Source organism: Janthinobacterium sp. MP5059B, assembly GCF_001758645.1.
Taxonomy (GTDB): Bacteria; Pseudomonadota; Gammaproteobacteria; order Burkholderiales; family Burkholderiaceae_D; genus Janthinobacterium; species Janthinobacterium lividum.
Map to the genome: position 1 here is coordinate 57,158 of NZ_LRHX01000002.1, position 211,793 is coordinate 268,950.

Consider the following 211,793-nt stretch of genomic DNA (forward strand, 5'->3'; position numbering starts at 1 on the left):
CAAAGCCTGCTCCAGGCAATTGAAGACGCCGCCCACATTCAGAGCCACCAAGCCCTGGGCCGCCTCGAGGTCGAAGCTATCGGCGCGCATGGCCTGATAGCCGCCGGCGACCACCAGTATCAGGTCGATATGCGTCCACTGCTGCTGCAATTCTACGCAGACGGCCCGCAGCTGCGCGTGCTGAGTGATATCGAGCGGCAATGCCTGCGCCAGCGCCTGTCCCTCGCACAGCCGCTCGAGGCTGGCGCGATGGCGGGCTGACAAGGCCACGCTGGCGCCCTGCTCCAACAGCAAGGTGGCGCACGCGGCACCGATGCCGCTGGAAGCGCCGATGATCCATACGCGCTTGCCGGCCCAGCTGGTGACCTTGCGATTCATGGGGCCGCCTGCGGACGCTTGCTGAACGATAAAGTGACGGCGCCCAGGCTGAAGCCGAACTTGCTCATGGCGGCCCGGTTCAGCATGACCTTGTCATCCATCAGGAACATCCAGTCCTCGAAGTCGACGTGGTAAACCGTGCCATCGACGGGCAACGCCAGCACGTATTGCCAGCGCAGTGCATTGCCGGCCACTTCGCCGATGGCTTCCCCGATCACGTCGGGCGCCGTGCCGATGAAGCGCCCGGGCGCCGTCTTGCGCAAGGTCCACACGCGCCGTTGGCGGCTGCCATCCGAATACGTGAAGTCTTCATCCAGGGTGCCCGTCTCGCCCACCCAGCTGGCCCGCATCACCACGGTGAAGCGCTTGACCACCTTGCCGGAACGGTCCTGGAAGATGCCGTGGGCATCGAGCGTGCCATTGAAATACTGTTGCATATCCAGTATGGGCAATTCCTGCGCATACGTGGCCGGCGTGGGCGGCGTGGAGCAGGCGGCCAGCGCCAGCATCAGGACCGCCAGCGGCAAACGACGTTTGCAATAACTCATGAAGCGCATGCGCGATTCTCCAGGTGGTCACTATATATATGTTGCAAGGGTGCACGCCACAACAGTAACGCCGCCAGCAGTTTCAAGGCGCAGGGCAGCAAGGCGTAGGCGGCAGCCAGGGCCGGCAAGCCTTTGCTGCTGCCCGGCACATAGCCGAGCCAGGCCAGCAGGGGCAAGGCGATGCCGGCCGCCAGCGCCAGGCTCATCTGCACGCCCCAGTTCCACCAGCCGAAATACGCCGCTTCGTGCCGCCCGGCATGGCCGGCCGCGCCGATCAGCCCTGCCAGCAGGGCCGGCGGCAAGGCCAGGTCGGCGCCCAGCGCCAGGCCCGACAGCAGACAGATGGCGGCAAAACCCCAGGCGGCACCCGCGCCCAGGCCATACGCCCAGACAAACACGGTTGCGGCCAGCAGCATGGCACCACCCCAGGCACGGGCTTCGCCAAAGCGTCGCGCCAGGGCCACCCACACGGGCATCGAGGCGGCCGCCGCGCAAAAGTAGACGATCAGGAACGGCCCTGCGTAATGGTCCAGGCGCAAGTAGTCAGTGGCAAAGAACAGGAACAGGGTGGCGGGAATGGCGGCCGCCACGCCATTGACGAGCAAGACGGCAAACAGCCAGCGAAAGGCGCGCTGGCGAAACGGCAGGCGCCAGGCGCCAGCGGGCAGCGCCTGCGGGCCTTGGCGCAACACCGGACGCGGCGCGCGCGCCAGCAGCAGCGCACCCGCCACCAGCAGGCAGATGGCGAAGGCCAGCGACAAGCCGTCATAGCCGAGCACGGAAGTGAGCCCCGCTGCCAGGATCACGCCAAGCAAGCCGCAGCCTTCGCGCACGGCCGTCACCCGCGCCCGCTGCGCGCGCAGCTGGCTCAGGGCCGCGCCCCAGCTCTGGTGCGCGATACCAGCCAGGCCATAGGCGGCATACACGAGCAGCAAGGCGGCCAGGAACCAGGCCAGGGTGGCAGCTTCCCGCATGGCCGGCGGATGGAACAGGGCAGCAAAGCCCAGCAGCAGCAAGGGCAGCGAGGCGCCAACATATATTGCATAGCCGCGCCCGCCACGCGCCATCCAGACACCGAGGGCAGGATCGATGAAGGCGGCGGCGATGCGTGCCGCCAGCAGCACGGCACCGATTTGCGCCAGGTCAAGACTGCTGCGCTGCGCATAAAACGGCGCCACATATATATAGATGGGCAGCGCCAGCATGGCCAGCGGCAGGCCGAACAGGCCATAACTGAACAAGGCAGGCAAGGTCAAGGCGCTGGCCCCGGCGTTCATGGCAGCGGCGCCGCACTCTGCAGCAAGGCCGCGCGCAGCTTCGGTGCCGTGGTCGATGGCGAGAGCCAGATGGCAAAGAAGGCACGCGCGAAGTCGCCATCCGTCACGTCGGCCAGCACCTTGCCATCGAGATAAAAACGCACGCCGGGCGCGATGCCCGCCCGGTAGGCGCCCGCGATGCGCTGGTCTTCCTTGACGTCAGGAAAGATGCGCTGCATGGTGGCCAGCCAGGCCAGGCGCTGCTCCGGCGTGCCCGCGCCGATTTTCTGCATCTGTTCGTAGCTGGCTTCGGCGATTTTCTTGCCGTCGAGCGAGCGCGCGTAGCGCAGTTCCAGTACAAACGGCGCCGTTTCGGATGCCGCGCCCTGGTAGCCTTGCGGCCCCACCCACAGTTGCGCGCGGTAAATACGCATGCCGAACCACGTGTATTCGCCCTCGCCCGCCAGGCGGGCCTCGGGTACGTCGGCAGCGATGAAGGACGGCGGCGCGGCAGCGGCGCACAACATGGTCAATGACAGCACAACAGTGGCAAGCAGGCGGCGCATGGTCAGTCCTTGATCAGGGTAAATTGCATCACATCCGTGTTGTGTGCCTGGAAGGCGGCCTCGCAATACGCGAGGTAAAACTCCCAGGTCAGCAGAAAACGGCCATCGAAACCCTGCTTTTCCAGCGCCGCGCGCTGGGCCAGGAAGCCGGCGCGCCACTGGCGCAAGGTTTCCGCGTAATCGAGGCCAAAGCTGAAGGCGTCTTCCACGCGCAAGCCCTGCGTCTCGGCGGCGCGGCGAAACCCGGCCGGCGAAGGCAGCATGCCGCCCGGGAAAATGTACTGTTGAATGAAATCCGTGCTCTTGCTGTAGCGCTCGAACAGTTCGTCAGCGATGACGATGGTCTGGATGCAGGCGCGTCCGCCCGGCTTCAGGTTGCGCGCCACGCACTCGAAATAGCCGGGCCAGTAGCTTTGTCCCACGGCTTCGAACATCTCGATCGAGGCGATGGCGTCGTACTGGCCATGGCTGTCGCGGTAATCGCACAGCTGCAGATCGGCCTGCCCTGCCAGCCCCGCATCGTGCAGGCGCTGGCGCGCATAGGCCAGCTGTTCGGTCGACAAGGTCAGGCCCGTCACGTGGGCGCCGTAGCTGCGCGCCGCCGTTTCCGCAAAGCCGCCCCAGCCGCAGCCGATTTCCAGCACGCGCTGGCCCGGCTGCAGTTGCAGTTGATCGGCGATGCGCCGGTATTTGGCACCTTGCGCCTGCTCCAGGCTGGCGCCTTCGGAAAACAGAGCGCTCGAATACGTCATCGACGGGTCCAGCCACAGCTGGTAAAAGGCGTTGCCGATGTCGTAATGGGCGTGGATATTCTTCTTGCTGCCGGCACGCGAATTGCGGTGCAGCAGATGGCGCACCTTATAGATCAGGTTGCCCCACCAGTTGCCGTAGATCAGGGATTCGATGTGCGCACGGTTGCGTATCATCAATTCGATCAGGCCCGGCAAATTGTCCGTGCGCCAGTCTCCCGCGATAAACGTTTCGGCAAAGCCGATGTCGCCCGAGCGCAGGACGGCCGCACACAGGCGCCAGTTGTGCAAGTCCAGCGTGACGGGCTGGCTGCCATCGCCGTACATCAAGATGCTGCCATCAGGCGTGCGCAGGCGCAAAGCGCCATATTGCAATTTTTCCAGCAGGCGCACAATCATGCGCCCGGCAGCGGGCATGTCGCGATGGTCATGCACATGCACGGGAGTGGAACTGCTGCGCGCATGCAGGCCGGTCGGCAGGGAATCGGAGCTCATCGGGACACCTTTTCTTGTGGAGGGTGGGGTTTGCTGAAAAACGGCACGCGGCGCAGCCACAGGCGCAATGCCTGCCAATGGATGCGCGCCATCACGCCAAACGTCATCAGGGGATAGCGCAGCAAGGCCCAGGCGATGGCGCCATCGCGCAGCGGCTGCGCCGTGCCGGACAAGCTCGTCCGCAGCAGCGGGCCGTCGAGGTCGTCGTAATCGACCCTGGCCAGGTGGCGCTCGCCGCCCTGAGCGTGATTGCGCAGGAAACGGAAGCGGTACTGGCCTTCCACCTTGCAAAACGGCGACACGTGGAAAATTTTCTTGGCGACCAGTTCGCTGCCAAAGGCAATCGCGCCGCCCTGCTCGAGCAAGTACAAATGGCGCTCGCCAAAGGTATTGCGCACATCGCAGAGCACGGCCCGCAGCGCGCCGTCAAGCCCGTGGCAAAACCAGAAACTGACGGGATTGAAGACATAGCCGAACATGCGCGGCATCGTTTGCAGCCAGATTTCGCCGCCCGCGTCGACCACGCCATGCTGGTGCAGCAAGCCGTCGATCCAGTCCAGCAGCGGCGTCGTGCCATCGCCGTGGTCGCTGTCGCGGAAGGACAGCACATTGGCGCCGTTGCGCGAAATCAAACGGGCAGCAAAATCGTGCGCGCCCAGGCTGCGCAAGGGCAAACGCAAATAAAACATGCCGTAAGCAAAGGCATGCGCGCGCGGACGCAGCCGCGCATGGCGCACCCGTCCCAGGCACAGCTGGGGCTGCGGCCGGAGCGGCTGCGTGGGATCACGCGGCATGGCCAAGCTCCGCCGACGCCAGGCCATTGAGTGCTTCCGCCACGGCCAGGCCCGACTTCAAGCCGTCTTCATGGAAGCCGTAGCCCGTCCAGGCGCCCGCGAACCACGTGTGCTGCGCGCCCTGGAAGCTGGCCAGGCGCGCCTGGGCCGCAATGGCCGCGCCATCGAACACGGGATGGGCATACGAAAACTCGTCGATGATGCTTGCCGGATCGGGCTCGTCGAGCGGATTGAGCGAAACGATGACAGGCGTGGTGAAGGGCAAAGGCTGCAACTGGTTCAGCAAATAATGCACGCACACTTGCGGTGCATCCCCGTGCGCGGCCGGCCGGCCCTGGTAATTCCAGGCCGACCAGGCACGGCGGCGCTGCGGCAGGCAGGACGCATCCGTATGCAGTACCGCGCGGTTGGGCTGGTAGCGCACGGCTTCGAGCACGGAGCGCTCGTCGTCGCGGATATCTCCCAGCAGGGCCAGCGACTGGTCGCTATGGCAAGCGAGCACGACGTGGTCGACGTGGTCGATGCCGGCGGCCGTCTGCAGTTCCACCATGCGCGCGCCACCGTGCGGCTGGCGGCGCACGGCCAGCACGGGGCACGCCAGGCGCTGCTGTGGGATGCCTGCCAGCAATTTTTCCACGTACACGCGCGAGCCGCCCCGCACCGTGCGCCATTGCGGCCGGTCGCTCACTTGCAGCAAGCCATGGTTGTGGCAGAAACGGATGAAGGTGGCCAAGGGAAAGGCCAGCATCTGGCGCGCCGGACACGACCAGATGCAGGCGGCCATCGGCAGCAGATACCAATGGCGGAACTCGTCGCCATAGCCGTGCAGGTCGAGAAACTCGCCCAGCGACAGGGCCGGCGCCGGCAAGGCGGCCGTGGCCAGGGCGCTGGCCTGGCGGTTGAAGCGCAGAATGTCGCGCAACATGCGCAGAAAGGCGGGGCGCAGCAGATTGCTGCGCTGGGCAAACACGGTGTCCAGATTGGCGCCCGCCCATTCCAGCACGCGGGCGTCCGGCGTCGCGCCCAGCGGCATCTTCACGGAAAACGACATGTCGCTGTCGGCCGCTTCGACGCCCAGTTCCTGGAACAGTTGCACCAGATTCGGATACGTGGCGTGGTTAAACACGAGAAAACCCGTGTCGACGCCATGCGTGACGCCATCGAGCGTGACATCCACCGTATGGCTGTGGCCGCCAAAATAGTCGCCCGCCTCGTATAAGGTGACGTCCCGGCCCGATTGCGCCAGGCGATAGGCACACGACAAACCTGCGATTCCTGCTCCGACGACGGCAATTTTCATGAGTACACCTGCATTAAGTTTGTCCTGGACAAAATCAGCTTCATGGATAATCGATGAAATATTGATTCATGTCAATGAGTGTGCGAGCCGCTCCAAAACTCATACGCCCGCGATTTCCAATCGGATTCAGCTATTTGGTATGGGGCGGCGGAAGGCGTAAAATGCATGCCACGTTCTTCCGCATGCGAGCAAAGCCACTCTGGTATGGATACTGACCTGCAACCTACTTCCGCCTTCAGCATCAGCGATGTCGAACGCGATACCGGACTGGCCAAGGAAACCTTGCGTGTGTGGGAGCGCCGCTACGCCTTTCCCCAGCCCCAGCGCGACGCCTTTGGCGAGCGCAGCTACCCGGCCGAGCAAGTGCAGAAGTTGCGCATGGTCAAGCGCTTGCTGGACCTCGGATTCCGCCCGGGCAAAATCATGCAGCACAGCACCGTGCAATTGCAGCAGCTGGCCAGCGCCAGCAGCGCGGCGCCGTCAACGCCAGCCCCCCAGCTCGAACACTACCTGTCCCTGTGCCGTGGCCACCAGATGGCCGAACTGGGCGACGCCCTGCGCCAGGCGCTGGCCGTGCTGGGCCTGAAAGCGTTCACCATCGACGTCATCGCCCCCCTCACCGGCATGGTGGGCGAAGCGTGGGCTTGCGGCGAACTGGCCGTCTATGAGGAGCATCTGTATAGCGAAACCTTGCAAACGGTGATGCGCCACGCCATCTTTTCCCTGCCACAAGCAAGCAGCCCGTCCACGCGCTCCCCACGCATCGTCCTCAGTACCTTGCCGCAGGAGCGTCATGGCCTGGGGCTGCTGATGGCCGAGGCGCTGTGCGCGGCGGCCGGTGCCCATTGCATGTCGCTGGGCGTGGAAACGCCGCTGACGGACATCGTCGCGGCTGCCCGCGCGCAACGGGCGGACATCGTAGCGCTGTCGTTTTCCAGCGCCAGCAAGCAACGGCAGACGCGCGACAGCCTGCAGCAGCTGCATGCAAGCTTGCCGCCCAACATGGAATTGTGGGCCGGCGGACGCAGTCCTGTGCTGACCAGGCAGCCGCCACACTTTTTGCATGTGCTGGACCTGCGGCAAGTCGACGAAAGCATCGCCGACTGGCGCCGCCGCCACCAGGCACTGGCCCTGCAAACCCACTGAACCGGCTGAAAAGCGCGGCAACTGCGGCGATCTCCGTGGATAGCGGCGCAATGTTGCCAATCGAACAGTAAAGCATGAAGGGCCGGGCGCGCTCTGGTAGAATAGCCCGTAACACAGTGTCCGGCGCCGCCGGGCCTTAGGTCAGCACCCGCCACCACACATCCATGTTTAGTTTCTTCAAGAAAAAACCCATCGCTCCCGAGGCTGCACCAGCCGAGCCTCTCGTCCTTCCCGCCGCCACGCCGCCTGCCGCTACGCCCCTGAGCGGTGCGCCGGCCGAGCTCGTGCCCGTGATCGTGGCCGCCGAACCCGAGAAAAAATCGTGGATGACGCGCCTCAAGGCCGGCCTGTCGAAAACCTCGAACACCCTGTCCGTGCTGTTTGTCGGCGCGAAGATCGACGACGCCCTGTACGAAGAGCTGGAAGCGGCGCTGCTGATGTCCGACGCCGGCATCGACGCCACGGAATTCCTGCTGACGGAACTGAAGAAGAGGGTCAAGGAAGACAAGCTGCTCGACGCAGCCGCCGTCAAGGCCGCCCTGAAAGTGCTGCTGATCGACCTGCTCTCGCCGCTGGAAAAGCGCTTCGAGCTGGGCCGCCACAAGCCGCTGGTGATGATGATTTCCGGCGTGAATGGCGCCGGCAAGACCACCACCATCGGCAAGCTGGCCAAGCACATGCAGTCGAACAACCAGTCCGTGCTGCTGGCCGCGGGCGACACCTTCCGTGCCGCCGCGCGCGAGCAATTGATGGTCTGGGGCGAGCGCAACAACGTGACCGTGATTTCGCAGGAATCGGGCGACCCGGCCGCCGTGGCCTACGACTCGGTGCAATCGGCGAAGGCGCGCGGCATCGACGTGGTCATGGTCGACACGGCAGGCCGCTTGCCGACGCAGTTGCACCTGATGGAAGAATTGAAGAAAATCAAGCGCGTGATCGGCAAGGGCATGGATGGCGCGCCGCATGAAACCTTGCTCGTCATCGACGGCAACACGGGCCAGAACGCCCTCACGCAAGTGAAGGCCTTCGACGATGCCCTGCAGTTGAGCGGCCTGGTGATTACCAAGCTGGACGGCACCGCCAAGGGCGGCGTGCTGGCGGCAATTGCCCGCGTACGTCCCGTGCCCGTGTATTTCATCGGCATCGGTGAGAAAATTGAAGACTTGCAGCCTTTCGTGGCTGCCGAATTTGTCGAAGCGCTGCTCGGATAAGCCCATACATGATTGAATTTCAGCACGTCTCCAAGCAATACTCCCCCGATGCCGTGGCGCTCAGCGACATTTCGCTCAGTATTGCCAAGGGCGAGCTGGTGTTCCTGGCTGGCCCGTCCGGCGCCGGCAAATCCACCTTGCTGAAAATGATCGCCGCCATGGAACGCCCCACGTCGGGCAAGCTGATCGTCAATGGCCAGGATATGGCGAAGATCAAGCCGGCCGGCGTGCCCTTCCTGCGCCGCAACATGGGCCTGATCTTCCAGCAGCAAAAATTGCTCAACGACCGCTCCATCCTGGCCAACGTCATGCTGCCGCTGCTCGTCGTCGGCGCCCACAAGGCGGCCGCCGAACAGCGCGCGCGCGCCGCGCTCGACAAGGTGGGACTGCTGGACCGCGCCATGGCGCGACCGCTGTCGCTGTCGGGCGGGGAACAGCAGCGCGTGTCGATCGCGCGCGCCATCGTCAACCGACCGCAGATCATCCTGGCCGACGAACCGACGGCCAACCTGGACCGCGCCAGCGCCAACAAGGTGCTCGACGCCCTGAAAGCATTCCACTCCGTGGGCGTGACCTGCCTCATTTCCAGCCATGACGAACAGATGCTCGACGCCGCCGCCCGCGTGATCCACCTGAAAAACGGCCAGCTGGTCGCCATCGACAAGGCCACGCAGGCGCCCGTCTTCGCGCCGCCCGATCCCGATTTTGCGCCCTCTCCCGACCAGGACGACGCGCAGGGAGAGCAGGCATGAGAGGCTGGTTCCGTCAACACCGCTTCGCCCTCGGTTCGGCGCTGATTCACTTGCGCAAGTCGCCGGGCGGCTTTCTATTGAACGTGCTCGTCGTCGCCATCGCCCTGTCGCTGCCGTTCGCCGGCTTGACCATGCTCGACAACGTGCGCCCCATGTCGGAACAGATGTCGGTCGACCCGGAAATCAGCGTCTTCCTGAAGATCGACACGCCGCGCGAGCAAGCCGTGGCCCTGGCGGGCGCCATGCGCAAGATCGTGGGCCCGCAAAAGGCGAAGATCGTCTTCATCCCGCGCGAACAGGCGCTGGACTCGCTGAAAAACAAGAGCGGCCTGGCCGATGTGCTCAGCACCCTGGGCGACAATCCCCTGCCCGACAGCTATGTGCTGAAACTCGATGCCTTCAGCAGCGCCAGCGAAGCGCAGGATGTCGATGCGGTGGCGGAACAGTTGCGCCAGCTGCCATTCGTGGAATCGGCGCAAGTCGATTCGGCCTGGGTCAAGCGCCTGGCGGCCCTGCTGGGTGTGCTGCGCCTGGTGCTGCTGCTGCTGGCGATCACGCTGGGCGTGGCCGTGATCGCCGTGGTCTTCAATACCATCCGCCTGCAGGTGATGCAGCAGCGCGATGAAATCAGCATCTCGAAATTGATCGGTGCCACCGATACCTTCATCCACCGCCCCTTCTATTACACGGGCGCCCTGCTGGGCCTGTGCGCCGGTGCGCTGGCCCTGAGCGCCGTGGCGCTGGCCTTGCAGCCGCTGAACACGGCGATTGCCGAGTTTGCCCGCCTGTATGCGTCCGAATTCCAGCTGGTGCCGCTGGCGCCGCTGCCGATGGCCGGCTTGCTGGCCGTCAGCGCCGGCCTGGGTCTGATCGGCGCCTTCCTGTGCGTGCAGCGCCACCTGGCGCGCCTGAACTGACTTTCCTTTCCATGGCGGCGCTCCCGCGCCGCCATGCGTCTCGCCATCCCCATATTGCTGTTATATTGATATTAAGCAAGTATTCTTAAGGCTCGCTTCAGCCAGAGGCCGTAGACTGGCCATGTTGTCGTAAAGCGGCCTGCAGCGCTGTTCAAATCGCTTTTTAAAGATGTATATCAAGCATTCATTCGCCATAGCATTTAGGCTATCAGGTCGATTAAATGTGCTGATTGGCACTCTCAAGCAGAGAGTGCTAATATAGGGACATACCAATAGCAGAACCGCCATGGACGCCAGATCAAGATGGTGCCGCGATCTGCAAAGTGCAAGACCGAATACGCAAAAACGAAGATACAAGCTGCCACGTCGCGTGACGTGGCCAACTGGAACAAAGCAAGACTACGAGGGAGAAAACATGACTATGATGTCCGCAACGTCCGCATTGGTTCCGACCAAAAGTAATGCGCTGGGCCTCGGATTCACTGGCAATCTGGGCAATATCGACGCCTATATTTCGGCCGTGAACCGCCTGCCCATGTTGACCCATGACGAAGAAATTTCGCTGGCAACACGCCTGCGTGAAAAAAATGACCTGGCCGCCGCGCAAGAACTGGTGCTGTCGCACCTGCGCCTGGTGGTCTCGATTGCCCGCGGCTACCTGGGCTATGGCTTGCCGCACGCCGACCTGATTCAGGAAGGCAATATCGGCTTGATGAAAGCCGTGAAGCGTTTCGATCCGGACCAGGGCGTGCGCCTGGTGTCGTACGCCATGCACTGGGTGAAAGCCGAGATGCATGAGTACATCCTGAAAAACTGGCGCCTGGTCAAGGTCGCGACGACGAAGGCGCAGCGCAAGCTGTTCTTCAACCTGCGCAGCCACAAGACGGGCCTGGACGCGATGACGCCAAAGCAGATCGATGCGCTGGCCAAGCTGCTCGACGTGAAGCGCGAAGAAGTGATCGAGATGGAAACCCGCTTGAGCGGCCGCGACATCGCGCTGGAATCGCCGACCGACGATGAAGACGACAAGTTTTCGCCGATCGCCTATCTGTCGTCGGAGCAAAGCGAGCCGACCAAGGTACTGGAAGCGGAACAAGTGACGCGCCTGCAATCGGAAGGCCTGGAAACGGCACTGTCGAAGCTGGACGCCCGTTCGCGCCGCATCATCGAAGCGCGCTGGCTGGCCAACGACGACGGCTCCGGCGCCACCCTGCACGCGCTGGCAGAAGAGTTCGGCGTATCGGCCGAACGCATCCGCCAGATCGAAGTGGCGGCGCTGAAAAAAATGAAGGGCGCCCTGGCAGCCTACGTGTAATCGCAAGCAATGCCGCAATGCAAAAGGCGCCGCAAGGCGCCTTTTAGTTTTATAACTTGATATTTATCAACAGATAAACATTGTCAGCCCTTACGCTGCAGCCAAGCCCTTGGTGATCAGCTCGGCGACCAATTCATTCAGATCCGCGCCGCGTTCCTTGGCCAGGGTCTGCAATTGCAAGACCAGATCGCTGTTCAGCTTGACGGCGAATGGCACCAGGCCCAGGGCCTGATCGCGCTTGCGCTGCTCGCGGCGGTCGATGACCACCGCTTCCTTACCGAATGCACCTGCGCCGGGAACATTCATCTTTCCCATCAGTTTCTTGGCATCGCTTTTGGCCAGGTCGGTCGGTTTTTTTCATGGTTGTTTCCTGATTTTCAAAACAGCCATTCTACGCAGTAATCGGCGCGCCGCGTGGCTGGCGCATCAATTCACCGGCAGCACGCCAATAGTGCGCCGTAAAAATATCATTTTGTTACTATCATTTTCATCCCACGCGTGAACAAGCACGCCGGGGACGCTCCACCTGAAAGGAAAAACATGCATTATCTGACCCGCTCTTACCGTACCGTGCTGCTTCCCCTGTTCTTCGCCTGCCTGGCCGTGCTGACTGGCTGCGGCGCGGCCGGCAGCGCCGGCGACGCGGAAAACACGCCGCGCAGCGTCACCCACGTGCTCTCGCCGGGCGAACAGGTGGCCATCACGGCCACCGATACCCTGAAACTCGAACGTGTCAACGACAGCCGCTGCCGCAAGGGCGCCGTGTGCGTGTGGAAAGGCTACGTCAGCTACAGTTTCAGTTTGCTCAACAGCGCAGGCGCCACGGACATCGTCTTGTCCGACTCCATGCCCGGCGCCGCCAGTTCCGTCACCGTCAACCACCTGACGTTTACCCTGCTCGACGTCGATCCGGCCACGCCGCCCGCCCTGAATGCGGCCGAGCCCACGTATCGGGTCAAAGTAAAAATCACGCAGGGCGCGCTGCCCCGCTAAACGCTGTGGCGCCGCCGGCTGTCGGCCGGCGCCTGCTGCCGGTCCAGCATGCCGTAATCGCGCACGACGGCGGCAATGCGCAGCCGGTAGTCGTCAAACACGCCCTGCCGGCCGGCCGTTTGCGCCACGCGGTGCGCTTCCAACTGCCGCCATTGCGCCAGCGCCGCCTCGTCGCGAAAGAAGGATAGCGACAGCAATTTGCCTGGCTCGCTCAGGCTGCTGAAGCGCTCGATGGAAATGAAACCGTCCACTTCATCGAGCAAGGGACGCAGCGCGGCGGCCAGGTTCAGGTATTCCTGGCGCCCTTCGGCGCCGGGCCAGACTTCGAAAATCACGGCAATCATTTCATTTCTCCCAGGCTAAAAACAGGGATGCGCGCGTTCAGCGACGGCACATAACGCCACGCCAGCGGCATGCGGTCCAGCCCGTCGGCCCACGCCTGCAGGCAAGCCGTGGCGATGGCCTGCGCGATGGACTGGCCCGGACAGATGTGGCGGCCATGGCCAAAACCGCACTCCGCATGGCCGGCGCTGGCCAGCACGACGACGATCATCTGCCCGGCCGCCACGCGCACGCCATCGAACTCCACGTCTTGCGCCGTGTAGCGGCGCGTGTTGTGGATGGAGGGGTCATGCCGGCTGACTTCGCGCAGCAGGGCTGGCCACAGCCGGGGTGCGGCACGCACTTGCGTGGACCACTGCGGTTGCGTGCGCAAGGCAACTATGGCATTGCCCAGCAAGCCGGCCGTGGCGTCGCAGGTCTGCGACAGCAGACCCACGAGGTTGGCCAGCACGCCGCCCGAGGCTCGCCAGCCCAGCGCTTCCGCCTCGGACACGACCTTGGCCAGCAAGCTGCCGGGCAATGCATCCGCTTCGCGCAGCAACGCGGTAAAACCTTGCAGCAAGGCGTCGGCTGCCACTTGCGCGCCAGCCAGTTGTTCTCCATTACTCAGCGGCGACAGGCAGGCGACGAAATCGCGCGTCCAGGCGGCCAGCGCCGGCCATTGCGCTGGCGCAAAACCCAGCAAGTCCGCCATGGCAAACAGGGGCAGTTCGAACAGCGCGCCGTTCAATTGCGCGGCGCTGTCGGGCACGCGGTCGCTGGCCATGCGCAATGTCCGCGCCTGCAGGTGGGCCAGGTCCACCTGTCCCAGCGAACGCGCCAGCACCTGCTTCGGCACGGCATGCCGTTCGCCTTCATTCATGCGCACCAATTCCGCAAAAATCGCACCGCACGGCGTGCCCGCCAGGGTATCCGGCACCGGCTGGCCGGTCGGGCGCACGCGGCAATCGGGATGCTCGAGCACGGCGCGCACGCCGGCCGCGCCCGTCGCCAGCCAGCAGTCGAGCCGCGCATCGAAACGCAGCGGCGGGCCGTCCGCCAGGCGGCGATAGTAGTCATACGGCGCCGCGTGGGTAAGGGCTGAAAAAGGGTCGGCGGGGTCGATAACAAAGTCGGCGAGCGGCATGCGCATTCCATTGCAGTGAGGTGGGGACACGAGTATGCTGCTCCTTCCACCACTACACTTCGCCCTGGAACGAATCATGGATGACAAACTTGCCTCGGCCGACATGGGACTGGCGCAACTGGCCGGCGCCATCGCCGAACCGGCCCGCGCGCGCATGCTGTGCAGCCTGCTCGACGGCCATGCGCGCACGGCCACGGAACTGGCGGCGCTGGCCGAGGTGGGCGCCTCGACGGCTAGCGCCCATCTGGCGCGCTTGCGCGACGATGGCTTGCTGTCCATGCTGGCGCAGGGCAAGCACCGCTATTACCGCCTCGCCAGCGCGGAAGTGGGCCAGGCCCTCGAAGCATTGCTGGTGGTGGCCGGCGTGGCGGCAACGCCATTTACGCCCACCACGCCGGACCGCTTGCGCCATGCGCGCACCTGCTACGACCACATGGCCGGCACGGTGGCCGTCGCCCTGCATGACCAGTTGCAAGCGCAAGGCTGGCTGCTGGACGATGGCGGCGAAGGCGAGTATCGGCTGTCGGCATCGGGCGCGACCGGCATGGCGGCCCTGGGCATCGACGTGCCGCAATTGCAGCGCCAGCGCCGCCGCTTCGCGTGCGCCTGCCTGGACTGGAGCGAACGGCGCGCCCACCTGGGCGGCGCGCTGGGGGCGGCCATCCTGCAGCTGGCCCTGCGCCAGCGCTGGGCCGAACGAGAACTCGACAGCCGCGCCCTGCGCCTCACGCCGGCCGGTGAACGGCGCCTGCTGGCCGCCTTCGGTGGCGCCTGACCGGCGCAGGATTTTGTATCTCGGAAGCAACTAGAACGCAAAAAAATACGCTTTTATCATTCTTTTCATTCATCATATGCTGCGCCCTTGAGCGATCATCTTTACCTTTCGGCCATGGAAAGAGTCTATCTTGAAAACAGTGTCATCCAGCACGCGTCCCGCCAGCAGCTGCCATAACTGCAATACCGATGCGCCAGGCAACTTCTGCAGCGCCTGCGGCCAAACGACTACCCTGCACATGCCCAGCGCGCGCGAATTCCTGCATGAATTCGTCGCCCATTATGTGGCGCTCGAAGGCAAGCTCTGGCGTACCCTGGCCCTGCTGCTGTTCCACCCAGGCGCACTCAGTAATGAATACCTCGCGGGACGCCGCGTGCGCTACGTGGAGCCGCTGCGCGTCTACCTGACCTTCAGCATCCTGTTCTTTGCCATCCTCAAGTTCAGCAGCCCCGGCGTGTTCCTCACCGTCCACGACCAGCAAGCCCAGGTAGGCGCCCATGGTCCCCGCCACATTCCGGAAAACAAGACATCGACCATGCAGGTCAGCATTCTGGGCCAGACGCCCACGCTGCCGCGCCAATGGCAAGACTTTGAGCAACTGCCCACGGCCGAGAAACAAAAACTCGTGGTGGAAAGCTTTTTCCATTACGCGCCGTACGCCATGTTTTGCCTGATGCCGCTGTTCGCCCTGTTCCTGAAAATCCTTTACCTGGGCAGCGGACGCCGCTATGGCGAGCATTTCCTGTTCGCCTTGCATACGAATGCCTTCGCCTTCATCACGATGGCGCTGATGATCCTGATCCCCATCGACCTTGTCCGCCTCGTGCTCGGCGCCTGGCTGCTGGCCTATCTGCCCTGGGCCATGTGGCGCGTGTATCCAAGCGGCAAACTCGCCACCGTCTGCCGCTGGCTGTTATTGATGGTCGCCTACAGCCTCGCCATGAGCCTGGCGATCCTGGCCTGCATCGCCATCGGCGTGATGCTGCGGCATTAAGTTACGCCACTAAGGGACGCTCTGGCGGCGCCGTATCAGGCTATCATCCTGCACGCTATCTTTTTTGGGATGCACGATGATCAGCTTCGAAGGTTTGTCCAAACAGTACGGCACGTTCGAGGCCGTCAAGCCGCTGACCTTGCAGGTAGGAAAAGGAGAGGTCTTCGGCTTCCTGGGCCCGAACGGGGCGGGAAAAACCACCACCATCCGCATGCTGATGGGCATCCTCGTGCCCAGCGCCGGGCGCGTGCTGGTCGATGGCCTCGATTGCCACCGCGATGGCGCCGCCGTCAAGCGCAAGGTGGGCTACCTGCCCGACAATCCCATCTTTTACGATTATTTGCGCGGCCGTGAAATCCTGCAATTCGTGGCCGAAATGCATGGTTTTTCGCGCACGGAAGCGGCCGCCCGCGCGGCGCGCCTGTTGACGGAATTCGGCCTGGACGAAGCGAGCGAGGATTTCGCCGTCAATTACTCGCTGGGCATGAAGAAAAAACTGGGCCTGGCCTGCGCGCTGATCCACGATCCGGCCGTGCTGATCCTCGATGAACCGATCAACGGCCTCGACCCGCGTGCCTCGCGCGACGTGCAGGAACGCTTGCTGCGCCGCGCCGCCGCCGGCGCCACCATCTTCGTTTCCACGCATTTGCTCGATATGGCGCAAAAGCTGTGCAGCCGGGTCGCCATCATCCACCGGGGCGCCCTGGTCGCCACGGGCAGCCTGGACGATATCCGCCAGCAATTGTCCAGCGATGGCAGCCTGGAAGAGCTCTTCTTGCAGCTCACCGATGAAACGTCGACGGCATGACACCGGTGCAGCCCACCGCCTGGCGCGCCGTCTGGCTGCTGACCCGCTTGCGCTTGCAGCGCCTGCTCAACATCAGCGGCCGGGGGCTTTCCTTCAAGAAACACAGTAAAAGCCGCCCCGCTACCCCGGGCAAGCGCGGCGGACGCTGGCTGCTGGGCGCGCTGCTATTGCTGCCCATGCTGTTTTCCTTTGGCAGCATCGCCCGCCACAGCGTGCTGAACATGCATTGCTTGCTGGACCAGGTCGCCGCCTGCCAGGCGCGCGGCAGCCTGCACACGGACAGCGGCCTGCTCGACCCCGTCATTACGCAACTGATGGCCACGCCGTTCAGCGCGACGCTGATCGGTGGCCTGACCCTGCAGCTGGGGCTGTTGTGGCTGGTCAGCGTCCTGCTGCCGCTGGGCATGGGGGAACTATCGAAGCCGGACTGGGACCTGGAATGGCTGGTCACCCTGCCCGTCAGGAAAAGCACCCTGCTATGGGCGCGCGTGCTCGAACGCACGCTCGTCAATCCGGCCGGCTTGCTGGCCCTGTGGCCCAGCACGACCGTCATCGCCTGGTATTCGGGCCAGGGCTGGTTTTCACCACTGTCCGGCCTGCTCGCCAGCCTCGTCCTGCTGGCCCTGGCCGCCATGCTGCGCACCCTGGTCGACACGGGCTTGCGCCTGTCGCTCACGCCATCCCGGCTGGGCAACCTGCAGGCAGTGATTTCGCTGGCCGGGCTATTGCCCATGTATATGGGCATGTCGTTCGGCATGGGCACGGGCGGCTTCGCGTATGCCTGGGCGGCGGCCATGCCCGCCTGGAGCGGCTGGACGCCGCCGGGCCTGCTGCTGCGCCTGCTCAATGCCGATGGCGTGGCCGCCTTGCTGCCCGCCATCGTGCTGCTGCTGGCGCAATGCCTGTGCTTGATGCTGCTGGGCATGGCCATCCTGCGCCGCCAGTTGCGCCACGGCGTCGTGGGCGCGGGCCAGCGCGAAGCCGCGCGCAAGCCGGCAGCGGCGCCATCGCCCACGCAGCGGTGGCGCCCGCGCATCGGCACGGCGATCCAGCGACGCGAGCTGACGTTGCTCTTGCGCGACCGCAATTTTCTCGTGCAGACCCTGCTGATGCCTTTGCTGATCCTCGGCGGGCAGGCCCTGTTTACGGGCCAGGTGCGCGACGTGCACGCGCTGCTGGCCAGCCCCGTCTTGCTGGCCTCCACCGGCTTTTTCCTCGGCACGTATGTGCTGCTGATGTCGGCCTTCCAGACGCTGAACAAGGAAGGCGGCGCGCTGTGGCTGCTGTACACGTTTCCCGTCTCCATCGAACAGGCGCTGCGGCAAAAGGCGCAGCTGTGGGCCCTGCTGGCTCTGCTGTATCCTTTGATCCTGTTCGGCGCGGCGCTGGCCTGGCTGCCCGCGTGGTCGTGGCAGACGGCGGGCCTGATGCTGCTGGCCCTGGCCGGCATCCCCTTGTATGCGCTGATCGCCGTGGCGCTGGGCGTGTTTGCCAGCGACCCGCTGGCCACGGAAACCACGGCAAAGGTGCGCCCCACGTATATGTACCTGTATTTGCTGCTCACCGGCCTGTACATCGCCGCGCTGGCCGCCGGCAGCCTGGTGCAGCAACTGGTGTTTGTCGTGTTCACGGGCGCGCTGGCCGTGGCCCTGTGGCAAAAGGCGCGCGACGCGCTGCCCTGCCTGCTCGATCCCGCCGCTTCGCCGCCAGCCACGGTAGCGGCGGCCGACGGCCTGATCGCCGCCATGCTGTTTTTCGTCTTGCAGACACTTTCCTTGATCCTGCTCAAAGGGAGCAGTGCGACGCCGCTGGCGCAGCTGGCCATCGCCTTCGGCGCGGCCGGTGCGCTCACGTATGCGCTGCTGCGCCTCGTCTACTGGCGTGCCAGGACGGCCGGCGTGCCGCGCATCGGACAGGGCCGCCAGCCGTGGCGCCGGGGAGTCGCGGGCGCCTGTGCCGCGGCGCTGTTCGGCATCGGCTGCGCGGCCCTGTTGCCGCCGCCCGCTGCGCCATTGATGCAGATCAATGGCGACGGACTGTGGCTGCTGGCCGTGGGCGTGCTGGCCGCACCCCTGTGCGAGGAATTCATCTTCCGCGGCTTGCTGCAGGGCGGCTTGCGCCGTTCTCTGCCCGCCTGGCAAGCGATCGGCATCGCCGCCGCGCTGTTTGCCATCGTGCATCCACCCGCCGCCATGCTGCCCGTCTTCGTGCTGGGCCTGTGCACGGGCATCGCATACGAGCGCAGCGGCGCGCTGCTGGCGCCCATGCTTACACACGCGCTCTACAATGCCGCCATGCTCGGCTATCAGATGAATAGCTGATTGTTGCCGGGTTTGCTAGAATCCCACACGTTTCCGTCCGTATCCCAACCAATGACTACGCACAGATCACGCATGAATCCACGCTTGTTCGTCCCATTTATCCTCGTTGCGCTGCTGAGCGGCTGCACGGTACTCGCCCTGCGCCCCAACCGCGGCGTCGAAAACCGCACGTTTACCGTGCAGGAAACCCCGCGCCTGCGCATCGACGCGCCCAAGGCGCGCATCCAGAATCCCATGCCGAATGACCACTTCATCGGCATCGCCCTGTCCGGCGGGGGCAGCCGCGCAGCCAATTTCTCGGCCGCCTCGCTGGAACAGCTGGAACAGTTCGGCCTCGTCAGCGGCGCCTCGGCCATTTCCGGCGTGTCGGGCGGCGCCATCGCGGGCGGCTACTATGCGCTGCATGGCAAGCAGACGGACTGGCCCTTGCTGCGCAGCAAGCTGAAAACGGATTTCTTTGGACAGACCATCTTGAAACCCGCCAACCTGACGACGATGTTGTTGACGAACAAGACGCGCACCTCGTTCCTGTCCGACGTGCTCGACGATGTGCTGTACGACAAGAAAACCTACCAGGACTTGCCGCACGACGGCCCCATCTTCCTGGCCAACGCAACGGACGCCACCGATGGCGGCAAGCGCGTGGTGTTTTCCTACGAGTATTTTTACAGCACCCTGCATTCGCCGATCCAGGATATCCGCCTGGCAACAGCCGTGGCCACCTCGGCCGCGTTTCCCGGCGTGTTCGACTCCGTCACCTTCGAGCGCTTCCGCCCGAAAAACAGTTTCGTGCCGGAACTCGGCTCCGAATCGCGCGAATCGCCGTCGTACGTGCATTTGTTCGATGGCGGCGCGGCCGACAACCTGGGCGTGGAAACCCTGTGGGACGTGGCCCTGACGCAGCTGTACGGCAACGACATGGCCGTCGTGCCGCCGCGCCTGAACAGCAAGCCCTTCATCCTCATTTCCATCGATGCCAACGCGCCCAATTCCAGCGCCGTGTTTGAAAAGATGTCGGACGAGCGCCAGCCGCTGGACCGCATCTTCAACAAGAATATCTACGATGCCGTCGACGCCCTGTTCTCGCGCCAGCGCAAGGAAAACCTCGTCAAGATGGGCTTTGGCCAAGCCCGCTTCGATACCATCACGCATGAAAACTTTGGCGACCTGAGCCAGAAATTCGTGAAGGGCAAGCGCACCTCGGCCTTCGCCATTCCCGTGCTGTGCCGCCCCCACCTGGGCCAGTACCGCTGCGAAGTCGATGCGGCCGATCCCTTGCCCGGCCAGATCCGCACGCGGCTGGAAGGCTTTGCCTGGCATATTTCCATCGACCAGATCGCCTCATTGGCGCTGCGCCTGGCCAGCGAGGACGTACACGTCGACGGTGCACGCAAGGAAGAGCGCGCCGCCCTCGTCAAGCTGCAACGCCTGGCCACGCAAACGAAAACCCATCTGAAGCTGACGGGTCCGGAAAATTGCAGCCCGGAAGTGCTGCAATCGGCCCTGTATAGCGCCGCGCGCGTGCTGATCCTCGACGACGAAGAATCGCGCTTTGCCCTGTGCGACTACATGCTGGCGGGCCAGCTGATCAATGACGACACCGTCTGCAAGCAGCGCTATGTGCACGCCGTGCCCCGCTTTGCCATCGAAAGCGAAGATTTGCAGTACCGCAACCTGAGTTCGGACGGCAATTCCGTGAACGTGCCGATCCGCTGCAAGAAGTGAGCGCCCACAAAAAAGCCCGCACGATCGCTCGTGCGGGCTTTAGCGCAAGGATTCCAAGCGCCCGGCTGATCTAGATCAACCGACTACGCCTGCGCATGTAGCTGCGGCTTAACGCACCTTCCAGTTCCTGCTCCGTTTTATGCTGGTTCACCGTGTACAGGGCCCACAGGGCCGCCGGCGCCCAGCCGATCACAGTGCACTGCAAGATCAAGGCGGCGGCACCGGCCAGCGGGCGCCCCAGCATGAAAAACGTGAGACACGGAAGTAGCAAGGCTATCAGCAATCGCATCACGACATACTCTCCTTCAATATAGAGCAGCGGACAAGGGCCGGTATCCGGTCCGTCCCCCGCCCGCTGCGTACTGCTCTTTATAGATGCACGGAAATCTGGGGCATCAAGTCGTCAAACGTGCGACCGTTGCCGTTTTCTCCGATGGCGTGCATCTTCCATTCGCCGTTATGGCGGTACAGCTTGGCCATGATCTGTGCCGTGTGGGAACCTTGCACAGACAGGTTGAAACGCGCGACTTCCTGGTTATTGCTGGCATTCAAGATGCGGCAATAAGCGTTTTCCACCTGCGAGAAGTTCTGGCCAGTAAAGCTGTTGACGGTGAAGACCAGGCTTTTCACGTTCGCCGGCACTTTCGACAGATCGACATTGATCTGTTCGTCGTCGCCATCGCCCGCGCCCGTGCGGTTGTCGCCCGTGTGGACGATGCTGCCGTCCTTGCTTTTCAGCTGGCGGAACCAGACGATGTCGGACGTGCTCTTGTTCTCATCGAACATGACGCACGACGCGTCCAGGTCGACGGCTTCCGTCTTCGAACCGAAACCGAGGAAACCCTTGGTCTTGGCCGCATCCCAGCCCAGGCCCATGGTGATACGGGTCAGGGTGGTACCAGCTTCTTTGTCCAGAGAAATCTTCTGGCCTTTGCTCAAATTGACAGACATACGCATTGCTCCTGTTTGGTTGGTTGCATCAACTGCTCTTACGCCGGCTTGCTTTGGGTCCAGGCGAGGAAGGCCGCGCGGTTGCGCGAACACACGAGGATTTTTCCCGTGCCTGAAAACTTCAGTACCATGCCCTCGCCGCTGGTCTGGCTATTGATCAGGTTACCCAGAAAGCCGCCGCTGCTGCCGGTCGTCATGGAAATTTCGTATTGCAGGCGGTTGTCCCAGCATACGACGTGCGAGTTATCGATCACCACGTCCTTGCCAGGCGTCACTTCCAGTATCGACATCGCGCCAAAACCGGACACCGCCAACTGGCCGCTGCCTGCCGTCTCGGTGATGAAAAAACCACCGCTCTGGGCAAACAGCGCATTGCCAAGGCTTTGCGTGCGCACCTTCAATTCCACGCCAGACGTGGCCGCCACGAAAGCGCCGTCGCTGATCATGTATTGTTGGGCGCCAACCTCGAGCACCCGCATCGCGCCAGGCAAGGTGGGCGACAGCAAGCAATCGCCATCACCCCGCATGGCCTCGATATGCTGCTGAAAGAACGATTCCCCGTTGGCAAAGGTGCGCATCAGCGCGGCGCCTATGCCGCCGGTCATCTTGCCTTTCAGCTCAAGATTGGTTTCCATCATCACCATCGCATTGGATTCGCAATAAATCTTCTCGCCCTTGGCAAGCGACACATGCAGGAACGGATCGACGTCCCCGGTAATACTAAAAACTGGCATCTGACTGTTCCTTCCTCAACGATGATGATGGTGTCGGGCTAAACCGCCCTTACTACAGAATAACGGTGCCGCACAAAACCGTAGCGAGCGGATGTGATTTGTGGCCGAGAAGCGCAACCGTACTTTAGTACGGTGAGCATCGCCGGCCGCAAAGCGCACCGCGCAGTAGGTTTGGTGTGGCTACCTTACACGCCGACGCCGAACGATGCTGCGAGTGGACCCAGGCCGCCTTTATAGCCCTGGCCGATGGCCTTGAATTTCCAATCGGCGCCATTGCGGTAGATTTCGCCGAAGACCATGGCCGTTTCCGCCGAACCGTCTTCCGACAGGTCGAAGCGGGCGATTTCCGTGTTGCCATTGGCATTCACGCAGCGTACATACGCCTTCGATACCATACCAAAGTTTTGCTTGCGCGCTTCGGCATCGTGAATCGTGACGCAGACGGCGATCTTGTCGATCTCGGCTGGCACGGTGGCCAGGTCGACGATGACGGTTTCATCATCGCCATCGCCGGCGCCGGTGGTGTTGTCGCCCGAGTGGGTGACGGAACCGTCGCTCGATTTCAGGTTGTTGTAGAAAATCATGTCGACGTCGGCGCGAACCTTGCCGTCGGCCTTCAACAGGAACACGGAACCGTCGATGTCGAACGCGGCGCCATCGGTGGCGCGGGCATCCCAGCCCAGGCCGATGATCATCTTCGAAATGCCAGGGGCTTCCTTGCTCAGGTTGACGTTGCCGCCTTTTTGCAGACTGATTGCCATGATGTATTTCTCCTATGTGGGTTGTATATGACCAAACACCTGGCGTCCTCCACCGGCCTGACTCCCCAGGCCGGCGGCGACGCTTGCTACAACTTGCCGACAAACCGGTGTAGTCGTTTGCCGCGCATTCTTTACACTGCTGCTGTCTTGGCCGGTTCCAGCGCTTCCGCCTGGCCTTCTTCAAGCGCCATCCTGCGCTTGTAGCGGATCGACGACCACAGCGAGGCGAGAATGAAGGCCACCCCGATCAGACCCGTGAAGATCTCGGGAATGTGGAACTTCATGCTGACCAACATGATCACGGCCAGGATACCGATCGCATAGTGCGCACCGTGCTCCAGATAAACGAACTCGTCGAGCGTGCCCTTGCGGACCAGGAACACCGTCATCGAGCGCACGAACATCGCGCCAATCGCCAGGCCCAGCATGATGATCACGACATCCTTGGTGATGGCAAACGCGCCGATCACGCCGTCAAAGCTGAACGAAGCATCGAGCACTTCCAGGTACAGGAAGCCGCCAATACCGCCGCGCTTGACGATGTCGCCCACGTTGCCGTCGCCGTTATCGCCTTCCAGCAAGCCGCTGACCACATCGACGCCCACGTAGGTCAAGATACCCCACAGGCCGGCCGTCAGCACCACCAGTTTCTGGCCTTCTTCGATCATCGACAGGCTGGCCATCAGGGTGCCCAGCGCGATCATCACGGAAATCGAGGAGATCTTGCCCAGCGCGCCCAGTTTTTCTTCAATACGGCCCAGCCAGTGCGTTTCTTTTTCCGAGTCCAGCAGGAAGTTCAGGAACACCAGCAGCAGGAAGATGCCGCCAAAGGCCGCCACTTCCGCATGGTGATTCGTCAAGTGCATCGAGTACTGTTCAGGATTGCTCAGTGCCAGATTCCATACTTCCATCAAACCCAGGTCCGCCGCTTGCGCCACGATGACCAGCGGGAATACCAGACGCATGCCGAAGACGGCGATGATGATACCGACGCCCAGGAACAGGCCCTGCCAGAACTTGTCCCAATTCTTCAGCACCGAAGCATTGACCACCGCGTTGTCGAACGACAGCGAGACTTCCATCACGCCCAGGATCACCGCGATACCGAGCGCCGCCAGCATCGTCTGCACGCCACCGTGCGTGTAACCCCACCAGGCGGAAATGCCCAGACAGATAAATGTCACTAGAAATGACACTCTGAAATGTTTCATCGATAGTTCCCCTTTATCCAAATTCAATGGAACGTAGTATAAGGACGTGTGACACATTTAAAAATAGAAGATAATGGAAGCATTACTTCGCAAAAACAGAAGATAGGACCACACGATGAAAACCACGGGCTTCAATTACCGCCATTTGTACTTCTTTTGGGTGGTCGCCAAGGAAGGCGGCGTGACGCGCGCGGCCGAGCGGCTGGGACTGGCCGTGCAAACCATCAGCACGCAGCTGGCCTTGCTGGAAAAGGAACTGGGCAGATCCCTGCTGCAGCCGCAGGGACGACGCCTGGTGCCGACGGAAGCGGGCCGCCTGGCGCTCGGCTACGCGGACCAGATTTTCCTGCTGGGCGAACAGATGCAGGAAGCGCTTGCCGACACCGACGCGGAAAAGATGCGCCTGACGGTAGGCATTTCCGACTCGCTGCCGAAACTGATGGCGTATCGCATGCTCGACGCCACGCGCCGCCTGGACAAGCCCGTCAAGCTCGTGTGCCTGGAAGATGAATTCGAATCCCTGCTGGCCGACCTGGCCCTGCACAAGCTGGACCTGGTCTTGACGGACCGTGCCGTGCCGGCCGGCGCCAGCCTGCGCGTGTCCAGCCACTTGTGGGGCGAGAGCGCCATGAAGCTGTTCGCCATCCCCGCGCTGGCCGAGCGCTACCGCGAAGATTTCCCGCACCGCCTGAGCGGCGCCCCCTTCCTGCTGCCGGCGCGCAACAACGCCCTGCGCGGGCGCATCGACGAATGGATGGTGCAGCAAGGCGTGCGCCCCGATGTGGTCGGCGAATTCGAGGACAACGCCATGCTCAACGCGTTCGGCCGCAAGGGGCTGGGCCTGTTCTTCGCGTCCGCCAGCCTGGCCGCCGACATCGAGGAGCAATTTGGCGCCGTGCTGGTCGGCGACGCCTCGTCCCTGCGCGAGCAGTTTTACGTCATCTCGAACGAGCGCAAGATCATGCACCCGGCACTCGATGTCATTTTGGCAGCCGTGCCGAGCCGGCACTGATCAGTCGCCCAGGTCGGCAGCGATGGCCGCCAGCCAGGCCGCCTGGTCCGGCTCGCAACTGTCCACATTCGCCAGCTGGATCACGGACAGGCCCGCCTCGGGCACGCGCAGCAGCAAGGCCCGGAAACCCCACAGTCCGCCGTCATGGAACACCACCGTTCGTCCGCCATGCCCGATTTGCTCCAGCCCGTAGCGGTAGGACCAGCTCAGGCCATCGGGGCCCGGCGTTTCCGCCAGCTGCGCGCGCACCAGGCTGGACGGATCGCGGTACTGGCGCTGCCAGTCGCGCTCCCACAGGGCCAGGTCGTGCAGCGAGGCATACACGCCGCCGTCACCGACCGTATTCGCATTGCCCAGGTGCTGGCGATAACCGCCCGCCTGCGCGGGATCAACGCTATAGCTGCGCACGCGCTGGGGCATGACAGCTTGCCGGTCGACATCGAAGGCCGTGGCGTGCATGCCCAGCGGCGCGAACAGGCGTTCGCGCGCCTGCGCCGCCAGCGGCTGGCCGGCGAGCGCTTCCACCAGCTTGGCCAGCAAGATGTAATTGCAATTGCTGTAGGCATGCGCGCTACCGGGCGGAAATGTCAGATCCTCCATCCGCGCGATCAGGCGCAGCAGCAACGCATTGTCAAAATAATCGCTGTCGTGGCGGCCCAGCTGGCATGCCAGGTAGTCGAAATAATCGGGAATGCCGCTGGTGTGATTCAACAATTGACGCACCGTGATGGCGGCGCCGAACTGGCGCACTTCGGGCAGATGGGGCGCCACGTCGTCATCGAGGCCGATGGCGCCCTGGCGCACCAGGTCGAGCACGCAGGCGGCCGTGAATTGCTTCGATTCCGACGCCAGGTAATAGCGCGACTGCGCCGTCAGGGGCACGCCCAGTTCCAGGCACGCCAGGCCATGATGCAGTTCCAATAAGGTCTCGCCGTCGCGCTGGATCAGCGCGCTGAAACCGGGACCGTGCGCCGGCAGGCTGGCTTGCAAGGCAAGAAAGTGGCTGAGCAGATTTTTCATGGCGCGATCTTAGCATGCAGGCAAGATTACTTTTGCGCCATATTCATTAGCTAATCCGATAAATCCATTCGAAAATAACGTTTGAATAATCAATCAAAAGCGATTGTAATAAAGCCTGAGACAAACACGCGCCCGTCCCTCGCCGGCAGGGCGCGATCACCATAAAAACAGGAGCGGCACCATGTCCACGGCAGGCACGACGATCGATATTCCCGATCTCATCAATAACAACAAGATCGGCTCCTTCCAGATCGGCATGCTGATCCTGTGCGGGCTGTGCGTCATCATGGATGGCTTCGACGTGCAGGCCATGGGCTATGTGGCGCCCGCCATCATTGCCGACTGGCATGTGAGCAAGGCCAACCTGGGCCCCGTGTTCGGCGCGGGTCTCCTGGGCATGCTGGTGGGCTCGCTCGTCTTCAGCATCACGGCCGACAAGTTCGGCCGCCGTCCCGTGCTGATCGGCTCGACCATCTTCTTTTCGCTGTGCATGCTGGTCACGCCGCTGGCCACCACCATCGAGCAATTGCAGCTGATCCGTTTCATCACGGGCCTGGGCCTGGGCGCCGTGATGCCGAACGCCATGGCGCTGGCCGGCGAATACAGCCCCCTGCGCAAGAAAGTCACCCTGATGATGCTGGTCTCGTGCGGCTTTACCCTGGGCGCCGTGCTGGGCGGTTTATTGTCCGCCGCGCTGATTCCCGCCTTCGGCTGGCAATCCGTGTTTTACGTGGGCGGCGTAGTGCCGCTCGCCATCGGCGTGCTGATGTTCTTCCTGCTGCCGGAATCGATGCAATTCCTGGTGCTCAAGAAACGCAAGCTGGATAAAGTCGCCAAGTGGCTGAAACGCATCGACCCGACGGTCACCATCACGGCCGACACGCAATACCTCGTGCACGAGAAAGAGCACAAGGGTGCGCCCGTGCTGCAATTGTTTACGGGCGGCCGCGCAAAGATGACGATCCTGCTGTGGGTCATCAACTTCATGAACTTGCTCAACTTGTATTTCCTGTCCAACTGGTTGCCGACGATTGCCAAGGAAGCAGGCTTGTCCACGGCCAACGCCGTGCTGGCCGGCACGGCCCTGCAAGTGGGCGGCACCATCGGCACCCTGGTCATGGGCCAGCTGATCGACCGCTCCAGCTTCCGCCGCATCCTGCTGCCATGCTTCCTCGTCGCCGCCGTGGCGATTGCCCTGATCGGCCGTCCGGACGTCTCGCTCGCTTTCCTGTTCATCACGATCTTCATCGCCGGTTTTTGCGTGGTGGGCGGCCAGCCGGCCGTCAATGCCCTGGCGGCCAGCTACTATCCGACCACCCTGCGTTCGACGGGCATCGGCTGGAGCCTGGGCATCGGGCGCATCGGCTCCATCATCGGCCCCGTGCTCGGTGGCGAGCTGATCCGCCTGAACTGGCCCAACAGCACGATTTTCCTCGTCGTCGCCATTCCCGCCATCGTCTCGGCCGTCATGGTCTTTGCCATGCGCGGCGGGCCGCAAACGGCGGCCAAAGGCTGAACAAGCGTGAAAAACCTGCCGCGCCCGCCCGCCTGCACAGGCGGCGAGCGCGGCTAAATTAGGCTATGGCGCCCTTCGTCGTTTAAGATGTCGTTTTTACAGCCCATCTTCAGCGCCCCCATGCACAATGTCTTGCTAGTCCTGCTCGCCCTCTTCCTGGTCGCGCTGAACGGTTTTTTTGTTGCCGCCGAATTTGGCATCGTCACCTTGCGACGCACGCGCATCCGCGCCATCGCCAAGACACAGGGATTGCGGGGCCGCATCCTGGCCAAGGTGCATGGCCAGCTGGACGCCTACCTGTCCGCCTGCCAGCTGGGCATCACCCTCGCTTCTCTGGGCCTGGGCTGGGTCGGCGAACCGGCGTTTGCCGGCTTGCTCGAACCGCTGTTCGGCGCCATCGGCGTCACATCGCAAGAGCTGATCCACGGCGTGTCCTTCGTCGTCGCCTTCAGCGTGATTTCTTTCCTGCATATCGTCGTGGGCGAACTGGCGCCCAAATCGATGGCCATCCGCAACCCGGAAGCCGTCGGCCTGTGGAGCGCGATTCCCCTGTACGGTTTTTACTGGGCCATGTATCCGGCCATCTACCTGCTCAACGCCAGCGCCAACTGGGTGCTGCGCATGGCGGGCCTGTCCGGCAAGGGCGGCCACGACGCCCATTATTCGTCCGAAGAACTGAAACTGATCCTGCGCACCAGCCAGCCGGGCGAGAAATTCACGCGCGACGAGCGCAACATCCTGGCGCAATCGCTTGATTTCGAACAGATGACGGTGTCGGACCTGATGCGCCCGATCAATGAAGTGATCGCCCTGCACGCTTCAAACACCCTGGAAGAAAACCTCGACACGGTGCTGCGCAACCGCTTCAGCCGCTACCCGTATTTCGACATGAATGAAGACGACGTGCTGGGCGTGGTGCACTTGAAAGACCTGTTCTTTGCCCAGCAGGCAGGCAAACCGATCACCTCGCTCACGCCGTTTCTGCGTCCCGTCGACATCATTTCCGCGCGCACGCCGGCGCTGGAACTGTTCCGCCGCTTCCGCGACGGCGCGCCCCACTTCGCCCTGATCGGCGAAAAGGGCAAGCGCCCGCTGGGTTTCATCACCCTGGATAACTTGCTCGGCGCCATGGTCGGCGAAATCCGCGATGAATTCCGCCGCAATGAAAACGACTGGCTCAAGCAAAGCGACGGTACCCTGATCGGCAAGGCCAGCCTGCCCATCTTCTCGCTTGAACGCATCCTCGGCATCGATATCGAAAACGAGGAACTGGGGCTGGACGACGTGGAATCGGTGGGCGGCTTGATCATGGTCAAGCTGGGCGACATTCCGAAGCAGGGCCAGCGCATCACCTTTGTCGACTTCGACATCGTCGTCAAGAAGATGAACGGACCCCGCATCGTGCTGATCAAGGTGATTCCGAAGCAGGAACGGGACCTGGATGCGGACTTGCGCGATTAATCTTTTTTCAAGGTAATCGTATCTTTGCCCTGCGGCACGGTGGTCTCGCCCACCGTCCACGTTTGCAGCAAGCTGTACAGTACCGCCAGCAGGGTCGGCCCGATGAAAATGCCGACGAAGCCGAAGGCCAGCACGCCGCCCAGCACGCCGAGCAGCACCAGCAGGAAGGGCAGGCTGCTGCCGCGGCTGATCAGCATGGGCTTGACCACATTGTCCACGCCGCTGATCAGCAAACCGCCCCACACCAGCATGAAGATGCCCCAGCCCGTCTGGCCGTCATTGAACAGCCAGATGGCGGCGCCGCCCCAGATCAGGGGCGGGCCCACGGGAATCAGCGAAAAGATGAAGGTGGCCACGCCCAGCAGCGCCACGGCCGGCACGCCGGCGATCAGGAAACCCACCACGGCCACCAGGGCTTGCGCCAGCGCCGTGCCCAGCAAGCCGTACATGACGCCGCGCACGGTGCGGCTGATGGTCAGGCCCACGCCAGGCGCGCTGTCGCCGATGATGCGGCCGGCGCCCGTCATCAGGGCACGGCTCAGCTGCTGGCCGTCGCGGTAGAGGAAGAAGCTGACGAACACGGCCAGGCTGGTCTGCGCCAGGCCCGTGCCCAGCAGGATGCCGCCGGAAGCGAGGAAATGGCGCGCCGGTTCCAGCATCGTCTTGCCCAAGTTCAGTAATTCCTCGCGGTCGGCGAGCAGGCGCTCCACGTAGCCAGCGATGGTTTCGCCCACCACGGGAATGCTGGCCAGCCAGGCCGGCGGATGCAGGCCGCCCGACTCCAGCGCCGTGCGCAACTGTTCATAGATGCGCGACACATTGTCGGCCAGGTTGTAGGTGACAAGGGCCAGCGGCAGCACGATGACCAGGATCAAGGACAGGGTCATGATGGCGGCCGCCCAGTTGCGCCGGCCTTTCAGGCGTTCGAGCAGCAGCAGATACAGGGGCCAGCTGGAAATGCCCACGCAGGCGGCAAACAGCATGGCGGCGAGGAAGGGCCGCAAGACGAAAAAGCAGCCGATCAACAGGAAGATGATGGCTGCCAGGCGGGCGTGCGGCTCGAAACGTTTATCCATGTACTGCGTATCCTGAAGATGGCGCCCGGGAGCGCGATCAGGTCAGGATAGCAGAAGTTTAAGATCGTGCGCGATGGCGGCAGGCTTTTCGCCGTGGCGCACGAACAGGCGGATCTTGCCTTCGCGGTCGAAGACATAGGTGCCGGCCGTGTGGTCGACCGTGTAGCTCTCGTCCGTCTCGCCCTCGACCTTGGCGTAATACACCTTGAATTCCTTGGCTACCTTGGCCGTCGCGGCCGCATCGCCATATAGTCCCACGAAGCGCTTGTCGAAGGCCGGCACGTATTCGGCCAGCAAGGCTTGCGTGTCGCGCTCGGGGTCGACGGTGACGAACAGCACTTGCACCTGGTCCGCCTGCGGGCCCATTTCCTGCATCACCTGCGCCATGTCGGCCATGGTGGTAGGACACACGTCCGGGCATTGCGTGTAGCCGAAGAACATCAGCACCAGCTTGCCCTTGTAGTCGGCCAGGGTGCGCGGATGGCCCGTGTGGTCCGTCAGCGCGAACTCGCGCGCGTAGCCGAGGCCCGTCACGTCCGTGTTCTTGAAGGCCAGCTTCGGCGCGGCAGGCTTGCCGCAGCCGGCCAGGACGGCGACCAGCGCGGCCGCCAGCAACAGAGTCAGGTATTTTTTCATGTGCCGAGAGGAATGTAGTGGTCGATCAGCAAAGCCGCGAACAGCAAGGCCAGGTAGATGATGGAAAACGTAAAGGCCTTGCGCGCGATCAAATCCGTGTAGTGGCGGTACATCTTCCACGCGTAGTACAGGAAGCCGGCGTTCAGCACCACGGCCGAAGCCAGGTAGATCAGGCCGCTCATGCGCACGGCATACGGCAGCAAGGTGGTGGCGGCCAGCGCGATCGAGTACAGCCAGACGTGGAATTGCGTAAACTTCAAGCCGTGCGTGACGGGCAGCATGGGCAAGCCCGAGCGCGCGTAATCGTCGCGGCGGTACATGGCCAGGGCCCAGAAATGCGGCGGCGTCCAGACAAAGATGATCAGGACCAGCAACCACGCCTGCATCGGCACGTCGTTGGCGACGGCGGCCCAGCCCAGCGCGGGCGGCATGGCGCCGGACAGGCCGCCGATGACGATGTTTTGCGGCGTGGCGGGTTTCAGCACCATCGTATAGATCAGGGCGTAGCCGACAAAGGTGACAAAGGTCAGCCACATGGTCAGCGGATTGACGAGGTGATACAGGATCGCCATGCCCAGGCCGCCGATCACCAGCGCGAATACCACCGTCTGTTTCACCGTGATGTCGCCCATGGCCATCGGGCGGCGCGCCGTGCGGGCCATGCGCGCGTCGATCTCGCGCTCGGCCAGGCAATTGACGGCAAACGCGGCGCCGGCCAGCAGCCAGATGCCGATGGTGCCGAACACCACCGCGTGCCAGTCAGGCAACTCCTCGCTGGCCAGGAACATGCCGATGACGGCGCAAAACACGGCCAGTTGCGTCACGCGGGGCTTGGTCAGCGCCCAATACTGGGCGATGCGGGGGGATGGTTTACGGCTGATGGTCTGAGTAGTCATTTATGCGATACGGGAAGGACTGGCTGGTGCCGAGGGCACTGGCGCGGCGGCGGAAGCAGATTTCCGCGCTACATCGAGTTGGAATTTAGCCTTGTAGTTTAACATGGTCAGCAATAAGACGAGCAGCGCCGCCCCGCCGTTATGCATGACGGCAATCGACAATGGCCAGCTCAGGTAGATGGTCGCCAGGCCCGTGGCCGCCTGCAGTGCCAGCACCAGCGCCACCCAGCGGGCCGTGCCGCGCAAGGACGGCAGTTTCCACGCGCGAAACACCGTGTAGCCGATGCCAGCGAGCACGATGAAGGCGAAATTGCGGTGCACCCAGTGAATGGCCGTCAGCGCGGAAAACGGCAAATAATGGCCGGCGGCCGTCTTGCCCAGTTCGCGCCACAGATGAAAACCATGCTCGAAATCCATTTCCGGAATCACCTTGCCGCCGCACAGGGGGAAATCCGTGCAGGCCAGCGTGGCGTAGTTGGTGCTCACCCAGCCGCCCAGCGCGATCTGCACGGTCAACAGCACCAGCGAAAAGATGGCCAGCGCGCGCACGGGGCGCAGCACGGCAGCGTCCGCATCGGCGCGCTTGATTGGCGCCACGGCATGGTCCTGGCGTCCGCCCAGCCACGTCAGCATGGCCAGCAAGCCCATGCCCAGCAGCAAGTGGATGGTGACGATCACCGGTTGCAGCTTCAGGGTGACGGTCCAGGCACCGAACGCGCCCTGCAGGCAGACGAACAAAAACAGCGCCGTCGGCAGCGCGGGGGCGAATTCCTCGCGTTTGCTTTTCTTCCACTGGCGCCACGCCTGCACCATCATCGCCACGATCAGCACGCCGATGGCCATGGCCAGGTAGCGGTGCGTCATTTCGATCCATGCCTTGACCACCGTGACGGGCCCCGTCGGCATCAGGGTTTCCGCCGCCACGATGTGCTCGTGCGCGAGGAAAGGATTGGCCGAGCCATAGCAGCCTGGCCAGTCCGGGCAGCCCAGGCCGGAATCGGACAGGCGCGTAAAGCCGCCAAACATGATCAGGTCGACCGTCAGGAAGACGGCGATCCACACGAGCTTGCGGTATTTATTGGCGTCCGCGGACACCCAGACCATGGTCAGCGGCAGCAGCGCCACCAGCAGACCCGTCAAGCCCAGCTGGGCCAGCGCGGAGAGATGCATCGTCGGCATGCAGACTCCTCAACCGATCGCCGAAGCTTTGAGCAGCTTGGCGATGTCTTTCTTGATCTTGTTCGGGTCCGCGTCTTTCGGGAAGCGCATCATCAGATTGCCCAGCGGATCGATCAAATAAAAATGGTCGCTGGTCTTGCCGCCCGGCTCCACGGGCAGCCACGCTTTCAAGGCGTCGCTATTAACGCGCAGCATGCTGGTGCCATCGAATTCGCGCATCACGAGGGTGTCGAGCGGCTGGGCATCCGTCACCAGCCAGACCCGTTCCAGGCGTTCGCGTTCCTTGCCCTGCATGAGGCGCAGTTGTTGCATGTCAAACAATTGCTTCTTACATGCTTCCTGGCAATCGGATGGCCCCGTTTGCAGCAGCACCCACTTGCCCTTGAATTGCGCCAGCGGTGCCGCCTTGCCGTCCAGTTCCGCCACCTGCAATTGCGCTTCGGGAATCGGATGCAAGCGCGGGTCGATCAGGGCGCCGTAATTGTTGCGGCCCGTGGGCTTGATGATGTAATACGTGAAATACGAGGCGATGATGGGAAACGCGCACACGGCAACGACGGCCAGCAATTTCCACCGTCCCGTATTTTGTGCCTGTTTATTGCTGCTGTCTTGCGTTGTGTCAGGGCTGTTTGTTTGCACGTCGAAATCCTGTAAAGACAAAAAATAGAAAGGCCATCAGTGCCAGTGCATACCACTGGAATGCATAGCCGCGGTGCTTGTCGGCGCCCAGGTCGGGCGCCGGCCAGTCGCGCACGGGAAGCTGGCCGGATGCTGGCGCCGTCGCTGAAGGATCCACTGAATCAGCCGTTTGTTCGAGAATAAATGGCTGCAAGGCCAGGCCGCTCGCCTGGGCCAGCTGGGCGATATCGGCATTTTGCACGATGGCGTGCGGCGCCAGGGCCGGTGCCGTGCCCAGCTCCATCACATGGCCCGCATTCAGCCGCGCGATGCCGGAAATCGTCACCGTGCCGGCCGGCGTGGCGTAATCGGGAATGCGCGTGCGCTCGGCATTGTTGCGCGGCAACCAGCCCTGCGCCACCAGCACGTGCATGGCAGAACCGTCGATCTGGAATGGCGTGAGCACGTGAAAACCGGCCTGGCCCTTGTAGGGGCGGTTGTCCAGGTACACGGTCCAGGCGGGCACGAAATGGCCAGTGACGGTGATCCGGCGATATTCGATCGCTTGCGCATCGGCCGGCAGCATGGGCGCGGCCGTCAATGCCAGCGGTGCGGCCAGGTTGCCCGCCTCGAGCCGGGCGGCGCGGCCGACTTTCTCGTCGCCACGGCGCTGCTGCCATTGCGCCAAAGAACACCCCAGGGCCACCAGTAGCAGCATTACAATAAATGGAATCCATCTAAAATGGAAGCGGATACGCATTACAATGAAACCTCCTCAAGCCTGGCGCTACCATCCATGAAAATCCTCGTTGCCATTGCCTTCATCCTGATTCTGGGCAGCCTGGGCTCGGCCCTGTTCTTCCTCATGCGCGACAAGGGCAAGAGCAACCGCACCGTGCAAGCGCTGGCCCTGCGCGTGGGCTTGTCGATCACCCTGTTTTTGCTGATCCTGCTGGCGCACAAGCTCGGCTATATCCAGCCGACGGGCATACACTAAGCTTCTTGCCTGATTGGCAAATTCTTCAGACTAAGAAAAAAGCCGTACCCAGGATGTCCCGGTACGGCTTTTTTTATGGTGCCGGCGCGCCCCTCAACAACGCGCGCCCTGCCCCGCCATTATAACCAATACACGACCACGTACAGGCCCAGCCAGACGACGTCGACAAAGTGCCAGTACCAGGCGGCGCCTTCGAAGCCGAAGTGGTGCTCGGGCGTAAAGTGGCCTTTCAGCACGCGGTACAGGATGACGGACAGCATGATGGCGCCCAGAGTCACGTGGAAGCCGTGGAAACCCGTCAGCATGAAGAAGGTGGCGCCGTAGATGCCCGACGTCAATTTCAAGTTCAGTTCGCTGTAGGCGTGGATGTATTCATACACCTGGAAGCCCATGAAGATGGCGCCCAGCAAGATCGTGGCGAACAGGAACAGGGCCGTCATGCCGCGGTGGCCGGCGCGCAGCGCATGGTGCGAAATGGTCAGGGTCACGCCCGACAGCAGCAGCAAGGCCGTGTTGATGGTCGGAATCCAGAACGGCGTCATGGTGGTGAATTCCTGCACCGTGCCAGCCGGGCCCGTATTGCCCCAGTGGGCGGCGAAATCGGGCCAGATCACCTTGTGGTCAAGGTCGGCCAGCCACGGCATGGAGATGCTGCGCGCGTAGAACAGGGCGCCGAAGAAGGCGGCGAAGAACATGACTTCCGAAAAGATGAACCAGCTCATGCTCCAGCGGAAGGAGTGGTCGATGCGCTCGCTGTACAGGCCCTGTTCCGATTCGCTGATGGCGTCGCCGAACCAGAAATACAGCACCAGCAGGATGCCGGCCAGGCCCAGGTAATTCAGGTACGGGCCCCAGGAAACGTCGTTGACCCAGGCCGAGGCGCCGATCATGGTCAGCAGCAGGCTGGCGCCGCCCAGCATGGGCCAGCGCGACGGGCCGGGCACAAAATAATAAGGTACGGCGGCGTGGTTGGAACTCATCATCATCTCCTCAAAAACTTATAGGGTGGTTTTTTATAATTTATAAAACGACGAATTTGACAATCGAAATCAATATGCCGATCAGGCAAGCCACCACCAGGAAACCGGCGATGACGATGTGCACGGGGTTGAGCTTGGCCGAATCCGTGTCGAAATCGCTCTTGCGGCGCAGTCCCGTGAATGACCACACGACGGCCCGCAGCGAATACAGGAACGACGCTTTTTCAGGCTGCTTGGATTCGCCCATGCCACTCTCCTATTGGACGGCCGGCGTCTGAGCCTGGCTCAGACCGGCTATCTCGAAAAACGTGTACGACAGGGTGATGGTTTTCACCTCTTTCGGCAGGGCCGGATCGAGGAAGAACACCACCGGCATCTGCCGCGCTTCCTTCGGTTTCAAGGTCTGCTGCTTGAAGCAGAAGCACTCGACCTTCTTGAAATGCGGCGTGGCGCTCTGCGGCGCGTAGCTGGGGATGGCTTGCGCGTTGACGACGCGGTTTTGCGTGTTGACCACTTCATACATGACGGTCACCAGTTCGCCCGGATGCACCTGCATGCTCGACACCGTCGGGCGGAAGCGCCATGGCCCCTGCGCATTGCCGTCGAACTCGACGGTGATGCTGCGCGTCGTGTCGACCTGCGTATTGTTGTCGTAGGCCACCGTGCCATCTTTTTGCGTCAGCACGTTGATGCCCATCACTTCGCAAATCTGCTTGTAGACGGGAATCAGGGCATAGCCAAAGCCGAACATCAGCACGGCAATGACGAGCAGCTTGCCCAGCATCTTGCGGTTCAGGCCGCGTGTTTCCTGTTGGTCGGGCGTCGTCACGTCAGAGCCACATGCGCTTGACGAATACGGACAGGAAGAAGAAGGCCGCCAGGGCCCCCAGTATCAGCCCGGTACGCAGGTTGTTCGGTTTTTTACGTTCGGTCATGACAGGCACTTTATTCAAGACGGGCCGCGGAACACGCCGGCCCGGGATACCTTATTTCACTGTCGGCGGCGTTTCAAACGTGTGGAAAGGCGCCGGGCTCGGCACGGTCCATTCCAGGCCTTCCGCGCCTTCCCATGGTTTCGCTGGCGCAGCCTTGCCGCCGCGGATGGTCGGCAAGACCACGAAGAACAGGAAGTACACCTGCATCAGGCCAAAACCGAAGCCGCCGATCGAGGCGATCATGTTGAAGTCGGTGAACTGCGCCGGATAGTCGGCGTAGCGGCGCGGCATGCCGGCCAGGCCCAGGAAGTGCATCGGGAAGAAGGTCACGTTGAACGTGATCAGGGACAGCCAGAAGTGGATCTTGCCGCGCGTCTCGTTGTACATGTGGCCCGTCCATTTCGGCGACCAGTAGTAGAAGCCGGCGAACAGGGCAAACAGCGAACCGGCCACCAGCACGTAGTGGAAATGCGCCACCACATAATAGGTATCCTGCAGCTGGATGTCGATCGGCGTGACGGCCAGGATCAGGCCCGTGAAGCCACCCATGGTAAACACGAAGATGAAGCCGACCGAGAACAGCATCGGCGTTTCGAACGTCATGGAACCTTTCCACATCGTGGCGATCCAGTTGAACACTTTCACGCCCGTCGGCACGGCGATCAGCATGGTCGCGTACATGAAGAACAGCTGGCTGGTCACCGGCATGCCGGTGGTAAACATGTGGTGCGCCCAGACGATAAACGACAGAATCGCGATGGAAGCGGTAGCGTAGACCATCGATGCGTAGCCGAACAGGGGCTTGCGGGCAAACGCGGGCAGGATCTGCGAGACGATGCCGAAAGCCGGCAGAATCATGATGTAGACCTCGGGATGGCCGAAGAACCAGAAGATGTGCTGGTACATGACGGGGTCGCCGCCGCCTGCCGCGTTAAAGAAGGAGGTGCCGAAATGGCGGTCCGTCAGGGTCATGGTGATGGCGCCGGCCAGCACGGGCATGACGGCGATCAACAGATAGGCGGTAATCAGCCAGGTCCAGCAGAACATCGGCATTTTCATCAGGGTCATGCCCGGTGCGCGCATGTTCAGGATGGTGACGATGATGTTGATCGAACCCATGATGGACGAGGCGCCCATCAGGTGCATGGCAAAAATGGCCATGTCCATGCCGGGGCCCATCTGCGTCGACAGCGGCGCATACAGGGTCCAGCCGGCAGCCGTGGCGCCGCCCGGCACGAGGAAGGACGTGGCCAGCAGGATGGCGGCCGGCGGCAGCAGCCAGAACGAGAAGTTGTTCATGCGGGCAAAGGCCATGTCGGACGCGCCCACTTGCAGCGGGATCATCCAGTTGGCGTAGCCGACGAAGGCCGGCATGATGGCGCCAAACACCATCACCAGGCCGTGCATGGTGGTCAGTTGATTGAAAAATTCCGGGTGAAAGAATTGCAAGCCTGGGTGAAACAGTTCCGTCCTGATCATCAGGGCCAGCACGCCGCCCGACAGCAGCATGATGAACGAGAACCACAGGTACAAAGTACCGATATCCTTGTGGTTGGTGGCAAACAGCCAGCGGCGGTAGCCAGTGGGATGATCGTGGGCATGGTCGTGATCGTGACCGGCGTGGTCCAAGGTGCTAGTGCTCGTGCTAGTACTCATATGCGACTCCTAATTACTTGCGTGCAGCCACGATTTCGGCTGGTTGAACGATGTTCTCTTCGGCCTTGTTCGACCAGGTATTGCGCGTGTAAGTGATCACTGCGGCAATTTCCGTGTCGGACAGCTGTTTCCAGGCTGGCATTTCCGCCGGATACTTGCCGCTCTTTTGCCCGTTCAGCAAGACATGGATCTGTTCCGCTTTCGGACCGTTCACCACGGCCGAGCCGTCCAGCGGCGCAAATGCACCTGGCACGCCCTTGCCTGTCGCCTGGTGGCAGACCACGCAGTTGGCCGCATACACTTTCTCGCCCTTGACCTTCAACTCGTCGATGGTCCACACCTTGCTTGGATCATCAGCCAATGCCGCCATTTCCTTTTGTTTTACATCAACCCAGGCCTTGTAGTCATCGGCCGAGACGACCTTGACGACGATGGGCATGAATGCATGTTCCTTGCCGCACAGCTCGGCGCAATTGCCGCGGAAGGTGCCGATATGGTCGGCCTTGAACCAGGTGTCGCGCACGAAGCCGGGAATCGCATCCTGCTTGACGCCGAAGGCGGGCACGGACCAGGCGTGGATGACGTCGTTGGCCGTCAGCACCACGCGGATCTTCTTGTTGACCGGCACGACAACTTCGTTATCGACCTCGATCAGGTAGTTTTCGCCCCGCTTTTCCGTCGGCGGCACGCCTGGCGCGCCTACTTGCGAGCGCGGCGTGGCCAGGTTGGAGAGGAAGGAAATGCCTTCGCCCTCGCCTTTCAGGTAGTCATAGCCCCATTTCCACTGCATCCCGGTGGCCTTGATGGTGATGTCGGCGTTCGAAGTGTCCTTCATGCCGACGACGGTGCGCGTGGCAGGCAGGGCCATGCCGATGACGATCAGGAAAGGCACGACGGTCCAGGCGATCTCGACGGTGGTGCTTTCGTGGAAAGTGGCCGGCTTGTGGCCCAGGGACTTGCGGTGCTTGAAGATGGAATAAAACATGACGCCGAACACGGCTACGAAGATCACCAGGCAGATGATCATCATCAGGGTGTGCAAATCGTAGATTTCATGGGCGATCTGTGTCGCCGGCGGTTGCAGATTCATTTCGAACGGCACGGGACCGCCGGTGCCGGGATAGGTGCCGGCAGCCGGTGCCGCCGTGGCCCATCGCCCGATGCCAAACGCTGTCAAAGACAGCCCGAGCAGCAACGATTGAAGTCGCTTTGCATGTGTCATGTTTTCCCCAACCACCCAAAAATAATGATATTTTAAACGGCTGCGGACTTCTCCGTACTGGACCGCTGCCGCTCCTCCATGAAAGCAACACGGCCAGAATACGGCCATGTGCGTCAAGCACCAGCGAATTCCATGCTGGCTGCCGCAGCAAAAACGGCGGCGCGCAACCATGCTGGAACCCTGTTTTTCTTCCCCACACTGAAATGGCCTTGTGTGGAAGATGGTTACTATACTAATGCAGTAACTTCGAATTAGTCTTGCTTTGTTTTTTTTATTTTGTATGCAGCCCTTGTTTTTTCTACTTAGCAAGCTGACAAACAATCAACGATTATAATCAAGTAAACTTGAATCCATCAAGCAATAATCGGCTTTGTGCGCGCCCTTCTCCTGGCCGCCGCGCGCTTTGCAACGCTTGCTGCTGCATCCATGCGCGAATGCGACCAAGTGTCGGTTTCTTTAGCCTTTTATTTGGGCTTTCTCGGCAAATCAAAGCGGATGATCGCCTCGCCATTGCGCGTCACGCGCGGCGCGGGACGGAAGGCGTGGCCATAGATCACCTCGAAACTCAGGCCCAGCTTGCCGTCGGGACGGCGCATCTTTTCCAGCGCGGCCAGCATGCGCTGCCAGGCCGCCTTGCCCATCAGGCCGCGCCGGCGCGTGGTCAGCGGATTGCCGCCGAAGGCGCGCACGTCCGCCAGCAGTTTTTCCGCCGTATCGTAGGTAACGGTGATGATCTCCATGTCCAGCACGGGCGTGGAAAAACCCGTCTCGACCAGCATGTCGCCAAAGTCGTGCATGTCGACAAAGGGCAAGGCGTGCGGATATAAATCGGCCTCGGCAAAGGCGTCGCGCACTTCGCGGAAGGTGTCGGGACCGAAACAGGAAAACATCAGCAAGCCATCGAGGCGCAGCGCGCGCCGCCATTCGGCAAACACGCGGTCGGGCTGGGCATGCCAGTGCAGCGCCAGGTTGGACCACACGAGGTCGATGCTGCCCTGCGCCAGCGGCAAGTCGCCGAGGTCGCCGCACAGCAGATCCACGCCCGCCTTGGCCGGCAGCAGTTTGCTGAGGAACTGGTTCAGGCTGGCCAGTTTCGACGCGGGCGCGCGCGCCGCCTGCATCATCGCTTGCGCTGCATCGAGACCGATAATCTGCGCGGCGGGATAATCCTTTTGCAACTGCGCCAGGTCCGCACCGGGGCCGCAGCCGGCGTCGAGCACACGGTGCGGCGTGATTTTCACCAGCTCCAGGCGCTCGTGCATGCGTGCCGACACTTCGCGGCGCAGGAAGTCCGACGGCGCGATGCGCGCCGGACGGGAAAAGAAATCGCGTACTTGCACCGCATCGATGGGCGCACTCATTTTGGGCGGACTGGTGGGAACTGGCATGTTGAATCGGGTGAGGTGAGATAATGTCGGCAGTGTACATGGAACGACGCCATCGCGATGCGGACCGCCACCCAGCATCGCCTTGATGCCGCATGGCAGGCGCTGCGGCTGTGGCTGGGCGCCACCTTGCTGCCGGCCCAGTGCGCGCTGTGCGGCATCGGCTGCCCGGAGGTACTGTGCCCGCCCTGCCGCGCACAGTACCTGGGACTGCTGCGGCACCGCTGCCGCCAGTGCGCCAATCCGCTCGACGATGTGGCAACGCTCTGCGGACGCTGTTTGCGCCAGCGGCCCGCGTATGACGCCACCGTCACGGCGTTTGATTATGCGGCGCCCGTCGACCAGTTGCTGCTGCAGTTGAAATTCGGCGCGCGCCTGGCGCTGGCGCCCCTGTTGGCAGAATTGCTGCATGTTGCCATTCAGCAACAACCAGATTGGGAGGCGCCGCAGTTGCTGTGCCCGGTGCCGCTGGGCCCGGCCCGACTGGCCGAACGGGGCTTTAACCAGGCGCTGGAAATTGCCCGCCCGCTGGCGCGCCTGCTGCACGTGCATTTACAGCCCCGCCTGGCGCTGCGGGTGCGCGAAACCCGGGCGCAAAGCGGCGTGGCGCCGCAGGAACGGCAAGCCAACCTGGCGCACGCGTTCGCCATCGCGCCGGAACACGCGCCATTATTGCAAGGATGCCATGTGGGCATCGTCGACGACGTGATGAGCAGCGGCCACACCGTCAACGCGCTGGCCGCCGCCTGCAAGAGCGAAGGCGCGGCCAGGGTCAGCATACTGGTGGTGGCGCGCACACCGCCGCATTGAATTCGCTATATATTAGATACAGACAGACCCAAGGAGAGCATTTTGTTTCACGTTGTTTTGGTAGAACCTGAAATCCCGCCCAATACGGGCAACGTCATCCGCCTGTGCGCGAACACGGGCGCGCAGCTGCACCTGGTCGAACCGCTGGGCTTTCCGCTCGACGATGCCAAGATGAAACGCGCCGGCCTCGATTACCACGATTACGCCAAGATGAAGGTGCACAAGAACTGGGCAGCGTTCCTGGCCGACACCCAGCCCGACCCGGCCCGTATGTTCGCCATGACGACGCGCGGCTCGCGCCCGTTCGGCGACGTGGCCTTCCTGCCGGGCGACGTGTTCGTGTTTGGTTCCGAGACGAAAGGCCTCGATCCGGCCCTGCGCGACGGCTTTCCTGCAGAGCAACGCATCCGCCTGCCGATGCGCCCGGACAACCGCAGCTTGAATCTGTCGAATACGGTGGCCGTCGTCGTTTACGAAGCCTGGCGCCAGCATGGGTACCAGGGCGGCGCGTAGGTCGGATTATGCCCAAGGGGCCGTAATCCGACAACATTGTTGGCGTTAGTGGTGTTGTCGGACTACGCGGGGCTTTACCCCGCTAATCCGACCTACGCGTTTGCATACGGCAATCAGCGCAGCGCCAGCTGCGCGTCAACGCCCGTATCCACATCCAGCATCACCAGCTGCGTGCGCAGGTCGCGCGTGGCGGCCAGCTTGCCGTTCACGTACAGATTCGTCTTGACGCCATACACGCCCTGCGACACGCCGGCCGGCAAGGTCAGCTCGAACGAGTTTTCAAAGCGCCCGCCCGACTTGTTGTTGCTGGCCAGGGCTTTCGAGCCGGACTTGAATGGCTGGCCTTGCGGGTCGAGCACCACCAGCTCTTCGCGCACGTCGTTGACGCTTTGCGCGCTGCCGTTGACCAGCTCCACCACCGAATTAACCTTGAACGGCTGGCCGCGCTTGACGGTCGATGCGCTCAGCTGCGGCGTGTACGACACCACTTGCGGTTCGCGCGGCAGCGCGCCGCGTGTGCGGATGTAGTCGCGGTCCGCCTGCGCCGCCGTCTTGGTCTGGCGCGAATTGACATTGATGGCCAGGCAACCGGCCGCCGCCAGGCCGCCGCCGATGGCCGCGCCCTTCAGCGCGCTATTCTTGCCGCCCGCCAGCGCGCCCAGCAGCGCTCCCACGGCCGCGCCGGCAGCCGCCGTCGCGCCCATGCTGCACGGGTCCTCATCCGTGACCGCCTGGCTTCCACCTTGCGGATAGGAACTGTCCTGGCGCACGCCGTTCGGGTTCATCGGCGCCGTGGCGCAACCGGCCAGCATGGCCGCAATGGTCAGCGCAGCGGCTGCGCGCAAGGTGGTGTGGTTCAGCATGGTGATTCCCCAGATAGCTAATTGATCGTTGTTTCCGTCTGCAGCACTTGCCGTTCGCGCTCGCGGATGCGGCGCGACAGATTGTCGATGCGCGCATTGCCCGGATCGACGCGGCGCGCGCTTTCCAGATACGTCTTGGCCGCATCGAACTTCCCTTCCAGCAAAGAACGCTCGGCATCGCGCAAGAACGATTGCGCCATCTCGTTGCGCATGGCTGCGCCGCTATCGACGGGCGACGTTTCCGGCGGACGGCGTTCGGCCACCGCTGAACGTTCGACCGCGCGCGCGGGCGCAGGTTCCGCTGGCACGGCGCGGGCCGGTGCCGTTTCCACCGGCGCCGGGGCAGGCTCCGCGGCCGCCGACAGCGCCTGCACGTCGGCCTTCAACTGCGGCAATTCCAGCGCTTCGCGGTCGATCGCTTCCAGCCTGGCGATGCCATTCCTTGCCGCCGTCGCATCCTTGCCGTCCAGCGCCTGGCGCACTCCCACCAGCACGGACGCGGCTGCCGCCTGCTGGCGCGCCAGCTGTTTGCGCAGGGAATCCACGCTGGCAGCGCCCGCGCAATCGGCGTCGAGCGCGGCAATGCCCCTGGCCGCGCTTTGCAACTGATGGCCATCAATGTTGCGCTCGATACCGCGCACGCCGCGCTGGCAACTGCCCGATGCGGCGCCAGCCTTGCCGATGGCCGCCTGCAAGTCGTCCGCCTTGGCGCTGGACTTGCCCGTACACACATTCTTCGCCGTCGCCAGCTTCTGGCGGGCGCCGTCCAGGCTGCCATTCGCCACCAGTTGCAAGCCACTGTCGATGGCGTCATTGCAGGCCGACTCATTCTTTCCGCCCGGCTTGCCATTCATGTAGACGATGACGGCTGCCAGCACGGCAATACCGCCCAGCCAGCGCAGCCACTTGCGTGGCGGTGGCGGTGCTTCGGTTGACGCAGGTTGAGCTGCCGGCACGGGCTTCGGCACGGCTTTCGGCTGGGCCGGCTTCGGCGGCGCTGGCGGCGGCACGGCAGCCGGCGCGGACACCGGCACCGGCGGCGGTTTCGGCGTCGGCACAGGCGCCACAGGCACGGGCGGCGGCTTGGGAGCTACCGGCGGGGGCGCTGGTACCGGCGCGGGAACAGGCAGCGGCGGCGGCACGGCCGCAGCTGCCCGGACAGCGCCAGCCACCGCGTGACCACAGTACGGGCAATGGCTGACAACGGTCCACAGGCCCGTCTTGCATTTGTTGCAGATATCCAAAACTAATCCTTCATTCCAACGTCATTCCAGCGTTCACAGAGGCGGCGGCATCAACGGTGGCGGCGCGCCGAGGAACAAAGGCGCCAGTTCGGGGAACTGGGCCAGGTCGGCCCAGGCCGGCAAGCCGGCGCGCCACACCTTGGTGGTGCTTGGTGCGACTTGCCCTGCCTGCACGTACTGCACGATCTGCTGGGCCGTGAACGGTCCCTGCTGCTGGCCGTTTATACCCAGGAAATACTGGTATTCCACCAGCGGCGGCGGCATGCCGCCCAGCGGTGGTGGCATGCCGAACGCGATTGCCGCCGGGGCAGCGGCCGCACCTGCCGGGCGCAGCAATTGCTCGAGGCGCCCCGCTTCCAGCATTTCCGCCTTGATCGCATATTTCAGGCGGGGCTGGCCGTCCGCTTCCGGCTCGCGCACTTCCCAGTCGTAGGCATCGCTGTCGGAGTCGCCGATGACGTTCGCCCACTCCTTCAGGCGTCCCAGCAAGGCTTGCACCGTGTGGTCGAGCTCGTCGCTGGCCATGCCCTTGCGGCGCGCCGACTCGCGCAGGCGCGCGCCCACTTCGGCGGAAATGGCGCTGCCAAAACCGATGTACGGCAGCTGCGAGCCATCGGCTTGCGCCACCAGCTTGGGCGCATACACGCCCCGCTCGTAGTATTTTGCCAGCGCGGCCATGGCCGCCGTCTGCACGGCATCAAGCGCCGTCAATTTTTCTTCGATGCGCAGGGCGATATTTTTCTCGTACGAGGCAGGCATGCCGTTCTGGCGGATGGCCCGTTCATTGCCGATACGGCGCAAATCGCCCGGTTCGACGGCAAACTGGTACTGGCCCGGCGGCACGACCCGGCCCGTGTGGCGTGTCAGCACGCCCAGCATGATCGCTTGCAGGAATTCGCCGAAGTCTTCGGCCAGGCGCTTCATCTCGTCCGTGTTCGGCGCGATCGGGTGCGTGAATTGCGTCGGATCGATGTGCGTGTGGGTCGGCGCCTTGTCGTTGTCGCCTTCCTTGCGGTAACTGGTGCGCCAGCCTTCCAGGCCGCGCAGCACCGTCATCGGCACGCCGGCCAGTTCGCAATAGCAGACGGCGCGCCCGCGGATGCCCGTCTCGACGATTTCCAGCTGGCTCACCGTGATGCCCACCTGGGTCGGCACGCACGATTCGAGCTCGGCGCCGAACTTCGCCTTGAAGGCGGCCGCGTTGGCCACGCCGATCACGCACTTGAACTGGTCCGACACGACCGTGAAATCACCCGCCATGTTGGCGTCGATCCACGGCATGGAGCAGGCCAGCAGCTTGCGGAAACGGTCCAGGCGTTCGGACACATCCATCTGTTCCAGCGCTTCGAACAGCGGGTCGGGCGTACTCGTCGCCCCTTCGGCCAGGCCAGCCGTGGCGATCATGTTCTCGGCCATGCGCGTGACCTTGGCCAGGATCAAGCCCCGCTGCGCCGGTTCGCCCAGCATGGGAAACAGCGCTTTCGAGCCGCCCATGTCCTTGAACGCTTCATCGGCCCACTGGCGCAAGGTGGCCGCCGATGGCAGCGCGATGTCTTTTTCCGTGACGGGAATGACGATCAGGGTCGCGTGTTCCTTGTCCAGGTCCTTTTGCAGGATGGTATTGGCCGTCTTCAATTCCGCCAGCATGGCCAGCACGCCTTCGCGGCCCGTTTGTAGCTCGCCCACGAGGCCATTCCACTGCGCGCGGCCTTGCGCGTCGACGCCGATACGGTTGCCCAGCCAGCGCGACAGCTCGCCCAGCAGCAGCACGGACTCGTCCGCCGCCTTGGCGCGCAGATGGAATTTCAGCGCATTCGCCATTTCCGTGCGCAGATGGTCCATCACCACGCCCGCCTGCTTTTCGCCATTGCTGAGGAAGCCGAAGGTGCTGCGCGTCTGCTCCAGGTTGTTCAGCAGGCGCTCGTATTCGCGCGAGCGCACGGCTTCCTTGATTTCACGGTAACGCTCGGCATTGTTGCCGATCTGCGCCGTCAAGCCGCTGCCCGGCGCCTCGATGCGGTCCTTGATCTGTTCCACCAGCGACAGCACGTATTCGAGGCCGCCGAATTCCTTGTTGTCCAGGTAGCCATACAGCTGGTCGCGCACGACTTTCTTGACGTCTTCCAGCACTTCGCGGCGCCGCTTGCTGATGCGGTCTTCCGTCGTGTCGGCCGTGGAATCCTGGTCGCGCACGGCGTCGCGTTCCAGGTGCTTCATGGCGTCGCGCACCTGCGCCGGCCATTCGCTGCGGTCAAAGCCCGTGCGGATATCGTTGATGCGCGTATTGACGCGGTTTTCCACGCCGGCCAGCAAGTGGCCATGGCGGTCTTCCAGCAATTCGTCGACGACGCGGAAATCGATGAAGTCGCCGCTGGAGCGCTTCAGTTCGATGCTCTTGTCGGAAAACTCGGGGAAGTCGCTGAAGGGCGTGCCCTTCAGGAACATATTGGCGGAGAGGAAATTGTCGCGCTGCGTATCCGTGGCGCGGTTGGCGCCCGCATCCGTACCGCCCACGCCAAAGAACGCTTGCAGCATGGCGCCGGCCCAGCGGTGGGCCCGCTCATCGCGCGCCGCTTCCTGGCGCGTATCGAGCACGGCCATGCCGAACGAGGAAAAGCGCTTCGAGAAATACAGGCGCATGTCGCCGAAGCGGTCTTGCGGCACGGGCGCGTTGTACAGCGAGTTCTTGTGCTGCGCCTGGTTGACGGCGATCGAACGCTTGGCGCGCGCGAAGTCGGCCGAGGCGAAATCCTCGAACAGCGAATCGGCCACCATATGGTAGACGTCGCTGACATCCTTGGTGTGCTGCTGGGCAAGGTTGCCCGAATCGATCAGGTAAACCTCGCTGTACGGCTCGCGCGTCAGTTCCGGGCGGTCATAGGCATCCCAGCGGCCCACATAGCCCTTGTTGCCCATCATGGCCGATTCCAGTTCCATCAGCGCCGCGTAGCCGTTGGCTTCGACCCGGTCCTTGTTGGCCTTGGTGTAGCCGGTCGGCAAGAACAGCATCAGCTCGACGTCGGCCGCGCCCACTTCGCTGCGCGCCAGCCAGCGCGCCAGCAAGCCCATGTCGAGGAAGGAACCGGAACCCGTGCCGCCCGCCACGGAACCGACGATGACGATGCGGAAACGGTTCGTTTCCATGCGCAAACCCAGTTCGGCCAGCTGGCGCTCGTGCGACAGGCCCGCCTTCAGGGCTTTCAGTTTCAAACGGATCTTGTCGCGGATCTTGGCATACTTGTCGAAGAAATACAGGCGCGAGACGGCGCGGATCTGGCCCGCGCCGCTGCTCATGTCGAAACGCAGTTCGCGGATACGCTGCGGCGTCAGCGGCAGCCATTCCTTAATGTGCGGATACTTCTCCAGGGAATCTTCATCGCGGCTGTACTTGTCCATGTCGAACGATTCGACCACCTTGTCGTCGTCCGTGAACTTCACCTGGTCGAACTGCAAGTCCTTCGCCTGCGACTCGCCGCTTTCGATCACGGCGCCATTGTCGAGGTCGAAATGGATGAATTGCGCAATGGGAAAGTCGGCCAGCCCCTCGATGCGCGTGCGGTTGCCCGCGCCGCCCCACAAGGTGTTGAGGATGCGCCGGCGCACGCGCATCAGCACCTGCATGCCCGTGCCGCCGATGCCGATGAACAGGGTCGGGCGCAGTTCGATGATCTTGTCCTGCTTGCGCTCGCTGGCGCCGCCGGTGATGGTTTGGTTCAGGTTCTCTGCCATGGTGATTCCTTCGATGATGCGTGCAACGGCGTGTTCTTAGCGGCGGCTGGAGGTAAATGTCAGCAACAGGGCAACCAGGCCCACCAGCACCAGCGGTCCCATGAACAGTGGCGCAAGGAATTTATGCGCGTTCACGGCGGCCAGCACGACACCGGTCGCCAGGCTGGCCAGGAAGATGAACAGCCACCAGCCCGAGGCATTGGCCTTGTTCGGCGGCACGCGCTTGGCCACCAGGCCATTCGCGTAGGCATTCTTGGCAAAGAAAAAGGCGATAAACAGCAGCAACAGCACCACGCCGCCGACCAGGGTGTCGCGCGACGAGGTATCGGTCGTCCCGGCCGCATCGAACGCGGGCGCCGGTTCCGTGGTGGCCGTGGCGGTGGCTGCGCTGGCCGCGGGTGCGTCCATGGCCGGCGGTGCGGATGCCGGGGCCGTTACCGGGGCCGGCAAGGTAAAACCTGCGTTGTCTTTTGGAGTGTCTTGCGCCATGGTATGCCTCTGTTAAATGGAAGGAATTTTTAAGGAATCTGTGTTCAGGCCAGGGTCAAGGTATGGCCTTCGGCCACGCGCACGACGGCTGGCTTGCCGAGGCCCCGTTTGAGTTCGCCAATGTCGCGGCCGTCATCATCGCGGATCTGCACGCTCTTGAACGGTTTTAATAACACTTGCCGCTGCACGCCGTCGGCCAGCACCTTGTAGCGCGTGGCGCGCGTGCCGACCAGGCCCAGCGCCAGCAAGCCCAGCACGAGCGCCAGCACGCCGCCCAGTATCACCAGCACGGGCAGCAGCGGATACTGTATGCGCACCAGCAACGGTATCGTTGCCTGCGACGCGCGCACGCTGTCGGGCGGCGTAAACATGCTGGATATCGGGTCGCCAGGGAACAATTCCTGCAAATCCTTGCCAAAGCTGGACGCCAGCGCCAGCCGCTGTTCCGACAGGCCCACCTGCGCCTGCATGGGCAGCATCACCTGCTTGCCCATGGCGGCGATCGCCTGCGCCGACCACGGCGACGGAATTTGCGCCATCGGCAGCGCGAACTGTACCAGCACGGACTGGCTGGCGCCCGGCTGCAACTGGCGGATTTGATCTGGCGCAACGTGCAAGGGCGCGTTCTGCCCGGCCAGGCTGGCGTGCACCCTGGCGCTGTCGATCACGTACGGGAAAAACATGTTTTGCAAGGACGCCTGCAGCACCACTTGCGGCACCAGGTTCGCCGCATCGACGTCGAGCACGATGGTGCGCCCGTCGCGGCCCAGGCTGGCGTGTACGTTGGCGCTGTTCTTGACGGACTGGGGCACGATGCGCACGGCATCCTGGTCCACCGGTTTCAGGCGCGCGGGCGGGCGCGTCAGCACTTGCGACAGCCGCCCTTCGGCCAGGATGCGGGTCAACGCCTCGGACGCCGGCTGGCCATACGCCAGCGCATACACCATCAAGCCCCTGGCGCTGTACAGCTTGCCCTGCACGGGCATGCGCAGTGGAAACACCACCGTCTTGGTGATCGACGGCTCCAGATGCAGCAAGCGGTAAAAGTCGCGGTTGCGCTCGGCCGTCTGGCTGTCGTTGTTCGGGCTGTTCTTGTTATTCGTAAAGATCCACACGATGCCGGACGCGGACTGGAACGGCCCCGTGATGGTTTTTGTCACGGCTTCCTGGAAATCCGTGTCGGCCAGCGCGCCGCCGGCGCTCTTGCGCGCCAGGCCGAGATTGGCCAGCTGTCCCGCCACGCCGGCGCCGCCCTGCCCTTGCCCCAGCAGCGACGGCGACACGTGCGCGCCGCTGCTCTGGCTGAAGGCCAGCGTGTAGACCTTGTCGGACGGGCTCGTCGCGGCCTGCGCCACGGCGCCCACCAGGGCTTTCAGTTGCGAATGCTCATCCGTGTAAAACGGCTCCATCCAGCCCGAGTTTTGCACGAGAAACGCTTGCTGGATGCCGGCCGCCTGCACGCTGGCGGTGGCGAAGGCGAAGGAGAGGAAGGCGGCGCCGGCCGCGATCAGGACGCGTGCTTTCATGCCTGCAAGGCCCAGCCATCGATGCGCGACAGCAGCGGGTGATACGCCCACAAGGTGCCTTCATGGACAAACAGGCGCACGCGCCACGGCTCGCTGACGGCAAAGGTATGAAACACGGTTTCGCGCAACTCGTCGTCCTGTACCAGCTGGGCCGCCAGGCGCTCGTTCGAACGCAGCACGCTCGACAGGCCGGCGCTGGTGGCAAACTTCACGCCAAAGACGCTGCTGCCGGCACCCGATTCCAGCAAGGGCATGACAGCCTGGTTCTTGCCGCCATCGTCGCCATGTTCCGGCTCTTCCCACGGCGCTGTTTTCAGCTTGGTGGCGAAGCGGTAATTGAAGCTGCCCGAACACAGCCGCGGCGCCAGCGCATCGGCCCGTTCGGACTGCGCGCCCAGTTTCACGTAGACATAGGTGCCGCGGCCACGCTCGAAGCACAGCTGCCACAGGCCGCCGTCGCGCGACACGTACGGGCTGCCGAATTCGAAATGCGGCACCAGCCCTTCGGGCCAAGGCGTAAACGAAGCGGCCACGTTGCCGTCCGGCTGCAATTGCAGGCGCAACTGGCCATTGGCGCAGGGCCACACGGCCATGCGGTTGTAGGCCACGGGCGCGCTGACGGTACCCAGCTCAACCACGCCGTCGAGCAGCACGTCGCTGCCCGGCTTTTGTTGCGCGTCAAGGTTGACGAAGCGGATGCGGCCATCGTCGTCGCGCAGCGGCGCCCACAAACGGTTCTGGAACCAGACGGGCGCGGCCGCGCAAGGCGCGTCGCCCACGTGCTCGACCACATAGGTCAGCGAAGGCACGTCGGGACGGATGCAGGCGAGGCCATGGCTGGTCGGCAAGACCAGCACGCTGTTGAACTCAGGTACCAGCTCGGCGCGCCAGGCGCCGTGGGCCAGGTCCGATTCGGCCAGCAAGCTGCCATAGTCGGGGTCCAGCGCCAGCCAGCGTTTCGAGGCGGGCAGCCAGGCGTGCAAGACGGCCTTGCGCGGGTCGAGCGCCAGCAGCGCAGGCGCGCTGGTGCCGAACTGCGCGGAAAAGAATTCGTATTCGCCGGGCGGCGGCATGGGCAGCGAGGCATCGGCCTGCGCATGCTCTTCGCGGGCGCGCTGGTCGGCCAGTTTCAGGGGCACGCTGGCCTGGCGCAAGCCGGCCGGGCCCGCTGGCGGCACGTCGCTGACGGGATATGCGCCGTAGGGCGGCACCCAGGGCGGCGTGGCGGCCGTGTCGGGCGGCACTTGCAAGGCCGCGCCCGAGGCGGGGTCGAACGCAAATTCAGGCGGAAACTGGCGCACGGGCGCACCGGCGGCTGCGGGCAAGCGCCGCGCATGCATCAGCTTGCCGATATCGGCATGGCTCACCAAGGGCGAGACGTTCTGGCCGTCCGCGCTGCGCTGCATGCTCCACGCGCCATCGTCATCCACGTGCCAGGCGCCGGAGGGCAGTGGCCAATCCCCAGAAGTTTTATGATCCATTTATTTTCTATGACAAGCAATGCATTCAGACGGTGGAACGTGCTGGGGCTGACGAAACGAGGTCGCAGCCCTGGCAGTTCTCATAGTAACGTCTTTTTATCTGTATGGAAACATTGACGAGCTTCCTCAGCCCTGCTGCGTCCGCACTTTCGTCAACAGCTTGGTGGTCGAACGGTCGTGCTCGAAATCGATGGCCACGGCCTGGCCGCCATACGCCAGCACGGCCTTGCCTTCCGGAATGGCCGCCATGTCGTAGTCGCCGCCCTTGGCATAGATTTCCGGTTCGACCTCCTGCACCACTTCCAGGGCGCTGTCTTCCGAGAACGGCACGACCAGGCTCACCGCTTCCAGGGCAGCCAGCACGGCCATGCGGTCTTCGCAGCTGTTCAGGGGGCGGTCATCGCCCTTGCCCAGGCGTTTCACTGAAGCATCGGTATTCACGGCAACGATCAGCGAGGCGCCCAGCGCGCGCGCCTGCGCCAGATACGTTACGTGGCCACGGTGCAAAATGTCGAACACGCCGTTCGTCACCACCACCGGTTTCGGCAGGGCCGCGGCGCGGGCGCGCAGTTCGTCACGGCCGCACAGTTTGTTTTCAAAATCAGGCATGGATATCTCTTGTTGGGTTAAATAGGGTGACGATACGGTCACGCTCAGGCGTGACTATCGCCTTGGATGCCGCCGGCATCCCGGCGCCAGGCATCGATCAAGGCCACGACTGCCGGGTCCAGCCCTTCTTCGGCGATGCGATCTTGCCGGTAGTAAATCATCAGCGCATACACGCCGGCCAGGCGGCTGACGGACGGCGACAGCGCATATTCATTGCCGCGCGCCGGTTGCCTGGCACGCCAGTAATTGATTGCCGCTTCCAGCGCCTGCAGGTGCAATTCCATCGCCATCTCCCTTCGCTGCCCGGTCCCGCATTATAGGGGGCGATCCGCTACAATACGCCATCGGCGCCACAGTTTCACGTTTGCGCCACCTTTCATTCATTGCAAGTAAGCACTTCCTGTGTTTCAATCAACCTATGACACTGACTGAACTGAAATATATCGTTGCAGTCGCGCGAGCGAAGCACTTCGGCCATGCCGCCGAAGCTTGCTTCGTTGCCCAGCCCACCCTGTCAGTGGCCATCAAGAAACTCGAAGACGAATTGGGCGTGGTCCTGTTCGAACGGGGCGGCGCGGAAATCTCCGTCACGCCACTGGGCGCGCAGATCATTGCGCAAGCCGAGCGCGTGCTGGAACAGACGGCCGCCATCAAGGAACTCGCCAAGCAAAACAAGGACCCGCTGGCCGGCCCCCTGCGCCTGGGCGTGATCTACACGATCGGCCCCTACCTGCTGCCGCCGCTGGTCAAGGCCATGATAGACCAGGTACCGCAGATGCCCTTGATCTTGCAGGAAAACTTCACGGTTCGCCTGCTCGAATTGCTGCGCCAGGGCGAACTGGACGTGGCCATCATGGCCCTGCCCCTGCCCGACCACGGCATGGCCATGCAGGAACTGTATGACGAACCGTTCGTCGTCGCCATGCCGCGCCAGCATCCGTGGACGGCGCGCGACAAAATCGCCGCGCAAGACTTGAAATCGGAAACCATGCTGCTGCTGGGCAATGGCCACTGTTTCCGCGACCAGGTGCTGGAAGTGTGCCCCGAAATGGCGCGTTTTTCCTCGCCCGGCAACGGCATGCAGCGCACCTTTGAGGGTTCCTCGCTGGAAACCATCCGCCACATGGTGGCCAGCGGCATCGGCCTGACGGTCTTACCGCGCGCCTCCGTTGCCAATATGCACGCCACCGACGGCATGCTCGAATACCGGCCCTTCGCCGCCCCCGTGCCATCGCGCCGCGTGGTGATGCTGTGGCGCAAGAGCTTTACGCGCAAGGCCGCCATCGACGCCCTGTGCGCGGCCATCGCCAGCTGCAACTTGCCGGGCATTACGCCGCTCTGCGAGGACGAAGACTAGCGCCCCAGGCGCAAAATAGTACATTTACATACTATTTGCGATAATCGACCTTTCTCTTCAACAAGATCGAGTCTTCCATGAACAAGCTGGCGCTGTATTTCCGCCTGATACGGCTGGACAAGCCTATCGGTACCGTATTGCTGCTGTGGCCTACCCTGTGTGCGCTGTGGCTGGCGCAGCAGGGCGTGCCGGACTGGCGGCTGCTGCTGATCTTTACTCTTGGCACTTTCCTGATGCGCTCGGCAGGCTGCGCCATCAATGACTACGCGGACCAGGATATCGACAAATTCGTCAAGCGCACGGCCGAGCGTCCCATCACCAGCGGACGCATCAGCGGCAAGGAAGCGCTGGCCGTGGCTGGCGTGCTCACCGTGCTGGCCTTTTGCCTGATCCTGCCCCTCAACGCGCTGACCAAGCAGTTGTCGGTGGCCGCCGTCATCATCGCCGGCACCTATCCCTATTTCAAGCGTTTCTTTGCCATCCCGCAAGCGTATCTGGGCATCGCCTTCGGCTTCGGCATCCCCATGGGCTTTGCCGCCATCACGGATGCCGTGCCCGCCGTCGCCTGGCTGCTGCTGCTGGGCAATGTCTTCTGGGCCGTGGCCTACGATACGGAATACGCGATGGTCGACCGCGACGACGATCTGAAGATCGGCATCAAGACCTCGGCCATCACCTTTGGCCGCTACGACGTGGCCATCGTCATGGCCTGCTATGCCGTTTTCCTGCTGCTGTGGCTGGCATGCGGCTGGTACCTGGGCTTGCGTTACTGGTTCGTGGCGGGCTTGCTGGTGGCGGCCGGCTGCGCCGTTTACCACTACACCCTGATACGCGCACGCGAGCGTATGCCGTGTTTTGCGGCATTCCGGCATAATAACTGGCTAGGAGCGGCGGTGTTTGCGGGCGTGGTACTGGACTTTGCTTTCCGCTAAGCAAAAACCCTTGCGCCGCGGCAGCCCTTGAGGCGGCGCAAGACAGGCCTGGCCGCAGCTGCCTACACTGGTATTTCACTGTGCAGTTTCACTTCCATGAGGTAATACATGAGCTCGATACATACCGGAAAATCCAGCAGCGACAGCATCCTCGCCGACGCCGACAAGGCCCGCGACAAACTGGTCGGCGACCTGAAAACCGTCATCAATGAAGCGGAAGGCTGGCTCGATGGCGCCAAGGATCAGACGGGCGAGAATGTCAAAGCCGTCAAGGACAAGTTCATCGCCACCCTGGAAACGGCCAAGAAAGACTTGATCAAGCTGGAAGAAGATTTGCTCGAACGTACCAAGCAGGCGGCCAAGGCCACCGATGAATACGTGCAGGACAATCCATGGAAAGCCGTGGGCGCGGGCGCCGTCATCGGCGTGCTGTTCGGCCTGCTGCTTTCCTCGTCACGCCGCTAGATAGTAACGACGCAGTACCGACGGCGCAGGCCGTCTCCTGACGCGAAAGGCAGCATATGGCTATCTTGCACCATGTCGCCCAAGTCGCAGCGACCCTCGCCGCCATCGTCCAGACCCGTCTGGCCCTGGCGGCCGTGGAAATGGAAGAAGAGTCGCTGCGCTTCCTGTCCTATCTGGCGCTGGCCATGCTGGCACTGCTGTGCCTGTTTGTCGGCCTGGTCTTGATCGTGTTCCTCGTCATCGTGCTGTTCTGGGATACGCACCGCATCGCCGCCATCGCCATCACGGCCGCCGTCTTCATCGGCGCCGCCATCGCCACCCTGCTGGGCGTGCGCGCCAGTTTCCGCAGCAAGCCGAAACTGCTGTCCTTCACACTTTCCGAACTGAACAAAGACCTGGACGAGCTGCAACTGCTGGCGCGCCGGGGATCGGAGCGGCCATGACCACGCATCCCACCAAGTTATCGCATGTGCACACGGCCGCCAGCCTGGCGCAGCGGCGCGACGCGCTGCTGGCCGAATGTGCGCTGCAGCGCCTGGCCCTGGGCGTGCAGACGCGCCAATTGCTGGAGCCTTTAACGGGCGGCAATCTGCGCCACACCCTGGCCACGCGCTTTAAAATTCCCCTGATGATAGGGGGCGCCGTGCTGGGTTTGCTGCTCGTGCGCCCGCGCCGTTTCCTGCCGCTGCTGCGGGCCAGCGGCGCGCTGCTCAAGCACGCCACCACCGCCATGCCCGTCGTGTTGGCCCTGGCGCGGCGGTTCAGCAAGAAAGAAACGCCGCCGTAAACTATTTTTTTCCTGGCTGCATCCAAATGGCCAGCCCATGCGTAGTAATGGTATCAACCAGCCGGTTGAGCCAACTACCAGGAGTTCGCCATGCTTGCCACCATCGCCCCACGCCATACCGCCCCTTCGCTCACCGTGCTGTGCGCCGCCCTGCTCGTGGCCGCCTGTGCCCCCATGAGTGCCCGCTATTCGCAGGAACAATTACCGAATGCCGTCAAGGTGCCCGTTGGCCACCAGGTAGCCATGCAAACGGTGGGCGTGGGCAAGATCGCCTACGAATGCAAGGCCAAAAAAGACATGACGGGCCATGAATGGGTCTTCGTGGGCCCGGACGCGGCTCTGAACGACCGCAGCGGGATGCAGGTTGGCACGTATGTCGGTCCACCCGCCACCTGGGCCAACCTGGACGGCTCGAAAGTGACGGCAACGCAAGTGGCCGTGGCGCCGGCCGGCGCCGGCAACATCCCGTATCAGCTGGTGAAAGCCAACCCGGCCACGGGCAGCGGCGCCATGCAGGGCGTCAGCTACATCCAGCGCGTGGCCACCAGCGGTGGCGTGGCGCCAAGCAGCCCCTGCGGCATGGAAAGCATCGGCACCAAACAATGGGTGCCCTATCAAGCCGACTACATTTTCTGGAAGGCCGCATAAATCAGTGAAAGCGACGGTTGGCAAGCGGGTTTCTGGCCTATACTCGGCCTTGAAAACTTGCTAACCGTTTACTCTTGACGATTGCGCCAACCTTGCCAACGCTAGCCGCCCCTTACGATTACGATGCCGCCCTGCGCGCCTGCGCCCGGGGCGAGCAGCAGGCATTGCACGGTTTGTACCAGCAGGAAAGCCGCTACCTTCTGGGCGTGGCCCTGCGCATCGTGCGCCAGCGGTCCCTGGCCGAAGACGTGCTGCACGACGCCTTCCTGAATATCTGGCGCCGCGCCGGCAGTTTCGACGCCACGCGCGGCAGCGGCAAGGGCTGGATCTATGTGGTGGTGCGGCACCAGGCGCTGGACATGGCGCGCGCCCGTGCCCATGAACTGTCAGCCGACGAGGATACCGTGGAAACCCTGCTGCACCAACGCCAAGGCCACGACGCGGGCGAGGCCTATGCCGACCAGGCGGATCTGGGCAAGCTGCACGATTGCCTCGGCCACCTGGATGAAGCCAAACGCAATAGCATCCTGTACGCCTACGTCGATGGCTGTTCCCACAGCGAAATCGCGCAGCGCCTGCAAGCGCCGCTGGGGACCGTCAAAGCCTGGGTCAAGCGGGGCCTGGCCGCCTTGCGGGAGTGCATGGGATGATCAACAGCGACGAGGAATTGCACAGGCTGGCCAGCGAATATGTGCTGGGCACCCTGGAACTGGCCGAACGCGCGGAAGTGGAACAGCGCTTGCCGCGAGATGCCGCCTTGCGCGACGCCGTCGATGCCTGGGAACAGCGCTTGCTGCCATTGACCACCCTGGCGCCGCCCGAAACGCCCTCGGCGCAACTGTGGCCGCGCATCAGCGCCAGCCTGTTCACGCCGAAAGCCGTACGGCAGGCGGGCGGCTGGCAAGCGTGGTGGAACAGCCTGGCCTTCTGGAGACTGCTGGCCGGCGGCGGCCTGGTGGCGACAGCTGTGCTGGCCGTGCTGGTCAGCGTGCAACTGCAAGCGCCGGGCGGACCCGGTTATCTGGTGGTGCTGGTGGCGCCGCAGGATAAATCGCCGGGCTGGATCGTGCAGGCGGGCGGACGCGGCGGCAAGAACCGCGACCTGAGCCTGATCCCGCTGGGCCCGACAAACGTGCCGCAGCAAAAAGCCCTGCAATTCTGGACCAAGGGCAAGGATTGGGGCGCGCCTGTCTCGCTGGGCCTCGTCAAGCCGGGGCAAAGCCTCAAGTTGACCCTGGATAAGCTGCCGCCGCTGCAAGCCGATCAACTGTTTGAAATCACCCTGGAGCCGGAAGCGGGCTCGCCAACGGGACGGCCGACAGGACCGATTTTATATATAGGCCGCGCCGTCAAGGTGATCTAATTACTTCGACAGCTCGTCACCCATCTCGCGCCCCCGTTGCGCGGCCGCCTTGATGCCCTTGACGATGGCCGCTTTCACGCCGCTCTCTTCCATGCTGGTGAGCGCCGCATACGTCGTGCCGCCTTTCGACGTGACGCGCTCGCGCAGCAAGGACACGGGCTCGCTGGAATTGGCCGCCAGCTGCGCGGCGCCCGTAAAGGTGGCAATCGCCAGCTGGGTGCCCTGCTCGGGCGTCAAGCCCAGTTCGGCGGCAGCCTGCTGCATCGCCTCGATAAAGTAAAACACATAGGCGGGACCGCTGCCCGACACGGCCGTGACGGGGTCGATCTTGGCTTCGTCATCGAGCCAGACGGTCTGGCCGACGGCGCGCAGAATGGCGTCCGCCATCTTCTTCTGTTCCTCGCTCACGCCGCTGCTGGCCACCATGCCCGTGATGCCCATGCCGATCAGGGCCGGCGTATTCGGCATGCAGCGCACGATGGCGGGGTAGTCGCCGAGCCAGCGCGACAGGTCGGCCGCGCGGATGCCGGCCGCGATCGACAGGATCAATGGCGCCCTATCCCCGTCGAGGAAAGGCAGCAACTGGGCCGCCACTTCGCGCATGCTTTGCGGTTTCACGGCCAGCACGATCACGTCCACGCCGCGCAATGCCTCGCCGGCGGAAGCCGCCGTCGTGACGCCGAATTGCGCCTGCAGTTTTTCCAGCGCCGGCGGGTGCGGGTCGATCACGTGGATATTGCCGCCCAGGGTCAATTTGCCCGCCAGGCCCGCAATCAGCGCCGCCGCCATGTTGCCGCCGCCTACAAAGGCGATATTCAATTCTGTCGTCATGGTTATGCTTTCTGTCAATCAGTTAGGAATAGTTGCGGGAGCCGAAGATGGCGCTGCCCACGCGCACGATGGTGGCGCCCTCGAGCACGGCGGCGCGCAAGTCGGCCGACATGCCCATCGACAGGGTATCGAGCGCCAGCCCTTCGGCATTCAATTGTTCGTACAGCGCGCGCAATTGCGCAAAGGCAGCGCGCTGAAGCTGGAGCTCCGTTTCCGGCTCGGGGATGGCCATCAGGCCGCGCAAACGCAAGCGCGGCAGCTGCGCCACGGCGCGCGCCAGCGCCGGCAATTCGGCCGGCGTCACGCCGCTCTTGCTAGCCTCGCCGCTGATATTGACTTGCAGGCAGATATTCAGGTCCGGCAAGCCTGCCGGGCGCTGTTCGGACAGGCGCGCGGCGATCTTTTCCCGTTCCACCGTGTGCACCCAGTCGAAATGCTCGGCGATGGGGCGCGTCTTGTTGCTCTGGATGGGGCCGATGAAATGCCAGGCCGGTGCTTGCTGCGGTGCGGCTTCCTTCACAAAGGCAATCTTGTCGAGCGCTTCCTGCAGATAGTTTTCGCCAAACGCCGCCTGGCCCGCGCGCATGGCTGCCAGCACGGCATCCGCGCCGAAGGTCTTCGAGACGGCCAGCAGGGTCACGTCGGCCGGCGCGCGCTGCGCGTCAGCGGCGGCCTGCGCAATACTGTCGCGCACGGCTTGCAAGTTCTGTTCGATTGTGGACATAATCATTTTCTAGTGTATAGGGGCGGCGGCACAGTGCGCCAGCCCATCAATGCAGGCACAGGGATTATAAATGGACATCTCCGAACTACTCGCTTTCTCCGTCAGCAACAAGGCTTCCGACTTGCACCTGTCTTCCGGCCTGCCGCCGATGATACGGGTCAACGGCGACGTGCGCCGCCTGAACGTGGCGCCGCTCGAGCACAAGGAAGTGCACAGCATGATCTACGACATCATGAACGACAGCCAGCGCAAGGCGTATGAAGAAGCGCTGGAATGCGATTTCTCGTTCGAGATTCCCGGCCTGGCTCGCTTCCGCGTCAACGCCTACAACCAGGAACGCGGTGCCTCGGCCGTGCTGCGCACGATTCCGTCGAAAGTGCTGACCCTGGAAGAACTCAACGCCCCGCGCATCTTCGGCGAGTTGGCCATGCGCCCGCGGGGCCTCGTGCTGGTGACGGGACCGACGGGCTCCGGCAAGTCGACCACCCTGGCTGCCATGGTGAACCACGTCAACGAGCGCCTGAACCACCATATATTGACCATCGAAGACCCGATCGAATTCGTGCATGAACCGAAGAAATGCCTGATCAACCAGCGCGAAGTGGGCTCGCACACGCATTCGTTCAGCAATGCCCTGCGCTCGGCCCTGCGCGAAGACCCCGACGTGATTTTGGTGGGCGAATTGCGCGACCTGGAAACCATCCGCCTGGCGCTGACGGCGGCCGAGACGGGCCACCTCGTGTTCGGCACCCTGCACACCTCGTCGGCGGCGAAATCCATCGACCGCATCATCGACGTCTTCCCCGCCGAGGAAAAGGAAATGGTGCGCGCCATGCTGTCCGAATCCTTGCAAGCCGTCATTTCGCAGAACTTGCTGAAAACCAAGGATGGCGCGGGCCGCGTGGCCGCGCATGAAATCATGCTGGCCACGCCGGCCGTGCGCAACCTGATCCGCGAAGCGAAAGTGGCGCAAATGTATTCGGCCATCCAGACGGGCAGCAATGTGGGCATGCAGACCCTGGACCAGTGCCTCACCGACCTGGTGCGGCGCGGCACGATCTCGGCGGAAACAGCCCGTTCGGCCGCCAAGGCCCCCGAAAACTTCCCCGGATAAGCCATGCAGACGACGCACGAACACTATGGCGCCATGCACGTGCTGCTGGCGCAGATGCGCGCACGGGGCGGCTCAGACCTGTTCATCACGGCCGGCTTTCCGCCCGCCATCAAGCTCGACGGCAAGCTGATGCCGCTGGCGGAAGGCGCGCTCGACGCGCAGCAATCGGCCGGCTACGTGCGCGCCGTCATGAACGAACGCCAGGCGGCCGAGTTCGCGTCCAGCCGCGAAGCCAATTTCGCCATCAGCCCGGAGGGTCTCGGACGTTTCCGCGTATCCGCCTTCGTGCAGATGGGCCAGGCAGGCATGGTCTTGCGCTTGATCAATACCGCCATCCCCACCCTCGATGGACTGGGTTTGCCCCCCATCCTGCAAGACATCGTGATGAGCAAGCGGGGCCTCGTCATCATGGTGGGCGCCACGGGCTGCGGCAAGTCGACCACACTGGCGGCCATGGTGGGCCACCGCAACGCGCACAGCCACGGCCACATCATCACCATCGAAGACCCCGTGGAATTCATCCATCCGCACGGCAACTGCATCGTCACCCAGCGCGAAGTGGGCGTCGATACGGACGACTGGGCCACGGCCCTGAAAAACACCCTGCGCCAGGCGCCCGACGTGATACAGATCGGAGAAATACGCGACCGCGACACCATGGACCACGCCATCGCCTTTGCCGAAACGGGCCATCTGTGCCTGGCGACCTTGCACGCGAACAACGCCAACCAGGCGCTGGACCGCATCATCAATTTCTTCCCCGAAGAGCGGCGCCAGCAATTGCTGATGGACCTGTCGCTCAATTTGAAGGGCATGATTTCGCAGCGATTGATTCCCAGCAAGGAAGGCGGCGGGCGCAAGGCCGCGCTGGAAATCCTGCTCAACTCACCGCTGATGAGCGACCTGATCTTCAAGGGCCAGGTGCACGAGATCAAGGAACTGATGAAAAAATCGCGCGAGCATGGCATGCAAACCTTCGACCAGGCCCTGTTCGACCTGCACGAAGGGGGAGCCATCAGCTATGAAGACGCGCTGCGCAATGCGGACTCCGTCAACGATCTGCGCCTGACGATCAAACTCAAGGGCGCAACGGCGCCGGAACCGCCCCCGCAAACGGGCGCCACCAAACTGGGACTCCTCTGACATGACCAGCATCCACGATTTCCAGGCCGAGGCGCTGGACGGCTCGCCGATCGACCTGGCGCAATACGAGGGCAAGGTGCTGCTGATCGTCAATACGGCCAGCGCCTGCGGCTTCACGCCGCAGTACCAGGGGCTCGAAGCGCTGTACCGCGAATTCCACGACCAGGGCCTGGTCGTGCTGGGTTTTCCCTGTAATCAATTCCGCCAGCAGGAACCGGGCTCGAATGCGGAGATCGGCGCCTTTTGCGAGAAAAACTTCGGCGTCACCTTCCCCCTGTTTGCCAAGGTCGACGTGAATGGCCCGCATACCCATCCCCTGTTTGCGCAATTAAAACAGGCGGCGCCCGGCATATTGGGCACGCAATCGATCAAATGGAATTTCACCAAGTTTTTGGTGCGCAAGGATGGCAGCGTCTTTCGCCGCTATGCGACGGCCAGCAAACCGGCAAGTCTGGCAGCCGACATACGGCAATTGCTACAGGAGTGAAAAATGCAATACTTTGATTTAAGACAACAATCATGCGAAATCTATAAAACCGTATTTATTTCATGCCTGATATCAATATTGTGTTTCAAATAGCAAATATCGGTGATAATGTTTACATAATTATTCGCAGATATCGATCAAAAAACGATGCCAGTCTTTGGGAAAATATTATCTTCATGGATGCGGATGGGTAGTTATTCCCGCCTCTTCATCCCTATTACCTTCCTGATACTCGCCGTTTCCGCTGTACGCTATCACGCCCTGCTGGGTACGGAAACGGCGCTGGCCAATGCGCGCTACCAGAGCGACGCCCGGCAACTCGACCTGTTCCTGGCCAATAGCGTGCTGCCGCTGGCCGTGCATACGGACCGGCATGCGATGCACGACAGCGTGCAGCAAGCGCTGCGCAGCGCCCTGCCACTGAACCGCAGCCTCGCCTCCGTGCGCTGGGATACGGCTGGCGCGCATGTCGAAGTGCTGGCTGACAACAAGCTGAGCGATGCGCTGGCCGACGGCGTGCCGGCGTGGTTTGCGCGCCTGGCGGGCATGGCGGCCATCCGCAGCCGCCTGACGGTGGCGCTGCCTGACGGCGGCGACGGCATCCTCGACCTGCACTACACGCCCGGCCGGCCCCTGGCCCAGGTGTGGCAAAGGGTGCGCGAGCAGGCCGTGCTCAGCACCATCAATATCGTCCTCGTCTTCCTCCTGCTGGGCTTGATCCTGGCCTCGCACCGCAAGCTGCTGGCGCGGCTCGTGCAAGCGACGGACCGCTTTCGCGATGGCAACTTCGCCGTACGCCTGGCGGCTGGCGCCACACCCGAGGCGCAAGCCGTGTCGCAGTCGTTCAACGGCATGGCCGGCGATATCGAAGAACTGCTGACTTCGCTGAAAACCAGCCAGCGCCAGCTGGGCGAACAGCTGAACGAAACCGTGCACATGCAGCAGGCGCTGCAAAAGCTGTCCTGGCAAAACTACAATGACGTGCTGACGGGTCTACCCAACCGTGCCGCGCTGGCCGCACGCTTCGAGCAGGAACTGTTCCTGGCGCGCGAACGCCAGCGCCTGCTGGCCGTCTGCCTGTTCGACCTCGACCATTTTCAGGCCATCAACGACCGCTACGGCGCAGAAGCGGGCGATGAAATCCTCAAGCAGGTGGCCGGTCGCCTGCACGCCTTTACGGGCCAGATCCATTACGCGGCGCGCCTGGGCGGCGATGAATTCGTCTTGCTGCTGTGCGGCCAGGCCAGCATCGCCAGCATCGAACAGAACATCACCCAATTGATGCAGGAACTGAGCCGCCCCTATCATTGCGACCAGCAGGCGCTGCACATGACGGCCAGCGTCGGCATCGCCGTCTACGCGGGCAAGGACTTGAATACGGAAAGCCTGCTGCGCCACGCCGACCACGCCGTCTACCAGGCCAAGCTGACGGGGCGCAACCAGTATCACTTCTTCGATACCAATCTCGATGAGGAAGTGCGTACCCACCACAACCAGCGCACGGAAGTGCGCCAGGCCCTGATCAATGGCGAACTGCGGCTGTACTACCAGCCCAAGGTGAATATGCGCGCCGGCACGGTGGTGGGCATGGAAGCGCTGCTGCGCTGGCAGCATCCGCGCCGCGGCGTGCTGGCGCCCGCGCAGTTCCTGCCGCTGGTGGAACAGACGGATTTGATCATCGACATCGGCGAATGGGTGCTGCGCCAGGCCCTGTGGCAGATGCAGCGCTGGGTCGCGTGCGGCAAGCACTGGGTGGTCAGCGTGAATATCGCGGCGCGCCACTTCCAGCAACCGGACTTCGTCTCGCGCCTGGAAACCATTCTCGATGAATTTCCCGGCGTGCGCGCCAGCATGCTGGAACTGGAAATCCTCGAATCGTCGGCCCTGCACGACATCGAAGACGTGCGCCGCATCATCCGCGCCTGCCAGGCGCTGGGCATCACGTTCGCGCTCGACGATTTCGGCACCGGCTACTCGTCGATGTCGTATCTGAAACGCCTGCCGGCGAATATCGTCAAGATCGACCAGAGCTTCGTGCGCAACATGCTCAACGACCGCGACGACCTGCACCTGGTGCGCGCCGTCATCGGCCTGGCCCGTTCCTTCAGCTTGACGGTGATCGCCGAAGGCGTGGAAAGCGTCGAGCATGGCGCGCGCCTGATCCAGCTGGGCTGCGACCTGGCGCAAGGCTACGGCATCGCCCGCCCCATGCCGGCCGACGCCGTGCTGGAGTGGGCCAACAATTTCATCCCTGCGCCGCAATGGCGCATCGCGCAATACAACGAAGTGCCTATTTGACCGGGGTCAAGGCGAAGTCGATCAATTCGATCCAGTGCCGCACGGGGGTCTCCGTGCCCGACTGCAGGTGGCTCAGGCAGCCGATATTCGCCGACACGATCATCTCCGGCTCGCACGCTTCCAGGTTCGCCACCTTGTTGTCGCGCAGCTGCTGCGACAGTGCCGGCTGCAGGATCGAATACGTGCCCGCCGAACCGCAGCACAGATGGCTATCCGCGCACAGGCGCACGTCGACGCCGACGGCACGCAGCACCTGCTCCACCTTGCCGCGCACCTGCTGGCCATGCTGCAGGGTGCATGGCGGGTGGTACGCCACTTTTTTGCCGATGCGCCCTTTCAGCAGCGCCACCAGTTCCGCTTCGAAGGCCGGCATGATCTCGGACAAATCGCGCGTCAGTGCGGCGATGCGCCGCGCCTTCTCCGCATACTGCGCATCGTGCGCCAGCAGGTGGCCATATTCCTTTACCGTGGCGCCGCAGCCGGACGCCGTCATGACGATGGCTTCCGCGCTGTCGACATACGGCCACCAGGCGTCGATATTGCGGCGCATGTCGTCCAGCGCCGCTTCCTGGTCGTTCAAATGGTGGCGCAGCGCGCCGCAGCAGCCCGCCTTCGGCGCGACGATCAGCTGCACGCCGAGCGCGTCGAGCACGCGCGCCGTGGCCGCGTTGATGTTCGGTGACATGGCCGGCTGCACGCAGCCGTCGAGCAGCAGCATGGTGCGCGCGTGCCGGCGCGCCGGCCATGCGCCAGCGGCGGCGCCGGGTCGCAATTTATCCTGCAAGTTTTTCGACAGCAGCGGCCGCAGCGCCTGCCCCGCCTTGTACACGGGCGTAAACAGCCAGCGGCGCGGCAAGGCTTCCTTCAGGGCGAAGCGCAAGGCCCGTTCGCGCAAGGGCCGCTGCACGCGCTGCTCGACGACGCTGCGCCCGATGTCGACCAGGCGCCCGTACTGCACCCCGGACGGACAGGTGGACTCACAGTTGCGGCAGGTCAGGCAGCGGTCCAGATGCGTCTGCGTCTTGGCGGTGACGGGCGCGCCTTCGAGCACTTGCTTGATCAGATAGATGCGCCCGCGCGGGCCATCGAGTTCGTCGCCCAGCAGCTGGTAGGTGGGACAGGTGGCCGTGCAAAAGCCGCAATGCACGCAGGCGCGCAGGATGGCTTCGGCTTCGTCGCCTGCCGGCGTATTCTTGATGAAATCGGCGAGATTGGTTTGCATGCGCGCTCAATACATTCTGTGCGGGTTGAAGATGCCGGCCGGGTCGAAAGCCTGCCGCAGGCGCTGGTGGATGGTGGCCACGGCCGGCGCCAGCGGGTGGAACACGCCCACGGCCTTGTCGCCGCCGCGGAACAGGGTGGCGTGGCCGCCGGCGGCCGCCACGGCCTGGCGGATGTGCCGTGCGCCATCGGCATCGGCGCCGCCATCGAGCTTCAGCCAGCGCTGCGCCCCGCCCCACTCGATCATCTGGCGCCCCTTTAGAATCATGGCGCTGGCGTGCGGCGGCAACGACAAGCGCCACAGGCTGCCCGCGCCAGTAAAGAAATCGTGCGTTTGCTCGCGCACGGACAGCCAGAAGGCGGCCGCGTCATCGGCTGCCAGCAGCTCGCCTTTCAAGGATTGCAGGGCCGCAGACACGGCCGCCTCGGCGCCGGACAGGCGCACCGTCAACACGCCGTCATGCCAGCAGCTGGCCGATATCGGCAGCGGCTTGCCAGCCCATTCATTGAGCATGCGCAAGGCGGCGATTTCCGCACAAGCCACGCGAAACGTCGCTTCGCGCAGCGGCAAGGGCAGCACTTTCAGCGACACTTCCAGGATCAGGCCCAGGGTGCCCAGGGACCCCGCCAGCAGGCGCGAGACATCGTAGCCGGCCACGTTCTTCATGACTTGCCCGCCAAACGCCAGGCGCTCGCCATGGCCATCCATCAGCACGGCGCCCAGCACAAAGTCACGCAAGGCTCCTGCGCTGGCCCGGCGCGGGCCGGACAAGGCGCTGGCGACGACGCCGCCCACCGTGGCGTCCTGGCCGAAATGGGGCGGCTCGAATGCCAGCATCTGGTTGCGCGCGGCCAGCGCCGCCTCGATTTCCGCCAGCGGCGTGCCGCAGCGGGCCGTGATCACCAGCTCCGTCGGTTCATAGTCGATGATGCCCGCATACGCGCGCGTATCGAGCACCTCGCCATCGAACTGCTGGCCATACCAGTCTTTCGTGCCGCCGCCGCGCAGGCGCACGGGACTGCCCGCCGCGCTGGCCGCCAGGATCCGCTGCCTGAATTGTTCCGCTATCGCTTGCAAAGGGGTCTCCGGAAAATTAAAAACGGGGCAGGTTGGCGAACGGCAGCCGCCCCGCCGTCACATGCATCTTGCCGAATTCGGCGCAGCGGTTCAAGGTGGGAATCGCCTTGTCCGGGTTCAGCAAGGCGTGGGGATCGAAGGCGCGCTTGACGGCAAAGAAGGCATCGAGTTCGGCGCGCGTAAACTGCACGCACATGGAATTGATCTTTTCCATGCCCACGCCATGTTCGCCCGTGATGGTGCCGCCCACGGCCACGCACAGGGCCAGGATGTCCGCGCCAAACGCTTCGGCGCGCTCGAATTCGCCGGGCATGTTGGCATCGAACAGGATCAGGGGATGCAGATTGCCGTCGCCCGCGTGGAACACGTTCGCGCAGCGCAAGCCATGCGTCGTTTCCATGCCGGCGATACCCGTCAGCACTTCCGCCAGGCGCTTGCGTGGAATGGTACCGTCCATGCAATAGTAGTCGGGCGAGATGCGCCCGGCGGCGGGAAAGGCGTTCTTGCGGCCGGACCAGAATTTCATGCGCTCCGCTTCCGACTGCGAGACGGCGATGGCGCTGGCGCCCGCCCCTTCCAGCACGGCCGTCATGCGGGCGATTTCCTCTTCCACTTCCTCGTGCGTGCCGTCCGCTTCGCACAGCAAAATGGCGGCCGCGTCGATGTCGTAGCCGGCCTTGACGAATGGTTCGACCATGCGCGAGGAGGTCCGGTCCATCATTTCCAGCCCGGCCGGGATAATGCCGGCCGCGATCACGTTGGCAACCGCATTGCCGCCCGTGACGACGTCGTCGAACGATGCCATGATGACCCTGGCCGTGGCCGGTTTCGGTATCAGTTTCACGGTCACTTCCGTGACGATGCCCAGCATGCCTTCGGAGCCGATGAAGACGGCCAGCAGGTCGAGGCCCGGAGCGTCCAGGCATTCGCCGCCCAGTTCCAGCACGTCGCCATCGATGGTGACGATGCGTACGCGCAGCACATTGTGCACGGTCAAGCCGTATTTGAGGCAATGCACGCCGCCCGAGTTTTCCGCCACGTTGCCGCCGATGCTGCAGGCGATCTGCGAGGAAGGATCGGGCGCGTAATACAGCGCGTGGGGCGCCGCCGCTTCGGAAATGGCCAGGTTGCGCACGCCCGGCTGCACCACGGCCGTGCGCGCATACGCATCGACGCGCACGGTGCGGTTCAAACGCGCCGTCGACAGCACCACGCCGTCGGCGATCGGCAAGGCGCCGCCCGACAAGCCCGTGCCGGCGCCGCGCGGCACGATCGGCACCTTCAACGCGCGGCAGACGCCGAGGATGGCGATGACCTGTTCTTCCGTGTCCGGCAAGGTCACCACCATCGGCAGCTGGCGGTAGGCGGCCAGGCCATCGCATTCATACGGGCGCGTATCTTCCGCGTCGGACAGCACGCAGCGTGCCGGCAGCACGGCCAGCAGGGCCGCGACGACGGCTTGCTGGCGCGCGGCGGTCAATCCGGATTCAGGGGCAGCATTGAGCATAAGATGGAGGGAAAATGGGCATGGGCGTGCAACGATTGTAAGCACAAAAGTGGCGCGCGCCGCATTTTTTGTCCGATTTGCCCGCAAATCCGGGGCCAGGCGGCGCGCAGTGTCGTATGCTGCCCCCATTCTTCTTTACAGGATCGACATCATGGGCAACCGACTTTCGAAAATCGCCACGCGCACGGGCGACAATGGCAGCACCGGCCTGGGCGACGGCAGCCGCACCAGCAAGGACAGCGCCCGCATCCACGCCATGGGCGACGTGGACGAACTCAATTCGAACCTGGGACTGCTGCTGTGCGAAGCCATGCCCGACGCATTGCGCGACGAGCTGGTGGCCATCCAGCACGATCTGTTCGACCTGGGCGGAGAAATCTGCATCCCCGGCTACCAGCTGATCAAGGAAGAGCACGTGCTGCGCCTCGACGACCTGCTGGCGAAATACAATGCGGACTTGCCGGCCTTGAGTGAATTCATCCTGCCGGCCGGCTCGCGCGCCGCTTCGCTGGCGCATGTGTGCCGTACCGTGTGCCGCCGCGCCGAGCGCAGCATCGTCGCGCTGGCCAATGCGGAACCCCTCCACGAACATCCGCGCCAGTACGTGAACCGTCTGTCGGACCTGCTGTTCGTGCTGTCGCGCGTACTCAACCGCTTTGCCGGCGGCAGCGACGTGCTGTGGCGGCATGACCGCACGCGGGGATGAGATAAAAAACGGCGATGCCTGTCAAACCGCATCGCCGTGCTTTACCAGCTGGCAGGGTGTTACTCAGCCGCAGGCCTGAAGACACACTTTATTGGCGCGGACGCATGAAGGAACACTGAACTCCATGACACAGGCATCGAGCGCCATATAGCACTCGGACTGGCATTCGGAAATATCGGCGGTACTACTGGCCATCGCATACGAGGCGCTCACGCCCATGGCAAACAAAAAGAAACCCAGTTTTTTAAACATTGGTACTCCTTTGTGGAAATGTCAGACGATGAGCAACATCCATGGCGCGCCGTCCCTTACGCGTCATCCATAAGTGCCTCCGCGCGTCAGTTATGCGGCGGACGCAGGCATTCCTTCTGGCAAGCCTGATAATTTTCCATGCAGGCCGGCTGGCCGAATTCCACGCAATCGAGCAGGTTGCGTTCGCAGACAAAGGTGCAGTCAGGGCCACCGGCATGGACACTGAAGGACAGCGCAGCGCCGGCGGCAAACAGGAAAGCGGCAATCTTTTTGAACATGGTGAGCCTTTCAAGTTGACAAGTTGAAACGTCAGATTTTCTTCAGCGCCGCTTCCAGCGCGCCAGTATTGAAACCCTGGATCTTGCGGTTGCCGATCAAGACCACGGGTACGCCGCCGCCGCCGAGTTCTTCATGGGCTTTTCTCGCTTCCGGTGATTTCTCGATATCGAGATCGACGAATTCGATCTTGTTTTCCTTGAAATACGCGCGCGTCTTGGCGCAATAGCCGCACCAATCCGTACCGTACAACACCACCTTCGCCTGGGCATTCGGGAAATACGCGGCGTAATTACCCTCGGTGTAATTCGGCTTGAGCAAACCGGGTAACAAGGACAGGCCATAACCGCTGCCCAGGCCGGCGGCCAGGATCAAGCCATACATGGCGATGGTTTTAATTTTTTTCTGCATCATAAGTATTGTCAGAGGCGTCAATGATCGAGGGCGGCCGGCCTAGCGTGCGCTTGCCGGCCGCCTCGCAATGCAACATGGATATCAGGCGCCGATTTGGCAGACTTTCAGGCAGGCTTTGTAACTGCCTATGCAAAAGGGGGATCTGTCGCCATTCATCATCGTGCATTCCCGCAATTCCTCTTCGCAGCTGGAGCAGCCGATATCCGAAGCAATGGCATAGGAAGCACTCAATCCCACGGTAAAAATAAATGCGGCAATCTTTTTCATTTACTACTCTCCATGTGAGCTATTGCACCAGGCAATCGCGTCAGATCAGTCGTAAGAAATTTCATCTTTGCTTGCTACAAAATCGAATATAGACCGCACTTATTTTAGAGTCAACGTTTCCTTTCGATAAATTTCCAGTTTGGAAAATATATCGGGTCAGCCCATGAAATGTGGAATTTGGAGAGATTGGGAGGCGCCAAACGTCTATACAATATTGGCGCCGCAATCAGTAAAGGCCGGTTGCGGGCGCAGCCGGCCGAGCGGCTACACGACGCCGAAAAAACGCGTCAGCACGATGGCGTCACCGCGCGCCGCCAGCCAGCGCCTGCACATGCTCGCGCAGCAAGCCGCGCAGCAGCTGCACCTGGGCCACGGCATCGGCCTGCAGGGCTGTCAATCCCTCGGCAATGCAGGGACCAGGCGCGCCGGCATCGGCTTCACCACGCAGCAAGGCATCGATTTCCCCGCTGACGGCAGCAATCCACCGTTGCAATTCGGGCGGCGCCGGCTCGGCCTGGGGACTCAGACTGATGCGCGCCGTGCTGCCCGCCACGCGGCGCAGCAGCGGCAGGGTGCGCAGCGCAGCCAGACCCACGCCGCTGCTGCGGTCCAGGCGGCGCTCGATGCGCAAGCGCTGCAAGACCTGTTCCGCGTTATTGCTGGCCAGTCCCGCCTCGCGGCGCAGGCGCGCGATGGCGCTATCCCAGCGTCCACCTGCCGCCAGCACGGCCAGCAGGTATTTCAGGTTGGCCGACACGGCTTTCGCCAGGCGCTGGTCCAGGTCGTCCGCCTCGCGGTCCGGCCACAGGAAAAACGTGGCCAGCAGGGCCAGCACGCAGCCCAGCACATTGTTGCCCAGGCGGCTCATCGCATACACCATCTCGCTGGCGGGCGCCGCATAATCGGCCACCAGCACGAAGGCCGGCGTCATGAACAGCACGTGCAGGCTGTAGCTGACACGGCGCAAGGCCATGGTGGCGACGATCAGGGGAAACACCACCAGCGAAATACCGAGCGGCGTGTAAATGACCAGGCCGATCAGCACGGCCAGCACGGCGCCCAGCACGCTGCCCGCGACCCGCTCGATGCCGCGCGGCCACGTGGTCGACACGGACGGCTGCAGTATCAGCAAGGTCGCCATGGTGGCCCAGTAGCCGAAGGGAATATGCAAGGCCTCGACCAGCAGGAAGCCGGCCGTCGTCGCCAGCGACACGCGCGCCGCATGACGCCAGCTCAGCGACTGCGGCGTGGCGTTGACTTTTGCCGTCTGCCACGCCTGCCCCAGCGCCAGGAAGGCCGCCTCGCGCCACGGCAGCTGCGCCGCGCGCGGCAAGCCCAGCTCCATGAAGTCCACGTTCAGGCGCAGCGGCAGCAAGGCGCCCAGCGCCGCTTCCAGGCGCCGTCCGCAGCCGGCCAGGCGGCGCTGCAAGGCCAGCGGCGGCGTTTCCGGCTGGCGCTGCACGGCTTGCCCCAGGCGGCGCAGCAGCACGGCCATCACTTCCAGGCTGCGCCGCGCGCGCGGGTCCTGGCGCAGGCGCTGCTGCTCGCGCTCGCACGTATGCGTGACGGCGATCAGATAGGCGAAGATGCGCTCGGCGTCGCTGAGCGCCAGCAGCAGGTTGTCGTACAGGGCGCTGCGGCCCGCGCGCGCGGGCGGCACGGCGGCCAGCGCCACCCGCGCCGCTTCCAGCGCGGCGCGCGCCTGCGAACGGTAGCTGGCGCCATGCGCTGCCGCGTCCGCCTGCGCGGCATCATGTGCGAGAAAGCGCGCATTGTCGCGCGCGATGCCGGCCAGGCGCGAATACGCGGCGCGGATGGCGCGCCTGGCAGGGCTGAACGGGTGGATGCGCCAGATGGTAAAACTGAGCACGGTGGCGAACAGGCAGCCTAACATGTACAGGCCCAGGAAAGGCGCCGTCTGCGTCATCGATTCCAGCGGATGCGTGACCATCACCACGCACGCCGTGGCGGCCAGGATGGCCACCTGCGCCGTGGCCGCGCCCCAGATGCGCGCCAGCGCGCCGGCCCAGGAAAACAGCAGCACGGCGATGGCCGCCGCCGCCACGCCATGGCCGGCCGCCAGCGCCGTCAGGCCGCCGGCCACGGTCGACAGCAAGCCGAAGCCCACCATCGAGACGAAGCGCATGCGCCGCGTGCCCGCCGCGTCTGCCAGGCAAGTCCAGAAGGCGCCGATGGCGGCCCAGGAAAAATCCGGGTGGTCGAACAGCAGGCCCAGCAGCAGCATGGCGCTCGAAGCGCAGGCGGCCCGCAAGCCCTCGGACAGGTTCGTTTCGTCGATGGCCAGGCTGACCATCCACAGGGGGCGGCGCTGCGCCAGGGTATCGGTATAGGCGTGCATGCCCGTCAGCCAGCGGCTGGCCAGCGCGCGCGAACGGCGGTGAAGTTTCCTGAAATGCAAGATCGGCTTTGAAAGGTATCAAAGCGTCATCGTAGCATTCCCAAGCGAAAAATGTTGCAGTGCAGCGTAAATGCACTGCAGACGAAAAAAAAGCGACACCGTGATGTCGCTTTTCCGTATGCAAGCCAGCTTAGCTGACAGCTGCCAGGCGCGGCGGCTGCGTGCCGCCAAAGCGCTGCTCGATCGACGCGGCGATGCCGGTGGCGTCCAGGCCCACGCTTTTCAGCAGTTGCACGGGGTCGCCATGGTCGATGAAGGTGTCGGGCAAGCCCAGCATCAGGATCGGCTTGACGATGCCTTCCGCTGCCAGGGCCTCGGCCACGGCCGAGCCGGCGCCGCCCATGATGCAGCCCTCTTCCACCGTCACCAGGTAATCGTGGTCGGCGGCCAGCTGTTTCACCAGTGCCACGTCGAGCGGCTTGACGAAGCGCATGTTCGCCACCGTCGCGTCGAGCTTCTCGCCCGCCGCCACGCTAGGCGCCACCATGGAACCGAAGGCCAGGATGGCGATGCGCTTGCCCTGGCGCTTGAGCTCGCCCTTGCCGATTTCAATGCTCGTCAGTTCCGGCACGATGGCCACGCCGGCGCCGGCGCCGCGCGGATAGCGGATCGCGGCCGGGCCCGGATAATGGTAGCCCGTCGTCAGCATTTGCCGGCATTCGTTTTCGTCGGACGCGGCCATGATGACCATGTTCGGGATGCAGCGCAGGAAGGCCATATCGTAATTTCCCGCGTGCGTGGCGCCATCGGCGCCCACCAGGCCGGCGCGGTCCAGCGCGAACGTCACGTCCAGGTTTTGCAGGGCCACGTCGTGGATCAGCTGGTCGTAGGCGCGCTGCAGGAAGGTCGAATAGATGGCCACGACGGGTTTGAGGCCTTCGCAGGCCAGGCCCGCGCCAAACGTCACGGAATGCTGCTCGGCAATGCCGACGTCAAAGTAACGGTTCGGATATTGCTGTTCGAACTTGACCATGCCCGAGCCTTCGCGCATGGCTGGCGTGATGCCCACCAGGCGCTTGTCGTGGCCGGCCATGTCGCACAGCCAGTTGCCGAACACTTCCGTGTACGTCATCTTGCCCGGCGCCGTGGCCGGCTTGATGCCTTCCAGCGGATTGAACTTCGGCGTGCCGTGATACAGGATCGGCTCCGCCTCGGCCAGCTTGTAGCCTTGCCCCTTCTTGGTGACCACGTGCAGGAATTGCGGGCCCTTCAATTGCTTGATATTTTGCAAGGTCGGGATCAGCGAATCGAGGTCGTGGCCGTCGATGGGACCGATATAGTTAAAACCGAACTCTTCGAACATGGTGGCGGGCACGACCATGCCTTTGGCATGCTCTTCAAAGCGCTTCGCCAGTTCCAGCACAGGGCCGGGCAAGACGGACTTGCCGACATTTTTCGCTGCCGCGTAGAACTGGCCCGACATCAGGCGCGCCAGGTGGCGGTTCAGGGCGCCCACGGGCGGCGAGATCGACATGTCGTTGTCGTTCAGGATCACCAGCAAGTTGACGTCTTCCTGCACGCCAGCATTGTTCATCGCCTCGAAGGCCATGCCGGCCGTCATCGAGCCGTCGCCGATCACGGCGATCGCATGCAGCGGGTCGCCCTTGATCTTGGCGGCCTGCGCCATGCCCAGCGCGGCCGAGATCGACGTCGACGAGTGCGCCGTGCCGAAGGTGTCGTATTCGCTTTCGTCGCGCTTCGGGAAGCCGGAAATGCCATCCTTCTGGCGCAGGGTATGCATGCGCTCGCGGCGGCCCGTGAGGATCTTGTGCGAATAGGTCTGGTGGCCCACGTCCCACACGATGCGGTCGTGCGGCGTGTTGAACACGTAATGCAGCGCGACAGTCAGCTCGACCGTGCCCAGGTTGGACGACAAGTGGCCACCCGTCTTGGAAACGGAGTCGAGCAGGAAGCTGCGCAGTTCCTGGGCCAGCGGCACCAGTTGCGAGCGGGCCAGCTTGCGCACTTGCGCTGGTTCATTGATGGTTTCTAACAGTTTCATTTATGCCTTCCGCTGCACGACCAGGTCCGCCAGCTCGCGCAAACGGCGTGCCTTGTCCCCGAATGGCGCCAGCGCCGCATGGGCGTCGCACCGCAATTGTTCTGCCAGGGCTCGCGATGGTTCCAGCCCCAGTATCGATACGTAAGTGGGCTTGTTGGCGGCCGCATCCTTGCCTGCCGTCTTGCCCAGGGTGGCCGAATCAGCCGTTGCGTCGAGCACATCGTCGACCACCTGGAACGCCAGTCCGACGGCGCGCGCATACGCGTCCAGCGCCGTCATCTCGTCCGCCGTCAAGTCCTTGCCGGCCAGCGCGCCGAGAATCACGGCCGCGCGCAGCAAGGCGCCCGTTTTCAGTTGATGCATCTGTTCCAGCTGCGGCAAGGTCAAGGCCAGGCCGACGCTGTCGAGGTCGATCGCCTGGCCGCCGCACATGCCGGCCGAACCGGAGGCGTGCGCCAGCAGCTTGATCATCGCCATTTGCCGCGCCGGAGGAATGGCAGCGCCATCGGCCAGCAGCATGAACGCTTGCGATTGCAGCGCGTCGCCGACCAGCAGGGCCGTCGCTTCATCGTAGGCGATGTGCACGGTGGGCTTGCCACGGCGCAAGGCATCGTCATCCATGCACGGCATGTCGTCATGCACGAGCGAATACACGTGAATCATTTCCAGCGCGCAAGCAGCACGGGCGAGGGTATCTCGATTGGCATCAAACAGTTCGCCAGCCGCCATCACCAGCAACGGACGCACGCGCTTGCCGCCGCCCAGCAGCGCATAGCGCATGGCAGCGTGCAGCTTGTGCGGCACGGTATCGGCCGCCGGCAGGAACTGGTCGAGCCGGGCTTCCACGCCGGACTGGGTGGCTTGCATCCAGTCGCCGAAGGTCACGCCATCTTGTTGCATGCTGGCCATCATTGGGCGGCCTCGCCGGCATCCACGAACGGTTTCAACATGTCGCCTTCGAGTACTTTCACCTGCGCTTCGACGCTGTCGAGCTGGCTTGCGCAATACTTGACCAGTTCCGAGCCGCGCTGATACGCCGCGACCGATGCTTCCAGCGGCAACTGGCCCGCTTCCATTTGCGTTACCAGCTGCGCCAGTTCCGCCATTGCCTCTTCAAACGAGGCCGGCGCTGCGGCAGCGGCAGTTAATTTCTTCGACATAGACTCAGATCTCTTCGTGGCACGAGGGGCTTGTAGGGAGACGCCGGGGATTCCCGGCCAGCATAGAAGCGTTATTTTAGAACAAACCACACTATTAAGTGAAAACTAAAGCGCAATCGGCGCGCTCAAAGTCAATAGCGTTGCCAGCTTGTCAGTGAATTTTAGCCGAATCCCCCCTCTCTGCCGAAAATTGCGCGCCAAATGACAATGTTTCTCATTAATAGGCTATTTCGCGGGGGAGTTTGATAATGCCGAGGCCGATCCGCGCTATAATCGCCGGTTCTGTCCGAAATACCGTTTCAACAAATTTGAATTCAGGTCTTTGCGGATTCTTTCTCTCTGTAGCGGTTGCCCAGGGAATGGCCTGGGGCACTGCTGACCGTTGTACATTTATGGGGGGTTGGGATGTCCGATCTGGCTACTCACGCCAAGCTGGCGCGTTCAAACGCGCAACTTCCGGTCCACGTCTATTTTGACGAAACGCTGTTGCAGCGTGAAATGCAGCAATTGTTCCAAGCCGGCCCGCGCTATGTCGGGCATGAGCTGATGGTGCCGGAAACCGGCGATTTTGCGACCCTGGCGTCTGAGAGCGAAGGGCGCATGCTCGTGCGCAACGCCAATGGCATCGAAGTGCTGTCCAACGTGTGCCGTCACCGGCAGGCGCTGATGTTCAATGGCCGCGGCAATGCGAATCATATCGTCTGCCCGCTGCACCGCTGGACCTACGACCTCAAGGGTGAATTGATCGGCGCGCCGCATTTCCCCGAGACGCCGTGCCTGAACCTGTCGAAAACGCCGCTGCAAAGCTGGAATGGCTTGCTGTTCGAGCAAAATGGCTACAACGTGATGGAAAAATTGAAAGATTTGTCCGTCTCGAAAGACCTCGATTTTTCCGGCTATATGTTCGACCACGTGGAAATCCACGAGTGCGATTACAACTGGAAGACCTTCATCGAAGTCTATCTGGAAGACTATCACGTGGAACCGTTCCACCCGGGCCTGGGCAGCTTCGTCAGCTGCGACGACCTGCGCTGGGAATTCGGCAAGGATTACAGCGTGCAAACGGTGGGCGTGCACCGCGGCTTGCAGCAAGCCGGCTCGCCTGCCTACAAGAAATGGCAGGAGCAGGTGCTGCAATTCCGCGGCGGCGAAGCGCCGCCGTATGGCGCCATCTGGCTGACCCTGTATCCGAACATCATGGTCGAATGGTATCCGCACGTGCTGGTCGTCTCGACCCTGTGGCCCGACGGCCCGCAAAAGACGCGCAACGTGGTGGAGTTTTATTACCCGGAAGAAATTGTGTTGTTCGAGCGCGACTTCGTCGAAGCGGAACGGGCGGCCTACATGGAAACCTGTGTCGAGGACGATGAAATCGCCCAACGCATGGACGCGGGCCGCAAGGCCCTGATGGCGCGCGGCGTCAGCGAAGTGGGTCCTTACCAGTCGCCGATGGAAGACGGCATGCAGCATTTCCACGAGTGGTACCGCAACAATATCGAACTGTAGTCCCTCAAGGGCCGCCTCGTGCGGCCTTTTTTTATCCCCGCGTTTTTCAGGAATCAGATGCAATCTCTTTGGATGCTGTTTGCAAGTTTCATGTTCGCCATCATGGGCGTGTGCGTCAAGCTGGCGTCGGATATGTATTCGACGTCCGAAATCGTCATGTACCGCGGCATCATCGGCATGACCGTCATGAGCTGCACCATCCTCTATCAGGGCGGCAGCTTTAAAACCACGATGCCGGGCCAGCATCTGTGGCGCGGCGTGGTGGGCGTGATCGCCCTGTGGCTGTGGTTTTATGCCATCGCCATCCTGCCGCTGGCCACCGCCATGACCCTGAACTATATGGCGCCCATCTGGATCGCCGTGATCCTGCTGGCCGGCGGCTGGTGGAAGGCAACGAAGCAAGTCGAGTGGCCGCTGGTGGCGGCCATTGCCATGAGCTTTGTCGGCGTGACCCTGCTGCTGCAGCCCGTGTTCGAGACGGACCAGGCGGCTGGCGCCATCACGGCCTTGATTTCCGGCATGCTGTCGGCCCTCGCCTACCTGCAGGTGCGCAAACTGGGCCTGCTGGGCGAACCCGAATACCGGGTCGTGTTTTATTTCTCGGTCGTCAATTTCCTCGCCGGCGTGATCGGCCACGTGGCCAGCGCCGGCGGCGGCCCCGTCGTCTGGCACGCGCACACGAGCGGCTACGGCATCGGCTTGCTGGCCGCCATCGGCCTGTGCGCCACCATGGCGCAGATGGCCATGACGCGCGCCTATCGCCTGGGCAAGACCCTCGTGGTTGCAAACCTGCAATACACGGGCATCGTCTTTTCCAGCTTCTGGGGCGTGGTGATCTTTGGCGACCTGTTCGACTGGCATGGCTGGGCCGGCATCGGCATCATTCTCGCTTCCGGCATCGCGGCAACCTATTACAATACCCGCAACACGGCCCGTGGCGCGGCGATCGCGCGCACGGATCCCATCGCCAGCGAAGTGTAAGGAGTCATGACCTTGTATACGACCTTGATCAACAGCAATGATTTGTCCAGCCACCTGAATGACAGCAACTGGGTCATCCTCGATTGCCGCCACGACTTGCTCAACCCGAGGGCCGGCAGCGACGCGTTTGCCGCCGGCCACATCCAGAACGCCCAGTTCGCCGATATCGACACGGCCCTGTCCGGCCCCAAGACGGCACGCGGCGCGGACTTTACCGGACGCCATCCGCTGCCCGACCGCAACGCCCTGCTGGCCACCCTGCGCAGCTGGGGCATCAATGACGACACGCAAGTGGTCGCCTATGACGGGCAAGGCGGCATGTTCGCCGCCCGTTTGTGGTGGCTGCTGCGCTGGGTTGGCCATCCAGCCGTGGCCGTGCTCGACGGTGGCCTGGCCGGCTGGCAGGCGCAAGGCTTGCCGCTGGTCACGCCGGTGGCGCCCCGCCCTATTGGCAATCTGACGGAAAAAGCCAGCCTGACGCGCATGGTCAGCGTGCAGGACGTCGTTGCCAACCTGGAAACCCAGGCGTTGACGGTGATCGACGCGCGCGCGCCCGACCGTTATCGCGGCGAAAACGAAACCATCGACCCCGTGGGCGGCCATATCCCCGGCGCGAAAAACCGTTTCTTCAAGGACAATCTGCAAGCGGACGGCCGTTTCAAGGGCGCCGAGGAGCTACGACGCGATTTCAGCGCATTGTTTGATGCACCGCAAGCGGCCATCCTGCAATGCGGTTCCGGCGTGACGGCTTGCCACAACTTGCTGGCAATGGAAGTGGCGGGTTTGCCTGGCGCGGCCCTGTATCCGGGCTCGTGGAGCGAATGGTGCGCCGATCCGGCGCGGCCCGTAGCGACGGGGAGTTAAAAAAATGGCGGACCAGCTGGTCCGCCATTTCACCTGTGGATAACTACGACGTTATCCCCAGCGCTTGATTCAAGCGCTCCAGTTCCGCCAGCCACGCCTGCTGGCTGGCCGGCTTCTGGTGGCGCGGCTTCCTTGCCAGGTCTTCCGCCAGCAATTGCTCCAGTTCGCACAAGCGCTCCAGTTGCACGTCGATGTCCGTCAGTACCGCAGACGCATGCTCCACGCGCGGCGCAGGCGTCGACGCCTGCCCATCTTCCGCACTCAGCCGTGCATACGCGCTGGCCGCGTCAAGCCACTCTTCCAGCCCGCCATCGGCCACCACCCAAAACCGGTTGCAGGCCGTCTCGATCAGGTCGCGGTCGTGCGACACCAGCAGGCAGCCACCCGCAAAGCTGAGCAGCGCTTGCCCCAGTTCCGCCTTGCCCTGCATGTCCAGGTGATTGCTGGGCTCGTCCAGCAGCAGCAAGTGGTAGCTGGCCAGCGACAGCCCCAGGAACAGCAGCCGCGCCCGCTCGCCGCCGCTCAGGGTGGCCACCGTCTGGCCATGGCGCGCATACGGGAAACCGGCCGCGATCAACGCCTGCTTGCGCGCCACCTGGCTGCGCGCAGCCTCGTTTTGCACGGCAAACGGGTACAGGGCGTCGGACAGGTCGGCCGTATCGGCCAGTTGCTTGAGCGACTGGTCGTAATAGCCGATGTTCGCCGCCTTGTGATAGCGCAAGTCGCTGCGCTCCTCCTGTGCCTGGATCGCTTGCCAGCACAGGCGCAGCAGCGACGACTTGCCGCTGCCGTTGGCGCCCAGCAAGGCGACCCGGTCGCCCGGTTTCAGCCACAGCTGGCCGACCTGGAACAGCACGGGAGACGCAGGCACGGCGCGCACATCCAGCCCGTCGAGCGCCAGCAGCTGGTCGGCCGCCAGCGCCTTGCCGCGCAGACTCAAGCGCCAGGGCGCGCCGTCGCTGACGAACGATTGCACATCCTTCAGCTTGTCGATGCGCCGCTGCATGGTCTTGGCCTTGCGCGCCAGGTCTTCATTGTCATAGGTGCGGCCCCACAAGGCCAGGCGGGCGCTGCTGGCCGACAGGCGGTCGATTTCTTTCTGTTCGGCCGCATGCCGGGCGGCAGCGGCTACGTCCGCCTCGGCCAGCGCCGCCAGCGCGGGGCCGCACGGCAAATCGAAATCGTACAGGCGGCTATCGCGCAAGATCCAGCTGCGCGTGGCCACGTTGTCGAGCAGGCGCTGGTCGTGCGAGACGAGGATGAAGGCGCCGCGCCAGGCCAGCAGGAATTGCTCCAGCCACAGCAGCGACGGCAAGTCCAGGTGATTGCTCGGTTCGTCGAGCAGCAGCACGTTCGGCTCCTGCAGCAGGGCACGCCCCAGCAATAGTCTCGTGTGCTGGCCGCCGGACAGCGAATGCACGGGTACTTGCGCCGTTTCTTGGTCAAAACCCAGTTCGGCCAGCAGGCTGTCGACCCGCCAATGCAATTCCGGCTGCTCCAGCACGGGCGCCAGCAAGGCATCGTACAGGCTCAGCTTGGCAAGTTCTGGCGGCAAGTGCTGCTCCACGTGCTGCAAGCGGCAGGCACGAGCATAGTGGATGGTGCCGGCAGTGGCTTCTCGCGTGCCGCTGAGCAATCCCAGCAAGGTGGATTTGCCGCAGCCATTGTGGCCGATCAGGCCGATGCGGTCGCCCTGGCGCAAGGTAAAGGCGAGTTCGTTGAAGAGGAAACCGTCGTGGGTATCCAGTTGTAAAGCTTGTGTCGAGATAAGGGTAGTCATGGCTCTTGTCTTTGTTCGGGATGCAAGCATCCGCGTTAACAGGAGCGCTAACGACAACGGAGTACCAGGAAAGGACTCGTCTGAGAGGGTGACTTTGCTCTGGCCAGGTTATCGCAGCGCGATAGAACGTGGGCAAGAGCTGGCAAATGCGCTTAAAGAGCGTGCGCGCCACAAGGCGAGCAACAAGTTTTCTTCCATTATATTTTCCTCCTTTCTGTGCAAGTTAGTCAGAAAGGCAATATAGCATAGGTAGCACTGCGCCGGCAGCGCCAGGCATCAACCACCGTGACGCTTATGCGTCAGGAACAGCACGATGCACACGCCCAGTGCGATCAACAGCACTTGCGGAATGGTTTCGCGCAAGGTGGCGCGGCGCTGCATCTGCGGCATCAGGTCGCTCAAGGCAATATAGATGAAGCCGGATGAGGCGAACACGAGCACATAAGGAATCAGATTGCTGGCGCGGTCCAGGGTGAAATAGCCGAGCAAGCCGCCCGCCACCGCCATCAGGCTGCACAGCAGATTGAAGATATACGCGCGCAGGCGCGAGAAACCGGCATTGAGCAGCACGATGAAGTCGCCGATTTCCTGCGGGATTTCATGCGCGATGATGGCCAGGCCCGTCACCAGGCCCAGTTTCGGGTCGGCCAGGAAAGCGGCGGCGATCAGGATGCCGTCCGTAAAGTTGTGCATGCCGTCGCCCACTAAAATCATCCAGCCGGCCTTGCCCGCTTCGTGCTTGTCGTGGCCGTGCGCATGGTGGTGGCCATCTCCTTCGTGGTGGTGCGAATGGCGCAGGATGGCGAATTTTTCCAGCATGAAAAAGGCCAGCAAACCGGCCAGCAGGGTGGCGAACAGGCTGCGCGGGTCCGCCTGCGATTCGAACGCTTCGGGCAAGGCGTGCAGCAGGGACGTCGACAACATGATGCCGACGGACAAGCTGACCATGCGTTCGACCACTTTGGACAAGAATGCAAACGAAAAGATCGCCGCCGCGGTAATGCTGAACACGCCCGCGATCGTGGTCGCGAGCAAAATGGATATAAGGACGGGATCGATGATTTTCTTACCTCAAAATGGCGCCGGGTCACTGGCGCCCGCGATGCTGGCGTCTGGCCTGATGAATGCGTTGTTATCTATTGTTTAATTTTTTGCGCGTTTGGCGGCAGCGTCGCGCGATGAAGATGCAATTGTACTGCATTGGCGCGCACCGGGCATTTTACAGCCCGGTGCGGCTTTCGCGTCAATTTCTGGAAGATGCGGTATGTTTCTGTTGCAGATCACGCCACGCCGTGGCTTTTGAACCAGGCCAGGCAGCGCGCATAACCGTCTTTCGCATCGGCCGCCACATAGCTGGGGCGGTAGTCGGCATTGAAGGCGTGGCCCGCATCGGGATACACGACAAACTCGGATGGGTTGCCGCCCTTGACCAGCGCATCCTTCATCTTGCCGATCGATTCCTGGCTGATGCCCGTATCCTTGCCGCCATACAAGCCCAGTACGGGAACTTTCAAGTTGGCGGCGATATCGATGGGATTGCTCGGCTGCAAGGCAGTCGGTTCGCCGACGAGGCGGCCATACCAGGCCACGCCCGCCTTGACGGCCGGATTGTGCGCCGCGTACAGCCACGTGATGCGCCCGCCCCAGCAAAAGCCCGTGATGCCCAAACGGCTCGTATCGCCGCCATTCTGTTTGGCCCATGCCACCACCGCATCGAGGTCCGCCATCACTTGCGCGTCCGGCGTCTTGGCGATGATGCCTTTCATCAACTCCGGGATGCTGGCCACCTTGGTGGGATCGCCCTGGCGGACGAACAAATCGGGCGCCAGCGCCAGATAACCCTGCTTGGCGAAACGGCGCGCCATGTCGGCGATATGTTCATGCACGCCAAATATTTCCGAAATGACCAGTACCACGGGCAAACCTGTCTTGCCCTCCGGCTGCGCCGCGTACACGGGCACGGCCTGGCCATCGACCATCACCGACATGTGGCCCGTGACGAGCCCGGCGGAATCCGTCTTGATGACGTTTTGCGCCGCCACGGGCAAGACGGCCACGGCAAAGCCAGTGCCCAGCGCCACCTTCAGGAAACCACGCCGGCCATCCGGCCCGGACAAGCAGCTCTGGCCCAGCAAACTTTCACAATCGGTGATCATGTCGCTCATGCGTTTCTCCTGAAGGTATTACGTTTGGAAATGTCGGCTGACGCTGGGCTAAGCCGACCTACGGTCATTGCTCAAGTAAACATGTAGGTCGGCTTAGCGGGGCATGCCCTGCGTAAGCCGACGCAGCATCAATGCGCTTCGTCCCAGTTCCTGCCGACGCCCACCTCGGCCGTCAGCGGCACTTTCAGCGCGGCCACGCCCGCCATCAGTTCCGGCAGATTGCGCTTGACCAATTCGAGCTCGGCGTCCGGCACTTCCAGCACGAGTTCATCGTGCACTTGCATGATCATCTTCGTTTGCAAGTTGTCCGTTTCCAGCCAACCTTGCACGGCGATCATGGCCAGCTTGATCAGGTCGGCGGCCGTGCCCTGCATCGGCGCGTTGATCGCCGCCCGTTCCGCGCCCTGGCGGCGCGGGCCGTTCGGCGAATTGATTTCCGGCAGCCACAAACGGCGGCCGAACACGGTTTCCACGTAACCGCGCGCCTTTGCTTGCTGGCGCGTGTCTTCCATATACTGTTTCACGCCGGAGAAGCGGGCAAAGTAGCGGTCGATATAGCTTTGCGCGGCCGTGCGATCCACGCCCAGGTTACCGGCCAGGCCAAACGCGCTCATGCCGTAGATCAAACCGAAGTTGATGACCTTGGCGTAGCGGCGCTGTTCGCTCTGCACTTCCGCGGCCGGCACGCCAAAGATCTCGGCGGCCGTGGCGCGGTGAATGTCGATGCCGTCGGCAAACGCGCGCAGCATGGCTTCATCGCCCGAGATGTGCGCCATGATGCGCAATTCGATCTGCGAATAGTCGGCCGAGACGATGTGGCTGCCCGGCGGCGCAATGAAGGCTTCGCGGATGCGCCGGCCTTCCGCGCTGCGGATGGGGATATTCTGCAAGTTCGGGTCGTTCGATGCCAAACGCCCCGTCACGGCCACGGCTTGCGCATAGTTCGTATGCACCCTGCCCGTCGTGACGTTGATCATCTTCGGCAATTTATCCGTGTACGTCGACTTCAGCTTGGCCATGCCGCGGTATTCGAGCAGCACTTTGGGCAATGGATAATCCTCGGCCAGCTTCTGCAGCACTTCTTCATCCGTCGATGGCGCGCCCGTCGGGGTTTTCTTGACCACCGGCAGTTTCAATTTCTCAAAGAAAATCTCGCCGATCTGCTTGGGCGAACCCAGGTTGAATGGCTGCTCGGCCAGTTCATACGCCTTCTTTTCCAGTTCGAGAATTTTCACGGCCAGCTCGGCCGACTGGATGTTGAGCAGCTCATCATCGATCAGCACGCCGTTGCGCTCGATCTTTTGCAAGACCACGGCCGTCGGCATCTCGATCTTTTCATAGATGAAGGTCAGCTTGTCATCATTCGCCACGTTGCCCCACATGGCATTGTGCAAGCGCAAGGTGACGTCCGCATCCTCGGCCGCGTATTTCGCCGCCTGCTCCACCTCGACTTGATTGAACGTGATCTGCTTGGCGCCCTTGCCGCACACGTCCTCGAACGGGATCGTCGTGTAGTTCAGGTGGCGCAGGGCCAGGCTATCCATGTCGTGCTTCTTGTGCGATTCAAACACATACGATTCAAGCAGGGTATCGTGGGCGATGCCGCGCAACGTCACGCCGTGGTTGGCGAAGATGTGGCTGTCGTATTTCAGGTTCTGGCCCAGCTTGGGCTTGTTCGCATCTTCCAGCCATGGACGCAGTTTCGCCAGCACGTGTTCACGCGTTAATTGCTCGGGCGCGCCCGCGTAGTCGTGGGCCAGCGGGATGTAGCAGGCGGCGTGCTCGGCCACGGAGAGGGAAATGCCGACCATTTGCGCCGTCATCGGTTCCAGCGACGTGGTTTCCGTGTCGACGGCCGTCAGCGGGGCCGCATCGATCAGGGCGATCCACTTGTCCAGCTGCTCGTCCGTCAGCACGGTTTCATATTCGGCCTCGACTGCTGGCGCGGCATCGGCGAACATGTCGCCCGTCGTGTTGGCAGCAGCGGCACCGGCAGTTGCCGGTGCGCCAACAGGCGACATCGGCGGCGGCACCGCGCCCAGTTCGCGCAGCAGGGCCTTGAAGCCGTAGCGCTGGAAGAAGGCCAGCAGCGCTTCCTTGTCTTCGTGTTTCGCCACCAGCGAGTCGGCGATGGTCGTCATGTGTTCGGACAAGTCGCAATCGGTCTTGACGGTGATCAAGGCGCGCGCCTGCGGCAGCCATGGCAGGGCCGTGCGCAGGTTTTCACCCACGGCGCCGCCCACCTTGGCCGCGTTTTCCATCACGCCTTCCAGGCTGTCGTACAAGGTCAGCCATTTGACGGCCGTCTTCGGGCCGCATTTCGATACGCCCGGCACGTTGTCCACGGTATCGCCGATCAGCGACAGATAATCGATGATGCGGTTCGGCGGCACGCCGAATTTGACCAGCACGGCCGCTTCGTCGAGCTTTTCGTTGCTCATGGTATTGATCAGGGTCACCTGGCTGTTGACCAGCTGCGCCAGGTCCTTGTCGCCAGTCGACACCACCACGTTCATGCCGGCGGCAGCGGCCTGCACGGCCAGCGTGCCGATCACGTCGTCCGCTTCCACGCCGTCGACCATCAGGATGGGCCAGCCCATGGCGCGCACGGCTTCGTGGATCGGCTCGATCTGCAGGCGCAGGTCGTCCGGCATCGAGGCGCGCGTGGCCTTGTATTCGGGATACATGTCGTCACGGAACGTTTTACCTTTGGCATCGAACACGCAGGCGATGTAGGCGGCCGGGTAATCGGCGCGCAGGCGGCGCAGCATGTTGACCATGCCGTGCATGGCGCCCGTGGGATAGCCATCCGGGCTGCGCAGGTCGGGCAGCGCATGGAAGGCACGATAAAGGTAACTGGAACCGTCGACTAACAGCAGGGTGTTTTGCATAATGCCAATAAAATAAGGTGAGCCGCGCCAGCCGGGAAGAAACAGCGGCGGACGGGCGGAATATCGCACAATTATCGCAGAGTTTAGGGCCACGCCACCGGCCGCAACACGTGCCGTTCCTGGCGTTTTTATCACCCCGGCAGCCCCATGCGGGCGCGCGGGCGGCCGCTGCGGGCCATTTCGGCGCATTAATCAGCCGTATTAAGCAGCATTGCCTACCAGTTTGTTACAATGCCTTATAGATAAACTGACGGCATTACACCACTGCACGCGCTGCAGTCCCTCACATGGAAGCGAACCCATCATGATGCGTACATCGACACTCTGGACATTCCTCGCCCTGCCCCTGCTGGCATGTTCGGCCATCGCCAGCGCCCAGACGCCGGCCAAACCGAGCGACGCGCCGCCACAACTGGAACGCATCGAGGAAATGGGCGAAGCGCCCATCACCGTGGCACCGGCCGCGGCCAAGCAGCAGATTACCGAGAAACGCGAAGCGGGCGTGACGTCCGAAGTGAAAGTGACGAGCGGCGGCAGCACCTATTACATGAAGCCGGCCGCCGGCGGCGACCAGGCCCACAGCGGCGCCCTGCGCGGTCCGCAATGGAAAGTGCTGGAATTTGACCTGGGCAAAAAGAAACAGAAACAACGCGATGAAGAGGCCGCGGACGCGCCAGCGCCGCCCGCACCAGCGAAGTAAGCAGCCACTCTCTTCTGCCCTGCCCCGGCCACCTGCGGGGCAGCCGGCTTTTTTTGACCTTTTAGACCAATCCTCTCTTTCCCATGGCAGTTTTTACCGCGCTACACCTGGACGATATCGGCCAGTGGATCACGCAGTTTCCACTCGGCAAACCTCTGGCGCTCAAGGGCATCGCGTCCGGCATCGAAAACAGCAATTTCTTCCTGAGCACGGAGCGCGGCGAGTACGTGCTGACGATCTTTGAAAACCTCAGCTTCGAGCAATTGCCGTTTTATCTGCAACTGATGCGCCATTTGGCGGACCGGGGCGTACTGGTGCCGGCGCCGATCGCCAATGCGGACGGCGAACTGGTGACGGCCCTGCAAGGCAAGCCGGCCGCCATCGTCAGCAAACTCGACGGCAGCTCGCAGATGGCGCCGCAAGCCGTGCATTGCGCGGCCGTGGGAGCCATGCTGGCGAAGATGCACCTGGCGGCGCAGGACTTCCCCCTGCAACAGCCGAATCTGCGGGGACTGGACTGGTGGAACACCACCACGCCCCTCGTCCTGCACCACCTCGACGATGCCAAGGCGCACCTGTTGCGCGCGGAAATCCATTTCCAGGACGCCTTTGCTGCCTGCGATACGTATAAAGCCATCCCGCGCGGTCCCGTGCATGCCGACTTGTTCCGCAACAACGTCATGTTTGACGGCGAGCAACTGACAGGCTTTTTCGACTTTTACTTTGCCGGCTGCGACACCTGGCTGTTCGACGTGGCCGTCACCGTCAACGACTGGTGCGTGGACCTGGACACGGGCGTGCTCGACACGGTGCGAGTGCGCGCCCTACTCGACGCCTACCAGGCCGTGCGCCCGTTTACGCACGAAGAACAAACGGCATGGCAACCGATGCTGCGCGCCGCCGCGCTGCGCTTCTGGCTGTCGCGCCTGTACGATTATTACCAGCCGCGCGAAGCGGAAATGCTGACCCCGCACGATCCCACGCATTTCGAACGCATTCTGCGCGAACGTATCGCCACACCTGCTCCGGAACTGTTTTAAACATGGAAAAATTACCTGCAAGTACAGGTTGGCAATGGGTGAAACAAGGCTTCGCCCTGTTTCGCAAGCAACCTGGCGGCATGTCGATGCTGTTTCTCGGCTATATGTTCTGCATGCTGGCCGTCAGCATCGTGCCCGTGCTCGGCCAGATGCTGCCCGTCATCCTCGTGCCCGTCTTTTCCGTCGCCTTCGTGCAAGGCTGCCTGAACATCGACCAGGGCAAGCGCGTCTTGCCCAGTTTGCTGATCTCGGGCTTCCGCAAGCCCGCGTTTCCTTCCCTGTTCGGCCTGGGCGTGCTGTACATCCTGATGGCCATCGTGGCCATCGGCGCCTCGACTTTGGTGGACGACGGCTTGCTGTGGCAACTGGTCACCGGGCAATTGACGGAAGAAGCGGCGCGCACCGCCATCCCCGAATCGCGCCTGGGCCTCGGCATCCTGCTGGCCATCGTGCTGTACGTGCCGGCCGCCATGGCCTTCTGCTTTGCCGCACCGCTGATCTACTGGAAACAAACCGGGCTGGGCAAGGCGCTGTTCTTCAGCTTTTTCGCCGTCTGGCGTTCGCTGTCGGCCTTCATCGTCTTCGCCGCCACCTGGTTCGCCATCAGCGTCGTCACCAGCCAATTGCTGGCCGTCATCTTTGGCCGCACGCCGCTGATGATGCAGCTGATGATGCCGCTGTCGATGATCTTGACCATCATCATGCATTGCTCGTTCTACGCCGCCTACCGCCAGATCTTCGGCTTGCCCGTCGATGAGAGCAAGACGGTGTCGCTGGATAAGCCGAACGACTGATTGCTACGCCGCATAAGAAAAGGGCAGCCTGTGCAGGCTGCCCTTTTTTTTATTTGCCGAATGCCTTGCAATGCCACACACAGGTCGGATTAGCCGAAGGCGTCATCCGACACCATTGCTGGCCTCGCAGCGTCGGATTACGCGGCGTTCCGCCGCTAATCCGACCTACGTCCATTACCGCCCCAGGCGTTCCAGTTTCGCGATACCCAGGTCCAGCACCTTCATGCCGTGCTGTCCAAAATTGATTTGCGCGCGCGCATTGCCGCCACCGCCTTCGATATTGACGATCACGCCTTCGCCGAACTTGGCGTGCGCCACGGATTCGCCGATGCGCCAGCCGCCGCCCGTGGCTTTTTGCGCGATCTTTTGTGCAATCGCATTGTCCGAACCCAGGCTGGCCACCTTGGGCGCCTCGTCCCAGGCCGACTTGCGGTTGCCGAACCAGTTCGCCTGCACCTTCGGCGACAGCCATTTCAAGGATTCTTCCGGCAATTCGTCGAAGAAGCGCGACTTCATGTTGTAGCGCGTCTGGCCGTGCAGCATGCGCGTCTGCGAAAAGCTCATATATAAGCGCTTGCGCGCGCGCGTGATGGCCACGTACATCAGCCGGCGTTCCTCTTCCACGCCGTTGTCTTCCTTCGAGCTGCTTTCGTGCGGGAACAAGCCCTCTTCCAGGCCGGTAATGAACACGTTGTCGAATTCCAGACCCTTGGCCGAGTGCACGGTCATCATCTGCAGCGCATCCTGGCCCGCCTGCGCCTGGTTGTCGCCCGCTTCCAGCGACGCGTGCGACAGGAAGGCGGACAGCGGCGACATCACGGCCGGCAGCGGCGCGTCGGCATCGAGAATTTCGATGCCATCCTGGTTGACGACGGGTGCGCCCGATTGCGCCTGGGCGGCAGGGCCCAGGTGGGCCGGTGCGCCCTGGCCGAAACCTTCCTCGGAAATGAACTGGCTGGCCGCGCTGACCATCTGCTCCAAGTTCTCGATGCGGTCGGCGCCCTCTTTTTCATTTTGATAGTGTTGCAGCAAGGTACTCGCTTCCAGCACCACTCTGACCATTTCCGGCAAGGACAATTGCTGCGTTTCGAAACGCACGCCCTCGATCAGCTTGACGAAACCGGCCAGCACGCTGCCCGCCTTGCCCGCCACGTACGGCACGGATGCATACAGCGAAATGCCGTACTGTTCCGACGCGGCCTGCAATTGCTCGATCGAGCGCATGCCGATGCCGCGCGTGGGGAAATTGACCACGCGCAAGAAGGCCGAATCGTTGTGCGGATTGTCCATCAATTGCAAATAGGCAATCGCGTGCTTGACCTCGGCGCGCTGGAAATAGCGCTGGCCGCCATACACGTGATACGGAATCGCGGCCGAGAACAGCGCATGCTCGATCACGCGCGACTGCGCATTCGAGCGGTACAAGATGGCGATTTCGCTGCGCGAAGCGCCATCGGCGATCAGGCTTTTCGCCTCTTCGATGATCCACTGCGCTTCCTGCAGATCGGAACTGGCTTCATACACGCGCACCTGCTCGCCATGGCCCGCGTCCGTGCGCAGATTCTTGCCCAGGCGCTTGCTATTGTTCGCGATCAATACGTTGGCACTGTCGAGGATGTGGCCGTGCGAGCGGTAGTTCTGCTCCAGCTTGATCAAGTTCTTGACCTGGAACTCGTGCTCGAAGGCGCTCATGTTGCCCACGTTGGCGCCGCGGAACGCATAGATGCTCTGGTCATCGTCGCCGACGGCAAACAGGGCGCCGCCATCGCGGCTGCCGTGACCGGCCAGCAATTTGAGCCAGTTGTATTGCAGATTATTCGTATCCTGGAACTCGTCCACGAGGATATGGCGGAAACGGGCCTGGTAGTGTTCACGCAGAGGCTGGTTACGGCTCAGCAATTCATACGTGCGCAACAGCAATTCCGCGAAATCGACGACGCCTTCGCGCTGGCACTGGTCGTCGTACAGCTGATACAGCTCGACCATCTTGCGCTCGTGCGCGTCGTACGCTTCCACGTCCGTGGCGCGCAAACCCTGGTCCTTGGCATTGTTGATGAAATACATCACCGTCTTCGGCGGGAATTTTTCATCATCGATATTGTTTGCCTTCAACAAACGCTTGATCACCGACAATTGATCCTGGGAATCGAGGATCTGGAACGTCTGCGGCAAGGCCGCGTCCCGGTAGTGCGTGCGCAGCAAGCGGTTGCACAGGCCGTGGAAGGTGCCGATCCACATGCCGCGCGTGTTGATCGGCAGCATGGCCGACAGGCGCGTGAGCATTTCCTTGGCGGCTTTATTGGTAAACGTCACGGCCAGGATGCCGGGCGGCGATACCTGCTGGGTCTGGATCAGCCACGCGATGCGGGTGGTCAGCACGCGGGTCTTGCCCGAACCGGCGCCTGCCAGGATCAGCGCATGCTGCGCCGGCAAGGTGACGGCAGCCAATTGTTCGGGATTGAGGTTGTGAAGAAGATTTTGCATGCCGTGATTATACCGGCATGGCTAAAAATACTGTGCATTTGTCCAGCGGTCGCGCCGCATTCGCCGCGTGCGCGCTACAATCGGCATCACTGCACAGCTGACGAAAACATGCCCATGACACCTCCCAGCCACCTCGACGGCGCCCGCGTACTGGCCTGGGCCTGGTCCGGCCTGCCCTTCGGCCACGTCACCAATGAAGACGGCGCCGCCCCCATCGCCATCCACGGTCTAGCCGTGTGCCGCTACGGGGACGAGGCGCAAGTCTACCGTTTCAGCTGCGACGCGCACTGGGAAACGGTACAGGATGAGGTGTATGCCAGCGAGGACGACGCCAGGGAGCAGCTGCCGGCGCAATACCGCGCCGTGGCCGCCGTGTGGAACACACCGTGAGCTACGCCATCCGCGCAGCCACCGGTGCCGACCTGCCCCTGCTGGCCCAGGTCGAGCGCAGCGCCGCAGCCCTGTTTGCCCAGGCAGGCCCCGAACTGGCGTGGCTGGCGCAGGGAGAACCCTTGCCACTGAGCACCTTGCAGATGCTGCGGCAGCATGGCGGCGTATGGGTGGCCGCCGATGGCCAGGACCGGCCATCGGGTTTCCTGGCCGCCCAGCCGCTCGACGGCCAGTGGTTCATCGTGGAATTGTCCGTTGCCCTGCCGCATCAACGGCAGGGCCTGGGCGCACGATTGCTCGACGCGGCGGCGGCCCATGCACAGGCGCTGGGCTGCGCATGCCTGACACTGAGCACGTATCGCCACCTGCCATGGAACGCGCCCTACTATGCGCGCCACGGTTTCAGCGCAATCGAGGCTGCGGCGCTGGGCGCGGGTCACGCGCTCAAGCTGGCGCGCGAAGCGCAGGACGGGCACGATCCGGCGCTGCGCTGCCTGATGCGCAAGCCACTGGCCCGCTGATTCAGCACAACATTCAGCGCACCAGCTTTGCCTTGCCTTCGCTGAGCGCCTGGGCGATCACCTGGCGCGTGGTCTTGTCGGCGATCTTGACGACTTTTTCCTGCTGGCGGCCCAGGTCGTCCATTTGCTTGCCCAGCGCTTCCATCGGCTTGCTGCGCTGCTCCATCTGGCGCGACATCTGCTCCATTTTCTCGGCCTCGCGCTCGTGCACGTCGGCGATGCGGTCGTTGATCTCTTCCATTTCTTCCTGCGCATCTTCCATCTGCTGCTGCAGGCGTTCCACGTCGCGCTCGGCCGCGCGGCGCGCCGTGCCGCTCGTTGCCAGCGCCTGGCGGCGCGAGGCGTCGCCGAGCTTGCGGCCCAGCTCCTGCTGCTGGCGGCCCAGCGCGCGCAGCTGTTCCGACTCGCGCGCGCTGCCCTTTTCCAGGCTGCGGGCGCCCATCTTGCGGCCCATGTCACCCATGGCCTTGCCGTGCGCGCCCATTTGATCGCCAAGCGCGCTCATCTCCTTGCCCAGCTGTTTCGAGGGCAGCCATGCCGTACGCACCTTGCCCAGCAAGGCCGCATCCTGCAGCACATAGGCCTGCCCCTGGTCGCGGAACCACAGGAAGGGGCCCTTGATCGAGCGCTTGAGCTTTTCCACCTGCTGCGAATGAATATCGCTGTCGACAACGATGACGCCCTCGCCATCCCTCGTGCCATCGACCAGCGCATAGCTTTCGCCCTTGTCGAGCGAGCGGCTGACCTGCACGCTGGGCGCGGCTGGTGCGGCCGGCGGCGCGGGCGGTTGCGGCGGCTGCACGGCCAGCGCGCTGCCGCCAAGCAGGATACCGGCCAGGCTGAGGATCAAACGGTGGGAAGTGGACATGGCTGCCTCGTCGCAAAAGTAGTGGAGCGTTGACTGTAGCGGCAACCGAATCTGGCCTCCAGCGCGCTGCGACAGGCTGCAAAAAGACCTGACTGAATGGCAAACACCGGCGATGGATGGCATCCGGGCAAAAAAAACGGAGGCCGCAGCCTCCGCAAAAACGCCGTGGTACGGCGTATTTCAATTAAATTTCAATTAATTAATACAGCACGACGGAGCGGATCGATTCACCGCTCTTCATCAAGTCGAAACCTTGATTAATATCATCGAGCTTCAGCCTGTGTGTGATCAAATCATCGATATTGAGCTTGCCTTCCATATACCAGTCGACGATCTTCGGCACGTCCGTGCGGCCGCGCGCGCCGCCGAAGGCGGAACCTTTCCACACGCGTCCTGTCACCAGCTGGAATGGACGGGTGGAAATTTCCTGGCCGGCCGCCGCCACGCCAATGATGATGGACTGGCCCCAGCCCTTGTGGCAGCACTCGAGCGACTGGCGCATGGTGGTGGTGTTGCCGATGCATTCAAACGAATAGTCGGCGCCGCCGTCCGTCAGCTGCACGATGGTGTCGACAACGTTTTCCACCTCGTTGGCGTTGACGAAATGCGTCATGCCGAACTTGCGCGCGATGGCCTGGCGCGCCGGGTTGATGTCCACGCCGATGATCTTGTCGGCGCCAACCATCTTGGCCGCCTGGATCACGTTCAGGCCGATGCCGCCCAGGCCGAACACGACCACATTGGCGCCCGCTTCCACCTTGGCCGTAAACAACACGGCGCCCACGCCCGTCGTCACGCCGCAGCCGATGTAGCAGACTTTGTCGAATGGCGCATCTTCGCGGATCTTCGCCAGGGCGATTTCCGGCACGACGATGTAGTTCGAGAAGGTGGATGTGCCCATGTAATGGAAGATGGGCTTGCCGTCGATGGAAAAGCGCGAAGTCGCGTCCGGCATCAGGCCGCGGCCCTGGGTCGAGCGGATCGACTGGCACAGGTTGGTTTTTTGCGACAGGCAGAATTTGCACTGGCGGCATTCCGGCGTGTACAGGGGAATGACGTGGTCATCCTTCTTCAGGCTTTTCACGCCCGGGCCCACATCGACGACGATGCCGGCGCCTTCATGGCCAAGGATGGACGGGAAGATGCCTTCCGGATCGGCGCCCGACAGGGTGTAGTAATCGGTGTGGCAAATGCCGGTGGCCTTGATCTCGACCAGTACTTCGCCCTCGCGCGGGCCGGCCAGGTCGACTTCTTCGATCGTCAGCGGAGCGCCCGCCTTCCATGCAATCGCTGCTTTGGTTTTCATGTGTGTCCTGTCTATGGTTGAACCAGGCGCGCCAGCGCGCCGTATCGCCACATCATAACAAGGCAGGCGCCGACGTGCCACGCCGGCGCCGGTGCAACGCTTACTTGAAACACTTACTTGGTTTTCGCCCGGTTCAAAAAGGCGCCGTGCAGGCCGTTCAGGGTTTCTTCGGCCAGCAGCAGCTGGCTGGCGATTTCATTGATCTTGCGGCGGCTGGAACGGGCGTGGTCGCGCAGCACTTCGAACGCCGTGTTGCGGTCCGTCTGGAACTTGCCCATCAGCAAACCGACAGCCAGGCTGGTTTCGCGGCCGGCGGCCAGGGCCGCATTCAGGTTCAGTTCGGTGCGCCGGAGCTGGCGGATTTCATCGGCGCGCGCCAGACCCGCTTCAAACGCGGGCATCAAGCGGCCTTCGTCGACGGGTTTGACGACATAGCCGACGGCGCCATAGGCGGCCGCCTGCTTGCCCGATTCGCTGTCGCCGCTGCCGGACAGGAACATGAACGGCACGGCCGTTTCGCCATGCAGGCGCTTGGCCAGTTCCAGGCCGGACATGCCCGGCATGTGGATGTCGAGCAAGGCCAGGTCGGGCTCGCGCTGGGCGATCAGCTGCAGCGCCACTTCGGCCGAATGGGCCAGGGCCGTCTCGTAGCCGGCATGGCGCAGGACTTCGCCGAGGAATTCCAACAGGAGTTGGTCATCGTCAACGATCAGGATAAGGCGTTTCGCGGCGGCTGGCTGACTCATGGGCAAAGGGACCTCGGTAATGAATGATGCTCTTATTATATGCCGATTATCCGCCCAAACCAGCCCTGCACCCGCATGCTCATGCCGCAAACAAGTGATTGAATTGCTGCACCGCAATATTCACATCGTCCGCCTGGTATTCTTTGCCAAAGACACTGCTGATGGCCGCCACCATGTCGGCGCCGCGCGCCACCAGCGGCGCGGCGTTCTCCGGCGTCATGCCGCCGATCACCACGCAGGGCAAGGCGATCTCGCGCTTGGCCTGCAGCACGATATCCAATGGTGTCGTGACCGGATACTTTTTCACCAGCGAGGGATAGAAGCCGCCGAAGGCGACATAGCTGGCACCGCCAGCGACTGCCGTCCGCGCCAGGGCCATGTCGCCATAGCACGAGGCGCCGACGATCTTCTCCTTGCCCAGGCGCGCGCGCACCTGCGCGACGGACGCATCCGTGCCGCCCACGTGCACGCCGTCCGCGTCGAGCTCTTCGCACAGCTCGATAAAATCGTTGATGATGAAAGGCACGCCATATTTGCGGGCCAGGACCAGCAAGGCGCCCGCCTGCTCGCGCCGCTGTTCCGCCTCGGCGCTCTTGTGGCGGTATTGCAGCAGAGCCACGCCACCGTGCAAAGCCTGTTCCGTGATATCGAGCAGGCGGTCGGTGTCATCCCAGTTCGGGGTAACCAGATACAGTCCACGCATGATGTTTTCCTTATTGAATGAATCGTTGCGGCATCAGTTGGCCTGGCGCAACCGCATACGCGCCGGCCAGGGCCCCATGGCAATAGCTTTGCGCGCCATCAAGCGCTTCGGGCAATGCTTGGCCCAGTGCCAGGCGCGCCGCGATGGCGGACGCCAGGGTACAGCCGCTGCCGTGGAATTCGCCGGGCAGGCGCGGCCAGCGCCACTCGCGCGCCCTGTCCTCGCCATCGTGCCAGCGGTTGACGATCACCTCGCCTTCGCCATGGCCGCCCGTCACCAGCACGTTCTTGCAGCCTTGCGCGCGCAGGTTTTTCTCGCCACCCAGGGCCGCCGCTTCCGGCCCGTTCGGTACGATGACGGTAGTCACCGGCAACAAGGGCGCCAGCGCCAGCACGGCGTCGTCCCGGCTGAGCACGTCGCCATGGCCGCTGGCCAGCACGGGATCGAGCACGACAGGCAAATCCGGCCGGACCAGCCGCAATTGCGCGATCAGTTGCGCAATGACGGCCGCATTCGCGGCGCTGCCGGGAATGCCGATCTTCACGGCATCGATGGCGATCTTGTCGATCAGCGCCTGCGCCTGTCGGCGCAGCAATTCCGGGGCCACAGGCTCGACAGCAAACACGCGGTCGTTGTCCTGCACCGTCAGCGCCGTGATGACGGGCAAGGCATGCGCGCCCTGCGCGGCAATCGCCACGATATCGGCGGCGATGCCGGCGCCGCCGGACGGATCGGCGCCGGCAAACACCAGCACCGTCGGCCGGCTCCCCGGCTTCACGCCAGGCGGCCCGCCATCGGCGACGATGGCGAAGCGGCGAATTTGCGCGGCATGCGTCCCGCCAGGAATGCTTCGCGCCCGGCCCGCACGGCCAGCTTCATGGCATGCGCCATGCGCACGGGGTCGCGCGCAGCGGCAATGGCTGTATTCATCAGCACACCATCGCAGCCAAGTTCCATGGCAATGGCCGCATCCGACGCCGTGCCCACGCCTGCGTCCACCAGCACGGGTACTTTCGCCTGATCGATGATCAAGGACAAGTTCCACGGATTCAATATGCCCATGCCCGAGCCGATCAGCGACGCCAGCGGCATGACGGCCACGCAGCCGATGTCCTCCAGAATCTTCGCCTGGATGGGGTCGTCGCTGCAGTAGACCATCACGTCAAAGCCATCCTTGACCAGCGCTTCGGCCGCGAGCAGGGTTTCCGGCATGTGCGGAAACAAGGTTTTTTCGTCGCCCAGCACTTCCAGCTTCACCAGATTGCGCCCGCCCAGCAGTTCGCGCGCCAGTTGCAGGGTGTACACGGCATCTTTTGCGTTGTAGCAGCCGGCCGTGTTCGGCAAAATCGTGTACTGGTCCGGTGGCACGAAATCGAGCAGGCTGGGCGCGTTCGGGTCCTGGCCAATGTTGACCCTGCGGATCGCCACCGTGATGATCTGCGCTTCCGCCGCATCCGTTGCTTCGCGCGTCTGCGGCAAATCCTTGTACTTGCCGCTGCCCACCAGCAGGCGCGATGGGTATTGTTTTCCCGCAATGGTCAGCAGGTCGTTGTTTGTTGCGGTGTTCATGTGCGTTTCCTTGTCTATTCTCAACTTAACCGCCGCCGATGGCGCGTACTATCTCCACGTGATCTTGCGTCTGCAAGACCTGCCCTGGCCACGCTTTGCGCGGCACGACGTTGCGGTTGACGGCCAGCGCCAGCGCCTGGTTTTCCAGCGACAGCGCGGCGATCAATTGATCGAGGGTTTGCCCCGGCGGCACCTGGTGCGGTGCCCCGTTGAGCGTGATGGATATCAATGCAGGCATCACGCTCTCCTTCAGACCTTGCGGTACAGCTCGGCGCCGTTCTTGATGAATTCGATGGCCTTGATTTCCATGCCCTGCTTGAGCGCCTTGTCTTCCGCGATACCCATGCCGGCCGCGTATTCGCGCACCTCCTGCGTGATCTTCATCGAGCAGAAATGGGGGCCGCACATGGAGCAAAAATGCGCCACCTTGGCCGAATCCTTGGGCAGGGTTTCATCGTGGAATTCGCGCGCCTTGTCCGGGTCCAGGCCGATGTTGAACTGGTCGTCCCAGCGGAATTCGAAGCGGGCTTTCGACAGCGCGTTGTCGCGGATTTGCGCACCCGGATGGCCCTTGGCCAGGTCGGCCGCATGCGCCGCGATCTTGTACGTGATGATGCCGTCCTTGACGTCCGCCTTGTTGGGCAGGCCCAGGTGTTCCTTCGGCGTCACATAGCACAGCATGGCCGTGCCATACCAGCCGATCATGGCCGCGCCGATGCCCGAGGTGATGTGGTCGTAGCCGGGCGCGATATCCGTCGTCAACGGTCCCAGGGTGTAGAACGGCGCTTCGCCGCACTGCTCCAGCTGCAAGTCCATGTTTTCCTTGATCAATTGCATGGGTACATGGCCCGGCCCCTCGATCATCACTTGCACGTCGTGCTTCCACGCAACCTGCGTCAGTTCGCCCAGGGTTTTCAATTCGCCCAGCTGCGCCTCGTCGTTGGCGTCGTAGATGGAACCGGGACGCAAGCCGTCGCCCAGCGAGAACGACACGTCATACGCCTTCATGATTTCGCAGATCTCTTCGAAATGCGTGTACAGGAACGATTCCTGGTGGTGCGCCAGACACCATTTCGCCATGATGGAGCCGCCGCGCGAGACGATGCCCGTCAAGCGCTTGGCCGTCATCGGCACATAGCGCAGCAGCACGCCCGCGTGGATGGTGAAGTAGTCGACGCCCTGCTCGGCCTGCTCGATCAGGGTGTCGCGGAAAATTTCCCACGTCAGATCTTCGGCCTTGCCATTGACCTTTTCCAGCGCCTGGTAGATGGGCACGGTGCCGATGGGGACGGGGCTGTTGCGCACGATCCATTCGCGCGTCTCGTGGATATGTTTACCTGTGGACAGATCCATCACATTGTCGCCGCCCCAGCGGATGGCCCAGGTCATCTTTTCCACTTCCTCGCCAATCGACGAGGTGACGGCGGAATTGCCGATATTCGCATTGATCTTCACGAGGAAATTGCGGCCGATAATCATCGGTTCCACTTCCGGGTGGTTGATGTTGGCGGGAATGATGGCGCGGCCACGGGCGATTTCCTCGCGCACGAATTCCGGCGTGATTTCCGCCGGGATGCTGGCGCCGAAGGACTGGCCAGGATGCTGGCGGCCCATCAGGTCGGCCAGGCGCTCGCCCATGGGGCCGGAAGCTTTCAGCTCGCGCAAATATTCCTGCCGGCGCATGTTTTCGCGGATGGCAACGAATTCCATTTCCGGCGTGATGATGCCTTGGCGCGCGTAATGCATTTGCGTCACGTTCTTGCCGGCAATGGCGCGGCGCGGCTTGCGGTGCAAGTTGAAACGCAGCTCGGCCAGCTTCGGGTCCGCCAGGCGGGCGATGCCGTAGTCAGAGGTCGGGCCGGGCAATTCTTCCGTGTCGGCCCGTTCCATGATCCACGGCAGGCGCGGCGTATCGAGGCCCGAGCGGATGTCGATCTGCACGTCCGGGTCCGTGTAGGGGCCGGACGTATCGTAGACGTAGATCGGCGGATTCTTTTCGCCGCCGAACGACGCTTCCGTGTCGGACTGGCTGATCTCGCGCATGGGCACGCGGATGTCGGGGCGGCTGCCTTGCACGTAGATCTTGCGCGAATTGGGCAGCGGCGCGATGGCGGCTTCGTCGACCGTGGCGGTGGCGGAGAGGAATTTCGGGTTGGCGTTCATTTTGGCTCCTTGGCTAGACTATTTTTAAGCCTGGAGCCAGCTAAGGAGGTTCGGCTGCGCGCACGCGGAAAAGCGGGGTGCGTTCATCCTAAAGCTTCCCTTCGCTGGCATTATCCAGATCAGGTTCGGAGGGTATTTCTCACCCGCGCTTGCACCGTGTTTCCACAGCGAAAGGCAGGACCCCTAGCGTTTGCCGCCTTGCGGCAGCGAGCCAATTATACGCGGTTCACGCCGCGTGGCCAGATGATTTCTTGCAGGTGTCGTCTTTGCGCATCTGCTGCATTGCAACAGACGCCATCGCGCTTATTTCTTCTTGCCCCAGCGCCAGCTGGTCGGTTCGCCCTTCAGCTGGCAGATGAAAATGAGCACGGCAACGATGGCCACTTCATAGACGATGTAGCCGACCAGCATGGTTTGCGGCGGAAACAGGAAGGCGCCGCAGGCGAACAGCGCCAGCGCGGCCAGGAACACCAGCCAGCCTTGCCAAGTGATGGGCAAGCCCCAGCCCCAGCCATAGGTCTTGGCGGGGAACCAATAGGAGGGAGATTTGTCAGCCATGATGCTTTCCTTGTGGATGTGGATGGCAGCAAGTATAAATCAGGCGATGCGCAAGCGCTCCGTGACATCGAGGCCGATGCCGCGGTAGCCAATGAAGCGGCTGCCATTGTCGAACATCGGTTCGCCGCTCACTTGCAGGTACTGCGTGCTGCCGTCGAGGTTGACGCGGCTGTAGATAAAATCAAGGAACGGTTCGCGTGCGGCAATTTTTGCGTCGAGCAGCGCGCGTTCGGTGGCGTTCCAGCGCTGTGGCTCTTCCTCGCTGCCAATGCCCAGCATTTCGGCCACGGGACCGGAAAAGCGCGTCAGATTGCCTTGCGCATCCTGTTCCCAGTACCAGTCGGACGACAGTTCCGTGAAGCGCTGGAAGCGCGCTTCGCTTTCGCGCAGCTCCGCCGTGCGCGCTTCCACCATCTGTTCCAGCGACTTGTTGTATTCGGCCAGCTTCTGGTACAGCAAGCGCACTTCCAGCATGTTGTGGATGCGCGTTTTCACTTCCACCAGGTCGAAGGGCTTGCTGACGAAATCCTTGGCGCCCGCTTGCAGCGCGCGCAGCTTGTGGCCGGGCTGGGCCGTGATCACCAGCACGGGCAGATAGCTGCCCGCCTCGATGTCGCGCAAGCCTTCCATCACCTCGAAGCCATCCATTTCCGGCATCTGCAAGTCGAGCAGGATCAGGTCGTAACGGTGCTGCTGGTGCAGCGCATGCACGGCTTGCGGATCCATGGTGGAGGTGATGCGCGTATAGCCGGCATTGCGCAGCACCTGTTCCAGCAGCATGACGTTGGCCTCCTGGTCATCAACGATGAGGATGCTGGCGTTCAGGATCTCGGTGGCTTGAAGCATGGCGGTATTCCTAAAATTAAGTGCTGAATTAGCGTACTGCGTGAGTGTCGTCGGCCAGGCCGTGCGCGGCCGCATGGTGCAGGGCCACGTCGAGCGCATCCATGAATTCGACGACCTTGATCGGCTTGGTCAAATAGCGGAAGAAACCCGCTTCCAGGCCTTTCTCGATGTCGCGTGGCACGGCGTTGGCCGACAGGGCCATCACGGGAATGTGGCTGGTGAGCGGGTCGTCGTGCAGGATATGCAGTGCGCCGAAGCCGCTGATGCCGGGCAGGTTGATATCCATCAAGATCACGTCCGGCTGATACGTGCGCGCCAGGTCGATGCCCAGGTGCGCATCGATGGCTGTGAGCAACTTCAAATCGCTGCGGCGGGCGATCAGTTGCTCCACCAGCGCCAGGTTGGCGGGATTGTCTTCCACGTACAGCAAGGTGCGCTGGCTTTCCTGCGGCACCTGCACCTGCGGCAGCGCGTCGCCATCGCCCAGCACCAATGCCGGCGCGCTGCTCGAAGCGAGCTCGAACCAGAACGTGGTGCCCACGCCCACCGTGCTGTCGACGCCGATGGTGCCGCCCATCAATTCGATCAATTGTTTGGTGACGACGAGACCGATGCCCGTGCCCTCTTCCGTGCTGTTTTCCTGTCCCAGGCGGTTGAAGGGCTGGAACAACTGTGCCACCTGGCCCGCATCGAGGCCGACGCCACTGTCGCGCACGCTGACCCGCACCTTGGCGCCGCGCTGGCTGCAATCGACGGTAACGGTGCCGCCACCCTGGTTGTACTTGATGGCGTTCGACAGCAGGTTGACCATCACCTGTTTCACGCGCGTGCGGTCCGCATGCACATAGAAAGCCTGGCCGCAGCGGGGGAAGTGCATGCGGATGCCGCGCTTTTCCGCCTGCGGCGCGATCATCGCCTGGCAATCCTGCAGCACGTCGAGCAGGGACATGGCTTCCTGCGACAAGGTGACCTTGCCCGATTCGATCATGGCCAGGTCGAGGATCTCGTTAATCAGGCGTAACAGATACCAGCCGCCCTTGAGGATTTGTTCGATCGAGCGCTGCTGCGGCGGGCTCGGTGGCGGCACGTCGGACGCCATCAGCTGCGCAAAGCCCAGCACGGCATTCAGGGGCGTGCGCAATTCGTGGCTCATGCTCGACAGGAATTCGGACTTGGCGCGGTTGGCCTTTTCCGCCACCAGGCGCGCCTTCTTCAACTCCGCATTGTTGGTCTCGACCAGCGAGCGCGTATACGCCTGCTGTTCGCGCAGGCGCTGGTCCAGCAGCGCCTGTTCCGCCTCGACCTGCTTGCGTGCCGTATTGTCCGTGCCGATCAGCAAGTAACCGATGACCTTGTTCTGCACGTCGCGCAAGGCCGTCACGGAGACGATGGCCGGGAAACGGCTGCCATCCTTGCGGATGTAGGTCAGTTCATAAATGTCTTCGATGCCGCGCGTGGCCTTGAACACGAGCGCTTCCACGCCGGGCGTGATGACCCTGTCGAGTTCGGCACTGAGGGCGGCCGCGCGCGCGACGATTTCTTGCGCATCGGAAATACCGGCCGGCGTCAGCTTGTCCACCACGTCGCTCGCTTCATAGCCCAGCATGCGTTCGGCGCCCACGTTGAAAATCTGGATCACGCCCTGCGCATCGGTGGCGATGCACGAGAAATTGGCGCTGTTGAAAATCGCATCCTGCAAGGCGCCCGCCTTCAGCAGCTGGCGCGGCAGGCTGGCCGCCAAAGTGCGCCGATACAGCGCGACAAGCAGCATCAGCAGCAAGAAGACCAGCGCGTCGATGACGCATGCCGTCTCGAACGGCGCGCGCCAGGCCAGCAGGCCGATGGCCAGCAGCACGATGGCGCTGAATGAAAACGCCAGCGCCATGGGCCAGCGCGACGGTGCGCGCGGGGGAATATTTTCAACAGATTGCATGGGGTAGCCTGAGCTGTAACAACGATAAAAAAAAGATGCGGTGTTCAGTGCGCCTGGCGCTGGCGCACATCCGACAACAGGCGCGTGAATTCCTTTTTGACCACGCCATAGCATTCGCACACATGGCCTTCGAGGCCGGCACGGTCCAGCACGGAGATATGGCCGCGCCGGTAACTGATGAAGCCGCGCGCCTGCAGGCGCCCGGCCGCCTCCGTCACGCCTTCGCGGCGTACGCCCAGCATGTTGGCAATCAACTCCTGCGTCATCGTCAGCTCGCGGTTCGGCAGGCGGTCCATGGTCAGCAGCAACCAGCGGCACAGCTGCTGCTCCACCGTATGGTGGCGGTTGCAGACGGCCGTTTGCGACATTTGCGTGATCAGCGCTTGCGTATAGCGCAGCAGCAAGCGCATGACGGGACCGGCGCGGTCGAACTCTTCCATCAGCAAATGCGCCTTCAGCCGGTAGCCGACGCCGCCCGTCTGCACGACGGCGCGGCTGGGCGTCGAATTGCCGCCCATGAACAGCGACACGCCCACGACGCCTTCATTGCCGACGCCGGCAATTTCCGACGAGCCGCCGTTTTCCAGCAGGTAGTGAATGGAAACGATGGCCGTGGTGGGGAAATACACATGCTGCAGCTTGTCGCCCGAATCGTAGATCACGTCACCGAGCAACATGGATACTTGCTCCAGGTGGGGGGCCAGGCGCGCGAAATCGGCGTCGAGCACGGCGGCGAGCAAATGGTTTTGATTCGGGTTGTGTAGCTGGGCATGCAGACTCGACATGGGCAGGTTTCCTGTTTTCCAGTCGTCAGCTAGGGGATAGTTGAAAGACGTCCGAACGAGGGGCGCCATGTAGTGCAGCGTAACACAGCGCTTGCACAGTGACCCGACTATATTTCTTGTCGGCATGCCCGTCCGTTCGGTAGCGAACGGACGACATTTCGCCGCCCGCCCTACAGTCAGTCACTGCCCGGCCTGCCTGATCATGGATCGGCACCGGCGCTGCCACGGGGCCACCATGCAATCATTCTTCAAGCGCATCTCCATTTCTGTTTCTACCTCGGCCCTGCTCACCCTGGCGTTCGGGCTGTGTTTGACGGCACTGTGCTACGCCTCGGCACGCCAGATCGAGTCGGAAAGCACCCGGCTGCTGCTGCAGTACCACGCCAGCGGGCACACCTTGGGCGCCGCCCTGCTGCCGGCCAAAGGCATGGGCCTGGACGCCAGCCATCGCGGCTCGCTGTATGTACTGCTCGGTGGTGTGCTGTCGAGCCTGCTGGCGGCCGCGTATGTGTATCAGCTGGTGTCGCGCAATTCCGTGATTGCCCGCATCACGGGCGAGCGCACGGCGGCGCTGCAGTTTGCCAATTTGCGCCTGTCCGAAGACATCGCCGCGCGCATGCACAATGAAAAGTCGCTGCGGCTGCGCGAACGCATCATCGAAGTGTCGGCCAATGCCATCATCCTGTGCAGCGCCGACGCACCGGGCTACCTGATCGAATACGTCAACCCCGCCTTCGAGCGCATCACCGGCTATACGGCCGGCGAAGTCATCGGCCAGCGCCTGGAAGACTTGCAAGGTCCCGAGCAGGGGCGGCAAGACATGCACGCCATTACGGCGGCCCTGCGCGAACAGCGCGAAGGCAAGGCCATCGTGCGCAATTTCCGCAAGGATGGCAGCAGCTACTGGAGCGAGCTGTTCGTCGCGCCCGTGCGCGACGATGGCGATGGCGCGCTCAGTCACTTTGTCGTGGCGCAATACGACATCAGCACCGTCATGCGTTTCGAACAGGAAATGGAATTTCAGGCCAGGCACGATATCCTGACGGGCCTGGCCAACCGGGCACTGCTGCGCGAACGGCTGGAGCAGGCGATGGCCGTGACGCGGCGCAGCGGCCTTCCCCTGTGGGTGGTTTTCATCGACCTCGACCGCTTTAAATTCGTCAACGATACCCTGGGCCATGATGCAGGCGACCTGGTGCTGAAAAGCGTGGCCGAACGCCTGCGCGACGCCACGCGCGAAGTCGACACGGTGGCACGCCTGGGCGGCGACGAATTCGTGCTGCTGCCCCAGCATGGCAATGGCGAGCCGGGCGCGGCCATTCTGCAGCGCATCCAGGACGCCGTGGCGCAGCCGCTGCAACTGGGCGAATATGAATTTTTTCTCAGCTGCTGCATGGGCGTGGCCGTGTATCCCGACGATGGCGACGATGCCGACACCCTGATCAAGCACGCCGACATCGCCATGTACCGCGCCAAGGAACAGGGACGGGGCCACTGGCAATTCTATGCCTCGGGCATGAATACGGGCACCCTGGAGCGCCTGGGGCTGGAGAGCGAGTTGCGCCACGCCCTGGAACGCGGGCAATTCCACCTTGAATACCAGCCCCAGCTGGACCTGGCCAGCGGCGCCGTGGTGGGCATGGAAGCGCTGCTGCGCTGGCAACATCCGCAACTGGGGCGTATTCCACCTGCCAGCTTCATCGGCCTGGCCGAGGAAATGGGCTTGATCACCCCCATTGGCGACTGGGTGCTGCGCACGGCGTGCGCCCAGACGCGTGCCTGGCAACTGGCCGGCCATGGCCCGCTACGCCTGGCCGTCAATCTGTCGGCGCGACAATTCAAGCAAAGGAATCTGCTGCACGCGGTGGCGCAGGCACTGGCCGAGACAGGCCTCGATGCGGCCCATCTGGAACTGGAATTGACGGAAAGCATGGTCATGCATAACGTGGAGCAAGCCACGGCCATCATGGCCAACCTGAAGGCGCTGGGCGTGCAATTGTCCATCGACGACTTCGGCACCGGCTATTCCAGCCTGGCCTACCTACGCCACTTCCCTATCGACGTGCTGAAAATCGACAAAACCTTCGTCAGCGACATCACGCACAGCGACGACGACGCCGCCATCGTGCGCGCCATCATTTCGCTGGCGCACAGCTTGCGCCTGAAAGTCATCGCCGAAGGTGTGGAAACGGAACAGCAGCTGGCCTTCCTGCGCCAGCAAGGCTGCGACCAGATGCAGGGCTATTTGTTCAGCCGCCCCCTGGCCGCCCCCGCCTTCGAAGCGCTGCTGCACGAAGGCAGCATGCTGCCCGCCTAGCGTGACGGTTTAAAACGCGTGGCGCAGGCCGACGTTGAAGGCGCGGTTGCCGCTGCCCACTTCGGTGGCATTGCCCACCATGTAGGCCGCATCGTTGCGGTTACGGATGTGCGCGTAGGCAACATACACCTTGCTGCGCTTGGACAAGGCATACATGGCGCCGATGGCCAGCTGCTGCGCATCGCGGTTGGCAGCATCGCGGTCATCCTTGCGCACATACGAGGCCAGCAGGGTAGTCGCGCCGAGCGGCACGGACACGCCGACGATGGCGTCGCGGCTGTCGGTGGACTGGGCCGGCGCCTGCGCCGCACCGTATGGATTCTCGGCAAAGAACATGCTGCTGCCATCGCCCGTATTGCGGCCATAGCCGGCAAATGCCGTGGCCACGCCGAAGTTGTAGTTACCTGCCAATATCGTGTTGTTCACGTCGGCCTTGCCCGGCTCGCCGGCACGGCTCTGGCGCGCCAGGCGCAAGGTCAATGGACCGTTGACATAGCCGAGGGCCAGGCCCAGCGAACGCTGGTCCGCCGCAATCCCCGTGTGTTCGCCAAAGCCGACCATGACCGTGGCCGTGACGCCGCGCAGCTCGGGCGAGGTATAGCGCACGGTATTGTCGATGCGCGTGGCCGAATAGCCGGCCAGGTTGGTCGACGCGCCCGCCATGCCGCCCTCGAACGGATCGGCCACGTCGGTCAGCGCCTGGCTTTGCAGGTTGTACTGGCGGCCCACGGTCAGCATGCCCAGCGGACTGTCGAGGCCGACAAACGCCTGGCGGCCAAACAACTGGCCTGCCTGGTCCGAGCGGCCCGTGTCGCTCAGGACGCCCGCTTCCAGCGTGAACACGGCTTGCAAGCCGTTACCCAGGGATTCCGTGCCGCGCAAGCCCAGACGCGAGCCGGCCGACACGCCGCTGGTGAGCTTGCTGACGCCGCCTTCCTGCACCAGGCCCGCATCCATCAAGCCATACACGTTGACGGAGGACTGGGCATGGGCGGCAGGCAAGGCGCCCAGGGTGGCGATGGTCGAAACGAGGCCGACACTGATCGAGAGTTTTTTCATGCTGGTTTCCTTATGCAGGCAAAACCGGGAAAGCGCGCGGCCATGGCATAGCCACAGCGGCCAGGCGCTGTGGAACATGCCGTATCGAAAGACGACGGGCCAGATAACAACATTCCTGGCTAAGCTGTGGCGGCAGCGGCGTGCAATGACGAGCCGCCTTGATTCCGCCGTGAATGGTGCACCGCTGGCGGTGCGCGTGGCTCAGGCGCCCAGCCCGAAGGGGACGCTCTGAAAGTGGCTGGCATCGCAGATGCGCTGGCCGGGTGACGCGGACGAGAGTTGGAGTGAAACTTTGATACAACTGCGCCCGCTGGCGCCGTCCGCAAAGATAGGGCAGGAGGCGCCAAGGCCGGCATTATAACATCGGCAGCGCTTTTATCCCCGTTCTGTTGCCCGTCAACGGCCCGCAAAGCCGCCAAAACACTGAAAAAGGCGGCTTGCCACGCTGCAGGCGATGCCGCGTCATCTATAATGGTTCCTTTTGCCAATCACACGCCAAATCATGGAATTAGCCAAGTCTTTCGAGCCCGCCGACATTGAACAATTCTGGCGCACCGAGTGGGAGCAGCGCGGTTACTTCACCGCCACCCTCGATGCGGGAAAACCTTCCTTCAGCATCCAGTTGCCGCCGCCGAACGTCACCGGCACCCTGCACATGGGCCATGCGTTCAACCAGACCATCATGGATGGCCTGACCCGCTACCACCGCATGCTGGGCCACAACACGGCCTGGATACCCGGCACCGACCACGCGGGCATCGCCACGCAAATCGTCGTGCAACGCCAGCTGGACGCGCAAAAGATTTCGCGCCATGACCTGGGCCGCGAGAAATTCGTGGAAAAAGTGTGGGAATGGAAAGAAAAATCCGGTTCCATCATCACCGGCCAGATGCGCCGCCTGGGCGCCTCGGCCGACTGGCAGCGCGAATACTTCACGATGGACGAACCGCGCTCGAAAGTCGTCACCGACGTCTTCGTGCGCCTGTTCGAGCAAGGCCTGATCTACCGCGGCAAGCGCCTCGTCAACTGGGACCCCGTGCTGGGCACGGCTGTGTCCGACCTGGAAGTGGTGTCCGAGGAAGAAGATGGCTCCATGTGGTACATCAAGTACCCGCTGGCCGACGGCAGCGGTTTCCTGACGGTGGCCACGACCCGTCCTGAAACCATGCTGGGCGACGTGGCCGTGGCCGTCGATCCGACGGACGAGCGCTACACGGCGCTGGTGGGCAAGATGCTGAAACTGCCGCTGACGGACCGCGAAATCCCCATCATCGCCGACGAATATGTCGACAAGGAATTCGGCACCGGCTGCGTGAAGATCACCCCGGCGCACGACATGAACGATTACGCCGTGGGCCAGCGCCACAAGCTGGCGCAGATCGTCATCCTGACCCTGGACGCGAAGATCACCGACGACGCGCCGGCAGCCTACCGCGGCATGGACCGCTTCGCCGCGCGCAAGCAGATCGTCGCCGACCTCGACGCGCAAGGCTTGCTGGAACAAGTCAAGCCGCACAAGCTGATGGTGCCGCGCGGCGACCGCACGGGCGTCGTCATCGAGCCGATGCTGACGGACCAGTGGTTCGTTGCCATGAGCAAACCGGCCCCGGAAGGCACCTTCTTCCCAGGCAAATCGATCGCGGAAACGGCGCTGGACAAGGTCGCCAGCGGCGAAATCAAGTTCGTGCCGGAAAACTGGAGCACCACCTACAACCAGTGGCTCAACAACATCCAGGACTGGTGCATCTCGCGCCAGCTGTGGTGGGGCCATCAAATCCCGGCGTGGTACGACGATGCCGGCAATATCTTCGTTGCCAAGACGGAAGCGGAAGCCATCGCCAAGGCGCAGGCGGCCGGTAGCACGGGCCCGTTGAAGCGCGACGACGACGTGCTCGACACGTGGTTCTCGTCGGCGCTCGTACCGTTCTCGACCATGGGTTGGCCGGAAGAAACGCCGGACATGAAAGCCTTCCTGCCATCGTCCGTGCTGGTGACGGGTTTCGACATCATCTTCTTCTGGGTCGCGCGCATGGTCATGATGACGGCGCACTTCACGGGCAAGGTACCGTTTGAAACCGTCTACGTGCACGGCCTCGTGCGCGATTCGACGGGACAGAAGATGTCCAAGTCGAAGGGCAACACCCTGGACCCGATCGACCTGATCGACGGCATCGACCTGGAGGGCTTGATCGTCAAGCGCACCACGGGCTTGATGAACCCGCGCGACGCGGAAAAGATCACCAAGGCAACGCGCAAGGAATTCCCGGAAGGCATTTCCGCCTACGGCACGGACGCCGTGCGCTTCACCATGGCCAGCTATGCATCGCTGGGCCGCAACATCAATTTCGACCTGGGCCGCTGCGAAGGCTACCGCAACTTCTGCAACAAGATGTGGAATGCCACCCGTTTCGTCATGATGAATACGGAAGGCAAGGACTGCACACCGAATGACGCCGACCTGTCGCAAGCGGACAAGTGGATCATCTCGCTGCTGCAAAAAGCGGAACTGGACGTGGCCAAGGGCTTTGAAGACTTCCGTTTCGACAATATCGCCGCCACCATCTACAAATTCGTGTGGGACGAGTATTGCGACTGGTACCTGGAAGTTGCGAAAGTCCAGGTGCAACAGGGTACGGAAGGCCAGCAGCGCGCCACCCGCCACACCCTGCTGCGCGTGCTGGAAGTCGTGCTGCGCCTGGCCCATCCGATCATCCCCTTCGTCACGGAAGCGTTGTGGCAGACGGTGGCGCCGCTGGCCGGCAAGACGCTCAAGCCAGAGGGCGATTCGATCATGATGCAGCCGTATCCGATCGCCAACACCGAGAAGATCGATGAAAGCGCGGAAGCGTGGATGCAGCAGCTGAAAGCCTTGACGGACGCAACGCGCAACCTGCGCGGCGAAATGCAGATCTCGCCTTCCGTGCGCGTGCCGCTGATCGTCGAAGCGGGCAATGCCACGGAAAAAGCCGCGCTGGCATCGTACGCACCGTACATCCAGTCGCTGGGCAAGCTGGCTGAAGTGCAGATCGTCGATGCGCTGCCGGACTCGCCAGCGGCCGTCGCCATCGTCGGTACCACCAAGCTGATGCTGAAAGTGGAAATCGACGTGGCCGCCGAACGCGAGCGCCTGGGCAAGGAAATCGCCCGCATCGAAGCGGAAATTGCCAAGGTCAACAGCAAGTTGGGCAATGAAAGCTTTGTTGCGCGCGCCCCTGCCGCCATCGTTGCGCAAGAAAACGAGCGTTTGCTCAGTTTTTCGGCGACAATTGAAAAACTGCGCGAACAGTTTGCTAAACTAGCCAGCGCATAAGGCAAGTTTGGAAGGATTGCGCGGCGTCATCTCCTGACGCCGCGCAGCACTGCTGGTCTTGCCTTGGTATCCATACTGTTTCGTAACAGATCAAAAAAACCACAGGAGACTAGCGATGCATAAACTATTCAAAGCAAGCGTACTGGTGGCCGCCCTGGCCATCGCCGGCAGCGCCACCGCGCGCGACGGCAACTACACCCCCGTCGGCACGTGGAAAACCATCGATGACGCCAGCGGCAAGCCGAAATCCCTCGTTGTCATCACAGAAAACAATGGTGTCTTGCAAGGCAAGATCGAAAAGCTGTTCCGTGGCCCGAATGAAGATCAAAATCCCAAGTGCGACAAGTGCACGGGCGCCAACAAGGACCAGCCCATCATCGGCCTGGTGATCCTGTCCGGCCTGAAATATGACGGCAAGGAATGGACAGGCGGCGAAATCACGGACCCGGCCAGCGGCAAGGTCTACAAGAGCAAGGCAGAACTGACGGAAGGCGGCACCAAGCTGCAAGTGCGCGGCTATGTCGGCGTGCCGATGTTTGGGCGCTCGCAAACGTGGGTGCGCGAAGAGTAAGCAACCTCCCCGCCCTGTCGAAGCCGGCCCTGCGCCGGCTTTTTTGTGCCTGCTTTCCGCACACGGCCGTTGTTTTTCAGGCCGAATCGTTCCCTTTTGAACCCATTCCCCGTCAAAGACAAGCTAAGCGCGCCAGCGCACATACCTTCAGTTTCCTAAATGAAATAGTGCATGCCTGTGACGCCATCGCCCTGTAGCGAAAGGCGGCATGGCTCTGCCGGATGACCTCATCCGCGGATGCCCGGCAATGACTGCCATGCACAAAGGAATTATATGAATCTCTTCAAGCGATATCTGAACCCGCTGCTCGTCTCGGCAGGTCTGCTGGCCATGGCCGCCCTGGCCGGCTGTGGCGGCGGCGACCAGGGACGCGATCCCATCCTCGGCTTGCCGGCTGCCACCTTGTCCAGCCTGGCCGTCACGCCAGCCACGGCCACGGTCGCCATCGGCGCGGGCCAGCAATTCACGGCCATCGCCACGTATAGCGACGGCTCTTCGCAAGACGTCAGCGCCAAGTCGGCCTGGACGTCGGCCACGCCAGCCAGTGCGACAGTCAATGGCGCCACAGGCTTGAGTACCGGCATCGCTGCCGGCGGCAGCAGCATCAGCGCCGCGTTCGGCGGCAAGAGCGCGGCGGCCCAGCTGACCGTCTCGCCGGCCACCTTGACGGCGATCGCCATCACGCCGCTCGCGCCATCCATCGCCATCGCCGCAACACAGCAATTCACGGTGAGCGGCAGCTTCAGCGACGGCGCCACGCGCGACGTCACGGCCGTGTCGACCTTTGCTTCGGCCAGCCCTACCACGGCCAGCATCGCCGCTGGCGGCTTGGCGCTGGGTAAGGTTGCCGGCACGACACAGATCACGGCTACCACGGGCACCTTGACAGCCAGCACCGTGCTGACCGTCACGCCAGCGGCCCTGCTGGCTATCGCCGTCACGCCGCAAAACCCCGTCATCCCGGCCGCCGCGACGCGCCAGCTGGCCGTCCTTGCCACGTATTCGGATGGCAGCAGCGTGGACGTCACGACCGGCAGCACCTTCGTTTCAGTCACGCCCGCCTCGGCCACCGTCGCCAGCGGAGGCCTCGTCACCGGCGTTGCCTTTGGTACCAGCGTCATGAATGCCAGCTTCAACGGCAAGACGGCCAGCACCACCGTCACCGTACCTGCCCTCACCCTGGTCAGCATCGCCGTCACGCCAGCCACAGCCAGCATCGCTGTTGGTGCCCAACAGCAATTCATTGCCACCGCAACGTATTCGGACAGCTCGAACGCCATCGTCACCAACAGCGCCGCCTGGACGTCGGGCACCGTTGCCAACGCCAGCGTACTGAACACGGGCGTCGCCACCGGCATCGCCGCCGGCACCAGCAGCATCACGGCCACGGCCGGCGGCCAGTCGGGCAGCGCCTTGCTGTCGGTCACGGCCGTCGCCATCCCGCCCGTCCTCAATCCGATCATCCTGGGCCGCGCGGCGCCGTTCGGCGTACTGGCCGGCACCTCGATCACGAACAACTCGGACGGCACCACCCTGATCACGGGCGACGTCGGCGCGCCTTCGCAAACGGTCGATCCGACCCAGGCGGCCGGCTTTACCAACTACAAATCGGGCGCCATCCTGGCCGGCGCCATGACGGATTTGCAAGCGGCGATCACGGACGGCAATAGCCGCACTTGCGACGTCACCTTTGCCGGCGGCATCGACCTCGGTGGCCAGACCTTCGGCCCCGGCGTGTATTGCTATGCCGGTGCCATCAGCATTACCGGTACGCTGACACTGAACGGTCCCGGCGTGTACATCTTCCGCACGGCGCTGACCCTGGACTCGACCGTCAATTCGGTAGTTGCCCTGAATAACGGCGCCACGGCCGACAACGTCAGCTGGCTGCCTGTCGGCCCGACCACCCTGGCCGCGAACAGCGTATTCAAGGGCAATATCCTGGGCCAGTCGGCTGCCATCACGGTGGGCGACAACACGACCCTGCTCAATGGCCGCGTGCTGACGGCTGCCGCCGTTACCCTGCGCAACAACCAGATCACCAAATAATCGGGACATGACGATGACTATCGCACACACACTGGGCGCCCTGAGCGTCATGGCCGGCGCCTTGCTGGCGGCGCAATCGGCGCAGGCGCAGGACAACACTTTCATCAACCCGGACTGGGCCAACAGCGCCTGGTACATCGGCGCGGGCGTGGGCCAGTCGCGCGCCACCATCGACGAACCGCGCCTGCGCGCCAGCCTGGCCGCCAACGGCGAAACCGTCACCGGCTTCAGCAAGGACCAGCGCGACACCGGCTATAAGCTGTTTGTCGGCCGCCAACTGAACCAGTATGTCGCCGTGGAAGCGGGCTACTTTGACCTGGGCAAGTTCGATTTCAAGTCGACCACCAGCGGCAACGGCGTGCTGAACGGACAAGCGGCGTTTCGCGGCGTGAACCTGGACCTGCTGGGCCAGCTGCCGCTGTCGCAGCGCCTGTCGTTGCTGGGCCGTGTCGGCATGCACTACACCAGGGCCAACACGGAGTTCAGCGGTAACCGCCTGCTCGGTTCGACCAATACCCATGCCAGCGAGCGCAAACTCAATGCCAAGCTGGGCCTCGGCCTCGAATACAAGTTCAGCGAAGCACTGGCCCTGCGCGGCGAAGTCGAGCGTTATCGCTTGAACGATGCCGTCGGCAACCGCGGCGATGCGGACCTGTATTCCGTCAGCCTCGTGTATAAACTGGGCCGCCCGGCCAGCGCCACGCCCGCCTACCAGCCGGCGCCCGAAGTCGCGCCTGTCGTCGCCATGCCGGCACCTGTCATCGTGGCCGCACCGGCGCCTGTCCCCGTAGCGGAAAAAGTGTCGTTTGCCTCCGAAGCGCTGTTTGATTTCGATCAATCGACACTCAAGCCGCAAGGCAAGGCGGCACTGGAGCAGCTGCTCGGTCAATTGACGGGCATGGATCTGGAAGTCATCGTCACGGTCGGCCATACGGATGCCGTCGGTTCTGACACCTACAACCAGAAACTGTCGCAGCGCCGCGCCGAAGCCGTCAAGGCCTATCTGGTGGCGCAAGGCGTGGAAACGAGCCGCGTCTACACGGAAGGCAAGGGAGAAACGCAACCGGTGGCCGACAACACGAGTGCCGCCGGCCGCGCCAAGAACCGCCGCGTGACAGTGGAAGTGGTAGGCACGCGCAAAGTTGCACGCTAAGTTGCATGCACATAAAAAAACCGGCTTGCGCCGGTTTTTTTCGTCCACGTTTTTTTCGTCCACCGCTTACTGCGCCGGGGACGGCTTGCGGTGATGCTTGCTCAGATGCCGGTCCAGGCTATTGGCAAACTGTTGCCGGTCGGACTGGCTGAAGGCGGCCGGACCGCCCGTGTCGACGCCGCCGCTGCGCAATTCTTCCATGAAAGCTCGCATCGTCAGTTGCTGGGCGATATTGTCCTTCGTGTAAAACTCGCCGCGCGGGTTCAGCGCAAAACCACCCTTGGTCAGCACGTCGGCAGCCAGCGGGATGTCGCCCGTGATGACGAGGTCGCCAGGATTCAACAGGCGCACGATTTCCTGGTCGGCCACGTCCGCGCCGGACGGCACTTGCACGGTGCGGATGAAACGCGAGGGCGGCACGCGCAAGCCCTGGTTGGCGACCAGGGTGAGCGGCAATTCCAGGCGGTCGGCCACGCGATACAGGATTTCCTTGATGACGACGGGACACGCATCGGCGTCGATCCATATCTGCATGCCCGGCGTGGTCTGCTGGCTGCCTTCCGCCATCACAGTTCCCACGCTTCGCCGCCCGGGCCCATGCGCGGGGCGCTGACGCCAAAGTGCAGGTAGGCGGCCGGCGTGGCGACACGGCCACGGGGTGTGCGCTGCAGGAAACCTTGCTGTATCAGATACGGTTCCAGCACATCTTCGATGGTATCGGCCGCTTCGCCGATGGCCGCAGCCAGATTCCCGATACCGACGGGGCCGCCGCCGAACTTGAACAGCACGGCTTCGAGCAGCTTGCGGTCCATCACGTCGAAACCGGCGGAATCGACGTCGAGCATGGCCAGCGCGCGGTCGGCCACCACCTTGGTGATCTCGCCATTGCTTTTGACTTCCGCGAAATCGCGCACGCGGCGCAGCAGGCGGTTGGCGATGCGGGGCGTGCCGCGCGCGCGCTGGGCGATCTCGTGCGCGCCTTCCGGGTCGATCGGTGCTTTCAGCAAGGCCGCGCTGCGCGTAACGATCTTCGTCAATTCGCCCGTGTTATAAAACTCCAGGCGCGCGACGATGCCGAAGCGGTCGCGCAGCGGGTTGGTCAGCATGCCGGCGCGCGTGGTGGCACCGACCAATGTAAACGGTTGCAGGTCGAGTTTCACGGAACGGGCGGCCGGGCCTTCGCCGATCATGATGTCGATCTGATAATCCTCAAGCGCCGGATACAAAATCTCTTCCACGACGGGCGACAGGCGGTGGATTTCATCGATGAACAGGACGTCGTTCGCTTCCAGGTTGGTCAGGATCGCGGCCAGGTCGCCCGGGCGCTCCAGCACGGGGCCGGAAGTCTGGCGCAGATTGACGCCCATTTCGCGCGCGATGATGTGCGCCAGGGTCGTCTTGCCCAGGCCCGGCGGGCCGAACAGCAAGGTGTGGTCGAGCGCTTCCTTGCGCTGGCGCGCAGCAGTGATGAAAATCTCGAGCTGGTCGCGGATCTTTTCCTGTCCCACATACTCGTCGAGCTGCTTGGGGCGCAAGGCCCGTTCGATCGCCTCTTCGTTGTGCGAGATGGGCGCCGCGTCGATGATGCGCTGTTCCGTGAAGCTGTCGGTCTGGATGCTCATGCGTTATCAGCCTTTCGACAGCGCTTTCAGCGCCAGTTTGATGCCTTCCGACACGCCGCTGCCAGCCGGCACGTTTTTCACGGCGGCCAGCGCTTCCTTGTCCGAATAGCCGAGCGCCACCAGTGCGTTCAAAATGTCCGATTGGGCGTCCGGCGCCGCATGCGCGCCCAGCGGGCCAAGATCGGCACCGATCTTGCCCTTCAATTCCAGCAGCAGGCGCTCGGCCGTTTTCTTGCCGATGCCCGGCACTTTCACCAGACGGCCGGAATCCTGCAGGGTGATGGCTTGCGCCAGGTCGGCTATCGTCATGCCCGAGAGGATCGACAAGGCCATGCGCGCGCCCACGCCCGTGATCTTGATCAACTGGCGGAACACGGCCCGCTCGGCCGCATTGCCGAAGCCAAACAACAGGTGCGCATCTTCGCGGATGGCCTGGTGCGTGAACAGCACGACTTTTTCGCCCACGTGGGGCAAGTTGTAAAAGGTGCTCATCGGCACGTCGACTTCATAGCCGACGCCCTGGCAATCGACCAGCAATTGTGGCGGATTCTTTTCAAGCAAAATACCGGAGAGACGGCCTATCATCGCGTGTTCCTAATGTTGTGTATATATATGAGGGCCATGCAGCTATCCCACTAAACGGCCGCGCTTCATGCGCAGCCCCTGCAGCTGGGGCGCCAGCGCGCCGATCATGGCCAGCGCATCGATGCTGTTGGCGTGGCAAATGGCCACGCCCAGGGCATCGGCCGCATCCGTGCCGGGCAAGCCGGGCAAGGACAGCAGCCGCGACACCATTTCCTGCACCTGTTCCTTGGCCGCCTTGCCGTGGCCCGTGACGGCCTGCTTCACTTGCAGCGCCGTGTATTCGGCCACCGACAGGTCGGCATGGACGAGCGCGCAAATGGCAGCGCCGCGCGCCTGGCCCAGCAGCAAGGTCGATTGGGGATTGACGTTGACAAACACTTTTTCGATGGCCGCGCAATCGGGCTGGTAGGTGCCGACGATTTCGCTCACGCCCCGCAGGATGACCTTCAGGCGCGGCGGCAATTCCCCTTCGGAACCTGTCTTGACGGTACCCGACGCGATATAGCGCAGCTTGTTGCCGTGTTTTTCAATGACCCCAAAGCCGGTCGTGCGCAGGCCAGGATCGATGCCAAGAATAATCATCGCCAGATTCTATAATGAATACGGCAGGCACCGGTGAATAACCGGTGCCTGCCGTATTGTGTCGCAGCAACCCAAACCAACATCTGGGGTCGGACCCTTAGGGTCCGACCCCAGTCATTGCCGTTGGGTTCAATTATCAATGACGGAAGTGACGCGTGCCCGTATAGAGCATCACGACGCCGCGCTCATCCGCCGCATCGATCACTTCCTGGTCGCGCATGGAGCCGCCCGGGTGGATGACGCAGGTTGCGCCCGCGTCGACGACGACGTCGAGGCCGTCGCGGAACGGGAAGAAGGCGTCCGACGCCACGACGGAACCCGTCAGCGACAGGCCGGCGTTGTGCGCCTTGATGGAAGCGATGCGGGCCGAGTCGATACGGCTCATCTGGCCAGCGCCCACGCCCAGGGTCATGTTATTGCCGCAGAAGACGATGGCGTTCGACTTGACGAATTTCGCCACTTTCCAGGCGAACATCAGGTCGGCCAGTTGCTGCGGCGTAGGCTGCAGCTTGCTGACCACACGCAAGTCGCCGATGCCGACGTTTTTCGCGTCTGGCGATTGCACCAGCAAGCCGCCACCGACGCGCTTGAAGTCCATGGCGTGCACGCCGCTGCCCAGCGGGATTTCCAGCATGCGCACGTTTTGCTTGCTCGACAGAATCTGTTTCGCTTCTGCGGAGAACGACGGGGCGATCAGCACTTCGACGAACAGCTTGGCGATTTCGCCGGCCGTGGCGCCATCCAGTTCGGTATTAAACGCGATGATGCCGCCGAATGCCGAGGTCGGGTCCGTCTGCAGGGCGCGCGCATACGCTTCCGCCGCATTCTTGCCCAGGGCGACGCCGCATGGATTCGCGTGCTTGACGATGACGCAGGCGGCGCTTTGCTCGAAACCGCCCATGCTCTTCACACATTCCCAGGCAGCATCGGCGTCGGCGATGTTGTTATACGACAATTCCTTGCCTTGCAGCTGGCGGTAGTTGGCCAGCGCGCCATCGGTGGTGACCAGATCGCGGTAGAAGGCGGCGCTCTGGTGCGGGTTTTCACCGTAGCGCATGTCTTGCACTTTTTCAAAGGCAACGTTCAAGATTTGCGGATAGGCGCCGCGCTCGGCATGCACTTTCGTCGGACCCAGGCTGGTCAGGTAGTTGGTGATGGCGCCATCATATTGCGCCGTGTGCGCAAAGACTTTTTTCGCCAGCATGAACTTGGTATCGTAGCTGACGTCGCCTGCCTTGCCGTCGGCCGCACGCATTTCCGCCAGCACCACGTCATAGTCGGTCGGGTCGCAGATGACAACCACGTCCTTGTGGTTCTTGGCTGCCGAACGCAGCATGGTCGGGCCACCGATATCGATATTTTCGATCGCATCTTCCAGGGTGCAATCGGCCTTGGCGACCGTGCCCTGGAACGGGTACAGGTTGACCACCACCATGTCGATGGTCGGCATGTCGTGCTCGACCAGTTTCGACATGTGCTCAGGGAAATCGCGGCGCGCCAGGATACCGCCGTGCACTTTAGGGTGCAGGGTCTTCACACGGCCATCGAGCATCTCCGGGAAACCCGTGTAATCGGCAACTTCCGTGACGGGAACACCGTTGTCAGCCAGCAATTTGGCGGTGCCGCCGGTGGACAGGAGGTTGACGCCGAGGGCGGACAGGGCGCGGGCGAATTCGAGAACGCCGGTCTTGTCGGAAACGGAGAGGAGAGCTTGTTTGATCATGGCTGTGGCTAGGTGGTTAAGTGTTCTTGGCGAATGGCGCAGGCCCGGTGCCGGGCTGCGGCGGATTCAAATCTTGGCGTCACTTGCATGCCGGCATTACAGCAAACCGTGCTCCTGCAATTTCTTGCGCAGGGTATTGCGGTTGATGCCCAGCATCTGCGCGGCGTGCGACTGGTTGCCATCGGCGCGTGTCATCACGACTTCCAGGATGGGCTTTTCCACGGTCAGCACGACCATGTCATAGATATTCGATGCTTGCTGTTCGCCCAGGTCATTGAAGTAATCTTCTAGACTTTTCTGTACGACTTCCTGAATGCTTTCTTTGCTCATTTTTATGCTTCAACCGGCTGAACACCTGGCAATCCGGCGCCGCGCCGCCCATGCGGTCCGCGTGCTGCCCTCTTGCCTCGGTGTTGTAATTAATATTGCATGACGCTCTGTATAGGCGCTCGCCCTTGTACTGCTTATCACTCTTGCTTGTCACTATTGCTTATAACTTATATCACTGCCTTGCTATCTGCTCATGCTGCCGTGGCCACAGGTTTGATCACATCGATCAGGCCACTTTCACTGGATTCGGAGAGGCGGTATTGTAACCGTTCGCCAAATTTCCATTGCGACTCAAAAAATTGATCGACGGCCAGCAATTGCGCATCCGTCGATTCCAGCAAGTTCATTTGCTGGCGGAACGCTTCGCCGCCTTCCAGATCCTTGACATACCATCCGATGTGCTTGCGTGCCGTGCGCACGCCGAGGAATTCGCCATAAAATGCGTAATGGGCGCGCAAATGCTCGTCCATCAGGGTACGCACTTCATCCACGTACGGCGCCGGCAGCAAGGTGCCGGTGCGCAGGAAGTGGTCGATTTCACGGCAAATCCACGGCCGACCCTGCGCCGCGCGGCCGATCATGACGGCATCGGCCCCCGTTTGATCCAGCACAAAGCGGGCCTTTTCAGGGCTGGTAATGTCGCCGTTGGCCACCACGGGGATGCCCACCGATGCTTTCACGGCGGCAATCGTTTCATATTCGGCATCACCCTTGTAGCCATCGGCGCGCGTGCGGCCGTGCAAAGTCAGCATCTGGATGCCGGCTTGCTCGGCGATGCGGGCGATGGTCAGGGCATTCTTGTTGGAACGGTTCCAACCCGTGCGGAATTTCAGGGTGACGGGCACATCGACGGCATTGACGACGGCGTGCAAGATCTTTTCGACGAGGCTTTCATCTTGCAACAGGGCCGAACCGCACCAGCTGTTGCACACTTTTTTGACGGGGCAACCCATGTTGATGTCGATGATCTGCGCGCCCCGGTCCACATTGAACTTGGCGCAGTCGGCCAGGTCTTGCGGATCGGCGCCGGCGATCTGCACGGCCTTCGGCTCCATTTCGCCTTCGTGGTCCGTGCGGCGCGAGCTTTTTTCCGTCGCCCACAGGCGCGGATTCGACGCCGCCATTTCCGACACGGCGTAGCCGGCACCCAACTGCTTGCACAACTGGCGGAAAGGCCGATCCGTCACACCCGCCATGGGAGCGACGAAAACGTTGTTGCGCAGAATGTGAGGGCCGATTTGCACTGAAGAACCTGGAATGGACGGAGGAACCTGCTATTTTAACCGATTCCCTGCCTAATTAATAAGCACTATTTTTTTTGCTTCAGTGCGCTTGGGCGGGCGCCGCGCTTGTGCAGTACAGCAAAACAGGGGCTCGGCGAGCCCGTCCGCCGGTTCGCCCGGCTCTTAGCCCAGCTCGTCCATCGCGGGCGCGCTCAAGTGTTCGATATTTCCCCAATGCACCAAATGCAGCTTGCCGTCCGCGTAAGAAAAGCGGTTGACGCTGGCATTTTTGACCTGGAAGTCGCGCGGACTGTCGAGCGTCATGCCGACCGCCTCGCGGTAGGCGCATTCGAGCACGCCGCCGTGGGCGACGATGGCGATCGTCTGGCCGTCATATTTCCCGGCCCAGCGGGCGATGGCACCGTTCGCGCGCGCATAGAACTGGCGGAAACTTTCGGCCTGGCGCTCGCCCGACGGCATCACGGCATCGATCTGGCGCGATTGCCATTGCGCATATTCGTGCGGATAGCGCGCGGCAATGTCCGCATACAGCAAGCCTTCGAAGGCGCCATAGCAGCGCTCGCGCAGCAAGGAATCCGTTTGCACGGGTAAATCTTTCACGTCGGCCACGGCTTGCGCCGTCTGCTGCGCGCGCTGCAGATCGCTGGCGATAATGGCGGCCAGCGGTTCGTCCGCCAGCGCCTGCCCCAGCGCCCCCGCTTGCGCCAGGCCCGCCTCGTTCAAGGCGATGTCGATATGGCCCTGCAGGCGGCGGCCCGCATTCCAGGCCGTCTCGCCATGGCGTATCAGTAAAATCGTGGTGCTCATGCTTTATTTCTTCAGGGTAAGTGCCAATTCGGGGTTAAGCGAATAGGCGACGACGAGCTGGGCTTCGTCGAGGATGTGGCCGTACAGGGCGGCATGGGCTTGCTGCCCCGTGAAACGCTCGGGCAGCGCCAGGCGCGGCACGTCGAGCGCGTACAGGCGAAAAATATAATGGTGGATGCGCTCGTCATTCCACGGCGGGCACGGGCCATCATAGCCGTAATAGTCCCCGGCCATGGCGGCATCGCCGGCAAACCAGGCCGTATAGTCGTTGAGGCCCTGGCGCAATGGCAACGCACCGCCGCTGGCGGCAGGCTTGCCGCGCGGCGTGATGCCGCTGGAAAACTCACCGGCTGCAATAACCCGCATGGCCAGGGGAATATCAAGCAAGCTCCAGTGATAAAAGTCGCCGCGCGGCGCCGTCAGCGGCAGCGATTGGTCATCGCGGTTGGCCAGGCTGGCGTCTTGCGGCGCATCGGGGTCGATGCAGAACAGGGCCAGCGACTCGGTGCCGTTGGGCACCTCGTCCCAGGCCAGATGAGGATTGCGGTTGCCGGCGAGGCGCACGCGGCTGGCCGGATCGATCTCGGCAAAGGCATGGTCGGCCGGCATCAGGCCGCCATCACGAAACGTCTCGCTCCACAATTTCATCGCTTGCTCCTCTTTATATTTTTTAGTTATTGCTTTGCGTTTACTTGCAGCCAGAAGGTGACGGGCCCGTCGTTCGTCAGCGACACCTGCATGTCGGCGCCGAACTGTCCCGTTTGCACGGTCGCGTGGCGGCTGCTCGCCTGGTCCACGAAATGCGTGAACAGGCGCAAGCCGTCCTGCGGCGCGGCCGCCGGCGTAAACGACGGGCGCGTGCCGGACTTGGTGTCGGCAGCCAGCGTAAACTGCGGCACCAGCAGCAAGCCGCCGGCCACGTCCGTCACGCTGCGGTTCATCTTGCCCGCCTCGTCGGCAAACACGCGATAGCCGAGCAACTTGGCCAGCAGGGCGTCCGCTTCCTTCTCCGTATCGCCCCGCTCCGCGCACACGAGCACCATCAGGCCTGCATCGATGGCGCCGATGGTGGCGCCGGCCACGTCGACCTTGGCCTGCGTAACGCGCTGCAGCAGCGCGATCATGCCGTCAAGGTGACACGCGCAAAGCTGCGCTTGCCAACTTGCAACACAAACTGGCCAGCCGCCACTTGCAAGCCCTTGTCGCTGATGACGGTGCCGTCGATGCGCACGCCGCCCTGGTCGATCTTGCGCATGGCTTCCGACGTCGAGGGGCACAGGCCCGCTTGCTTGAGCAATTGCGGGATGCCCAGCGGTGCGCCGGCCAGCGTCACTTCCGGAATATCGTCGGGGATGCCGCCCTTCGAGCGGTTGACGAAGTCGGCCAGCGCCTCTTCCGCCGCCTGCTGCGAGTGGAAGCGGGCAACGATCTCTTGCGCCAGCGCAACCTTGGCGTCGCGTGGATTGCGGCCTTCTTCGACTTCGCGCTTCAACTGGGCCAGTTCGGCGATCGAGCGCCACGACAGCAGCTCGTAGTAGCGCCACATCATGACGTCGGAAATGCTCATCAGCTTGGCGAACATGGTGTTGCCCGGTTCCGTGATGCCGATGTAGTTATTCTTCGACTTGGACATTTTTTCCACGCCGTCCAAACCTTCCAGCAGAGGCATGGTCAAAATACACTGCTGCTCCTGTCCGTACTGCTTTTGCAGTTCGCGGCCCACCAGCAGGTTGAACTTCTGGTCCGTGCCGCCCAGTTCCAGGTCCGACTTCAGGGCCACCGAGTCGTAACCCTGCATCAGCGGGTACAGGAATTCATGCACGGAAATAGGAATGCCGCCCTGGAAGCGCTTGGTGAAATCGTCGCGCTCGATCATGCGCGCCACCGTGTAGTGGGAAGCGAGCTGGATGATGCCGCGCGCGCCCAGCGGATCGCACCACTCGGAGTTATAGCGGATTTCGGTCTTGCTGGCGTCCAACACTAAAGATGCTTGCGCGAAATACGTCATCGCGTTAATCTCGATCTGTTCCTTGGTCAACGGCGGGCGCGTGACGTTGCGGCCCGAAGGGTCGCCGATCATGGACGTGAAGTCGCCGATGAGGAAAATGACTTGATGGCCGAGGTTTTGCAACTGGCGCATCTTGTTCAGCACGACAGTGTGGCCCAGATGCAAGTCGGGTGCAGTCGGGTCCAGGCCCAGTTTGATGCGCAGCGGAACACCGGTTTTCTCGGAGCGCGCTAATTTTTGCGCAAATTCGCTTTCGATCAAGAGTTCGTCGACGCCACGCTTGGTAATCGCGAGGGCTTCTTGTACTCTGTCCGACAGCGGAAGCGCGGTCTGAGCGGCGTTAGCCTTTGTAGGCGATGCGGTGGTGTTGATTTCCATAAAATTTGACTGTAGATCTCAAAATGGTAGTAGGTTTGCGGAGTTTGCTATAATGCTCGATCCCATCAATCTTGCCGTATGAAAACGAACCAAAATAACAATAACAAAGAGCATTAGTTCAGGTCACGTTCAAGGGCAAATTTTAACTGATTGCATGAACCCTATACATAAAATCACAGGCTCACGCTTGTACACACAGCTGACGACGACACGCAAGGCCCGCATTATCGGCGCCTCCGCAGTGCTGCTCGCCGTGGCCGCCTTCGGCGCGGTCGCTGTGTCGCCTATGGCGCCCGACGCATCGGACTTGCCGGTCACGTCCATCGCCCAGAACCTGGAAATGCCTGATCTCGCCTCGCAAATTTCCGCGATGGAACAGGTAGACCAGAATTTCACCCACGAAGAAAAAGTCCGCGCTGGCGATACCCTCGCCACCCTGCTGACCCGTCTCGGCGTGGATGATGCGGCGGCCGCCAATTTCATTAAAACCGACAAGATCGCGCGCGGCGTGATGTTGCTGAAATCGGGCAAGCGCGTGCAAGCGCAAACGTCCGAAAACGGCGACCTCAACTGGATGCGCGCCACGCTCGTCGACGGCACGGACAAATCGGTCAAGAACATCCTGATCACCCGCAAGGGCGACAAGTTCGTGGCCACGGAAGTAGCTGCCCAGCTGGAACGCCGCGTTGAAATGCACGCGCGCAAGATTACTTCCACCCTGTTCGCCGCCACCGACTCCAGCCTGGACGGCACCCGCCTGCCAGATTCGATTTCCGCGCAAATCGTGGAAATGTTCTCCACCAATATCGACTTCCGCTCCGACCTGAAACGCGGCGACTCGTTTAATGTTGTCTATGAAACATTCTGGCAAGATGGCGAATTTGTCCGAGCGGGCCGCATCCTGGCCGGTGAATTCACCAACCGCGGCACGACTTACCAGTCCGTTTGGTTCGAAGACCCAGCCAGCAAGCAAGGCGGCGGTTACTACAGTTTCGACGGCAAGTCCCTCAAAAAAGCCTTCCTGAAATCCCCCCTCGAATTCTCCCGCATCTCGTCCGGCTTCTCCATGCGCGTGCACCCGATTTCCGGCAACTGGAAAGCGCACAAGGGCATCGATTTCGCTGCAGCAACGGGCACCCCTATCCGCGCTTCGGGCGATGGCGTGGTCGATTCCGTCGGCAGCCAAAACGGCTATGGCAATGTTGTTGTCCTGAAACACTGGGCCAACTATTCCACCGCCTACGCACACATGAGCCGCTTCGCTTCGGGCCTGAAAAAAGGTCAAAAAGTCAGCCAGGGCGATGTGATCGGCTACGTCGGCACCACCGGCTGGTCGACGGGCGCCCATTTGCACTATGAATTCCGCGTCGGCGGCGTGGCACAGGATCCAAGCAAGCTGAACGTACAAGCCCAGGCGCCGCTGACGGCCGCCGAGCTGAGCCGTTTCCGCATGGTGTCGGCCGACATGATGCACCGCTTCACCCTGCTGCGTCCGAACGACACGGCACTGGCTGCGCGCTAAGCAACACTGCCTTCGGGCAACATACAAAGGCACCGCCCATGCAAATGGCCGGTGCCTTTGTTTTTCCCCGTGCGCTTCTGCGGCCGGCACAAATGCGGCACAATGCACCTCACCACTTACGCATTCAAGGAATACCCCATGCTGTATATCGGTTTAATGTCAGGCACCAGTCTCGATGGCGTCGATGGTGCGCTGGTCGACTTTTCCGACGAGGGCACGCGCAGCCTGGGCGACGCGTACATTCCCTTTCCCGCCAGCCTGCGCGCCGACCTGATGGCGCTGCAAAGTGCGGGCCAGAATGAAATCGAACGCGAAGCGCTGGCGGCAAACCGACTCGTGCGCCATTACGCCGATTGCGTCGCCATGCTTCTCAGCAACGCGGGTATCGGCCCGGACGCCATCGCTGCCATCGGTGCGCATGGCCAGACCATCCGCCACCGCCCGGAGCTGGGCTTTACGCGTCAGCTGAACAACCCGGCCCTGCTGGCCGAACTGACGGGCATCGACGTCATCGCCGACTTGCGCAGCCGCGACGTGGCGGCCGGCGGCCAGGGCGCGCCGCTGGTGCCCGCTTTTCACCAGGCCATCTTCAATCTGCCGGGCCACACGCGCGTGCTGGCCAATATCGGCGGCATCAGCAATATCAGCGTGCTGCACGCGGACGGCACGGTGACGGGCTACGACACGGGTCCCGGCAATGCATTGATGGATGGCTGGGTCTTGCAGCACCTGGGCCAGCCCTACGACGCCGACGGCGCCTGGGCCGCCACGGGCCAAGTCTTGCCCGCCCTGCTGGCGGATTTGCTCAACGAGCCCTATTTTGACTTGCCTGCGCCGAAAAGCACGGGACGCGACCTGTTCCATGCCGACTGGCTGGGTGCCAAGCTGGCCAGCTATCCGCAAGCCAGGCCAGCCGACGTGCAGGCGACCCTGACCCAGCTGACGGCCGCCAGTCTGGCGCACGCCATCCTGCGCGACGGCGCACGGGCGGAAACCGTGTATGTGTGTGGTGGCGGCGCGCAGAACGCCAGCCTGATGGCGGCTCTGGCCCGTGAATTGCCGGGCATGGCGGTGGAATCGACGGCAGCATTGGGCGTGGCGCCCAGCCAGGTCGAGGCCTTGGCGTTCGCCTGGCTGGCCTGGCGTTTCACGCAGCGCAAGCCGGGCAATCTACCGGCGGTGACGGGTGCGCAGGGGTTACGGGTACTGGGGGCGCTATACCCTCGCTAAGCGGTCGCAGAAACACAAATAGCGGATCGAAGATCCGCTATTTTCTTGCTTGCCCAGTTTAGTGCTTAAACGGAGAAAGAGGAACCGCAACCGCAGGTGGACGTCGCCGTTGGGTTTTTGATCACGAACTGCGCGCCTTCCAGGTCATCCTTGTAGTCGATTTCCGCGCCGACCAGGTACTGGTAGCTCATGGAATCGATCAACAGCTGGACGCCGTTCTTGACCATGGTGGTGTCATCTTCGTTGACGATTTCATCGAAGGTGAAGCCATACTGGAAACCGGAGCAGCCACCACCCTGCACGAATACGCGCAATTTCAGGTCGGGATTGCCTTCTTCTTCGATCAGCTGCGCGACTTTTTCGGCGGCGCTATCGGTAAAGATAATAGGGGAAGGGATCACATCTTGCATTTCAGCGACGGCATTCATATCAGGCACTCCTACTAGAAAACATTAAGTCATTATAGACTGTTGGCGCAACTCGCGCTGCGGCCGCCGCTGATGCGGCTGGACGGTGTTGTTCCTGCTCACATTTCCGATACGGCCAGGTGCAGCACGGGGTCGGCGCTGTCGTGCCGGCTCAGCTTGCCTTGCACCAATGCGCCGCTGTGCATTTCCAGCACTTTGTAATAGACCTCTCCTACAATGCGGGCTTTTGGCTGGATTTCAAGCATTTCCGACACATACACAGGGCCATTGATCTCGCCGCTGACGACCAGGCTCGAACAGCGCACTTCGCCATCGATGCGGCCCGCCTCGCCCAGCACCACATACGTGGGCTCGCCCGGCTCGCCCGTGACGTTGCCGCGCACATGGCCATCGATGCGCAAGCCGCCGCAAAACAGCAGGTCGCCCTCGATCCGCGTGGAAGCACCGATCAGGGTGTCGATGGGGTTTTTCGCATTGCGCTCGAACATGAACGTCATCCTGTCGGGGTACGTGGCAGTCCAATTTATCACAGGTCCGGCAAAAAGGCGCCGGACCCGCGCAAGCAGCGGCGCCGATAATTACGGCAACAGGGCGATGTGTTGCAAACCGGCCGTTTCTTTCAAGCCAAACATCAAGTTCATGCACTGCACGGCCTGACCCGACGCGCCCTTGACCAGATTGTCCTGCACCACCAGCACGATGACGGTATTGCCGCCTTCGGGACGGTGCAAGGCCAGGCGCAGCATGTTCGAGCCGCGCGTGGAGCGGGTTTCCGGGTGCGCGCCGAACGGCATCACGTCGACGAAAGGCTCATCCTTGTATTGCTCTTCGAACAAGGATTGCAATTCTTCATTGCTGACATCCTTGTTCAGCTGCGCGTACAGGGTCGAATGCATGCCGCGGATCATCGGCACCAAGTGCGGCGTGAAGGTCAGCGCCACTTTCTCATCCGTGAAACGCTGCAATTGCGCCGTCGTTTCCGGCAGGTGACGGTGGCCGGCCACGCCATAGGCCTTGAAGCTGTCGCTGCTTTCCGAGAACAGGATGCCGATTTCCGCCTTGCGGCCGGCGCCCGACACGCCCGACTTGCAGTCGGCGATCAAGCCGCCCGCGTTGACCAGGCCAGCCTTGAGCAGCGGGTAAAAGCCCAGCTGCATGGTGGTCGGGTAGCAACCGGGGTTGGCGATCAGCTTCGCTTGCTTGATGTCTTCGCGGTTCAGTTCCGGCAAGCCATACACGGCCTGTTCGATCAGCTCGGGAGCCGTATGGGGAATCTTGTACCACTGCTCGAACTTGGCCTGGTCTTTCAGGCGGAAATCGGCAGCCAGGTCGATGACTTTCACGCCGGCGGCCAGCAAGGCTGGTGCTTGCGCCATGGCAACGCCATGCGGAGTGGCAAAGAAGACCACGTCGCACTGTTCCAGATTCGCCTTGTCCGGCGAGGAAAACGCCAGTTTCACATGGCCGCGCAGGGAAGGATACATGTCGGCAACGGGCAAGCCATCTTCCTTGCGCGAAGTAATCGCCGTCAACTCGACATCTGGATGGGTAGCGAGCAAGCGCAGCAACTCCACGCCCGTGTATCCAGTGCCGCCGACGATGCCAACTTTGATCATGTTCTTTCCTTGTGTATAGATTGCATAAGATTGCATAAAGAAGAGGGGAAACGCTGCCCCTGCGGGTTTTCGCGTATTTTACAGCGCAACGGCGCATCCCGCTGAAATGCAAAAAAGCCGCGGGACCGAAGTCCAGCGGCTTTTCGACCAGCACCCCGGAAGGTGCTGTAGCGTAGAAATTAACGCTTCGAGAATTGCTTTGCGCGACGTGCTTTGCGCAGACCAACTTTTTTTTTTACGCTCGACTTCACGTGCATCGCGGGTAACGAAGCCGGCTTTCGCCAGTTCCGGTTTCAACGCTGCATCGTAGTCGATCAGAGCGCGGGTGATGCCGTGACGAACTGCACCAGCCTGGCCCGACTCACCGCCGCCATGGACGTTGACTTTGATGTCGAAACGCTCGACATTGCCGGTCAGTTCCAGTGGTTGACGGATGACCATCAGACCCGTTTCGCGCGAAAAGTATTCGTTTGCTGGTTTGCCGTTAACAACGATCAAGCCTGTGCCAACTTTGATAAAAACCCGAGCCACTGCACTTTTGCGACGGCCGGTTCCATAATTGTAATTACCGATCATGTCAGTTCCTTAGAGAACAAGTGCTTTAGGTTGCTGAGCAGCGTGCGGATGGGAACCTTCCGCGTACACTTTCAGCTTCTTGATCATTGCGTAGCCGAGTGGGCCTTTAGGCAGCATGCCTTTGACCGCTTTCTCAAGCGCGCGACCTGGAAAACGCTGTTGCATTTTCTGGAAGTTGGTTTCGTAGATGCCGCCTGGATAACCAGAGTGACGGTAGTAAATTTTCTCAGTAGCTTTGGTACCGGTCACACGCAGTTTGCCTGCGTTGATGACGACGATGAAGTCGCCGGTATCGACGTGAGGAGTAAATTCTGGTTTGTGTTTGCCGCGCAGTCGGAGTGCCACTTCGCTGGCAACACGTCCGAGGACTTTGTCCGTCGCGTCAACCACGAACCAATCGCGCTGGACTTCATGTCCTTTAGCGGAAAATGTTTTCATGTTGACTTCCTAATAGATTACACGCTCAAATGGTGGTTCCGCCGATGCTGCCGTGCGGACTCTGCCTTATTTACTTTTCCTGAGCGAACGGAAAGCCGACAAGTATAAGCGGCTTTGCCTTGCCGCGTCAAGCCGCAATCGAGGCCGGCTGCGGGCCAGCGGGCGGCACATGGACAGGCATTCCTCTATTACAATACAAAACGCTTACAATTTTCGGAGAGTACGATGGAATGCAAAGTCAGCTGGAATGGCCCGTCGGGCATGAGTTTTCGGGCAGAAACGGGTTCCGGCCACCTGGTGACCATGGATGGCGCGCCCGATGGCGGCGGCCACAACCTGGCGCCACGCCCCATGGAAATGGTCTTGCTGGGCACGGGCGGCTGCACCGCCTATGACGTGGTGCTGATCCTGAAACGCGGGCGCGAAGCCGTCAGCGGCTGCGAAGTGACCCTGAAGGCCGACCGCGCCGACACCGACCCGAAAGTATTTACCAAGATCCACTTCCACTTCACCGTGCGGGGCAAGGCCCTGAAACCGACGGCCGTGGAACGGGCCGTGGCCTTGTCGCATGACAAATATTGCTCGGCGTCGATCATGCTGGCGAAGACGGCCGAAATCACCCATTCCTTCGAGATCATCGAAGAAAGCGCCTGACCAAACCTACTGCGCGTCGGTATAGGCGGCCTGCGATGCTCACCGTGCTCTAGCACGGCTGCGCTTCTCGACCACCTCTCCCTTCCGCTCGCTACGGTTTTGTCAGGCGTTTCACGGCTCAGGCATGCATAAAAAAGGCGCTCTTCAGAGCGCCTTTGTTTTAAATGTAATACGCGGTTTTCGTCATCACCTTCCCCATGATGCCCATCAGCGCCTTCACGGGCGCCGGGGTATCGATGGCGCCCAGCCGCTGGGCGGCGGCGCCGTGCTCCACTTCGTCGATGGCCATCTGTTTCACAATGGCGCGCGACTTGGCGTCCTGCGGCGGCAATTCCTGCAAGTGGCTGGCCAGGTGCGCTTCCACCTGGCGTTCCGTTTCCACCACAAAACCCAGGCTGCGGCCGTCGCCCATGCGCGCGGCGATGGTGCCCAGCGCAAACGAACCCGCATACCACAGGGGATTGAGCAGGCTCAGACGCGAGCCCAGCTCCGTCAGGCGCTGCGCCGTCCAAGCCAGGTGGTCTTCCTCTTCGCGTCCCGCTTCATCGAACTGGGCGCGGATGGCCGGGCTGTGCGCATAGCGCGCCTGCGAGTTGTACAGGGCTTGTGCGCACACTTCGCCCACATGGTTGACGCGCATCAAGCCGGCACTGTGGCGCTGCTCGGCCGGGCTCAGCTCCGCATCGGGCGCATGCGCGGCCGGCGTGGGGCGCGAGGCCGAGGCCACGCCCGCCATGACGCGCAGGGCCTTGTCGGCACCAACAATCAAACGATCCAGGGGGTCAAAATGGCGGTTCGCGGTCATCGTGGCTATTCATGTAAGGGAAAACATGAATTATAGGACGATCAGGGCCAGCCGTCCCCACGCTGCGCGCAGGGTGAACGGGGCTTTATTGACTTGTGCGCGCTTTTTCCTGCTCGATCCAGTCCACCACGGGGCCGACGGCATCCAGGCCGGACAGGCTTTTCGCCACGCCCAGGTTCAGTGAAATCAGGAAAGAAATGCTGTCGACGGGGATGTCCGGGCAGTATTCGGCAAACGCGGCGCGAAAACGCTCCGATTGCAGCACGCGCAAGACTTTCTCGCCGCTCATGAATTGCAGCACGCTGGCGATGCTGTGCCCGCCACCTATCGAGTGGTAGATGAAACGGTTGTACTTCGCGTCGATCTGCTTGAAATCGAGGGTTTCCTCCGTCATCAGGCCGGCCAGGTAGTACAGCCCCAGGCTGACGCGGAAGAAACCGATGGCTTCGGCACTGGTCATGCCGGCGCGCGCCACGGCCAGTACCTTGTCCTGCATCGCCTGATCGATCGTTTGCATTGCGCTCTCCCGCGCCGTCCGCCGGCGCCCACCGGGCCAGCTTGCATGAAGATGCTGTTTTTTTCAATAGACCAAACGATATTTCCACCTTGCAAGTTACATTTTTTGCATGCTACTCTCGTTCTTCACCGTCGAATGGATGAAGCACATGATTGAAGTCAAGCACCTGGCAAAACGTTTTCGCCTGCCGCCCCATAAGGGCAAGGGCGTGCACGTCAGCGATCCGCGCGAACATGAAGGCTGGTTTCACGCCGTACGCGACGTCAGTTTCAGCTGCGCCCCCGGCGAAGTGCTGGGCCTGCTGGGCCCGAATGGCGCCGGCAAGACCACCACCCTGCGCCTGCTGTCGACGGCCTTGCAAGCGGACGCGGGCAGCGCCCTCGTCAACGGCGTCGACGTGCTGCGCCAGCCGCTGGTGGCGCGCCAGAGCATCGGTTTCCTGTCCGGCTCGACGGGGCTGTACGGCCGCCTGACGGCGCGCGAGAACGTGGAATATTTCGGCCGCCTGCATGGCATGCCGGCCGACAAGCTGAAACGCCGCTGCGACGAACTGTTTGCACTTCTGCAGATGGAAGAATACGGCGGCAAGCGGGCCGATCAGTTGTCGACGGGCATGAAACAGAAGTGCGCGATCGCCCGCACCGTCGTGCACGAGCCGCAGGTGGTGATCCTCGACGAACCGACGACGGGCCTGGACGTGATGTCGGCCAAGATCCTGCTCGACTTCATCGCCAGCTACAAGGCGCTGCGCGTGCCGCTGATCTTTTCCACGCACCACCTGCACGAGGTGGAAAAGCTGTGCGACCGCGTCTGCATCATCAACCGCGGCACCACCGCCTTCAATGGCACGGTCAACGAACTGCGCCACCTGGGCGGCAGCGCGGACTTGTACGACGCCTTTGTCAGCGTCATCAACCAGGGAGCCTGAGCCATGTGGACCATTTATCTGAAAGAGTTGCTGGAACTCACGCGCGACCGCAAGACGCTGATCTTCACCATTCTCATCCCCATCTTTGCCATGCCGCTGATCTTTGGCGGCTTCGCCTATGTCTCGAACAATATGTTCAAGAATGCCAAGACGGCGGAAATGCGCTACACGCTGTTCGGCAAGGACCATTCGCCGGGCTTGAGCGCGCGTTTTACCCAGCAGCACAACCTGCGCGAAGTGCCGCTGGCCAGCGAGGGCGATATCCGCCGCGCCATCGGCGACGACACCATCAAGTTTGCCGTCGTCATTCCGCCCCGGTTCGAAGAGGCGCTGCAGCAACAGCAACAAGCCAAGGTGGTGCTGCACTACAACAGCGCCAGCACCGTCGACGTGACCCAGCAGCGGGTGCGCGAGATCGTCGAAACCTATAACGCCAGCCTGCGCGAAGGGACGCTGTCGGCCCTGAACCTGAGTCCTGCACAGCTGGCCTTTGCCCTCAATCCTATCGTGCTCGACAAGCAATCGACGGCCAACGAACGCGAGCAGATGGGCGCCATCGTCGGCGGCATGCTGCCCTATCTGCTGCTGATGGTGTGTCTGACGGCGGCCATGTACCCGGCCATCGACCTGGGCGCCGGCGAAAAGGAGCGGGGCACCCTGGAAACCCTGCTGCTGGCGCCCGTGCCGCGCAGCGCCATCGTGCTGGCCAAGTTCCTCGTGCTGTTTACGGTCGGCATGACCTCGGCCGTGCTGATGGTGGGCAGCATGGGCGCCCTGCTGGCCATCTTCGGCAGTTCGCTGGAAGGCAACATGGCCGTCATGGTACGCAGCATCGGCTTGCCCGACCTGGCCATGGTGACCCTGATGCTGGTACCGACAGCCGCCATCTTCGCCTCGCTGCTGCTGTCGATCTCGATCTACGCGAAAAGCTACAAGGAAGCGGCCGGCATGATCACGCCATTGATGCTGTTCGTCATCCTGCCCACGGTGGCGGCCATGCTGCCCGGCGTCGAGCTGAACTGGATGTGGGCCATGGTGCCGCTGACTAACGTGTCGCTGGCCATGAAGGAACTGGTCAAGGGCACCATGGATTACCGCATGTTCGGCGTGATCCTGGCCTCGACCACGGTGATCGCGGGCGCCCTGCTGATGCTGTGCCGCTGGTGGTTCAACCGGGAATCCGTATTGTTCCGCAACTAGACACGCCAGCCAGGGTGAAACGGGGTGCCGTCCACCCCGCCCATCTGCACTCTGGCCACGCGAAAATGCCGTGTATCGCATGTAACTGCCCAGTACGTCTTAAATTCAATACAATGCCAGCATAGAGAAGCCCTGCACCATCGGGCTGCAACGCATGAGTTAGGAGTTGTATGGAATTGCAGATTCGCAAATTGTCGAAGACCTACGCGAATGGCGTGGCGGCGCTGGATAACGTGTCGCTGACGATACCGCCCGGGATGTTTGGCTTGCTGGGCCCGAATGGCGCCGGCAAGTCGACCCTGATGCGCACCCTGGCCACCTTGCAGGAATGCGATTCCGGCTCCATCTTCTTCGGCGACTACGACGTGCTCGACGACAAGGACGAGATCCGCCGCATGCTGGGCTACCTGCCGCAAGACTTCGGCCTGTACCCGAAAGTGACGGCCTACGAGCTGCTCGACCACTTCGCCACCTTGAAAGGCTTGTCGCAGCGGGCGCGCCGGCGCGAGGTCGTCGATGGCCTGCTGCAGCAAACCAATCTGTTCGACGTGCGCCACCAGCGCCTGGGCAGCTTTTCCGGCGGCATGCGCCAGCGCTTCGGCATCGCGCAAGCCCTGCTGGGCGACCCGAAACTGATCATCGTCGACGAGCCGACGGCCGGCCTCGACCCCCAGGAGCGGGTGCGCTTCCATAATCTGCTGTCCGACATCGGCGAAGACAAGACGGTGATCCTGTCGACCCACATCGTGTCCGACGTGGCCGACCTGTGCGCCAACATGGCCATCATCAACAAGGGCCATTTGCTGCTGTGCGGCAAGACCCAGGAACTGATCGACGAAGTCAGCTGCAAGATCTGGGCGCGTTTTGTCGAGAAGAAGGAGCTGGCCAGCTTCCAGCAGCGCCACGCCGTCATTTCCACGCGCTTGCTGTCGGGCCGCACCTTGATCCACGTCTACAGCGACGACGACCCGGGCGATGGCTTCGAGGAAGCCATCGGCGACCTGGAAGACCTGTATTTCGCCACCATTGCCGGGCGCCACCGCGTCGCCCCGCAGTGCGACTGAGGGGACGGCCATGCTTGCCATCGCACGCTTTGAAGCGCGACAGCGGCTCAAGCTGCTGTCCACCTGGGTGTATTTCGCCATGTTTCTGGCGCTGGCCATGCTGTGGATGGCTGCCGCCGGCGGCGTCTTCAAGGAAGCGAGCATCAGTTTCGGCGGCAAGTTCCTGATCAACGCGCCCCGCTCGCTGGCGTTCACGTGCAGCCTGCTGGGCTGCTTCGGCGCCGTGGTGGTGGCCGCCATGATGGGCCGCTCGGTGCAGCAGGATTTCGAATACGGCATGCAGCATTTCTTCTTCAGCGCGCCGATCAGGAAATACCAGTATGTTTTCGGCCGCTTCCTCGGCGCCTACCTGGTGCTGGCCGTGGTGTTTTCCAGCATCGTCATCGGTGCCTGGCTGGGCGCCTGGCTGCCCGGCATCGATCCGGAACGGCTGGGGCCGCAACGGGCGCTGGCCTACCTGATGCCGTATGTGTTTACGCTGCTGCCCAACCTGTTCATCTTCGGCGCCATCTTTTTCGTCATCGCGGCCCTGACGCGGCGCATGCTGCCTGTATACATCAGCTCGGTGGTCATGCTGATCGGCTACCTGGTGGCCCCATCGCTGGCGCGCGACCTCGACTACAAGACCCTGGCCGCCCTGATCGATCCTTTCGGCACGACGGCGCTGATACGCCTGACGGAATACTGGCCAAACGCGGAGCGCAACACGCGCCTGGTGACCTTGGAAGGCGTGTACCTGCTGAACCGCGCCATCTGGTCCGGCCTCGCCCTGGTGGCATTGCTGCTCGGCTACTGGCGCTTCCAGTTCCACGCCACGACGGACGCGGGCGCCGGCAAGCGCCGCAGCGAGGGCGACGTCCCGCTGCGCCTGTCGAACGCTTCGCTGTCCACGCAGGAAACACCGGACTTCGCGCAGCGCAGCCTGGCCGCCCTGCTCGTCAAGATGAGCTGGCTGAACTTGCGCGAAACCATCAAGAACATCTATTTTGTCGTCATCGTGCTGGCCGGCGTGCTGACCATGTATGCGGGCGCGCTGGACATGGGCTCCATCTACGGCACGAATACCTATCCGGTGACGGAAAAGGTGCTGGACATGGTCAACGCTTCGTTCGCCCTGTTCATGCTGATCATTACCACCTTCTACGCGGGCGAGCTGGTGTGGCGCGAACGGGAAGCGGGTACGTATCAGATGCTCGACGCCCTGCCCGTGCCGAACTGGCTGCCCCTGCTGTCGAAACTGTTTGCGCTGGTCGGCCTGCAAGCTCTGCTGAGTCTGGTCATCATGCTGTGCGGCATGTCGATTCAGGTCTTCAAGGGCTATTACCGCCTCGACCCCGGCCTGTACCTGGAATCGCTGTTCCTGTCGCACTTGCCATCCTACGCGCTGATCGCCGTGCTGGCCATCTTTTTGCAGGTATTGATCAACCACAAGTACCTGGCGTATTTCGCCATGATTCTGTACCACATCGCCAGCATCAGCTTTTCCTCGCTGGGCCTGGGCGACCCGCTGCTGCTGTACGGCAACACGCCGGACTTCGTGTATTCGGCCATGAACGGCGCCGGCCACTATCTGTTGCGCGAGCGCTGGTACTTGCTGTACTGGAGCGGCGCGGCCGTCATGCTGACGGTGCTGTCGCTGCTGTTCTGGCCCCGCGGCGCGCAAGACAGCTGGCGCATCCGCCTGCGCCTGGCGCGCCACGGCCTGACGCAAGGCGTGCTGGCCAGTTTTGCCGGCGGCGCCCTGATCTTCGTCGGCGCCGGCGCCGTGCTGTTCTACGTCTTCCACGTGGCCAACGATTACAAGTCCGAATTCGCCCGCGATGCGGACCGCGCCAGTGTCGAGCGCCAGTACCGCAAGTTTGCCGCCACGCCGCAGCCGAAAATCACCGACGTGAAACTCGACGTGGCCATCTATCCGGCGCAGCGCACCCTGGCCGTCACGGGCCGCTATGTGCTGCAAAACAAGACCAGCCTGCCGATCAGCCACATTTTTGTGCAGCAAGATCCGACTTCCACCATGCGCCTGCGTTTCGACGCCCGCGTGCATCCCGGCCTCGATGACGGCAAGCTGGGCTTTTACAGCTACCGCCTGGCCGCGCCGCTGGCGCCGGGCGCCACCCTGGGCCTCGATTTCGACGTCCGCTATGCGCCGCGCGGCATCTTCGGCCTGGGCCAGGACACGCCCGTGGTGGCCAACGGCACCTTCTTCACGAATGCCGTGCTGCCGCACATCGGCTACCAGCCGCAGCAGGAATTGACGGACCCGCGCGACCGCAAGAAACACGGTTTGCCCGCGCGCGAACGGGCCTTGCCGCGCGACGATGCGCGGGGACTGGCCGACAATTACGTCAGCAACGACGCCGACCGCATCAACTTTGACGCCACCGTCAGCACCGTCGACGGCCAGACGGCCATCGCGCCGGGCATGCTGGACAACGACTGGATCGCCAAGGGCCGCCATTACTTCCATTACACGATGGAGCAGCCGATCCTGAATTTCTACGCATTCCAGTCGGCCCGCTACGCCGTCAGGCACGAACGCTGGCAAGACGTGGCCATCGACGTGTATTACCACCCGGGCCATGAATACAATCTGGACCGCTTCGTGCGCGGCAGCAAAGAAGCGCTCGAGTACTACACGAAAAACTTCGGCCCCTACCAGCACAAGATTCTGCGCATCGTCGAGTTCCCCCGCTACGCCACGTTTGCGCAATCGTTCCCGAACACGATTCCATACTCGGAAGGGCTGGGCTTCATCGCCAAGGTGGACGACAAGAACCCGAAAGACATCGACTATCCGTTCTACGTCACGGCGCATGAAGTGGCGCATCAGTGGTGGGCGCATCAATTGGTGGGGGGCAATACACGCGGCGCTACCGTGCTCAGCGAAACCCTGGCCGAATATTCGGCCCTGATGGTGATGAAGAAAACCGTGGGGCCGGCCAAGATGCGCCGCTTCCTGCGCTATGACCTGAATCAATACCTGATGGGACGTAGCGAAGAGCGCAAGAAGGAATTGCCGCTGGCCGAGAATGAAAACCAGGCGTATATCCACTACAACAAGGGCAGCCTGGCCATGTACTTGCTGCAAGACATCATCGGCGAAGACAAGGTCAACGGCGTGCTGCGCGACTTGCTCAAGACCTATGGCCAGAAAGGCCCGCCGTATGCGAGCGTGACAGCCCTGATTGCCGGCTTGCGCCAGGTCGCGCCGCCCGAACAGGCTTACCTGATCGACGACCTGTTCGAGAAAATCGTGCTGTTCGACAACCGCGCCCTGTCGGCCACGGCCACGAAACGCAGCGACGGCAAGTACGCCGTCACCATCAAGGTGCAGGCGAGCAAATTGACGGCCGGCGAACAGGGCGAGGAACACGACGCGCCCCTGCACGACTGGATCGAGATCGGCGTCGACGACGCGAATGGCCATCCGCTGCTGCGCGAACGCCTGCGCATGACGAAGCGCGAAGCGAGCTATACCGTCATCGTCGGCAGCCGCCCAGACAAGGCGGGCATCGATCCCGACAACAAGCTGATCGACCGCAAGCCGGACGACAATATGGTCACCGTCGACATCGCCGAAGCATGACAAAAAATGGCCACCCTGAACAGGTGGCCATTTTTTAAGTGTCAGGCGCTCATCAGGCTGCGGCGGAACGCGTTACCAGGCTCAGGCTGATGCCCATTTCCGTCAGGTGCTGCATGTCGGCCAGCGAGAGGTCGAGCGGCGCATCGAGCGTATCGTCGCCATTCAACTCCAGTTGCAGTTCGGCCACGATGCGCGGCATGCTGAAGCTGACGCCGCGCGAGCGGCATTCGGCCAGGTAGCTACGTATGCGCGAGGGCAACACTTGCGATTTGGATGCCTGCGCGATCAGCACCTCGAAGCCGGAATCGAGATGCACGCGGCCCGCGCCCTTCGCCTCGCCCTTGCGCCATTGCCGTTCCGGATCCGTGGGCAAGACTTCAAGGATGGATTTGAGCGTGGGGTCGTCCCCATGCACCGACAGCTTCGCCATATTCATATTACAAGACTTTCTAGTCAGGGCGCCGCCAGGAAGACGGCGCGATCATCAGACCGACAAGTCTACGCATGGGCGGCAAATATGTCCATACGGCAATATTTGGTATTCATCTCTAATTTGTGCTGGATCAACAACAGGCGGAACCAGCTTGTTCCGCCTGCAATACACGCTTACAGGGTCACGCCACGCGCCTGCAGGGCGGCGCGCACGCCGGCGCCGTAGGCGGCATCGGCCCGGTCGAAGTGGCCCAACTGACGTTGCAATGTTTCCGCGCGCACCTGGCTCAAGGGACCGGCCAGGTTATCGAACAGGTTCTGCTTGGCCTGTGCCGACATCAAACGGAACAGATTGCCGGCCTGCGTAAAGTCGTCTTCCACGCCGCGGCCATCGTAGCGCGCCGCGCCGCCATCGAGCGCCAGCGCCCCCTCGCCATGGCCCAGGCCTTGCGGTTGCGTGCCCGCCGCCGCCACGTTCGCATAGTTGCGCGCCGCGCCGCCATTGTGGATCGCCATGCCGCCGTCGCGCTGCTGGTTATGGAAGGGGCAGCGGGCCGCATTCACGGGCAGATGCTGGTGATTCGTGCCGACCCGGTACAGCTGGGCGTCGTGGTAGGCAAACAGCCGGCCTTGCAGCATCTTGTCCGGAGAGTATCCCATGCCCGGCACGGCGTTGGCCGGCGAAAAGGCCGCCTGCTCGACTTCCGCGTGGTAATTGTCCGGGTTGCGGTTCAACTCGAAGATGCCTACCGGCAGCAGCGGGAAGTCCGCATGCGGCCACACTTTCGTCAGGTCGAACGGGTTCCAGCCCGTGCGCTGCTCCCATGCATCGAGCTGCTCCTGCGTCGCCACCTGCAGCTTGACTTCCCACTGGGGGAAGTCACCGCGTTCGATGGCGCCGAACAGGTCGCGCTGGGCATAATCGGGGTCGGCGCCGGCCAGGCGGCCCGCTTCCGCAGCAGGCAGATTCCTGATGCCCTGGCGCGTCTTGAAGTGCCATTTCACATACACGCGCTGGCCGTCGGCATTGATCAGGCTATACGTGTGGCTGCCGAAGCCATCCATGTGGCGGTAGCCATCCGGCGTGCCGCGGTCCGAGAACAGCATGGTGACCTGGTGCAGGCTTTCCGGCGCATGGCTCCAGAAATCGAACATCATCTCGGCCGATTTCAGGTTGCTTTGCGGATCGCGCTTTTGCGTGTGGACGAAATCGGGGAACTTGATCGGGTCCTTGATGAAGAACATGGGCGTGTTGTTGCCGACCAGGTCCCAGTTACCCTCTTCCGTATAGAAGCGCACGGCGAAGCCGCGCGGGTCGCGTTCAGTGTCTGCACTGCCGCGTTCGCCGCCGACGGTGGAAAAGCGCGCGAAGGTGGCCGTCTGCTTGCCCACTTCACTGAACAGCTTGGCCTTGGTGTAGCGTGAAATGTCGTGCGTGACGGTAAAAGTGCCGTAGGCGCCCGAACCTTTTGCGTGGACGACGCGCTCGGGGATGCGCTCGCGGTTGAAATGCTGGAGTTTTTCGATCAGGTGGAAGTCTTGCAGCAGCAGCGGGCCACGGGGACCGGCGCTGATGGAATTCTGGTTGTCGGCGACGGGGATGCCCGAGGCGGTACTGAATGGCGGCTGTTGGCTCATGCTGCTTTTCCTTCGTTGTTGACTAATGGAAGCAGTGTAACGAGGTCAACGACAAAGGAAAAGTTAATTGATTTTATCGAATCGATAGTTATTTACAATGCACACCCTTGCGCATCGCACACGCCACCCAGTTGCGCCTGCAACTTCGCGGGCTGGCCCAAAAAGCCGCCGATATCGATCACGGACAGCGTGCCGCTGCCATCGTCGAGCACGAACGTGGGAAAGCCCTGCCCGCCCACCTGCGCCAGCAAGGCGCGGCTGGCATCGATATGCCGTTGCGTGGCAGCGCCCGCCTGTTGCGCATACGCGGCCTGGAATACCGTCCCATCCATGCCCAGCTCTTGCGCCAAGGTTACCAGCACGGGCAGGTCGGCGATGCGCAAGCCGTCCACGTAATGAGCGCGCTGCACGCGCTGCAGCATGTCCAGGCCCTTGCCGGCCAGCGATTCGGCCGCGAGGATGGCCGTGATCGGCGGTTCGGAATCCAGCATGGCCGTCGTGTCGTTCAGCAAGCCATTGACGTAGGCGTCGCCGAAGGGCTGGCCCGACAATTGCTCGATGCGCCGGTCGTGCGGCAGCACATAGCCGCGCCAGGCGGACGTGATCTGGCGGCGATTACTGCCCGTCATCATGCCGCCGCCGTGAAACGCCACCGTCAGTCCGGGCACGGCGCGCGCCGCCTCGACCAGCGGCGCGGCACCGTAGCACCAGCCGCACAGGGGGTCGAAAATGTAATGCAGTGTGGGCATGCTTGACTCCTTGTTGCCGCTTACCATTTCATTTCGCCCTTGGCCACCTTGGCGCTCGTTTCCAGGGCGCCATCAAGGCCCAGCTTCGGATAGCGCATTTTCATCGCTTCGATCAGGGCGGCCGAATTGGCTGCCTTGGCCGTTTCCGCTTCAAACGTCACCAAATAGTCGCGCGTAAAACTGATGCTGTCCGGCGTCAGGGGCGAACCCACCTTGAAGTGACCGGGCACGACGGTGACGGGTTTCAGGGCGGCGATACCGTCCAGTGTCTTGAGCCAGTCCTGGCGCGATTGCAGGCTTTGCGTATCGGCTGTCCACACGTGCAAGTTGCCAAACAGTACCACGCCGCCGACGACGGCCTTGATCGATGGAATCCACACATAGGTGCGCGCTGGCGTCGGGCCGGCGATATCCAGCGACTGGCCTTCCAGGCTGATGCGCTTGCCTTGCAACGCTTCGGGAATGACGATGCTTTTCGGCGCATTGTCTTTCAGGATCGGCCCCCAGTAGCCGACCTTGGCGTCGGCCTTGCGGCGGATTTCCGCGACTGTTTCCGGCGTGGCAACTATTTTCGCCTGCGGGAAAGCGGCCTTGATCACGTCGAGGCCAAAGTAAAAATCGGGATCGCTGTGGCTGATGTACACGGTCGTCAGTTTCTTGCCGCTGGCACGGATCTTCTCCACCAGCTTTTGCGCTTCGGCGCGCGAGAATTGCGCATCGATCAGCACGGCGTCATGCTTGCCCGCAACCAGCACGGAAGCGACAGGGAAGATGGCCGCTTCGCCCGGGTTGAAGACTTCCAGGGTCAAGGGAGCGCTGGCGGCGGCCGACGCGGCGCCGGCGGCAAACAGGGTGGAAACAAGAACGCTGCTGATGGATTTGGAGAACATGCTGTGCCTTCACAAAATGATTGGGATGCATGCATCTTACGTTGCTCAATCCGGTAGAAAAACCCATTAAAGCGCAATAGTTTGTTGCTTATTTCGGATGAATAGACAGCTGCCGCGCCAATGCATGCAGCCACTGCCCCGCCAGCGCGCCATCCCACACGAGCAGCACCTGTTCGCTGCAATCGACGCTGCCGGCCAGCTCGACCTGCAGCAAATCGTGCGCGCGCACGGCGAAGTCGGGCAGGTAGGCCAGCGCCCGGCCGGACTGCACATAGCCCAGCAGCAGCTGCACATCGTCGCTCCAGTAGCGGATGGTGCGCCCGGCCACCCCGCGCCAGCCATCGGCATGGCGACCCCGCTCCTCGCCGCACAGCAGGGAGTGGGCAGGGCTGGCAAACGCATGCGGCAAGACGTCCTGCATGGCGCAGCGCACGGATGCGCAGGCTGCCGGCACGCCGCGCGCCAGCACATGGCCGCGCCCGGCCGCCAGCAGCATACGCATGCTGCCCAGCGCCGTGCTGTGCCAGGTGGCAGGCCAGTCGGCGCCGCGCTGGGCGATGGCGTCCTGCGTCACCAGTGCCGCATGGCAATCGCCGCGCGCCAGGGCCGCCAGCGCCGCATCCTCGAAAGCCGGTTGCAAACGCACACTGGCCTGCGGATAGGCGTCCAGCGCCGCCGCCAGGGTCTCCGCGTGGCGCCACAGCAGCAAGGCAGGGCCGGCGATGCGGCCAGCGATGGCGCCCCGTTCGCCCATCACGTCCAGGCGCGCCTGTTCGGCCAGCGCCAGCAAGGTGCGCGCACGCTCGAGCAGCAAACGGCCGCTGTCGTTGAGCAGCAATTGCTTGCCGCTCCGGTCAAACAGGGGCGCGCCCATGTCCCCCTCCAGGCGGCGCAAGGCTTTCGACACGGCCGATGGCGTCAGGTGCAATTCCAGCGCCGCCGCGCCCAGGGTCGGCTGGCGCGCGGCGCTGCAAAACACGCGCAGGTCGGCAAGGCTCATGTGCATGATGATTTCCAAATGGGACACGAAAGGTGAAAAATGGTTGCTGTACCGTGCATGATACCGCCTCTATCATCGTGCCATTCCAACTCATCGATGAAACCCATGCTGCGCACCCTCTTCCTGTCCCTGCTTCTGCTCGCCTCCAGCTTTGCCCACGCCGCGCCCCCGACCTGGGGCCTGCACGGCATGGTGCTGTTTGGCGGCAAGCAAGGGCTGTACGCCTCGCACCTGCCGATGTTCCATGCGCCGCACGATTACCAGGTGGTGCTGCAAGTACGGCTGGCCGACCCCGCCCTCGATGCGCGGCTGCGCCAGCAGCTCGATGGCCGTACGGCGCTGTGGACCCTCGAACCGGAACATTTCGAGCTGGCGCGCTTGCTGCCCGCCGCGCCGCTGCCGCTGCGCCAGTTCCGCGCGACGGTGGTGCGCGGGCACTTCGAGAAGGCTGGAAAAGCCGAAGCCGGCTACGGCGCTGCCGCCATCATCGTCGAGCGCGTCCTGCTGATGCGCCAGCTGTCGCCGGCACCCGCCGTACACGCCAGCGCGCGCTATCTGCAGGTGGGTGACGGCATGCAGCGCTTCCTCGTCAAGCGCATCGACAGCCGCCCCGATTTCGAACATATCGTCGCCTGGACCAGCCCTGCGCGGGCGCCGCATGGCGACATCGTAGCGGCCAAGCGGGGCGTGCAGGAAACCCCGGCCGCCAACTTGCAAGCGGCCCTGCGCGCGCAGCTGGGAACAACGGCCCGCTTGCGCGGCACGGTGTACTTTTCCACCGAGGACGTGCGCTAAAACAACACGCCAGGCGGACGCGCACCGGCGTGGCCAAATGTGTCACAGCGTCATGAGGGCGTCACATTGGATTGTTATCTTGCTAGCTCTTTCAAACCTAGCCGGATGAACCACATGACACGCAGAAAAATTTCCGTCGCTGGCTGCAGCGTCGCCATCACCCTGATGCTGGCCGCCTGCGGCAGCGACGCCAAAAAAGAAGAGGTAGTGGCTGAAGCACCGCCGAAAAACGTCATCTTCTTCCTCGGCGACGGCATGGGCCTGACCACCATGACGGCCGCGCGCATCTATTCGGTGGGCGAAGAGGGTGCGCTGACCATGGACACCCTGCCGGAAACGGCCTTCGTCAAGACGTTCTCGAACGACGCGCAAGTGACGGACAGCGCGCCATCGATGGCCGCCTACATGACGGGCGTCAAGATGAACAATGAAGTCATCTCGATGTCGGCCAACACGGTCGCCATTGATCCGGGCACGGATGCGAACGGCAACAAGCTGGTCAACAAATGCGGCACCGGCAACGGCACGCCCGCTACCACCCTGCTGGAACTGGCCAAGGCCAAGGGCTTTGCCGCCGGCGTCGTCAGCACGGCGCGCGTGACGCACGCCACGCCGGCCGCGACCTATTCGCACATCTGCCACCGCGACCTGGAAAACGATATCGCCGCGGCCCTGGTGCCTGGCGGCACGGGCTACAACAGCGCGCTGGGCACTGCCGGCCTGGACGTGGTCCTCGGTGGCGGCGCGCAATTCTTCAAGCCGTTCAAGGATGGCGGCAAGCGTTCCGACGGACGCGACCTGCTCGCCGAACTGAAAGCGAAGAGCTACACGGTCGCCAACACGGGCGCCGACTTCAAGGCCGTCGATGCGGCCAAGACGGAGCGCCTGTTCGGCGTGTTCACGTCCAGCCACATGAGCTACGACCTGGACCGCGATGCCGCCAAGGAACCGAGCCTGGCGGAAATGACCACCAAGGCCATGGATGTATTGGCCAAGAACAAGAAGGGTTATTTCCTGATGGTCGAAGGCGGCCGCATCGACCATGCGCTGCACGAAACCACGGCCAAGAAAGCGCTGCAAGATACCGTCGCATTCGATAACGCCATCAAGGCGGCCATCGAGAAAGCCAAGCTCACCGACCCGACCCTGGCCAATACCCTGATCGTCGTCACGGCCGACCATGACCACACCCTGGTGCTGAACGGCTACGCCAAGCGCACGGGCAAGACGGCTGCCGGCAACCCTGGCGTGCTGGGCGTGGTGAAGAACTACGTGACCGGCGCGGTCGAGAAAGACCTCGATGGCGCACCGTATTCGATCATCGGCTTCGGCAATGGCGAAAACCGCACCCAGTCGAGCCGCGCCGCCATGGCCAGCCTCGATGAAACCGTCACCAGCGCCAACACCTACCACCAGGAAGCGGTGATCCGCACCACGGCGGGCAATGAAACCCACGGCGGCACCGACGTCTTCCTGGGCGCCATCGGCAAGGGTTCGGAAACCTTCCTCGGCACCATCGACAACACCAAAGTATTCGGCCTGGTCAAGACCGCCGGCGGTCTGTAATCCCCAAGAGACAAGAATTGGACAAGCACATGAAACTTGCATCGACACCCGCCGTACTGAAATCGGCCCTGAAACTCTCCTTGCTGACCACGCTCGTGGCCGCCAGCGTTGCCAGCGCCTACGCCGCCGACGCCAAGAACGTCATCTTCTTCCTCGGCGACGGCATGGGCCCGTCCGTCGTGACGGCGGCGCGCATCTACCAGTACAAGGAAGATGGCAGCCTGACGATGGACACGCTGGAACGCACGGCGCGCATCAAGACGTTCTCGAACGATGCGCAAACGACGGACAGCGCGCCATCGATGGCCGCCTACATGACCGGCGTCAAGATGAACAATGAAGTCATCTCGATGGCGCAGGACACGATCGCCAAGGAACCCAGCCGCGATGCCAACGGCAACCTGGGCGTGGACAATTGCCCGGCCGGCGGCAAGAGCGCGCCGACCATCCTGGAACTGGCAAAGGCCAAGGGCAAGGCCGTGGGCGCCATCACCACCACGGAACTGACGCACGCCACGCCGGCGACGACCTTCTCGCACATCTGCAACCGCAATGCGCAATACGCGATCGCCGCACAAACGGCGCCAGGCGGCGCGGGCTACAACGCAGCCCTGGGCGATGGCGTCGACGTGCTGATGGGTGGCGGCCGCAACCACTTTACGCCTTGGTCGGCAAGCAACAAGTATGGCCGCGCCGATGGCCGCAACCTGTTGACGGAATTTGCCGCCAAGGGCTACACCGTGGCCGCGACGAAAGCGGAAATGGCGGCAGCGCCGAGCGGCAAGAAATTCATCGGCCTGTACAGCACGCGCAGTCACCTGGAATATGAACTGGACCGCACGGCCACGCCACCGCTGGGCGAAGGCGCGACCCAGCCTAGCCTGTCGGAAATGACGCTGAAAGCCATCGACTTGCTGTCGAAGAACGCCAACGGCTACTTCCTGATGGTCGAAGGCGGCCGCATCGACCACGCCTTGCACGGCATCAATGCCAAGCGCGCGCTGACGGACACCATCGCCTTCGACGACGCCATCAAGGCAGCCATCGGCAAGATCCGGGAAACCGATCCGAAGCTGGAAAATACCCTGATCGTCGTCACGGCCGACCATGACCATACCCTGGCCTTCAACGGTTACGGCAAGCGCGGCAACCATATCCTCGACATCAACCGCGGCTACAAGGATAACCAGCCGAGCAAGGATGCCGATGGCAATACCTACACCACCCTGGTGTTCGGCAACGGCCCGAACCGCCCTGCCCTGCGCAGCAATGTCGACAGCGCCACGGCCCTGAAAGACAACTACCTGCAGGAAACAGGCGTGCGCCTGGCCAGCGAAACCCACGGCGGCGGCGACGTCAAGCTGCTGGCCACGGGCGCCGGCTCCAAGACCTTCAAGGGCACCCTGGACAATACCAAGGTGTTTGACTTGCTGAAGGCGGCCTTCGGCTTCTGATCCACATCAACACGGCAACCCCACCGGGGCGGATGGCGTATGCCCTCCGCCCCTCTGCACGTAAAGGCAACACCATGAAATCGTCCCTGATCGCCATCCTCCTCGCCGCCGGCTTTGCCGCCAGCGCGCAAGCCGCTCCTGCCACGCCGTCCGCTCCTGCCGACCTGGACCTGGGCATCACCTATTACAGCCGCGTCCTGACGCCGGAAGGCGTGACGCGCGAGAGCCGCTACGAAGAAAAGATGCTGCGCCGCCCCGGCCACGTGTGGGTCGAGCGCGTGCTGGCGCCGTCAACCGATGCACATGCGGGCCACAAGCACGGCGACAACACCAAAGTGGCGCTGAAGGCCACGCAGCATAAACACAAGCACTTCAATCCCGTGCTGATACCGCGCCACGTGATGCTGGAAAAGAACACCGTGCGCGTGGAATACATCGATGCGCATGACAAGGTGGTGGTGGCGATCCCGAAAGCGGAATACGAAAACGTCAATTTCGACGGCTCCTGGGAAAACAGTTTCTATCTGCTGGACCCGAAACTGGTGGCTGCCATGCCGCTGTCGAAACAGGCATCGAACGTGACGGGCGCGCGCTGGCGCGAAGTGGAAAAGAATGGCGTGTTCCAGCGCATCCTGTGGGATGAACAAAAGCAGATTCCCCTGATCATCGAAAGCGGCGACCGCGCGAATACCTTCTATCGCCGGGTCGACGTCAAGCTGCAGCCGACCGTCAGCAAGGCGCAGCCGTGGGCGAATTTGCAGAACTACGCGCAGCGCGAGTATTCCGACTATCTGGACTAATCTATCCTCAGGACGTAAAAAAAGCCAGGGACATCCCTGGCTTTTGTTTGGCTGGCGCCGGATTACTCCGCCGCTGCCGCCTTCTTCGCCGGCGCCTTCTTGGCGGCCGGCTTTTTCACGGCCGTGGCTTTCTTGGCTGGCGCCTTTTTGACGGCTGCCGCTTTCTTGACGGCCGTCTTCTTCGCTGGCGCCGCGCCTTCTTCGCCTTCGGCCTCGACGGCTGCCGCCTTGGTCTTCGCGCCCGGCTTGGCCTTGCGCTCTTCAAACTCGAAGCTCACCTTGCCATCCTTGCCGCGCACGAGGAAGGCCTTGAACGGACGGCGGGTACGCTGCGAAACAAAGCCCGGCAGCAAGTCCGTCTTGCCATCGTTGAGCAGTTTTGCCATTTGTTCCGGCAAGATTTCCTGCTGCAAGATGATGCGGCCGCTGCGGAAATCGCACGTCTTCGGCTTGGCCACGCTGTGTTCGCACACATAGGCCAGGCCCATTTCGTACACGCCGGCGTTGCACTTGGGGCAAGGTCCCACGGGCGTCTGGCCCGTGAAATCGACGCCTTCGCCATCTTCGCTCTCGTCGTTCTGGCCGAAATCGAATTCCAGCTTGAAATTCTTGATCTCTTCATCGCGCACGATGCGCAGGATGGCCGCGAACGGACGGCCCATCTTCGAGCGGAAGCCTTGCAGCGGGCCGATGGTGCGGTCCTTCAGCAATTGCTCCACTTCGGCGATTTCAAACTGGCGCGAACCCGGCGTCTTGCTCATCGAGAATTCGCACTTGGTGCAGGCGAAACGGCGGTAGTTTTCCTTCACCACGCCGCTGCAATTCGGGCACGGCGTTTCCAGCGTCGCGTAGTCGCCCGGGATCGTGTCGTTATCGTATTCCTTGGCGCGCTTGACGATGATTTGCGTCATCTGCGCGATTTCGCGCATGAATTCTTCGCGCGAAATCTTGCCTTTTTCCATCTGCGACAGCTTGTATTCCCACTCGCCCGTCAGCTCCGGCGCCGTCAATTCGTTGACGCCCAGGCCCTTGAGCAAGGTCATCAGCTGCGACGCCTTCGCCGTCGGAATCAGTTCGCGGCCTTCACGGATCAGATAGCGTTCCGTCAGCAAGCCCTCGATGGTGGCCGCGCGCGTCGCTGGCGTGCCGAGGCCCTTGCCAGCCATCGCATCGCGCAGCTCGTCGTCGTCGATCAGCTTGCCGGCACCTTCCATGGCCGACAGCAACGTTGCCTCCGTGAAGCGCGCAGGCGGCTTGGTGACCAGGCCGTTGGCGTTGACGCTTTCTGTCTGTACTTTCTCGCCCTTGGCGACCGGCACCAGATTGCCGTTACCATTGCTTTCCTTGTCCGCGTCCGTCGATGCTTCCTTGCCGTAGATGGCCAGCCAGCCCGGATTGGTCATGACCTTGCCTTCAGTCTTGAACTGATGGCCGGACACTTCCGTGTAGCGCGTGGTGACCTGGAATTCCGCAGGCGGGAAGAACACGGCCATGAAGCGGCGCGTGACGAGGTCGTACAGCTTCTGTTCCGGCTCGGACAAGTTCTTTGGCGCGATCGTCGTCGGGATGATCGCGAAGTGATCCGAGATCTTCGTGTTGTCGAAGATGCGCTTGTTCGGCTTGACCCAGCCCTTGTCGATGATCTGCTTGGCGAACTGGTGGTAGTTGCTGTTGTCCTTGACCGTTTCCAGCGCCTGCAGCACGGTCGGCATGTAGTCTTCCGGCAGGTGGCGCGAATCGGTACGCGGATACGTCAGCACCTTGTGCTTTTCATACAGCGCCTGGGCCAGGCCCAGGGTGTTCTTGGCGGAGAAGCCGAAACGCGAGTTCGCTTCGCGCTGCAAACTGGTCAGGTCGAACAGGCCCGGCGCCATCGAGGTGGTCGGTTTCGACTCTTCCGTGACGATGCCTTGGCGGCCGCGGCAGGCGGTGGCGATCGAGTCGGCAGCCGTCTTGCTCCACAGGCGCTCGGCGCGCTTCTCGGGGTCGTTCTCGTCCTTCTTGAACTTCGTGTCGAGCCAGCGGCCTTCATAGATGCCGGCCGCGCAGACGAATTCGGCGCGCACTTCCCAGAAGTCGCGCGGCACGAATTTTTTAATTTTATCTTCGCGTTCGACCACGATCGACAGGGTCGGCGTCTGCACGCGGCCCACGGTGGTCAGATAGAAGCCGCCTTCTTTCGAATTAAACGCCGTCATGGCGCGCGTGCCATTGATGCCGATCAACCAATCGGCTTCCGAACGGCAGCGGGCCGCATCGGCCAGCGGCAGCATTTCTTCGTCGCTGCGCAGGTGCGAAAAACCGTCGCGGATGGCGCCCGGCGTCATCGACTGCAGCCACAGGCGCTTGACCGGTTGCTTGGCTTTCGCGTTCTGCGCGATCAGGCGGAAAATCAGCTCGCCTTCGCGCCCCGCATCGCATGCGTTGATGAGGGTGGTAACGTCTTTGCGTTTGATCAGCTTGTTTAATACTTTGAGGCGCGCTTCCGTCTTGGCGATCGGGTTCAGCGCGAAATACGGTGGAATCATCGGCAAGTGCGCGAAACTCCATTTGCCGCGCTTCACGTCGAATTCTTCCGGTACGGCGATCTCCAGCAAGTGGCCGACCGCCGACGACAGGACGTATTCATCCGATTCAAAGTACTCATCGTGCTTGGTGAAGCCGCCAAGCGTCTTCGCGATATCGTTCGCGACAGAAGGCTTCTCGGCGATGATGAGGGTTTTTGTCATATTTTTTAGTCTCGAAAAATGCTCTAGGATAGTTTCAGCATGCGCATCATACAGTGCATTGCCAGGCGCCGACGCTTTTGTCTGCGCAAGGCCGTGTGACTTGTGGTCTTGTCAAGCGGCCAATGATAAGCGCCTATTGAAGAATTCGGCAAGTTATCTGCAAGCAAGAATGCGCAAGCGCAAACACAACAGGCTGGCGAGCGCGCTGGTGCAGCACATGGTAAAGGGGGTGGCGCGGCAGCGGCGCCAGGGTCGGGCAGACAGCGAAGAATACGGCTATATATTAGTGCAATAAGCGCGGCGGGAGGTCTTCATCGTCGACGAACAAGTCGTCGAACATCAAGGCATCCGGTTCCTTGCCCTGGCTCCACAGCAGCATCAGCACGATGACTTTCAGCTTGCCCAGCGACACAGGTGCCTCGTCGAGCGCCAGCGCCCGTTCGATGACGATTTCGCGCTGCAGCGGCGAGAGTACCTTGGCGCTTTCCAGGAACTGGATGAAGCCGATGGCGGCCGTGCCCAGCACGTCGCTTTCCTGCTGTACATAGAAACGCGTGCCCGTGGAACTGGCCGTCAGGGTTTGCTCGACGCCAGCCATGGCATTCAAATCCGTCAGCCACACGAGCGCTTCGGAAATCTCCACGTCGTCGAAACCGACGGCCGACAGTTTGCGCGCCAGGACTGCCGGCTCGGGGCAGGCATCGGGGCGATAGTAAGTCTCGTAGAGGTACACCAGGATATCGAACATGGCTCTACTCTATCAGCTAAGTTCGCTGCGACACAAGGGTGCGCGCCGACAAAGCGCCGCCGTGCGGCAAGGCCGCCACACAAGTGACAAGCTGTCATTTACAGCGTTGAAACAGTCCTCCTGGCAAGCGCTCCACCCGGCCCGCCAGCTCCAGCGCCAGCAGTTCGCCCATCAGCGCGCCCATGGCCAGACCGCTGCGCGCGGCCAGGGTATCGGCATCGAGGGGATCATGGCCCAGCGCGGCCAGCAGCGGCGGTTCGTCTTCCACCACTGCCGGCGCGCCGGGGATGCCGCCCAGCCACTGCAGCTCTTGCAGCACGTCATCGGCTGACTCGACCAGCTTGGCGCCCTGCTTGATGAGCGCATGGCAACCCTTGGCCAGGGTGGCATGGATCGAGCCGGGCAAGGCATACACATCGCGTCCCTGCTCGCCGGCCAGGCGCGCCGTGATCAGGGAGCCCGATTGCGCGGCCGCCTCGACCACCAGCACGCCGCGCGCCAGGCCGCTGATCAGGCGGTTGCGGCGCGGAAAGTTACCGGGCATGGCGGGCAGCCCCAGTGCATATTCGCTGACGATGCAACCCTGTTCGGCAATTCTTTGCGCCAGATTAAGGTTACGTCGCGGATACACCAGATCGGCGCCCGTGCCGATCACGGCGACGGTTGCCCCCGCGCCGCGCAAGCCGCCCTCGTGCGCGTGCGTATCGATGCCCAGCGCCAGCCCGGAAATGATGGTCAGGCCTGCCGTGCTGAGGGCTTGCGCAAAGGCGGCCGCATTCTGCATGCCTTGCGCGCTGGCATTGCGGCTGCCGATGATGGCCACGCCGGGACGCGACAGCAGTTCCACCCGCCCCCGTACATATAACAAGAGCGGCGGATCGGCGATCTCCAGCAGCAGGGGCGGATACGCGGCATCGGCCAGGGTCAGCACGGCATTGCCGGGGCCTTGCAGCCACTGCAGAGTGAGCTCGAGCTGGCTGTTGGCCACCGGCCTGGGCGGCTGCACGATGGCGCGCGCCACGCTGGCCGGCACCACTTCGCGCAAGGCCTCGAATGACGCGCTGAAGATGGCCGGCGGCAAGCCGAAGCTGACCAGCAAGGCACGCGCCGCCACCGGCCCCACGCCGGGCAGATGCTGCAGGCGCAGCCAGCCCGCCAGTTCCGTGGCCGCGTCTGCCGTCGTGGCAATTGCATGCATGACAACCTCGCTGTGTACTGTGCCATCCCATGCTAGCGCCATGGCGCGCACGCGATACCGACGCGCGCAACAATGCGTGCAATGGCCGGGCAAAACGGCCCGTCATCCACAGGAGCATGGGCGTCTGTGATAAAATTTCCCTTTGCAGCAGACGAATAGCGCACTGGCAAACGCATCTGCCGCGCCGTTGTGCCATACGCGCCCAACCGTAGCGTACTCAAATAAAATAGCCCTGCCATCGTTCGCATGGCCCAGGCATGAATAATCCGGCGCACCGGCGCCCACCTTAACCAGTCGAATCTGTATGTCCATATTAAATATCCTGCGTTACCCCGATCCTCGCCTGCACACGATCGCCAAGCCCGTCACCGAATTTGACGCGCGCCTGCAAACCCTGATCGACGACATGGCCGAAACCATGTACGACGCCCCGGGCGTCGGCCTGGCCGCGTCGCAAGTGGACGAGCATATCCAGATGATGGTGATCGACATCACCGAAGAGAAAAACCAGCTGCAAGTGTTCATCAACCCGGAAATCACCTGGGCCAGCGAAGAAAAGCAGGTCTACGATGAAGGCTGCCTGTCCGTGCCTGGCGTCTACGATGGCGTCGAGCGCCCGGCCCGTATCAAGGTGCGCGCCCTGGACCGCCACGGCAAACAGTTCGAACTGGAAGCCGATGGCTTGCTGGCCGTCTGCATCCAGCATGAGATGGATCACTTGCTGGGCAAGGTATTCGTCGAATACCTGTCGCCGCTCAAGCGCAACCGCATCAAGACCAAGATGATCAAGGAAATCCGTGGTCTCGAGCGCGAAGCGAGCCTGCGCGCTCAGAACCGCCGCTTCTAAGCCACTGCTGATAGACTAAGCCGCAACAGAAGTCGTCACACCACGCCAGCCTGGCGCATTTTGGCGCGGGCCTGTACACCTCACGTCAAGGAACCATATGAAAGTGATCTTCGCAGGCACGCCTGAATTTGCCGCCACGGCCCTGAAAGACTTGCACGAAGCGGGATTCGAGATTCCGCTGGTGCTGACCCAGCCCGACCGCCCTGCCGGACGCGGCATGCAATTGCACGCCTCGGCCGTCAAGCAATATGCGCAGCAACATGGCATCGAGGTGCTGCAGCCCTTGTCGCTGCGCATGGACAGCAAGGACCCGCAGCGCGCCGCCGAGGCGAAGGCAGCCCACGCGCGCCTGCTGGCCACCGACTACGACGTGATGGTGGTGGCGGCTTACGGCTTGATTTTGCCGCGCAGCACGCTCGACATCAAACCCTGCATCAATATCCACGGTTCCTTGCTGCCGCGCTGGCGCGGCGCGGCGCCCATCCACCGCGCCATCGAAGCCGGCGACGACGAGACGGGCGTGACCATCATGCAGATGGAAGAAGGCCTCGATACGGGCCCCATGCTGGCCATCGAGCGCACGCCCATCGAAGCGGGCGACTCCACCGCCACCCTGCACGACAAGCTGGCCACCCTGGGCGGCAAGATGATTGTCGAAACCCTGCGCAAGATGCAGCAGCAGCCGCTGGAAGCCGTGCCGCAGCCGGAAGCGGGCGTCACCTACGCGGCAAAGATCGCCAAGGAAGAAGCGGCGCTCGATTTCAGCCTGCCGGCACTGGAACTGGGCCTGAAGATCCGCGCCTTCAATCCGTTTCCCGGCGCCTGCGGCCAGGTCGATGGCACCACCATCAAGATCTGGGCCGCCGACGTGCTCGAAGCGGATAGCAAGGAAGCGCCCGGCCAGGTGCTGGCAGCCGACGCCCAGCACGGCATCGTCGTGGCCTGCGGCAATGGCTCGCTGCGCCTGACGGAACTGCAAAAACCGGGCGGCAAGCGCCTGCCCGCGGCCGAATTCATCAAGGGCTTCCCCCTCGAAGGCAAACGCTTCGCCTGACTTCACCGGGTTGCACCGCGCCATCATGCCGATGGCCATAAAAAAAGGCTTGCCGCGGCAAGCCTTTTTGTATCCAGCCACAGCGCTTAGCGGCGCTGCACCTTCATCAGGCGTGCGCCCACGGACGACGACAGGCTGACTTCGAAACGGCCACCGGCCGGCACGGCGCTCACGTCGACATTGGCTTTGCCACCCGTCAAGTCACTGGCAACCACCGTCTTGCGGCCATCGGCAGCCACGTACATGACGGCGGCATACGGTTCCGCCTCGGCATTCCAAACCAGCGCCAGGTGGCCGCCGCTTTGCGTCGCATCAAACGTGGCATCGTTGGCCGCAGCCTTGCTACGGCGCGCCGGGCGTTCCAGCTTGGCTAAAGCCTTGCCATTTGCCAGCACTTGCACATCGCTGATTTCGCCCGGATTGGCGAAGCTGACGCGGAAGTGGCTCATGGCGTTGCCGCCATGGTCGGCCACGGAGACGCCATCGAAGGGCAAGTCGATAGTCTGTCCGGACGCCGTCAACACGCGCAAGGTATAAGCATGGCCGCTGCCGCTGGCGGCGGCGCCGATGCGCGCCGACGAGGCAACGGCTGGGCGCAAGGCCACGCCGGCTGGCGTGATGCGGCCGGAAATGGTCAGGTAGCCGTTCTCGGCCACGGACATGCTGGCGGCCAGCACATTGCTGCCCGTCACCTGCGTGCTGCGTTTTTCCAGGAATTGCTGCACCCGCGCATAGCTGTAGTCGGAGAACCAGGCGCCGCTGCAATAGCTCATCACGTCTTTCATCGGCGTGCTGCCATAGACTGCCTTGCTCAGCTGGCCGATGCTGCCCGCATAGTTGCTGTTATACAGGGGTTGCGGGCCCAGATTGCCATCCGCATACGGGTAATCGGCAGCGGCGCCGGCCGGGCCGCCGCAGGCAACGTGCTGCAGCGAGTGGTTGTGGCCCAGCTCGTGCACGAGCGTGGTCAGCCATTCAGGCCATTGATTGCCGAATGGATCGACCGATGCGATGCTGTTAAAGCGGGCATCCAGGCCGATGGCCGACGTGAAGTCGCTGCCGCTGCTGCGCTGGTTGATGTAGGCCAGGCCGGCGGCGCGGGTGGAGGACATTCTCGGTACGAAACCATAGTAATAGGCGCCGCTGTCTTCCAGCGCGCGCTTGTTTTCCAGCTTGCCCAGGGTATCGCTCCACCAGCTGTCGGCCGTGCTGCTGCCTGGCATGCTCAGCGCGGCGCGCGTGGTGATGCTGATATTTTCCGTCGCATACGGATACACACGCAACAGCGCAGCGCGGATCACCTCGGCGTCAGGCAGTTGCGCCACGCCATCGTCGGTGCTCAAGGGAACGAGTACCAAACGGATTCTGGCCAGGCTGGCCACCATGGGTGCCGCTTCCTGGCTCACTTGCACGCCGTCATTGCCGACGGCCGTCACGCGCACGCGCACGCCGGGCAAGATCCAGCCGGAGGGCAGGACGGCACTGAAATTGCCATTGAAACTATCATCGTTCTTCGTCGTCGGCAAGAGTGCCGGCCCCGTCATCGCGATGCTGCCCAGATTGCTGCCATTGGCGGCGGTCGCATTCAAGGTCACGGCCGGGCTGGCCTGGCCCGCCTGCGTGGCCAGCACGGACACGCGCACGGCGGCCGGCTTGCCACGCGTCAGGCGCAAGGCCGTATTGCTGGCGTTCAAATTCAGCACTTGCGCGAAATCAATGCTGCCCAAGGTAAAGGCCGACACCGTGCCCGCATTCACGGCGATGCGCGAAGCGGCCGACAGCATCACATTGCCCGTTGCCGAGGCTGGCGCGGACAGCAGCAGCTGGCTGGCGCTGGCGCTGACGATGACGGCCGGCGTATTGCCCACCGAAGCCGAGCTGACCTGGTCGAGATTGCTGCCCTGCACCGTCACCGACAAGGTCGCGCCGTTGACGGCCGACGTGATCGACGTCACTGCCACGCTGGCCAGGACCGTGTACGTATCGCTGCTGATCACATCGTTGTAGGGACCGCGCACCGTCAGCGCGCCTGTCGCCGCGCCCGCAGGCACCACCACTGTCACGCTGCTGGCCGTCTGGCTTTGCGGCGTTGCCGCCGCGCCATTGCCAAACTGTACCGCCGTCACGGCGCCCATGCCGCCGCCCGTGATCGTCACGCTGGAACCGACACCGCCCGTCGCCGGCGCGACGCTGCCCACGCTCAGCGGCAGGTACACATTGACGTTATAGCTGGTGGCCGCCGTACCGCTGGCGCTGACCAGGCTCAAGGCACCCGTGACGGGCACGCCAGGCATGGCCAGGGTCACGCTGGTCTCGCTGGCGGCACTGGTGGCAACGGTCACGCCGCCCACCTGAAAGGCCGTCACGCGGCCCAGATTCGTGCCCGTGACCACCAGGCTGCCGCCCACGGCAACATTCGCCGCCGAGACGGCCGTCACGGCAGGAGTCAGGACGGGCGTGCCCGAGGTGGTCGCCACCACCGTGTCGCCACCACCGCCACCACCGCCACCGCAGGCGGACAGGCCCAGCACGACAAACAATGCTACGAGCAGATGGTTTTTCATGGCTGGCAACCATGTTTGTGCAGCGCGATGCCGGGGAGGACACGAGATAAATGTGACATATTGGTGACTTTTGGTGAGAATTTAATTTCTAAGAACCAATATTATGGGTTAATTCGATTCCCAAAGACAACTATTAATGCTTTTGATTCAATTGGTTTTGATAATAGTTAAAATATCTGCTTGGCAAACTTTATTCTGAGTACTATTTCCCTCACTCTGTATTGCCTTAAATCAAAAATTTTAATTAATTTCCTTTGCAGCTATTGCCATTCAATTCATTAAAAATATGCTGAGGCAGCACAAATAATGTGGAAATTTTTCCACAGCCTAGAGGGCGGTATTCTTCTGCCAACTTTGGCGGAAGAATTAACGTTTTGAGTAAGATTTTCAGGAATGTAATTTTCAGCGGCAGGCGTGGCAGGAGGCGATGTGTTGCAAGAAGGCCAGCCGTGGGGCGTACGGCCGCTTTTGCTTAAAACCAAAGCAGCCTGATGCCGTATAATTTTAGACCCGGTGAAATCAGGCGATTGCCACCTTCTGCCTGCCCTACCCGGCCGGCACTCTCCGTCAGCTGATCCTGCTGGCCCGCATCCGCCTCGTACCAGTCTTGTCGCCGCGCCGCCGCCCGTTTGCCTATTGAAAGCATGAAATGAACGATACCGTGATCCCCGCCATGTCCCCGACCGAAGCCACCTTGCGCGCCATTCTGGCGCAGCGGATCATGATCCTCGACGGCGCCATGGGCACGATCATCCAGCAGTACAAGCTCGACGAAGAAGCCTACCGTGGCGGTCCCGCCGGCCGCTTCATCGATTTCGCCGCCCCAGCCGACAGTGGCGCGCGCGAATTGTTCGTCAAGGGCAATAACGAGCTGCTGACCCTGACGCAGCCGCACATCATCCAGGAAATCCACGAGCGCTACCTGGCGGCCGGCGCCGACCTGATCGAAACGAATACCTTCGGCGCCACGACCATCGCGCAAGACGATTACCACATGGCCCACCTGGCCTATGAAATGAACGTGCAGGCAGCCAAGCTGGCGCGCGCCGCCTGCGACAAGTATTCCACCCCGGACAAGCCGCGCTTCGTCGCCGGCGCCCTGGGCCCCACGCCGAAGACGGCATCGATCTCGCCCGACGTCAACGACCCGGCAGCGCGCAACGTCACCTTCGACCAGCTGGTGGCCGCCTACCTGCAGCAGACGCAGGGCCTGGTGGAAGGCGGCGCCGACGTGCTGCTGGTGGAAACCATCTTCGATACCCTGAACTGCAAGGCGGCCCTGTTCGCCATCGACCTGTTCTACGAGCAAAACCCGGATGTCGTGCGCCTGCCGCTGATGATTTCCGGCACCGTCACGGACGCCTCGGGACGCATCTTGTCGGGCCAGACCGTGCCCGCCTTCTGGAATTCCGTGCGCCACGCAAAACCGCTGACCATCGGCCTGAACTGCGCGCTGGGCGCCGCCCTGATGCGCCCGTACGCGGAAGAGCTGGCCAAGATCGCCGACACCTTCGTGTGCATCTACCCGAATGCGGGCTTGCCCAACCCCATGAGCGACACGGGTTTCGACGAGTTGCCAGCCGACACGTCCGCCCTGCTGCGCGAATTTGCCGACGCGGGCTTCTTGAACATGGCGGGCGGCTGCTGCGGCACCACGCCCGAGCACATCGCCGCCATCGGCGAATTGCTGTCGAAAAACACGCCGCGCACCGTGCCGGCCCCATCGCACGACTTGCGCCTGGCGGGCCTGGAGCCGTTCGTCGTCAATGACGAGTCGCTGTTCGTCAACGTGGGCGAGCGCACCAACGTCACGGGCTCGAAAGCGTTCGCGCGCATGATTCTCAACGAGCAATACGACGAAGCCCTGTCCGTGGCGCGCCAGCAAGTGGAAAACGGCGCGCAGGTGATCGACATCAATATGGATGAAGCGATGCTCGATTCGCTGGCCGCCATGACGCGCTTTTTGAACCTGATCGCCTCGGAACCCGATATTTCGCGCGTGCCCATCATGGTCGACTCGTCGAAATGGTCCGTCATCGAAGCGGGCCTGAAATGCGTGCAAGGCAAGGCCATCGTCAACTCGATTTCCATGAAGGAAGGCGAGGAAGAATTCCTGCGCCAGGCAAAACTGTGCCGCCGCTATGGCGCGGCCGTCATCGTCATGGCCTTCGATGAAAAAGGGCAAGCCGATACCTTCGAGCGCAAGATCGAGATTTGCGCCCGCGCATACCATTTATTGATCGATGCGCTCGACTTCCCGCCGGAAGACATCATTTTCGATCCGAACATCTTTGCCGTCGCCACCGGCATCGAAGAGCACAACAACTACGCCGTCGACTTCATCAACGCCACGCGCTGGATCAAGGAAAACTTGCCGTACGCAAAGATCTCGGGCGGCGTGTCGAACGTGTCCTTCAGTTTCCGCGGCAACGATCCAGCCCGCGAAGCCATCCACACCGTCTTCCTGTACCACGCCATCAAGGCCGGCATGACCATGGGCATCGTCAACGCCGGCATGGTGGGCGTGTACGACAACCTGGACCCGGAATTGCGCGAGCGCGTGGAAGACGTGGTGCTGAACCGCCGCGAAGACTCGACCGAGCGCATGATCGAATTTGCCGGCACCCTGAAGGCGGGCGGCAAGGCCGAGGCGCAAACCCTGGCCTGGCGCGAAGGCACCGTACAGGAGCGCCTGTCGCACGCGCTGGTGCACGGCATCACGCAATTCATCGTGGAAGACACGGAAGAGGCGCGCCAGGAATTGCTGCACAATGGCGGGCGCCCCATCCACGTGATCGAGGGCCCCTTGATGGCCGGCATGGACGTGGTCGGCGACCTGTTTGGCCAGGGCAAGATGTTCCTGCCGCAGGTGGTGAAATCGGCGCGCGTGATGAAACAGGCCGTGGCCCATCTGATCCCGTTTATCGAGGAAGAAAAGCTGCTGGAAGAAAAGCGCACGGGCATCGTCGCCAAGCCGAAAGGCAAGATCATCATGGCGACCGTGAAAGGCGACGTGCATGACATCGGCAAGAATATCGTCACCGTCGTTCTGCAGTGCAATAACTTCGAAGTGGTCAACATGGGCGTGATGGTGCCGTGCTCGGAAATCCTCGCGCGCGCCAAGGTGGAAAACGCGGACATCATTGGTCTCTCGGGCCTGATCACGCCATCGCTGGAAGAAATGGCGTATGTCGCCAAGGAAATGCAGCGCGACGAACACTTCCGCATGCTGAAGATCCCCCTCCTGATCGGCGGCGCCACCACCAGCCGCGCCCACACGGCCGTAAAAATCGCGCACAACTACGAAGGCCCCGTGATCTACGTGCCGGACGCCTCGCGTTCCGTATCCGTAGCGCAATCGTTGCTGACGCCGGAGCAGCGCGACAAATACGTGGAAGACATCGAAACCGATTACGCGCGCATCCGCGAGCAGCACGCCAACAAGAAGGCCCTGCCCATCCTGCCGCTGGCGCAGGCGCGCGCCAACAGGATGGTCGTGCCGTTCGACGGCCCCTGCACGCCCGTGAAACCGAAGTTCATCGGCCGCCGCGTGTTCAAGAATGTCGACCTGGCCACGCTGGCCAACTATATCGACTGGGGCCCGTTCTTCCAGACCTGGGACCTGGCAGGTCCCTTCCCCGCCATTTTGACGGATGAAGTGGTGGGCGACGCGGCCACCAAGGTGTACGCGGAAGGCCAGGCCTTGCTGAAAAAACTCATCGACGGGCGCTGGCTGACGGCCAATGGCGTCGTGTCCTTGCTGCCGGCCAACAGCGTCAATGACGACGATATCGAGGTGTACACGGACGATACGCGCAGTACCGTGGCGTTCACCTATTATGGCATGCGCCAGCAAGGCGTCAAGCCCGTGGTCGACGGCGTGCAGCGTCCGAACCAGTGCCTGGCCGACTTCATTGCACCGAAGGCATCGGGCGTGAAGGATTACATCGGCATGTTCGCCGTCACGTCCGGCCTGGGCATTGAAAAGTACGAAAAACGCTTCGAGGATGCGCACGACGATTACTCGTCCATCATGCTCAAATCCCTGGCGGACCGCCTTGCCGAGGCGTTTGCCGAATACCTGCACGAGCGCGTGCGCAAGGATTTGTGGGGCTATGTGCCGGATGAACACCTGGGCAACGACGACATGATCGCCGAAAAGTATGTCGGCATCCGCCCCGCGCCCGGCTACCCGGCTTGCCCGGAGCACACGGTCAAGAAACAGATGTTTGAGGTCATGCAGGCCGAGGAAATCGGCATGCAGCTGACGGAATCGTATGCCATGTTCCCCGGCGCGGCCGTCTCCGGCTTCTATTTTGCCCACCCGGAGTCGAAATACTTCGTCGTCGGCAAGATCGGCATGGACCAGGCGGAAGACATGGCCAAGCGCCGCAACGTCAACATCGAGGACGTGGAACGCTGGCTGGCACCCAATCTGTCATAATATATGCACAAGGCGCGCGGAACTTATCGCGCGCCGAAGCGCACTAACGCAGTATGCCGGCTGGCATGCTGCATGCCCGCTCCGGCCCGTTCCCAACCGGCAAGGAGGATATATGGCAACCAATTTCAAACTGAAACGCTGGCAGGATCAAGTGATCCTGTTGCTGGGCCTATGGCTGGTCGTCTCGCCCTGGGCCTTTTCCTATCCCGAAGGCTCACCGCAGATGATCAACGCCTTTGTCTCGGGACTGGTGATCGCCGTACTGGCCGCCTTCGACTTGTACAAGACCTATTTCTGGGCCGTCGTCGTCAATCTGCTGGTCGGCGTCTGGGTGGCGGCCTCGCCATGGGTACTGCGGCTGGCCGATCAGCCCGTCATCATGTGGAACGAGTTGCTCGTCGGTATCGCCGTCGTCGTGCTGGCCCTGTGGGAATTGCGCACCGACCCCGAGCTGCACAAGCACTGGCCCGGCGCCGCCGCGTAGCGGCGTAAAAAAAAAACGGCCCTGCCACGGCGACGCCGTGCAGGGCTCTTTTAGATAAATCGGGTAGGTCGGATTAGGCCGCAGGCCGTAATCCGACATCACTACGATCAGCGTCAACAATGTCGTCGGATTACGCGTGGCCTGGCGGCCGCGCTAATCCGACCTACAGCGCGTAGCGGACTACGTTATCGCTCCATTCGTAGGCGGCCATTTCCAGCTCCACCAGGTCGTCCGGCGACATGGCCAGGTCGCGCAAGGTCGGCACGATCTCGCCTTCCATGTCTTCGATGCGCTCGATGCATTCGGCAAGGCGCAGCAGGTCGCCGTAGAAGCCTTCGCGCGACAGCAGCGCTTCGGCCACTTCGTCGATCACTTCGATCTGGCTGAGGATTTCCGACATCGGCACGCCGAACAGGGTATCCATCAGCGACATGATGCCGACCGTAAAGGCGATATCGGCCGAATGGGCGTGGTTCGGGCGCAGTTTATGCGCCAACAATTCCAGCAGGCGGCCGCGCGTGGTGGCCAGCATCAGCAGCGGCGTCATGCTATGGCCGCGCTTGCTTGGTTCCGCGTACAGCATGATTTGCAGCCAGCGCTGCAATTGGCGGCGGCCCAGCACGGTCACGGCCTGGCTCAGCGAATCGATGCGCTGGCGCGCACCCACGGCCGGCGTATTGACCAGGCGCAGCAGGTTCAGGGCCAGCGACACGTCGCGCTTGATGGCGCGCTCGATATCCATGTTGTCGGCGTCCGACGTGACCAAGGTCATCAGTTCCATGACGGCCAGTTGCGACGGCGACAGCTTCTTGCCCGTCATGATGGCCGGCTTGGCAAAGTAATAGCCCTGGAAGTAATCGAAGCCCAGGTCCAGGCCCGACTTGAATTCTTCGCGCGTCTCGACCTTCTCCGCCACCAGTTTCTTGTTTTCCTGCTTGAAACGGGGCGCCAGCGCTGCCAGCACTTTCGGGTCGACCGTGCTCATGTCCATCTTGACGTACTGCACCAGCGGCAGCAGTTCCTGCACTTGCGACGTATCGGATACGACGTTTTCCAGCGCGAAGGTGAAGCCATGGCCCACCAGTTCGCTGATGCGCGCGCGCACTTCCGGCGTGACGGGCATCGATTCGACGATTTCCAGCACGACTTTTTCACGCGGCAGAAACACGAAGATGTCGCTCATGATCACGTCGGCATCGACGTTGACGAAACCGAGCGCGTCGCCGATGACCTTTTCCATGCCCAGCTGGGAGGCGTGGGCGATGACGGATGCCGTGGCGGACAGGTCGCTGGTGATGTTGGCGGGACCGACCGGAGCGTTGCGGAAAAGCAACTCATAGCCAAACAAGGCTTGATTGCGGTCAAGGATAGGTTGTCGCCCCAGATAGAACTCGCGCACGCGCAAGGGTTTCGGGGTGATGTCGTTGCTGGAAATATCGATCATTAACTCTTCATCAATCACGTCGAGTGACACCGGCCGCGCCGCGCCCGCATCAAGGTTCACTATTGACAATACTTTAGCTGAATTCCGCCCGCGCTGTGGGTATTTTGGCAGCAATCCAGTTTATTGTCGTCAACAAATTAGGGCGCAGGGGGTTCTTGCACCATCCCGTCGACAAATAATTTCAATTCACCCGGCGCAAACGCCGTCCATTGCTCATTCGTCGTCAGCGGCTGGGTAACGATCACGGCCACTCTGTCCTGGGGGGTCGTCACCTGGGAAAAGTCCACGCTCAGGTCTTCATCGGAGAGTTTAGCAGTTGGAAACGGATGTTGTCGCACCAGATAGTGCAAGCTGGTCGAGCAATGGGCAAACAGCGCCTCGCCGCTCGACAGCATCATGTTGAAGGTGCCGTGGGCGGCGATGCCAGGCAACAACTCCGCCAGGGCGGCATGCAGTTGCGGCAACGCCGGCGGGGCATCGCCAAAGCGCGCATGCAACTCCTGCAGCAGATAGCAGAAAGCCAGCTCGCTGTCCGTGCAGCCGACGGGGCGGTAACTGCCCGTCAGCACGGGGTGGAAATCCTTCAAATCGCCATTGTGGGCAAAGACCCAGTAGCGGCCCCACAGTTCGCGCACGAAGGGGTGGCAGTTTTCCAGCGCCACCTGGCCTTGCGTGGCCTTGCGGATATGCGCGATGACATTGCGCGACTTGATGGGATAGCGTTTGATCAGTTCGGCCACGGGCGAGGCGATGGCCGCCTGGTGGTCGACGAAATGGCGCACGCCGGCACCTTCGAAAAAGGCGATGCCCCAGCCATCATGGTGGGTATCGGTATGGCCGCCACGCATGGCGAAGCCGGTAAAACTAAAGACAATGTCCGTAGGGACATTGCAATTCATTCCAAGAAGTTGGCACATGGTCTGTTTGCAGCGGGATAACACGGCCACCATACCACGCCGCCTGGCGGATTGGTATGGCGGCGATAGCCATCACCCTAATGCAACAGCACGGGCTGGCTCATGAGGGAATCATAGCTGCCCAAAAATTCATCGATCTCTTCCATGCTGGGTTCGCTGGCGATCAGCTCCGTCACGTCGCGGCGGAAGTTTTGCGCAAGGATGCCGGCGATAAACGTTTCCCGCTTGCCCCCCTTGTCGACGATTTCATAGCCGCCAAAGCGCAAGGCTTCCAGGTCGCCGTCGACGCCGAATTCCACGACGCTATATTGTTCGCTGTTATAGATCAGGTTCATTTTGCATCCTTCGCTCAAGCAGGAGAAGCTCCTGCGGTGTCAGAACAGAGGTGGGGTTACACGGCGCCATTTCAAGCGGCCATGCCACCCTGCGGGCTACAGAGTTGTAACGAGATGCAAACTGCGCTTGCGGTAAGTCGATCAGGAAATCGTCAGGAAAGCACCATGTCTGCTTGCAGCGCCAGCAGGGCATCGTAGGGACTGGCGGTGAGCCAGGTGCGCAATTGTTCGATGTGCGAGGCGTCGGCCAGGCTGATGAACAAGCGCGCGGGTGGATGGCGCAGCAGACGATTCAATGTTACACGCAATACGAGATTGCCGCTGCAGCACAGGCAACCGGGCGCAATGCGCAACAGTTGCAATGGAAATGATGGGGATGGAGAAACTTGCTCGGCCAGGTCGGCCAGGATGCCGTTACCGTCAGCCAATCCTTCAAGGATCACGGCGGCCGGCTGGTCCGGCGGCAAGGCTTGCGCGATGGCCGCCTCGCGCCCGGCGGCGCGTCCACCGCTGACCAGGGTCAGCGGCGTCGGACGCCGCACGGCTGCCGTCACAGGCTTTTCTTGGCCAGCTTGCCCGGTTCGACGCCCAGCTGTTTCAGCTTGCGGTACAAATGGGTGCGTTCGAGGCCCGTTTTTTCCGCCACGCGGGTCATGCTGCCGCCTTCGCGCCCCAGGTGGTGTTCGAAATACATGCGCTCGAACGCGTCACGCGCCTCGCGCAGGGGCAAGTCGAACGACAGGTTGTAGCCATGGCCTTCGGCCACCGCCGGTACGGCGATGCCCGGGCGTACCATCAGCTGTTGCGGCGCGCTGCCGCCAAAGCTGGGCACGGGATGGCTGCTTTCCTCGGCCACCACGGGTGCCACGGGACGCGGCGTCACGCTCGGCGCGCGCACGGTTTCCTGTGCCCGCGTCAAGCCTTGCTGGACCGCCTTCAGCAGTTTTTGCAGGGCAATCGGTTTCTCCAGGAAGTTCATGGCGCCGATGCGCGTCGCCTCGACCGCCGTATCGATGGTGGCATGGCCCGACATCATGATTACCGGCATGGTCAGCAAGCCGTCGCGCTGCCACTCCTTGAGCAGGGTGACGCCGTCGGTGTCGGGCATCCAGATATCCAGCAATACCAGATCCGGCGCACCGGCGGCACGCGCTTCGCGCGCCTGCTGCGCATTTTCGGCCAGCTGGATAGCATGTCCTTCGTCGCCCAAAATTTCCGAGAGCAACTCACGGATACCCATTTCATCATCCACTACGAGTATGTTTGCCATTCGTGTCTTGCCTTCCTCATTTCGCCGGCCGTCGCGCACAAGATGCACGCGGCGGACAACTATGATTTTATTAGTGTTTTAAATACTAAACCAGACCCTCACGCCAGGAATTCCTGGGCAGGAGTGTCGGGAGCTAACTTTAACAGCAAAATGACCACCGAAGCGCCATTGCCGTCGACCCGGTTCTCGATATCGATGCGTCCGCCGTGTTCATCGATAATTTTCTTGACCATCGCCAGGCCCAATCCCGTGCCGCGCGCCTTCGAGGTCACATACGGCTCGAAAGCCCGCGCGAGGATTTTTGGCGCGAAACCAGGGCCATTGTCGCTGATGGCCAGCCGCACGGCGATATTCACGCCGCCGTCCGCACTGCGATAATGAATTGCTTCCGTCCTTACGTCAATCCGCGGATGCGGCGAGTCCGGCGGCAAGTCGGTCATCGCGTCCTGCGCATTCTGCAGCAGGTTATGGATCACCTGGCGCAATTGGGTCGGATCGCCCATCACCATCGGCAGATTCGGCGCCAGCAGCGGGTGGATGATGTCGCCATCGTCGCCGCGCAGGTACAGGTTCAGTATCTCTTCGATCAGCTCGTTCAAGCGCAGCGGCGTGAGCACGGCCGGCGGCGTGCGCGCATAGTCGCGGAAGTCGTCGACCATGCGCTTCATCGCATCGACCTGCTTGACGATGGTGGTGGTGGCGCGGCTGAGCAGGTCGGCGTCCGGCTGCTCCAGCTTGCCTTCGAGCTTCATCTGCAGGCGCTCGGCCGACAGCTGGATCGGCGTGAGCGGATTCTTGATTTCATGCGCCAGGCGGCGCGCCACTTCGCCCCAGGCGATCGAGCGCTGCGCGGAAATCACGTCGGAAATATCATCGAACACGACGATGTAGCCGCTGCCGGACTCCAGCGGCAGGCGCGAGCCCCGCGCCAGCAAGGTGATGTCATGCTCGTCGGCACTGCTGCCCAGGCGGCGGGGAATCTCGATCTGGCGCTGCCAGTGCAGGCGCTGCTGGTTGCGGCCCGATGCCGATTGCGCGCTTTGCGCCGTGAAGGCGCTGATGATGGCGCCGCCAAATTCTTCCATTCCAGCAATATGCGCCAGCGGCTGGCCCACCATGCTCATGCCCGAATGCTGCAGGATGCGCTCGACCGACTCGTTGCAGGTCACCAGCTTGAAATCGCCGTCGAGCACCATCACGCCGGCCGACATGTTCGCCAGCACCGATTCCAGGTGGGCCTTGGCGTTTTGCAGGGCGGCGCGGTTGCTTTCCACGGCCGTGCGCGCATCGAGCAGCTGGCGCGTCATGATATTGAACGACTGCGTCAGGGTACCCAATTCATCCTTGGTGGCGACGATGGGGCGCGGCGACAGGTCGCCCTCGGCCACGGCGCGCGTGCCTTCGGCCAGCAGCAGCAGGGGCTGGGCCAGGTTGCCCGCGATCAGGAAAGCGCTGCCGATGGCGCCAAAGATGGCCAGCAGCAAGGTCAAGGTGAGGATTTCCATGTACATCTTGCGCAGTCCCACGCGCGCGACGAAACGTTCCTTGTATTCGCTGTAGGCGGCGCGCAGCACTTCGCCATTCGTCGCCAGCTTGGGCGGCACCGATTGCAGCAATTGCAGGTAGCGGGGCGAGACGGAAGGCCCCGGCACGGCCACCAGCACGCGCAGGCGCAGGCTGGCCGCCGTTTCCACCGACGCCGGCAAGCCCGAGCGGAAACCGCCGCCGCCCGACTCCGTGCCATCGTCGTGCAGCTCCAGCCCGCCCTCGGCGGAGGCATAGCCGGCCGGCAAGGCCGCCTGCACCAGCATGGCCGGCGTCGGCAAGTCGGCTGCGCTATGCGGCCCCGCGCTGGCCAGCAACACGCCGTCGCCGCTGACAAGCATGACATTTTGCATGCCCTCTTCGCGCAGCAGGCTGGTCAGCACGGCCGGGCCGGCCACCGGGTCGGCGCCCAGTTCTTCGACGGCCTTGCGACCCCGGTGGTCGAGCTCGACCAGTGCCGCATCGAGGCCGGCACGGCCCAGCTCAATCCCCGATTCCAGCGCCGCTTCGATCTTGACGTTGAACCAGGATTCGATGGAATGGGAGACGAATTGCACGGACACAAGGAAAATCACCAGGCCCGGCAGGATGCCGACGGCGGCGAACAGCATCACCAGGCGCGTCATCAGCTTGGAGCCGAACTTGCCGCTCTTGTAGCGCGCGTACAGGCGCGCCAGGGAAATGCCTACCAGCGCCAGCAGAGACACAGCCACGGCCGCGTTCAAGCCCAGCAGCCAGGTGTAGTAGCGGTCGAAAAAGCCGGAATTATCGGAAGCCGACGCCAGCAGGAACAGCAGGATACTGACGATGCCGCCGCCCACCACCAGCAGATAGCGCAATGCTTGACTCACTACTCCGCCGTATACAAGAAGGTTTTTTTATTCGAAGCCAGGCGCCAGTCGCTGTTATTGAAGGCATTGACCTGTATCGGCTTGGGCAGGTAGTCGCGGTCCATGCCCATGCGCAAGGTGACGTTATATGTCTGCCCCACTTTCAGCTCGCCGCGCCGCGCCACCAGCCAGCGGCTGGGACGGCGGATCAGGAACAGCGCATCGTCGAGGGTGGGGAAACTTTGCTGCAAGCCCACGCCCGACACGTGATACTGGCGCGTCAGCACGTTGTAGGACAGCTTGCTGGTCTGGCGCGCCACGATGGCTTTTTCATCGAACCAGTACCAGCGGGGCCGGGTCAGTTCGATTTCGGTCGTGAAATATAGCGGCACGCCGTGCTGTACCGCATCATCAAGGTCGTGATTGAGCTCGAAGGAGTACGTGGCGGCCAGCTTGTAGCCCTCTTCGCTCGACTCGATGTAGGCACGGGTGATCTCGACCATGTCGGCGGCATGCGCGCGTGGCATGGTACATGCCAGCATCAGCAGCAGGGCCAGGAGTCGGAAGAGTCGTGTTGTCACAAGTGTGCCGGTGTAGTCCGTAGGATAAGTATCGACGAATCGCTCAAGCCGCATTTTTTTGGAATAGCGCATAGAACAAACCGTCGTGGTCCTGCTCCGCGCTGCCAGTCGGCAACAGCTGGCCAGGCGCTGTCAATCGGGTTGCATTATTGCGTACCGCAAATGCCGCCGCCTGTGCCTCGGACTCTTGCGGCCACAATGAACATGTCACGAACAGCAATTTACCATCGGGGCGCAGCATCTGCCACAGGTTGTCCAGAATTTTGGATGAAAGTGTTGCAAGTTGGAACGCATCGCCCTTGCGGCGCAACCAGCGGATATCAGGATGGCGACGCACGATGCCCGAAGCCGTGCACGGCACGTCGGCCAGGATGCGGTCGAACTGCTGGCCGTCCCACCACGCGCTCGATTGCGCATCCTGCGCCTTCAAGGTGGCGTCCAGGCCCAGGCGCTCGAGGTTTTCCGCGATGCGCGGCAGGCGCTTGGCGTCCGCATCGATGGCGGTCACCTGCACGTCGGCCAGCTCAAGGATATGGCACGTCTTGCCGCCCGGCGCCGCGCAGGCGTCCAGCACGCGCATGCCATCCTGCAAATCCAGCAGCGGCGCGGCCAATTGCGCGCCAGCATCCTGCACGGAAACGACGCCCTGCTCAAAGCCGGGGATCAAAGCCACGCCGATCGGCTTGTCCAGGCGCACGGCGAACGGCCCCACCTGGCGCGCGGCAATGCCCGCCTCGGCCAGCACGGCCAGATACGCTTCGACCGTGCTCTTGCGGCGATTCACGCGCAAGGTCAATGGCGGCACGGCATTGCCGGCCGTCAGAATGGCTTGCCAGTCGCGCGGATAGGCCAGGCGCAGCGAGTCGATCCACCACTGCGGATAATTCCATTGCGCCAAAGGTTGCTGCAGGGCCGCTTCCAGCAAGGACTTGCGCTCGCGCAAGAAACGGCGCAAGACGGCATTCACCATGCCCTTGGCATGCGCCAGGTCGGGGTGCGAGGTGGCGACCGTGACGGCCTGGTCGACCACGGTGAATTCTTCGTACGGCTGTTCGCCCGGCTCGGCGGACATCAGCGACAGCGCGCAGCACAGCAGGGCGGCCAGCATCGGCGGCTCGGGCGCCTTCGACGTCATCAGGCCGACCAGGGTTTCGCTGCGGCCCAGCTGGCGCATGGTACGGTAGGAAATATCCTGGATGGCGCCGCGCGCCTGCGGGCTGGCGTTCGATTGCGCAAACACCTTGGCCAGCGCCTGCGGCAGGGCCGTGCCCGTGCGCACTTGCGCCACGGCATTGGCCGCGCCCAGCAGGCAAAACGCCAGCGAATCGGCACGCAAATCGGGTTGGAAGCCTGGCTGCAAGACCGGTTTCAGGTCGGGATGGTAGCTGGGACGCAGTTTCGGTGCGGCAGGAGCCTGGCCTGGCGCCGGCTTGGTTTTCAATTTCAGCGTGGGGCGCTTGTTCATAGTTATCCGGTGTGGCTGCGCGCGGCGGGCTGCATGGTGGCAAAGTCGCGGCCGCGCGTCATCAATAAAGGGTCGATTGTAGCGTTTGTGGCGCCCTCTGACCCAAGCGATTGCAGCGATACATGTAAATTGCGGCAAAAAACTGCATATATACAAGCAGAATGTCCCATGCTGATGTTTTCGTGCACCAACATGGGCATGCTGTCCTGATAATATCGTGAAACGCGCCGGCACGGGGACACTGCCGGCTAGCGTATTGTTCCCGGCAGCAAACCAGTATAATTAACGCAGTCTGGGCGGCTTGGGTACTTGCCGTCCGTTTTGCTTTTTGATTCATTCTATTCATTCTTAACGCGGTTCCACCGCCATCCTGCTCATGCTCGCCCAACAGAAACAAGAAATCATCGCCCTGTTCCAGGCCGCCCTCGCTCCCGTCCTGGCCGGCACTTCGCTTGCGCCTAGCGTAGTGCTCGAGCGACCACGCGATGCATCGCATGGCGACGTCGCCTGCAATATCGCCATGCAACTGGCCAAGCAGCTGAAACAGAATCCCCGCGAACTGGCGCAAACCATCGTTGCGGCCGTGCTGGCCAATCCGGCCGGCAAGGGCCTGGTCGAGGCAGTGGAAATCGCCGGCCCCGGCTTCATCAACGTGCGCGTCTCCGCCGCCGCCAAGCAAGCCGTGGTGAAAACCATCCTGAGCGAGGCCGACAGCTATGGCCGCAGCACGGCAGGCGCCGGCAAGCAAGTCATCCTGGAATTCGTCTCGGCCAACCCGACCGGTCCGCTGCACGTGGGCCACGGCCGCCAGGCAGCCCTGGGCGACGCCCTGTCCTCGCTGTTCGACGCGCAAGGCTACCAGGTGACGCGCGAGTTCTACTATAACGACGCCGGCGTGCAGATCCAGACCCTGGCCAACTCCGTGCAGGCGCGCGCGCGCGGCTTCAAGCCGGGCGACGCAGAATGGCCCGAGTCCGCCTACAACGGCGACTACATTGCCGATATCGCCAGCGACTTCAAGGCCGGCAAGACCGTCTCGGCCAGCGATGGCCAGCCTGCTACGGCCAATGGCAACGTGGAAGACATCGATTCGATCCGCCCGTTCGCCGTCACCTACCTGCGCAACGAGCAGGACATCGACTTGCAGGCGTTTGGCGTGAAGTTCGACAATTACTACCTGGAATCGTCGCTGTACGCGGACGGCAAGGTCAACAGCGCCGTGGAAACCCTGATCAAGGCGGGCCACACGTATGAGCAGGATGGCGCGCTGTGGCTGCGCACCACCGACTTCGGCGATGACAAGGACCGCGTGATGCGCAAGACGGACGGCACCTACACGTATTTCGTGCCGGACGTGGCCTATCACCTGGTGAAATGGCAGCGCGGCTTCGTGCAAGCCATCAATATCCAGGGCAGCGACCACCACGGCACCATCGCGCGCGTGCGCGCCGGCCTGCAGGCCGTCGACATGGGCATCCCGCAAGGCTACCCCGACTACGTGCTGCACAAGATGGTCACCGTCATGAAGGACGGCGAAGAAGTCAAGATTTCGAAGCGCGCCGGCTCCTACGTGACCGTGCGCGACCTGATCGAATGGTCGGGCGGCGGCGACATCGCCAAGGGCCGCGACGCCGTGCGCTTCTTCCTGATCTCGCGCAAGGCCGACACGGAATTCGTCTTCGACGTCGACGTGGCGCTGAAAACCACCGATGAAAACCCGGTCTATTACGTGCAGTACGCGCATGCGCGCATCTGCCGCATCCTGGAAAACTGGGGCGGCGATGCCAGCACGGTCGCCGGCGTCGACTTGTCTCCCCTGACAGCGCCGACTGAAGCGACCCTGCTGGCGACCCTGGCCGCCTACCCGGAAATGCTGGCGCGCGCGCAAGCGGAACTCGGCCCGCACCAGGTCGCCTTCTACCTGCGCGACCTGGCCGCCAACCTGCACAGCTTCTACTTCGCCGAAAAAGTGCTGGTCGAGGACGAAGCCGTCAAGATGGCCCGCCTAGCCCTCGTCATCGCCGCGCGCCAGGTACTGCGCAACGGCCTGGCACTGATCGGCGTGTCCGCGCCAAACAAAATGTAATCGCGAAGGTCTAACCGTCAAAATGAATCACGCTTCCCGCTTCTCTTCGACCCGGCGCCAGCAGGGCAATACCCTGGTCGGCATCATCATCGGCCTGGTCATCGGCCTGGGCATCGCCGTGGTGGTCGCCCTGGTGATCACCAAGGGCGCCTCGCCTTTCACCGACAAGTCGGGCAAGGCCGGCAAATCGACCGAACCGACGGCCGGCCAGATCGCCGACCCGAACAAGCCGATGTACGGCAACAAGGAAGCGGCCAAGGAAGCGGCGCGCGACTTCTCCAAGGAGCCGCGCGAGATCGTCACGCCAACGCAGCCTGCTGCGCCGGCGCCAGCGCAGCAGCCGAAGGCGCCGCCGCCGGACGCGCTGCAGGAATTGATCGGTACATTGAAGGACAAGCCGGCGCCGAAAACGCCAGCGGCAGCACCAGCGGCGCCCGCGCCGCAAGCCAAGGCCGACGCAAAAGAGGCCAAGGCCGATGCAGCCAGCGACAAATGGATTTATTATCTGCAGGCCGGCGCCTTCCATGACATGTCGGACGCCGAAAGCACGCGCGGCAAACTGGCGCTGCTCGGCTTCGAAGCGGCCATCAGCGACCGCAGCACCGACGCCGGCGTGCTGCACCGCGTGCGCATCGGGCCGTTCAACCAGCTCGAAGCGATGAACCGCGCACGCACCAAACTGTCTGAAAACGGCATCGATGTCGCCGTCGTCCGCAACCAAAAATAAGGAACCAGCATGCGTTTTCTGAAGAAAATCCTGTTCGCCGCCGCCCTGTGCACCGCCGCCATGGGCGCATCTGCCTCGCCGGCCGAGCCGAAAAACGGCGTCGAATACGAAACCCTGCCCACGCCGCAGGCGACGGAGTCGGGCAAGAAAATCGAAGTGACGGAATTCTTCGCCTATTACTGCCCGCATTGCAACGTGCTTGAACCGCAGCTGGCGGCCTGGGTCAAGAAACAGGGCGACAACATCGTCTTCAAGCGCGTGCACGTATCGCGCGATGACAGCGTGGCGCCGCAGCAGCGTTTGTTCTTCACCCTGCAAGCCATGGGCCTGGTCGACAAGCTGCACACCGGCGTCTTCCACGCCATGCACGTGGAACGCAACCGCCTGAACACGGACGACGCCGTATTCGATTTCGTCGCCAAGCAGGGCGTGGACCGCCAGAAATTCATCGACACCTACCGTTCGATGGGCGTCTCGGCCCGCGTGCGCCGCGCTGACGCCATGATGCAGGGCTATAACGTGACGTTCTGGCCCATGATCGCCATCGACGGCCGCTACATCACCTCGCCTTCGCAGGCCGATCAGGGCAGCAAATCGGCCAGGAACGAAGAGCAGCTGAACGCCCAGGCGCTCAGCGTGATGGACGTGCTGGTCGCGAAAGCCAAAGCGGAAAAGAAATAAGCATGGCCACTTCCCTGGCGCGCCCGGGCATCGCCTGATGCATCGCGTTTTCATCACGGGCGCGTCGAGCGGATTGGGCGCCGCCCTGGCGCTGCAGTACGCGCGCCAGGGCGCCCATCTGGGCTTGCTGGCCCGCCGTGGCGATACCCTGCAGCAACTGATCGCCTCCCTGCCCCACCCTGAACGCCACCGCGCCTACGCCGTCGATGTATGCGACCACGCCGCCCTGAAAAGCGCCGCCGGTGACTTCATCGCCCATGCGGGCGGCATCGACGTCGTCATCGCCAGCGCCGGCGTGTCCTACGGTACCTTGAGCGAACACGCGGAAGACCTTGACGCCTTCGCTCGCCTCATCGCCATCAACGTCACCGCTACCGTCGCCACCTTCGCGCCCTTCATCGCCGCCATGAAAAGCCAGGGCAGCGGGCGCCTGGTAGGCATCGGCAGCGTGGCCGGCATCCGCGGCCTGCCCGGCGCCGAAGCCTACAGCGCCTCGAAGGCGGCCGTCATCAGCTACTGCGAATCGCTGCGCCTGGAATTGAAACCCGCGGGCGTCAAGGTCGTCACCATCACGCCCGGCTACATCGACACGCCGATGACGCGCCACAATGCCTACCGCATGCCATTCCTGATGCCGGCCGAAAAATTCGCCGTGCGCGCCGCGCGCGCCATCGCCGATGGCGACAGCTACCGCGTGATCCCGTGGCAGATGGGCGTCGTCGCCAAGCTGCTGCGCGCGCTGCCCAATGCCGTCTACGACATGGCCTTCGCCAACGCGCCGCACAAGGCGCGCAGCAAGCCATCCGGCGGCAGCCAGTAAAACCAACCTCTCCCCATGACGAAGCACTCAGACCTGAACAGCGCGGCCATCGCCGCCCATTGCGCCACGGGCGCCTCCCACGTGGCCATCGAGGTGGTCGACGAAACGGGATCGACCAACGCCGACCTGCTGGCGCGCTGCGCCACCCTGGCCGGCCCCACCCTGCGCATCGCCGGCCAGCAGACAGCCGGACGGGGGCGCGCCGGGCGGCCGTGGGTGTCGCAGCCGGACGCCAGCCTGATGTTTTCGCTGGCCTGGCGCTTCAAGGGGCCGCTGCATCAGCTGGTCGGCTTGCCGCTGGCCGTCGGCGTGGCGCTGGCCGAGACCATGACGTCGCTGGGCGTTCCGGTGCAGCTGAAGTGGCCAAACGATATGCTCAAGGATGGCCACAAGCTGGCCGGCATCCTCGTCGAGACCCAGCAGGCAGCGGACGGTGGCGTGTGGGCCGTCATCGGCTGCGGCATCAATCTGCTGATGCCCAATGCGCTGGAACGGCAGATCGGGCGCAGCGTCTCGGCCGTGCCCTGGCTGGCGCAGATGGAACGCAATACCCTGGTGGCCGCCCTGCTCAGCCGCCTGGCCGGCGTGCTGGCCGAATTCGACGACACGGGCTTTGCACCGTTTACCGAACGCTGGAACGCGCTGCACGCCTGGCAAGGCCAGCACGTAAAAATCCTCGATAATGGCCAACTGCTGCAGCAAGGCGTGGCGGCAGGCGTGGACCAGCTGGGCCGCCTGCTGCTGCGCACCGATGGCGGCCTGCAGGAAATCATGTCCGGCGACGTTTCCTTGCGCCTGACGGGGGAGTAAGCGCATGCTACTGCTGATCGACGCCGGCAATACGCGCATCAAATGGGCGCTCGTGGCCGCCGGCAGTCCCCTCGGCGGCTGGCTGGCCAGCGGCGCCGTCGCGCATGCGCAGATCGACACCCTGGCCGCGCAGTGGGAGACACTCGGCATCAGCGAAGCGCTGCTGTCGAACGTGGCAGGCGCCGCCATCGGCACGCGCCTGCGCGCCATGCTGCCGGTCGTCGCCCGCGACTTTGTATCGCTGCCGCAGCTGGCGGGCCTCACGAATGGCTACCGCGCGCCGTCGCAGCTGGGTTGCGACCGCTTTGCCGCCGCCATCGGCGCGCAGGCGCTGGCGCCTTGCCAAGCCGTCATCGTCGCCAATTGCGGCACCGCCACCACCATCGACGCCATCACGGCCGATGGCGTTTTCCTCGGCGGAATGATCTTGCCGGGACTGGGATTGATGGCCAGCTCGCTGGCGCGCAACACGGCGCAGCTGCCGCAAATCGCCAGCGACGCCCTGCTGCCGGCCGGCTTTGCCGACAACACGGACGACGCCATCCTCTCCGGCTGCCTGGCGGCACAGGCGGGCGCCATCGAACGGGCCGTGCGCATGCATGGCGCCAGCGCCTGTTTGCTGTCGGGCGGCGCCGCACCGCGCATCGCACCGGCCCTGGCGCTGGCCGTGCCGCTGGATCTGGTGGACAATATCGTCATGCTCGGCCTGCAGGCGGCCGCGCGCACCGGGACCGCAGGAACACAAGGAAACCACGTATGCTGAAATTCGTCTTCTGGCTGCTGGCCGGCGTCAACCTGCTGGTGCTGGCCATCGGCCAGGGATATCTGGGCAGTTTTCGCACCGAGACGCGCGAACCGGCGCGCCTGAAAAACCAGCTGCAGGCGGGCAAGCTCACCTTGCTGACGCAGGAGCAGGCCACGGCGCCCGCCGCCGAAGAGGGCGCGACGCCGATGGCGGCGGCACCGGCACCGCCGACATCGTATGCCTGCACGGAAGTGGGCAATTTCCTGCTGGCCGATGGGCGCCGCTTTGAAGCGCAAGTGGCGGCATTGGACCTGGGTGACCGTCAGTCGCGCCGCAACGTGGCCGGCCAGGAGATTTCCAGCTACATGGTGTATATCCCGCCGCAGGGCAGCAAGGAAGGCGCCGACCGCAAGGCCGGTGAATTGAAGCAGCTGGGCGTGACGAATTACTTCATCATGAATGAAAGCAGCCCGCTGCGCTGGGGTATTTCACTGGGCGTGTTCAAGTCGGAAACCAGCGCGCAAAGCCAGCTGGCATCGCTCAACAAACAGGGTGTGCACAGCGCCCGCGTCGCGCCGCGCTACAGTGCCGGCAAGCAGCTGGCCTACCAGTTCCGCGACCTCGACGCCGCAACACGCGCGCGTCTCGAGAAGATCAAAACGCAATTCCCTGACCAGGAACTGCGCAGCTGCAAATAAGCACCTGACCAAACCTGCTGCGCGTCGCGCTTTGCGGCCTGCGATGCTCGCTGTGCTCCAGCACAGCTGCGCTTCTTGGCCAAAAATCGCTGCCGCTCGCTACGGTTTTACCAGGCGCTTTGCACTGTCAGGCGCGCCTATCGTTGGATGACGATGGGCTTAATGCCTGTCGATTCAGGCAGGCTGGCCGCCGCCCGCGCCGCATCGGCACGGCTCGAGAATGGGCCACCGTACAGGCGGAACAGATTCCCGGCCTGCACCACGCCTAGGGTCCCCAGGGCTGCCGCGTAGGGTTCCAGGCGCGAGCGGCCCGTTTCCGCATTGTCGGCGCGCGAGTAGGCGCCCAGCTGCAGATAGAAACCGCTGGCCAGCGCCGCCGGTGCCGGTGCGGCGACCGTCGCGTCGACGGGCAGCATTTGCGACGACACTTCCGGCTGCACCACGGCGCCCGTTTCCACCGGCGTATCGATGGAGATGGCCACCACGGACGGCACCGGCTTCGGTGCCGCACGGGCGGCCAGGATGGCATCGATATCGGCAGGCAGCAGCCGTTCGACCACCACCTGGTGACTGCCCTTGCCGAGGAAGCCCAGTTTGAGCGCCGCCGTGTACGACACGTCGATGACGCGCGTGGCATGGAAGGGGCCGCGGTCGTTGATGCGCACGATCACCTGCTCGCCGCTGTCGATGCTCGTCACGCGCGCATACGAAGGAATCGGCAAGGTCGGATGGGCCGCCGTCATCTTGTACATATCGTAGATTTCACCCGACGAGGTGCGCTGGCCATGGAATTTCTTGCCATACCAGGTGCCCGTGCCCTTTTGCTTGAAGGGCTCATTGTCGGTGATCGGCGTGTAGGTCTTGCCGAAGACGACATACGGGCGGTTCGAGCGCGTCGAATACGGCTCGTTGCGCACTTCCGCATCGGGCACGTCGCGCAGGTTGGCTGGCGGATTGTCGCCCGGGCCGTCATCCTTGTAGTAGCCGCCGCGCCCGGAGCCGGCCGCCGGCAATGCCGGCAAGGTGGGATCCTGGCGCACGGGCACCTTGACCTTGCCGCCGGACGGCAGCGGCACGTTATTCGATGCGGGCTTTTGCGGCGTCGTGCCGCAAGCGGCCAGGGTCAGCAAGACCGTCAGGCCCAACCCGCGCATGGCGAAAGTATCGAAAGGCGCGCGCATCAGGTCTGCACCAGCTTGCGGTGGCGCTGAATGCTCATCAGGATACCGGTGGCCACGCCCAGGGTCAGCAGCGCGGTGCCGCCATAGCTAAGGAATGGCAAGGGAACGCCGACCACCGGCACGATGCCGCTGACCATGCCCATGTTTACAAAGGCGTAAGTAAAGAAAATCATAGTGATCGCTCCTGCCAGCAGGCGAGTGAAAAAACTGGGGGCATTGGCGGCGATCATCAGCCCCCGTCCCACCAGCAGCAAATACATCAGCATCAGGATCAAGTTACCGACCAGGCCGAATTCCTCGGAATATACGGCAAAAATAAAATCGGTCGTACGCTCGGGAACAAATTCCAGGTGGGCTTGCGTGCCGTGCGTCCAGCCCTTGCCCGTCATGCCGCCGGAACCGATGGCGATGATGGACTGGATGATATGGAAGCCCTTGCCCAGCGGGTCCTTGGTCGGGTCGATCAGCATCATCACGCGGTCGCGCTGATAATCATGCAGGTGCGACCAGGCGATCGGCAGGCATGAAACAAAGGTGATCAGCAAGCCGGCCAGCACCTTCCACGACAAACCGGCCAGGAAGATGACGGTAAAGCCGGCCGCCACCACCAGCAGCGCCGTGCCCAGGTCGGGCTGGCGCGCAATCAGGTAGACGGGCACCAGCAACAGTATCGCCGCCATCAGGAACGATTTCCAGCGCAGGGCGCCCGCATTGTGCTGGAAGAACCAGGCCAGCATCAGCGGCGTGGCGATCTTCAGGAATTCTGACGGCTGGATGTCGATCACGCCGATATGCAGCCAGCGCCGCGCACCGAGCTTGATGGTGCCGAACAGCGCCACGGCCACCAGCAAGATCACCGATATCGTGTACGCCGGCACGGCGATGCGCATCATCATCTGCGGCGTGACGTTGGCCGCCACCCACATGACGAAAAAGCACAGCAAAATATTGCGCAGGTGGTCTTCGATCTTGCCCGGGATGCCGATGCTGGCCGAATACAGGGTCAGCAAGCTGGTACTGAGCAGCATCAGGATGATGATCATCAGCGGCGGATCGAACACCGCCAGATAGGGTTTGGCGCGCCGCCACAGCGAGCGCCTCTCGTTAATGGGCATGTGCTTCCTTATTGCCTGGCAGGTACCGCCGGGGCGGCCTGCTCGTCAGTGATTTCTTCCAGGGTGCGCACTTCGTCGACATCTTCCTTGGGCACCTTGGTGGTGTCCTTTTCCTTGTCGCTCGGGCGCTTGCCCAGCAGGTAGTAGTCGAGCGCCTTGCGCGCGATCGGCGCGGCCACGCCGGCGCCGAAGCCCGCGTTTTCCACCACGATGGCGATCGCGATGCGCGGCTTGTCGGCCGGCGCAAAGGCCGTAAACAGGGCGTTGTCGCGCAGGCGTTCGGCCAGCAGCTTGGCATTGTACTTCTCGTTTTTCTTGATGCCCACCACCTGCGCCGTACCCGTCTTGCCGCCCACCGTGTACTGCACGCCGGTGAAGATGCGCGCGGCCGTGCCACCCTGCTCGCTGGTCACGCCCACCATGGCGCGCTTGATGACGTCGATGTTTTCCTGCTTGAGCGCGATGCGGTAGCTTTCCTTGGGCACCGTCAGGGTGCGCGCGCGCGTAGCCGCGTCCTCGATGATCTTCACCAGATGCGGCTTCATCACCACGCCGTTATTGGCCAGGTTGGCCGTCGCGTGGGCGATCTGCAGCGGTGTATACGAGTTGTAGCCGGAGCCGTTACTCACCGAAATCGTGTCGCCGCCCACCCATTTTTTCTGCTGCGGCGTCTTGAAGCGGTTGCGCTTCCATTCCGTCGACGGCAGCACACCCGTCTTTTCGTTATTCAGGTCGATGCCCGTCAGCTGGCCGAAACCGAACGGTTTCATGAAGTCGTGGATAGCATCGATGCCCATGTCGCGACCCAGCTGGTAGTAATAGGTGTTGCACGAAACGACGATCGACTTGTGCATGTCCACCGTGCCATGGCCGCCCACCTTGTCATCGCGGAAGGTGTGGCCGCCGAGGATGAAGAAACCGGGATCGGAAATCGACTGGCTCGGCGTGCGCTTGCCCAATTCGAGTGCGGCCAGCGCCATGAAGGGCTTGAAGGTCGAGCCGGGCGCGTAGGTGCCAGACAGGGGACGGTTGACCATCGGCCGGTCCAGCGAGGTATTGAGTTCGTTCCAGCTTTGCTGGTCGATGCCGTCGACGAACAGGTTCGGGTCGTAGCCTGGCTTGGACACGTAAGCGAGGATGTCGCCCGTGGCCGGGTCGATGGCCACGGCTGCGCCGCGCCATTCGCCGAACGCTTCCTCGACCACCTTCTGCAGCTCGATGTCGATCGACAGGATCAGATTGTTGCCAGGGGTGGCGGCCGTGCGCGACAGGGTGCGCATGGCGCGCCCGCCGGCCGACACTTCCACCTCTTCATAGCCGGTGGTGCCATGCAGCTGCTTTTCGTAGCTTTTTTCCAGGCCTTCCTTGCCGATATGGTCGGTGCCGTTGTAATTGGCCGCGTCCTCGCCCTCTTCCAGCGCCTTCGCTTCATTGCGGTTGATGCGGCCGATGAAGCCCACCACGTGCGACGCCACCTCGCCCATCGGATACTGGCGGAACAGGCGCGCCTGCACCTCGACGCCAGGGAAGCGGAAACGCTGCGCCGTGAAGCGCGCCACTTCCTCGTCCGTCAATCGCGTGCGCAGCGGCACGCTGACGAAATTCTTGGATTCTTCCAGCAGCTTCTTGAAGCGGCGGCGGTCCTTGATGTCGATCTGCACCAGGGTCGACAGCTCGTCGATCACGGAATCGAGGCTGGCGCTCAATTTCGATGGCGTGATTTCCAGCGTATAGGCCGAGTAATTGCGCGCCAGGACCACGCCGTTGCGGTCGAGGATCAGGCCGCGCGTGGGCACGATGGGCACCACGGCGATACGGTTGTCCTCGGCCTTGGTCGCGTAGTCCTCGTGCTTGATCACCTGCAGCCAGATGAAGCGCGCCAGCAGCAGCGAAAAGCAGACGAAGACGAGCGCGCCCAGGATGGTCAGGCGCATACGGAAAAAATGCAGTTCGCGCTCGGTGTTCTTAAGTTCAGTCATTGCAGGCGCCCGTCAAATCGGCCGGTTATGGTCGCGGTCCACGGCGCGGCGCTGCGGTGCCAGCAAGATCCACGTGACGATGGGCCACAGGGCGACGGCGACGAAGCTCTCGATGAAATTGAGCCAGCCGGGGAAGCGGCCCGAGACGATCAGACGCGTCAGCAATTGCAGCGCCTGCGTCAGCAGCAGCAGCGGCAGCACGTGCAGCGCCTGCGTCATGATGGGGAACCACAGCACGCGGCGGTGCATCATGATGGCGAAGTACGACAGCAAGGTATAGGCCAGCGCATTCTCGCCCAGCAGGGTCGAGTCGTGCACGTCCATCATCAGGCCCATGAAAAACGCCACGCCGATACCGACCTTGCGCGGCTGGTGGATGCCCCAGAAGACCAGCACCAGGGCGACGAAATCGGGCACGCCGACGAACTGCCCCCATGGAAGCAGGTTCAGCAGGAAAGCGCACAGCAGGGAAAACCCGATGAACAGGGGGCTGACCGGCAGCAGGATGTAATGCGGGCGGTTCATCGTGTCGCTTCCTTCGGTGGCACGGCGGCAGGTGTTGGCGTTGCTGCTGGTGTTGCGGCAGGCGCCGCCGGTTTCGGCGCCGGGCTGGCAGGCGGTTTCGCGGCCGGCGCGGTCGCCGCATTGGCGGCCGCTGGTGCCGCAGCGGCAGGCTCCTTGGCGGGATCCTTGATCGGCGCCATCTTGCCGGCGATCTTGCGCCCCGTCTTGACTTCTTCAGCGGGCGGACGCGGCGGAATTTCCGGCGACGTCATCAAGATGAGCAGCTGGGTGTTGCGTTCAATGCCGGCCAGCGGCTGGCACACGACGCGGCCGAACGGGCCATGCGCATTGCGCTCGACCAGGGTCACGCGCGCCACGGCCAGGCCGGCCGGATACAGGCCGTCGAGGCCCGAGGTAATGACGATGTCGCCGATCTGGATGTCGGCGCTGGGGGCAGTGAAGCGCAGCTCCATGGTGCCGGACTTGCCGCGCCCGATGGCCACGCTGCGCACGCCATTGCGCAGCAGCTGCACGGGAATGGCCTGCTCTTCATCGGTCAGGAGCGTCACTTCGGAGGTGAACGGGAACACGCGCGTGACTTGTCCCACCACGCCCAGGTTGTCGATCACGGGGCGGCCCAGTTCCACGCCATGCTGGATGCCCCGGTCAAGCACGATCTTGCGCGTGGCCGAATCGCGCGTGTCGTACAGCACTTCGGCCATCATGGTCTTGACGGGCACGCGCTCGCGCGCTTCCATCAACTTGCGCAGGTGGTTGTTTTCAACGATGTTGAGCTGCGCCTGCTGCAGGATCTGCGCCGAGGCGATCTGTTCGTGTTTCAGGTCGCGCACCTGTTTTTCCAGGGCGGACAGCGAAGAGAAGTAGTTGCCGACACCAACCGCCACATCGCGCGGCACCAGGGCTGCCATCTGCACCGGATACAGCACGGTGCCGACGGCCTGGCGCACGGCCGTCAGCGCGTGCATGCGCGAATCGACCAGCAACAGGGCGATTGAAATGCCGGCGAACACCATCATCTTGACGCGGGCGGAGGCGCCTTGTTTGAAAAGTGGCGGAGGACTGTATTCCATGACTTCCAATAATCAGGCCAGGCGCAGTGCGCCAACGTGCAGGCCCCGGTCAAACGCCGGCGCCAAAACCAAAAAAAGGCCGGAGTTGGTTTCCGGCCCTTCTGTCAGATTATTCGTAGGAAAAGATCGAGCCGAGCTTGTCCATACGTTCCAGGGCCATCCCGGAACCGCGCACCACGCAGGTGAGCGGATCCTCGGCCACCAGCACCGGCAGGCCGGTTTCCTCCATCAGCAGGCGGTCCAGGTCGCGCAGCAGTGCGCCGCCGCCCGTCAGCATCATGCCTTTTTCGGCGATGTCGGCGCCCAGTTCCGGCGGCGTCTGTTCCAGCGCGTTTTTCACGGCCGAGACGATGTTGTTCAGCGGGTCGGTCAGCGCTTCGAGGATTTCGTTGCTGGAGATGGTGAACGAACGCGGAATGCCTTCGGACAGGTTGCGGCCCTTGACTTCCATTTCCTTCACTTCCGAGCCAGGGAAGGCCGAACCGATGGCCTTCTTGATGGCTTCAGCCGTCTGTTCGCCGATCAGCATGCCGTAGTTGCGGCGGATATAGTTGACGATGGCTTCATCGAATTTGTCGCCGCCGACGCGCACGGAACCCTTGTAGACCATGCCGCCCAGCGAAATGATGCCCACTTCGGTGGTGCCGCCGCCGATGTCGACCACCATCGAACCGGTCGCTTCGGACACGGGCAAGCCCGCGCCGATGGCCGCAGCCATCGGTTCTTCGATCAGGTACACCTGCGAGGCGCCGGCGCCCAGGGCCGATTCGCGGATCGCGCGGCGCTCAACCTGGGTCGAACCGCACGGCACGCAAATGATGATGCGCGGCGATGGACGGAAGAATTTCGAGTCGTGCACCATGCGGATGAATTGCTTGAGCATCTGCTCGGTCACGGTGAAGTCGGCGATCACGCCATCTTTCATCGGACGAATCGCTTCGATATTGCCCGGCACTTTGCCCAGCATCTGCTTGGCTTCCTTGCCGACTGCCTGAATGGTCTTCTTGCCATTCGGACCGCCTTCCTGGCGGATGGCGACAACGGATGGCTCGTCCAGGACGATACCGAGGCCGCGTACATAAATAAGGGTGTTGGCCGTGCCCAAGTCAATGGCCAGATCGGTGGAGATATACCTGCGTAAAAAACCAAACATGAGTGTCCTGTAGCGCATCGAGCTGCGCAAAAGCTGTTTATGGGGAGTTTCAAAGCGGGCGCTTTCAGGCACCCTGAAAATCCAAAAGGCGATTTTTCCGGGTTTCGCTTGGCGCTTGCGCAATCTTTTCTATGCTGCGGCAGCAGTCCATCAGCGCCGGCAACGCATTAACCCGCCATTCTACCTTATAATTTGAATGCGATTTGCTCAAAAACCATGGAAAAGTGCGACTCTTGCAGCCGCGAGTTACGCGGCATTCCTCGATTTTTGTGAGCAAAATAGCAGTAAATACCCGCGTTTTATCAAAACGCCAACTTAATACTAATGCGCGGCACTCCGCGCCATTCGCCATGTCCCTGACACTCTCCGACGTAAAACGCATCGCCCACCTGGCCCAACTTGAAATGGCCGACGACCAGGCCGTCACGTCTTTGGCCCAATTGAACAAGATTTTTGCACTGGCAGAACAAATGCAAGCCGTCAATACCGATGGCGTGGCGCCCCTGAGCCACCCGCTGGCCGCCCATATGGACAATATCGCCCTGCGTCTGCGCGAGGACATCGCCACGGAACAGAACCGCCGCGATGCCTACCAGGCCGTGGCGCCGAAGGTACAGGATGGCCTGTATCTCGTGCCCAAGGTCATCGAGTAACTGGCACCTGACATAAGCTACTGCGCGTCGCGATTTGCGGCCTGCGATGCTCACTGTGCTAAAGCACAGCTCCGCTTCTCGGCCACAACTCACTTCCGCTCGCTACGCTTCTGTCAGGCGCTAGAACGGCGCAGTGCACGAATCCCAACCTTGCCGAATAGATAAAAATAGAAACGCCATGCATACAAAATCCATCAAACAGCTGTCCACGCTCTTGCAGAATAAGGAAATTTCCGCCGTTGCGCTGGCGACGCATTTCCTCGACCGCATCGAAGCAGACAACTCGAACGCCTTTTTGCACGTCGACCGTGCCCTGACCCTGGCGCAGGCTGCCGAAGCGGACGCACGCATCGCCGCAGGCACGGCCACGCCATTGACGGGCGTGCCGATCGCGCACAAGGACTTGTTCGTCACCCAAGGCTGGCGCACGACGGCCGGCTCGAAAATGCTGGCCGACTATGCCAGCCCGTTTGACGCCACCGTGGTGGAGAAATTCCGCGCGGCCGGCATGGTCACCCTGGGCAAGGTCAATTGCGATGAATTTGCCATGGGTTCCGGCAACGAGAACTCGGCCTTCGGCGCCGTGCAGAATCCGTGGGACAAGAATGCCGTACCAGGCGGCTCGTCCGGCGGCTCGGCCGCCGCCGTCGCGGCTGGCCTGACGCCGGCAGCCACCGGCACCGACACGGGCGGCTCGATCCGCCAGCCTGCCGCTTTTTGCGGCATCACCGGCATCAAGCCGACCTATGGCCGCGTCTCGCGCTTCGGCATGATCGCCTTTGCCTCGTCGCTGGACCAGGGCGGCCCGATGGCGCGCTCGGCCGAAGACTGCGCCCTGCTGCTGACCGCCATGGCCGGCTTCGACGAACGCGACTCGACCAGCCTGTCGCCGGAACAGGGCGGCGTGGCGGAAGATTTTTCGCGCGATCTTGAGCAGCCCCTCACGGGCTTGCGCATCGGCGTGCCGCGCGAGTACTTTGGCGAAGGCTTGGCCAAGGACGTGGAAGCGGCCGTGCGCGGCGCGCTGGCGCAGTATGAAAAGCTGGGCGCCACCCTGGTCGATATCTCGTTGCCGAACACGGCCCTGTCGATTCCCGCCTACTACATGATCGCGCCGGCCGAAGCGTCGTCGAACCTGTCGCGCTACGACGGCGTGCGCTATGGCCACCGCGCCACCGAGTACAAGGACTTGCAGGACATGTACAAGAAGTCGCGCGCGCAGGGCTTCGGCCCGGAAGTACAGCGCCGCATCATGGTCGGCACCTATGTGCTGTGCCACGGCTACTACGACGCCTACTATTTGAAGGCGCAAAAGATCCGTCGCCTGATCGCGCAGGATTTCGACGCCGTGCTGAATGGCCCGAACGCCGTCTGCGACGTCATCATGGGACCGGTCGCGCCGACCGTCGCCTGGGACCTGGGCGACAAGACGGATGACCCGGTGGCGAACTACCTGGCCGACATCTACACCCTGTCGACCAGCCTGGCCGGCCTGCCCGGCATGTCGATTCCTTGCGGTTTCGGCGACGGCGAGAAAAACAGCAAGCGCCCCGTCGGACTGCAAATCATCGGCAATTACTTCGGCGAAGCCAAACTGCTGAACGTGGCCCACCAGTTCCAGCAAGTGACGGACTGGCATACGCGCAGCCCTGCAGGCATTTAAGAAAAAATTCGCGCCGCCCGGGCGGCGCCACCAAAAAATAAGCGAGAACACTATGCAATGGGAAGTCGTCATCGGTCTTGAGAACCACGTGCAGCTCACGACCGAATCCAAAATTTTCAGCGGTTCGCCGATCAAGTACGGCGCCGAAGCCAACACGCAAGCGAGCCCCGTCGACCTGGCGCTGCCAGGCGTGCTGCCGGTGATGAACAAACAGGCCGTCGACCGCGCGATCCGTTTCGGCCTGGCCGTCGGCGCCACTGTCGCGCCGCACTCGGTCTTCGCGCGCAAGAACTATTTTTATCCGGATTCGCCGAAGGGCTACCAGATCAGCCAATTCGAAGACCCTGTCGTCATCGGCGGCGCCCTGACCTTCGGCTATGAAAAGGATGGCGAATTCGTCACCAAGACGGTGAACCTGACGCGCGCCCACCTGGAAGAAGACGCCGGCAAATCGCTGCACGAAGATTACGCAGGCATGAGCGGCATCGACTTGAACCGCGCCGGCACGCCGCTGCTGGAAATCGTCTCGGAACCGGAAATCCGCAGCGCCGCCGAAGCCGTGGCCTACGCCAAGGCGCTGCACTCGCTGGTCATGTGGTTGGGCGTGTGCGACGGCAACATGCAGGAAGGCTCGTTCCGCTGCGACGTCAACGTTTCCGTGCGCCCCGTCGGCCAGAAGGAATTCGGCACCCGCTGCGAAATCAAGAACCTGAACTCCTTCCGTTTCATCGAGGAAGCCGTGCACGTCGAAGTGCGCCGCCAGATCGAACTGATCGAAGATGGCGGCAAGGTCGTGCAGGCGACGCGCCTGTATGATCCGGACCGCAAGGAAACGCGCGAAATGCGCAGCAAGGAAGACGCCCAGGATTACCGCTACTTCCCGGATCCTGACCTGCCGCCACTGGTCATCTCGCAAGCGTGGATCGACACCGTCAAGGCCTCGATGCCGGAACTGCCGGCCGCCATGCGCGCCCGTTTCATCAGCGAATACGCGCTGCCGGACTACGATGCGCTGGTGCTGACGCAATCGAAAGCCATGGCCACCTACTTCGTCGCCGTGGTCGACAAGGCCGGCAAGGAAAACGCCAAGGCCGCCGCCAACTGGCTGATGGGCGACGTGTCGTCGACCCTGAACCGCGAAGGCGTGGACCTGGATGACGCGCCCGTCTCCGCCGCGCAGCTGGCCGCCATGCTCAAGCGCATCGCCGACGGCACGATCTCGAACAAGGCGGCGAAGGAAGTCTTCGCCGGCATGTGGGAAGCGAAGTCCAGCGACGAGCACCTGGTCGACGCCATCATCGACGCCAAGGGTCTGAAGCAGATATCGGATTCGGGCGCCCTGGAAGCCATCGTCGATGAAGTACTGGCGGCCAACGCCAAGTCGGTGGAGCAATACCGCGCCGGCAAGGAAGCGGCCATCAACGCGCTGATCGGCCAGGCAATGAAGGCGTCCAAGGGCAAGGCCAACCCGGCCCAGCTGACGGAACTGCTGAAGGCCAAGCTGGCGGGCTAACTCTCCCCCATCCCAAAAAAAGACGCTGCGGCGTCTTTTTTTTCGCCTGTACGCATCGTTTATAAACAGCCTTGTCTAGACTTTTCCTCTTCCTTCAAGGGCGTTTTCAGACCGCCAGAAATTAAAGTATACATTTTTGTCTACAAGGTTTAATCTAGCCATATTGAATTTCAGGCAAGAGGAAAACAGCATGGCCAAGACGCACGACATCCCGAAACCGACGGCAGCCGAACTCGATCTGCTGCAGGCACTGTGGCCGCTGGGCGCCGCCACGGCCAAGCAGGTGCACGAGGCGATGGCGCTGGCCAAGCCTGCCATCACGTATGGCACCGTGTTGCGCCTGATGCAGATCATGCATGGCAAGGGCTTGCTGATCCGCGACGAAAGCCAGCGTTCGCACGTGTATGCGCCGGCGCAGGCGCAGGACAGCCTGCAGACGAACCTGCTCAAGGAATTGATGCAGAAAGCCTTTGCCGGTTCGGCCAAGGCGCTGGTGCTGGCGGCGCTGCGCACGGGCGTGTCGCGCGCCGAACGCGAGGAAATCGAAAAAATGCTCAAGGACGATCAGTCATGAACGGCTTCGTGCCGGCGCTAGGCTGGACCCTGCTGCACTTCCTGTGGCAAGGCTTGCTGATCGGCTGCGCCACGGCGCTGGCGTGGGCGGCCCTGCGCAATGCGCGTGCGGAGGCGCGCTACGCCGTCGGTTGCGGCGCCCTGCTGGCCTGCCTGGCATGGCCGGCGGCGGGCTTGTATCTGCGCCTGGCCGGCGGCGATGCCACGGGCGCCCCGTACTCCAGCGCCTTGCTGCCGACCGCCCTGCTGGCGCCCGACAGCCTGCCCGACCTGGACCTGCTGCTGCGCGCCATCGTCGGCGTGTGGGCGCTGTGCGCCGCCGTGCTGGCCGTACGCATGGCGCTGGGCATGCTGTGGATAGAGCGCAGCGCCAGGAACACCGGCGCCACGCATGGACAACTGCAGACAAGGCTGTCGCGCATGGCCCAGGATGCCGGCGTGACGCGGCCCGTGCGGCTGCGCGTGCTAAACGGCATCGCCAGCCCGCTCACGGCCGGCATCTGGCGCCCCATGGTGCTGGTGCCCGCTTCGCTGGTCACCGGCATGCCGCCGCACCTGCTCGACGCGCTGCTGGCGCACGAACTGGCGCACATCCGGCGCCACGACTATCTGATCAACCTGCTGCAAAACGCCATCGAGGCGCTGCTGTTCTTCCACCCGGCCATCTGGTGGATTTCACGCGGCGTGCGCCTCGAACGCGAACACATTGCAGATGATTTCGCAGCAAGACAACTGGGCGAACCGCGGCGTCTGGCTCTTGCACTCTCGGAACTGGAACGTCTCCAGTTCTCAACCCACCACCTGGCCCAGGCGGCCAACGGAGGAGATCTTATGTCACGTATCAAACGATTGCTGCGCCCCGCACCACAAACCCTGAACTGGAAAGCGGCCATACCGCTGCTGGCCCTGGCCGGCGCCTGCCTCGGCATCTACGGCCAGGCCATGGCCGCCGACAGCGCGCCCGTGCTGGAACGCCGCCCCGTCATCGACTTTGGCGTCTGCGGCAAGCCGGTCTGGCCAGCCGCATCGCTGCAGGCAAAGGAAGAGGGCACGGTCAACATGTCCTTCGACGTGAATGCCACCGGCAAGGTAACGGGATCGAGCGTGGTCAAAAGCAGCGGCCATCCGGCCCTCGACGAGGCGGCGCGCAGCGGCATCGCCAAGTGCACGTTCAAGCCGGCCCTCGCTGGCGGCAAGCCGGTCAGCGCCAGCGTCAAGGTGCAATACGTCTGGAGCCTGAACTAAAGCAGCGGCGGCGGCGTTGCAACATTGCAGCAGCGCTGCCGCCGCCCGCTTGCGGGTATGATCATGGATTCTTCCACGCACCTGTGAACACGCCATGAACAAGATCAAAACCGGCCTGGTGGGCTACGGCTTTGCCGGCTCCACCTTCCACGCTCCCGTCCTGTCCACCATCGAGGCCCTGGAACTGACGGCCGTCGCTTCCAGCAAGCCGGAGCTCGTACACAAGGATTGGCCGCACGCGACCGTGTATGCGGAGCCCGCGCAACTGTTTGCCGATCCGTCCATCGAACTGGTCGTCATCGCCGCGCCCAACGAAGCGCATTTCAGCCTGGCGCAAGCGGCCCTGCAAGCGGGCAAGCACGTGGTGGTCGACAAGCCATTCACCATTTCCAGCACCGAAGCACAGAGCCTGATCGCGCTGGCAAAAGAGCGCAAGCTGGTGCTCAGCGTGTATCACAACCGCCGCTGGGATGGCGACTTCCTGACCCTGAAAGCGCTGCTGGCCCAGGGTACTCTGGGCCGTATCGCCAGCGTCGAATCGCATTTCGACCGCTTCCGCCCCGAGATCCGCCAGCGCTGGCGCGAGTCCGGCGCGCCGGGCGGCGGTTTGCTGTACGACCTGGGCCCGCACATGCTGGACCAGGCCATGCAGCTGTTCGGCCAGCCGGAAAAGCTGTACGCCGATATCGTCCTGCAGCGCGATGGCGCGCAAGCCGTCGACTACATGCACATCGTCCTGTACTACGACCGGCTGCGCGTGGTACTGCAAGCGGGCTGCCTGGTGAAGGCGCCGACGGCGCGCTTCGCCGTGCATGGCGACAAGGGCAGTTTCGTGAAGTTTGGCCTCGATCCGCAGGAAGATGCCCTGAAGGCGGGCGGCAGGCCGGGACAGCCCGGCTGGGGCGTGGACCCCGTGCGCGGCGCGCTGCACCTGGGTACGCAGCCGGATGGACATGTCGAACACCTCGAGATGCAGGCGGGCCGCTACCAGGACTTTTACCAGGGCATGGCCGACGCCATCCGCCACGGCGCAGCGGCGCCCGTGGCGGTCGAAGATGCGGCGGCGACGATACGCCTGATCGAACTGGCGCTGCAAAGCGCGGCCGAAGGGCGCGTGCTCGCGGTCAGTTGATCGACGTCAGTTGATAACGAAGGCCAGCACCACGGCGCCCAGCGCCAGCAGGGCCAGGCCGCAAAGGAACAGCAGTTCGCCCCACCATTCGTGGCGCAAGCGCGACTGGCCGGGGCGCAGCGACATGAACGAGAGCACGGCGCTGACGAGAAAGACGATGGCATCGATGGCCAGCAGCTTGTCGATGGCCACGCGTACCTCGCCGCGCGGTGCCAGGTGCCCGATCGACAGCACCGTCATGCACACGCCGACCATCGTCGCCGACGTGGGCAGGATATGTGCCGACAAACCCCGTTCGGGCGCCTTGCCGTCGCCCGGCATCAAGGCCGGCCCTGGTTCGTTCCCGCCGGCCAGACCAGTTCCACGCGCGCGGACGATCCCGCCTTGACCTGCACCTTTCGTTCCAGTGCCTTGCCGGCCAGCGTGGCGTGCAGGCTGTAGCTGCCTGGCGGCAGCTTTGCCAGCAGGAACGGTCCGCTGGCCGTCGTTTCCAGCGCCACGCCACCCTTGGCGTCGCGTATCTCCAGCTTCACGTCGGAGGCAAATTCCGCCTTGCCCGCCGCCTGCACGGAAAACACGAGACTCAAGGGCCAATGCGGACTGGCGCTCTGGATGGCCGTCGACTCGTCGAGGCCGATGCCGCCGCTCAGGTATTCCACCGCCCCGCTTTTCTGCACGGGCGGCAGTGCGCTGTCGGTTTGGGCCTGCGCCGCACTTCCCAGCAACAGCCCGGCGGCCAGCATTACCGCCGCCAGGTTCAAGGTACCGCGTCTGTCTGGTGCCATCTCACTCTCCTCATGTCGGTTGAATCAAGATAGGAAGCGCAGCTTAGGCCAGTCTTAGGTTAGCGCCGGCGCATGGCCTCGGCGATCTTCTGGTCCGTCTTGTACTGGCTCAGCGCATATACGGCCCAGATCGTCGCAGGCAGCCAGCCGATCAAGGTGATTTGCAGGATCAGGCAAATGATGCCGGCGATCGGACGGCCGATCGTGAAAAAGGTCAGCCACGGGAGTAACAGGGCAATCAGCAAGCGCATCGTTCGTTCCTTGAGTATTCCCCTGTACCGCGGGGACCGGGCCGGCATGCGCCGGCGGTGAATTCAGTTGAACCGATTATAACGATACTGGCGCCTCACGGCGCTACGGGTGCCAGCAGTTTCTCCATCCAGGCCAGAATGGCCGCGAAGATCACGTCGCGGTTCACTTCATTGAAGTTCTCGTGATAATTGGCCGGATAGTAGTGATAGTCGAGCAGGCCATCGGGCACGCTGCGCAGCATGCTCTCCGTGGCGCGGCTGTTGGCCAGCTTGTCGTCGCCCGCCACCACGGCGAACAGGGGGAAGCGCCAGTCCGACAAGCCGCCCGCCAATTCCTTTTGCGCCGACGTCAGCGCATGGGCAAAGCGCACCGACGCCGCACTGGCGCGTATGCCGTCGCGCTCGTCCTGGAAATGGCGCGCGGTGATGGTTTGATCGTGCGTCAGCAGCATGGTCAAGTTTCCTAGCGGCACCTTCATCATGGGGAAGCGCTGCGCCAGCCAGCCCGACAGCATCTGCAGCACCTTCGGCACGGGAATCGCATTCACGTAATACGGCGATGAGATGATGAAGCCTTTGATCGCCGGGTCGCCCGCGAAGCGCCGCAGCCCCAGGTGCGTGGCGATCAGGCCGCCCATGGAATGGCCCATGACGAATACGGGCAAGCCCGGATACGCCTGCTTGACCCAGGCGAGGAACAGCTCCGCGTCGTCGAGGAAGGCATCGAACGAAGGGATATCGACCTTGCGCTTGCCATCGTGGCCCATCATATCGAAGCTGACGGTGGCGAAGCCGTGCTGGCGGAAATACAGCGCCGGCGTGACGTAGTCGCCCGCATGCGCCATGCCGCCGTGGATCGCCAGTATCACTGCACGTGGCTGCTCCGGCTGCCAGATGTGGATTGGCCGCTCGACCTGGTCGCTGCACCGCAGGCTGGCCATCTTGTCTTCTGAAAAACGCATCGCTGCTCCTGTCATGCCCTGTCACGCCTTCAGATGATCGATCAACTGGCGCGCATACAGGGGTAATTCACTGAACTGGCGCACGCAGATTGTCAGATTACGTACCGACCAGGGATCGGATAATTCAAGGCAGCGCAGCGCCATCGTCTGCTGGCAGCGACTGGCCGCCGCCAGCGGCACCACGCTGATGCCCACGCCGCTGGCCACCATGCGGCAGACGGCATCGAAACTGCGCAGGCGCACGCGCACCTTCAACGGACGCCCCAGGCGCGCCGCATGCATGCCCAGGTACTGCTGCATCGCGCTGTCGTCGGCCAGGCCGATGAAATCGTGATCCAGCACGCTGGCAAAATCGACGACGCCATCCTTGCCGAGCGCGCGGTGGTGCACGCCGTCGGCCGCGGCGATGACCACCAGCCGGTCGGGGCGGAACAGGAACGTCTGCAAGCCGCGCATGTCGACCGAGTCGGACACGATGCCCATGTCGGCCAGCCCTTCCGAGACAGCCTTGACGATATCGTAACTGAGGCGCTCTTCCAGGTCGATGGTCAGGTTCGGATGGCGGTCGAGAAAAGCGCCGAGCGCCTCGGGCAAGAACTCGCTGAGCGCGGCCGTATTGCACAGCAGCCGCAACTGCCCTTTCAAGCCGCGCGCAAATTCGCCAAGCTCGCCGCGCATTTTTTCCATTTGCAGCAGCACCAGGCGGGCATGATGCAGCAAGGTCTGGCCCACGGGCGTCGGCTCCACGCCGCGCCGCCCGCGCAGCAGCAGGGGCATGCCCAGCATCTCTTCCATGCCGCGCACGCGCGCGCTGCTGGAGGCCAATGCGAGATGGCTGCGCGCGGCGCCCGCCGTCAGGCTGCCCGCCTCCACCACGTTGACAAACAGCTGCAAATCGACCAGATCAAAGCGCATGGCGGCTCTCCTTTTCGCCATCTTATCAGCCTTCGTATTTTACTTAGGCTGACTCAAAATAATCCACCTTGGCGAAATCCCCGGGCAAGCGCAGAATCCACGCAAAATCACTCTGGATAAAAAAGATGGAGACGTCATTTCTGCTGGCTGTTGGCGCCAGCTTCCTCGTCGCTGGCTTCGTCAAGGGCGTAGTCGGACTGGGCTTGCCGACGGTGGCCATGGGCACGCTCAGCCTTGTCATGCCACCCGTGCAGGCGGCAGCCCTGCTGATCGTGCCATCGATGGTGACGAACGTCTGGCAACTGGCGGCGGGTCCCGGCCTGCGCGCCCTGCTGCGCCGTTTGTGGCCCATGCTGGCGGCCGTCATGGCGGGCACCCTGGCGGGCGGCGCCCTGCTGCCGACCGACAGCGGGACCTGGGCCGTCGTCGCGCTGGGCGTGGCGCTAATGCTGTACGCGCTGGCCGGCCTGTTCTCGCTGCAGTTGCGCGTACCGGCCCGACACGAAGCGTGGCTGGGGCCCGTCGCGGGCGCGGCGACAGGGCTGGTGACGGCCGCCACGGGCGTGTTCGTCATCCCCGCCGTGCCATACCTGCAGGGACTGGGGCTGGCGCGCGATGCGCTGGTGCAGGCGCTGGGCCTGGCGTTTACGGCATCGACCGTGGCGCTGGCGGCCAGCCTGGCCCTGCACGGCGACTTCAGCCTGGGCGCGGCGGGCGCCTCCGCGTATGCGCTGCTGCCGGCGCTGGCCGGCATGCTGGCCGGTCAATGGCTGCGCGGACGCATCGCGCAGCAGGTATTCAAACGGTGTTTTTTTGCCGGGCTGTTCGCCCTGGGCTTGCATGCGGCGCTCAAGCCATGGCTGGCGTGATGCAGATAGACTGGCAAGGGGACAGCGCGCTGTGCGCGTGGATCGACGGCCAGCAGGTGGCCATGCTCGACATCAGCAAGTGCGGGGACGGGGTGACGGTGAACATGCTGTTCGTGAAACCGCCATTCCGGCGGCGCGGCATCGGCGGCGCGCTGCTGCGGCGGCTACTGCAATGCCATCCGCAAGCTGCCACCGCCTGCAGCGACCCGCGGCTGCGGGCGCTGCTGGACAAGACGACTTAAATACCGTAGCGCGTGCGGTAGGCGGAAACAGCCTCTTTATGTTTCAGCAGTTCCGGATCGGCGCCCGCGCCATTCAGGTAGCCGAACAAGTCGTCCAGATTGCCGATCGAGATGACGGGGATGCCGTACTGTTTCGACACTTCCTGCACCGCCGAACTTGGCGACAGCTGGCCGTCCGGGCCGGAACGCTCCATGCGGTCCAGGGCGATCAGCACGGCGCATGGCTCGGCGCCGGCGGCACGGATCATGTCCACCGATTCGCGCACCGAGGTACCGGCCGAGATCACATCGTCAATGATGACAACCTTGCCATGCAGCTTGGCGCCGACGATGGTGCCACCTTCGCCATGGTCCTTGGCTTCCTTGCGGTTGAATGCGAACGAAGTGTTGCGGCCCTTGCCGGCCAGCGCCACGGCGGTGGCCGATGCCAGGGTGATGCCCTTGTAGGCGGGGCCGAACAGCATGTCGAATTCGACGCCCGAGTCGAGCAGGGTCTGCGCGTAGAACTGCGCCAGCTCGGCCAGGGTGGCGCCGTCGTGGAACAGGCCTGCATTGAAGAAGTACGGCGACTGGCGTCCGGCCTTGGTGGTGAACTCGCCAAACCGCAAGACTCCCTTGGATACTGAAAACGCGATAAACTGCTGGCGTAAATTATTCACATTAGCCTCATTTTTTAAAAGTGCCTGTATTTTAATCCGCGCGCACCGGCGAGACAATCGCCATGCCGCGCCCGCCGGCCCCGTCCAGCGCCCTTTTCACTCTCGACCTATGCCAAAAATTATCTCCGCCAACCTGAACGGCATCCGTTCCGCCGCCAAAAAAGGCTTTTTCAACTGGATGGGCACGCAAACGGCCGATTTCATCTGCGTGCAGGAATTGAAGGCGCAACTGCCCGACATGACGCCGGAATTCCTCAACCCGCACGGCTACCATGGCCATTTCCACTACGCCGAGAAAAAGGGCTATTCCGGCACGGGCGTGTACAGCAAGGTCGAACCGGACGCCGTGCATATCGGTTTCGGCAGCCCCGAATTCGATGCCGAAGGCCGCTATGTGCGCTGTGATTTTGGCAACCTGTCCGTCATTTCCGTGTACTGCCCGTCCGGCTCGTCCGGCCCGGAACGCCAGGAAGCCAAGTTCCGCTTCATGGAACTGTTCCTGCCGCACCTGCTGGCATTGAAGGCGCTGGGCCGCGAAGTGGTCATCTGCGGCGACTGGAACATCGCCCACCATGAAATCGACCTGAAAAACTGGAAGGGCAACAAGAAGAATTCCGGCTTCCTGCCCGAGGAACGCGCATGGCTGACGCGCGTCTTCGACGAAGTGGGCTTTGTCGACGTACACCGCGGCCTGGACAAGCGCGAAGACCAGTACACCTGGTGGAGCAACCGCGGACAAGCCTACGCGAAAAACGTGGGCTGGCGCATCGACTACCACGTCGCCACGCCCGGCATCGCGGCCCAGGCGCATACGGTCAGCGTCTACAAGGACGAGCGTTTTTCCGACCATGCGCCGCTGATCATCGATTACACGCTCAAGAGCTGATCTTTGACACGTCGCGGGTGGTGTCGGCTTACGCCTGATCTGCCGTAGGTCGGATTAGGTCCGCTGGAGCGTAATCCGACAACATTGTTGGCTGTGTCCTTGGTGGCGTGGGTTACGCGAGCACGCGCCGGCTTTCGAAATGGCGCATCTCGCCCGTCAACGGGTCGGCAAATTCGATGGCCCGCGCCAGCAGCTGCAAGGGCTGCGACATGTCGTCTTCCTTGCACGGCAGGGCCACCGGGTAAAACGCATCGTTGACGATGGGGATGCCCAGCGACGCCAGGTGCACGCGCAGCTGGTGCTTGCGCCCCGTGTGCGGCTGCAGCCGGTACAGGTTGACGTCGCCGCGCTCTTCGATCACGTCGATGATGGTTTCCGAATTCGGCTCGCCTGCTTCCTCGCGCATGAGGAAAAACTGCTCGCCTTCGACCATGCGGCTGCGGTAGGCAAATGGAAAATCGCGGCCATCGAGGCGCGGCGCCAGCGCCTCGTACGTCTTGCGCACTTCGCGGCGCTGGAACAGCGATTGATACGCGCCGCGGCTGGCGATCTGGCGCGAAAAAATCACCACGCCGGCCGTCTCGCGGTCAAGGCGATGGATCGGCGTCAGCTCGGCGCAGTCCAGCTTTTTCTTCAGGCGCGTCAGCAGGGTCTCCTGCACGAAACGCCCGGCCGGCGTCATGGGCAGGAAGTGCGGCTTGTCGACCACGATCAAATGCTCGTCCTGGAACAGGATCTCTTCCTGGAACGGGATCGGCGTTTCGCGCTCCAGCTCGCGGTAGTAAAAAATGCGCATGCCGCGCCGGTATGCGCTGTCGGGCGCCAGCACGGCGCCGTCACCGTTGACCACTTCGCCGCGCGCCATGCGGTCCCGCCATTGCGCGGCGCTGATCTGCGGATAGCGCTCGAGCAGAAACGCCAGCATATCGGGCCACTGCCCTTCCGGCAGCCACAGGTAGCTGGGCGCCACACCGTCGCGCATGGGCAAGGGTGCGGCGGTGTGGCGGTTCGACATCCTAGCGCTGCGCGATGGCGTTGCTGCGGTATGGCGGCAAGGCATCCACGCTGACACCCTTGCTGCGCGCGTACAGGGGTAGCACTTGCGTCATGTGGCTGTTCATCTGCGAGATGCGGTCCTTGCCCGACGGGTGGGTCGAGAGGAATTCCGGCGGCGCGCCCGCGCTCACGGCCGCCATCTTCTGCCACAGCACCACGCCGGCGCGCGGATCGAAGCCGGCGCGCGCGGCCAGGTCCATGCCGATCAGGTCCGCTTCGCGTTCATCGTCGCGCGAGAATTTCAGCATCACCCCCTTGGCCGCCATATTCGTGGCGGTACTGGTCAGATTCGGGTCGACGCCGAGCCAGGCCGACAGGCCGGCGCCGGCCAGCTTGGCGCCGACGGCGGCCAGGTTGCCCTTGCCGGCCTGCGCCTGCGAATGTTCGCGCAAGGCGTGCGAGATTTCATGGCCCATGACGACGGCCACTTCATCGTCGGTCAGGTTCAGCTTGGTGATGATGCCGCTGTAAAAAGCGATCTGCCCGCCCGGCATGCAAAAGGCGTTGACCTCGTCCGAGTTGAGCAGGTTGATCTGCCAGTTCCAGCTGGCCGCCGCCTCGTTCCAGCGCGTGGCGAACGGGATGATGCGCTGGGCGATGGCGCGCAGGCGTTTCACCTGCGGATCGCTGTCCGGCACCAGCGCATTTTTTTCCTTCGCTTCGTTGACCAGCTGCGTATATTGCTGCTTCGACTGTGCATTGAAATCGGCGCCGCCGGCAAAGATGCGCGAGGTCGACAAAGGACGCACCTTGATGCCATCCTGCACTGTCGCCTGCTGGGCGGAGACCGACAGGGGCGCCAGCGCGGTGGCCGCGCACAGGCTGGCCAGGACGGTGTAACGTTTAAGGGATATTGGTGCCATTGGCAGACCTCCATGGAGCGATTTTAGGCAGCATCATCATGGCCGGGAAGGCCAGGAAGAAGCAAACGATGAAAAACGAGAACCAGCCCAGCTCGGCGACGAGGAAGCCCACCGAGGCATTGATCAGGGTGCGCGGCACGGCGCTCAGGCTGGAAAACAGCGCATATTGCGTGGCCGTGTAGCGCGGGTCCGTGGTGCGCGACAGGAACGCGACAAAGGCGGCCGCACCCAGGCCCAGGCTGGCGAAAGCTTCGAAGCCGATCACGGCGCTCAATAGCATGGTGTTCGGCCCCACCTGCGCCAGCCAGGCGAATCCGAGGATGGCGATGGCCTGCAGCGCGCCAAACACCCACAGGCCACGGTTGATGCCCAGCTTGAGCATCCAGATGCCGCCCACCACGCCGCCGGCCAGGCTGGCCCAGAAACCCGTGGTATTGGCGGCCAGGCCGATCTGCGTCATGGAAAAACCCAGGTCGAGATAGAACTTCGTCGCCAGCGCCGTGGCCATGCTGTCGCCGATTTTATACAGTAATACGAAGGCGAGGATCCACATTGCGTTACGCCAACCATCGCGCGCGATGAACTCCTGGAACGGCAAGATGATCGCTTCGCGCATGGTCTTCGGCGGCGAGCCGTACACGGTCGGCTCCCTGATCAGCAAGGTGCAGACCAGGCCTGGCAGCATGAAGGCGGCCGTGATCCAGAAAACGGGCTGCCACGGCATGCGGTCGGCCAGGATCAGCGACAGCGCACCCGGCACCATGCCCGCCACTTTATACGCGTTGACGATGACGGCGGCGCCCAGGCCCTGCTCGTTATCGCTGAGGATTTCGCGCCGGTAGGCGTCGATGACGATGTCCTGGCTGGCCGACAGGAAGGCCACGCCGCCGGCGGCCGCCGCGATCAGGCCGATCTGCGTGAGCGGATCGAGCATGCCCATGCCGCCGATGGAAAAGAACAGCGCCACTTGCGTCAGGGCCATCCAGCCGCGCCGGCGTCCCAGTCCCAGGATGCGGTAGCGGTCCATCAGGGGCGCCCACAGGAATTTCCAGATGTACGGGAACTGCACCAGGGCGAACAACCCCAGCGCCTTGACGTTCAAGCCCGACTTGGCCAGCCATGCCTGCAGCAGGTACAGCAGGATGAACAGGGGCAAGCCGGAACTGAAGCCCAGCACCAGCACGGCCAGCATGCGGCCATTGGCATAGGAACGCCAGCCTGGCGCCGGGCTTGTGGTCATCAATGCACCGCTTTTTTACGCAGGCGAAAGACGGCCAGGTCGCCGCGCAGGTTCGGCAGCACGGAGACCATCTTGCCTTCGGCCAGGGCCACGCATTCGATCACTTCCAGGCCGCATTCCTCGGCCAGTTCGCGGAAGTCATTGATGGTTGCGCAGCGTACGTTGGGCGTGTCATACCACTGGTAAGGCAGCGATTTCGACACGGGCATGCGGCCTTTGAGCAGCGCCACGCGGTGCGGCCAGTAGGCGAAGTTGGGGAACGAGACGATGGCCTCGGCGCCCACGCGCACGATGTCGCGCAGCAACGGCTCCACCTGCTTCATCATCTGCAAGGACGACAGGCACAGCACCGTATCGAAGCTGTTGTCGCCAAAGATGGCCAGGCCCTTCTCCATGTCTTGCTGGATCACGTTCACGCCGCGCACGGTACTGGCCAGCACCTTGTCGTCGGCGATCTCGATGCCGTAGCCGCTGCACTCCTTGTCGCTTTGCAGATACTGCAGCATCACGCCTTCGCCGCAGCCCACGTCCAGCACATGCGCGTTATTCGGCACCCAGTGGGCGATGAAGGCCAGGTCGGGGCGCAGCGCGCTCAATTCGTCAAAAGTCATGCGGTCTCCTTCGCGCCCTGGCGGACGGCGGTGTGCTGTGCAGGAGCGGGCAAGCCCGCCCCGATGTCGTTCCATACCTGGCCATAATAGGCGCGCACCATGTTCATGTAGCGCGCATCTTCCAGCAGGAAGGCGTCGTGGCCGTGCGGCGCATCGATTTCCGCATACGTGACCTGGCGGCGGTTGCATACGAGCGCTTCGACAATCTCCCGGCTGCGCTCGGGCGAAAAGCGCCAGTCGGTGGAAAACGAGGCGAGGAAGAACTTGGCCTTCGTGCCCGACAGGGCCTTGGCCAGGTCGCCGCCATGCGCGCGCGCCGGATCGAAATAATCGAGCGCCTTGGTGATCAAGAGATACGTGTTGGCGTCGAAGTATTCGGAAAACTTGTCGCCCTGGTAGCGCAGATACGATTCGATCTCGAAGTCGATGCCGAAGCCGAATTTGTAGTCGCCCGTCTGCGCCGCGTCGCGCAGCTTGCGGCCGAATTTCTCTGCCATGTCATCGTTCGACAGATACGTGATGTGGCCCACCATGCGCGCCACGCGCAAGCCGTTCTTCGGCACCACGCCATGGGCATAGAAATCGCCGCCATGGTAATCGGGATCGGACAGGATGGCCTGGCGCGCCACGTCATTGAAGGCGATATTCTGCGCCGACAGCTTGGCCGTCGAGGCGATCACCACGCAGTGGCGCAGGCGCTCGGGGAACATGATGCTCCACGCCAGCGCCTGCATGCCGCCCAGGGATCCCCCCATCACGGCGGCAAACTGCCTGACGCCCAGTTCATCGGCCAGGCGCGCCTGCGCGCTGACCCAGTCTTCCACCGTGACGACGGGGAAGGAGGCGCCATACGGCTTGCCGGTGGCGGGATTGGTGTGCATGGGGCCCGTCGAACCGAAGCAGGAACCCAGGTTGTTGACGCCGATGACGAAGAATTTGTTGGTGTCGAGCGGCTTGCCGGGACCAACCATATTGTCCCACCAGCCCGTGCTTTTCGGTTCGTCCGCGTAGACGCCGGCCACGTGGTGCGAGGCGTTCAGGGCGTGGCAGACCAGCACCGCGTTCGATTTGTCGGCGTTCAGGGTGCCGTAGGTTTCATACATCAACATATAGTCTTGCAGCGATGCTCCGCTTTGCAGCTGCAAGGGTTGCGCAAAATACATGGTTTGCGGCGAAACGATTCCAATGGATGACATGTGTGTCGGTTTATAAAAGGAGGTTGGCCCCACGGGCCATAGTCGATGCAGCACCGCGATGATAGGTGCTGCAACTTTAGCATCAGGACACATCTTGCCGCGCGCGATGTGTCCTGATGCTGATAGGGTGACAGTTTACATGAGCTGCAACTGTTGTACGGCTTCCGCGATCACATTTGGTTCCATGGAACGCATAATTTTGCGCATTTGTGGCGCAATCAGGCCCAGGTCGCTGTTGAGGATCTCTTGCTTGACCGCCAATAGTTGCGCCGGATGCATGGAAAACTCGCGCAGTCCCATGCCCAGCAGCAAGCGCGTGAGCTTCACGTCGCCCGCCATTTCGCCGCAGACGGCCACGTCGATGCCCGCCTTGTGGCCGGCGGCGATCGTCATGGAGATCAGTTGCAGCACGGCCGGGTGCAGCGGGTTGTACAAATGCGCCACCTCATAATCGACGCGGTCGATGGCCAGCGTGTACTGGATCAAGTCATTCGTGCCGATCGACAGGAAATCCATGCGTTTGACAAACATGGGCAGGGCCAGCGCCGCGGCCGGGATCTCGATCATGGCGCCCACTTCGACCTCGTCGTCGAACTTGACGCCCTCCTCGCGCAGGCTGGCCTTGGCTTGCGCGATCATGGCCAGCGACTGGTCGATCTCGAACGCATGCGCCAGCATGGGAATCAGGATGCGCACCTTGCCGAAGGCGGAGGCGCGCAAAATGGCCCGCAGCTGCGTCAGGAACAGTTGCGGCTCGGCCAGGCAGTAACGGATGGCGCGCAAGCCCAGGGCGGGATTCAATGCCGTATGGTCGGCCTGGTCGAGCGGCTTGTCGGCGCCGATGTCCAAGGTGCGGATCGTCACCACGCGTCCCTTCATCGACTGCACCGTGTTGCGGTAAGCCTCGAACTGCTCGTCCTCGGTGGGTATCTTGTGGGCGCGGCCCATGAACAGGAATTCGGAGCGGAACAGGCCCACGCCGCTGGCGCCCGATTCCAGCGCAAACGGGCAATCCTCGGGCAACTCGATATTCGCCAGCAGGGTGATGGGCGTGCCGCATTTGGTCACGGCCGGCGTCTTTTTCAGCTTGCCCAGCTTTTTGCGCGCGCGCTGCATGGCCGTCTGGCGTTCGCGGTACTGTTCCAGCACCAGGACGCTGGGGTTGGCGATGACGACGCCGGCATCGCCGTCGATGATCAGCCAGTCGTCCTGCTCGATCAGCATCGACGCCTGCGACATGCCGACGGCGGCCGGGATATCCAGGCTGCGCGCGACGATGGCCGTGTGCGAGTTCTGCCCGCCCACGTCGGTGATGAAGCCGATGAAGGAACGGTCGCGGAACTGCAGCATGTCGGCCGGCGAGATGTCGTGCGCGACGACGATCATCTGCGCCATCAATTCATCTTCGGCGGCCGCCTTGGGCAACAGCTGCTCGGTGCCCAGCAAGACTTTCAAGACGCGTTCGGCAACCTGCTGGATGTCGGCCTTGCGTTCGCGCAGGTACGGGTCTTCGATTTCGTCGAACTGGGCCGACAATTCATCGATCTGCGTGAGCAGCGCCCATTCGGCGTTGTAGTGGCGCTTGCGGATGATGTCGAGCGGCGCTTCGGAAATCATCGGATCGGACAGGATCAGCGCGTGCACGTCGATGAAGGCGCCCAGTTCCGTGGGCGCATCCTTGGGCAGCTCGTTCCAAAGGGTTTGCAGTTCCTTGTGGACGGTGGCGATGGCGCTTTGCAGGCGCTGGACTTCCGCTTCGATCTGTTCCTGGGCGACCAGGTAATGTTTGACGTCAAGGGCGGCCGGCGCCAGCAGATGAGCGCGGCCAATGGCGATGCCGCGGGAGACCGGGATGCCGTGGAGCGTGAAAGATGCCATGGGGTGACCTGTCGGAATGCGGCTGCGGCTGCGTTCGGCGGGCATTACTCGCCTTCGCCAAACCTGTCATTAATCAGGGCGGTGAGCGCATCGACACATGCCAGCTCATCATCGCCCTCGGCTTCCAGGGTCACTTTCGCGCCCTTGCCGGCGGCCAGCATCATCACGCCCATGATGGACTTGGCGTTGATGCGGCGCGCGTTGCGGGTCAGCCAGACGTCGCTCTTGAACTTGGCGGCGAGCTGGGTAAATTTGGCGGAAGCGCGTGCGTGCAATCCCAGCTTGTTGATGATTTCGAGTTCTTTTTGAATCATTTTTGTATGGTCTCTATCCCTGAATGCACTACGCTGATGACAATCTTGGCCTATAAAACCCGCCGCCTTCAGGGCGGCGGCCATGTACTTCCTTATTCGCCCACGCGGATGCGGTTATCGACGCGCACGGCGCCGCTTTGCGCACCGGCCAGCGCCATCTCCACCACCACGTCGAGCGTGTCGCGGCGATACGTGATGGCGCGCAGCAGCATCGGCAGGCTGATGCCGGCGATGACTTCCACCCGACCCGCATCGGCCAGCTTGTTGCAGCAGTTCGACGGCGTGCCGCCCTTCACGTCGGTAATCACCAGCACGCCGGAGCCGTCATCGAGGCGGCAGATGGCGTCCGACGCCAGCTTCTGCACTTCCGCCAGGTCCTGGTCGGCGACGACGTCGATGGCTTCAAAACGTTCCGTTGGCCCGCGAAACACATGCGCGCAAGCGGCGATGAATGCCTGTCCCAGCGGTGCATGTGTCATGAGCAAAATCCCTACCATAGTCATTCCACTTTCTAGCGCTGCTGTGTTTGCGCAACGCCATGCTCGACGGCGTCGACAAACATGGCAGCCACGTCAAAACCCGTCTGCTGCATGATTTCCTGGAAGCAGGTCGGGCTGGTGACATTGACTTCCGTCAGATAGTCGCCGATCACGTCCAATCCTACCAGCATCAGGCCGCGCGCGGCCAGGATCGGGCCCAGCTTTTCAGCGATTTCCAGGTCGCGCGCCGTCAATGGCTGCGCTACGCCCGTGCCGCCGGCGGCCAGGTTGCCCCGCACTTCGCCCGCCTGCGGGATACGCGCCAACGAAAACGGCACCGGCTTGCCCCCGATCACGAGGATACGCTTGTCGCCCTTGTCGATGTCGGGGATAAACCGCTGCGCCATGATGGTTTGCGCGCCGTTCTCGCTCAGGGTCTCGATGATGGCGCCCAGGTTCAGGCCATCGGCCTTGACGCGGAAAATGCCCGTGCCGCCCATGCCGTCGAGCGGCTTGAAGATGACGTCCTGGTGCTTGGCGTGGAAGGCGCGCAGGCGCGCTTCGTTCGACGTCACCAGGGTCGGCGAGGTGAATTCGGAAAACTGGGCGATGGCCAGTTTTTCATTGTTGTCGCGGATGGCGGACGGCTTGTTGAAGACGCAAGCGCCCTGCTTTTCCGCCAGCTCCAGCAGATACGTGCCGTACACGTATTCCATGTCGAACGGCGGATCCTTGCGCTCGATGATGGCATCCAGGGCCGACAGGCGTACTTCCTCGGTGGAGACCACCTTGTACCAGTCGTGTTCGTCGCCCGTCAGCTCGATGTGCTGTACCCGTGCCGTGACGATGCCCTCTTCCAGCGCCATGTCCTTCTGTTCGAAGGCGTACACGGCGTGGCCGCGTCTGGCCGCCTCGCGCATCATGGCGAAGGTGGAATCTTTGTAAGTCTTGAAGCCTGCCAGCGGGTCGGCAAGGAATGCAATTTTCATGGTGCGTCCAATCGGGGAGCCTGGATAAGGAATGCTTGATTCTAGCCGAGATCGCCAGGCGCGGTAGTCGCCGCGCCCGGCAAGCCTCCGCGATGGATCAATACACCTCGGGATTCGGGTCCGTGCGCTCCATTTCCAGCGACGCGGCCAGCAAGGCCAGGCGCGCCACCACGCCATACACGTAGAAGCGGTTCGGCGCGGCCGTGCCCGGCTTGGCCTTCAAGTCCGGCACGGCATGCTGCTGGGCAAATGCCAGCGGCACGTACTGCGAACCGGGCGCGTTCAGGTTCTGGTCCACGCCACGCTCAGCATGTACGCGGTAGAAACCGCCCACCACGTAGCGGTCGATCATGTAGACGACCGGTTCGGCCACGGCATCCTTGATGCTTTCAAAGGTCGGCACGCCTTCCTGGATGATCACGTCGGTGACGACTTTGCCATCCTTGACGATGGACATCTTGTCACGCTGCTTGCGCGACAGGTCGCGCACTTCGCTGGCGTCGCGCACCGTCATGATGCCCGTACCATACGTGCCCGCATCGGGCTTGACGATGACGAAAGGCTTTTCCTTGATGCCGTATTCCTTGTATTTCTTGCGGATCTTGGCCAGCAGCACGTCGACGCTGGCGGCCAGCGCATCTTCGCCCTCGCCTTCCTGGAAGTTGACGTCGCTGCACTTGGCGTGGAAGGGATTGAGCATCCACGGATCGACATCGATCATCTTGCCGAATTTTTTCACCACTTCATCGTAAGCCGTGTAGTGGTTGCTCTTGCGGCGCAAGGCCCAGCCCGCGTGCAAGGGCGGCAGCAGGCTTTGCTCATGAATATTTTGCAAGATATCGGGGATGCCGTCTGACAAGTCGTTATTCAGAAGAATCGTGCACGGGTCGAAATCCTTCAAGCCCAGGCGGCGGCCATTGTTCAGACGCACGAGCGGCTCGATGACGAGCATGTTGCCATCTGGCAACGCCAAAGGTGTCGGCTGGGTGATGTCGGGCGACCAGGAGCCGAAACGCACGTGCAGCCCCGTCTGGCGGAAGATCTGCATCAGGCGCGCCACGTTCTGCAGATACTGCGGCGTGGTGTTGTGCAATTCCGGCACGATCAGCAGGTTGCGGGCGTCCGGGCAATACTTGTCGATGGCGGCCATGGCCGCCTGCACGGACAAGGGCAGCATTTCCGTGGCCAGGTTATGGAAACCGCCTGGGAACAGATTGGTATCGACGGGCGCCAGCTTGTAGCCGGCGTTACGCAAGTCTACCGAGCAATAGAAGGGCGGCGTGTGTTCTTGCCACTCCATGCGAAACCAGCGCTCAATGGCCGGCGTCGCGGCCAGAATCTTTTTTTCGAGGTCGAGCAGCGGTCCGGTCAGGGCCGTGACGAGATGGGGAACCATAGTTACATCCTTAAATTATGTGCAGTATTCAAAAAAGCACACAGAACTGCCGACTATATTACCGTGTAAGTACCCCAAATCGGGGCAAAAGCCTTGTTTTAAAGACCTTTTACATTCCCACAACGAAAAAAAGGCACCTCAATGAGGTGCCTTTTCCGGCCGGACATGCCGCGCCGGGGCGCTGGCATGCCAGATAATGACTATTTAGCCATGATACGCTTGCTCGCCGTGGCTGGTGATATCGAGGCCTTCGCGCTCTTCTTCTTCCGGTACGCGCAGGCCGATGACGATGTCGACCAGTTTATAGGCAATGACGGAGACGATGGCCGACCAGAGGATGGTGGTGCCTACCGCTTGCGCCTGCACCCACACCTGGTGGCCGATCGAGTACGGATCCGCCGACATCTTGTTGGTGACATAGTCGAATACGCCCTGGCCGCCCAGTTGTGGCGCAGCAAACACACCCGTCAGCAAGGCACCGAGGATACCGCCCACGCCATGCACGCCGAACACGTCGAGCGAATCATCGGCGCCGATCAGGCGTTTCAGGCCATTCACGCCCCACAGGCAGACGACACCGGCCAGCAAGCCGATGACCAGGCCGCCCATCGGGCCGACAAAGCCGGCCGCCGGGGTGATCGCCACCAGGCCGGCCACGGCGCCGGACGCGCCACCGAGCATGGAAGGCTTGCCTTTGCTGATCCACTCGCCAAACACCCACGACAGGGTGGCGGCGGCCGTTGCCAGCAAGGTGTTGACGAAGGCCAGGGCAGCCACGTCGCCCGCTTCCATCGAGGAGCCGGCATTGAAACCGAACCAGCCCACCCACAGCAGCGACGCGCCGATCATGGTCATCGTCAGCGAGTGCGGTGCCATCGATTCGCGGCCGTAGCCGACGCGTTTGCCGATCATGATGGCGCCCACCAGGCCGGCGACAGCGGCATTGATGTGCACCACGGTGCCGCCGGCGAAGTCCAGCGCGCCTTTTTGCCAGATCCAGCCCGCCTTCAGGGCTTCGCTGGCCGAGGTGGCGGCGCTGGTGATCAGGTCAGGACCGGTCCAGAACCACACCATGTGGGCTGCAGGCAGGTAGGCGAACGTGAACCACAGCACGACGAAGGCCAGCACGGCGGAAAACTTGGCGCGCTCGGCAAAGGCGCCAACGATCAGTGCGCAGGTGATGGCGGCAAACGTGCCCTGGAAAGCAACGAAGACGAACTCGGGAATGACCACGCCCTTGCTGAAGGTGGCGGCGGCGGCAAACGTACCCTTGGCCGGATCCCAGATACCATTCAGGAACAGGCGGTCGAAGCCACCGAAGAAGGCGGTTTTTTCCGTGAAGGCGATCGAGTAGCCGTAGATACACCACAGCACGATGACCAGCGCGAACACCATGAACACCTGCATCAGCACCGACAGCATGTTTTTCGAGCGCACCAGCCCACCGTAGAACAGGGCCAGGCCGGGGATCGTCATCAAGATCACCAGCAAGGTGCTGATCATCATGAAACTGGTGTCGCCCTTGTTGGCGACAGGCGCGGCGGCTGGCGCGGCAGCCGCCGGGGCCGGAGCGGCGGCGGCAGGCGCTGCGTCAGGAACCGGCGTGACGGCGGGAGCGGCGACGGCCGTGGTTGTGGCCGCCTCCGTCTTGGCAGGCGCATCGGCAAAGCTTGGCGTGGCAATGCCAAACGCACACAGGCAGGCTATCCCAGCTAGCAATTTTGTTATATTTTTATGCATCAATATTCCCCTTAGAGCGCTTCGTTGCCGGTTTCACCGGTACGGATGCGGATGACCTGTTCCAGGTTGTAGACGAAAATCTTGCCATCACCGATTTTACCGGTACGCGCGGCACCTTCGATCGCTTCGATGGCCTGGTCGACAATGGCGTCATCGACGGCCGCTTCGATCTTGGTCTTTGGCAAGAAATCAACGACATACTCGGCGCCACGGTAGAGTTCCGTGTGGCCTTTCTGGCGGCCGAAGCCCTTGACTTCCGTGACGGTAATGCCTTGCACATTGATAGCCGACAAAGCCTCGCGTACTTCGTCCAGTTTGAACGGTTTAATGATTGCGGTAATCATTTTCATGGCAGTCTCGCTTAAAAAGTTTTGGACACGGTCAGCACGAGACCGGATTTCGCCAGATTCTTGCCGTTCGGTGCCAGCGATACGATATTGGCCTTGACGGCCGCCAGGGAAACGGTCGCCACGCCGAAGTCCTTGGTCACGCCAATCTTGTAATCGCTGTAGCTGAGGGAATCATTGTGCTCGACCTTCTGACGTCCGACATGCAGGTTCAGCATGTAGCCATCATGCACCTCGACGTTGGCACCCACATCGAGGTAGCCGCTGTTCTTGCTGTCGGCGACACCGAACAGATTCGTCGTCGAATGCGAGTATTTGACATATATCGGGCCATAGCCGAGTTGGCCGTACAGCTCGAAGGTGTTGGCATTGGTGCTCAGTCCATTCGAGGGATAGAAATAGTACAGGCCGCCCACGTCATAGGTAAAATCCTTGCTGATCTCGCCCCGCTTGCCGCCGTAGATATCCCATTCCAGATTGGTGTCGCCGCCGCCATCCTTGATCCATTTGATACTCGACAACCAGGTGCCCACATACAGGCCCGTCGGGTTATGGGTATAGTCGGCACCGCCGCTGATGGCCGGTTTCAAGCGGCTTTGCGACAGGCCGCGGTAACGGTAGTCGCTGGTCAGCGCCACGTTATAGCTCACCACGTTATCAGGCACGGCTTCGGCCGCAGCAGGCGCCGCCACTGCATCCTGGGCTATGGCGCTACCGCACATGGCGGTCATGGCCAGCGTCAACGCTGCAGCTAAAGTCATGTTCTTGGACAGATTCTTCATGGCGATTCCCTTTTATTGAACTTTTAAAGCGGTTGAGGTTTAAAATCTTGGCTGGAGATCACAAAGCGTTCATACCTTCTTTAGCAGAATACGTGCCAGCTCCATTGCCACCTTGACAGGTGCGTTTCCGGCCATACATACCCTGCAAGCCTCTGGGCATGCGGGTACGGGCTGCTAAAGCATTGTGAATTTGCCCAGATTCGCACCAGATTAACGCCGCTGTGCACCGCAATGGTGCGATGCACAGGCCGCACCATAAAAGGACTGACCATGGACATGAATACCTTCTTTAACGATTTGCAAGGCAAGATCCATCAAGCCATCGAAAACTCGCCGGCCAAGGATATCGAGAAAAACGTGAAATCTATGATGACCCAGGGCTTCGCCCGCCTCGATCTCGTCACGCGCGAGGAATTCGATATCCAGGCGCAAGTACTGGCCAAGACCCGCGCCAAACTGGACGCACTGGAATTGCGCCTGATCGAACTGGAAACGCGCCTGAACGACACCAAGGCGTAAACTGCGTCCGGCAGGGCCCGTTATTGACGGCCTTGCTGGCATACCTCAAGCCTGGCGGCGTTTCAAGCGCTAGACTGATCCTGCCCGCGCCCGCGCTACAGGGGAGTCTGATGAGCCTGGCCGTCCTGAAAAGCCGCGCCCTGGCCGGCATGGAGGCGCCCGAGGTAAGTGTCGAAGTCCACCTTGCCAACGGCTTGCCTTCGTTTACGATTGTCGGCTTGCCGGATACGGAAGTGAAGGAGTCGCGCGACCGTGTTCGTGCCGCGTTGCAAAACTGCGGCTTTGAAATGCCGGCGCGTCGCATCACGGCCAATCTGGCGCCAGCAGACTTGCCCAAGGAATCGGGCCGCTTCGACTTGCCCATTGCACTGGGCATCCTGGCCGCCTCCGGCCAGTTGCCGGGCGATCAATTACATCACTATGAATTCGCGGGCGAACTGTCGCTCTCAGGCCAGTTGCGTCCCATCCGCGGCGCCCTGGCCATGACCTTTGCCATGCAGCGCAGCCAGTCGGGCACGCCACGCGTCTTCATCCTGCCGCAGGCGAACGCGGACGAGGCCGCTCTCGTCGGCGATGCCTGCATCTATCCCGCCCACAGCCTGCTCGAGGTCTGCGCGCATTTTGCCGCGCATACCAGCCAGACCGCCCTGCAACGCCACCAGCCCGTGCTGGCAGCGCACGCTTTTCCGTATCCCGACTTTGCCGACGTGCAGGGGCAGCAGCAGGCGCGGCGGGCACTGGAAGTGGCGGCAGCGGGCGGTCACAACGTCTTGATGGTGGGGCCGCCAGGCGCAGGCAAGACCATGCTGGCCAGCCGCTTTCCCGGCGTGCTGCCGCCCATGAGCGATGAAGAAGCGCTGGAATCGGCTGCCGTGCATTCGCTGGGCGGCCACTTCAAGGTGGAACACTGGAAACGGCGACCCTATCGTGCCCCGCACCAGACGGCATCCGGCGTGGCACTGGTGGGTGGCGGCAACGTGCCGCGCCCGGGAGAAATCTCGCTGGCCCACTGCGGCGTGCTGTTTCTCGATGAAATTGCCGAATTCCAGCGCCGGGTACTCGATGTGCTGCGCCAGCCCATGGAGTCGGGCGTGATCAGCATTTCACGCGCGGCCCGCCAGGCCGAGTTTCCTGCCCGCTTTCAACTGATCGCCGCCATGAATCCCTGCCCGTGCGGCTATCTGGGGCACGCTTCCGGCCGTTGCCGCTGCACGCCAGACGCCGTGCTGCGCTATCACAATCGCCTGTCCGGCCCGCTGCTCGACCGTATCGACCTGCAGATTGAAGTGGCCGCCATGCCACCGGCAGCGCTGGGCCGGCAGGCCGGTGCCGGAGAATGCACGCAGCGGATCGCCACGCGGGTAGCGGCAGCCTATGCCTTGCAGCTGGCGCGCCAGGGAAAATCAAACCAGCGGCTGAGCAACACGGAAATAGAGCAGCATTGTCGCCTTGAAACGCATGGCGAACAGCTGCTGCATGGCGCCATGACGCGTCTGCACTGGTCCGCGCGCACCTATCACCGGGTACTGCGCGTGGCGCGCAGCATCGCGGACCTGGCGGGAAGCCCGGCCATCGCGCAGCCGCACGTTGCCGAAGCGATCCAGTACCGGCGCGTACTGCGTGAAATATAAGGCGGCCAATGAGCCCCTCGCGTGCGCGATTGCGCGTGATGGACGACGCTGCTACCATCTGCTGATGAAAAAAACATCACTTGCCCTCTTTCTGGCGACGCTCGCGGCTGCCAGCGTCCTGTCCGCCTGTAGTCCGAAATTCGACTGGCGCGACTATCGCAGCCCCGATGCCCAGTTCACGGCCCTGTTTCCGGGCAAGCCGGCCGTGCTGACGCGCGAGATCGATCTCGATGGCAAGAAAGTCAGCCTGACCATGACGGCCAGCGAGGTCGATGGCAATACCTTCGCCATTGGCAGCGCCGTGCTCGACAGTGCGGAACAGGCGCAAGCGGCCCTGCCCGCCATGCAGATGGCACTGCTGAAAAATATCAACGGTACCGTGCGCAGCGAAAAATCGGCGTCGGCGGCCAGCAGCACGGCGGCCGGCAGCCATCAACGCAGTTCGCTGAGCATCGAAGCGACGGGGACGCAGCAGGGCAAGCCCGTCCTGCTGGTCGGCCGTTTTGTGGCGCAGGACAAACGCATCTTCCAGGTCATCATTCTCGGTGAAGAAAGCAAGCTGTCGCGTGACACCATCGACACCTTCATGGACTCCGTGAAACTGGATTGAGACTTAACGATCGCTTAAACGGGTGTTTTCACGATAAACAAGCTCTTGTAAATGCGTGCGGTGTCCAACAGATGGCCCTATCCGGCTTGCAAATGTGCAATCCGGGCAATCGGACGGCCTGTGCGACATTTCAAGTCGTGATATTGTTTCGTCACTAACAACAAGTTTCAGAAAGCGCTTATGTTGATCTCATTCAAATCCAAATCCTCCCCAGAAGTGCTGATGTACCAGGAACATGCCCAACGCATCCTCGACATCCTGCACAAGAACCCCACGCGCGGCGTCATCACGCCAGCTGAAGCGGGCGATGCCCTGGCCCTGCTGGAAAAAGAAGTCGCGGAAAGCAAATTGCATCCGGAAAACGACATCGAACACGATGCACATACCCCGGAAACCCTGGAAGATGGCGAAACGGGCGCTCATGCGCGCGCGCAAAAAGTGCATTTTTCGCAGCGCGCCTATCCCTTGATGGAAATGCTGCGCTCGGCCAAGGCGGAAAATGAAAGCATCACCTGGGGCATCTGATCCGATGAATGCTGCAGACGAAAAAAAACCCCGCACACGCGGGGTTTTTTTATATAACAAGCCTGACGATAACCTACTTTCACACTGGTTGCAGCACTATCATCGGCGCAAAGTTGTTTCACGGTCCTGTTCGGGATGGGAAGGGGTGGGACCAACTTGCTATGGTCATCAGGCATAACTTTTTCAACAGCCTGCTCCCAACGGGGCAGCAAACCATCTGATCTGAGGAGGCGAATTATATAGCAATTTGCCTGAAGATGGGACTAAAAGTGGGCTTTTATCGCGACAAAAGCACCGGACGAAAAAAAACCCGCCAATTTCTTGACGGGTTTTTCTCTACTGCGAATAACAAGCCTGACGATAACCTACTTTCACACTGGTTGCAGCACTATCATCGGCGCAAAGTTGTTTCACGGTCCTGTTCGGGATGGGAAGGGGTGGGACCAACTTGCTATGGTCATCAGGCATAACTTGTACTGGCGTTTGTCTCCTGTAGGACGACAAGGCCATGAATCTGGAAGAAGCAAAGA

The 211,793-nt window shown here is 62.6% G+C and carries 206 protein-coding genes, 2 rRNA genes, 1 pseudogene and 1 riboswitch (1 of these 210 cut by a window edge); of the genes and pseudogenes, 79 read left to right on the top strand and 130 right to left on the bottom strand.

Going from position 1 to position 211,793, the window contains the following annotated elements; all coding sequences use genetic code 11:
- The 7 genes from JAB1_RS00890 to JAB1_RS00920 form a co-directional block, all read right to left on the bottom strand.
- Nucleotides 1-378: the 5' portion of an SDR family NAD(P)-dependent oxidoreductase gene (locus JAB1_RS00890; protein WP_070278155.1), read on the bottom strand. It extends 390 nt beyond the left edge of the window; only the first 378 of its 768 coding nucleotides appear in the window; it begins with the start codon at nucleotides 376-378; its stop codon lies off the left edge, out of view.
- Nucleotides 375-926 carry a DUF3833 domain-containing protein gene (locus JAB1_RS00895; protein ID WP_070278353.1) on the bottom strand — a complete coding sequence of 184 codons (552 nt, stop codon included), beginning with the start codon at nucleotides 924-926 and terminating at the stop codon, nucleotides 375-377. Before JAB1_RS00895 ends, JAB1_RS00890 begins: the two co-directional genes overlap by 4 nt.
- Nucleotides 923-2,203, bottom strand: coding sequence for an MFS transporter (locus JAB1_RS00900; protein WP_070278157.1), 1,281 nt, complete (start codon nucleotides 2,201-2,203; stop codon nucleotides 923-925). The genes JAB1_RS00895 and JAB1_RS00900 overlap by 4 nt, the downstream gene beginning before the upstream one ends.
- Nucleotides 2,200-2,748 (bottom strand): chalcone isomerase family protein, encoded by a 549-nt coding sequence (locus tag JAB1_RS00905; protein ID WP_070278159.1) that lies wholly within the window; start codon nucleotides 2,746-2,748, stop codon nucleotides 2,200-2,202. The genes JAB1_RS00900 and JAB1_RS00905 overlap by 4 nt, the downstream gene beginning before the upstream one ends.
- A gap of 2 nt (nucleotides 2,749-2,750) precedes the next feature.
- A complete protein-coding gene (locus JAB1_RS00910) occupies nucleotides 2,751-3,914 on the bottom strand; it encodes a cyclopropane-fatty-acyl-phospholipid synthase family protein (protein ID WP_070278355.1) in 1,164 nt (387 codons plus the stop codon).
- 74 nt (nucleotides 3,915-3,988) lie between these two features.
- On the bottom strand, nucleotides 3,989-4,786 hold the full coding sequence (locus JAB1_RS00915; protein WP_070278357.1) for a DUF1365 domain-containing protein: 798 nt from the start codon (nucleotides 4,784-4,786) through the stop codon (nucleotides 3,989-3,991).
- On the bottom strand, nucleotides 4,776-6,086 hold the full coding sequence (locus tag JAB1_RS00920; protein ID WP_070278161.1) for an FAD-dependent oxidoreductase: 1,311 nt from the start codon (nucleotides 6,084-6,086) through the stop codon (nucleotides 4,776-4,778). Before JAB1_RS00920 ends, JAB1_RS00915 begins: the two co-directional genes overlap by 11 nt.
- A gap of 204 nt (nucleotides 6,087-6,290) precedes the next feature.
- On the opposite strand from JAB1_RS00920, the gene JAB1_RS00925 reads away from it, so the two are divergent.
- From JAB1_RS00925 to rpoH, 5 genes are all read left to right on the top strand, one after another.
- Nucleotides 6,291-7,232 carry a MerR family transcriptional regulator gene (locus tag JAB1_RS00925; protein ID WP_070278163.1) on the top strand — a complete coding sequence of 314 codons (942 nt, stop codon included), beginning with the start codon at nucleotides 6,291-6,293 and terminating at the stop codon, nucleotides 7,230-7,232.
- A 164-nt stretch (nucleotides 7,233-7,396) separates the two neighbouring features.
- The gene (gene ftsY / locus JAB1_RS00930; protein WP_070278166.1) at nucleotides 7,397-8,443 is read left to right on the top strand and encodes a signal recognition particle-docking protein FtsY; all 1,047 of its coding nucleotides are present in this window, start codon (nucleotides 7,397-7,399) and stop codon (nucleotides 8,441-8,443) included.
- An 8-nt stretch (nucleotides 8,444-8,451) separates the two neighbouring features.
- Nucleotides 8,452-9,195, top strand: a complete 744-nt coding sequence (locus JAB1_RS00935) for an ATP-binding cassette domain-containing protein (protein ID WP_034784934.1) — start codon at nucleotides 8,452-8,454, stop codon at nucleotides 9,193-9,195.
- Entirely contained in the window at nucleotides 9,192-10,112 is a 921-nt protein-coding gene (gene ftsX / locus JAB1_RS00940; RefSeq protein ID WP_070278168.1) for a permease-like cell division protein FtsX, read from the top strand. The genes JAB1_RS00935 and ftsX overlap by 4 nt, the downstream gene beginning before the upstream one ends.
- Before the next feature lie 415 nt (nucleotides 10,113-10,527).
- Nucleotides 10,528-11,427 carry an RNA polymerase sigma factor RpoH gene (gene rpoH, locus JAB1_RS00945; protein ID WP_170846504.1) on the top strand — a complete coding sequence of 300 codons (900 nt, stop codon included), beginning with the start codon at nucleotides 10,528-10,530 and terminating at the stop codon, nucleotides 11,425-11,427.
- A 90-nt stretch (nucleotides 11,428-11,517) separates the two neighbouring features.
- On the opposite strand, the gene JAB1_RS00950 is transcribed toward rpoH, so the two are convergent.
- Nucleotides 11,518-11,742: a hypothetical protein gene (locus tag JAB1_RS00950; protein ID WP_070278170.1), complete on the bottom strand. Its 225-nt coding sequence runs from the start codon at nucleotides 11,740-11,742 to the stop codon at nucleotides 11,518-11,520.
- 225 nt (nucleotides 11,743-11,967) lie between these two features.
- On the opposite strand from JAB1_RS00950, the gene JAB1_RS00955 reads away from it, so the two are divergent.
- The gene (locus tag JAB1_RS00955; RefSeq protein WP_070278172.1) at nucleotides 11,968-12,420 is read left to right on the top strand and encodes a hypothetical protein; all 453 of its coding nucleotides are present in this window, start codon (nucleotides 11,968-11,970) and stop codon (nucleotides 12,418-12,420) included.
- Here JAB1_RS00955 and JAB1_RS00960 read toward each other — a convergent pair.
- A complete protein-coding gene (locus tag JAB1_RS00960) occupies nucleotides 12,417-12,764 on the bottom strand; it encodes an antibiotic biosynthesis monooxygenase (protein WP_070278174.1) in 348 nt (115 codons plus the stop codon). The genes JAB1_RS00955 and JAB1_RS00960 overlap by 4 nt on opposite strands.
- The gene (locus tag JAB1_RS00965; RefSeq protein ID WP_070278359.1) at nucleotides 12,761-13,888 is read right to left on the bottom strand and encodes a cytochrome P450; all 1,128 of its coding nucleotides are present in this window, start codon (nucleotides 13,886-13,888) and stop codon (nucleotides 12,761-12,763) included. The genes JAB1_RS00960 and JAB1_RS00965 overlap by 4 nt, the downstream gene beginning before the upstream one ends.
- 76 nt (nucleotides 13,889-13,964) lie before the next feature.
- Between JAB1_RS00965 and JAB1_RS00970 the strand changes: the two genes are divergently transcribed.
- From JAB1_RS00970 to JAB1_RS00990, 5 genes are all read left to right on the top strand, one after another.
- The gene (locus JAB1_RS00970; RefSeq protein WP_070278177.1) at nucleotides 13,965-14,663 is read left to right on the top strand and encodes an ArsR family transcriptional regulator; all 699 of its coding nucleotides are present in this window, start codon (nucleotides 13,965-13,967) and stop codon (nucleotides 14,661-14,663) included.
- A gap of 139 nt (nucleotides 14,664-14,802) precedes the next feature.
- On the top strand, nucleotides 14,803-15,657 hold the full coding sequence (locus JAB1_RS00975; RefSeq protein WP_254671937.1) for a DUF3667 domain-containing protein: 855 nt from the start codon (nucleotides 14,803-14,805) through the stop codon (nucleotides 15,655-15,657).
- 76 nt (nucleotides 15,658-15,733) lie between these two features.
- The gene (locus JAB1_RS00980) at nucleotides 15,734-16,465 is read left to right on the top strand and encodes an ABC transporter ATP-binding protein (RefSeq protein ID WP_070278182.1); all 732 of its coding nucleotides are present in this window, start codon (nucleotides 15,734-15,736) and stop codon (nucleotides 16,463-16,465) included.
- The gene (locus tag JAB1_RS00985) at nucleotides 16,462-18,786 is read left to right on the top strand and encodes a type II CAAX endopeptidase family protein (protein WP_070278184.1); all 2,325 of its coding nucleotides are present in this window, start codon (nucleotides 16,462-16,464) and stop codon (nucleotides 18,784-18,786) included. Before JAB1_RS00980 ends, JAB1_RS00985 begins: the two co-directional genes overlap by 4 nt.
- A 72-nt stretch (nucleotides 18,787-18,858) precedes the next feature.
- Nucleotides 18,859-20,511, top strand: coding sequence for a patatin-like phospholipase family protein (locus tag JAB1_RS00990; protein ID WP_070258818.1), 1,653 nt, complete (start codon nucleotides 18,859-18,861; stop codon nucleotides 20,509-20,511).
- A gap of 70 nt (nucleotides 20,512-20,581) precedes the next feature.
- Here the strand turns inward: JAB1_RS00990 and JAB1_RS00995 are convergent, their stop codons facing one another.
- From JAB1_RS00995 to JAB1_RS01015, 5 genes are all read right to left on the bottom strand, one after another.
- Nucleotides 20,582-20,800 carry a hypothetical protein gene (locus JAB1_RS00995; RefSeq protein ID WP_034784905.1) on the bottom strand — a complete coding sequence of 73 codons (219 nt, stop codon included), beginning with the start codon at nucleotides 20,798-20,800 and terminating at the stop codon, nucleotides 20,582-20,584.
- 80 nt (nucleotides 20,801-20,880) lie between these two features.
- Complete coding sequence (locus tag JAB1_RS01000; RefSeq protein WP_034784902.1) at nucleotides 20,881-21,462, bottom strand: TerD family protein; 582 nt, start codon at nucleotides 21,460-21,462, stop codon at nucleotides 20,881-20,883.
- A gap of 38 nt (nucleotides 21,463-21,500) precedes the next feature.
- On the bottom strand, nucleotides 21,501-22,196 hold the full coding sequence (locus JAB1_RS01005; RefSeq protein ID WP_070258816.1) for a TIGR00266 family protein: 696 nt from the start codon (nucleotides 22,194-22,196) through the stop codon (nucleotides 21,501-21,503).
- Between the two features lie 185 nt (nucleotides 22,197-22,381).
- A complete protein-coding gene (locus JAB1_RS01010; protein WP_034784897.1) occupies nucleotides 22,382-22,957 on the bottom strand; it encodes a TerD family protein in 576 nt (191 codons plus the stop codon).
- A 131-nt stretch (nucleotides 22,958-23,088) separates the two neighbouring features.
- A complete protein-coding gene (locus tag JAB1_RS01015) occupies nucleotides 23,089-24,168 on the bottom strand; it encodes a DUF475 domain-containing protein (RefSeq protein WP_070278187.1) in 1,080 nt (359 codons plus the stop codon).
- 115 nt (nucleotides 24,169-24,283) lie between these two features.
- Here JAB1_RS01015 and nhaR point away from each other — a divergent pair, with 115 nt between their 5' ends.
- The gene (gene nhaR / locus JAB1_RS01020) at nucleotides 24,284-25,180 is read left to right on the top strand and encodes a transcriptional activator NhaR (protein WP_070278189.1); all 897 of its coding nucleotides are present in this window, start codon (nucleotides 24,284-24,286) and stop codon (nucleotides 25,178-25,180) included.
- On the opposite strand, the gene JAB1_RS01025 is transcribed toward nhaR, so the two are convergent.
- Entirely contained in the window at nucleotides 25,181-26,200 is a 1,020-nt protein-coding gene (locus JAB1_RS01025; protein WP_070278190.1) for a serine hydrolase domain-containing protein, read from the bottom strand.
- A gap of 181 nt (nucleotides 26,201-26,381) precedes the next feature.
- On the opposite strand from JAB1_RS01025, the gene JAB1_RS01030 reads away from it, so the two are divergent.
- Nucleotides 26,382-27,716, top strand: coding sequence for an MFS transporter (locus JAB1_RS01030; RefSeq protein WP_034784889.1), 1,335 nt, complete (start codon nucleotides 26,382-26,384; stop codon nucleotides 27,714-27,716).
- 120 nt (nucleotides 27,717-27,836) lie between these two features.
- Nucleotides 27,837-29,177 (top strand): hemolysin family protein, encoded by a 1,341-nt coding sequence (locus tag JAB1_RS01035; protein WP_034785374.1) that lies wholly within the window; start codon nucleotides 27,837-27,839, stop codon nucleotides 29,175-29,177.
- On the opposite strand, the gene JAB1_RS01040 is transcribed toward JAB1_RS01035, so the two are convergent.
- Genes JAB1_RS01040 through JAB1_RS01065 form a run of 6 tightly spaced genes read right to left on the bottom strand, consistent with a single transcriptional unit; the run spans nucleotide 29,174 to nucleotide 34,342 of the window.
- Nucleotides 29,174-30,253 (bottom strand): AI-2E family transporter, encoded by a 1,080-nt coding sequence (locus JAB1_RS01040; RefSeq protein WP_070278192.1) that lies wholly within the window; start codon nucleotides 30,251-30,253, stop codon nucleotides 29,174-29,176. The two genes, JAB1_RS01035 and JAB1_RS01040, sit on opposite strands and share 4 nt — an antisense overlap.
- A gap of 42 nt (nucleotides 30,254-30,295) precedes the next feature.
- A complete protein-coding gene (locus JAB1_RS01045) occupies nucleotides 30,296-30,889 on the bottom strand; it encodes an SCO family protein (protein WP_034784885.1) in 594 nt (197 codons plus the stop codon).
- Entirely contained in the window at nucleotides 30,886-31,785 is a 900-nt protein-coding gene (gene cyoE / locus JAB1_RS01050; RefSeq protein ID WP_034784883.1) for a heme o synthase, read from the bottom strand. The genes JAB1_RS01045 and cyoE overlap by 4 nt, the downstream gene beginning before the upstream one ends.
- Nucleotides 31,786-32,955 carry a COX15/CtaA family protein gene (locus JAB1_RS01055; RefSeq protein WP_034785373.1) on the bottom strand — a complete coding sequence of 390 codons (1,170 nt, stop codon included), beginning with the start codon at nucleotides 32,953-32,955 and terminating at the stop codon, nucleotides 31,786-31,788.
- A gap of 18 nt (nucleotides 32,956-32,973) precedes the next feature.
- Nucleotides 32,974-33,603, bottom strand: a complete 630-nt coding sequence (locus tag JAB1_RS01060) for a cytochrome c oxidase subunit I (RefSeq protein WP_034784881.1) — start codon at nucleotides 33,601-33,603, stop codon at nucleotides 32,974-32,976.
- Nucleotides 33,584-34,342, bottom strand: a complete 759-nt coding sequence (locus JAB1_RS01065; protein ID WP_070278194.1) for an SURF1 family protein — start codon at nucleotides 34,340-34,342, stop codon at nucleotides 33,584-33,586. The genes JAB1_RS01060 and JAB1_RS01065 overlap by 20 nt, the downstream gene beginning before the upstream one ends.
- A gap of 36 nt (nucleotides 34,343-34,378) precedes the next feature.
- On the opposite strand from JAB1_RS01065, the gene JAB1_RS01070 reads away from it, so the two are divergent.
- On the top strand, nucleotides 34,379-34,579 hold the full coding sequence (locus JAB1_RS01070; protein WP_034748996.1) for a twin transmembrane helix small protein: 201 nt from the start codon (nucleotides 34,379-34,381) through the stop codon (nucleotides 34,577-34,579).
- A 119-nt stretch (nucleotides 34,580-34,698) separates the two neighbouring features.
- Here JAB1_RS01070 and JAB1_RS01075 read toward each other — a convergent pair whose 3' ends face one another.
- From JAB1_RS01075 to JAB1_RS01100, 7 genes are all read right to left on the bottom strand, one after another.
- Nucleotides 34,699-35,559 (bottom strand): cytochrome c oxidase subunit 3, encoded by an 861-nt coding sequence (locus JAB1_RS01075; RefSeq protein WP_034784877.1) that lies wholly within the window; start codon nucleotides 35,557-35,559, stop codon nucleotides 34,699-34,701.
- Between the two features lie 40 nt (nucleotides 35,560-35,599).
- Nucleotides 35,600-35,806: a DUF2970 domain-containing protein gene (locus JAB1_RS01080; protein ID WP_034749002.1), complete on the bottom strand. Its 207-nt coding sequence runs from the start codon at nucleotides 35,804-35,806 to the stop codon at nucleotides 35,600-35,602.
- Nucleotides 35,807-35,815: 9 nt separating this feature from the next.
- Nucleotides 35,816-36,388: a cytochrome c oxidase assembly protein gene (locus tag JAB1_RS01085; protein ID WP_034784875.1), complete on the bottom strand. Its 573-nt coding sequence runs from the start codon at nucleotides 36,386-36,388 to the stop codon at nucleotides 35,816-35,818.
- 1 nt (nucleotide 36,389) lies between these two features.
- Nucleotides 36,390-36,494, bottom strand: coding sequence for a cytochrome oxidase small assembly protein (locus JAB1_RS30070; RefSeq protein ID WP_211551746.1), 105 nt, complete (start codon nucleotides 36,492-36,494; stop codon nucleotides 36,390-36,392).
- Between the two features lie 51 nt (nucleotides 36,495-36,545).
- Nucleotides 36,546-38,150 carry a cytochrome c oxidase subunit I gene (ctaD, locus tag JAB1_RS01090; RefSeq protein ID WP_034784874.1) on the bottom strand — a complete coding sequence of 535 codons (1,605 nt, stop codon included), beginning with the start codon at nucleotides 38,148-38,150 and terminating at the stop codon, nucleotides 36,546-36,548.
- Between the two features lie 13 nt (nucleotides 38,151-38,163).
- Nucleotides 38,164-39,372, bottom strand: a complete 1,209-nt coding sequence (gene coxB, locus JAB1_RS01095) for a cytochrome c oxidase subunit II (RefSeq protein ID WP_034784872.1) — start codon at nucleotides 39,370-39,372, stop codon at nucleotides 38,164-38,166.
- Nucleotides 39,373-39,836: 464 nt separating this feature from the next.
- Nucleotides 39,837-40,733 (bottom strand): methyltransferase domain-containing protein, encoded by an 897-nt coding sequence (locus JAB1_RS01100; RefSeq protein ID WP_052140371.1) that lies wholly within the window; start codon nucleotides 40,731-40,733, stop codon nucleotides 39,837-39,839.
- Between the two features lie 84 nt (nucleotides 40,734-40,817).
- On the opposite strand from JAB1_RS01100, the gene JAB1_RS01105 reads away from it, so the two are divergent.
- Entirely contained in the window at nucleotides 40,818-41,567 is a 750-nt protein-coding gene (locus JAB1_RS01105; RefSeq protein ID WP_070258797.1) for a ComF family protein, read from the top strand.
- A 42-nt stretch (nucleotides 41,568-41,609) separates the two neighbouring features.
- Nucleotides 41,610-42,080, top strand: coding sequence for a tRNA (uridine(34)/cytosine(34)/5-carboxymethylaminomethyluridine(34)-2'-O)-methyltransferase TrmL (trmL, locus tag JAB1_RS01110; RefSeq protein WP_034784868.1), 471 nt, complete (start codon nucleotides 41,610-41,612; stop codon nucleotides 42,078-42,080).
- Between the two features lie 113 nt (nucleotides 42,081-42,193).
- Here trmL and JAB1_RS01115 read toward each other — a convergent pair whose 3' ends face one another.
- The 8 genes from JAB1_RS01115 to JAB1_RS01150 form a co-directional block, all read right to left on the bottom strand.
- On the bottom strand, nucleotides 42,194-42,943 hold the full coding sequence (locus tag JAB1_RS01115; protein WP_070278196.1) for a hypothetical protein: 750 nt from the start codon (nucleotides 42,941-42,943) through the stop codon (nucleotides 42,194-42,196).
- A 17-nt stretch (nucleotides 42,944-42,960) separates the two neighbouring features.
- On the bottom strand, nucleotides 42,961-44,187 hold the full coding sequence (locus JAB1_RS01120) for a hypothetical protein (protein ID WP_139144404.1): 1,227 nt from the start codon (nucleotides 44,185-44,187) through the stop codon (nucleotides 42,961-42,963).
- Between the two features lie 33 nt (nucleotides 44,188-44,220).
- Nucleotides 44,221-47,916 (bottom strand): tubulin-like doman-containing protein, encoded by a 3,696-nt coding sequence (locus tag JAB1_RS01125; protein WP_052140367.1) that lies wholly within the window; start codon nucleotides 47,914-47,916, stop codon nucleotides 44,221-44,223.
- A 36-nt stretch (nucleotides 47,917-47,952) separates the two neighbouring features.
- Complete coding sequence (locus JAB1_RS01130) at nucleotides 47,953-48,405, bottom strand: hypothetical protein (protein ID WP_070278200.1); 453 nt, start codon at nucleotides 48,403-48,405, stop codon at nucleotides 47,953-47,955.
- A 44-nt stretch (nucleotides 48,406-48,449) separates the two neighbouring features.
- Complete coding sequence (locus tag JAB1_RS01135) at nucleotides 48,450-49,931, bottom strand: hypothetical protein (RefSeq protein ID WP_070278202.1); 1,482 nt, start codon at nucleotides 49,929-49,931, stop codon at nucleotides 48,450-48,452.
- Entirely contained in the window at nucleotides 49,928-51,412 is a 1,485-nt protein-coding gene (locus JAB1_RS01140; RefSeq protein WP_139144405.1) for a hypothetical protein, read from the bottom strand. The genes JAB1_RS01135 and JAB1_RS01140 overlap by 4 nt, the downstream gene beginning before the upstream one ends.
- 126 nt (nucleotides 51,413-51,538) lie before the next feature.
- Nucleotides 51,539-52,021, bottom strand: coding sequence for a D-glycero-beta-D-manno-heptose 1-phosphate adenylyltransferase (rfaE2, locus tag JAB1_RS01145; RefSeq protein WP_070278206.1), 483 nt, complete (start codon nucleotides 52,019-52,021; stop codon nucleotides 51,539-51,541).
- Between the two features lie 44 nt (nucleotides 52,022-52,065).
- Nucleotides 52,066-52,305, bottom strand: coding sequence for a DUF3717 domain-containing protein (locus tag JAB1_RS01150; RefSeq protein WP_034785368.1), 240 nt, complete (start codon nucleotides 52,303-52,305; stop codon nucleotides 52,066-52,068).
- A gap of 134 nt (nucleotides 52,306-52,439) precedes the next feature.
- Between JAB1_RS01150 and JAB1_RS01155 the strand changes: the two genes are divergently transcribed.
- From JAB1_RS01155 to JAB1_RS01190, 8 genes are all read left to right on the top strand, one after another.
- The gene (locus JAB1_RS01155; RefSeq protein ID WP_034784860.1) at nucleotides 52,440-53,378 is read left to right on the top strand and encodes a hydrogen peroxide-inducible genes activator; all 939 of its coding nucleotides are present in this window, start codon (nucleotides 52,440-52,442) and stop codon (nucleotides 53,376-53,378) included.
- Nucleotides 53,379-53,455: 77 nt separating this feature from the next.
- A complete protein-coding gene (ubiA, locus tag JAB1_RS01160; protein WP_034784859.1) occupies nucleotides 53,456-54,310 on the top strand; it encodes a 4-hydroxybenzoate octaprenyltransferase in 855 nt (284 codons plus the stop codon).
- Between the two features lie 108 nt (nucleotides 54,311-54,418).
- Entirely contained in the window at nucleotides 54,419-54,775 is a 357-nt protein-coding gene (locus JAB1_RS01165; RefSeq protein ID WP_034784857.1) for a DUF883 family protein, read from the top strand.
- A gap of 56 nt (nucleotides 54,776-54,831) precedes the next feature.
- Nucleotides 54,832-55,218 (top strand): phage holin family protein, encoded by a 387-nt coding sequence (locus JAB1_RS01170; RefSeq protein WP_034784855.1) that lies wholly within the window; start codon nucleotides 54,832-54,834, stop codon nucleotides 55,216-55,218.
- Entirely contained in the window at nucleotides 55,215-55,562 is a 348-nt protein-coding gene (locus tag JAB1_RS01175) for a hypothetical protein (RefSeq protein ID WP_034784854.1), read from the top strand. Before JAB1_RS01170 ends, JAB1_RS01175 begins: the two co-directional genes overlap by 4 nt.
- A gap of 90 nt (nucleotides 55,563-55,652) precedes the next feature.
- Nucleotides 55,653-56,210, top strand: a complete 558-nt coding sequence (locus JAB1_RS01180; protein WP_070278208.1) for a DUF3455 domain-containing protein — start codon at nucleotides 55,653-55,655, stop codon at nucleotides 56,208-56,210.
- A gap of 92 nt (nucleotides 56,211-56,302) precedes the next feature.
- Entirely contained in the window at nucleotides 56,303-56,860 is a 558-nt protein-coding gene (locus tag JAB1_RS01185) for a sigma-70 family RNA polymerase sigma factor (RefSeq protein WP_034785367.1), read from the top strand.
- Entirely contained in the window at nucleotides 56,857-57,573 is a 717-nt protein-coding gene (locus tag JAB1_RS01190; protein WP_070278210.1) for an anti-sigma factor, read from the top strand. The genes JAB1_RS01185 and JAB1_RS01190 overlap by 4 nt, the downstream gene beginning before the upstream one ends.
- Here JAB1_RS01190 and proC read toward each other — a convergent pair whose 3' ends face one another.
- Both proC and JAB1_RS01200 read right to left on the bottom strand, forming a co-directional pair.
- Nucleotides 57,574-58,404 carry a pyrroline-5-carboxylate reductase gene (gene proC / locus JAB1_RS01195; protein WP_070278212.1) on the bottom strand — a complete coding sequence of 277 codons (831 nt, stop codon included), beginning with the start codon at nucleotides 58,402-58,404 and terminating at the stop codon, nucleotides 57,574-57,576. It abuts the gene before it with no gap.
- A gap of 22 nt (nucleotides 58,405-58,426) precedes the next feature.
- Nucleotides 58,427-59,128: a YggS family pyridoxal phosphate-dependent enzyme gene (locus tag JAB1_RS01200; RefSeq protein ID WP_070278361.1), complete on the bottom strand. Its 702-nt coding sequence runs from the start codon at nucleotides 59,126-59,128 to the stop codon at nucleotides 58,427-58,429.
- 70 nt (nucleotides 59,129-59,198) lie between these two features.
- Between JAB1_RS01200 and JAB1_RS01205 the strand changes: the two genes are divergently transcribed.
- The 4 genes from JAB1_RS01205 to JAB1_RS01220 all read left to right on the top strand — a co-directional run bounded on the left by JAB1_RS01205 (nucleotide 59,199) and on the right by JAB1_RS01220 (nucleotide 64,170).
- Nucleotides 59,199-60,242, top strand: a complete 1,044-nt coding sequence (locus JAB1_RS01205) for a type IV pilus twitching motility protein PilT (protein WP_070258779.1) — start codon at nucleotides 59,199-59,201, stop codon at nucleotides 60,240-60,242.
- 3 nt (nucleotides 60,243-60,245) lie between these two features.
- Nucleotides 60,246-61,385, top strand: a complete 1,140-nt coding sequence (locus tag JAB1_RS01210; protein WP_275527759.1) for a PilT/PilU family type 4a pilus ATPase — start codon at nucleotides 60,246-60,248, stop codon at nucleotides 61,383-61,385.
- A gap of 1 nt (nucleotide 61,386) precedes the next feature.
- Nucleotides 61,387-61,872, top strand: coding sequence for a glutathione peroxidase (locus JAB1_RS01215; protein WP_070278215.1), 486 nt, complete (start codon nucleotides 61,387-61,389; stop codon nucleotides 61,870-61,872).
- A gap of 186 nt (nucleotides 61,873-62,058) precedes the next feature.
- Nucleotides 62,059-64,170: an EAL domain-containing protein gene (locus JAB1_RS01220; protein ID WP_070278218.1), complete on the top strand. Its 2,112-nt coding sequence runs from the start codon at nucleotides 62,059-62,061 to the stop codon at nucleotides 64,168-64,170.
- Here JAB1_RS01220 and glcF read toward each other — a convergent pair.
- The 3 genes from glcF to JAB1_RS01235 are packed head-to-tail and all read right to left on the bottom strand — an operon-like array spanning nucleotide 64,163 to nucleotide 67,976.
- Complete coding sequence (gene glcF, locus JAB1_RS01225) at nucleotides 64,163-65,392, bottom strand: glycolate oxidase subunit GlcF (protein ID WP_070278220.1); 1,230 nt, start codon at nucleotides 65,390-65,392, stop codon at nucleotides 64,163-64,165. The genes JAB1_RS01220 and glcF overlap by 8 nt on opposite strands.
- A gap of 6 nt (nucleotides 65,393-65,398) precedes the next feature.
- A complete protein-coding gene (gene glcE / locus JAB1_RS01230) occupies nucleotides 65,399-66,469 on the bottom strand; it encodes a glycolate oxidase subunit GlcE (RefSeq protein WP_070278222.1) in 1,071 nt (356 codons plus the stop codon).
- Nucleotides 66,470-66,485: 16 nt separating this feature from the next.
- Nucleotides 66,486-67,976, bottom strand: coding sequence for an FAD-linked oxidase C-terminal domain-containing protein (locus JAB1_RS01235; RefSeq protein ID WP_070278224.1), 1,491 nt, complete (start codon nucleotides 67,974-67,976; stop codon nucleotides 66,486-66,488).
- A gap of 151 nt (nucleotides 67,977-68,127) precedes the next feature.
- Here JAB1_RS01235 and JAB1_RS01240 point away from each other — a divergent pair, with 151 nt between their 5' ends.
- Nucleotides 68,128-68,682, top strand: a complete 555-nt coding sequence (locus JAB1_RS01240; protein WP_034784827.1) for a cob(I)yrinic acid a,c-diamide adenosyltransferase — start codon at nucleotides 68,128-68,130, stop codon at nucleotides 68,680-68,682.
- A 63-nt stretch (nucleotides 68,683-68,745) separates the two neighbouring features.
- Here the strand turns inward: JAB1_RS01240 and JAB1_RS01245 are convergent, their stop codons facing one another.
- The 8 genes from JAB1_RS01245 to JAB1_RS01280 form a co-directional block, all read right to left on the bottom strand.
- Nucleotides 68,746-68,934, bottom strand: coding sequence for a hypothetical protein (locus JAB1_RS01245; protein ID WP_034749095.1), 189 nt, complete (start codon nucleotides 68,932-68,934; stop codon nucleotides 68,746-68,748).
- Nucleotides 68,935-69,020: 86 nt separating this feature from the next.
- Nucleotides 69,021-69,212, bottom strand: a complete 192-nt coding sequence (locus JAB1_RS01250) for a hypothetical protein (protein ID WP_070278226.1) — start codon at nucleotides 69,210-69,212, stop codon at nucleotides 69,021-69,023.
- A 31-nt stretch (nucleotides 69,213-69,243) separates the two neighbouring features.
- Nucleotides 69,244-69,624: a glutaredoxin family protein gene (locus JAB1_RS01255; protein ID WP_034784825.1), complete on the bottom strand. Its 381-nt coding sequence runs from the start codon at nucleotides 69,622-69,624 to the stop codon at nucleotides 69,244-69,246.
- A gap of 81 nt (nucleotides 69,625-69,705) precedes the next feature.
- Nucleotides 69,706-69,891, bottom strand: coding sequence for a hypothetical protein (locus JAB1_RS01260; protein WP_034784824.1), 186 nt, complete (start codon nucleotides 69,889-69,891; stop codon nucleotides 69,706-69,708).
- 301 nt (nucleotides 69,892-70,192) lie between these two features.
- Complete coding sequence (locus JAB1_RS01265; protein ID WP_343215970.1) at nucleotides 70,193-72,310, bottom strand: FUSC family protein; 2,118 nt, start codon at nucleotides 72,308-72,310, stop codon at nucleotides 70,193-70,195.
- A 130-nt stretch (nucleotides 72,311-72,440) separates the two neighbouring features.
- Complete coding sequence (dxs, locus tag JAB1_RS01270) at nucleotides 72,441-74,312, bottom strand: 1-deoxy-D-xylulose-5-phosphate synthase (protein ID WP_070278228.1); 1,872 nt, start codon at nucleotides 74,310-74,312, stop codon at nucleotides 72,441-72,443.
- Nucleotides 74,313-75,212: a polyprenyl synthetase family protein gene (locus tag JAB1_RS01275; RefSeq protein ID WP_070278367.1), complete on the bottom strand. Its 900-nt coding sequence runs from the start codon at nucleotides 75,210-75,212 to the stop codon at nucleotides 74,313-74,315. It lies immediately after the preceding gene.
- A gap of 8 nt (nucleotides 75,213-75,220) precedes the next feature.
- Complete coding sequence (locus tag JAB1_RS01280; protein WP_034784821.1) at nucleotides 75,221-75,472, bottom strand: exodeoxyribonuclease VII small subunit; 252 nt, start codon at nucleotides 75,470-75,472, stop codon at nucleotides 75,221-75,223.
- A 405-nt stretch (nucleotides 75,473-75,877) separates the two neighbouring features.
- On the opposite strand from JAB1_RS01280, the gene JAB1_RS01285 reads away from it, so the two are divergent.
- The 3 genes from JAB1_RS01285 to JAB1_RS01295 are packed head-to-tail and all read left to right on the top strand — an operon-like array spanning nucleotide 75,878 to nucleotide 78,823.
- The gene (locus tag JAB1_RS01285) at nucleotides 75,878-76,978 is read left to right on the top strand and encodes an aromatic ring-hydroxylating dioxygenase subunit alpha (RefSeq protein ID WP_070278230.1); all 1,101 of its coding nucleotides are present in this window, start codon (nucleotides 75,878-75,880) and stop codon (nucleotides 76,976-76,978) included.
- 57 nt (nucleotides 76,979-77,035) lie between these two features.
- A complete protein-coding gene (locus JAB1_RS01290; protein WP_035824654.1) occupies nucleotides 77,036-77,959 on the top strand; it encodes a DMT family transporter in 924 nt (307 codons plus the stop codon).
- 12 nt (nucleotides 77,960-77,971) lie between these two features.
- On the top strand, nucleotides 77,972-78,823 hold the full coding sequence (locus JAB1_RS01295) for a sulfurtransferase (protein ID WP_070278370.1): 852 nt from the start codon (nucleotides 77,972-77,974) through the stop codon (nucleotides 78,821-78,823).
- 43 nt (nucleotides 78,824-78,866) lie between these two features.
- Here the strand turns inward: JAB1_RS01295 and JAB1_RS01300 are convergent, their stop codons facing one another.
- Both JAB1_RS01300 and JAB1_RS01305 read right to left on the bottom strand, forming a co-directional pair.
- The gene (locus tag JAB1_RS01300) at nucleotides 78,867-80,603 is read right to left on the bottom strand and encodes an ABC-F family ATP-binding cassette domain-containing protein (protein WP_070278232.1); all 1,737 of its coding nucleotides are present in this window, start codon (nucleotides 80,601-80,603) and stop codon (nucleotides 78,867-78,869) included.
- A gap of 276 nt (nucleotides 80,604-80,879) precedes the next feature.
- Nucleotides 80,880-81,638, bottom strand: coding sequence for a ZIP family metal transporter (locus JAB1_RS01305; protein ID WP_052140365.1), 759 nt, complete (start codon nucleotides 81,636-81,638; stop codon nucleotides 80,880-80,882).
- Here JAB1_RS01305 and JAB1_RS29795 point away from each other — a divergent pair.
- On the top strand, nucleotides 81,550-81,750 hold the full coding sequence (locus JAB1_RS29795; protein WP_162483243.1) for a hypothetical protein: 201 nt from the start codon (nucleotides 81,550-81,552) through the stop codon (nucleotides 81,748-81,750). The genes JAB1_RS01305 and JAB1_RS29795 overlap by 89 nt on opposite strands.
- Before the next feature lie 133 nt (nucleotides 81,751-81,883).
- Here JAB1_RS29795 and JAB1_RS01310 read toward each other — a convergent pair whose 3' ends face one another.
- Together JAB1_RS01310 and polA are read right to left on the bottom strand one after the other, a co-directional pair.
- The gene (locus JAB1_RS01310) at nucleotides 81,884-82,768 is read right to left on the bottom strand and encodes a dienelactone hydrolase family protein (RefSeq protein ID WP_070278234.1); all 885 of its coding nucleotides are present in this window, start codon (nucleotides 82,766-82,768) and stop codon (nucleotides 81,884-81,886) included.
- Between the two features lie 128 nt (nucleotides 82,769-82,896).
- Nucleotides 82,897-85,659: a DNA polymerase I gene (gene polA / locus JAB1_RS01315; protein WP_070278236.1), complete on the bottom strand. Its 2,763-nt coding sequence runs from the start codon at nucleotides 85,657-85,659 to the stop codon at nucleotides 82,897-82,899.
- Nucleotides 85,660-85,963: 304 nt separating this feature from the next.
- Here polA and JAB1_RS01320 point away from each other — a divergent pair, with 304 nt between their 5' ends.
- The 3 genes from JAB1_RS01320 (at nucleotide 85,964) to JAB1_RS01330 (ending at nucleotide 88,193) form a co-directional block, all read left to right on the top strand.
- Nucleotides 85,964-86,359, top strand: coding sequence for a hypothetical protein (locus JAB1_RS01320; RefSeq protein WP_070278239.1), 396 nt, complete (start codon nucleotides 85,964-85,966; stop codon nucleotides 86,357-86,359).
- An 83-nt stretch (nucleotides 86,360-86,442) separates the two neighbouring features.
- Entirely contained in the window at nucleotides 86,443-87,399 is a 957-nt protein-coding gene (locus tag JAB1_RS01325; protein WP_070278248.1) for a homoserine kinase, read from the top strand.
- A 2-nt stretch (nucleotides 87,400-87,401) separates the two neighbouring features.
- Entirely contained in the window at nucleotides 87,402-88,193 is a 792-nt protein-coding gene (locus tag JAB1_RS01330) for a BPSS1780 family membrane protein (RefSeq protein WP_034784808.1), read from the top strand.
- A 174-nt stretch (nucleotides 88,194-88,367) separates the two neighbouring features.
- On the opposite strand, the gene JAB1_RS01335 is transcribed toward JAB1_RS01330, so the two are convergent.
- Complete coding sequence (locus tag JAB1_RS01335; protein ID WP_070278250.1) at nucleotides 88,368-90,677, bottom strand: UvrD-helicase domain-containing protein; 2,310 nt, start codon at nucleotides 90,675-90,677, stop codon at nucleotides 88,368-88,370.
- A gap of 114 nt (nucleotides 90,678-90,791) precedes the next feature.
- On the opposite strand from JAB1_RS01335, the gene JAB1_RS01340 reads away from it, so the two are divergent.
- Both JAB1_RS01340 and JAB1_RS01345 read left to right on the top strand, forming a co-directional pair.
- Complete coding sequence (locus JAB1_RS01340) at nucleotides 90,792-91,067, top strand: hypothetical protein (RefSeq protein WP_070278252.1); 276 nt, start codon at nucleotides 90,792-90,794, stop codon at nucleotides 91,065-91,067.
- Nucleotides 91,064-91,588 carry a GNAT family N-acetyltransferase gene (locus JAB1_RS01345; RefSeq protein ID WP_070278254.1) on the top strand — a complete coding sequence of 175 codons (525 nt, stop codon included), beginning with the start codon at nucleotides 91,064-91,066 and terminating at the stop codon, nucleotides 91,586-91,588. The genes JAB1_RS01340 and JAB1_RS01345 overlap by 4 nt, the downstream gene beginning before the upstream one ends.
- 13 nt (nucleotides 91,589-91,601) lie before the next feature.
- Here the strand turns inward: JAB1_RS01345 and JAB1_RS29350 are convergent, their stop codons facing one another.
- The 12 genes from JAB1_RS29350 to JAB1_RS01405 all read right to left on the bottom strand — a co-directional run bounded on the left by JAB1_RS29350 (nucleotide 91,602) and on the right by JAB1_RS01405 (nucleotide 103,065).
- The gene (locus JAB1_RS29350) at nucleotides 91,602-92,456 is read right to left on the bottom strand and encodes a hypothetical protein (protein WP_139144406.1); all 855 of its coding nucleotides are present in this window, start codon (nucleotides 92,454-92,456) and stop codon (nucleotides 91,602-91,604) included.
- Nucleotides 92,457-92,655: 199 nt separating this feature from the next.
- Nucleotides 92,656-93,762: an S-(hydroxymethyl)glutathione dehydrogenase/class III alcohol dehydrogenase gene (locus JAB1_RS01355; protein WP_034749160.1), complete on the bottom strand. Its 1,107-nt coding sequence runs from the start codon at nucleotides 93,760-93,762 to the stop codon at nucleotides 92,656-92,658.
- Between the two features lie 113 nt (nucleotides 93,763-93,875).
- Nucleotides 93,876-94,508 carry a response regulator gene (locus tag JAB1_RS01360; protein WP_034749164.1) on the bottom strand — a complete coding sequence of 211 codons (633 nt, stop codon included), beginning with the start codon at nucleotides 94,506-94,508 and terminating at the stop codon, nucleotides 93,876-93,878.
- Between the two features lie 79 nt (nucleotides 94,509-94,587).
- On the bottom strand, nucleotides 94,588-95,211 hold the full coding sequence (gene thiE, locus JAB1_RS01365; protein WP_070278258.1) for a thiamine phosphate synthase: 624 nt from the start codon (nucleotides 95,209-95,211) through the stop codon (nucleotides 94,588-94,590).
- 10 nt (nucleotides 95,212-95,221) lie between these two features.
- A complete protein-coding gene (locus JAB1_RS01370; protein WP_254671935.1) occupies nucleotides 95,222-95,989 on the bottom strand; it encodes a hydroxymethylpyrimidine/phosphomethylpyrimidine kinase in 768 nt (255 codons plus the stop codon).
- On the bottom strand, nucleotides 95,986-96,780 hold the full coding sequence (locus JAB1_RS01375) for a thiazole synthase (RefSeq protein WP_070278263.1): 795 nt from the start codon (nucleotides 96,778-96,780) through the stop codon (nucleotides 95,986-95,988). Before JAB1_RS01375 ends, JAB1_RS01370 begins: the two co-directional genes overlap by 4 nt.
- 25 nt (nucleotides 96,781-96,805) lie before the next feature.
- Entirely contained in the window at nucleotides 96,806-97,018 is a 213-nt protein-coding gene (thiS, locus tag JAB1_RS01380; protein WP_175445000.1) for a sulfur carrier protein ThiS, read from the bottom strand.
- An 11-nt stretch (nucleotides 97,019-97,029) separates the two neighbouring features.
- Nucleotides 97,030-98,943 (bottom strand): phosphomethylpyrimidine synthase ThiC, encoded by a 1,914-nt coding sequence (gene thiC, locus JAB1_RS01385; protein WP_034784795.1) that lies wholly within the window; start codon nucleotides 98,941-98,943, stop codon nucleotides 97,030-97,032.
- Nucleotides 98,944-99,022: 79 nt separating this feature from the next.
- Nucleotides 99,023-99,138: riboswitch (TPP riboswitch) on the bottom strand.
- A gap of 108 nt (nucleotides 99,139-99,246) precedes the next feature.
- Complete coding sequence (locus tag JAB1_RS01390; protein ID WP_034784794.1) at nucleotides 99,247-99,501, bottom strand: hypothetical protein; 255 nt, start codon at nucleotides 99,499-99,501, stop codon at nucleotides 99,247-99,249.
- 39 nt (nucleotides 99,502-99,540) lie between these two features.
- Nucleotides 99,541-100,347 (bottom strand): response regulator, encoded by an 807-nt coding sequence (locus JAB1_RS01395; protein WP_070278265.1) that lies wholly within the window; start codon nucleotides 100,345-100,347, stop codon nucleotides 99,541-99,543.
- A gap of 28 nt (nucleotides 100,348-100,375) precedes the next feature.
- The gene (locus tag JAB1_RS01400; protein ID WP_240317681.1) at nucleotides 100,376-102,280 is read right to left on the bottom strand and encodes an ATP-binding protein; all 1,905 of its coding nucleotides are present in this window, start codon (nucleotides 102,278-102,280) and stop codon (nucleotides 100,376-100,378) included.
- A 44-nt stretch (nucleotides 102,281-102,324) separates the two neighbouring features.
- Nucleotides 102,325-103,065: a Crp/Fnr family transcriptional regulator gene (locus JAB1_RS01405; RefSeq protein WP_070278267.1), complete on the bottom strand. Its 741-nt coding sequence runs from the start codon at nucleotides 103,063-103,065 to the stop codon at nucleotides 102,325-102,327.
- A 235-nt stretch (nucleotides 103,066-103,300) separates the two neighbouring features.
- On the opposite strand from JAB1_RS01405, the gene JAB1_RS01410 reads away from it, so the two are divergent.
- Entirely contained in the window at nucleotides 103,301-105,382 is a 2,082-nt protein-coding gene (locus tag JAB1_RS01410; RefSeq protein WP_070278268.1) for an EAL domain-containing protein, read from the top strand.
- Between the two features lie 9 nt (nucleotides 105,383-105,391).
- Here the strand turns inward: JAB1_RS01410 and JAB1_RS01415 are convergent, their stop codons facing one another.
- Complete coding sequence (locus JAB1_RS01415) at nucleotides 105,392-106,441, bottom strand: porin (RefSeq protein ID WP_070278374.1); 1,050 nt, start codon at nucleotides 106,439-106,441, stop codon at nucleotides 105,392-105,394.
- Between the two features lie 502 nt (nucleotides 106,442-106,943).
- Here JAB1_RS01415 and JAB1_RS01420 point away from each other — a divergent pair.
- From JAB1_RS01420 to JAB1_RS01435, 4 genes are all read left to right on the top strand, one after another.
- Complete coding sequence (locus JAB1_RS01420) at nucleotides 106,944-109,751, top strand: valine--tRNA ligase (RefSeq protein ID WP_070278376.1); 2,808 nt, start codon at nucleotides 106,944-106,946, stop codon at nucleotides 109,749-109,751.
- A gap of 115 nt (nucleotides 109,752-109,866) precedes the next feature.
- Entirely contained in the window at nucleotides 109,867-110,322 is a 456-nt protein-coding gene (locus JAB1_RS01425) for a DUF2147 domain-containing protein (protein ID WP_034784781.1), read from the top strand.
- Between the two features lie 273 nt (nucleotides 110,323-110,595).
- Nucleotides 110,596-112,371 carry an ice-binding family protein gene (locus tag JAB1_RS01430; protein WP_070278270.1) on the top strand — a complete coding sequence of 592 codons (1,776 nt, stop codon included), beginning with the start codon at nucleotides 110,596-110,598 and terminating at the stop codon, nucleotides 112,369-112,371.
- Nucleotides 112,372-112,384: 13 nt separating this feature from the next.
- The gene (locus tag JAB1_RS01435) at nucleotides 112,385-113,524 is read left to right on the top strand and encodes an OmpA family protein (RefSeq protein WP_070278378.1); all 1,140 of its coding nucleotides are present in this window, start codon (nucleotides 112,385-112,387) and stop codon (nucleotides 113,522-113,524) included.
- A 66-nt stretch (nucleotides 113,525-113,590) separates the two neighbouring features.
- Here the strand turns inward: JAB1_RS01435 and JAB1_RS01440 are convergent, their stop codons facing one another.
- The 11 genes from JAB1_RS01440 to tyrS form a co-directional block, all read right to left on the bottom strand.
- Entirely contained in the window at nucleotides 113,591-114,058 is a 468-nt protein-coding gene (locus JAB1_RS01440; RefSeq protein ID WP_070278380.1) for a YaiI/YqxD family protein, read from the bottom strand.
- A 32-nt stretch (nucleotides 114,059-114,090) separates the two neighbouring features.
- A complete protein-coding gene (ruvB, locus tag JAB1_RS01445; protein ID WP_034749202.1) occupies nucleotides 114,091-115,146 on the bottom strand; it encodes a Holliday junction branch migration DNA helicase RuvB in 1,056 nt (351 codons plus the stop codon).
- A 6-nt stretch (nucleotides 115,147-115,152) separates the two neighbouring features.
- Nucleotides 115,153-115,731, bottom strand: a complete 579-nt coding sequence (gene ruvA, locus JAB1_RS01450) for a Holliday junction branch migration protein RuvA (RefSeq protein ID WP_070278272.1) — start codon at nucleotides 115,729-115,731, stop codon at nucleotides 115,153-115,155.
- 42 nt (nucleotides 115,732-115,773) lie between these two features.
- Nucleotides 115,774-116,313 (bottom strand): crossover junction endodeoxyribonuclease RuvC, encoded by a 540-nt coding sequence (gene ruvC / locus JAB1_RS01455; protein ID WP_034749205.1) that lies wholly within the window; start codon nucleotides 116,311-116,313, stop codon nucleotides 115,774-115,776.
- Between the two features lie 136 nt (nucleotides 116,314-116,449).
- Complete coding sequence (gene purH, locus JAB1_RS01460) at nucleotides 116,450-118,036, bottom strand: bifunctional phosphoribosylaminoimidazolecarboxamide formyltransferase/IMP cyclohydrolase (protein WP_034784775.1); 1,587 nt, start codon at nucleotides 118,034-118,036, stop codon at nucleotides 116,450-116,452.
- 96 nt (nucleotides 118,037-118,132) lie between these two features.
- Nucleotides 118,133-118,366, bottom strand: a complete 234-nt coding sequence (locus tag JAB1_RS01465) for a helix-turn-helix domain-containing protein (protein ID WP_008445162.1) — start codon at nucleotides 118,364-118,366, stop codon at nucleotides 118,133-118,135.
- A gap of 191 nt (nucleotides 118,367-118,557) precedes the next feature.
- Nucleotides 118,558-119,610 (bottom strand): tRNA dihydrouridine synthase DusB, encoded by a 1,053-nt coding sequence (gene dusB, locus JAB1_RS01470; protein WP_071653278.1) that lies wholly within the window; start codon nucleotides 119,608-119,610, stop codon nucleotides 118,558-118,560.
- Nucleotides 119,611-119,772: 162 nt separating this feature from the next.
- The gene (locus tag JAB1_RS01475; protein ID WP_034784771.1) at nucleotides 119,773-120,417 is read right to left on the bottom strand and encodes a histidine phosphatase family protein; all 645 of its coding nucleotides are present in this window, start codon (nucleotides 120,415-120,417) and stop codon (nucleotides 119,773-119,775) included.
- Nucleotides 120,418-120,420: 3 nt separating this feature from the next.
- Complete coding sequence (locus tag JAB1_RS01480; RefSeq protein ID WP_034784769.1) at nucleotides 120,421-121,065, bottom strand: YbhB/YbcL family Raf kinase inhibitor-like protein; 645 nt, start codon at nucleotides 121,063-121,065, stop codon at nucleotides 120,421-120,423.
- A gap of 26 nt (nucleotides 121,066-121,091) precedes the next feature.
- Nucleotides 121,092-121,541, bottom strand: a complete 450-nt coding sequence (gene dtd / locus JAB1_RS01485; protein ID WP_070278274.1) for a D-aminoacyl-tRNA deacylase — start codon at nucleotides 121,539-121,541, stop codon at nucleotides 121,092-121,094.
- Nucleotides 121,538-122,803 carry a tyrosine--tRNA ligase gene (gene tyrS, locus JAB1_RS01490; protein ID WP_034784765.1) on the bottom strand — a complete coding sequence of 422 codons (1,266 nt, stop codon included), beginning with the start codon at nucleotides 122,801-122,803 and terminating at the stop codon, nucleotides 121,538-121,540. The genes dtd and tyrS overlap by 4 nt, the downstream gene beginning before the upstream one ends.
- A 154-nt stretch (nucleotides 122,804-122,957) precedes the next feature.
- On the opposite strand from tyrS, the gene JAB1_RS01495 reads away from it, so the two are divergent.
- Together JAB1_RS01495 and JAB1_RS01500 are read left to right on the top strand one after the other, a co-directional pair.
- The gene (locus JAB1_RS01495) at nucleotides 122,958-124,325 is read left to right on the top strand and encodes a M23 family metallopeptidase (protein WP_034784764.1); all 1,368 of its coding nucleotides are present in this window, start codon (nucleotides 122,958-122,960) and stop codon (nucleotides 124,323-124,325) included.
- A 138-nt stretch (nucleotides 124,326-124,463) separates the two neighbouring features.
- On the top strand, nucleotides 124,464-125,555 hold the full coding sequence (locus tag JAB1_RS01500) for an anhydro-N-acetylmuramic acid kinase (protein ID WP_034784762.1): 1,092 nt from the start codon (nucleotides 124,464-124,466) through the stop codon (nucleotides 125,553-125,555).
- Nucleotides 125,556-125,620: 65 nt separating this feature from the next.
- On the opposite strand, the gene erpA is transcribed toward JAB1_RS01500, so the two are convergent.
- The 5 genes and pseudogenes from erpA to rplM form a co-directional block, all read right to left on the bottom strand.
- Nucleotides 125,621-125,983, bottom strand: a complete 363-nt coding sequence (gene erpA, locus JAB1_RS01505) for an iron-sulfur cluster insertion protein ErpA (protein ID WP_029496047.1) — start codon at nucleotides 125,981-125,983, stop codon at nucleotides 125,621-125,623.
- 98 nt (nucleotides 125,984-126,081) lie between these two features.
- Nucleotides 126,082-126,471, bottom strand: coding sequence for a polymer-forming cytoskeletal protein (locus JAB1_RS01510; protein WP_034785332.1), 390 nt, complete (start codon nucleotides 126,469-126,471; stop codon nucleotides 126,082-126,084).
- Between the two features lie 90 nt (nucleotides 126,472-126,561).
- A complete protein-coding gene (gene argC, locus JAB1_RS01515) occupies nucleotides 126,562-127,599 on the bottom strand; it encodes an N-acetyl-gamma-glutamyl-phosphate reductase (RefSeq protein ID WP_034784759.1) in 1,038 nt (345 codons plus the stop codon).
- Nucleotides 127,600-127,778: 179 nt separating this feature from the next.
- Nucleotides 127,779-128,175 (bottom strand): annotated as a pseudogene (rpsI, locus tag JAB1_RS01520) (30S ribosomal protein S9).
- Between the two features lie 9 nt (nucleotides 128,176-128,184).
- Nucleotides 128,185-128,613: a 50S ribosomal protein L13 gene (rplM, locus tag JAB1_RS01525; RefSeq protein WP_010393282.1), complete on the bottom strand. Its 429-nt coding sequence runs from the start codon at nucleotides 128,611-128,613 to the stop codon at nucleotides 128,185-128,187.
- Nucleotides 128,614-128,838: 225 nt separating this feature from the next.
- On the opposite strand from rplM, the gene JAB1_RS01530 reads away from it, so the two are divergent.
- Nucleotides 128,839-129,267, top strand: a complete 429-nt coding sequence (locus JAB1_RS01530; RefSeq protein ID WP_070278278.1) for an OsmC family protein — start codon at nucleotides 128,839-128,841, stop codon at nucleotides 129,265-129,267.
- Between the two features lie 160 nt (nucleotides 129,268-129,427).
- Here the strand turns inward: JAB1_RS01530 and coq7 are convergent, their stop codons facing one another.
- Both coq7 and JAB1_RS01540 read right to left on the bottom strand, forming a co-directional pair.
- Complete coding sequence (gene coq7 / locus JAB1_RS01535) at nucleotides 129,428-130,072, bottom strand: 2-polyprenyl-3-methyl-6-methoxy-1,4-benzoquinone monooxygenase (protein WP_035824568.1); 645 nt, start codon at nucleotides 130,070-130,072, stop codon at nucleotides 129,428-129,430.
- Nucleotides 130,073-130,157: 85 nt separating this feature from the next.
- The gene (locus tag JAB1_RS01540; RefSeq protein WP_034784755.1) at nucleotides 130,158-130,589 is read right to left on the bottom strand and encodes a hypothetical protein; all 432 of its coding nucleotides are present in this window, start codon (nucleotides 130,587-130,589) and stop codon (nucleotides 130,158-130,160) included.
- A gap of 109 nt (nucleotides 130,590-130,698) precedes the next feature.
- On the opposite strand from JAB1_RS01540, the gene JAB1_RS01545 reads away from it, so the two are divergent.
- From JAB1_RS01545 to JAB1_RS01560, 4 genes are all read left to right on the top strand, one after another.
- Nucleotides 130,699-131,517, top strand: a complete 819-nt coding sequence (locus JAB1_RS01545) for an ATP-binding cassette domain-containing protein (protein WP_230523112.1) — start codon at nucleotides 130,699-130,701, stop codon at nucleotides 131,515-131,517.
- A 3-nt stretch (nucleotides 131,518-131,520) separates the two neighbouring features.
- Nucleotides 131,521-132,717, top strand: coding sequence for an ABC transporter permease (locus tag JAB1_RS01550; protein WP_034784752.1), 1,197 nt, complete (start codon nucleotides 131,521-131,523; stop codon nucleotides 132,715-132,717).
- A gap of 170 nt (nucleotides 132,718-132,887) precedes the next feature.
- Nucleotides 132,888-133,781, top strand: a complete 894-nt coding sequence (locus JAB1_RS01555) for an ABC transporter ATP-binding protein (RefSeq protein WP_034784750.1) — start codon at nucleotides 132,888-132,890, stop codon at nucleotides 133,779-133,781.
- A gap of 10 nt (nucleotides 133,782-133,791) precedes the next feature.
- A complete protein-coding gene (locus JAB1_RS01560; protein ID WP_070278382.1) occupies nucleotides 133,792-137,370 on the top strand; it encodes a M1 family aminopeptidase in 3,579 nt (1,192 codons plus the stop codon).
- Nucleotides 137,371-137,422: 52 nt separating this feature from the next.
- Here the strand turns inward: JAB1_RS01560 and JAB1_RS01565 are convergent, their stop codons facing one another.
- From JAB1_RS01565 to JAB1_RS01585, 5 genes are all read right to left on the bottom strand, one after another.
- A complete protein-coding gene (locus JAB1_RS01565; RefSeq protein ID WP_070253828.1) occupies nucleotides 137,423-137,806 on the bottom strand; it encodes a hypothetical protein in 384 nt (127 codons plus the stop codon).
- 170 nt (nucleotides 137,807-137,976) lie between these two features.
- Complete coding sequence (locus JAB1_RS01570; RefSeq protein ID WP_070278280.1) at nucleotides 137,977-139,440, bottom strand: catalase; 1,464 nt, start codon at nucleotides 139,438-139,440, stop codon at nucleotides 137,977-137,979.
- A 92-nt stretch (nucleotides 139,441-139,532) separates the two neighbouring features.
- Nucleotides 139,533-140,189: a DsbA family protein gene (locus JAB1_RS01575; protein WP_070278282.1), complete on the bottom strand. Its 657-nt coding sequence runs from the start codon at nucleotides 140,187-140,189 to the stop codon at nucleotides 139,533-139,535.
- A gap of 20 nt (nucleotides 140,190-140,209) precedes the next feature.
- Nucleotides 140,210-141,079, bottom strand: coding sequence for an MBL fold metallo-hydrolase (locus JAB1_RS01580; RefSeq protein ID WP_034784744.1), 870 nt, complete (start codon nucleotides 141,077-141,079; stop codon nucleotides 140,210-140,212).
- 88 nt (nucleotides 141,080-141,167) lie between these two features.
- Complete coding sequence (locus JAB1_RS01585) at nucleotides 141,168-142,085, bottom strand: LysR family transcriptional regulator (RefSeq protein ID WP_139144408.1); 918 nt, start codon at nucleotides 142,083-142,085, stop codon at nucleotides 141,168-141,170.
- Nucleotides 142,086-142,184: 99 nt separating this feature from the next.
- On the opposite strand from JAB1_RS01585, the gene JAB1_RS01590 reads away from it, so the two are divergent.
- The 4 genes from JAB1_RS01590 (at nucleotide 142,185) to JAB1_RS01605 (ending at nucleotide 146,694) form a co-directional block, all read left to right on the top strand.
- Nucleotides 142,185-142,874, top strand: coding sequence for a hypothetical protein (locus tag JAB1_RS01590; RefSeq protein ID WP_254671936.1), 690 nt, complete (start codon nucleotides 142,185-142,187; stop codon nucleotides 142,872-142,874).
- Nucleotides 142,875-143,039: 165 nt separating this feature from the next.
- Nucleotides 143,040-144,440, top strand: a complete 1,401-nt coding sequence (locus JAB1_RS01595) for an alkaline phosphatase (RefSeq protein WP_070278384.1) — start codon at nucleotides 143,040-143,042, stop codon at nucleotides 144,438-144,440.
- Nucleotides 144,441-144,469: 29 nt separating this feature from the next.
- On the top strand, nucleotides 144,470-145,894 hold the full coding sequence (locus JAB1_RS01600) for an alkaline phosphatase (RefSeq protein ID WP_071653279.1): 1,425 nt from the start codon (nucleotides 144,470-144,472) through the stop codon (nucleotides 145,892-145,894).
- A 74-nt stretch (nucleotides 145,895-145,968) separates the two neighbouring features.
- Nucleotides 145,969-146,694, top strand: a complete 726-nt coding sequence (locus JAB1_RS01605) for a hypothetical protein (RefSeq protein ID WP_070278286.1) — start codon at nucleotides 145,969-145,971, stop codon at nucleotides 146,692-146,694.
- Nucleotides 146,695-146,756: 62 nt separating this feature from the next.
- Here JAB1_RS01605 and JAB1_RS01610 read toward each other — a convergent pair whose 3' ends face one another.
- The 3 genes from JAB1_RS01610 to dprA form a co-directional block, all read right to left on the bottom strand.
- Nucleotides 146,757-149,423 (bottom strand): DNA topoisomerase III, encoded by a 2,667-nt coding sequence (locus JAB1_RS01610; protein WP_034784739.1) that lies wholly within the window; start codon nucleotides 149,421-149,423, stop codon nucleotides 146,757-146,759.
- Between the two features lie 283 nt (nucleotides 149,424-149,706).
- Nucleotides 149,707-150,171 (bottom strand): DUF494 domain-containing protein, encoded by a 465-nt coding sequence (locus JAB1_RS01615; RefSeq protein WP_034749287.1) that lies wholly within the window; start codon nucleotides 150,169-150,171, stop codon nucleotides 149,707-149,709.
- Between the two features lie 94 nt (nucleotides 150,172-150,265).
- A complete protein-coding gene (gene dprA, locus JAB1_RS01620; protein WP_070278288.1) occupies nucleotides 150,266-151,369 on the bottom strand; it encodes a DNA-processing protein DprA in 1,104 nt (367 codons plus the stop codon).
- Between the two features lie 304 nt (nucleotides 151,370-151,673).
- On the opposite strand from dprA, the gene def reads away from it, so the two are divergent.
- Nucleotides 151,674-152,216, top strand: a complete 543-nt coding sequence (def, locus tag JAB1_RS01625; RefSeq protein WP_034784735.1) for a peptide deformylase — start codon at nucleotides 151,674-151,676, stop codon at nucleotides 152,214-152,216.
- Between the two features lie 97 nt (nucleotides 152,217-152,313).
- Complete coding sequence (gene fmt / locus JAB1_RS01630; protein WP_070278290.1) at nucleotides 152,314-153,270, top strand: methionyl-tRNA formyltransferase; 957 nt, start codon at nucleotides 152,314-152,316, stop codon at nucleotides 153,268-153,270.
- An 86-nt stretch (nucleotides 153,271-153,356) separates the two neighbouring features.
- On the opposite strand, the gene JAB1_RS01635 is transcribed toward fmt, so the two are convergent.
- Nucleotides 153,357-155,834 (bottom strand): IPT/TIG domain-containing protein, encoded by a 2,478-nt coding sequence (locus tag JAB1_RS01635; protein WP_139144409.1) that lies wholly within the window; start codon nucleotides 155,832-155,834, stop codon nucleotides 153,357-153,359.
- Nucleotides 155,835-156,483: 649 nt separating this feature from the next.
- On the opposite strand from JAB1_RS01635, the gene metH reads away from it, so the two are divergent.
- Both metH and JAB1_RS01645 read left to right on the top strand, forming a co-directional pair.
- A complete protein-coding gene (gene metH, locus JAB1_RS01640; protein ID WP_175445001.1) occupies nucleotides 156,484-160,278 on the top strand; it encodes a methionine synthase in 3,795 nt (1,264 codons plus the stop codon).
- A gap of 112 nt (nucleotides 160,279-160,390) precedes the next feature.
- Nucleotides 160,391-160,762 (top strand): SPW repeat protein, encoded by a 372-nt coding sequence (locus JAB1_RS01645; RefSeq protein ID WP_034784732.1) that lies wholly within the window; start codon nucleotides 160,391-160,393, stop codon nucleotides 160,760-160,762.
- Between the two features lie 163 nt (nucleotides 160,763-160,925).
- Here JAB1_RS01645 and JAB1_RS01650 read toward each other — a convergent pair whose 3' ends face one another.
- The 8 genes from JAB1_RS01650 to rsmB form a co-directional block, all read right to left on the bottom strand.
- Nucleotides 160,926-162,206 (bottom strand): EAL domain-containing protein, encoded by a 1,281-nt coding sequence (locus JAB1_RS01650; protein WP_034784728.1) that lies wholly within the window; start codon nucleotides 162,204-162,206, stop codon nucleotides 160,926-160,928.
- Between the two features lie 137 nt (nucleotides 162,207-162,343).
- The gene (locus JAB1_RS01655) at nucleotides 162,344-163,123 is read right to left on the bottom strand and encodes a class II glutamine amidotransferase (protein ID WP_071653284.1); all 780 of its coding nucleotides are present in this window, start codon (nucleotides 163,121-163,123) and stop codon (nucleotides 162,344-162,346) included.
- A 77-nt stretch (nucleotides 163,124-163,200) separates the two neighbouring features.
- On the bottom strand, nucleotides 163,201-163,458 hold the full coding sequence (locus JAB1_RS01660; RefSeq protein WP_034749313.1) for a DUF3567 domain-containing protein: 258 nt from the start codon (nucleotides 163,456-163,458) through the stop codon (nucleotides 163,201-163,203).
- A 152-nt stretch (nucleotides 163,459-163,610) separates the two neighbouring features.
- A complete protein-coding gene (locus JAB1_RS01665) occupies nucleotides 163,611-164,012 on the bottom strand; it encodes a GTPase (RefSeq protein ID WP_070278295.1) in 402 nt (133 codons plus the stop codon).
- Complete coding sequence (locus JAB1_RS01670) at nucleotides 164,009-164,728, bottom strand: response regulator (protein ID WP_070278296.1); 720 nt, start codon at nucleotides 164,726-164,728, stop codon at nucleotides 164,009-164,011. Before JAB1_RS01670 ends, JAB1_RS01665 begins: the two co-directional genes overlap by 4 nt.
- A gap of 98 nt (nucleotides 164,729-164,826) precedes the next feature.
- Nucleotides 164,827-167,124: an ATP-binding protein gene (locus JAB1_RS01675; RefSeq protein WP_070253843.1), complete on the bottom strand. Its 2,298-nt coding sequence runs from the start codon at nucleotides 167,122-167,124 to the stop codon at nucleotides 164,827-164,829.
- A complete protein-coding gene (locus JAB1_RS01680; protein WP_225317180.1) occupies nucleotides 167,124-167,630 on the bottom strand; it encodes a DUF4390 domain-containing protein in 507 nt (168 codons plus the stop codon). Before JAB1_RS01680 ends, JAB1_RS01675 begins: the two co-directional genes overlap by 1 nt.
- 97 nt (nucleotides 167,631-167,727) lie before the next feature.
- Nucleotides 167,728-169,149: a 16S rRNA (cytosine(967)-C(5))-methyltransferase RsmB gene (gene rsmB, locus JAB1_RS01685; RefSeq protein WP_034784714.1), complete on the bottom strand. Its 1,422-nt coding sequence runs from the start codon at nucleotides 169,147-169,149 to the stop codon at nucleotides 167,728-167,730.
- A 376-nt stretch (nucleotides 169,150-169,525) separates the two neighbouring features.
- Here rsmB and argS point away from each other — a divergent pair, with 376 nt between their 5' ends.
- Genes argS through JAB1_RS01720 form a run of 7 tightly spaced genes read left to right on the top strand, consistent with a single transcriptional unit; the run spans nucleotide 169,526 to nucleotide 175,716 of the window.
- Complete coding sequence (argS, locus tag JAB1_RS01690; RefSeq protein ID WP_034784713.1) at nucleotides 169,526-171,235, top strand: arginine--tRNA ligase; 1,710 nt, start codon at nucleotides 169,526-169,528, stop codon at nucleotides 171,233-171,235.
- A 22-nt stretch (nucleotides 171,236-171,257) separates the two neighbouring features.
- Nucleotides 171,258-171,962 (top strand): SPOR domain-containing protein, encoded by a 705-nt coding sequence (locus JAB1_RS01695; protein WP_034784711.1) that lies wholly within the window; start codon nucleotides 171,258-171,260, stop codon nucleotides 171,960-171,962.
- A gap of 9 nt (nucleotides 171,963-171,971) precedes the next feature.
- On the top strand, nucleotides 171,972-172,643 hold the full coding sequence (locus tag JAB1_RS01700) for a thiol:disulfide interchange protein DsbA/DsbL (protein ID WP_034784709.1): 672 nt from the start codon (nucleotides 171,972-171,974) through the stop codon (nucleotides 172,641-172,643).
- A 37-nt stretch (nucleotides 172,644-172,680) separates the two neighbouring features.
- On the top strand, nucleotides 172,681-173,463 hold the full coding sequence (locus JAB1_RS01705; RefSeq protein ID WP_070278298.1) for an SDR family oxidoreductase: 783 nt from the start codon (nucleotides 172,681-172,683) through the stop codon (nucleotides 173,461-173,463).
- 15 nt (nucleotides 173,464-173,478) lie between these two features.
- Nucleotides 173,479-174,273 carry a biotin--[acetyl-CoA-carboxylase] ligase gene (locus JAB1_RS01710; RefSeq protein WP_070278300.1) on the top strand — a complete coding sequence of 265 codons (795 nt, stop codon included), beginning with the start codon at nucleotides 173,479-173,481 and terminating at the stop codon, nucleotides 174,271-174,273.
- 4 nt (nucleotides 174,274-174,277) lie between these two features.
- Complete coding sequence (locus JAB1_RS01715; protein WP_070278302.1) at nucleotides 174,278-175,036, top strand: type III pantothenate kinase; 759 nt, start codon at nucleotides 174,278-174,280, stop codon at nucleotides 175,034-175,036.
- Nucleotides 175,030-175,716: an SPOR domain-containing protein gene (locus JAB1_RS01720; RefSeq protein ID WP_070278304.1), complete on the top strand. Its 687-nt coding sequence runs from the start codon at nucleotides 175,030-175,032 to the stop codon at nucleotides 175,714-175,716. The genes JAB1_RS01715 and JAB1_RS01720 overlap by 7 nt, the downstream gene beginning before the upstream one ends.
- Before the next feature lie 137 nt (nucleotides 175,717-175,853).
- On the opposite strand, the gene JAB1_RS01725 is transcribed toward JAB1_RS01720, so the two are convergent.
- From JAB1_RS01725 to JAB1_RS01750, 6 genes are all read right to left on the bottom strand, one after another.
- A complete protein-coding gene (locus JAB1_RS01725) occupies nucleotides 175,854-176,897 on the bottom strand; it encodes a septal ring lytic transglycosylase RlpA family protein (RefSeq protein WP_052140358.1) in 1,044 nt (347 codons plus the stop codon).
- Nucleotides 176,897-178,012, bottom strand: coding sequence for a rod shape-determining protein RodA (gene rodA / locus JAB1_RS01730; protein WP_034784703.1), 1,116 nt, complete (start codon nucleotides 178,010-178,012; stop codon nucleotides 176,897-176,899). The genes JAB1_RS01725 and rodA overlap by 1 nt, the downstream gene beginning before the upstream one ends.
- 8 nt (nucleotides 178,013-178,020) lie before the next feature.
- On the bottom strand, nucleotides 178,021-179,991 hold the full coding sequence (gene mrdA / locus JAB1_RS01735) for a penicillin-binding protein 2 (protein ID WP_034784702.1): 1,971 nt from the start codon (nucleotides 179,989-179,991) through the stop codon (nucleotides 178,021-178,023).
- Nucleotides 179,992-180,003: 12 nt separating this feature from the next.
- The gene (gene mreD, locus JAB1_RS01740; protein ID WP_034749354.1) at nucleotides 180,004-180,516 is read right to left on the bottom strand and encodes a rod shape-determining protein MreD; all 513 of its coding nucleotides are present in this window, start codon (nucleotides 180,514-180,516) and stop codon (nucleotides 180,004-180,006) included.
- Complete coding sequence (mreC, locus tag JAB1_RS01745; protein WP_034784701.1) at nucleotides 180,513-181,586, bottom strand: rod shape-determining protein MreC; 1,074 nt, start codon at nucleotides 181,584-181,586, stop codon at nucleotides 180,513-180,515. Before mreC ends, mreD begins: the two co-directional genes overlap by 4 nt.
- Before the next feature lie 109 nt (nucleotides 181,587-181,695).
- Entirely contained in the window at nucleotides 181,696-182,739 is a 1,044-nt protein-coding gene (locus JAB1_RS01750; protein WP_010393186.1) for a rod shape-determining protein, read from the bottom strand.
- Nucleotides 182,740-183,089: 350 nt separating this feature from the next.
- Here JAB1_RS01750 and gatC point away from each other — a divergent pair, with 350 nt between their 5' ends.
- The 6 genes from gatC to JAB1_RS01780 all read left to right on the top strand — a co-directional run bounded on the left by gatC (nucleotide 183,090) and on the right by JAB1_RS01780 (nucleotide 189,518).
- Complete coding sequence (gatC, locus tag JAB1_RS01755) at nucleotides 183,090-183,392, top strand: Asp-tRNA(Asn)/Glu-tRNA(Gln) amidotransferase subunit GatC (protein ID WP_034784699.1); 303 nt, start codon at nucleotides 183,090-183,092, stop codon at nucleotides 183,390-183,392.
- Between the two features lie 178 nt (nucleotides 183,393-183,570).
- Nucleotides 183,571-185,055 carry an Asp-tRNA(Asn)/Glu-tRNA(Gln) amidotransferase subunit GatA gene (gene gatA / locus JAB1_RS01760; protein WP_070278306.1) on the top strand — a complete coding sequence of 495 codons (1,485 nt, stop codon included), beginning with the start codon at nucleotides 183,571-183,573 and terminating at the stop codon, nucleotides 185,053-185,055.
- A gap of 37 nt (nucleotides 185,056-185,092) precedes the next feature.
- Nucleotides 185,093-186,568, top strand: coding sequence for an Asp-tRNA(Asn)/Glu-tRNA(Gln) amidotransferase subunit GatB (gene gatB, locus JAB1_RS01765; RefSeq protein WP_275527760.1), 1,476 nt, complete (start codon nucleotides 185,093-185,095; stop codon nucleotides 186,566-186,568).
- Nucleotides 186,569-186,758: 190 nt separating this feature from the next.
- Nucleotides 186,759-187,142: a BlaI/MecI/CopY family transcriptional regulator gene (locus JAB1_RS01770; protein ID WP_046683490.1), complete on the top strand. Its 384-nt coding sequence runs from the start codon at nucleotides 186,759-186,761 to the stop codon at nucleotides 187,140-187,142.
- Entirely contained in the window at nucleotides 187,139-188,386 is a 1,248-nt protein-coding gene (locus JAB1_RS01775) for a M56 family metallopeptidase (RefSeq protein ID WP_070278310.1), read from the top strand. The genes JAB1_RS01770 and JAB1_RS01775 overlap by 4 nt, the downstream gene beginning before the upstream one ends.
- A gap of 94 nt (nucleotides 188,387-188,480) precedes the next feature.
- On the top strand, nucleotides 188,481-189,518 hold the full coding sequence (locus JAB1_RS01780; RefSeq protein WP_070278312.1) for an oxidoreductase: 1,038 nt from the start codon (nucleotides 188,481-188,483) through the stop codon (nucleotides 189,516-189,518).
- Nucleotides 189,519-189,524: 6 nt separating this feature from the next.
- Here the strand turns inward: JAB1_RS01780 and JAB1_RS01785 are convergent, their stop codons facing one another.
- The 5 genes from JAB1_RS01785 to JAB1_RS01805 all read right to left on the bottom strand — a co-directional run bounded on the left by JAB1_RS01785 (nucleotide 189,525) and on the right by JAB1_RS01805 (nucleotide 192,431).
- The gene (locus JAB1_RS01785) at nucleotides 189,525-189,839 is read right to left on the bottom strand and encodes a hypothetical protein (protein WP_070278314.1); all 315 of its coding nucleotides are present in this window, start codon (nucleotides 189,837-189,839) and stop codon (nucleotides 189,525-189,527) included.
- Nucleotides 189,839-190,303, bottom strand: coding sequence for a carboxypeptidase-like regulatory domain-containing protein (locus tag JAB1_RS01790; RefSeq protein ID WP_070278316.1), 465 nt, complete (start codon nucleotides 190,301-190,303; stop codon nucleotides 189,839-189,841). Before JAB1_RS01790 ends, JAB1_RS01785 begins: the two co-directional genes overlap by 1 nt.
- 59 nt (nucleotides 190,304-190,362) lie before the next feature.
- Complete coding sequence (locus JAB1_RS01795; RefSeq protein WP_034749384.1) at nucleotides 190,363-190,554, bottom strand: YqaE/Pmp3 family membrane protein; 192 nt, start codon at nucleotides 190,552-190,554, stop codon at nucleotides 190,363-190,365.
- 95 nt (nucleotides 190,555-190,649) lie between these two features.
- On the bottom strand, nucleotides 190,650-191,516 hold the full coding sequence (locus JAB1_RS01800; RefSeq protein WP_070278319.1) for an alpha/beta fold hydrolase: 867 nt from the start codon (nucleotides 191,514-191,516) through the stop codon (nucleotides 190,650-190,652).
- A 21-nt stretch (nucleotides 191,517-191,537) separates the two neighbouring features.
- Nucleotides 191,538-192,431 (bottom strand): LysR substrate-binding domain-containing protein, encoded by an 894-nt coding sequence (locus JAB1_RS01805; protein ID WP_070278321.1) that lies wholly within the window; start codon nucleotides 192,429-192,431, stop codon nucleotides 191,538-191,540.
- 125 nt (nucleotides 192,432-192,556) lie between these two features.
- Here JAB1_RS01805 and JAB1_RS01810 point away from each other — a divergent pair, with 125 nt between their 5' ends.
- Together JAB1_RS01810 and JAB1_RS01815 are read left to right on the top strand one after the other, a co-directional pair.
- On the top strand, nucleotides 192,557-193,300 hold the full coding sequence (locus JAB1_RS01810; RefSeq protein ID WP_070278323.1) for a sulfite exporter TauE/SafE family protein: 744 nt from the start codon (nucleotides 192,557-192,559) through the stop codon (nucleotides 193,298-193,300).
- Complete coding sequence (locus JAB1_RS01815) at nucleotides 193,288-193,542, top strand: GNAT family N-acetyltransferase (protein ID WP_070278325.1); 255 nt, start codon at nucleotides 193,288-193,290, stop codon at nucleotides 193,540-193,542. Before JAB1_RS01810 ends, JAB1_RS01815 begins: the two co-directional genes overlap by 13 nt.
- Here JAB1_RS01815 and pyrE read toward each other — a convergent pair.
- Nucleotides 193,539-194,201, bottom strand: coding sequence for an orotate phosphoribosyltransferase (pyrE, locus tag JAB1_RS01820; RefSeq protein ID WP_035824465.1), 663 nt, complete (start codon nucleotides 194,199-194,201; stop codon nucleotides 193,539-193,541). The genes JAB1_RS01815 and pyrE overlap by 4 nt on opposite strands.
- A gap of 109 nt (nucleotides 194,202-194,310) precedes the next feature.
- On the opposite strand from pyrE, the gene JAB1_RS01825 reads away from it, so the two are divergent.
- Entirely contained in the window at nucleotides 194,311-195,087 is a 777-nt protein-coding gene (locus JAB1_RS01825; RefSeq protein WP_034784687.1) for an exodeoxyribonuclease III, read from the top strand.
- A gap of 112 nt (nucleotides 195,088-195,199) precedes the next feature.
- Here the strand turns inward: JAB1_RS01825 and JAB1_RS01830 are convergent, their stop codons facing one another.
- The 13 genes from JAB1_RS01830 to JAB1_RS01890 all read right to left on the bottom strand — a co-directional run bounded on the left by JAB1_RS01830 (nucleotide 195,200) and on the right by JAB1_RS01890 (nucleotide 207,978).
- Nucleotides 195,200-196,102 carry a pseudouridine synthase gene (locus tag JAB1_RS01830; RefSeq protein ID WP_070278327.1) on the bottom strand — a complete coding sequence of 301 codons (903 nt, stop codon included), beginning with the start codon at nucleotides 196,100-196,102 and terminating at the stop codon, nucleotides 195,200-195,202.
- A gap of 1 nt (nucleotide 196,103) precedes the next feature.
- A complete protein-coding gene (locus JAB1_RS01835) occupies nucleotides 196,104-197,006 on the bottom strand; it encodes a M48 family metallopeptidase (RefSeq protein WP_070278329.1) in 903 nt (300 codons plus the stop codon).
- Nucleotides 196,987-198,246 carry an AmpG family muropeptide MFS transporter gene (locus JAB1_RS01840; RefSeq protein WP_070278331.1) on the bottom strand — a complete coding sequence of 420 codons (1,260 nt, stop codon included), beginning with the start codon at nucleotides 198,244-198,246 and terminating at the stop codon, nucleotides 196,987-196,989. Before JAB1_RS01840 ends, JAB1_RS01835 begins: the two co-directional genes overlap by 20 nt.
- Entirely contained in the window at nucleotides 198,246-198,857 is a 612-nt protein-coding gene (gene metW / locus JAB1_RS01845) for a methionine biosynthesis protein MetW (protein ID WP_034784683.1), read from the bottom strand. The genes JAB1_RS01840 and metW overlap by 1 nt, the downstream gene beginning before the upstream one ends.
- Nucleotides 198,854-200,053 carry a homoserine O-acetyltransferase gene (locus tag JAB1_RS01850; RefSeq protein WP_071653281.1) on the bottom strand — a complete coding sequence of 400 codons (1,200 nt, stop codon included), beginning with the start codon at nucleotides 200,051-200,053 and terminating at the stop codon, nucleotides 198,854-198,856. The genes metW and JAB1_RS01850 overlap by 4 nt, the downstream gene beginning before the upstream one ends.
- Nucleotides 200,054-200,188: 135 nt before the next feature.
- Entirely contained in the window at nucleotides 200,189-201,931 is a 1,743-nt protein-coding gene (ptsP, locus tag JAB1_RS01855; protein WP_070278394.1) for a phosphoenolpyruvate--protein phosphotransferase, read from the bottom strand.
- A 44-nt stretch (nucleotides 201,932-201,975) separates the two neighbouring features.
- A complete protein-coding gene (locus JAB1_RS01860; protein WP_070254359.1) occupies nucleotides 201,976-202,245 on the bottom strand; it encodes an HPr family phosphocarrier protein in 270 nt (89 codons plus the stop codon).
- A 92-nt stretch (nucleotides 202,246-202,337) separates the two neighbouring features.
- Nucleotides 202,338-202,742 (bottom strand): PTS fructose transporter subunit IIA, encoded by a 405-nt coding sequence (locus JAB1_RS01865; RefSeq protein WP_035824452.1) that lies wholly within the window; start codon nucleotides 202,740-202,742, stop codon nucleotides 202,338-202,340.
- A 14-nt stretch (nucleotides 202,743-202,756) separates the two neighbouring features.
- Nucleotides 202,757-203,713: a glutathione synthase gene (gene gshB, locus JAB1_RS01870; protein ID WP_070278335.1), complete on the bottom strand. Its 957-nt coding sequence runs from the start codon at nucleotides 203,711-203,713 to the stop codon at nucleotides 202,757-202,759.
- A 97-nt stretch (nucleotides 203,714-203,810) separates the two neighbouring features.
- The gene (gene gshA, locus JAB1_RS01875; protein WP_070254361.1) at nucleotides 203,811-205,109 is read right to left on the bottom strand and encodes a glutamate--cysteine ligase; all 1,299 of its coding nucleotides are present in this window, start codon (nucleotides 205,107-205,109) and stop codon (nucleotides 203,811-203,813) included.
- A gap of 204 nt (nucleotides 205,110-205,313) precedes the next feature.
- Complete coding sequence (gene amt / locus JAB1_RS01880) at nucleotides 205,314-206,849, bottom strand: ammonium transporter (protein WP_034784678.1); 1,536 nt, start codon at nucleotides 206,847-206,849, stop codon at nucleotides 205,314-205,316.
- 11 nt (nucleotides 206,850-206,860) lie between these two features.
- The gene (locus JAB1_RS01885; protein ID WP_010393464.1) at nucleotides 206,861-207,199 is read right to left on the bottom strand and encodes a P-II family nitrogen regulator; all 339 of its coding nucleotides are present in this window, start codon (nucleotides 207,197-207,199) and stop codon (nucleotides 206,861-206,863) included.
- 11 nt (nucleotides 207,200-207,210) lie between these two features.
- Complete coding sequence (locus JAB1_RS01890; RefSeq protein ID WP_070278336.1) at nucleotides 207,211-207,978, bottom strand: TorF family putative porin; 768 nt, start codon at nucleotides 207,976-207,978, stop codon at nucleotides 207,211-207,213.
- 270 nt (nucleotides 207,979-208,248) lie between these two features.
- On the opposite strand from JAB1_RS01890, the gene JAB1_RS01895 reads away from it, so the two are divergent.
- From JAB1_RS01895 to JAB1_RS01910, 4 genes are all read left to right on the top strand, one after another.
- Nucleotides 208,249-208,497 carry an accessory factor UbiK family protein gene (locus tag JAB1_RS01895; protein ID WP_034749434.1) on the top strand — a complete coding sequence of 83 codons (249 nt, stop codon included), beginning with the start codon at nucleotides 208,249-208,251 and terminating at the stop codon, nucleotides 208,495-208,497.
- Between the two features lie 110 nt (nucleotides 208,498-208,607).
- Nucleotides 208,608-210,128: a YifB family Mg chelatase-like AAA ATPase gene (locus tag JAB1_RS01900; protein WP_070278338.1), complete on the top strand. Its 1,521-nt coding sequence runs from the start codon at nucleotides 208,608-208,610 to the stop codon at nucleotides 210,126-210,128.
- 64 nt (nucleotides 210,129-210,192) lie between these two features.
- Nucleotides 210,193-210,738 (top strand): hypothetical protein, encoded by a 546-nt coding sequence (locus JAB1_RS01905; protein WP_070278340.1) that lies wholly within the window; start codon nucleotides 210,193-210,195, stop codon nucleotides 210,736-210,738.
- A 180-nt stretch (nucleotides 210,739-210,918) separates the two neighbouring features.
- The gene (locus tag JAB1_RS01910) at nucleotides 210,919-211,263 is read left to right on the top strand and encodes a DUF1840 domain-containing protein (RefSeq protein WP_034749443.1); all 345 of its coding nucleotides are present in this window, start codon (nucleotides 210,919-210,921) and stop codon (nucleotides 211,261-211,263) included.
- 60 nt (nucleotides 211,264-211,323) lie between these two features.
- On the opposite strand, the gene rrf (JAB1_RS01915) is transcribed toward JAB1_RS01910, so the two are convergent.
- Together rrf (JAB1_RS01915) and rrf (JAB1_RS01920) are read right to left on the bottom strand one after the other, a co-directional pair.
- Nucleotides 211,324-211,436: ribosomal RNA gene (gene rrf / locus JAB1_RS01915) — 5S ribosomal RNA — on the bottom strand.
- 179 nt (nucleotides 211,437-211,615) lie between these two features.
- Nucleotides 211,616-211,728: ribosomal RNA gene (rrf, locus tag JAB1_RS01920) — 5S ribosomal RNA — on the bottom strand.
- Nucleotides 211,729-211,793 lie beyond the last annotated feature (65 nt).

What these genes read in the sequence shown, in the direction of transcription:
- JAB1_RS01055 (WP_034785373.1), bottom strand. Translation starts at nt 32,955, where the DNA reads ATGCATCTCTCCGCGCTGGCCCAGCTGGGCTTGACGGGTCTGCTGGTG.
- JAB1_RS01700 (WP_034784709.1), top strand. Translation starts at nt 171,972, where the DNA reads ATGCGTTTTCTGAAGAAAATCCTGTTCGCCGCCGCCCTGTGCACCGCC.
- JAB1_RS01420 (WP_070278376.1), top strand. Translation starts at nt 106,944, where the DNA reads ATGGAATTAGCCAAGTCTTTCGAGCCCGCCGACATTGAACAATTCTGG.
- JAB1_RS01695 (WP_034784711.1), top strand. Translation starts at nt 171,258, where the DNA reads ATGAATCACGCTTCCCGCTTCTCTTCGACCCGGCGCCAGCAGGGCAAT.
- ruvC (WP_034749205.1), bottom strand. Translation starts at nt 116,313, where the DNA reads ATGATTATTCTTGGCATCGATCCTGGCCTGCGCACGACCGGCTTTGGG.
- purH (WP_034784775.1), bottom strand. Translation starts at nt 118,036, where the DNA reads ATGATCAAACAAGCTCTCCTCTCCGTTTCCGACAAGACCGGCGTTCTC.
- JAB1_RS01570 (WP_070278280.1), bottom strand. Translation starts at nt 139,440, where the DNA reads ATGAGCCAACAGCCGCCATTCAGTACCGCCTCGGGCATCCCCGTCGCC.
- JAB1_RS01390 (WP_034784794.1), bottom strand. Translation starts at nt 99,501, where the DNA reads ATGGCTGACAAATCTCCCTCCTATTGGTTCCCCGCCAAGACCTATGGC.
- JAB1_RS01660 (WP_034749313.1), bottom strand. Translation starts at nt 163,458, where the DNA reads ATGAACCTGATCTATAACAGCGAACAATATAGCGTCGTGGAATTCGGC.
- JAB1_RS01025 (WP_070278190.1), bottom strand. Translation starts at nt 26,200, where the DNA reads ATGAAAAATCTGCTCAGCCACTTTCTTGCCTTGCAAGCCAGCCTGCCG.
- JAB1_RS01480 (WP_034784769.1), bottom strand. Translation starts at nt 121,065, where the DNA reads ATGAAATTGTGGAGCGAGACGTTTCGTGATGGCGGCCTGATGCCGGCC.
- JAB1_RS01750 (WP_010393186.1), bottom strand. Translation starts at nt 182,739, where the DNA reads ATGTTTGGTTTTTTACGCAGGTATATCTCCACCGATCTGGCCATTGAC.
- JAB1_RS01600 (WP_071653279.1), top strand. Translation starts at nt 144,470, where the DNA reads ATGAAACTTGCATCGACACCCGCCGTACTGAAATCGGCCCTGAAACTC.
- JAB1_RS01040 (WP_070278192.1), bottom strand. Translation starts at nt 30,253, where the DNA reads ATGGATAAACGTTTCGAGCCGCACGCCCGCCTGGCAGCCATCATCTTC.
- gatC (WP_034784699.1), top strand. Translation starts at nt 183,090, where the DNA reads ATGTCCCTGACACTCTCCGACGTAAAACGCATCGCCCACCTGGCCCAA.
- JAB1_RS01010 (WP_034784897.1), bottom strand. Translation starts at nt 22,957, where the DNA reads ATGGCAATCAGTCTGCAAAAAGGCGGCAACGTCAACCTGAGCAAGGAA.
- JAB1_RS01805 (WP_070278321.1), bottom strand. Translation starts at nt 192,431, where the DNA reads ATGCGCTTTGATCTGGTCGATTTGCAGCTGTTTGTCAACGTGGTGGAG.
- JAB1_RS01555 (WP_034784750.1), top strand. Translation starts at nt 132,888, where the DNA reads ATGGAATTGCAGATTCGCAAATTGTCGAAGACCTACGCGAATGGCGTG.
- ruvA (WP_070278272.1), bottom strand. Translation starts at nt 115,731, where the DNA reads ATGATAGGCCGTCTCTCCGGTATTTTGCTTGAAAAGAATCCGCCACAA.
- JAB1_RS01180 (WP_070278208.1), top strand. Translation starts at nt 55,653, where the DNA reads ATGCTTGCCACCATCGCCCCACGCCATACCGCCCCTTCGCTCACCGTG.
- polA (WP_070278236.1), bottom strand. Translation starts at nt 85,659, where the DNA reads ATGCAAAACACCCTGCTGTTAGTCGACGGTTCCAGTTACCTTTATCGT.
- JAB1_RS01220 (WP_070278218.1), top strand. Translation starts at nt 62,059, where the DNA reads ATGGGTAGTTATTCCCGCCTCTTCATCCCTATTACCTTCCTGATACTC.
- JAB1_RS01865 (WP_035824452.1), bottom strand. Translation starts at nt 202,742, where the DNA reads ATGGTAGGGATTTTGCTCATGACACATGCACCGCTGGGACAGGCATTC.
- JAB1_RS01215 (WP_070278215.1), top strand. Translation starts at nt 61,387, where the DNA reads ATGACCAGCATCCACGATTTCCAGGCCGAGGCGCTGGACGGCTCGCCG.
- JAB1_RS01260 (WP_034784824.1), bottom strand. Translation starts at nt 69,891, where the DNA reads ATGAAAAAGATTGCCGCATTTATTTTTACCGTGGGATTGAGTGCTTCC.
- metW (WP_034784683.1), bottom strand. Translation starts at nt 198,857, where the DNA reads ATGACTTTTGACGAATTGAGCGCGCTGCGCCCCGACCTGGCCTTCATC.
- JAB1_RS01895 (WP_034749434.1), top strand. Translation starts at nt 208,249, where the DNA reads ATGGACATGAATACCTTCTTTAACGATTTGCAAGGCAAGATCCATCAA.
- gshB (WP_070278335.1), bottom strand. Translation starts at nt 203,713, where the DNA reads ATGAAAATTGCATTCCTTGCCGACCCGCTGGCAGGCTTCAAGACTTAC.
- JAB1_RS01200 (WP_070278361.1), bottom strand. Translation starts at nt 59,128, where the DNA reads ATGTCCACAATCGAACAGAACTTGCAAGCCGTGCGCGACAGTATTGCG.
- JAB1_RS01125 (WP_052140367.1), bottom strand. Translation starts at nt 47,916, where the DNA reads ATGGCAGAGAACCTGAACCAAACCATCACCGGCGGCGCCAGCGAGCGC.
- dtd (WP_070278274.1), bottom strand. Translation starts at nt 121,541, where the DNA reads ATGATCGCGCTGCTGCAGCGCGTTACGCAGGCCAAGGTCGACGTGGCC.
- JAB1_RS01615 (WP_034749287.1), bottom strand. Translation starts at nt 150,171, where the DNA reads ATGTTCGATATCCTGGTGTACCTCTACGAGACTTACTATCGCCCCGAT.
- JAB1_RS01030 (WP_034784889.1), top strand. Translation starts at nt 26,382, where the DNA reads ATGTCCACGGCAGGCACGACGATCGATATTCCCGATCTCATCAATAAC.
- JAB1_RS01785 (WP_070278314.1), bottom strand. Translation starts at nt 189,839, where the DNA reads ATGCCGGGCGACGGCAAGGCGCCCGAACGGGGTTTGTCGGCACATATC.
- JAB1_RS01670 (WP_070278296.1), bottom strand. Translation starts at nt 164,728, where the DNA reads ATGGCAAACATACTCGTAGTGGATGATGAAATGGGTATCCGTGAGTTG.
- JAB1_RS01495 (WP_034784764.1), top strand. Translation starts at nt 122,958, where the DNA reads ATGAACCCTATACATAAAATCACAGGCTCACGCTTGTACACACAGCTG.
- JAB1_RS01415 (WP_070278374.1), bottom strand. Translation starts at nt 106,441, where the DNA reads ATGAAAAAACTCTCGATCAGTGTCGGCCTCGTTTCGACCATCGCCACC.
- JAB1_RS01015 (WP_070278187.1), bottom strand. Translation starts at nt 24,168, where the DNA reads ATGAAACATTTCAGAGTGTCATTTCTAGTGACATTTATCTGTCTGGGC.
- JAB1_RS01405 (WP_070278267.1), bottom strand. Translation starts at nt 103,065, where the DNA reads ATGTCGAGTCTGCATGCCCAGCTACACAACCCGAATCAAAACCATTTG.
- JAB1_RS01590 (WP_254671936.1), top strand. Translation starts at nt 142,185, where the DNA reads ATGCTGCGCACCCTCTTCCTGTCCCTGCTTCTGCTCGCCTCCAGCTTT.
- JAB1_RS01355 (WP_034749160.1), bottom strand. Translation starts at nt 93,762, where the DNA reads ATGAAAACCAAAGCAGCGATTGCATGGAAGGCGGGCGCTCCGCTGACG.
- ftsX (WP_070278168.1), top strand. Translation starts at nt 9,192, where the DNA reads ATGAGAGGCTGGTTCCGTCAACACCGCTTCGCCCTCGGTTCGGCGCTG.
- JAB1_RS01075 (WP_034784877.1), bottom strand. Translation starts at nt 35,559, where the DNA reads ATGAGTTCCAACCACGCCGCCGTACCTTATTATTTTGTGCCCGGCCCG.
- JAB1_RS01005 (WP_070258816.1), bottom strand. Translation starts at nt 22,196, where the DNA reads ATGCCAGTTTTTAGTATTACCGGGGACGTCGATCCGTTCCTGCATGTG.
- JAB1_RS01850 (WP_071653281.1), bottom strand. Translation starts at nt 200,053, where the DNA reads ATGTCATCCATTGGAATCGTTTCGCCGCAAACCATGTATTTTGCGCAA.
- thiC (WP_034784795.1), bottom strand. Translation starts at nt 98,943, where the DNA reads ATGAACGCCAACCCGAAATTCCTCTCCGCCACCGCCACGGTCGACGAA.
- JAB1_RS01540 (WP_034784755.1), bottom strand. Translation starts at nt 130,589, where the DNA reads ATGCAAACGATCGATCAGGCGATGCAGGACAAGGTACTGGCCGTGGCG.
- JAB1_RS01575 (WP_070278282.1), bottom strand. Translation starts at nt 140,189, where the DNA reads ATGCCCACACTGCATTACATTTTCGACCCCCTGTGCGGCTGGTGCTAC.
- JAB1_RS01410 (WP_070278268.1), top strand. Translation starts at nt 103,301, where the DNA reads ATGCAATCATTCTTCAAGCGCATCTCCATTTCTGTTTCTACCTCGGCC.
- JAB1_RS01115 (WP_070278196.1), bottom strand. Translation starts at nt 42,943, where the DNA reads ATGCTGAACCACACCACCTTGCGCGCAGCCGCTGCGCTGACCATTGCG.
- cyoE (WP_034784883.1), bottom strand. Translation starts at nt 31,785, where the DNA reads ATGACTACTCAGACCATCAGCCGTAAACCATCCCCCCGCATCGCCCAG.
- mrdA (WP_034784702.1), bottom strand. Translation starts at nt 179,991, where the DNA reads ATGACTGAACTTAAGAACACCGAGCGCGAACTGCATTTTTTCCGTATG.
- thiS (WP_175445000.1), bottom strand. Translation starts at nt 97,018, where the DNA reads ATGCCTGCATTGATATCCATCACGCTCAACGGGGCACCGCACCAGGTG.
- JAB1_RS01635 (WP_139144409.1), bottom strand. Translation starts at nt 155,834, where the DNA reads ATGAAAAACCATCTGCTCGTAGCATTGTTTGTCGTGCTGGGCCTGTCC.
- JAB1_RS01725 (WP_052140358.1), bottom strand. Translation starts at nt 176,897, where the DNA reads ATGCGCGCGCCTTTCGATACTTTCGCCATGCGCGGGTTGGGCCTGACG.
- proC (WP_070278212.1), bottom strand. Translation starts at nt 58,404, where the DNA reads ATGACGACAGAATTGAATATCGCCTTTGTAGGCGGCGGCAACATGGCG.
- JAB1_RS00925 (WP_070278163.1), top strand. Translation starts at nt 6,291, where the DNA reads ATGGATACTGACCTGCAACCTACTTCCGCCTTCAGCATCAGCGATGTC.
- ctaD (WP_034784874.1), bottom strand. Translation starts at nt 38,150, where the DNA reads ATGAGTACTAGCACGAGCACTAGCACCTTGGACCACGCCGGTCACGAT.
- JAB1_RS01165 (WP_034784857.1), top strand. Translation starts at nt 54,419, where the DNA reads ATGAGCTCGATACATACCGGAAAATCCAGCAGCGACAGCATCCTCGCC.
- JAB1_RS01650 (WP_034784728.1), bottom strand. Translation starts at nt 162,206, where the DNA reads ATGATCGATATTTCCAGCAACGACATCACCCCGAAACCCTTGCGCGTG.
- JAB1_RS01065 (WP_070278194.1), bottom strand. Translation starts at nt 34,342, where the DNA reads ATGCGTATCCGCTTCCATTTTAGATGGATTCCATTTATTGTAATGCTG.
- JAB1_RS00900 (WP_070278157.1), bottom strand. Translation starts at nt 2,203, where the DNA reads ATGAACGCCGGGGCCAGCGCCTTGACCTTGCCTGCCTTGTTCAGTTAT.
- JAB1_RS01530 (WP_070278278.1), top strand. Translation starts at nt 128,839, where the DNA reads ATGGAATGCAAAGTCAGCTGGAATGGCCCGTCGGGCATGAGTTTTCGG.
- gatA (WP_070278306.1), top strand. Translation starts at nt 183,571, where the DNA reads ATGCATACAAAATCCATCAAACAGCTGTCCACGCTCTTGCAGAATAAG.
- JAB1_RS01645 (WP_034784732.1), top strand. Translation starts at nt 160,391, where the DNA reads ATGGCAACCAATTTCAAACTGAAACGCTGGCAGGATCAAGTGATCCTG.
- JAB1_RS01035 (WP_034785374.1), top strand. Translation starts at nt 27,837, where the DNA reads ATGCACAATGTCTTGCTAGTCCTGCTCGCCCTCTTCCTGGTCGCGCTG.
- JAB1_RS01340 (WP_070278252.1), top strand. Translation starts at nt 90,792, where the DNA reads ATGACACCTCCCAGCCACCTCGACGGCGCCCGCGTACTGGCCTGGGCC.
- JAB1_RS01335 (WP_070278250.1), bottom strand. Translation starts at nt 90,677, where the DNA reads ATGCAAAATCTTCTTCACAACCTCAATCCCGAACAATTGGCTGCCGTC.
- JAB1_RS01770 (WP_046683490.1), top strand. Translation starts at nt 186,759, where the DNA reads ATGGCCAAGACGCACGACATCCCGAAACCGACGGCAGCCGAACTCGAT.
- JAB1_RS30070 (WP_211551746.1), bottom strand. Translation starts at nt 36,494, where the DNA reads ATGACCGAACGTAAAAAACCGAACAACCTGCGTACCGGGCTGATACTG.
- JAB1_RS01070 (WP_034748996.1), top strand. Translation starts at nt 34,379, where the DNA reads ATGAAAATCCTCGTTGCCATTGCCTTCATCCTGATTCTGGGCAGCCTG.
- JAB1_RS01860 (WP_070254359.1), bottom strand. Translation starts at nt 202,245, where the DNA reads ATGATTCAAAAAGAACTCGAAATCATCAACAAGCTGGGATTGCACGCA.
- JAB1_RS01900 (WP_070278338.1), top strand. Translation starts at nt 208,608, where the DNA reads ATGAGCCTGGCCGTCCTGAAAAGCCGCGCCCTGGCCGGCATGGAGGCG.
- JAB1_RS01465 (WP_008445162.1), bottom strand. Translation starts at nt 118,366, where the DNA reads ATGAGCAAAGAAAGCATTCAGGAAGTCGTACAGAAAAGTCTAGAAGAT.
- JAB1_RS01255 (WP_034784825.1), bottom strand. Translation starts at nt 69,624, where the DNA reads ATGATGCAGAAAAAAATTAAAACCATCGCCATGTATGGCTTGATCCTG.
- mreD (WP_034749354.1), bottom strand. Translation starts at nt 180,516, where the DNA reads ATGAACCGCCCGCATTACATCCTGCTGCCGGTCAGCCCCCTGTTCATC.
- JAB1_RS01205 (WP_070258779.1), top strand. Translation starts at nt 59,199, where the DNA reads ATGGACATCTCCGAACTACTCGCTTTCTCCGTCAGCAACAAGGCTTCC.
- rodA (WP_034784703.1), bottom strand. Translation starts at nt 178,012, where the DNA reads ATGCCCATTAACGAGAGGCGCTCGCTGTGGCGGCGCGCCAAACCCTAT.
- JAB1_RS01585 (WP_139144408.1), bottom strand. Translation starts at nt 142,085, where the DNA reads ATGCACATGAGCCTTGCCGACCTGCGCGTGTTTTGCAGCGCCGCGCGC.
- JAB1_RS01285 (WP_070278230.1), top strand. Translation starts at nt 75,878, where the DNA reads ATGTCCGATCTGGCTACTCACGCCAAGCTGGCGCGTTCAAACGCGCAA.
- JAB1_RS01500 (WP_034784762.1), top strand. Translation starts at nt 124,464, where the DNA reads ATGCTGTATATCGGTTTAATGTCAGGCACCAGTCTCGATGGCGTCGAT.
- JAB1_RS01425 (WP_034784781.1), top strand. Translation starts at nt 109,867, where the DNA reads ATGCATAAACTATTCAAAGCAAGCGTACTGGTGGCCGCCCTGGCCATC.
- JAB1_RS01245 (WP_034749095.1), bottom strand. Translation starts at nt 68,934, where the DNA reads ATGTTTAAAAAACTGGGTTTCTTTTTGTTTGCCATGGGCGTGAGCGCC.
- JAB1_RS01720 (WP_070278304.1), top strand. Translation starts at nt 175,030, where the DNA reads ATGCTGAAATTCGTCTTCTGGCTGCTGGCCGGCGTCAACCTGCTGGTG.
- JAB1_RS01595 (WP_070278384.1), top strand. Translation starts at nt 143,040, where the DNA reads ATGCTGGCCGCCTGCGGCAGCGACGCCAAAAAAGAAGAGGTAGTGGCT.
- JAB1_RS01510 (WP_034785332.1), bottom strand. Translation starts at nt 126,471, where the DNA reads ATGTTCGAGCGCAATGCGAAAAACCCCATCGACACCCTGATCGGTGCT.
- JAB1_RS01655 (WP_071653284.1), bottom strand. Translation starts at nt 163,123, where the DNA reads ATGTGCCAACTTCTTGGAATGAATTGCAATGTCCCTACGGACATTGTC.
- rplM (WP_010393282.1), bottom strand. Translation starts at nt 128,613, where the DNA reads ATGAAAACATTTTCCGCTAAAGGACATGAAGTCCAGCGCGATTGGTTC.
- JAB1_RS01130 (WP_070278200.1), bottom strand. Translation starts at nt 48,405, where the DNA reads ATGGCGCAAGACACTCCAAAAGACAACGCAGGTTTTACCTTGCCGGCC.
- JAB1_RS01580 (WP_034784744.1), bottom strand. Translation starts at nt 141,079, where the DNA reads ATGTTCTCCAAATCCATCAGCAGCGTTCTTGTTTCCACCCTGTTTGCC.
- JAB1_RS01250 (WP_070278226.1), bottom strand. Translation starts at nt 69,212, where the DNA reads ATGTTCAAAAAGATTGCCGCTTTCCTGTTTGCCGCCGGCGCTGCGCTG.
- JAB1_RS01800 (WP_070278319.1), bottom strand. Translation starts at nt 191,516, where the DNA reads ATGCGTTTTTCAGAAGACAAGATGGCCAGCCTGCGGTGCAGCGACCAG.
- argS (WP_034784713.1), top strand. Translation starts at nt 169,526, where the DNA reads ATGCTCGCCCAACAGAAACAAGAAATCATCGCCCTGTTCCAGGCCGCC.
- JAB1_RS01290 (WP_035824654.1), top strand. Translation starts at nt 77,036, where the DNA reads ATGCAATCTCTTTGGATGCTGTTTGCAAGTTTCATGTTCGCCATCATG.
- JAB1_RS01905 (WP_070278340.1), top strand. Translation starts at nt 210,193, where the DNA reads ATGAAAAAAACATCACTTGCCCTCTTTCTGGCGACGCTCGCGGCTGCC.
- JAB1_RS01235 (WP_070278224.1), bottom strand. Translation starts at nt 67,976, where the DNA reads ATGCTCAATGCTGCCCCTGAATCCGGATTGACCGCCGCGCGCCAGCAA.
- nhaR (WP_070278189.1), top strand. Translation starts at nt 24,284, where the DNA reads ATGAAAACCACGGGCTTCAATTACCGCCATTTGTACTTCTTTTGGGTG.
- JAB1_RS00995 (WP_034784905.1), bottom strand. Translation starts at nt 20,800, where the DNA reads ATGCGATTGCTGATAGCCTTGCTACTTCCGTGTCTCACGTTTTTCATG.
- ptsP (WP_070278394.1), bottom strand. Translation starts at nt 201,931, where the DNA reads ATGGCATCTTTCACGCTCCACGGCATCCCGGTCTCCCGCGGCATCGCC.
- JAB1_RS00935 (WP_034784934.1), top strand. Translation starts at nt 8,452, where the DNA reads ATGATTGAATTTCAGCACGTCTCCAAGCAATACTCCCCCGATGCCGTG.
- JAB1_RS00910 (WP_070278355.1), bottom strand. Translation starts at nt 3,914, where the DNA reads ATGCCCGCTGCCGGGCGCATGATTGTGCGCCTGCTGGAAAAATTGCAA.
- dprA (WP_070278288.1), bottom strand. Translation starts at nt 151,369, where the DNA reads ATGCATGCAATTGCCACGACGGCAGACGCGGCCACGGAACTGGCGGGC.
- metH (WP_175445001.1), top strand. Translation starts at nt 156,484, where the DNA reads ATGAACGATACCGTGATCCCCGCCATGTCCCCGACCGAAGCCACCTTG.
- JAB1_RS01400 (WP_240317681.1), bottom strand. Translation starts at nt 102,280, where the DNA reads ATGCAATCTGTTGAAAATATTCCCCCGCGCGCACCGTCGCGCTGGCCC.
- JAB1_RS01430 (WP_070278270.1), top strand. Translation starts at nt 110,596, where the DNA reads ATGAATCTCTTCAAGCGATATCTGAACCCGCTGCTCGTCTCGGCAGGT.
- JAB1_RS00915 (WP_070278357.1), bottom strand. Translation starts at nt 4,786, where the DNA reads ATGCCGCGTGATCCCACGCAGCCGCTCCGGCCGCAGCCCCAGCTGTGC.
- JAB1_RS01100 (WP_052140371.1), bottom strand. Translation starts at nt 40,733, where the DNA reads ATGAGTGCGCCCATCGATGCGGTGCAAGTACGCGATTTCTTTTCCCGT.
- ubiA (WP_034784859.1), top strand. Translation starts at nt 53,456, where the DNA reads ATGAACAAGCTGGCGCTGTATTTCCGCCTGATACGGCTGGACAAGCCT.
- JAB1_RS01375 (WP_070278263.1), bottom strand. Translation starts at nt 96,780, where the DNA reads ATGAACACCGCAACAAACAACGACCTGCTGACCATTGCGGGAAAACAA.
- JAB1_RS00955 (WP_070278172.1), top strand. Translation starts at nt 11,968, where the DNA reads ATGCATTATCTGACCCGCTCTTACCGTACCGTGCTGCTTCCCCTGTTC.
- argC (WP_034784759.1), bottom strand. Translation starts at nt 127,599, where the DNA reads ATGATCAAAGTTGGCATCGTCGGCGGCACTGGATACACGGGCGTGGAG.
- JAB1_RS01140 (WP_139144405.1), bottom strand. Translation starts at nt 51,412, where the DNA reads ATGGATCATAAAACTTCTGGGGATTGGCCACTGCCCTCCGGCGCCTGG.
- erpA (WP_029496047.1), bottom strand. Translation starts at nt 125,983, where the DNA reads ATGAATGCCGTCGCTGAAATGCAAGATGTGATCCCTTCCCCTATTATC.
- JAB1_RS01560 (WP_070278382.1), top strand. Translation starts at nt 133,792, where the DNA reads ATGCTTGCCATCGCACGCTTTGAAGCGCGACAGCGGCTCAAGCTGCTG.
- amt (WP_034784678.1), bottom strand. Translation starts at nt 206,849, where the DNA reads ATGCATAAAAATATAACAAAATTGCTAGCTGGGATAGCCTGCCTGTGT.
- JAB1_RS01610 (WP_034784739.1), bottom strand. Translation starts at nt 149,423, where the DNA reads ATGACAAAAACCCTCATCATCGCCGAGAAGCCTTCTGTCGCGAACGAT.
- JAB1_RS01795 (WP_034749384.1), bottom strand. Translation starts at nt 190,554, where the DNA reads ATGCGCTTGCTGATTGCCCTGTTACTCCCGTGGCTGACCTTTTTCACG.
- JAB1_RS00985 (WP_070278184.1), top strand. Translation starts at nt 16,462, where the DNA reads ATGACACCGGTGCAGCCCACCGCCTGGCGCGCCGTCTGGCTGCTGACC.
- JAB1_RS01910 (WP_034749443.1), top strand. Translation starts at nt 210,919, where the DNA reads ATGTTGATCTCATTCAAATCCAAATCCTCCCCAGAAGTGCTGATGTAC.
- JAB1_RS01330 (WP_034784808.1), top strand. Translation starts at nt 87,402, where the DNA reads ATGGAAAAATTACCTGCAAGTACAGGTTGGCAATGGGTGAAACAAGGC.
- rpoH (WP_170846504.1), top strand. Translation starts at nt 10,528, where the DNA reads ATGACTATGATGTCCGCAACGTCCGCATTGGTTCCGACCAAAAGTAAT.
- fmt (WP_070278290.1), top strand. Translation starts at nt 152,314, where the DNA reads ATGAAAGTGATCTTCGCAGGCACGCCTGAATTTGCCGCCACGGCCCTG.
- JAB1_RS01680 (WP_225317180.1), bottom strand. Translation starts at nt 167,630, where the DNA reads ATGCCACGCGCGCATGCCGCCGACATGGTCGAGATCACCCGTGCCTAC.
- JAB1_RS01360 (WP_034749164.1), bottom strand. Translation starts at nt 94,508, where the DNA reads ATGAGTCAGCCAGCCGCCGCGAAACGCCTTATCCTGATCGTTGACGAT.
- def (WP_034784735.1), top strand. Translation starts at nt 151,674, where the DNA reads ATGTCCATATTAAATATCCTGCGTTACCCCGATCCTCGCCTGCACACG.
- JAB1_RS01240 (WP_034784827.1), top strand. Translation starts at nt 68,128, where the DNA reads ATGGGCAACCGACTTTCGAAAATCGCCACGCGCACGGGCGACAATGGC.
- JAB1_RS01275 (WP_070278367.1), bottom strand. Translation starts at nt 75,212, where the DNA reads ATGCAACAAGATGGCGTGACCTTCGGCGACTGGATGCAAGCCACCCAG.
- JAB1_RS01395 (WP_070278265.1), bottom strand. Translation starts at nt 100,347, where the DNA reads ATGCTTCAAGCCACCGAGATCCTGAACGCCAGCATCCTCATCGTTGAT.
- JAB1_RS00970 (WP_070278177.1), top strand. Translation starts at nt 13,965, where the DNA reads ATGGATGACAAACTTGCCTCGGCCGACATGGGACTGGCGCAACTGGCC.
- JAB1_RS01545 (WP_230523112.1), top strand. Translation starts at nt 130,699, where the DNA reads ATGCTACTCTCGTTCTTCACCGTCGAATGGATGAAGCACATGATTGAA.
- JAB1_RS01325 (WP_070278248.1), top strand. Translation starts at nt 86,443, where the DNA reads ATGGCAGTTTTTACCGCGCTACACCTGGACGATATCGGCCAGTGGATC.
- coxB (WP_034784872.1), bottom strand. Translation starts at nt 39,372, where the DNA reads ATGACACATGCAAAGCGACTTCAATCGTTGCTGCTCGGGCTGTCTTTG.
- JAB1_RS00960 (WP_070278174.1), bottom strand. Translation starts at nt 12,764, where the DNA reads ATGATTGCCGTGATTTTCGAAGTCTGGCCCGGCGCCGAAGGGCGCCAG.
- JAB1_RS01280 (WP_034784821.1), bottom strand. Translation starts at nt 75,472, where the DNA reads ATGTCGAAGAAATTAACTGCCGCTGCCGCAGCGCCGGCCTCGTTTGAA.
- ruvB (WP_034749202.1), bottom strand. Translation starts at nt 115,146, where the DNA reads ATGAGCATCCAGACCGACAGCTTCACGGAACAGCGCATCATCGACGCG.
- JAB1_RS00950 (WP_070278170.1), bottom strand. Translation starts at nt 11,742, where the DNA reads ATGGGAAAGATGAATGTTCCCGGCGCAGGTGCATTCGGTAAGGAAGCG.
- JAB1_RS01810 (WP_070278323.1), top strand. Translation starts at nt 192,557, where the DNA reads ATGGAGACGTCATTTCTGCTGGCTGTTGGCGCCAGCTTCCTCGTCGCT.
- rfaE2 (WP_070278206.1), bottom strand. Translation starts at nt 52,021, where the DNA reads ATGCCTGATTTTGAAAACAAACTGTGCGGCCGTGACGAACTGCGCGCC.
- JAB1_RS01105 (WP_070258797.1), top strand. Translation starts at nt 40,818, where the DNA reads ATGCGGACCGCCACCCAGCATCGCCTTGATGCCGCATGGCAGGCGCTG.
- JAB1_RS01605 (WP_070278286.1), top strand. Translation starts at nt 145,969, where the DNA reads ATGAAATCGTCCCTGATCGCCATCCTCCTCGCCGCCGGCTTTGCCGCC.
- JAB1_RS01790 (WP_070278316.1), bottom strand. Translation starts at nt 190,303, where the DNA reads ATGGCACCAGACAGACGCGGTACCTTGAACCTGGCGGCGGTAATGCTG.
- JAB1_RS01830 (WP_070278327.1), bottom strand. Translation starts at nt 196,102, where the DNA reads ATGTCGAACCGCCACACCGCCGCACCCTTGCCCATGCGCGACGGTGTG.
- JAB1_RS00980 (WP_070278182.1), top strand. Translation starts at nt 15,734, where the DNA reads ATGATCAGCTTCGAAGGTTTGTCCAAACAGTACGGCACGTTCGAGGCC.
- JAB1_RS01835 (WP_070278329.1), bottom strand. Translation starts at nt 197,006, where the DNA reads ATGGCACCAATATCCCTTAAACGTTACACCGTCCTGGCCAGCCTGTGC.
- ftsY (WP_070278166.1), top strand. Translation starts at nt 7,397, where the DNA reads ATGTTTAGTTTCTTCAAGAAAAAACCCATCGCTCCCGAGGCTGCACCA.
- JAB1_RS01080 (WP_034749002.1), bottom strand. Translation starts at nt 35,806, where the DNA reads ATGGGCGAATCCAAGCAGCCTGAAAAAGCGTCGTTCCTGTATTCGCTG.
- JAB1_RS01300 (WP_070278232.1), bottom strand. Translation starts at nt 80,603, where the DNA reads ATGACTACCCTTATCTCGACACAAGCTTTACAACTGGATACCCACGAC.
- glcF (WP_070278220.1), bottom strand. Translation starts at nt 65,392, where the DNA reads ATGCAAACCAATCTCGCCGATTTCATCAAGAATACGCCGGCAGGCGAC.
- JAB1_RS01155 (WP_034784860.1), top strand. Translation starts at nt 52,440, where the DNA reads ATGACACTGACTGAACTGAAATATATCGTTGCAGTCGCGCGAGCGAAG.
- JAB1_RS01045 (WP_034784885.1), bottom strand. Translation starts at nt 30,889, where the DNA reads ATGAAAAAATACCTGACTCTGTTGCTGGCGGCCGCGCTGGTCGCCGTC.
- JAB1_RS01890 (WP_070278336.1), bottom strand. Translation starts at nt 207,978, where the DNA reads ATGAAGAATCTGTCCAAGAACATGACTTTAGCTGCAGCGTTGACGCTG.
- JAB1_RS01310 (WP_070278234.1), bottom strand. Translation starts at nt 82,768, where the DNA reads ATGAGCGACATGATCACCGATTGTGAAAGTTTGCTGGGCCAGAGCTGC.
- gshA (WP_070254361.1), bottom strand. Translation starts at nt 205,109, where the DNA reads ATGGTTCCCCATCTCGTCACGGCCCTGACCGGACCGCTGCTCGACCTC.
- JAB1_RS01170 (WP_034784855.1), top strand. Translation starts at nt 54,832, where the DNA reads ATGGCTATCTTGCACCATGTCGCCCAAGTCGCAGCGACCCTCGCCGCC.
- JAB1_RS01775 (WP_070278310.1), top strand. Translation starts at nt 187,139, where the DNA reads ATGAACGGCTTCGTGCCGGCGCTAGGCTGGACCCTGCTGCACTTCCTG.
- JAB1_RS01840 (WP_070278331.1), bottom strand. Translation starts at nt 198,246, where the DNA reads ATGACCACAAGCCCGGCGCCAGGCTGGCGTTCCTATGCCAATGGCCGC.
- JAB1_RS00990 (WP_070258818.1), top strand. Translation starts at nt 18,859, where the DNA reads ATGAATCCACGCTTGTTCGTCCCATTTATCCTCGTTGCGCTGCTGAGC.
- JAB1_RS01000 (WP_034784902.1), bottom strand. Translation starts at nt 21,462, where the DNA reads ATGTCTGTCAATTTGAGCAAAGGCCAGAAGATTTCTCTGGACAAAGAA.
- JAB1_RS01705 (WP_070278298.1), top strand. Translation starts at nt 172,681, where the DNA reads ATGCATCGCGTTTTCATCACGGGCGCGTCGAGCGGATTGGGCGCCGCC.
- JAB1_RS01550 (WP_034784752.1), top strand. Translation starts at nt 131,521, where the DNA reads ATGTGGACCATTTATCTGAAAGAGTTGCTGGAACTCACGCGCGACCGC.
- JAB1_RS01885 (WP_010393464.1), bottom strand. Translation starts at nt 207,199, where the DNA reads ATGAAAATGATTACCGCAATCATTAAACCGTTCAAACTGGACGAAGTA.
- JAB1_RS01565 (WP_070253828.1), bottom strand. Translation starts at nt 137,806, where the DNA reads ATGAATATGGCGAAGCTGTCGGTGCATGGGGACGACCCCACGCTCAAA.
- rsmB (WP_034784714.1), bottom strand. Translation starts at nt 169,149, where the DNA reads ATGAACAAGCGCCCCACGCTGAAATTGAAAACCAAGCCGGCGCCAGGC.
- thiE (WP_070278258.1), bottom strand. Translation starts at nt 95,211, where the DNA reads ATGCGTGGACTGTATCTGGTTACCCCGAACTGGGATGACACCGACCGC.
- mreC (WP_034784701.1), bottom strand. Translation starts at nt 181,586, where the DNA reads ATGGAATACAGTCCTCCGCCACTTTTCAAACAAGGCGCCTCCGCCCGC.
- JAB1_RS01780 (WP_070278312.1), top strand. Translation starts at nt 188,481, where the DNA reads ATGAACAAGATCAAAACCGGCCTGGTGGGCTACGGCTTTGCCGGCTCC.
- JAB1_RS01320 (WP_070278239.1), top strand. Translation starts at nt 85,964, where the DNA reads ATGATGCGTACATCGACACTCTGGACATTCCTCGCCCTGCCCCTGCTG.
- JAB1_RS01825 (WP_034784687.1), top strand. Translation starts at nt 194,311, where the DNA reads ATGCCAAAAATTATCTCCGCCAACCTGAACGGCATCCGTTCCGCCGCC.
- JAB1_RS01715 (WP_070278302.1), top strand. Translation starts at nt 174,278, where the DNA reads ATGCTACTGCTGATCGACGCCGGCAATACGCGCATCAAATGGGCGCTC.
- dxs (WP_070278228.1), bottom strand. Translation starts at nt 74,312, where the DNA reads ATGAAACTGTTAGAAACCATCAATGAACCAGCGCAAGTGCGCAAGCTG.
- JAB1_RS01710 (WP_070278300.1), top strand. Translation starts at nt 173,479, where the DNA reads ATGACGAAGCACTCAGACCTGAACAGCGCGGCCATCGCCGCCCATTGC.
- JAB1_RS01175 (WP_034784854.1), top strand. Translation starts at nt 55,215, where the DNA reads ATGACCACGCATCCCACCAAGTTATCGCATGTGCACACGGCCGCCAGC.
- JAB1_RS01815 (WP_070278325.1), top strand. Translation starts at nt 193,288, where the DNA reads ATGGCTGGCGTGATGCAGATAGACTGGCAAGGGGACAGCGCGCTGTGC.
- JAB1_RS01440 (WP_070278380.1), bottom strand. Translation starts at nt 114,058, where the DNA reads ATGCAGATATGGATCGACGCCGATGCGTGTCCCGTCGTCATCAAGGAA.
- JAB1_RS01475 (WP_034784771.1), bottom strand. Translation starts at nt 120,417, where the DNA reads ATGAGCACCACGATTTTACTGATACGCCATGGCGAGACGGCCTGGAAT.
- JAB1_RS01435 (WP_070278378.1), top strand. Translation starts at nt 112,385, where the DNA reads ATGACTATCGCACACACACTGGGCGCCCTGAGCGTCATGGCCGGCGCC.
- coq7 (WP_035824568.1), bottom strand. Translation starts at nt 130,072, where the DNA reads ATGACCGCGAACCGCCATTTTGACCCCCTGGATCGTTTGATTGTTGGT.
- JAB1_RS01210 (WP_275527759.1), top strand. Translation starts at nt 60,246, where the DNA reads ATGCAGACGACGCACGAACACTATGGCGCCATGCACGTGCTGCTGGCG.
- JAB1_RS29350 (WP_139144406.1), bottom strand. Translation starts at nt 92,456, where the DNA reads ATGTCCACTTCCCACCGTTTGATCCTCAGCCTGGCCGGTATCCTGCTT.
- JAB1_RS01135 (WP_070278202.1), bottom strand. Translation starts at nt 49,931, where the DNA reads ATGAAAGCACGCGTCCTGATCGCGGCCGGCGCCGCCTTCCTCTCCTTC.
- JAB1_RS01150 (WP_034785368.1), bottom strand. Translation starts at nt 52,305, where the DNA reads ATGGAATTGCACCTGCAGGCGCTGGAAGCGGCAATCAATTACTGGCGT.
- JAB1_RS00895 (WP_070278353.1), bottom strand. Translation starts at nt 926, where the DNA reads ATGAGTTATTGCAAACGTCGTTTGCCGCTGGCGGTCCTGATGCTGGCG.
- JAB1_RS00905 (WP_070278159.1), bottom strand. Translation starts at nt 2,748, where the DNA reads ATGCGCCGCCTGCTTGCCACTGTTGTGCTGTCATTGACCATGTTGTGC.
- JAB1_RS00965 (WP_070278359.1), bottom strand. Translation starts at nt 13,888, where the DNA reads ATGCCGCTCGCCGACTTTGTTATCGACCCCGCCGACCCTTTTTCAGCC.
- JAB1_RS00920 (WP_070278161.1), bottom strand. Translation starts at nt 6,086, where the DNA reads ATGAAAATTGCCGTCGTCGGAGCAGGAATCGCAGGTTTGTCGTGTGCC.
- JAB1_RS29795 (WP_162483243.1), top strand. Translation starts at nt 81,550, where the DNA reads ATGCGTTCGACCACTTTGGACAAGAATGCAAACGAAAAGATCGCCGCC.
- JAB1_RS01190 (WP_070278210.1), top strand. Translation starts at nt 56,857, where the DNA reads ATGATCAACAGCGACGAGGAATTGCACAGGCTGGCCAGCGAATATGTG.
- tyrS (WP_034784765.1), bottom strand. Translation starts at nt 122,803, where the DNA reads ATGGAAATCAACACCACCGCATCGCCTACAAAGGCTAACGCCGCTCAG.